Raw genomic sequence first — 218,136 nt, forward strand, 5'->3', positions numbered from 1 at the left:
TCCGCTGCCTCAAACGCTACCTCGCCCGCGAGATCTATCCCCGCCTCATCGCAGACCTCGCCGCCATACCCAGCACAGCTTGACAATCCATAGGAGCATCTTCGGGGCCCTTGCGAGGCGCTGGTCGACCGGAAAAGGCCAGGCTGAAAAGCGCCCGGCCGATCCACGAGGGGTAGCACCTCGCACCCGAAGTCAAGCCCCAATCCCACGCGTACGTGGTCGGGTTGGGCGCGTACGTCACCACACCGGCTCGACGGTTCAGCCAAGACTGACGGCTCGCCTGCGGCATCGTTCTCCCCAAGCCATTGGTCGCCCAGCTCTCGGCTACCGCATCTCCCCGCCTGGCCATCTCGGCTCGCCGTCTCCCCGGCTCGCCTCTGCGTCCGCACAGCACTCGGCCCCCGGCTCCTGCTGGAGCCGGGGGCCGCGGTGTGGCGGTCGGGGTGGGTCAGCCTGCGAGTGCGCGCACTCGGCGGAGGACCTCGTCGGTGCCCAGGGTGCGGGCCACGGCGTGCAGGTCCGGGCTCGCCTTCGAGCCCGTGAGGGCCACGCGGATGAGCTGTGCGGCCTCGCGGATCGAGCCCGGGTAGGCGTCCGGGTTCTTCTTCAGTTCCTTCGGGTTCGGGGCGAAGCCGTGCTTCGCCGCGAGCTCGCGGATCTGGCCGAACCACTCCTGGCCGTCCTCCAGGTCGGCGTAGCCGTCCGCGAAGTCCGCGGTGAAGGCGGCGATCAGCTCGGGCGGGAGGCCGCCGAGGCGTTCGTCGGCCTTGTCGGAGACGAGCGGGAAGAGGGACGGGAAGAAGAAGCCGTAGGCGGTGCGGAAGTCCGACCACTTGCGGAGGTCCTTGCGCGGGTTCGCGACCTCCGGGCCGCGCTCGACCTTCAGGGCGGCCAGGGCCACGTCCCGCTCCTCGGAGAGAACGGTGACCAGCTCCGGGTCGTACGAGGCGGCCCACGTCGAGACGCGGTCGATGATCTCCTCGCCGGAGAGGGTGGCGACGTAGTCGGCGCAGATGTCGTCGAGCTTCACGAGGTCTACCAGGGGGCCCGCCACGCCGCACTCGGCGAGGTTGATCGGGGACTCCAGGGCCTCGGCCAGCGGCAGTTCGGCCAGGCGGGCGTTCACCAGGCCGCGCAGGTAGTACTGGACGGCCTCGGCCGGGAAGCCCGCCTCGATGAAGTACTCGACGGAGGCTTCCGGGTCCTTGCGCTTCGAGAGCTTGCGGCGGGAGCCGCCCTGCTGCTTCATCAGCGGCGCGATGTGGGCGTACTCGACGCGGTCGAAGCCGAGGGCGTCGAAGAGCTGCAGGTGGGTCGGGACGGAGGAGATCCACTCCTCGCCGCGGATCACCAGGTTCACGCGCATCAGGTGGTCGTCGACCGCGTGCGCGAAGTGGTAGGTGGGCAGGCGCGGGGACTGGTCGGACGCCTTGAGGATGACGACGTCGTTGCGGTTGGCCTCGTGCTCCAGGGTGCCGCGGATGGCGTCGACGAACGACGTGCGCTCCCCCGGCTTGCCCGGCGAGCGGAAGCGGACGACGTACGGGCGGCCCTCGTCCAAAGCGGCCTGAACGTCTTCGGCCGTCTTGTCGCGCCAGATCGCCCAGCGGCCGTAGTAGCCGGTGGGGAGCTTGGTGGCCTGCTGGCGCGCGGTGATGTCGGCCAGCTCCTCCTTCGTCGCGAAGCACAGGTACGCGTGGCCGGTGCGCAGCAGTTCGCGCACGTAGGTCAGGTAGATCTGCTCGCGCTGCGACTGGTGGTACGGGCCGTAGGCGCCCACGGAGTCGGCCTCGTCGGGCTGGATGCCGAAGTAGGCGAACGCCTTGTTGAACTGCTCGACGGCGCCGGGCACCTCGCGGGCCTGGTCGGTGTCCTCGACGCGCACGATGTACGAGCCACCGGAGTGGGTCGCGATGTCGCGGTCGATCGAGCCGACGTACAGGCCGCCGATGTGCAGGAAACCGGTCGGGGACGGACCCAGGCGGACGACCTTCGCGCCTTCCGCCAGCCCGCGGGGCGGGTACTGCTCCTCCCAGAAGGACGGCTCAGGCAGGTCCGAGGGGAACAGGGCGTCGACGACGGCACGGTCGAGCATCGCTAAGGGTCTCCATAACCGGGGTGAAAGAAGTCCTCCCAGGTTAGCAACGCGGGCCAGCCGAAATGCCGCGCCCCAGATCAAGAGCTTAAGCTCACGCGTCATGGCCAAGTACCTCGACGTCCACCCGGTCAACCCGCAGAAGCGCGCCATCGACCAGGCCGTGCGGATCCTGCAGGAGGACGGCCTGATCGCGTACCCGACCGACTCCTGCTACGCGCTCGGCTGCCGTCTCGGCAACAAGGACGGCATCGACCGCATCCGCGAGATCCGCAAGCTCGACGACAAGCACCACTTCACGCTGATGTGCGAGAACTTCGCGCAGCTCGGGCAGTTCGTGGTGGTGGACAACGCGGTGTTCCGCGCGATCAAGGCCTCCACGCCGGGCAACTACACGTTCATCCTGCCCGCGACGAAGGAGGTGCCGCGCCGCATGATGCATCCGAAGAAGAAGACGGTGGGCGCGCGCATCCCCGACCACGTCGTCACGCAGGCGCTGCTCGAGGCGATGGGCGAGCCGCTGCTGACGTCCACCCTGCTGCTGCCCGACGAGGCGGAGCCGCTGATCGACGGCTGGGAGATCAAGGAACGCCTCGACCACGTGGTGGACGCGGTGATCGACTCCGGGGAGTGCGGCACCACGCCCACCACGGTGGTGGACTTCTCGAGCGGCGAGGCCGAGATCATCCGCTACGGCGCGGGTGACGCGACCAGGTTCGAATAGACCGCTAGGACACGACCAGCGCGTAGTCGGCGTCGGTCGCGGCCGTCTCGACGTGACCGTCCACGTTGACGGCGGTCGCGATCACCTCGATCGTCCAGGTGCCCGCGGCGGTCGTCTGGAGCAGGACGTTCTCCACGGTGTCGACGGTGTTCGCGGACCCGCCCGCGGTGGAGAAGTTGCCCGCCAGCAGGCCGTTGTTGCCCCAGTAGACGGTGCCGTTGGGGGCGGTGACCTTCAGCGTCAGGTCGTTGACGGTGGCCTTGGCCGCGGTCGGCGAACCGGCCGGGTCCGTGTAGGCCAGCGTCGCGCGCAGCGGCGTCTGCCCGTTGGACGTGAACGAGTACTTGCGCGACTGACCGGTCGTGAGCAGGTCCGTCTCGTTCACCAGCACGGGCAGCTTCCAGCCACCTGCCTTCGCACGGTCGTACATGTTGCGGACGGACGCGGTGCCCCAACCCTGGTGCGTGCGCGTCTGGTCGTGCGTGGTGCCCGAGAACGTGTGCTGGTTGGCGGTGTTGACGAGCAACGCCTTGGCGGTGGCCGCGTGCGGACGCGACGCGAACACGTCACGGCCCTTGCCGGGGCCGCCGTCGAACACGCCGTCGGCCCACATCTGGAACATCAGACCGGCGTTGCCGCAGGTGATCGGCGTGGCGCCGGACGTGCCGCCGAACGACGTGGTGTACGCGGTGTCGTTCGTGGACGTCGTGGTGTCGATGCGGTCGTAGTAGTTGGAGATCTCCGGCTTGATGCGGCCGTCGGAGGCGGGGCCGATCGACGCTCCGCCGTTCCACTTGTCGTCGGCGCGGTCGATCGTGTTGTAGTGGTAGTGCCCGCCGACGGACAGCACGTTCTTCGCCCACGCCTGCGGCCGCGAGCTCCTGGTGCCCGCGTTGCTCTGCGACTGGCAGATCAGGATGTCGTGGTCGAACACGATCCGGTCCATCTGCTGCGAGATCGAGTTGTACGACGTGGTGAGCGAGTCACCCCAGCTGTTGGACTGGAACACCGCGCGGTACTGGCCGGCCGGGTCCACGAGCTGCTTGGTGTGCGTGTAGCGGTCACCGGAGCCGTAGATCGCGAAGATGCCCTGCGCCTCGGGCAGCAGGCCGCGGTGCGCGGACGAGACGCCGGACGCGAAGATCTGCCCGTACGTTGACGTGCCGTGCGAGGTGCTCGTCGAGTTGCCAGTGTGCATCAACGGCGGGCGCGCGCGGAACTCCTGGTGCGTGGTGCGCAGGCCGCCGTCCATCACCTCGCCCCGCACGCCCTGGCCCCGGTAGTTGCCGACGCTCTCGATGTAGTTGGCGCCGGACGACTCTCGCGAGATCGCCATGTCGGTCTCCGGCGCGGACACCGGGTCGATCGCGGCGACGGCGGGCAGCTTCGCGAGCTGCGCGGCCTGGCCCGCGTCCAGGTTCGCGAGGATGTGCTCACGGCTGGCGGAGATGGTGTTCACCTTGCCGCCCAAGGACTTCACCTTGGCGGCGACGGCCTTCTGGTCGCGCTCGTCCTGCTGGACCAGCGTGATCAGGTAGTCGGACGAGCCGAGCGCCATGATCTGCGGCTGGGCCTGGAACGGCCGCACGTCACGCACGTAGCTCAGCCGCGAGACGCGCGCGGTGCTCGTCATGCGGGCGAGGTAGGTGCCGTTCTCGACGAACGTCCCGAGCCGCACGCCGAGGCCTTGCAGCTGGTGCCGCTGGCCGTCGGACAGGGTCGTGCGGAACTGGAGCAGGTAGGCGCTCTCGGCCGGTGCGGCGACGGCAGGAACGCCGCTGACCAGCGCGAACACCGTCGCGACTGACAACATTGTGCGCAGCACGAAGAAACCTCCATCGGCAGGGGTGGCGATGACCGGAGGGAGTCACCGCCCGTGACCAGCACGTTACCGGTAAAGGCCTGGTCAAGGCATCAGTCGTTCGGCGGTGATCATCTCGTTTGGCGGTGTAGCAGAATCCGTTCGCACACCGCCGTTGCGTTCACCCGGATGGTGCATCCGGAGTAACGTCCGATCAGGTAAGCCCGACATGCCCGGCAAAGCATTTCCGCGCGGAGGACGGATGTCTGTCGCACCTGAGCAGCTGATGGAAGAACTGCGCACCCTCTGCCGGGGGCGCGGAGTCCAGACTCCCGGTATCGACTTGCACGTCGGACCGGCGTTGCGCCAGGTGTGCGGCATCGTCGAGACGGACGGCGCGGAGGCGGTGCGCCAGAAACTGCGCGACTGGGTCGCGAACGCCGCGCGCGCTTTCCCCGTCGAGGTCCGCAACGCCGTTCTGGCGCCGCTCGGACTGCACGACGAAGCGCAGTTCCGGTTCCTCAACGAACGGATCGAGTGGCTCGCGCGCCAGCAGGACAGGGGCGCCCGGACGGTCCGCAGGCGGATGGACGCCGGGCTGCAGCGCCTGGTGGAGGTGGCGCTGCAGCCGGCCCCCTCGACGACGCACGTGGCGCCGTCAGAACTGTGGCACGTCAAGGAGTTCGACGCGCTGCTCAAGCTGGACGGTCCGACGCCCGCGTGCACGGAGCGCCGGACCGTGGTGGCCGACACCGACGGTGTCAACGAGATCGCGTGGTCGATCACGATCCCGTCCCCCACGCCCGACGGGGCTCCAGGTGACCTGGACGTGGAGGTGTTGCACGGGGTCGAGCTCATCGGCCACGAACGTCCGTCTCCGCGGCGGTTCCTGATGAAGCTGCGGTTGCCCCGACCCCTCAACGCGGGGCAAACGCACCAGTTCGCACTGGAAGTGCGCGTGCCGCGCGGACAATCGATGCGTCCGACCTACGTGTTCTGGCCGGAGCGGATGTGCGAGTCGTTCCGGTTGCGGGTGCGGTTCGACCGGGACGACCTCCCGGACGCGGTGTGGCGCGTCGAGGAAGCCCTCGCGCGCGACACCGACGACCTGTCCCCTTGGCCGCAAGCCTTGCCGCTGGACGAGATCGGGGAGATCGACGTGATGTTCCCTCATCCGCGTCAGGGCAGGGGCTACGGCGTGCAGTGGACCCCTCGGGACTAGTCCGGCTGGTACTCAGATCATCTCGGTGCAGAAGTGCGGTTCCACGGCTGACACCTCCCTCGAAGGCTGGGGAGAACCGCAGTCCGAAATGAAGTCAGATCACCGTGGCGATGAAGACGCTGCCGACCATGAATCCCACGAAAAGGCAGACGGCGGCAACCTTCATGACGGTGGCGAGAGAGCAGATCATTCTCATCGAGAAATTCACCTTCTCCATCTGACTGGCATTTCGGCTGTGTTCTCGCCGATGCCTCAAGAGTGGCTTTTCGCCAGTCGGATGAGAATGGGTTTCCTGTTTCACGCTGAATGAGGAAACCCCGGGAAACGCTTTATTGCAGGCTCTTGCGGCGCAACGCCATCACGAGCAGCGCGTGCGAGCTGCCGGCGTGCGGCAGCTTGCCCTGCCCGACCAGGTCGAGCGCGTGGCAGAAGGGCATCGTGCGCACCCTCAGGTCGGCCTCTCCCGGCCCGAGCGACGGTTCGCCCTGGGTGAGGTCGGTCGCCAGGTAGATGTGGTCGACGTGGTTGCTGAGGCTGTCGGCGCCGTGGATCTGGCCGATCGACTCCCACTTCGCCGCGCGCAACCCGGTCTCCTCAGCGAGTTCGCGGCGGGCGGCGGACAACGGGTCGGGGTCCGCCTCGTCGACGGCGCCGCCGGGCAGCCGCCACTCCGTGCCGCCGTGCGTGTAGATCCACTGCCTGGTCAGCACGACCTCGTCGTCGTCGCGCAGCGCGAGGATCGTGACCGATCCGGGTGCCACGACGTGCGTGTAGGTGTCACGACCGCCGTCGGGTCTCACGACGCTGTCGGAGCGCACCTCGAACCAAGGCGACCGGTGGATCACGTTGGTCGCCAAGCGCTGCCAGACCATCACCACACCAGCCGCCTCGTCGGACCGCGTCATCACCATGACTCACATGGAACCACCGCGAACCGCTTCAGTTAGCCCCAGTTGATCGTCAATCTCCGGCCAATAAGTGGACATTCCGCATTGGCAACTTTGTCCACGTCCACACTTCCGGGGGAGGGGGTGAAGTCGTTGTCGCCCACGTTCGCCCAGGAGGTTCGCCGCCTGCGCAACGAGCGCGGGCTCTCACTCAGCCAGATGACCGGTCTCGTACCGTACAGCAAGGGACACCTCAGCAAGATCGAGAACGGCCAGGTCCACCCGAACCCCGAAATGGCGCGCCTCTTCGACAACGTCCTGCAGGCCGACGGCCACCTGATCGACCTCGCCGACGCCCCCGCCCGTCCCGTCCCGAGCGACCACGCGACGCTGCTGACGTACGACTCGATGTTCGACCACCACCGCGCCCTCGGCCACCGCCAGAGCCCGGACATCGTGCTGTCGAGCATGCGCCCCCAGGTGGACGTCCTGAGCTCCATGGCCCGCTCCGCCGACGACCCGGGCCTCGGCCGCGGCCTGTGGCTGCTGGCGGCCCGCTACGCCGAGTACGCGGGCTGGATGGAGCAGGAACGCGGCGACGACGCCTCCGCCGCCGAACTCACCCGCCGCGCCGTCCAGTACGCGGCCAAGGGCGGCGACCCCGACCTGGAGGCCTACGCCTACGTGCGCGCCTCGGAGTTCGCGCTGTACCGGGGTGACGCGCACGCCACCGTCGCCTTCGCCCGCAAGGCGGGCAAGTCCCGTTCGACGGCCGTGCAAGCCGTGGCCGCGCAACGAGAAGCGCAGGGCTACGCGCTCGCCGGTGCCGCCGACCGCTGCCAGGAGGCCCTGGACCGCGCCGACGAACTGCAGCGCACGGTCAGCGAATCCCGGTACGGCACAACGAGTCTCGTCGACCAGGTGGCCATCGCGCGCGCCTGGTCGTTCCACGACCTGGGCCGCCACACCGAGGCCGCCGCCATCCTCGACACGCAGCTGCCGCTCATCGCGCCCGACTCCCTGCGCGCCCGCACCCGCTTCGGCCTGCGCCGCGCCCTCGCGCACGCGGCGGCGGGCGAGGTCGAGCACGCCTGCGCCCTCGTCGTCGACCTGCTGGGCGACATCCGCCAGGTGCGGTCGGCGACCGTCCACATAGACCTGACGGCGTTCAGCAAGCTGTTGTCCCGCTTGCGCCCCGCCGCGGGCCGCGAGGTGGCAGCCGAGATAGCCGAAATCCTCTTCGCCTAGGCCCCCGACCAGAGCTCTCTCCACCATCACGAGCCTGCTTCACGTTGCTGAACCGCACGCGGGGACCTTTCGTTCGCGTGGGGCGAATGAAAGGTCCCCGCGTGCGGCAAGGAAACGTGAAGCGGGTTCGTGTTGGGACGGGCTGGCCTCCGGACGGCCTAGGAGGCCGCGCGGCTTTCGCGTTCGAGCGCCTCCGCCATCTCCACCCAGGCCTCCGCGCACCCGCGTGCCATGTCCGCCACCAGTTCCCGGCAGTGCGACGGCACCCCGGACACGACGGTGGCCCACTCCCCCTGCGACACGGCGTGCGCCTCCAGCCAGCGCAGCACCAGCCGCCCGTGCTCGTTGAACCGCAGCGACGGATCCCGGCGCAGGATCGGCAGCGTGGCGTCCGGGTCCCGCACCTCGCCCCTGGCGGCGGGCAGCACGGCCTCGGCGCGTTCGGCCGCGCGCATCCGCTCCGGAACGGGGTCGAGCCCCAGGCTCAGCCGACGACGCACGTCCCGCACGGTGCCGGGCGACACCCCGGCCGCACGGGCGATGTCGCGCAACGACGCGTCGGGGCGTTCCTGCACCATCCGGCCCGCCAGGCGGCGTCCGGCGGCGGAGTTCACCGGACGGATCTTGCCGTCGCGGCCCACCCGCACCGGTGCCTGGCCGCCGACGGCGCGGCGCAGGACTCCGACGGACTTGGCGGCGAGGCCGGTGGCGGCCGCGATGGCGCGGTCCGACCACTGCGGGTGCGAGCGCAGCAGGCGGCGGGCGGCGGCCTCGCGGTCGGCGGTCGAGAGCGTCGCGAGGTTCAGCGACACGGACAGGCCGAACACGTCCTCCACCGGTCCGTCGACGTACTCGACCTCGACGGCGCGGCAGCCCCGCAGGACCGCGGCCTTGAGGCGGTGGGTGCCGTCGACGACCTTCATCGTCGGGCGGTGCACGACGATCGGCGGCAGGTGGGCGCCGGACGACGCCAGCGACCGGATGAAGTCGTCGTTGTGGCCGCGCAGCCGCGGCGACTCGGCGGACCGCAACGCGGTGATGTCTACGAGCATGCGAAATCAAGCCCCCCAGGCTGTGTCCCCCAGAACCCCCAGGTGTCCGGGTACGACCCGAGAAGGTTAGCTACTCGTTCAACGGGAGCGCCACTCAATCGCGGGACACACGTCCATCACCATGTGCAGCCCGGCCGCGCGGGCACGTGCGTACGCGGCGTCGTCGACCACGCCGAGCTGGAACCACACGGCCTTCGCGCCGATCGCCACGGCCTCGTCGGCGAACTGGCCCGCGTCCTCCGAACGGCGGAACACGTCCACGACGTCGACCGGGAACGGGATGTCGGCGAGCGTGGCGTAGCCCTGCTCGCCGTGCACGGTCTCGGCGGACGGGTGCACGGGCACGATCTTCTTGCCGCGTTGCTGGAGGAACCGCGCCACGCCGTGGGCCGCGCGGGACGGGTTGTCCGAGAGCCCCACGACGGCCCAGACCTGGCAGTTCTCGAGGATCCAGTCGACGTCTTCGCGCATGCCTCCAACACTAACCCTGTGACGCCGGTCACAATTCCCGCGAGTCGGTCGAAACAGCGGGGACCCCGATCGACGCCTGGGTAGAAACGCACCGGACGCGAAGGAGATCGAGATGCGGTTCATGGTCATCGTCAAGGCCAACGAGGACTCCGAGAGCGGCAGGATGCCGACGACCGAGGAGCTCACCGAGATGGGCGACTACAACGAGGAGCTGGTCAAGGCCGGGGTGATGCTCGCGGGTGACGGCCTCTACCCGAGTGCGAAGGGCGCGCGGGTCGCGTTCGACGGCAAGGGCGCGACGACGGTCATCGACGGTCCGTTCACCGAGACCAAGGAACTCATCGCGGGCTTCTGGATCTGGGAGCTGCCGAGCCTGCAGGACGCCGTGGAGTGGCTGAAGAAGGCGCCGTTCTCCGAGGGCGAGGTCGAGATCCGCCAGATCCACGGCCCCGAGGCGTTCGGCGACGCACTGACGCCGGAGATCCAGGCGCAGGAGGACCGGCTGCGCGAGCAGGTCGCCGCGCGCAATCAGTGAGTGCGCGGCAGCGGCACTTCCGGCGCTGAGTGAGCGGTGAGCGCGACGCTCAGCGTCAGCAACGCCCGCGGCGAGGTCGGACGGCAGCCGGTGAGCCGTTCGATCAGCCGCAGGCGGTGGTCGAGGGTGCTGCGGTGGACGTCGAGCGTGCGCGCCGCGGCCGTGCGGTTGCCGTCCTCGGCGAGGAACGCCCGCAGCGCGTCCAGCAACATCGGTTCCGCCACCACCGGTTCGATCATGCGGGTCAGCCGCGCGGCGACGTGCGGCCGGCGCAGCACCGCGAAGTCCGCGAGCACGTCCCGCAGCTCGTAGACACCGGGCGGGCGACCGAACGCGATCCGCAGGACGTCCTCGGCCGTCGCGCGGGCGGTGGCGAGGTCGCGGCGGGGTGCCCAGGACACGGCCATCCAGACGTCCGCGCCCAGCCGGTCGTGCAGCGCGCGGGCCAGCGCGACCTGGTCGTCCTGCGGGCACGGCAGCAGCGCGTACCCGCCGTACACGCCGTCGAGCACGAGCGCGTCGTGGTTGTCGCGCAACGCCTCGACGACCAGAGCGCAGGGGTCCTCTGTGGACGCGCAGTACGCGACCACCGCGTACGAGAGCGCCAGTCCGTCGGAACTTCCGTTGTCCCGTCCCGAAAGCAGCGTCCCGGCCAGCTGCCGGCGGGTCGCCACGTCCTCGACCGGCGGGAGGTCGAACGGGCTGAGGATGTCCCGCAGCAAGTCTCCCAGCAGCCCGCTGTCCAGCACGGTGGTCACGCGTCGCCTCCTCGGGTGTCGCCGCGGGTGTCCCGCCGAAAACGCTAGGGAAACACCTGCGGCCCGCACAGCCCGCTTGAGGGAGGCTTGACGTTGCCCAAGATCGACTGAAGTCGTTCAGCCCCAGGCGTTCGCGCGGCCCATGCCGATCGCCGTGCCGAGAACGGCGAGGTCACGTGGGTTGACCGGGCTCAGTCCGGTGAGCTGCTCGACCTGCCACAGCCGGTAGTCGATGGTGCTGCGGTGGATGAACAGCTTCTTGACAGCTGAAGCCCTGTTGCCGCCGGCCTCCAGCAGCGCCAGGACCGTGTCCACCAGCACGGGGTTCGCCAGCAGCGGCGCGACGACCCTGTCCAGTTCGTCGCGCACCTCCCGGGTGTCCGTCATCGCGCTCTCGAACAGCACGTCGTCGATCCGGTACACGCCGGGCGGTCTCCCGAGCGACGCCACCAGCGCGTCGATCTCGTCGGCCTCCTCGCGCGCCAGCGCAACGCGCGCGGCGGGGCGTCCGGCGACGCTCAGCCACACCTCGCCGCCGAGTTCGGCGCACACGCTCCGGCACGCGGCGAGCGCGGCCGGTTCCGCGACCGGCAGCAGCAGGTGACCCGATGACGAGAGCAGCACTGTCCCGCGTCGACGGAAAGCGTTTACCACGTTCTCCGGCAACGCTCCGCGCACCGCGACGACCGCGTAGGACGCGGCGGCGGAGTCCGGCGCGTCCCCGGCGAGGACCGCGTCCGCCAGTCCGTCCTCGGCCGCGCAGAACGCGGACATCAGCTCTGCGGCCAGCGCGGTTCCGGCGGCGGCGACGGCACGGGCGTCCCCGCCGCCGTCCAGCACGGTCTCGGTGAGCACCCCGTCGGCGGCCCGCAGGGCCGCGACCACCTGCGGGACAGGCGTTTTCGCGGCTCGCAGCCGCGACCCGGCGCGGTGCGCGGCGGTGACGGCGGCGTCCTCCCAGCCGTCGGCGTCCGCGGCGGCGGCGCGGTAGACGGCGAGGAACTCCTCGTGCAGCAGGCGACCGACGTCGAACGGCACGGGCGCGCTCCCCTCTCCCCCGTTGCAGGATCGCAGCGGCAGCAGTGGGGAAATCCCCAGGTGTTGTCCAGCGCAACGCCAGTGCCACCCGCCCTAACGTCGGACGCATGGCACCTCAGCTGCTCGCCCCGGCGCGGCCGCCGATCCTCAGCCCGTCGAACGAGGCGTGGCGCCAGTTCGCGCAGGCGCTCGACCCCGTCGAGTTCGGCCGCGGTGACGTGCTGCTGCGGCTCGGCGCCCCCACCGAGCACCTGTACGTGCTGCGCTCGGGCAAGGCCAAGACGTGCTGCACCTCCCCCGACGGCCGCGAGCTCGTGCTCGACTTCCACTGCCAGGGCGACCTGCTGGTGGAACCGACGCTGTTCGACGCGGCGCCGTCGGTGTCGACGACGGTCGCGATCACCGACGTGCGGGCGGGCCGGATCGCGCGCGCCGACCTCACGAAGTGGCTCGCGCTGTGCCCGGAGATCACCGACCGGCTGCTGGGCTGCGTCGCCCGCCGCCAGCGCGAGTCGCACCAGATGCGCATGGACGTGGTGCAGCTGGACGCCCCGGCGCGGATCGCGAAAGCGTTGCTGCGTCTGGCGGGCCGGTTCTCGGCCGACCGCCGCGGGGCGCCGTTGATGATCGAGGACCTCACCCAGGAGGAGCTCGGCCAGTACATCGGGGCACGCCGCGACACCGTGAACAAGACGCTCTCGGACTTCGCCCAGCGCGGATGGATCGCGATCGAGCGCAAGAGCATCTTCCTGACCGCCCCGGCCCAGCTCGCCCGCCGGGTCCGCGTGGGCATGCCCGCGGTGCCGGCGCAGCGCTGAGATCCCCAGCGGACAACCGAAAACGGCCGGGAGGACTGTCCTCCCGGCCGTGTGCCACGAAGCTCACTCCGCCAGGCTCAGCTCCGGCCACACCAGCGTCGTGGCGCCCCAGGTGAGGCCGCCGCCGAACGCCGTCAGCAGCACCTTCTGCCCGGCGCGCAGCTCGCCCGTCCGCACCCCGTGCGCGAGGGCCAGCGGGATCGACGCGGCGGAGGTGTTGCCGACGTCGGCGATGTTGGAGACGAACTTCTCGCGCGGCACGTCGAGCTCCGCCGACACGGCGTCGAGGATGCGGACGTTGGCCTGGTGCGCGATCACCCGGTCCACCTCGGACACGGCCCAGCCGCGCCGCTTGACGGCGTTGCGCGAGGCCTCCGCCATGCGGGCGACGGCGTTCGCGAAGACCTCGCGGCCCTCCATCCGGAAGAACTCGTCGCCGGGCGGCGGCACGGCGTCACGCGACGACCGCTGGCGCGACCCGCCGGCCCGCACGGTGATCAGGTCGGACCGCGCGCCGTCCGAACCGAGGTCGAACGGCCCGAGCGCGCCCGGTTCGTCCGGGGACCCGGCCCGCAGCACCACCGCGCCCGCGCCGTCGCCGAAGATGACGGAGGTGGTGCGGTCCCGCGGGTCGAGGATCGTCGAGTAGGCGTCGCCGCCGATGACCAGCAGGCTGTCCGCGGTGCCGGCCGTGATCAGCCCGGCGCCGACGCCCAGCCCGTACACGAAGCCCGTGCACACGGCGGCGATGTCGAACGCGGGCACGTCGACCAGGCCGAGCCGGGACGCGATCTCCGGTGCCGACGCGGGACACGGCCGGTCCGGCGTCGTGGTCGCGAGGACGACGCCGCCCGCGCCGGGCACGCCCGCCGACCGCAACGCCCGCCGCGCCGCCTCGACCGACAGGTCCGAGGTGGCCGTTCCCGGGGCTACGACGTGCCGGGTGACGACTCCGATCCGGGACCGGATCCACTCGTCGGTCGTGTCGAGCCGCGCGGTCAGCTCGTCGTTGGTGACCACCCGCGGCGGGAGCCAGGACCCGAGTCCCGTGACCACGGCTGCGCGCATTCTCCGGCCTTCCCCGAGCATCCGTCCGGTCGTGGTGCGAGTCCTACTTGATGTAGTCGGCGGAGACCACGGGCGGCCAGCTGGCGACGCTCAGCACGCCCAGGCTGTAGGCGCGCGACACCAGCGCCGCGCGGTTGGGGGCCTTGAGCTTCTTCAGCATGGTGCCGACGTGGTACTCGACGCCCTGCCGCGACAGGAACAGGCGCGAGGCGAGCCGCACGGTGGACACGCCGGTGGCGATGCCCTCGAGGATGCGGGCGTCGAGCTCGGTGAGGATGCGGTTGCGGTCGACCACGACGGCGTTGGGCTGCTCGCCCTTCTCCGGGTTCACGACGACGACGAACTGCACCAGGTCGCCGTGCACGTCGTGGACGGCGATGCCGGTGATGTCACCGGTGAAGACGGCGTGGTGCGGGCCGATGCCCGCGAGGTGCTCGACGAAGCGCTGGCGGTGGCCGTCGACGAGGCGGTCGAACTGCTTGCGCATCGGGCCGTGCACGCCGGGGTGCAGCAGCTCGTAGAAGCTGGTGCCCACCAGCGACTCGCGGGAGTGGCCGAACTGCTTCACGAAGTCGTCGTTCGCCTCGACCACGCGCAGCTGGAGGTCCAGGCGGGCGAGACAGAGTCCGGAGCGTTCGAGCAGGGAGCGGAACACGTCGGCGTCCGGAACGCCGGCGGTGCGGTCAGTGACGAACGTTCCTGCGGCAGCGGTGTACATCGGACTGATTCCCTCTCGATCTCGTAGAACTCGGCTTTTCCGTGTCCGCGGTGCGACCGGACGGGCGGAAGAGAAACTTGAGGCGGCGCGAGGCGAACTAGGTTTATTTCTGGTTTTCGACCTCGACTGGGTGAATCGTAGGAAGAGTCAGCGAGCCGGGTCACCGAGCTTGGAGGTGTGTGCCCCGATGTTGTGGTGGGCGCGGGGCAGGGGTTCGGGGAGGCGTCCACGTCTTTCGGTCGGACGTTTCGGGTGCGTCTCACCTGATGCCTCAAGAGCTACCCTGAGCTGCGAAGATGTCGCGTCAGCCGATCGAGACGCCACAGCGCGGTAACTGAGGTGCCACTCAACTATGAGGGATGGCGGCACAAGAAATTCGTAGATGTTGCGCCCGCGTTAAGCGGTGGGAGGACAGGCCCGCGCGAGTGCGCCCGGCAGTTCCGTGCGGCGGCGGATGCCGAGCTTGCGGAACGAGTTGGTGAGGTGCTTCTCGATCGCGCGGGACGTCACGTCGAGTTCTTCGGCGATTTCGGCGTTGGTGAGGCCGCGGACGACGAGCCGCGCCACTTTGTACTCGGCGCGGGTCAGCACCACGACCGTGCCGGGCGAATTACCGTCGAGTTCCCGCGCGATTCGAGACGCGAGCCTTTGCGCACCGCTCTCCACCGCGAGTTGATACGCCAGCCGGAGGTGCTGCTGCCCCGATCCCGAGCCATCGGCCCGTTCGCGCGCGCCGAGCTGGAGCAACGCCTTGGCCCGTTCGAACGGGTTCGCGTGCAGGACCTCGACGGCCTCACGCACCATGCCGAGCCCCTGGGCACCGGGCGTGTAGCGGCCGAGCATGCACAACGCCCGTCCGACGCCGAGCGGCGCACCCCATTCCACGGCCCGCTCCCACGCCTGCGCGGCGAAGTCCTGTGCGGCCGCCAGATCACCGAGCTGCGCGTGCAGCCGCGCGGTCAGCACGCACCACGGCAGCAGCACCGGGTTGCGCCAGCCGATGGCGTCGAACACGCGCCCGCAGTCGAGCAGGTGGTCGAGCGCCTGCCGGTAGTCGCCCGCCGTGGCCGCGCCCGCCGCGTGCAGCATCCGGTACACGGCCTCGACGCCCGGCGGTTCGTCTCGGTCGGGCCGGGACGCGACGACCCGCGCGATCAGGTCGGGTTCGCGCAGGTCGATCGCGACGGCCATGAGCCCGACCGCGGCGGTCGTGGTGTCGCCGCGCCAGTCGAGCACGGCGAGGTCGACCGCGCGTTCGGCCGCCGCGCGCGCCTCCCCCGGCCGGCCGAGGTGCATGTGCACGAACGACTGCTGCGCGAGGATCAACGCCTGCTCGACGCTGCCGCCCGCCTGCGCGAACGCCTGGTCGAGCCACGGCACGGTCTCGGCGGCGGCGTCCGCGGTGGCGAGCACCTTGATGAGCAGCGGCAGCGCGGTGTGCACCTGCCGAGGATGGGGTGGTTCCTGCTTCAGCACGGCCAGCCCGATGTCCGCGACCCGGTGCGCGGGCAGCCGCGCGGTGAGCATCGCGGCTTCGAGCAGCACGATCTGGAGCTCGCGTTCGCCGGGGGTCGTGCCGCCGATCTGCTGGAGGCGTTCGGCGGAGTCGGCGAGCAGCGCGGGATCGGAGTGCCACACGTACCGCTGCCGCGCCTCCAGCCGGTGCGCGAGCTCCTGGTCGTGGCCGAGGCTCGCGGCGACGTCGTCGATCAGGTCGCGCACGGGCCGGGGCGCGGACCCGAGCGCGGTGGGCGCGATCCGCACGAGCGCCGCGGCCCGTTGTTCGACCGTCCGGAACAGCGGCACGGCGGCCGTGATGTGCCGGACGGACGCGGCCGGGTCGAAGAACCGTTCCGCGGTCGCGAGGTCGACGAGCAGCCGCGCGCGTTGCTCGGACTCCGCGGGCACGTCCCGCAACGCGCGCCGCAGGTACCGCGCGGCGACCTCGGGAGCACCCCGGCGCAACGCGGTCGCGGCGGCCTCACCGAGCGTCTCGACCGCCCACCGCCCGTGCGCGGACCCGGCCGCGAGCAGCCGTGCGGCGACCTGTTCGGCGGGCCTCCCGTTGTCGTGCAACACCTTCACGGCCCGGTGCTGCCAGTCCTCGCGTTCGGCGACCGGCATGGACTCCTCGATGGCGTCCCTGATCACCGGCCGGCTCAGCACGAGCCCGGCCTGGTCGAGGATCCGCTGCGCCTGCGCCGCCTGCGCCTCGGTGAGCCCGGCGAGCCGCCCGGCCAGTTCGTCGTCGCCGAGCACGGCCACCGCCCGCGCGAAGTCCTGCGCGTGCCGCGGCTGCGCGGCGAAGTCGCGCACCAGCCGTTCGCGCAGCCGGGCGGGCCGCAGTTCGAGGACGTGCGGCACCTGGTCGGCGGACGGGCTGGTGATGTGCTGGAGCACCGCGCGCAGGAACATCGGGTTGCCGTCGGTGACCGCGTGGCAGGCGGCCACGAACTCGTCGTCGGGACGCCGGCCGGTGCGCTGCTCGACCAGCTTCGCGATGGCGCCCCGCGACAACGGTTCCGGCCGGATCGCGGTGCACTCGAGGAAGCCGCTCTCGACGTCGCGGGTGGCGACGACGAGCAGGACGGGGTGGTCGCCCGGGGTCGCCGACAGCGCGACGAGCCACCGCCGGGACGGTTCGTCGACCCACTGGAGGTCGTCGATCAGCAGCAGGACCGGCCGTCGCGCGCTCATCGCGCGGGTCAGCGCGATGAGACCGCTGTTCGCCGCGTCCTGCACGGCGAACGCCGAGTCGTCCGCCGTGTCCTCCTCGAACACCGGCCGCGCGAGTCCGGCGGGTCCGGTGAGCAGGTCCGCGCAGCCGCCCGCCAGCACCGGGTCGAACAGCTGCCGGGCGACGCCGAACGCGAAGTCCCGCTCCAGCAACGAACACGTGGCGGTGAGGACGTGGCAGTCCTCCGCCCGGTCCGCCAGTGCGGCGAGCAGCGCGGACTTGCCGGACCCGAGCGGCCCGGCGATGACGATCCGGTCGCCGCGACCCGCGCGGACGCGCTCCAGGGCGCCGGTGAGCAGGCGCAGGTCGTCGGCGCGTTCGAGCAGCGTCATCACGAGGCCAGGTGGTCCGCCAGCTCCGCACGGCTGGAGATCCCGAGTTTGCGGTACGCCCGGGTCAGGTGCACCTCGACCGTCCGCAGCGTCACGGACAGGCGTTCGGCGATGACCCGGTTCGTCGCACCGGACGCGGCCAGCTCCACGACCTTGCGCTCGCTCGCGGTCAGCACCGCCATGCCGTCCGCGGTGGACGGCACGCGCATCCGCCCGCCGGCGCCGAGCAGCAACGCCCTGGCGGAGTCCGCGAGGGGACGACTGCCCGCCCGCAACGCGAGCCCGACGGCCGCGCGCAGGTGCGTGCGCGCCTGCTTGGGCTGCTCGAACTCGGTGTGCCGCGTGCCGAGCAGCAGTTCGGTGCGGGCCTGCTGCAGCAGCGACGGCACGGCGGCGAACCCGTCCGAGGCGGCCTTCGCCATGTCCAGCGCGCCGTGCCCCGTCGTCGTGTAGGCCCTGGCCAGCAGCGAGAACGCGGCTGCTTCGCGGGACGGCCACGCCCTGGCGAGCCGGTCCACCTCGCGCACGGCGGCCGACGCGTCGTGGCCCGCCTCGGTGAGGACCTGGACGATGTCGATCCACGTCGGCAACGCGCTGGGGTCGCTCATGCCGACGGCCGTCAGCACCGTCTGGCAGGCCGCCATCCGTTCCGCCGCCACCGCGAGCCCGCCCCGGGTGTACGCGAGCCACGCGGACGCGCGCAGGTACTCGCGGTGGGCCGGCGTCAGGTGCCGGATGTCGTCCTCGTCGACCTCGCCGAGCAGCCGCTCCGCGAGCGGGGTGTCGCCGGTCTGCACCGACAGCCACGCCAGCAGGATCGTCGCCCTGGGCAGGTCCCAGTCGCCGTCGCGCACGGCCTGGACCGCCGCGGCCGCGTCCGCGGTGGCCCGCTGGAGGTCGCCCAGCGACATGTGGGCGAGCGCCCGCTGGAACAGCGAGCGGCACAGCGCGAGCGAGTCCCCGTTGCAGGAGAAGGCGTCCACGGCCCGGTCGAGGACGGCGAGCGCGTCCGCGCTGTGCCCGGCCACCCGCAGGACGGCCGCGGCGGACAGCATCGACCAGTCGGTCAGCGCGTCGGAGTCGGCGAGCGCGGCCCGTGCGTGGCCCACGGCCTCGTGCACCGCGCCGCCGCCGCGCATGGTGGCTTCGGCGACGACGCCGAGCAGGCAGCGCTGGGCGGTCGTGTCGCACGCGGGCGGTGGCGTGGCGTTCCGCGCGGCGGCCGCGGCGGTGTGCGCGTCGTCGAGGTCGATCGACAGCTGCACGGCGTCGAGCAGCGTGGTGAGGTCCTCGGGCAGCGCGGGATCGCGGGCCAGGCGCAGGAACGTGCGCGTCCGCCCGGTCAGCGCGTGCTTGACGGCGACGGCGGCCCTCAGGTCCGGGTCGGTGGTGCGGTGGAACGCTGCGGCGAGGTGTTCGCACGCCTGGGCGGGGTCGTGCCGGGACAGCTCGGTCGCGAGGTTCACCCGCAGTTCGATGTCGTCCGGGTGCAGCTCCACCAACCGGCGCAGGTACCTCGACGCGTCCTGCGCCCGTCCGCCCGCCGCGGCCTCGTGCAGGACCTGCGACATCCACGGCGCGTCGACGGCGGGCAGGTGCACGAGCTGGTCCGCGACCGCCCGCGCGTCGTGCCCCGACTCGTCGAGCACGACGGCCGCGCGGTGCCGCAGGTCGACGACCTCGGCCGGGTCGAGCACGTCGAGCACGCCCGCCCGGTACCAGGCGCGGACGTGCTCGGGCAGGCCGTCGCCCAGCAGGTGCTGGCGGCGCAGCGCGGAGATGCCGGTCTCGGCGACGCGCTCGGACACCCCGGCGAGCGGGCCGACGAGTTCCTCGCGGTCGACGACGACGAGCGCGGCGGCGATGGCGCGCAGGTGGGCGGGCTGGTCGCGCAACCGGCGTGCGGCCACGAGCTCGACGGACTCCTGGCGCAACGCGCGTGCGGCGCGGATGTCGGCGAGCACGGTCGCGAGGTGGCTCGGGACCCCGCCGGAGAGTTCGAGGCACAGGCTCGTGAACCCGGCGTCCGGCGGGAAGTCCAGGGTCGTGGAGATCATGTCGACCACCTGCGGCGCGGTGAGCGGCGGGAGGTCCACCACGTGCGCGCTGGCGAGATCGGCCTGCACCGCGCGGTCGTGCGACAGCACCAGGCTGACCGGTTCGTCACCGAGCCTGCGCACCACGAAGTCGGCCCAGTGCACGGTCGCGTCGTCGCAGGCGTCCAGGTCGTCGATGACGAGGCAGACGGGCGAGCGTTGCGACAACGCCACCACGTCGCGCCACATGCCGCGGTACACGCGGTGGAAGGTGGCGGCGGACGGGTCGGCGAGTTCCGGGACCCGCACCCCCGCCTGGGCGAGCAGCCTGCGCGCGACGGCGAGCGGCCGGCGTTCGCCCCGCCCACCGGCGCTCAGCACCGTCGTCCCCGCCTTCGACTCGGTGGCGGCGACCCTGCCCAGAACAGCGGACTTGCCGCACCCGCGGCCCCCGCGGACGAGCACGGCCCGCGCACCCCGGCCACGGCGGGCGGCGGTCGTCTGGTGGGCCACAGCGGTGAGCACGCTCTCACGACCGATGAGCTCCGGCTGCTCGTCCACCGCCCACCGCCTCAGGCTCGAAGAAAGACCCAGGACTCCAGGATAAATGCCTCAGGTGACAGGACCGCAAACTCCGCGTGGCAAGTGGCAAAGTCGGGCACGGTGTTTCGCCCTCCACGGGTAGCGAATCCACCGCAGGTTCCAGTCAGTGAACTAATACGCCACCGCGCGGCCGGGCACAACCCGGTAGAGGCCCGGTTTCTCGAGCAGAAACGCGAGCCCGAACCGCGTGAGGAACTCACCGAAGGCCGTGTCCACGAAGTCGTCGGCGGGCGGGCCGTCCCGCGTCCCGGCGGCGGCGCGGGCGACCTCGACGGCGGTGCTCTCGTAGACGACGTGGTCCGGCAGGTCGCCCGCGAAGTACCCGCGTGCCAGCGAGATCGGCGCCGCGCTGTCGTCGAGGAAGCCCACCACGTCCCACCTGCCCCCGGTCGCCTCGCTGAGCGAGAGACGGGCGGCGACCTCGGACGAGGTGGCGTAGGTGACGCGGTAGCCGCGCCGCACCAGTTCCTCGATCACCGCGAGCGCCGGCAGCGCCTGCCCCTGCGCGGGATTGGCGAAGATCGCCACGTGCCGCCGTCCCGCGCCGATCTCCTCGGTCATCGGCAATGGCTCCCCTTCTGCGAATGACGTGCTGTCAGATGTCGTTGTACGGCATTTCAGGCTCGGGAATCCCTCACTTTCGCATTGTTCGCGAGCCGCGACCCGCTGTCCGGCCCGTACCCGAGTCGGCCACCGGCGGCGAACCCGGGCAGTTCCCCGGCGCACGTTGGCTGACAGGTCCGCGGGGCGGCGGCGAGCATCTGCGGAATCGCCCGCGAGTCGCCAGGACCAATAACGCCGAGAAGGGCGAACGGCTCAGCCGGGTGGGGCACGCCGGTCCTGTGCAGCCACTTCACCGCCGGGTGGGTTCGTCGGAAACGCGGCCCGACGACGTCGCGCTCGCGGCCCGTGGCGTTCTCACAGTCCGGGACGGAAAAGTCCCCGGCGTGGTGGCGACGATGATCGCGCCGGGTTTGCGATCGTGCCGATGCCTTGCCGCACAGCACCTTTCCTGAGCACATCTGGCAGGAAACGACCAGATTCGACAGATCGCGGGCGGCGGCCTTTCGCGGTGCGGACGGCGAACGTCGCGGAATGCCGGCGGGATCCTCCGCCGAAGTCTGCCCGGTCGGACGAGGCGGTGGGCTCAGGCGGTGCTCGGCAGGTACGAGTGCAGGTCCGCCGGCAGGTCCTTCCGGTACTTCACGTTCAGCTTCCGGTACACCCTGGTCAGGTGCTGCTCGATCGTCGAGGGCGTGATGTACAGCTTCGAGGCGATCTCCCGGTTCGTGTACCCGACGGCGGCCAGCGCCGCGACCCGCCGTTCCGCGTCGGTCAGCGTCGCGATCGGGTCCACGGGCTTCTCGTCCGCCACCGCGTCCTCGTCGGCCTTCGCCCGCGACGGCAGCATCTCCTCGCGCAACTCCGCCGCGTCGCACAGGTTCGCCACGTGCCAGGCCCGCCGCGCCACCGTCCAGGCCCGCCGGTGCTCCCGCAACGCCTGGTGCGCCTTGGACAGGTCGGCCAGGGCACGCGCCAGCTCGTACTGGTCGCCGTGCTCCTCCAGGACCACCACCGCGTCCTGCAGCAGCTGCGGCCGGTGGTGCGGCTGGCTCGCCGCCGCCAGCAACCGCAACGCCACTCCTCGGGTCCGCGACGCGCCGGGTCCCAGCCGGGTCAGCTGCTCGTTGATCAGCCGCTTCGCCTCGTCCCGGTTGGCGCCGTGCAGCAACCAGGCCTCGGCGGCCGACGTCCGCCACGGCACGACCCCCGGCTGGTCCACGCCCCACGAGGTCATCAGCTCGCCGCAGGACAGGAAGTCGGCCACCGCCGCGAAGTGCCGGGAGGTCGCCAGGTAGTGGTGGCCGCGCGCGTGCAGGTAGTGCAGCCCGTACCGCGACTGGAACATCGCCTCGGGCACCGGCTGCTCCAGGAACGAGGCCGCGTCCTCGTGCCGGCCCATCCTGGTGGCCGCGCCGATCAGGATCCCCAGCGGCATCCCCACCCCGACGCCCCACCCGCCGGCGGGCATGAGGTCCAGGGCGGTCCGCGCGTGGTCGAAGGCCGCGGTCAGGTCACCGCGGCGCAGCGACACCTCGGCCCGCACGCAGGAGAAGAACGAGCCGGCCACGGCGAGGTTCTTGGCCCGGGCCTCGTCCAGCAGCCGGTCGCACCACGGCCCGGCGACGTCCAGCCGGTCCGCGTACACCAGCGCCTGCAACGCGAGCACCGCCGACTCCGGCCCCCACCACCCGGAGTCCGACGGCCGCGCCGCCTGCAGCACGTGCTCGGCGTCGGTGGCGGCCCCGGCGTTGTTGCCGCAGGTCAGCACGCTCGCGAGCGCCGTGACGGCCTTCAGCATCGGACCGGAGGTCAGGCTCACGGTCCGGCTCTTCACCGTGTCGGGGCCGGGGTTGCGCCGGGCCAGCGTCGGGTGCGAGCACGCGAGCCACAGCTCCATCGCCCGCAGGCCGGCGCCGGCGGACGACGCCCGGCGCACCCGGTCCATCGCCTCGGTGGCCTCGACGACCTGGCCGTTCCACAGCATCGGCCGCACCAGCAGCGCCGCGTCGTGGTCGGAGACCTGACCGGACCGCAACGCCGGCACCACCGCGCCCAGCCGGCGCCCCGCGGCCGACGGGTTGACCCGCCACTCGACGCGCATCAGCTTCGCCGCGATCGCCGCCCGCCCGTGGACGTCGGCGCACGCCCGGTGAGCGAGCTCCAGGTAGCGCAGGGCGGTGTCGACCTGTTCGTCGCGCAACGCGTGCTCGGCCGCCTCCTCGAGGACCGGCACCGTCCAGTGGCTCCCGGAGTGGTCGGCCATCACCAGGTGCGGAGCGATCTCGATCGCGGGCGCGCCTTCGTCGTGCAGCAGCAGAGCCGCCCCGAGGTACATGTCCTTACGGTCCTGAGTGGACAGGTCGTCCAGCACCGCGTCGCGGGCGGCGGGGTCGCGGAACCAGCCGTCCGCCAGCAACCCGGCCTGGTTCATCACGTCCAGGGCGGACGCCACGGTCTCGGCGTCGGCACCGGCCAGCCGTCCCAGGGACTCCGCGGTGGCCTGTTCGCCGGTCACGGCCAGGGCCCGCGCCACCGCCAGCACGGGGTTCTCGCAGCGGTGCAGACAGCTGACCAGGGCGCGCCGGTAGCCGGGTCCGATCACCAGAGCGCCGTCGTCGCGCGGCCTGCCGAGGCGTTGATCGTCCAGCAACGCCCGCACCAGCAACGGATTGCCGCCGGACAGGGCCATCGCCTCGCCGGCACCGGACTCGAACAGGAGGTCCACGGACGCCAGCGGCGCCAGCCGCACCTCCCGGTGGTGCGGATGCCGCAACAACTCCGTGTGCAGTTCGGTGTGCGCGGCCCGCGGCGAGGCGGTCTCGGTCAGCACCAGCAACACCTTCGCCTGTCCCAGCCGGCGGATCAGGTAGAGCAGCCAGTGCAGCGACGAGGGATCGGCGTGCTGCACGTCGTCGATGCCGATCACCAACGGCCTGTCGGCCACCAGGTCGAGCAACGCCAGGCACAGCGCGTGCAGCTGGTGCGCACTGGGACCGTCCGCCGCACGGGCCGCGACGTCCAGCAGGGAACCCACCGGCTCGGGAACGTCCAGCGGGTGGAAGACCTGACTCACCACGCCCAGCGGCAGGTCGCGTTCGAACGCCGAACAGGTCGCCTTCACGAACAGCACGCCGCAGGCCTCGCCGAACGCGTGCAGCAGCTCGGTCTTGCCGGAGGCCACCGGGCCGGTGAGCAGAGCGACCTTGCCGGATCCTGACAGGGAATCCGCCAGCAGCGCGTCCAGGGCGGCCCAGTGGCCGTCCCGCTCTACCAGGCCCGCAAGCCTCGCCCTGGTAACACTGCCGTCGGACGTCCCGGTCATGATGAGTACCTCTCGCCGAGAAACCGCCGTGCCGCGGCGCGGTGGGTGCGGTCGAGGCACCACCGCGTTCCCCCGGAGCGCGGGCATGACGGGTCGGCCACGAGCGTCGCAGGAGGGCCCGTCCCCCACAATTCGGTGCGCGCCGCTTCTAGGTTTTCCCCTGGAGTCCCGGCGTTCGTGCTCGGCTAGCGGCCGCGGCGGGGTTTCGCGCGTTTGGCGGGCTGCTTCTTCTGCGCGGGTGCGGGACCGCGTCGCCGCTGTTGCCCGGGGGCCTGCTTCTGCTTGGCCTGCTTGGCTTGTTCGGGTGCGGGACCGCGCGTGCTGTTGACCGAGCGGCCGCGCACGATGCCGATCATGTGCTCGACGAGTTCGGGGTTCTCGTCGCGGATCGGGAACGACAGCGCGACGCGGGACTGCGGCGCGTCGGTGAGCGGCACGTACTTCAGGTCCTTGCGGTGGTGCAGCCGCGCGAGCGACTGCGGCACGACCAGCACCCCGACGCCCGCCGCCACGACCTGGATCGCGTCCGCGGTGGTCTCCGGCCGTTCGACCGGCGCCTGGCCCGGGACCTCGTCCCAGCCGAGCGGGTCGTCGAGCGGCTGCCACAGGACCTGCCCGGCGAGGTCCTCAAGGGACAGTTCGTCGGCCGCGGCGAACTCGTGGTCCTTCGGGAACACGACGACCGTGGTCTCGGTGTAGAGCGGGATCGCGTGCAGGTCCTCGCGGTCGCCGGGCAGCCTGAGCAGCGCGGCGTCGGCCTCGCCCGAGCGCACCTTCGCGGCGGCTTCGGCGACGGTCACCTGCACGAGGGTCAGCGGGGTCTCCGGCAGGCGTTCCTGCCAGACCCCCGCCCACTTGCCCGGCGTCACGCCTGGGACGTACGCGAGCGTGAACGATCCGGTCACGCGCTGAGGCTACCGGACGCAGCCGTTGCTCCCTGTGCCATTACCCTTGGGCGTCATGAAGGCCGAGCAGACCATGAAACCCGCCACCGCCGCGAAGAAGCTCGGCGTGTACCTGGAAGCCACTCCCGAGGAGTTCCAGGCGGGTGTCGTGTCGCGCGACGAGCTCAACGAACTGCAGGCCAACCCGCCGCAGTGGCTCGCGGACCTGCGCCGCAACGGCCCGCACCCCAAGCAGCTGATCGCGCAGAAGCTCGGCATCTCGACCAGCGGCCTGGTGCGCGCCGGCATCACCGAGGCGCTGACCACCGAGCAGATCAACGCCCTGAAGGAGGAGAACCCGGACTGGCTGGTCCGGGAGCGCAACACCTTCAAGGAGTTCAAGGCCGAAGAGGCACGCCTGGCGGAGAAGGCGCGCCTCGAAGCCGAGTCGGAGTGACGCCGGTCAGCGGAACCGGTTGATCGCGGCGAGGTGCCTGCCGCGCAGTTCGTGGTCGAGCACGCCGAGCCCTTCGGCCGGAGCGAGGCAGAGCACGCCGACCTTGCCCTGGTGGGCGTTGCGGTGGACGTCGAAGGCCGCCTGCCCGGTCTCGTCGAGTGAGTACACCTTGGACAGTGTGGGGTGGATCTTCCCCTTGGCGACCAACCGGTTCGCCTCCCACGCCTCGCGGTAGTTCGCGAAGTGCGACGACACGATGTGCTTGAGGTTCATCCACAGGTAGCGGTTGTCGTACTGGTGCAGGTACCCGGAGGTCGACGCGCACGTCACGATCTTGCCGCCCTTGCGCGCCACGAACACCGACGCGCCGAACGTCTCGCGGCCGGGGTGCTCGAACACGATGTCCGGGTCCTCGCCGCCGGTCAGCTCGCGGATCTTCGCGCCGAACCGCTTCCACTCGCGCGGGTCCTGCTCGTGCTCGTTCTTCCAGAACTCGTAGCCCTCGGCGGACCGGTCGATGATCAGCTCGGCCCCCATCGCCCGGCACAGCTCCGCCTTCTCCGGCGACGACACGACGCACACCGGGGTCGCACCGCCGTTCAACGCGAACTGCGTGGCGTAGGAACCCAGCCCGCCCGAGGCACCCCAGATCAGGACCGTGTCGCCCTGCTTCATGTTGCCGCCGTTGGTCGACACGAGCTGCCGGTACGCGGTGGAGTTGACCAGACCGGGTGAGGCGGCCTCCTCCCACGTCAGGTGCTCGGGCTTCGGCATCAGCTGGTTGGCCTTCACCAGGGCCAGGTCGGCCAGGCCACCGAAGTTCGTCTCGAAACCCCAGATCCGCTGCTGCGGGTCGAGCATCGTGTCGTTGTGCCCGTCCGGACGCTCCAGCGGCACGTCCAGGCAGTGCGCGACCACCCGGTCCCCCGGCTTCCACACCGACACGCCGGGACCGACGCGCAGCACCACGCCGGCCAGGTCCGAGCCCACGACGTGGTACGGCAGGTGGTGCTTGCCGCCCAGCCTCTTCAGGAACCCGAACGTCGAGACCGGCTCGAAGATCGACGTCCAGACCGTGTTGTAGTTGATCGCGGACGCCATCACGGCGACGAGCGCCTCGCCGGGCGCGAGCTCGGGTGTCGCGACCTCGCGGACCTTCAACGACCGCCGCGGGTCCTTCTCCCGGGCCGGCAGCCCCGAGAACATCTCGGCGTCGCTCTCCTCGACCACCACGGCGCGGTAGCTCGCGGGCACGGGCAGCGCCTCGAAGTCCCGCGCCACCGCGTCTTCGGATTCGATGGCGCTCAGGATCTCGCTCATGGCTTCAAAGTAGGAGTTCCGGGACTAGGGAATGCCCGCGAGAACGTCCCCCACCGGCCTTGCTCAGCCGAGGACGAACGGGATGTCCAACTCCCCCCGTTCCCACCAGCAGCACGTCGCGGGCCAGCTACAGCACGGCGGTGATGACGTTCGCGACCGCGCTTCTGTGGTCGGACAGGAAGAAGTGGCCGCCGGGGAAGACCTCCACCGCGAACGGCCCGGTCGTGCGCGCACGCCACTGCTCGACCTCGTCCACCGAGGCCTTGGGGTCGGCGTCGCCGGTCAGCGCCGTCAGCGGGCAGGCCAGGTCCGGTCCGGGGCGGTAGCGGTAGGTCTCGGCGGCGCGGTAGTCGGAGCGGATCGCCGGGAGCACCATCCGGACGATGTCCTCGTCGTCGAACACGCTCGCGTTCGTGCCGGCGAGCCTGCGCACCTCGGCCATCAGCCCGGCGTCGTCGCGCTGGTGCACCCGGTCGTCGCGGACGAGGTGCGGGGCGCGGCGGCCGGAGACGAACAGGTGGGCCGGTTCGTGCCGCAGCGCCACCTCGAACGCGACCATCGCGCCCATGCTGTGCCCGAACAGGTGCAGTGGGCGGTCCGCCGGCAGCCTCGGCGCGATCTCGTCGGCGAGCGTTCTGACGTCGTCGATCAACGGCTCCGACCTGCGGTCCTGCCGTCCGGGATACTGGACGGCGAGGAGTTCGACGCGACCCTCGAAGTGCTGGGCGAACGGCTGGAACCAGCTCGCCGCGCCGCCCGCGTGCGGGAAGCAGACGAGCCGGGGCGCGTGCGCGGGTGCCCCGGTGAGCGCGCGGAACCAGAGGCCGGTATCGAGTGTGGACGCCACGCGCCGATGCAACCACCGTTCAGGCTGAGGAAACGACTGGAAACGGCTAGCGTGGCGGCATGGGCCAGTCTCCGGCTGTGGAGCTAGAGGTGGAGGACCGCGTCGTGCGGATCTCCAACCCCGACCGCGTCTACTTCCCGGCGCGCGGCGAGACGAAGCTGGATCTCGCGCGGTACTACCTGTCCGTCGGCGACGGGATCGTCCGGGCGTTGCGGGAACGGCCGTGCATGCTGCACCGCTTCCCGTCCGGTGTGACGGGCGAGAAGGTGCACCAGAAGAGGCTTCCGAACGGCGCGCCGCCGTGGGTGCGGACCGTGCGGGTGCACTTCCCGCGCTACAACCGCCACGCGGACGAGCTGTGCGTCACGCACCTGGCCGACGTGATCTGGGCGGTGCAGATGTCCACTGTGGAGTTCCACCCGTGGAACTCGCGCGCCGCGGACACCGAGAAGCCCGACGAGTGGCGCATCGACCTCGACCCCGGACCGGCCTGCTCGTTCGACCGGGTGCGGCGGGTGGCCCTGGTGGTGCAGGAGGTGCTGGCCGAACTCGGCGCCACCGGGTTCCCCAAGACCTCTGGTTCCAAGGGGTTGCACGTCTACGTGCGGATCAAGCCCGACCACGGCTTCCAGGACGTGCGGAAGGCCGCGCTGGCGTTCGCGCACGAGGTGGAGCGGCGCGCGCCGGACGACGTCGAGACGACCTGGTGGCGCAAGGACCGCGATCCGTCGCTGGTGTTCGTGGACTACAACCAGAACACGCGCGACCGCACCATCGCGAGCGCCTACTCGGTGCGCGGCTACCCCGAGGCGACGGTGTCGACGCCGATCGAGTGGTCCGAGATCCCGGACGTCGACCCGCACGACTTCACCATCGCGACCGTGCCCGCCCGCTTCGCCGCGCTGGGGGACCTGCACGCCGGGATCGACGACGCGGTGTGGTCGATCGAGCCGCTGCTGGAGTGGGCCGCCCGCGACTCCCTGGAGGTCCCCGATGAGCGGTAGTCCCGTCAAGTTCTCGTCCTTGGACCAGCCGTTGTTCGGCGGGCTGCTCAAGGGCGACCTGGTGGCGTACCTGGAGTTCGTGGCCGCGCGGTTCGTGCCGGTGCTGGCCGGGCGGCAGCTGTCGGTGTGGCGGGTCCTGCGCGGGCAGGACCCGTTCATGCAGAAGAACGTCCCGAAGTACACGCCTTCCTTCGTGCGGACGGTCGACGTGTGGGCCGAGGCCTCACACCGGACGATCCGGTACGCCATCTGCGATGACGAGCAGACGTTGCTGTGGTTCGCGAACCAGCGTGCCGTCGAGTACCACGTGCCGTTGTACCTCGGGGACCACTTCGGCGAGGACCACGTGCAGACGCACCTGGTCATGGACGTCGATCCGCCGGAGGGGGCCGGGTTCGACGTGGTCGTGCGGACGGCGTTGCTGGTGCGGGAGGCGCTGGCCGACGCCGGGCTGTCCGGGGTGGTGAAGACCAGCGGGGCCAAGGGAGTGCACATCTTCGTGCCGCTGGTCGCGCACTCGCCCGACGACGTCGCCGCGGCCACCCGGGCTTTGGCGGTGCGCGCGGAGAAGCTCGATCCTTCCCTCGCCACCACGGCCTACATCCGGGCCGAGCGGGGCGGGAAGGTCTTCCTGGACTCCACCCGCGCCTGGGGCGCCACGGTGGTGGCCGCCTACTCGCCCCGGCTGCGGGAAGGGTTGCCGATCTCGTTCCCGGTGCCCTGGGAGTCGCTCGCCGATGTCACGCCGGCCGACTTCACCGTGCGGACCCGGTTCGACGGGGACCCTTGGTCCTCGTTGATGCCCGCTCCTCAGACGTTGCCGGACGACCTGATCGCGCAGGGGCACACGATTCCCGTGGCGCGGGTGGTCGCGATGCACGAGGGGAAGCGGCGGAAGGCCGCTCAGCGCGAGGCCGAGAAGTAGGCGGTTACAGCCGCGACCAGTGGCAAGGTCACGTGGGCGACGGTGGTGAACGTCGGTTCGGTGGCTGAGACGTAGTCGTTGGCTCTGAGGAGGATTCCGGCCGCGATGGCCAGGTAGGCGGCCACGGCTGCCCGGCCGGTGGTGATCGTGGCGGCCAGGGGGACGACGATCAGGGCCGCCAGGGCGGCGTGGGTGACGTACGGCGGGACCTCTGCGGTGAGCATGAGGACCGCGTCTGCCAGCAGCAGGGCCGGGGCGATCGCCTGCGGCCAGCGCCGGGAACGCCAGGTGGTGTAGGCGGCGGTGGCGGTCAGAGCGGCCACGATGATCAGAAACGCGTTGTCTTCCGCGTGGCCCTCGATGGACATGAGGTCCTGGGCGTTGTGGGCGACCACGAAGACGCCCGCGGCACCGACGACTCCGGCGGCCGCGGGCAGCCAGGTCCAGCTCGTCGCGGCGGTCACGGCCAAGGCGGTGGCGACCAGGCCGTAGGGCATCCACGCGAAGGCTTCGACACCGCTGAGCAAGCCTGTTGTGCCCGCCAACAGGCCCAATGCGGCGCCGGGCAGCCACAGGTGGTCGCGGACGGTCAGGACGAAGAGGGCAGCGGTCAGGGCCCAGGGCCAGACGGCCGCGAAGACGAACGTGTTCGGGCTGGTGTCGGCGAGGTGGGTCAGGATGCCGCCGGGAACCGTCATCATGCCGATGAGGAACAGCACGAGGGCTGCGCCGGCCACCAGACGTGGCAGGACGCCGAGGACCTGAAGCGGCGACCGGGCAACCTGTTCCTGCGGCGCCGCAGGCTTCGTCACCAGCGGTTCCGGTTTCGTCCTGGCAGGCGAGGGCTTGGGTTCGATCTTCGAGGTCGGCGAGGGCGCCGGTTTCTCGCCCAGCGCCTCGCGGGCCGCCGACGCCACCATGCGGCTGTCGTCGTCCCCCAGCCGGCGCAACGCCAGCCGCGCCGCCAGCGCACGCCCTTCGTGCGCGACGGTCAGCATCCGGCGCAGCTCCGGGATCGCGCCCGCCCGCACACCGGGCAACGAGTGGTCGATGGCCTCCTGCAACTCCGGCGGCAGAGCAGACGGCACCGACACCGGGCGGGCCCGGCGGGCGATGCGGAGGTCGCCCCGCACGTCCAGCATCCACTTGCCGGGCGTCTGGTGCGGGGTCACGCGGCGGACCCGGTCGTAGACGTACTCGTACAGCTCGTCGAGGCCCACGTGGCCGTCCTGGTCGCGGTCGGCGTCGCCCGTTTCGAGGCCTTCGACGAGAGCCGAGGTGAAGACGGAGGGTTCGCCTTCCGAGGCGTCGGCCACCGAAGCGCCCTCGAAGGCGTACTCCATGGCGGACGAGGCGGTGATGACGGCTCTGCCGCTGCCGCCGAACTGCTCCTCCAACCCCACCGCACCGCCCGCGCGGGCGACCATGCCCCGGCCGAACGCGCCGGAGTAGCAGCAGTCGAGGAGCAGGACGACCCGGCGGGAGCGCGAGCGGTTCATGCGGCGGGCCACGAAGTCCGCGGAGACGGCGGTGCCCGCGAGGCGGGAGAGCTTGGTGCTGGAGGTGGCGAAGTGGAGTTCGCCCGCCTCGTCCTTGACGCCGTGGCCGGAGAAGTGCAGGACCAGGAGGTCGTCCGGGGCCCGGTCGGCGAAGAAGTCCTCCACCGCCTCGTTGATCTCGGCGGCCGAGGAGTTGATCAGGGTGCGGACGTGGAAGCCGCCGATGCGCGGGTCGGCCAGGACCTCGCTCAGGCGCGCGGCGTCGTGGGCCGGGGCGCGCAACGACGACAGGCCCGGGTCGGCGAAGACGTGGCTCGCGATGATCAGGGCGTGACGGTGCAGGCGGCGGCCCAGCCACTCGGAACGGCGCTCCAGCTCCTCGGGGGTGGGGGCGCCGGTCAACTCCAGGGGCTCGCCGTCGGCCTCGACGGTGACCGAGCGTTCCCGGCGCTGGCCCAGCCACGAGGACACGGCGTTGATCAGCGCGGCCAGGACCGTCGACTGGGAGACGGTGGTCAGGATCGTGCCGAGGTCGGCGACGTCGACGGCCTTGGCGCCGTCAGGGGCGGAGCCGGGAGACGACGAGACGGGCAGCAGTTCGGACAGCTCGGTGCGCAGGAACGACGTGAGTTGCTCGACGCGCTCGTCGTCAGCGCCGTCTTCATGCACACGCAGTGTGATCTGGGTCATAGCGACCTCCCGACAGGAGGTCGCTCACCAGGGGCAAAGCATTACGACGGGTCGGAACCCCGCAATGCTCCCCACCAGAAACCCAGGACGGCGGCGATCACGGTCGCGGTGATCCAGCCGACGAAACCGGTGCCGTCGAGGTACGCCCAGAACAGGCCCACGAACGGCGCCGGCACGATGAACACCGCGTCGACCCTGAGCTGCGCCGCCAGGCCCGAGGGCGCGCGGGTCTCGGGGTCGGGCCGCACCGGGTTGTCCAGGCGGCGTCCGCGCGGGTGCTTGGTCACGGGACGGCCGGACGGGTAGACGGTCACGCCGTCGATCACGGCGACCCTGCCGCCGCGCAGTTCCACCTCAGCGGGCGACGGCAGCGTCACCAGCACCGGGTCGTAGTAGACGGGCAGCCAGCGTTCCCGGGGACCGTCGATCTCCAGCCACGAGCGCACCATCAGCCCGGACTGCAGCCGGATGCGCCGCACGGACACCGTCACGGCCTCGGCGCGGGCGGCGCGCACGGCCAGCAGCAGGCGCAAGCCACCGACGAACAGCACCAGCAACGCCACCGCGAGCGCGAACGTCACACCGCCCAGCGCCCGGTCGGTCGACACCAGCAGGTCCGAGCCCGGGATCACCGCGCGCGACGGGTCGGCCGGGTCGAACGCGATCTGCGCCTGCTTGCCGACGACCCGGTCACCGTCCTCATAAGGAACGCGCGCGGTGCCGGCGGGCCAGCGCACCTCGACCGAGCCGTCCGCATAGGACACGACCTCGCCCATGCCGCGCGCGGTCATCGACGCCAGCGACGCGCGACCGTCCGAATAGGACAGCCAGGACAGCAGTGCGACCACGAAGCACACCAGCAGCACGGCCGCCGTGGTCGTGAGGCCGTAGCGCAACGCGGGAACCCGGGAACGCAGCAAGACAAGCTCCAAACAGAAAGAAAACGGCCCGGCGGGAAGGGACCCGCCGGGCCGTTCACGAGCCTACTGGCACGTCAGGAACTGCATCACTCGGTGAAGCCCATGGTGATGTAGTCGTACGGACGGTTCGCGTACGCGACGGCACCGAAGTTGGCGACGTTGCTCTTCACCGCGACCGCGCCGGGCAGCTGGTACAGCGGCAGCTGGTGGCCGAGCTCCCAGATCTTCTTGTCGGCCTCGTTCGCGAGCTCGAGGCGCTTGGCCTCGTCGAGCTCACCGTTGGCCTGCTCCAGCAGCTTGTTGACCTCTTCGGAGCCGATCCGGCCGTAGTTCTGGTTGGTGCTGGCCGGGTCGAGCGTGTAGATGCCCTTGCTGTCCGAGATCGGCGTGGCCGAGGCCAGCCAGCGGAAGCCGGTCATGTCGAAGTTGCCGACGTTCACGAACTGCTTGAAGAAGTCGGTCGACGGAACGGCCTGGATGTCGACCTTGGCGCCGATCTCCTTCAGCTGCGACTGCACGAGCTTCGCGATCTGGTCGGAGGTGGGGTTCGGCGTCGGGATGACGTAGCGGACGACGAGCTCCTTGCCGTCCTTCTTGCGGGTCTCGCCCTCGAGCTTCCAGCCCAGCTCGTCGAGCTGCTTCTTCGCCGCTTCCTTGTCGAACGACGCGACGGCCGAGTTGTCCTTGTAGCCGGCCGAGCCGAGCAGGAAGAAGTGGTTACCGGTGACCTGCGCGTCGCCCTTGATCATCTGGCCGAGGAGGGCCTTGGTGATGGTCTTGGTGTCGATGCCGCGGGTCAGCGCGACGCGGAGCTTCGCGTCCTTGAGGATCGAGGTGTCCGCACCGTTGAACGTGATGTGCGAGTAGTCAGGCGTGATGGCCTGGCGGATCGTCACGCCCTGCATCGACTTGGCACGCGTGAAGTTGTCGATGCTCGAGCCGATGTCGAAGAAGTCGATCTGGCCGTTGGCGAGCGCGTCCGCGAGCGCGGGACGGTCGACCTGGCGGAACGTGATCTTCTCGAGCTTCGGCTTCGGGCCCCACCACGCCGGGTCCTGGACCACGGTCACGAGCTTGGCGGTGCGGTCGATCGTGCCGATCTTGAACGGACCGGCGGTGATCTTCGGGGCGTCGGCCCAGCCCTTGTTGAACTCCTCGGCGGAGGAGGACATGGACTTCGGGTAGAGCGGCGAGAACAGGCCACCGGCCCACTCGGCGAACTTCTTCTTGAACGTCACCTTGACGTCCTGGTCGGTCGCGCCCTTCTCGACCTTCTCGATGTCCTCGTAGCCGGTGGTGCCGGCGACCTCGAAGGCCTTGTCGGTCCCGTTCAGGGACTTCCACATGGCCTCGAAGTCCTGCCAGGACAGCGCGGTACCGTCCGACCACTTGGCCTTCGGGTTGAGCTTGTACTCGACGACCTGCGGGTCGGACGAAGCGAGCTTCGCGTCCTCGAGGACGTCCTTGTTCACGACGATCTTCGAGTCGGGCTGCTGCTTGAACAGGTTCGGCATCATCGTGTCGATCATGCGCCGACCGTCGGCGTTGGTGCCGTCGAGCTGGTTGTAGTTCCAGTTGTCGGGCAGCTGGTCGACCGGCCAGCGGAACTCGCCGCCGTCCTTGACCTTGGCGGCGTCCTGCGGGTTGATGTCCGCCTGGCCGATCGCGTTGTCCGCGCCCTTGAGCCCGGAGTCCCCGCTGTTGCTGGGCCCACCACACGCGGTAAGCGTGAGGGCGACCGCCGCAATGGCGATCACACCCACCTTGGTACGTCGACTCACTGTCGTGAACCTCCCTCGTGCCCGGACACCAGTTGCCGGGGACACTGTTCCTTCGTGCTCGCAGGCCGTTTTCTGAGGCGACGGATGCATCAGAGGACCTGGCGAATCTGGGCGAAGTGGCAGGCGGCCTCGTGGTCCTCGGCCTGCACCTCGCGGAGTGGTTCCACCTCGATGCACTGGCGCTGCTTCTCGGGCGGAAGCTGCGCGTGCAGGAAGCAGCGCGTGCGGAAGCGGCAGCCGGACGGCGGGTTCGCCGGGCTCGGCAGGTCGCCGGTGAGGATGATCCTCTCCCGCTGACGCTCCTTCACGGGGTCGGGAATCGGGATCGCCGACAGCAGTGCCTGCGTGTACGGGTGGCGCGGCGCGTCGAACACCGAGTCCACCTCGCCGATCTCGATGATCTTCCCGAGGTACATCACGGCCACCCGGTCCGCGATGTGCCGCACCACCGACAGGTCGTGCGCCACGAACAGGTAGGCCAGGCCCAGCTTGGACTTGAGCTCCTCCAGCAGGTTGATGACACCCGCCTGGATGGACACGTCCAGCGCCGACACCGGCTCGTCGAGCACGACGAGCTTGGGTTCGAGCGCGAGCGCCCGCGCGATGCCGATGCGCTGCCGCTGACCGCCGGAGAACTCACCGGGGTAGCGCGACAGCTGGTCGGGGCGCAGGCCGACGAGCCGCATGAGCTCCGGCACGCGCCGGTTGATCTCGTCCTTGGCGTAGCCGTGGACCTGCATCGGCTCGGCGATGCAGTCGTGGATCGTGAGGCGCGGGTCGAGCGACGCCATCGGGTCCTGGAACACCACGGACATGTCGCGGCGGATCGCGAAGCGGCGCTTGCCGTCCACATCGGACGACTTCGTGCCGAGCACGGAGATCTCGCCGCCCATGGGCTTCTGGAGGTTGAGGATCTCCATCAGCGTCGTGGTCTTGCCGCAGCCCGACTCGCCGACGAGGCCCAGGGTCTCGCCCTCGCGGATGTCGAACGAGATGCCCGCGACCGCGTGGACGGTGCCGACGCGGCGCTTGAACACCACGCCCTTGTTGACCGGGTACTCCTTCACGAGCTGGTCGAGCTCGAGCACGATGTCGCGCTGGTCCCGGGGGATCTTCGCGACCTCGGGCTCGTCGGCCACCTCGGCACCGAAGATCTCGACGGCGGCCTCGGCGCCCTCGGCGTCGGTCGCGGCGATCTCGTTGGTGCGGATGCACGCGGCCTGGTGCTCGGCCGAACCGTCGACGTCGACCAGCGGCGGTTCGGCGGTGTGGCAGGCGTCGACGACCATCGGGCAGCGCGGCGCGAACGGGCACCCCGGGGGGAGGTCCGTGAGCGACGGCGGGTTGCCCTTGATCGGCACGAGCGCCTGCTTCTCGCTGACGTCGAGGCGCGGGATCGAGCCGAGCAGGCCGAGCGTGTACGGCATGCGCGGCTGCTGGTAGATCTCGTCGACGTTGCCCTTTTCGACAGCGCGGCCCGCGTACATGACCATCAGCCGGTCCGCGAACCCGGCGACGACGCCGAGGTCGTGGGTGATGATCACGATGCCGGCGCCGGTGACCTCCTGCGCGGTCTCCAGCAGCTGGAGCACCTGTGCCTGCACCGTCACGTCGAGCGCGGTGGTCGGCTCATCGGCGATGATCAGGTCCGGGTCGTTGGCGATCGCCATCGCGATCACCGCACGCTGCCGCATGCCGCCGGAGAACTCGTGCGGGAACGCCTTGGCGCGTTCGACGGCGTTCGGGATGCCGACGAGGTCGAGCAGCTCGACCGCGCGCTTGTTGGCGGCGGCCTTCGAAACGGCGCCCTTCTTGTGCACCAGGATCGCCTCGGCGATCTGGTCGCCGACGGTGTAGACCGGCGTCAGCGCCGACAGCGGGTCCTGGAACACCATCGAGATGCGGCGGCCGCGGATCTTCGAGAGCTCCGCGTCGTTCTGGCCGATCAGCTCGCGGCCCTGGAACTTGATGGAACCGCTGATGCGCGCCGAGGACGGCAGCAGGCCCATGACGGCGAGCGACGACACGGACTTGCCCGAGCCGGACTCGCCGACGATGCCGAGGACCTCGCCGGGTGAGACGTGGTAGCTCAGCCCGCGCACGGCGTGCACGCGGCCCGCCTCGCTGGGGAAGGACACGTGCAGGTCCTCGACCTGCAGGACCGGGCCCTCGGTGGCCGGGGTCGCCGGCGTGTCGAACTGGATCTCCGAGGTGGTCATGCGGCGGCCTTCTCCTTGGTCTTCTTCTCCTTGCGGCGCACGCGCGTGGACGTCGGGTCGAGCGCGTCCCGCAGACCGTCACCGACCCAGTTCACCGCGAGCACGAACACGACGAGGAAGCCCGCCGGGAACAGGAACAGCCACGGGAAGGTCGTCGCGGACTCGGCGTACAGGCCGATCATGGTGCCGAGCGAGACGTCGGGCGACTGCACGCCGAAGCCGAAGAAGCTCAGGCCCGTCTCGGCGAGCACCGCCGAACCGACGTTGATCGTCGCGTCGATGATGAGCAGCGACGCCATGTTCGGCACGATGTGCTTGGCGATGATCTTGCGCGCCGGCTGGCCCATGAACTTGGCCGCCTTGACGAACTCGCGTTCCTTCAGGGTCAGCGTCATGCCGCGGACGATGCGGGCGGTGATCATCCATTGGAACGCCGCCAGCATGATCACCAGCAGCCACCACGACTTGCCCCGAAACCACGGGCTCAGGATCGCGATGATCAGGAAAGACGGCAGCACCAGCAGCAGGTCGACGACCCACATGAGCGCCTTGTCGGCGACACCGAGGAAGTACCCGGCGGCCGCGCCGACGACCGCGGCGATCGTCGTCGAGATCAACGCCACGAGCAGGCCGATGATCAGCGACTTCTGCAGTCCGCGCATCGTCAGCGCGAACATGTCGGTACCGATCTTGTCGGTGCCGAAGATGTGGTCGGCGTAGGGCGGCTCGAGGAACGCCGCGTAGTCCTGCTGGTCGTAGGTCCACTTCGACAGCAGCGGGCCCACGAACGCCATCAGGTACATGCCGATGATGACCACCAGGCCGACCAGGGCCAGCTTGTTGCGCATGAAGCGGATGAGCACGAGCCTGCCGCGCGTCATCGCCTTCTCGGGTTCGGGAGCAGCGTCGACTGGGCTGCCCGAGGCGGCACCGGTGGTTCCGGCGGCGTCGCCCTCGTTGAGGATCACGGTCACGTCGTCGTCACCTTGCCTAGTTCACGCGGATTCGGGGATCGAGCGCGGCGTACAGCACGTCCGCCAGCCAGCCGGAGAACAGCACGCAGACGGCGACGAAGAGCGTCACCGTGGCGGTGATGTTCGCGTCCTGCGAGCCGATGCCGACGACGAGCCAGTCACCCATGCCGTACCAGGTGAAGATCTTCTCCGTGAACGTGCCACCGACGACGAGCAGGCCGAACCCGAACGCGAACAGCGTCGCCATCGGGATCAGCGCGGTGCGCAGGCCGTGCTTGAACAGCGCCTTGCGGCGGGTGAGCCCCTTGGCCTGGGCGGTGCGCAGGAAGTCGCTGCCGAGCACGTCGAGCATCGACGAGCGCTGGTAGCGGCTGTAGAAGGCGATCTGGCCGAGCGCGATCGCGAGCGTGGGGAGGATCAGGTGCTGCAACCGGTCGACCAGCGACTCGAACCAGTTCCCCTGGAAACCGGGGGTGGCCTCGCCGACGAAGATCAGCACGTTGCTGCCGATCGCGTCGTTGAGCCCCTGGGCACCCAGCTTGAGCAGCGGTCCGAGCACCAGAACGGGCATGGACAGCAATATGAAGCTGAACAGGGTCGCGAAGTAGTCGCTGAACTTGTACTGCCGGATCGCGCTCACGACGCCCAGCAGCACGCCGAACACGATGCCGAACGTGATGCCCAGCAGGAACAGCCTCAAGCTCACGCCGATCCGCCGGCCGAGTTCGTCGGTGATCGGGCGGTCCGCGACGGTGCGACCGAAGTCGCCCTGAACCACACCGCTCATCCAGGTCACGAACCGCTGCGGGATCGGCTGGTCGAGGTGCAGGTCTCGTTTCTTCGCCTCGATCGACGCCGCCGGTGGCGGTGGGTTGCGTTGTTGCAACACCCCGATCGGGTCAAAGGTGGCGGAGGCCAACGTGAACGCGAGGAACGTCGCCACGAGGGCGAGCACCACGTAGTTGACCAACCGCCGCAACAGAAATCCGGCCACCCGTGTTCAGTCCTCTCCCCGGTGGTTGCGACTTCGGCTCACTGGATTGCAGTGGACGAGTTGCAAGAGATTAACCGCCGTTCAGGCGGACCGCTGCCCACCCCCACCAATGCGTGGAGGCCCACTGACCGGGCCATAGTCACCCATGCGTGGAGGAAAGGCGGGCGGAACAGCCGCATCCACAGTTGACGCTCGTGAATTGTGTGTCCAAGCGTGACCATTGTGCGGCCGTATCGCTGTATTCACCGTGAAGTTCCGGTTCGCCACGATCGATGTGACGCATCTGGGTGAATGCATTGACCAGAAGATGTGGGACAAGCAGCGCAATGTGATCAGAAAGCGACATCACTCTGCGGAGTGCTTCAGGTGTCCAGCGTAACTGCACCGACGCGGAGCAGCACAGACGTCCGTGCAGCTCAGGACGGGCTAGGCCGAACGGGGTGAAACGCATCACAAAGCGCACGACCAGATGGCTTAGGCCAGCCTAAGAAAGGCGCCAGAGTCGTCCGCCCGCGATCACGAACACCTGGCCGCCTACTTTCTCCGCGGCCACCACGGCGCCCGACGGACCGTCTGCGGCACGTTCGTCATTTTCAGACACCAATTTGACGCCGCCGTGGTCCACGAAGAGCGTCGGCGTGCCGTTGACGTCGACGGGGGCGGCGAGCGTCATGTCGTCGGTCACCGGGACGTCCGGGGTGGTGAGCTTCCTCCACTGCGCGCCGGTGCCGGACCACCACGCGAGCTTGCCCTGGAACCGGCCCACGACCTGGCACGTGCCGTTCCAGCACCGGCCGGCCAGCGCGGCGTCGCCGTCCGGGAGGGTCGCGGTGGTCCAGGTGGTGCCGTCGTACTGCCAGACCGCGGCGCTCACGATCCCCTTGGCGATCTGCCAGCCGGTGACGAGCGCGCCGTCGCCGTTCTGGGTGACGGCCAGCGGGAAGCGCAGGAGTTCCTGCGAGCTCTCGAGAACCGTGCCCGCGGAGGGCTGCCGGGTCCACGTGTCGGCGGCGTAGCTCCACGCCGCGATGTCCAGGCCCGCCTTGGCGCTCTGCCAGGTGCCGATGATCAGCGGACCGGCGGCGGTGCGGACCGGGCCGATGAGCTCACCCGCGCCGTACCCGCCGAACGTGCTGAACGCCTGCGGTTTCTCGGTGATGGCGCGGGTGTCGCCGGTCCACGCGCTCCAGCGGACGTTGCCGTGCGCGCCACCCCGTTCGCCGCCCACCCCCGTGATGGTCATGCCGTCGGAGGTGATGCCGTACCAGTGCGCTTCCTTGCCGTACGGGGTCGCTGGGGTGAGCCGGGAGTTGCTGACCCTGCCGTCGGGCGAGCGGGTCACGAGTTCCGGGTGGTCGACCGCGCGGGTGCCGATGACCAGCAGGTCGTTGTGCGTCGCCAGGGCTTCGGGCGTGGCGGTGAGATCGACGGCGGTGAAGCCGACCGAGTTGTCCGCGCCGCCTGATGAGCAGCCGGCGAGGACCAGCAGAACCGCGAGCGTCAGCCTCCGCATGCGGGCCAGTATGACCACATGCGGCCCGAACACGATCAGGTAATGCACTTCTCCGAGGATCCGGGGATCGCCCGGTTCGTCCCGCATCGGGCGGCGACGGCACGGCAGGCCGGGGAGTACGTGTGGGCCGTGGACGCGGGACGGGCGCCGGACTACTGGTTTCCGCGGCAATGCCCGCGCGTGCTGACGTGGTCGGCTGCTTCGAGGGTCCACGCCGTCGAGTACGGGTGGCTGGAACGGATGCGGACCGTCGAGCTGTACGCGTACCGGTTCGACGCGGCGCCGTTCCGGCCGTTCGGGGAGGAAGGCGAAGGGGGCGGGCACGCGCACGTCGCCACCGAGACCGTCGTGCCGCTCGGGCCCGCCGAACGGGTCGGCGACCTGTTCGCGTTGCACGAGGAGGCGGGCATCGAACTGAGGGTGCTCGCGAACCTCTGGGCGTTCTGGGACGAGGTCACCGCGAGCGGCCACGACTTCAGCGGCATCAGACTGCGGAACGCCCTGGCGCGATCAGTGGAATGATCAGCGCCCATGCGGGTGCTGCTGGTGGAGGACGACGAGCCGATCGCGGAATCGCTCACGCGAGGGCTGTCCCGCTACGGGTTCGAGGTCCGGTGGGTGCGCACGGGCTCGGAAGCGCTGGCGGCGGAGGACTTCGCGCTGGTGCTCGTGGACCTCGGGCTGCCCGACGTGGACGGGCTCGACGTCTGCCGGGAGCTGCGGGCGCGCTCGGACGTGCCGATCATCGTCATCAGCGCGCGGTCCGACGAGGTGGACCGGGTGGTCGGGCTGGAGATCGGCGCCGACGACTACGTCACGAAACCGTTCGGGGTGCGGGAGGTCGTCGCCCGGATGCGCGCGGTGCTGCGGCGCGTGCAGCCGGCCGCGAAGGAGCCGGAGCAGCACGGGCGGGTGCGCATCGACCGGCGCGGGCGGCGGGTGCACCTCGACGGTGGCGAGGTCGAGCTGACGCCGAAGGAGTTCGACCTGCTCGCGTTCCTCGCCGAGGACCCCGGCGCGGTGTTCACCCGCGAGCAGATCATGGAGGCGGTGTGGGACGAGAACTGGTTCGGCCCCACCAAGACGCTCGACGTGCACGTCGGGGTGCTGCGCCGCAAGCTCGGTGACGCCGCGTCGCTGGAAACCGTGCGGGGCGTGGGTTTCCGGCTGGTGCTCACGTGATCAGGCAGCTCGCCTGGAGCTACCTGCTGCTGGTCGCGGTGGCGATCGCGGCGTTCACGGTGCCGGTGGCGTTCACGTTGAACCAGCAGCTCTACGGCGACGCGGAGAACACCGCGCGGCGCGAGGCCGACACCGCCGCGTTGCTGCTCGCCTCCGGCGACACGAGGTCGTTGAACGCGCTGGTGGACGCCTACGAACGCCAGACGCCCGGCCAGATCGACGTGCTCGAACCCCAGCCGGAGTCGACGGTCTGGGACTCCGAGGGCCTGAAGCTCACGGTTCCGGCGAAGACCCCGGACGGCACGGTGGTCGGCGCCATCCGGCTGTCCTATCCGGACGGTCCCATCACGCAGCGGCTCTGGCAGATCTGGGGTTTCCGGGCCGCGCTCGCCGTCGGGGTGCTCGTCTTGGCCGCGTTCCTGGGACTCTGGCTCGCGAAACGGGTCACCCGGCCGTTGCGGGAGCTCACCGCGATGGCGGGCAGGCTGCGCGACGGCGACCTGACCGCGCGGGCCGAGGAGACCGGGCCGCCCGAGACCCGCACGCTCGCCAGGACGTTGAACACGGCCACCGAGACGATCGGCACGCTGGTGGGCTCGCAGCGGGCGTTCATCGGCGACGCCTCGCACCAGCTCCGCACGCCGCTGACCGCGTTGCGGCTCTCGCTCGACAACGTGGCGGACGGCGTGGACGACCCGCTGGTGCGCGAGGACGTCGAGAGGGCGACGGCCGAGGTCGTGCGGATGTCCAGGCTGGTCAACGGGTTGCTCGCGCTGGCCCGCGCCGAGGCCGACGTCGCGCACCCCGAACCGGTGCAGGTGCTCGACGTGGTGGCGGAACGGTTCACCGCGTGGCGCGCGGCCGCCGACGAACGCTCGATCTCGTTGGTGAGCGAGGGCTTCGACATCCGCGTGCTGGCCACGCCCGGCCACCTCGAACAGGTGCTGGACAACGTGCTGTCCAACGCCCTGGAGGTCTCCCCCGACGGCGCCACGATCCTCGTCCGCACCACCCGGCCCGGCCTGGTGGAGGTGATCGACTCCGGCCCCGGCCTGCCCGAGGCCGACCGGGCGCGGGCGTGCGACAGGTTCTGGCGCGGCCAGGGCCTCACCGGCAGGGGCGGGTCCGGGCTCGGCCTCGCGATCGTGAAGCAGCTCGTCACCGACGACGGCGGGACCGTGACGCTGGAGGAGGCGTCCGGCGGCGGCCTGTGCGTGCGGATCAGACTTGCTCCGGCATCGCCGACGAGTGGTGGTTCACGATGAGCCACTTCCCGTCGATCTTCTCGTAGACGAACGTGTAGCGGGCGTCGACCGTGGTCGCCTTGCCGTCCTTGGTGAGCGCGAACCGGTAGGTGCCCGCGTCGATCGCGTCGTCGGCGTCGAGGACGGCGACGTGCGAGTCGACGATGCTGCCGCTCGGCTCGTTCAGCAGGAAGTGCTCGAAGTAGTCGACGATCTCGGCGCGGGTGGACCGCACCTGGTTCGAGACGGTCGGCAGCAGGACCGCGTTCGGAGCGTAGCGATCGGCCACTTTCTGGGGGTCACCCGTCGCGAGGGAAGCGTTCCAGTCGGCGAACAACGCCCTGATCTGGTCGGTCGTCGGCGCCTGCTCCGCACCGGCGCTGGTTTTTGCTGGGGCGCTGGAACATCCGACGAGCAGGGCGGCGGCTGCGGTGAGTGCGGCGGCTCCGACGAGGTGGTTGCGCATCGTGTCGTTCTCCCCGATCGAGTGGTTGTTGAGATCCACTTTCGGACCAGTCGGGGAAGCGCTCGGACAGGAGTAGCCCAGTACCGGGACAATCTTTCGGAAAGCCTGGTAAACGTGGACGTATGGGACTTCTCAGCGGGATGATGGGGAACGCTTCGAAGCTCGACCCGCGGGACGCCGCCAAGGAGTTCGGCCGGCTGCTCTCGCACGGCGAGCAGATCCACGCGGCGTACCAGCTGGTGCGCGACTCGTTCCTGTTCACCGACCGGCGGCTGATCCTGGTCGACAAGCAGGGCATGACGGGCAAGAAGGTCGAGTACCACTCGGTGCCGTACAAGGCGATCACGCAGTTCTCGGTGGAGACGGCCGGTCACTTCGACATGGACGCCGAGCTCAAGATCTGGGTCTCCAGCCACGACACGCCGATCTCCAAGCAGTTCGGCAAGGGCGTCGACGTCTACGAGGTGCAGGCGGTGCTGGCCGCGTTCGTCCGGTAGCGACGGACGACCGATCCCCCGCGGGCGAGCCCGAGGGGGATTTCGTTCGTGTGGTCCAGTGGCGCGTCTCGGAACGTTGGCGAGGTGATCCACGCCCAGCAGGGCGCCTCCCGGCACCGCCCCCACGCCCCCGTACCACCAGTACGAGGACGTGGGGGCGGCACGACGATGCACCCGTCTGACCGCGAATTCCCCCGGCAACGTTCCGAGCCACACCACTAGCGAGCCTGCAGCATCGGGCGGAACCTGTCGCGGTACGCCCACGCCAGACCGATCTCGGCGACGGTCACGAGCAGCCCCATCACGACACCGCTGGGCTCCAGGAAGACGTGGAACAGGAAGATGTTCACGACCATCGGGGCCAGCAGCGCGAGCGCCAGCGCGACGAAGCGGCCGGCGACCAGCAGCACACCGGCGACGACCTGGACGCCGGACGCGAGCTGCAGCAGGTAGCCGGTGGCGTGGAGGGCGGCGCTGAACGCGACCCCGGCGGGCGCCATCGTGCTCGGATCAGGGGCGGGCATGAAGTTCAGGAACCCGTTCAAGCCCGTCACGGTGAACAGCAGGCCGGTGAGCACGCGGGTCGCGATCGTGAGGTGGCGCGAGAACGCGGACTTGCGGGCGGCGGTCGCGGTGGTGGCGGGGGTGGTGATCGTGGCGGTCATGTCGGGTTCCTCCCGGGCTGTGTGGTGCCTTCACCGATGCGTCGAACGGGCACCACCCCGGATCGACACGACAGCCCAGAGAATCTTGAAGTTTCTCGTTCCCCTCAGTTCAGGAACGTGCCATCACTGCTTTTCCCGGCGACCGCGGTCAGACGCGGGCGCCTCGCACGATCTCGGCGACCGGGCTGAGCTTCAGCCAGTCCGGCAGCCCGCGCACCACCCACCGCGACCCGGTCAGTTCGATGGCGCCCGCCCGCACCGCGTCGAGCAGGTCGACCTCGCCCTCCCACATCCGGTAGAGCGTCGCGAGGTCGGACGCCAGCACGGCGTCGACCTCCAGCCCGGGGTCGGTGTAGCAGATGGAGGCGTCACCGGGTTCGACGACGAGCCAGAACGTGCGGCGCCGGTCGCTGATGCGGACCTCGATGTTCGCGCGCTTGTCCAGCGTCCCGGTGTCGACGCGGCCGTGCATCCACCACATCAGCACCTCGGGGTCGAGCTCGTCGGCGCGCGGGTCGCCGAACGCGTACCGGGCGCCCCAGTCGGCGAGCCCGAACACCAGCGGCCGCAGCGCCTGCCCGGCCGGCGTCAGCTCGTAGCCGTCGCCGGTGCGCCGCACCAGCTCGGCGTTCGCGAGCTGCCGCAACCGCCGCGACAGCAACGCGCGCGAGAGCCCCGGCAGGCCGCGGGAGATCTCGTTGAAGCGCGAGGCACCGACCAGCATGTCCCGCACGATCAGCAACGTCCACCGGTCGCCCAGCACCTCGACGGCGCGGACGATCGGGCAGTACTGCGCATAGGTCCTCACAGGAGGAGTCTCCGCCCGCGCAGGCGTTTCGTTACCGCCGTCCGGTTCACTTTCAGAACTACCCGCGGGGCTCGCGGCTTCTTACCTTCGTCCTATGACGACACTTGAGACACCAAGGGTGACCGGTACGTTCCCGACCGTCACCAGGGATGACGACGCGAAGTTCGTGGACGTGGCAGCCCGCATCGGCGCCATCGCCGCCCGGCACGCCTCCGAGCACGACCGCGACGCCACGTTCGTGAGCGAGGCCTACGAGGCCATGCGCGAGGAGGGCTACCTGGCGTTGGCCGTACCCGAGGAACTCGGCGGGCTCGGCGCCACCGCCCGCCAGGTCTGCTACGCGCAGGCCGAACTGGCCCGGCACGACGGCGCCACCGCCCTCGCCGTCACGATGCACCTGTACCTCACGCTGATGCAGGTGTACCGCAGACGCAAGGGCGCGCCGGACGCGGAGGGCGTGCTGCGGCGCGTGGCCGCGGAAGGCCTGGTCATCGCCACCAGCGGCGGTTCCGACTGGCTGTGGCCGACCACCACCGCGACGGCCGTGGACGGCGGGTTCCTGATCAACGGCCGCAAGGCGTTCTGCAGCCAGTCACCGCGCGCGAACGTGGTGGCCACGTCCGCCGTCCTCGGCGAGGAGGTGCTGCACTTCAGCGCACCGCTGAACGCCGACGGCGTGCGCATCGAGGAAACCTGGGACACCCTGGGCATGCGTGGTACGGCCAGCCACGACGTCGTGCTCGTGGACGTGTTCATCCCGGCCGACAAGATCGCGGCGCGACGTCCGTACGGTGAGTTCGGCGTCCCCCTGTTCGCGGCGATCGTCCACTTCGCCCCGATCTGCGGCGCGACCTACTACGGCATCGCGGCGGGCGCGCGGGACGTGGCCGTGAAGTCGACGTCGAAGAACGCCGTGCGCCAGATCGGCCTGATGGACTACAAACTGCGCACCGCGTGGTGGTCGCTGATGGGCTCGATCGAGGAACTCGGCACCGACTACACCGCCGACGCCGAGTCGACCGTCACCGTGATGCTCGCCAAGCGCCAGGCCGTCCTCGAAGCCGTCGAGGTCGTCGACCTCGCGATGGAGGTCCTGGGTGGACGGTCGTTCTTCAAGCGCTCGCCCCTCGAACGCGCCTACCGCGACGTCCGCGCCGGAACGTTCCACCCGCTCACCCCCGAGGCCACACTCGTGTACGCGGGCAAGGTGGCACAGGGTGACCCCGGAATCACGGAATAAGTTCAGGTTGTAGGCGCGCCAAGGGTTTGCGAGGATTCGGTCCCGTCTCTTCCGAAGGAGCGATTCCGGTGGCCACTCGCCTCAACCCGTACATCAGCTTCGACGGCCAGGCCCGCCAGGCGATGGAGTTCTACCACTCGATCTTCGGCGGCGAGCTGAAGATGAACACGTTCGGCGAGTTCGGCATGCAGGACACGCCGCAGGCCGACCAGATCATGCACGCACAGCTGGAAACCGAGCTGGGCTACACGATCATGGCGTCCGACACGCCCCCCGGCATGGACTACCAGCCAGGCGCCCGCATCACCATCTCGCTCTCCGGCGACGAGGAGGTGCTCCGCACCTACTTCACCAAACTCGCCGAGGGCGGCAAGGTCGGCACGCCGCTGGAGAAGCAGATGTGGGGCGACGAGTACGGCGACCTCGTCGACCAGTACGGCGTCAACTGGATGGTCAACCTGGGCGGTCTGGGCTGACACCCCCGGCGGGGCTGCGGGAGTAGCCCCGCCCGCCGCGCTGACGCATGATGTGGACCATGAGCGAGCGTCTGCGGGATGTGGTCGGCCAACTCGCGATCCAGCCGGACTCACGCGTGCTGGAGATCGGCTGCGGCCAGGGAGTGGCAGCCACCATGGTCTGCCAACTCCTCACCACGGGCACCTACACCGCGATCGACCGCTCCGTGAAGATGATCGAGGCCGCAACCCGCCGCAACGCCGTCTACGTGGCCTCGGGCAAGGCGGAGTTCCTCATCGCGTCGCTGGAGGACGCAAACCTGGGCGACCGCCACTTCGACGTGGTGTTCGCCGTGCGGGTGGGCCTGTTCCACCGCGACCCGGCCCGAGCCCACGCCCTGCTCGCACCCTGGCTGGCCCCCGGCGCCCACGTGCAGTCGTTCTTCGACGTGCCGGTCTAGACGACACCGGCACGCACGCACCCGCAGTCGCCAACGCAGCCCAGCCACCGCCTGAGCCAGGCGCACGCACCGACCCCGCTGGAACAGGAACCCGACGCCCCGGCTAGACCCGGCTGAACAGCTCCGTGATCAGCTTCTTCGACGGCTCCACCCCGGCAGGCGACACAACCGCGATCTGCGTCTTCCCCTTCCGCGCGACCACCGTGTGCTGAACGGTCTCCGCTCCCCCGGCCGACGCCTCATAAGCCTCGTCGAACAACCCTTCAACAACCTTGGCCTTCTCCGGCCGCCCCTCAGCGAACGAGGCCGCTGTCGCACCGGTGGTGAACCGCACCTCCACCGGCATCCCGGCCCCCACGTAGTTGCACGTGGTCACGGCCTTCTCCACGGTCTCCCGCTGCCCCTGCAACCGCAGGTTCAACGCCTTCCCCACCACCGACGAGTTGGCGTTGGCGCACGTGGGCCCAGTACCGGCCGGCTGCTCCACGGTCGTCTGAACAGCGGGCGCCTGGGTGGGGGCGGCCTCGGGCTCGGAGGTGCAACCGGCGAGCAGGACCGCGGCAGCGGCGAGAAGGGTGATGCGCACATCCCTTCATCGGGCCTGCCGCCGCCGCGTTACCCCACCGCGTCACCCGGCCTCACCCCCACCCGACCTGTCCGAGCACCTCCTCGACCCGCGCCTCCCAGTCCGCCTCCCGCACCGGCCCACCCAGCACGGCAACCGCCGCGAGCACCACCGTTCCTTCAACAGAGGCGGTCAAAGCGGGAACCTCGACGCCGGAGACGAAGGCAGTGCCCTGAGGCGCCGGGTGCGACGCCACCCCCGTCCACCCCCGCACGCCGACCAGCGAGGACGGCAGGTCGGTGGCCCACCCGGTGAGCTCGGCCTCGGTCCCGGGAGGCGCCCCCACCACCCGGTGCACACGCAACTCCTGGTCGTCCCACACAGCCGTGACACTCTCCACCCGCAACCCGGGCACCATCGGCTGATGAGCGTCGAACACCGGCCGGTGCCAGGACGCGGCCCAGTTGTCCCGTGCACCCAGCGGGTGAATCCGGCGCCGGACGCTCCGGACACCGTTGACGACCAAGGTGAGGTGGTTGTCGGCGACGTTGTGCTGCGCGGTCGGCCCGGTCGAGGTCGAGTAGGCGAACCGGCTGTAGAGCGGGTCGTCGTCCGTCGCGTACTCACCCTCGAACGGCCGGACGTGATCGCTGCCGTGGTTGTGCAGCCTGGTCACCCCGCCGTGGCGCTGGATCAGGAACCCCGGCCCCGGCAACGCGAGCGTGCGGTCCTCCTCGACCGCCTCCTCCACCGAGGTCCACAGTGGATGATCAGGACCTGCGAGCAGGCACACGAACGCCTTCGAAGCCCAGTACGGCGACGCCGGCCCGGAGTAGGGCTGGAGGCTGGCTTCGTGCGGGCCGTGCCACCCGAGGCTGAGCAGGCCGTCGGTCAGCGCCCCGCGGTCGAGGAAGTACCGCAGCGAGTTGCTGATCAGGTGCCGCGAGTGCCCGGGGCTCAGCGGCGTCTCACCGGTGACCGCCCCCAGCGCCACGGCCGACGCGGCGGCAAAGCGGTAGGTGAGCGACCGTCCGAAGTAGAGCGGTGCCCCGTCCGTCCCGAACAGCAGGGAGAAGCTCTCCAGATGATCACGCAGGTGGGTGGTGATCGGACGGCCGTCGAGGTGGGCGTCGAGCGCCGGGTAGAGGTGCAGGGCCCAGCCGTTGTAGTGGTCGAACGCGCGGCCGTCGCCGTCGGAGTACCAGCCGTCGCCGCGGTACCAGCCCTCCAGCAACTCCATCGCGCGCTGCTTCGCCCGGCGGGTCTCGTCGTCGCCGCGCCCGGCGTGTTCCAGGAACGACGCCACGGTGTACGGGAAGAAGTACCAGTTGTTGGCCGCCGGAACGTGCCGGAGCGCCCCGCGCAGCCACGCCTCGGCGCGGTCCTGGACGGGTTCGGGCAGCTTGTCCCACAGCCACGGCCTGGTGAGGCGCAGGCCCAGCGCGACGGACGCCGACTCGACCATGGGCTGGCCGACGTCGAAGATCGCGGGCCACCGCCCCGCCGTGCCCGCGGTGAGGCCGGCGGCGTAGCGGTCGAGGAGGTCGCCGGGGTCGTCGCCGTGCGCGGTGCGGAAAGCGGCGGCGAGGAACGTGCGGGCGTAGCCCTCCAGGCCGTCGGAACGGACGCCGCTGCGCGAGGGACGGCCCGGAAGGTCCAGGAACGCCTGGTCGGGGGACGCGTGCCGCCAGGCGGCGGCGAGCAGGCCGTCGGCGGCGGCCACCCAGTAGTCGCGGGTGAGACCGGTGAGGGGGCTGAGGGTGTGGTCGGGTTCTGGCAGCTGCACGCCACGCCTACCTTTCGCTCCGCTTGCTTCCTGCGACGCCACGCGACGCCTTTCCGTCATGCGATCCGCTCCCTGCGGTCCGCCGGCACCGCCCAGTCGGCTGCGCCACGCGACCCGTCCCCACCACCCGCCGACGACGTCACGCGATCCGTTCCCTGCGGTCCGCCGGCACGGGCGTCGCGAACTCCGCCCCCGCCACCCACCGCCGGACCTCCTGCACGGCGTGCCGCCCGAGCCGCCCCCACTCGTTGCCCTGCGACCCCGCCAGGTGCGGCGTGATCAGCACGGCGTCGTTGTGCCACAACGGGTGGTCGGCCGGCAGCACCTCCGGATCGGTCACGTCCAGCACGGCCCGGATCCGCCCGGCCTCCGCCACCAGCGCGTCCTGGTCCACCACCGCGCCGCGGGCCGTGTTGATCAGCACCGCGTCGTCCCGCATCAGCTTCAGCAACGAGCCGTTGACCAGCCCGACCGTCTCGGGCAGCAGCGGCGTGTGCACGCTGACCACGTCGCTGCGCGAGAACAACTCGCTGAGGCTCACGGACTCGGCACCGTCCACTCCGGTCACGAACGGGTCGTGCACCAGCACCTCGAAATCGTAGGGCGCCAGCAGCTCGATCACCCGGCGGCCGATCATCGACGCCGACACGATGCCCACCACCGCGCCGAAGTTGCCGACGGTCGGTGGCACCTCGTAGACCGCCATCCGCTTGGTCTCGCGGTACGCGCGGGCGCGTTCCAGCACGCGTTTGCCGGTCAGCAGGATCATCGCGACCGTGTACTCCGCCACCGGCAGGGCGTTGGCCTGGGCGGCCGACGACACCACGATGCCCCGGTCCCAGCAGGCGTCGGTGACGAAGCCGCGCACCGAGCCCGCCGTGTGCACGATCGCCCGCAGACGGGGCAACCTCGACAGCACCTCGGCGGTGATCGGCGGGCAACCCCAGCCCGTGACGAGCAGGTCCACGTCCGGGACGGAGGCGAAATCGCTGTGCACGCCCAAGAACTCGCAGGCGGACGACAGATCGGTGAGAACGGGCGTGAGGACGGCGGCGGAAGCCTCCGGCGACATCACGCCCGCGACCCTCACTTGACGGCTCCCGCGGTCATACCGGCCTTCCAGAACCGTTGCAGCAACATGAAAGCGAGGATCAGCGGCAGCACCGCGAAGAGAGATCCCATGATCACCACCGGGTAGTACTCGGGAGAGACAGTGGCCGAGCTGTTCCACTGGTAAAGACCTAGGCTGACCGGGTAGAGCTTCTGGTCGGACAGCATCACCATCGGCAGGAAGAAGTTGTTCCAGATCGTGGTGAGCTGGAACAGGAACAGGGTCACCACGCCGGGGCCGAGCATCCGCAGCGCGACCCTGAAGTACGTGGCGAGGTCACCCGCGCCGTCGATGCGCGCGGCCTCCAGCACCTCGCCGGGCACGTACCCCTGGGAGAACACACGGCCCAGGTAGACGCCGAACGGGTTGAACAGCGCCGGGATGAACACCGCCCAGAACGTGTTCACCAGGCCCGCCCCGGACGCCATCAGGTAGAGCGGCAGGGCCAGCACGGTCTGCGGCACCATGACGGCGGCCAGCACCAGACCGAACAGCTTCTCCTTGTGCCGGAAGGCGTACTTGTCGAACGCGTAGCCGGCGGCGATCGAGATGAACGCGCTCACCGCCGCGCCGACCACCGCGTACAGCAGGCTGTTGAGGTACCAGCGCGAGTACAGGCCCTTGTCCATCGCGAAGAGGTTCTTCACGTTCTCCACGAACGAGAAGTCGCCGAACAGCTCGCTGTTGAACAACGCGTCGACGTCCTTGGTGGCGGCGAGCACGAGCCACGTCACCGGCAGCAGGGTGTAGAGGACGGCGACGCCGACGACCACGTTCACCGTGGTCCGGCCGAGGAGGGTCATCAGACGGCCTTCCTGTTCGTCCAGCGGGTGACGCCGTAGGACAGCGCGACCGTGAAGGCCAGCAGGATCACGGACGCGGCCGCGGCGAGGCCGTAGTTGTTGCGGGTGAACGCGGCGTCGTAGATGTACATGCTCGGCGAGAACCGGGCGCTGATCATCGGCGTGGACTGGCTGAGCAGCACGGGTTCGGTGAACAACTGCAACGCCCAGATCAGCGTGAAGATGCCGACGGTCACGATGGCACCGCGCACCAGGGGAGTCTTGATCCGCAACGCCTGCTTGACCGGACCGGCACCGTCCACGACGGACGCTTCCAGCACCTCGCGCGGCACGGCCTGCAACGCCGCGTAGAAGATCACCATGTTGTAGCCGAGGTTGCTCCACAGCGCGATGTTCACGATCGACGGCAGGACGGTGTGGAGGCCGAGGAAGTTGATCTGGATGTCGGCCTGGGCGAACAGGTCGACGATCGGGCTGAGCCCCGGTGTGTACAGGTAGAGCCAGATCAACGCCGCGATGATGCCGGGAACGGCGTGCGGCAGGTACAGGCTCATCTGCGCCCAGCTGCGCAGCTTCGCGACGCCGGAGTCGAGCAGCAACGCCAGCGCCAGAGCGCCGACGACCATCAACGGGATGTAGAGCAGGCAGTACAGGACTACGGTGCCGAGGCCGTTCAGGAACGTCGGGTCGCTCAGCACCGCGCCGTAGCTGCGCAGGCCGACGAACACCGTGCTCTCCGGCCCGAACCCGAGACCGGGCTGGTCGGCGGCGAAGAAGCTGAGCCAGATCGCGGTGCCGGTCGGCACGAGGAAGACCGTGACCAGCAGCAGGAAGAACGGCGCCATCAGGACGGCGCAGGCGAGCTTGCCCCTCACCTCGCACCCTCCTCAGTGGACAGACCGAGTGCGCGCAGGTCCGGCATGGTGCCGGACTGGGCCTCGCGCACGGCGTCGATCACCGTGCCGGAACCGGCGCCGGCGCGCGCGAACCCGTCCTGCATGACCTTCTGCGTGGCGGTCATCCGCGGCCCCCACACCCAGCCGTCGCGGATCTTCTCCGTCTCCTGCGCGAAGAGCCGGTAGATGTCCTGGCCGCCGTAGTACTCGCCGGGGAACGCCTTCGCGCCCGCCTCGACGAGCCCGGGCGCGACCGGGAACTGGCTGCTGGTGCCGCTCTTCAACCGGGCCGTCAGCGCGTCCGGGTGCGTGCACTGCCACTCGATGAACTCCATCGCGGCCTCGGGCTGCCGGGAGTCCTTCGTGACGGCGAACGTCGACCCGCCGTGCGTGCCGACGACCTGCTCGTCCCAGATCGGCATGGGCGCGATCCTCCACTTGCCCTTCTGCGCCGGACGGGCCCGCATCTGCGCGCCCGCGTCCCACGCGCCGCTCAGCCGGGTGATCACCCGGTCCTGGCCGAGCTGGGCGTCGTGCTGCTTGCTGTCGGCGGCGTTGCGGAAGACCAGGTCCTCGTCGATCAGCCGCTGCCAGTAGGCCGCGACCTTCTGCGTCGGCTCGTCGGCCAGGGACACGCGCCACTTGCCGCCGGCCGTGTCGAACCACTGCGCGCCCGCCTGCCAGGCGTAGCAGGCGAACTGCATGCCGCCGTCGGTCGGGAAGATCGCGAGCCGCTGCGCGGCGTTGTGGGAGCGGACCGTCCGCGCCAGCGAGGCGAACTCGTCCCAGGTCGTCGGGATCTCGAAGCCGCCTGCCTGGAACAGGTCGGCCCGGTAGTGCAGGACCATCGGCTCGATGTCGAGGGGGACGCTGAACACGCGGTTGTCGAACGTCGTGAGCTTCAGCGCCTGGGGCAGGAGCTTCTGCTTCACGCGGTCGGTCACGAGGTCGGTGATGTCGCGGGCCACGCCGTCGATCGCGTACCCCGGGACCTGCGGGTACTCGATCGTGGCCACATCCGGTGCGTTGCCCGCGCGAGCCGCGTTGCTGAGCTTGGCGTACCCGCCCTGCCCACCGGAGGGGATCTGCTGGAAGACCACCCGGATGCGGTTCTGCGAGGAGTTGAACGCGTCGACGACCTGCTGGCTACCGCGCAGGGCCGACCAGAACGTGATCTCTACCGGGCCTCCGGCACCGCGGCGTTGCGGAGTGGAGCAGGCCGCCAACGGTGCCGTGAGACCTGCCGCGAGGAGGGTGCGACGACTCAGGCGCATGGATCGCATCCTGATCGTACGATCGGTTTGTCGTCAAGAAACGGTCAAACGCTCAGACGATGAGCGGATCTTCAACGACGGCAGCAGCTCGATCCGTTCAGGGGCGGTGACCTCGCCGTTCAGCTTCCTGAGCAGCAGCTCGGCGGCCACCCGGCCGACCTCGGTCTTGGGCGGCGCGACGGCGGTGAGCGGGATGCTGCCCAGGGACGCGACCACGTCGTCGTACGAGACGACCGAGCACCTCCGGGGCACGTCGATCCCCGCGTGCGTCAGCTGCTGGACCAGCATCAACGCGTCCTCGTCGCCGTGCAGCACGGCCGCCGTGGCCCGCCGCCGGCGCAGCACGTCGACCAGCCCGCCGTCCGGCGCGCTGCTGACCGTGACGGCGTCCTCCAGGCCCGCGGAGATCTCGTTGAACGCCCGGCGCAACACGCGCGCTGTCGGACTGTCGTCGCGTGCGGCCAGCACGATCCGACGATGCCCCAGGTCCGTCAGGTGCTTCACGGCGAGATACATGCCGTACCAGTGGTCCGAGCACACGGAGTTCATCGCTCTGAGGTGTCCGCTCGGGCGGCGTTCCATCAGGACGGTCGGCACGCCGGTGTCCGCGAGCCAGTCGTCCTCGGCCTCCTCCTCGAACGTCCGCCAGCGCGGCGCCATCAGCATGCCTTGCACCGGTTCGGTCAGCGCCTTCTCGACGATGGGTCGTTCGGCACCCCTGACCTGCGGCGCGATGTGCAGGACAACGCGCATGCCCGCCTCTTCGAGCCTGCGCCGTGCGCCGTTCATCGTCTCGTAGAGGTACGTGTGGCGTTCCGGCACGACGAGCGCGATGGACCCGTTCGTCGCCTGCACGGGCGCCGGCTGCGCGACCGGGGTGAGCGAGCGCGCGATGCCGTGGCCGCGGCGCAGCTTGCCGAGCCTCGCCAGCTCCTCGACGTCGCGGCGGATCGTGACGATCGAGACGTCGAGTTCCTCGGCCAGATCGCTCACCTTGACCGTGCCCCGCGACGCCGTGACGGCCAGGATCCGCTGCCGTCGCGCCTCGCTGGACTCCCGCATGACCGACCGCCTGTTCGTTTGAGCGTTTTGCGCGAGCATAACTGAAAGGGCTCTCAGCGACCCGCGACTAGCGTCACCCGCGAGGGGGACGAACGCAGATGAAGATCGTGATTCCAGGCGGAACGGGCCAGGTGGGCGGCGTGCTGACGCGCGCATTCAGGTCGGCGGGCCACGAGGTGGTGATCATCAGCCGCAGCGCGGGCGTGCGCTGGGACGGTCACACGCTCGGCCCGTGGGCAGCGGAACTCGACGGCGCCGACGTGGTGATCAACCTGGCCGGGCGCAGCGTGAGCTGCCGCTACAACGCCGAGAACCTGCGGCAGATGATGCGCTCGCGGGTCGACTCGGCCCGCGTCGTCGGCGAGGCCATCGCGAAGGCCGACAACCCGCCCGGCGTGTGGCTCCAGATGAGCACGGCGACGATCTACGCGCACCGCTTCGACGCGCCCAACGACGAGGCGACCGGCGTCCTCGGCGGCCGCGAACCGGACGTGCCGGGCTACTGGACGTACAGCGTCGAGATCGCCAAGCGCTGGGAGGCCGAACTCTTCGAGGCCGCCACGCCCGGCACGCGCAAGGTCGCGTTGCGGTCGGCGATGGTGATGAGCCCCGACCGGGGCGGCGTCTTCGACTACCTGTCGTGGCTCGCGCGGCTCGGCCTCGGCGGACCGCTCGCGGGCGGGCGGCAGTACGTGTCGTGGATCCACGACGACGACTTCGTGCGCGCCGTCGCGTTGCTGATCAGGGAACCGGTCGAGGGCGCCGTGAACCTCGCGGCACCCCACCCGTTGCCGCAGCGGGACTTCATGCGCGAACTCCGCCGGGCCTGGAAGGTGCCGGTCGGCCTGCCCGCGACGCGCCTGATGGCGTCGCTGGGCGCCTTCGCGCTGCGCAGCGACACCGAACTGCTGCTCAAGAGCCGCCGGGTCACCCCGGGCAGGCTGGTCGAGGCCGGCTTCGACTTCCACTTCCCGCACTGGCCGTCGGCGGCGCAGAATCTGGTGGAGCGCAGGAGGTGAGATGCCGAGGACCAACGACGTCGGCGGGCTCGACGGCTTCGGCCCGGTGGTGGAGGAACTGGACGAGCCGCCGTTCCACCACGACTGGGAGGCGCACGTCATGGCGATGAACCGCGCGCTGATCGGCCGGCGGATCTACAACCTCGACGAGTTCCGCGACGCCGTCGAACGCACGATGTCGCACGAGTCCTCGTACTACGAGAACTGGTTCCGCGCGATCCGGACGCTCCTGAAGGAGAAGGGCGTTGTCTGAGCGCTACCGCACCGGCGACCGCGTGCGGACGTCCACAGTGGACCCGGACCACCACACCCGCCTGCCGCACTACGCCCGCGGCCACGTGGGCACGGTCGTGGGCCACGACGGCGTCCACCCGCTCGCGGACCTGAGCGCGCAGGGGATCCAGCAGCGCCAGCAGGTCTACCTCGTGCGGTTCTGCGCGCGCGAACTCTTCGGCCACGGCGACCACAGCGTGACGCTGTCCCTCTGGGAGGACTACCTCAGCCATGAGTGACGACCACGACGACTCCCCGATCGCCGCCCAGGTCCGCGACCTGGAAGCACTGCTGGAGGCCAAGGGCCTGATCGACCCGCGCGAACTCGACCAGGTGCTGGAGGCGTTCGCCGCGAAGGCCTCCCCCGCCAACGGCTTCCGGGTCGTCGCCCGCGCCTGGGTCGACGAGGGTTTCCGGGAACGCCTGCTGGCGGGCGCCAACGACGCCCTGCCCGAACTGGGCCTGTCGATGGGCGGCGGCCTGCAACCGCAGGTCCTGCACGTCGTGGAGAACACCGAGGACGTGCACAACGTCATCGTGTGCACGCTGTGCAGCTGCTACCCGCTCTCGCTGCTCGGACCGTCGCCGACCTGGTACAAGAGCACCGCGTACCGGTCCGCGGTGGTCAGCCGGCCGCGCGAGGTGCTGGAGCAGTTCGGCTTCGACCTGCCGCAAGACACCCAGATCCGGGTGTGGGACGCGAACGCCGAGTCGCGGTACATGGTGCTGCCGCGCCGCCCGGACGGCACGGACGAGCTGACCGAAGCCGAACTCGCGGCACTGGTCACGCGCAACGGGCTGATCGGCACCGCTGCCGTCTGAGCGGAGAAGGGGCCGCCCCGAGTGGAGCGGCCCCTCATCTCAGTCTTCCGCAGGCATCGCCGCGTCGAGATCGTTCAACAAGGCCTGCACCGGCGGCCAGCTCATCAAGACGGTGTCCTCGTCCGGCGTGAATCCTGTCTCGAGCTGACGACGGGGATGGATGTAGTTGCGGAAGTCCCTTACCTGATCCATGAAGCTCTTGGCGTCCAACTGAATCAGCCCGCAGTCATGTGCGACCGTGATCAGCAGGTCGAGTCCGGCGCGTTTGGCAGCGATCTTTCGGCCATCCCTGCCGATGAATCCGTCGGTCGCGCACTCCGGATGACGTTCGATGAGAACTCCGTAGAGAAGACCTTCCACGAAGCTCCCAATCCCGAACAACGCCAGCAGGTGGGAGCCGACGGCATCCGCCTCCTGGCTTTGCCGGACTCGGTCCACGAGCAGCGTCACGAGCTGTTCGTCCGAGATCCACCGCCGCACCCGTTGTTCGACTTCGTCGAGGTGCAACACCACCTTGCTCGGACCTGCCTGCCCCACCTCCGCCATCACAGGGCGACCGGCCACGTACCGGATCTCCAGTTGTTCCGGCTCAAGAACTCGGTTCAGCTCAAGGCGAATGGCGTCTGCTGTAGACAGCCCGTCCTCGTACTCGATGGGATCGCTGAGCCGGCGCAGGAGACGCTCCACATCGTCGGAGTCACGCTCTGAAAGAGATTCGATCATCCAGCCCACCCGCGCCGAGTGATCGTACTCAGGCGCGTTCTTCCAGCCGGACGAGCGAAGCAGTGCCTCCAGCTCCCTACCCGTTCGTTCGTAGGGGCCGCCTTGATCAACCGCGATCCTGGCGACTCGCTCAATCGTCTTCTCGTCGAGTGGAAACATCAGGCCCCCTGCCCGTCCATCAGCTGCTGCGCACGGGTCAACGCCTCACCGAGGAGTTGCTCCATCTTGCTGGTCTTGCGTCCGAAACCCAGCTCCGCGACCGCCTGTTCGATGCGGGTGTCGCGATCAACCTGCAGTCGATCCGTGAGCAACCAGCAGCACAACTGGACGAGTTCCGCTCCGGTGTAGTGAACGATCTGCGGTCGCTTGGGTGGTGGCAGGAAGACAGGGCGCGGACCGCGTCGAGGTTTCTCGACCACAACGGTGGGACGGGGCGCCGATGAGGCACCGACCACTGCGACGCGGTCGGCGTCGATCATCGCCTTCTCCCAGCTCGCCACGATCGCTTCCAGCTGCGCGTCCGAGTCTCGGAACCAGTCGCTCGCCCACAACCGGTGAAACCGCCACCCGAGGCGCTCCAGGTGTTCCTGTCGCAACCTGTCTCGATCTCGCGCACTGGCCAGGCGGTGATAGGTGTCGCCGTCCGCCTCGACGGCGAGCACCATCCGGCCTGGCTGATCTCGGTGCCCGAGCGCGAAGTCGATCCGGTAGCCGGTGACACCCCACTGCGGCACGACCGGCACGCCCGCCCGCACCAGCGCGTCGTACACGCTGCGCTCGAACCCGTTCAGGTCACCTGCGCTTTGTTCACCAACGAGGTTGACGTCACCACCGTTGTCCGCCAATTCCATGAACTGCCGGAGGAGTTCCGAACCCTGATAGGTACCGCCCGGCGCGATGTCGTGTGGTGAGAAGGACGCCACGACCTGCATCCGTTTTCTGGACCTGGTCACAGCGACGTTGAGGCGACGCTCGCCGCCTTGGTGGTTCAACGCTCCGAACGAGCTCCGGGAAAGCTTGCCGTTGGCGCCCTTTGCGGCCCCCAGGCTGAAGATGATCACATCGCGCTCGTCGCCCTGCACGCTCTCGATGCTCTTCACGAAGAGTCGTCGACCTGTGCCCTGCATCCGGCCGGTGAACTCGGAGAGTTCCTCGTGGTCGGCGCCCGCTTTGCGCAAGGCCGCCTCGATGTGGTTCGCGTGCCCGACCCCCATCGTGATCACGCCCAGCGTGTCCTCCGGATGTGCCCGCACGTGGTCGAGCACCATCTCCACGACCGCGGCGATCTCCTCGGCGTTGGCGCCGTTCCTGCCCGGCGCGACCTGGCCTCCGACCTGACGCAACGACATGGGACTCACCGACTGGCAGCCTGGGAAGGTGACGAGCTTGCCTCCGTAGAAAGCCTTGTTGGAGAAGGTGATCAACCGCTCGTCAAGACTGCGGTAGTGCCACTCGAGCATCCAGCTGTTCGGCACGAAGGTGCTCAGGCAGGCCAGAATCGACTCGTAGTCACCGAGCTGTGCGACATCGGCGTCTTCCTCGTCGTCCTCGGATTCGGCTCCGCTCATCGCGCTGCGGAAGAACGTGCTCGGAGGAAGCTGCCGTTCGTCGCCGGCCACTACGAGCTGTTCACCGCGCATGATCGACGTCATGGCGTCGTGCGGCTCGACCTGACTCGCTTCGTCGAACACGACGATGTCGAACAGGCGCTCGGCCGGCAGCAGCCTGCTGACGACGATGGGCGACATCGCCCAGCACGGGCGGGCAGCCAGCAATACGTCTGGAGCCTTGGCGACGAGCTTCCGCATCGGCATGTGGCCGCGCTTGCGCTTCGCTTCAGCACGGACGACGTCGTTTTGTTCGGGGTGCGCGTCACGTGCGGCTCTGAGCCCTTCTGCCACGTTACGGCGCACCCGTTGCGCGTTGAGCACGAAGTGCTGGACATCGAGCTCGCGAAACTCTCCGACGACCTGCGCGTGCTGACGACCGGAGAACCTGCCGAGGTGCTGGATCTGAATGCGGTGCTCGTCGAGAAGCGAGCTGTACCAGGAGAAGCGGAACGCGTCACGCGCCTGCAGCGCATCGCAGTCTCGGCCCGCGAGCTCGACGAGGAACCGCGTGAGCCCGAGACCGACCAGGTGATCACGGAGTTCGTTCAGCCGGGGAACGCCGAAGAGCTGTTCTCTCTCAACAACGAGCTGCCTGACCGCCGTCGTCACCTCTTCCTCTGTCCAGGTCTCCGCCTCCTGCAGCTGAGCGCCCATCGCCACCGCCGCCAGTTGGTCACGAGCGCTCGCGATCTCCTCGACGATCTTGCTCAACCCCAGCACTTCCTGAGGTTGACCACCTCCTATCGCGTGGGTTCGCCACCTGTCACGCTGCACCGCCGCAGCACAGAGCTCGTCATGAAGCGTCTTCCTGTCGCACCGTCCAGCCTTGCGGACGAACGCAGCTTCCTTGCGCAGTTTCCGGCGCTGGAACCAGCCGATCGCACGTGGCTGCTGGGCGCGGAACCGCCGGTCACCGGTCGCGAAGCGGTAGTCGTCGAGGCTCGCGCCGAACACCTCGGGGTGGAACAGGGTCAGCGTCCGCTCGACTTCACGCAGCAGGCCCAGCACGGCCTGCCATCCCGGCAGGTCGGCAGGGCGCTGGAAACCGACCTGACCTACGAGTCGCTGCATCTGCTTCTGCGCCTCTGGCCACGTCCTCCTGTGGAGATCGTCCAACTCGACCACGAGGCGACGAACTTCGTCATCGCTCCGGATCTCCGAGTGCGACCACGCCGACTCACCGCGGTGAAAGGCGAGGCCACCGTTGTTGACGAATTCCATCAGCGCGTCTTCGACGCCGCGCACGACGTCACCGTGCAGGTCACGGAGCTGTGTTCCGTGAAAGCGGACGGGGTTGTCGCTGTTGGAGGGCAGCTCGAGCAAACGCTGATACAGGCCGAACGTGTGCTGCTCCCACGGCGCAAGGTTCTGGTGCATGGCCGCGCGGTGGTCGATCAGGTGACTCCGGCGATCACGCAGCCTGTCGTGCAACCCGTTGTCCGCGGCCGGAAGCTCTTTGCTGGCCCGGTCCAACGACTCGGCGACCTGTTGAGCCACCCGCTGCTTGTCCAGTCGTTGCTGGTGCAGGTCGAACACGAGATGGCCGAGATCCATGCTTTCCAGCCGACCTGTCACCGCTTCGATGGCGGCCCGCTTCTCAGCGACGAAGAGCACGCGCTTTCCCACGGCTGCCGCGCCGGCGATGATGTTGGCGATGGTCTGGCTCTTGCCGGTTCCCGGAGGCCCCTGGATGACGACGTGCTGGCCGGAAAGCACCGAGTTGATGGCCCGCTGCTGCGAAGAGTCCGCATCCAGCACGAGGAACTCCTCACGGGGAACAACAGCGTCCGGTTCGGTGAACGCGCCGGTTGCCGCGACCTGACGAAGTGCGTCTTTCGCCGGCTCCCAGCCCGCTGCGGCGGCGATGACGTCATGGGAGGCGAGAAGCTCCGAGGAATTCTTCAGCTCATCGACCATCGGCATTTTGTCGAAGCTGAACGTGCCCGCGAACGTCCTGTCCTCGAGCTGAGCGACACGACCGTGTTCAGCAACGAGTGCGTTCAGCTTCTCGAACACGGCGGCAGCACGATTACCGACGTCCTCGACTCCGTTGACGAGATCGTTGATCTCGTCGAGAACGCGTTCCACGTCAATGTCGATACCGTGCTGACGGTGCAGGGCGTAGAGGAGAACGGGGTTGACTTCCGGCTCGCCCAGCAGTTCGAGGGTGTAGTCGGTCTCGGCGGCAGTTCGCGGTGTGATCACGACCTGCTGGAGGACGAGCGGGGCGCGCAACGCCTTGACCGGCGCGGTTCCCTTCGTCTTCGTCGGCTGAAGGCAGAACAATCCGTGAGCGAGCCTGCCCACGTCGACGCCTTGTTCCTCCTGGAAGGTCAGCATCCTTCGGCGCAGGTTGCGCGCCCGCGTGCACGCTATGGCGTGCGCTTCCGCCTCAGGCACCAACGCGGCGAGCCGGATCTTCTTCTTGTCCAGAAGCTGACCCAGAACCTCATCGGAGGAAGCGGTCAGATCAAGCCCCCACGTCTTGCTGTCGACGTGGTACAGCAGCCCATTCCTCGGGCCGAAATCAATCAGGGCATCCGCCCACGATTCAGCCTTCGCACGTACGAGTTCCAGCCTCGCGCGTTCGTTGTGCGACAACGCGATCCCCGTCCTTCACATGCTCAACAATCAGCGCGAACGCCGAGCTTCCAGAGCATCTGGCCAGCCGCCCAGTCTGCCGAACAGCCAGGAGGAGCGGAATACTTTTAGTCCAAATGTTTGTGGACAAAATAAGGACAGCACTTCCACGTACAACACATCAGGGCCTTGACTCTGAGTGAGTCAAGGCCCTGATGTGATTTTCCAGAACTCCGCGTTCTCCGTTAGAGATTCGCCATGATCCCGTCGATCGCCTTGCCGAGCTGCGCGTACTTCTGCGTGTACAGCACCGGGAACACGCCGGGCGGGTCGGCCGGGCGGCCGGCGTCCACGTAGTCGGTGCCCAGGTTGCAGAACACGACCACGATGTAGTTGCGCTTGTCCTTGCCGCGGAACGACTTCACGATGCCCGCGTCGGAGCCGGTGGTGTCGACCCAGCCGGTCTTGTGCGCGAACGTCACCTCGGCGGCGTCGTTGCACGGGCGGACGTCGCGGTCGTAGACGGCGTCGCCGACGGTCACGGTGCCGTCCGGCTTGATCCAGCGGGCCGGCACCTGCTGCGGGATGCCCTGCGTCGGGTAGTCGCGGCCGCACCAGTTCGGGGTCGACAGCATCTCGTTGTGGCCCTGGCCCGCCAGGGTGTCCTGGAAGAACTTCCGGGACGTGGACGAGAGCTCGTGGCGGGTGACCTGCTTGCCCTTGTCGGTGGTCCACAGGACGCCCGCGCCGCCGTTGACCAGCAGCAGGAGCTTGGCGGTGTCGAGGCCGCTCATGTTCGAGCCGATCCAGCGGCCGCCGTTGCCGGGGATCGTGCCGGTGACCATCAGGGTCGGCATGCCGAGGTCGACGAACGTCTGGTTGACGGCGTCCCACGCGTTGAGGTCGTGGATCAGCTTGATCAGCGCGCAGGTGGACTCGTTCTGCGACTTGGTGATCATCTCGTCGAAGTGCTGGCGGATCTTCTTCACCGACGGGCCGCCGCACGCCTCGCGCACCGGGTTCGGGGCGTAGGTGTAGTCGGCGTCGAGGTCGAGCTTGCCCTGGTCGGCGAGGCGCAGCACGCCGAAGCCGACCATCAGCTTCAGCACGGACGCCGGGTACGGCGAGGAGAAGTCGATGGGAGCGTTCTCCCGGCCGGGCAGCACGTCGACGGTCCCCTTGCCGCCGTTGACGTCCCACTCGGTGTCGTCCCACCAGCGGTAGCGGACCTGGTCGGTGGACAGGCCCTTGCGGTCCACCGGCACGACCACGCCGTCCGGGTGCTGCGGGCTGAGCAGCACGTTCGCCACGGCCTTGGGGCGGCCGAACGCGTCGAGCTCGAAGATCGCCGCGTCCATGTTCGGCGTCTGGTGCAACGGCTTGCCCGCCGCCAGCGTCCGGACCTGCGCCCGGTTCATCAGCTCGGCGGGCGAGGCGTCGTACTTCTCCCGCTTGCCCGCGGACCGCGCGGACGCGGCCAGGTCGGGCGGGGTCAGGTCGATGACGTCCTTGAAGTTCTGCGCGACGATCGCCTCGCGCAGGCGGTCGGCCAGCGGCCGGTGATCGGTTCCGGCGTGGGCCGCCGGTGCCAGAGCCGCGCTCGTCAACGAGAGCACGGTGATGAACGCAGCGAAACGCTTGCGGTTCATTCACTCCCCCAGTGAAGTGGAATCAAACTACACACGCACCGTATCAACGTTCTCCACCGAGCGCACAGACCGTGACGTGACCATGACAAAGGTCGCGATCAGGTGCACAGCGGCGCATCCGAGCAACATCGCCGAGATCCCGAACGTGTGCGACAGCGGCCCGATCGCGAGCTGTGCCAGCGGGATCGCCACGAGCGACCCGAGCATGTCGTAGGAGTAGACCCGCGCCAGCCGGTCCGCCGGGACGTGGTTCTGCAGCGCGACGTGCCAGGCCACGCCGAACTGCTCCAGGCACAGCCCGCCCAGGAACGAGGCGACCAGGAGCAGCCACGGGTGCGGGTGCACGACCATCGCCACCGGCAGCAGGGCGAAGCTCGCCACGCACGACACGCCCAGCAGCAACTGGCGGCGCACCTTGATCCGGATCGCGGCGACCGTGCCGGCGAGCATGCCCGCGATCTGCGCGGCGACGACCAGGCCCCAGGTCTCGCGCCCGAACGTCGTGTCGGCCAGCACCGGCCCGAGCACCATCACGCCACCGGCCATGGCCGCGTTGACGAACGTGAAGGCGACGACCACGATCCAGACCCACCGCCGGGCCACGAACTCCGTCCAGCCGACCTTCAGCTCGGCCAGCACCGACGGCTTGCGCTCCGCCGCGACGCCCGGCACGCGGACGAGTGAGAAGAACACACCCGCGAGCGCGAACGACAGCGCGTCCACCGCGAGCCCCCAGCCGGGACCGGTGAACGCGATCAGCAGGCCGCCCAGAGAGGCGCCGCCGATCATCGCGGTGTTCACCCCGAGGCGCAGCAACGCGTTCGCCTGCACGCGCAGGTCCGCCGGCACGGTCTGCGGCACCAGCGCGGCGGAGGCGGGCAACGAGAAGGCGCTCGACATGCCGTTGACCGCCGCCAGCACCGCGAACCAGGTGATCGACGCCGACCCGGTCAGCACCAGCGTCGCGATCACGGCCTGGCTCAGGCAGCTGAGCGCGCACGACCCGGCCAGCACGAGGTGGCGCGGCAGCCGGTCGGCGACGACCCCGCCCCAGAGCAGGAACACCACGTTCGTCAGTGACCGCGAGGCGACGACGATGCCGAGCGAGGTGACCGACGAGGTGATGTCCAGGACCGCGAACGCGAGTGCGATCGGGGCCATGGCGCTGCCCGCGAGGGTCGTGAACCGGGCCGCGAGCAGCCAGCGAAAAGCTGGATGCGCCAAAGGCGCGAAAGTGTCCCCCATCGGGACAACGTATAACGGCGGGAGCCGCCCGATCAGCTGAGAATCGGACGGCTCCCGTTCATCGCACCCTCGGGTGTGATGAGGCGATGACCACCGCGGCGGCGACGGTCACCAGGTTCTTCAGGATGTACTGCGCTTCGAACGACGCCTGCAGCGGACCGGCCCACATCTCACCGGCGAACAACACCAGCGGTGTCGACACCAGCACGACGTGACCGACCAGCAGGACCGCGCACGACCGCGGTGCGCGGAAGCTCAGCAGAACCAGTGCGATCCCGATTTCGGTGATCGCGGCGCTCACCCGGGCCAGATCCCCGTGGACGATCCCGAACGTCAGCGCGGAGACCGTGCGTTCGACGAGGTCCTCGGCAGGGCTGCCACCGGGAAAGAGCTTCAACACGCCGAACCAGAGGTAGACGACCCCCAGTCCGATGCGCAGCAGCGGAATTCCGGACTCGCGCGCAAATCGAGCAACCCGTTCTTCCGTGCTTTCGCGGCGACGTGTGGTTTCTGGACGCATGACGATCTCCCTCTCCTGTCTGACTGCCACCACCCGGCCAGACAGGAGGAGCGAGGAAGATCAGGCGCCGGCCGGGTCCCCGAGCGGGTTCAGCAGGTCTGCCTTGCCCTCGAAGGCGAACAGCAGCAGGTCGACCATGCGGAACGTGCTGGAGTCGGGGCCGAGCGTGGGCCGCCAGTACGGCGAGCGCACGATCGAGATCCGGCTGCCCTCCATCGCGCGGTGGAACACCTCGGCGGTGATCCGGCCGCCCACGGGGCCCATCAGGCCGCCCCCGACCTCGGCCTCCCGCAGGACGTAGAACCACAGCGGCGTGTTGGCCACGAGCTGCGCCTTCTGCTCCTCGGACAGGCCCTCGACGACCGCGCCGCCGTTGCCCACCAGGATCTGCTCGGCGGTCAGCGGTGCCACGCCGAAGAGTTCGGCGATCTGCTGACCGGTGGCGAGCTCCATCATCGAGGCCCTGGTCAGGTTGCGGAACGCGAGGTTGCGCTCGATCTCGCGGAACTGCGTGCCGCGCCCGCCGAACGTGCCCGCCGGCAGCTGCGTCAGCGGGTCGACGAGCAGCGTGTCGATCCGCTTGGTGACGTTGCCGCCGCCGAACCGCGCGGGCGGCACCAGGTCGTCGCGCTCGGCCTCGGTGAAGTCGTAGAGCCGCCGGAAGTCCGCGATCCAGTTGCTGGGCAACGTGAACAGCGGGCCCCGGTTGACGTCGTCGAGGTCGGCGGGCGTGCCGGAGCTCGGGTCGAAGTTGCCGCTGACGCCGGTGAAGGTGAACAGCGCGAACAACGTCGCGATCCCGCCGGGCCCGGTCTGCGGCCCGCTGCTGTTGAACACGCGGTTCCACTGGTACGCGCCGCGGACCTGGCTGTGCCCGAAGCGGTACGACGCGACCGAGAACTCGACCGGCATGGTCGGCGAGTTGTCCCGGCCGCGATGGCGACCCGGCACCTCGAAGAACTTCCGGCCGTGGGTGAACACGTCGTCCACGATCGCCGGGTCGATGATCCGCGGCAGGTGGTCGGTCCGCAGCATCCACTGGTAGTGCCGCACCACGAGTTCCTTGGCGGCGCGGAAGAGCCGCTCGCCGGTGAGGCCGGTGAGCGCGAGCTCGTCGACCACGCGGTTGTGGAAGCGGATGAACGCGAGGTGCGTCTGCGCCACCACGAGGTTCTCGTCGTTGCGCTCGTCCGGGATCAGCGGCAGCCGCCGGTCCGCGGCCGTGCCCGCCGTGCCACCGCGGCGCGGCAGGTCGAAGCCCTCGAACGGGACGTTGGTGCCCTCGTCCGGGAACGCCACCGGCGTCGTCGTGCCGACCTTGAGCTTCACGCCGTCCTCGGCGTAGCAGACCTGGTCGTCCTTGTCGCGCGGACCCCGGCCGTAGACCGAGTCGAGGTCCAGCGCCGGCGAGCGGCCCTGCATCAGCTCGTCGAGGTTGACGTCCTGCCCGAGCTGCGACTCGGTGCGGTCCATCGTCAGGTCGTGGTCGACGAACTGGCCGAGGTAGGTGAACCCCGCCGGGACGGCCGGGTCCGCCGAGTCGGGCTGCGGGACGTCCGCGGTGATCGCGGTCGCGAGGGCCACCCGCGTCTCCTCGTCCGTCCGCGGTCCCTTCGGCCCCAGCCGTGAGAACCGGAACCTGCGCAACTCCTCCGCCGTGGAGGGCTGACGCGTGGTGGCCTCACCTTTGCCGTCGAATTCCAGCACACCTTCGCCCACGACGAAGAAACTGTCGCGCACGTGCCTTTTCATATCTCCCCCTGTGCATCCCTGTGTCAGGCGTCCTGTTCTCCCCAACAAGCACCTGCCCCACCGCCAGTCTCCAGACGGCCGAAATTACCGTCGAAGCTTTTGGCGACAACCAAAAAGTTGTCACACAGCGGATACGAGATGGTCCGGAAAATTCCGGAAATCTTCCAGAGCGGCCATCTGCGCGGCCAGACCCTCAGCCGCTTCATGATATGTCTTCGCGTCCAGCGCGTGGTCGATCCGTTCCGCGAGAAAGGCTGCGGTCAGGCCTTTCACGTCGATCTTCACCCCGGCACCGAGGTCCTGAATTCGTGCCGCGTTGCGCGGTTGATCGGCGAACAACGGCAACGCGATCATCGGCACCCCCGCGGTCAACGCCTCCCGCACACCGCCGTAACCCGCGTGCGTGACGAACAGCCTCGCGGTGTTCAGGAACCGTTGTTGCGCAATCTCGGGTTCCAGCCGGACGTTGCCCGGACGTGGGCCTTTCCACTCGGCGTGGCCTGTCGCGACCACGGAACGGGTGTTCGTCTCGCCGAGCGCCGCCACGACGGTGTGCAGCAGCGTCGAATCCGCCATCAGCTGCCGGGCGTGGATGCCGAAGGAAGCGACGATCTCCGGCGCGTCGTCCGCGCGTTCCTGGTCGGTCGGCACCCGGAAGTGGTGCTGGGCGGGGTGCCAGGCGGCGGGCGTCAGGCCGGCGGTGAGCACGGGGTCGACGCCCGCCACGCCGAACCGGGCGCGCACCTTGTCCAGCAGCTCGTCGAGCAGCGGGATCTCCAGCGGCGCGAACGGGGCGATGTCGACGAGCGCGTGCGGGATGCCGAGCACCTCGGCGGCGACCTGGCCGCCGTACTCGCTGGTCTCGCGCACGATCACGTCGGGGCGCCAGGTGCGGGCGAAGTCGAGGACGTTCGCGGCGGCGGCGACCACGAGGTGGTGCGACCACGCCGGCCCGATGCCGGACGGCGCGGGGACGTCCTGCATGGCGACGGTGTGCGGCAGGTGCGCCATGGCCGGACCGGTCGCGATCACGGCCTGGTGCCCCGCTTCCCGGAACGCCCTGGCCAGCGGCACCATCGTCGGCACGAGGTGGGAGCGGATCGGCAACGCCGTCAGCAGAATGCGCACGGAACCCAGTTTCGCGGCGGCCACCAGTGGGTACAGCTGCGAAATGCTCGAAGTCACGGTGACCGAGTCGTCGCCTGCCTCCACCCTGGTCACGGTCTCCGGCGAACTCGCCGGTCCCGGCGCGGAACGACTGCTCGCCCGGCTCGACCGCCTGCTCGACCAGGGACACCGCTACGTCGTGCTGGACCTGACCGGCGTCACGTTCTGCGACTCGAGCGGCGTGAGCTCGCTGGTGCGGGGGCACGCCCGCGCATCGGCCGCGGCGGGCGGACTCCGCCTCTCCGGCGCGTCCGCGCAGGTGACGAAGGTGCTCGAACTGTCCGGCCTGGCACGGATGCTGGGCCTGAAGTCCACAGTGGACATTTAGGAGCAGACCGTGCGCATCGCCTCGGCCAGCGCGTCCCCGTGCAGGCGGTCGAGGCGGTGCAGCACCACCGCGGAGCGTTCCGCGACGGCCGCCTGGATACCGCACCTCAGCGTCGGGCGGCGCAGCCCTTCGGTGTCCTTGAGTTCGGCCAGGATCCCGGTGGTGAGCCGGTCGAGGACCGGTCGCACCTCGGTGGCGAGGTCGGGCCGGTGCTGCGGCACCTCCTCGGGGTGCGCGGTCCAGCGCGCGTACAGGCCGCGCTGCACGATCTTGTTCGCCTCGATCTGCGCGCGGAAGAACCGGGCCGCGTTCTCGGGGTCGAGTTCCAGCTCCACCGCCTTGGCGCGGACGGTGTCCAGCACCTGCTGCTCGCGCACGGGGTCGTCGATCGGTTGCGTCGTCCCGAACTTGGCCGCGGCCACCAGGTCACCGACCTGGACGCGCTGCACGGCCAAGCCCGTGAGCTCGCCGAGCGGGCCCACCGGGGTGAGCGACGCGGCGAGGGTCAATGCGACCGCCAGGAGCCTCATGATCTCCGAGAGTGCCATGATGGCGGGGTGGAGTCCACGCGCATCGACAGCTGGCTGTGGGCGGTCAGGCTGACGAAGACCCGCCCGGACGCCGCCCAGGCCTGCCGGGGCGGCCACGTGCGCATCAACGACAAGCCCGCGAAACCCTCCGCCACCGTCGTGCCCGGTGACCAGGTGCGTGCCCGCGTCGGCGACAGGACCCGGGTCGTCGAGGTGGTGCGGGTGATCTCGAAGCGGGTGGGCGCGGAGATCGCGGCGATGTGCTTCATCGACCGCACGCCGAAGCCGCCGGTGGAGGTGCCGATCGCCCGGCGCGACCGCGGTGCCGGGCGTCCGACCAAGCGCGAACGGCGTGAGCTGGACAGGTTCCGCTCGCAGAACTAGGGCCCTAGTCGCGGAACGGGTCGACCAGCACCAGGTGGCTGAGCTTGATCGTCTCCAGGTGGCCGATCTCGTCGTGGTCGAGCACGGACTCCAGGATCATCGCGAGGGACGTGCCGAGCACGGGAACGTCCTCGGCCCGGTCGCCGGGGCGCAGGACCACCCAGTGGCTCAGCCCGGTGCCGTACTCGGCGATCTCGCCGACCACCCGGCCGTCCGCGAGGTCGAACACCACTCGGACGTAGTGGCCGCCGACGGTCTCGGTGTGACGTTCCCGGTGCCCGCGCAGCCGCCACGCACCGCCGTGCAGCGACACCGTGCCGAAGCGTTCGTAGAGCGGGACCACCTCGCCGCCGCCGTCCGGCCGGACGGCGATCTCGACCTCGTACGTGGCTCCCGCCACCGTCTCGGTCAGGTCAGGAGGGGTCCACTCGTGCTCGGCGGCGATGCGGTCCAGCACAGCTTCGAGGCTCGGTGGCGCGGACACCACCGCCCAGCCCGCCACGGGTTCCAGCGCACCGTCGTCGTGCTGGGCGACCCCGACCAGACCCGCGTCGACGGCGACCGCGGTGAGGTCGTGCCCGGTGTTGACGTTGATCACCGCGCGGCACAGCGTGGCTCGAACGGAGGTGGTGGCGATGCTGTGCTCGGTGGTGTCGCGCGGTTCCCCCACCGGGAGGTCGAGCATGGGGTTCGGGCTGGACCCCGTGCCCAGATAGGGGTAGAAGCGCGTGATCCAGCCGGTGACGCGCTCACCGCCGTAGGCGTCGAACGGGTTGTAGATCCGCTTCCAGAAGTCCGTGTCGGCGTTGCCCTCGGCCGCGCGCACGAACTGGTCGGTGATCGGGACGAGCGAGCGGCACCAGTGCTCCAGCCCGAACCGGGGCAGGTCGTCGATCCTCCTGCGGATCTCCCGCCAGTCGTCCGGGGTGCCGGTCAGGGTGATCGACGGGATGCCGCAGACCGCGATCATCCAGTACCCGTGGTACGGCGAGTAGGCGTCCATCATGGCGACGCGGCCCGCCAGGCGTTCGACGGCGGTGCTCGTGCTGAAGTCGCAGTCGAAGGTCGTGTCGCCGATCTGCTTCGCGAGGCCCTCCAGGACGGTGTCCCAGGTGTCGTCCGGGCCGTGCAGGACCTCCAGGCGTTGCTTGCCCCGGTGACCGACCAGGACCGGCCGCAACTCCTCGGCGTGCTCCTTCACGTGCTCGGCGATGCCCCGCGCGATCGTCAGCCACACCGCGTCCGGGGACAGCACCAGCGGGCGGTGTTCCGCGAACGCCTTGGAGACGGCGTGCAGCAACGGGTGCACGCCGTTGGGCTCGAGCACCCGTGCGCTGCCGCCGGTGGCGCGCGCTCCGGGGAACAGGTCGGCGATCGGGCGGGTGGGCAGCGCGTCGGTCACCGGCGTGACGTCATCGACCGGGAAGGTCACCATTCCCGGACTGTAGGACGACTTCGGCCAGTTCCGTCAGCGATTTGCCCAAGGGCAGGTCCACCCGCAGCGACGCGTGCGCGTCGCCCCGCGTCTCACCCCGGTTGATGATCACGACCGGGATGCCGGCCGTCGCGGCGCGGCGCACGAACCTCAGCCCGGACATGACCGTGAGCGAGGACCCCAGGACGAGCAACGACCGTGCGTTGTCCACGAGGTCGAAGCACTGCTCGACGCGCGGGCGTGGGACGTTCTCGCCGAAGAACACGACGTCCGGCTTGAGCACGCCGCCGCACTCCTCGCACGGCACCACGCGGAAGTCGCGCACCTGGTGTTCGGGCAGGAAGACGTCGCCGTCCGGGTTGATCTCGTCCGTCGTGGCGTGGAAGTCCGGGTTGGCCTCGCGCAGGCGGCGGTCGAGGTCGAGCCGCGGGCTCAGCAGCCCGCAGTCCAGGCAGATCACCCGGTCGAGGCCGCCGTGGAGTTCGACCACGTCCGGCGAGCCCGCGGCCTGGTGCAGGCCGTCGACGTTCTGGGTGATGACGCCGGACAGCAGCGGCTCCAGCCTGCTGACGGCGTGGTGGCCCGCGTTCGGGTGCGCGCGGGCGATGGTGCGCCAGCCGACGTGGCTGCGCGCCCAGTAGCGCTGCCGGCCTGCCTCGCTGGTGGTGAACTCCTCGTAGGTCATCGGGGTGTGCTTGCGCAGGGACCCGCCCTCGCCGCGGTAGTCGGGGATGCCGGACTCGGTCGACAGGCCCGCGCCGCTGAGCACCAGCACCCCGCCCCGCGCGACGATCGGCACGACGTCGGTGAGGGCGGTGGTGCGCGGCAGCGACGGGCCCGGGTTCGTCCAGCTCAGAGTGGGCCTTGTTCGCACTTCACCAGCTTACGTACCACTGTCGAATCTCGGCCTCCGCCGCGGCGACGTTGCCGTTCGACGAGGCCGTGACCAGCGCGAACTGCCTTCCCTGACCTGCTCGCAGGAGCAGCCTGTCGCCGTCGACGGCAGAGGTCGCCGAACTGATCACCAGCGGCGAGCGCAACGACGCGGGCAGGTGGAGCTCGGTGGGCGCGGTGCCGCCGTTCGAGTCCCAGACGATGACGGCGAACGGCGCGTTGCCGACGAGCGCGCGCACGTTCGGCAACGGGACCTGCTGCCAGGTCTGGTAGGCGCGGTCCTCGTAGGTGAACGCGAGCGTGGTGCCGGCGACCGCCTGCGGGTAGACGCGGTCGACGACGGCCCGGTCGACATTGAGCACGGGGTTGTCGTTCGCGTCGAGCTTCACGGCCGAGAAGTGCTCGTCGTTCATGGCGTCGCCGTCGGTCTTGACCTTGTTCGGGTTGTCGTTCATCAGCTCGCGATGACGGCCGTAGTTGGTGTCCCAGTGCCACTGGCTGCCCGAGACGACGCTGCCCTTGGGCGCCGACCACCACCGCGCACCCGGCGCCGTCGAGTCGAGCCCCTGGTAGATCGCCTTCAGCACGGACGGCGTCTTGTCGGACGTGAAACCCGAGACGGGGTGGCCGAACTCGGAGACGATCGCCGTGGTGCCGAGTGCCTTCGCGCGGTCGCGGATCGTCGTGAACGCCTGGGTGTACTGCCCGTCCGCGGCCTTGCCGGGCATCAGGACCCCGGACTGCGCCTTGCCGTCGTAGAAGTGCGCGTTGAACACGAACCGGTCGCCGAGCGTCGGGACCAGCGTGAGCCCACCGGGTTCGGCGAAGAACTCGACGTTCTGGTTCCAGAACACCAACGGCTCCACGAACGCGGGCTTGGCGTTCCAGCCCGCCTCGTCCATCTCCTCCCGGAAGCGCTGGTAGAACGGCATCAGCAGATCGCGCTCCCACGTCTGCGAGGTCTGGCCCGCGTCGTACCTGCCGGCGTACGGCTCGTTCAGCGGGTCGACACCGACGACGAGCTTGAACTCGTTGGCGGGCAAGGCGTTCTTGACGTGTTTGAGCGCCTCGCCGGCCGCGTTGACGAACGAGTCCTGCACCCCGTTCCTGTTGTGCCAGAAGTCGTAGGTGGCGGCGGTGACGGCGTTGTTGTTCTTCATGTTCTGGCCCCAGTGCACGCAGATCCCGCACGACTCCTTGGGGTATCCGCTCGCGGCCCACGCCGGGGCGCCGTCGCCGGTGTACCAACTGTCCTTGTTGAACAGGTGGCGCGAGTAGAGGTCCTGGTGGAAGTCCAGGTAGACGCGGATGCCCTCGTCGGTGAACTGGCGCAGCTGGGTCGTGACGCCCTGGAGGTAGGTGTGGTCGATCTGGCCCTTCCGGGGTTCGATCCAGGCCCAGGTGAGGAGGAACCTGACCGCGTTCGCGCCGGTCAGGTCCTTCATGGCTCGGGCCGATTTGCGCGCGTCACCGGTACTGGCGAACGGGAGGCCGCGGTACTCGGCCAGTTTCGCGGTGCCGGAGACGTTGAAGCCCCGCAGGACCACCTCGCGGCCGTGTTCGTCTCGGAAGACCCCGTTTTCGACGCGCAGTTCGGTGCCGTCGAAGGATTCTGCCCGTGCTGGGGTGATGACCAGGGTGAGGAGGAAGAGGACCGTCAGGAGAACCGCTCGCCGCATCGCCGCCGCCTTTGGGAACGTGAACGAGATTCGCATTGCACCGTAGCCGGTCGGGCGGCGTCGCGGCTAGAGTTCCAGCGCGGTCGGGCAGGCCTGGACGAGCTCGGGTTTCGGCATCGCCGCTGCGCGACGACAGGGATGGGGCCTGACTTCGGAGCCCTTGCGAGGCGCTGGCCGGACCGGAAGGGCCGGGCTGGACAGCGCCCGGCCGACCCCCGCGAGGGGCAGCGCCTCGCGCTTGCCGTTGCCCTGACGGGCTCGGCTGCGCCGTCGCGCTGCGTGCGCCCGATGCCCCAGAGCCCTGCCGCCCCAGCCCCTTCCGTCCGTCCTTCGCGCGGTCAGCTGAACGTCGCCGCCACCAGTTCGGCCGTCTTGGCGAGCAGCGGCTCGTCGGCCGCGCCCGTCGGCTCGTCCTTGCGGGTCGACAGCACGGCGATCACGATCGGCGCGCGGCCCGGCGGGAACGCGATGCCGACGTCGTTGGTGGTGCCGTAGCTGCCGGTGCCGGTCTTGTCGCCCCAGCGCCACGCCGACGGCAGGCCCGCGCGGATCCGGTTGCCGCCCGTGGTGTTGGCCAGCAGCCACTTCGTGAGCTGCTCGGAGTCGTTCGAGTTGAGGGCGTGGCCGAGGGTGAGGCGCGCGTAGCTCTGGCCGATGGCGCGCGGCGAGGTGGTGTCGGTGATGCGGCCCGGCTCCGCCGAGTTGAGCTCCGGTTCCCAGCGGTCGAGGCGGGTGACCGGGTCGCCGATGCTGCGGCTGAAGCGGCTGATCGCGGTGGGGCCGCCCAGTTCCCTGAGCAGGAGGTTGGCGGCGCAGTTGTCGCTGTAGGTGATGGTGGCCTCGCACAGGGCCTTGACGGTCATGCCGTTCGCGAGGTTCTCGGGCTTGCCCGTGATCGGGCCGTGGCCCGACTTGTCCACATCGGACCGGGTGTAGGTGATCACCTTGCCCAGCAGCGTTCCGTCGCGGTCCTTGCGCAGGACCGCGGCGGCCGCGATGGTCTTGAAGGTCGAGCACAGCGGGAAGAGTTCGTCGGCCCGGTGCAGGACCGTGCGACCGGTGCCGGTGTCCGTCGCGAACACTCCGAGGCGCGCGTGGTGCTGCTTCTCCAGGTCGCGCAGTCTGCCGGTGACCGTCGAGGCCTGCGCCGTGGCGGGCACCGTCACCGCCAGGGCCGCCCCCGCTCCCCACGTCAGCACGGCACGTCGGTTAACGCTCAACGTCCTGTCCCCTCACTCCGGAAACCTCTCCCACCTGACAGGACGCACGGGAGATCAACTGGTTGTCACCCGATCCGGCGCCAGCACGCGAGGTAGGTGAGCGCGGCGATCAGCGAGCCCGCCGACGCGAGCATGCAGGCGCCGAGGTAGATGACCCACTCGTCGGCGTTCAGGCCCTCGCGGGCCAGCGGGAAGACCCACAGGACCAGGCCGAGGGCCAGGGTCGCGGCGGCCGCGAACGACCAGAACACCACCAGCACGACGCGTCCGATGCGGCGCGGGCCGGTGTACGGCTGCAGGGATCCCCTGCGCTGCAACCACCACGCGGCCAGCGCGGCGACGGCCAGTGCGATGCCGTCGGCGGCGAGGGTGTCGCTCAGGCGGTGCCACTTCGCGGTGAGCGTGTACTGGCCGATCGCCGTCGCCCACGGCAGCACGAAGAACAGCACGACGCCGCGCCACTTCCACGGCACCACGATGATCGCCGCGAACAGCACGGTCATCGCGATCGTCGTGTGTCCACTCGGGAGACTGTTGTGCGCGTAGTCGCCGGTGACCTCGACCAGGTGCGGGCGCGGCAGGACGAACCGCTTGAGCGCCTGCACGACCAGCTGGCCCGCGACGATCACGCCGACGGCCGCGACGGTGAGGTCCCAGCGCTTTCTGAGCACACCGATCAACGCCACGACGACCACCGCCGCGGCCAGCGAGTAGATCGTGATCTGGCCGAGGGCCTGCCAGGCGGCGTCGGCCTCGTCGACGTTGTCCTGGTCGGCGCCGCGCAGGGCCGCGTTCTCGATGGTCTGGCCGGCTCGGGTCAGCACGGCGAGGACGTACACGATCGCCGCGAAGACGAAGCCGGACGCCGCGACCACGGGCCACCGTCGGAGGTTCACGCCACGTGAGTCTGCCGCTGTCAGGCCTGACGCGCAGTGCGAAGATCAATGCGCGCCAGCACGGCCGTGATCGCGAGGTCCACCGTGTACTCGAACTCGGCGGCGCGGTCGAACTCGGCGAGGTGCGGCGCGGTCGTGGCGATCGCGGGGAGCCCGGCGGCTTGGAGCGCCTCCAAGCGTTCGCCGTCGTCTCCCCCGAACGTGGGCGCGGCGGACACCTCGCGCAGCAACGTGCCGATCAACGTGGCCAGCAGCATCCGCAGCAGGTGCACGGCCTCCTCGGGGTCCGCTCCCGCCGCGAGCAGCACGGTCAGCACGGCATCGACGGGCGCGAGGCCCTCCAGTGACGACAGCTGCCGGGTGAGCACGAGCGGCGCGGCTCCCGGATGGGCCAGCGCGCGGTCGCGGAAGGCGTGCGCGACGGCGTGCAGGTCGTGCCGCGCGTCCCCGGTCGGCGCCGGCAGGACCAGGCCGCCCAGCAGCTGTTCGGCGACGGCGTCGAGCAGTCCGTCCTTGCCGTCGACGTGGTTGTAAAGGCTCTTCGCGTCCACCCCGAGCCGCCGCGCGACCGACCGCATGCCGACGGCCGCCACCCCTTCGTCGCCGATGACCTGCAACGTCGCCGCGACGATCGACTCGCGGGACAGCAGCGGGGTGCGCGGACGGCCGCGACGGGTGTCAGTCACCTGGCCATTGTGCCTTGCGGATGCCCACACCGTGGGTTTACGGTTTAACCCACACCGTGGGTATTGGAGGGGCGATGCGCTTTCCGTGGGGAACCGCGGCCGATCTGCCGACGATCGGCACCGAGATCGACACGCTCGCGGCGATGGACGTCGAGGGCGGTCCCGGCGCACGGCTGCGCGTGGCCCGCGAGCGCGGCCTGGCGTTCCGCCGGGAGTTCGCCACGACCGGCACGCCCGCGAGCATCGTCACGCGCGACCTGGTGACGTTGCCGTACCCGACGCGGTTCGGGCTGTTCCGGGCCTCGCGGGCGATCGCGCCGTTCCTGTCGATCACCAACCGCATGCTGGTGATCCGCTGGGACGACAAGGTGCTGCTGTTCGAGCCGAGCGACCACGAGCACGGCCGCTACACGCCGTACTTCGAGGACCTGTCCGACCGCACGCCGGACGTGGTGGAACGCCGCATGGTCAAGGTCCACGGCACCGTGCCCGACCACCTCGCGGCGCTCGGCATCGCGGTGGAGGACGTCGACTACCTGATGTTCGACCACCTGCACACGCAGGACCTGCGCCGCTGGATCGGCACGTCGAGCACGCCCGCGTTGTTCCCCAACGCCAAGGTGATCGTGCAGCGCGACGAACTGATGGCCATGGCCGACCTCCACCCGTTGCAGAAGCCCTGGTACCAGCCGGCGACCTACGCGGACGTGCCGCCGGAGGCGTTCCTGCCCGTCGACGGCTCGGTCGTGCTCGGCCCCGGCGTCGCCGTGATCAAGACGCCGGGCCACGTGTTCGGCAACCAGAGCCTCGTCGTCCACACCTCCACCGGCATCTGGGTGAGCAGCGAGAACGTGATCGCCGCCGAAGCCCTGACCCCGGAACACTCCCGCCTGCCCGGCCTCGCTCCCTGGTCACGGCGCTGGCAGCAGGAGGTCGTGCTGAACGCCAACACCGTCGAGACCACGGCCGACCAGTACAACTCGATCGTGCTGGAGAAGACCATCGCCGACCGCAGCACGCGCGACCCGCGGTTCCTCCAGTTCTTCCCGTCCAGCGAACTCACCGGCGCCTGGACGAACCCCGGCACCAGGCCCACCTTCACCCACGGCCAGATCGTCCACTGAGGAGCGTCCGATGACGTCGCGTTTCGTCCTGCCCCCGGAAGAAGCCCTGCGAGCCCGCGAGAAGCTCGTCCTGGACCACTTCCGCGACGAGGTGGCCCACGACTGGGACGCCACCCTGTCGACGTTCCCGCACCCCCACTACGAGGTCATCGCGCAGATGGTCGTCCACGACGGCGACGACGCGGTGCGCCAGTACTACACCGACACCCGCGTCGCGTTCCCCGACCAGCACCACGAGCTGATCTCGTTCCGGCACAGCGTCGACGCCGTGATCGTCGAGTTCTGGCTCCTCGGCACCCACCTCGGCCCGTTGGGCAAGATCCCGGCCACGGGAGGCAAGCACCGCACGCGGATGAACGCGTACTTCATCTTCGACGCCGACGAGAACCTCGTGACCGAGCGGATCTACTTCGACCAGCTGTCGGTGCTCAAGCAGGTGATCGGCGGGATCGACCGGAAGAAGCCGAGTGGCCTCGCCAAGCTGCTGCGGGTGGTGCGCGGGATGCTCGCGATGTCGGGCAGTCAGCCGGACCCGCGCCTGACCGAGACCACGCCGCCGGACCTGGACGACTAGATCCGGATCAGCTTGCGTTCCACGGCGGTCGTCACGGCCGCCGTGCGCGTCTCCACGCCGAGCTTCGTGAAGATCCGCACCAGGTGGGTCTTCACGGTGGCCTCGCTGATGAACAACGCCTTCGCGATCTCCCGGTTCGACAGGCCGCGGGCGAGGTGCTCGAGGATCTGCACCTCGCGCTTGCTGAGCTTCGGGGCGGGGCCGCGGACCTGGCGCAGCAGGCGTTGCGCGATGTCCGGGGACAGCACGGTCTGGCCGGTCGAGGCCGTGCGGACGGCCTCGGCGAGTTCCTCGGGCGCGCAGTCCTTGAGCAGGTAGCCGATGGCGCCTGCCTCGACGGCGCGGACGATGTCGGCGTCCGAGTCGTAGGTGGTGAGGACGACCACCTGCGGGGGTTCGGGCAGCGCGCGGATGCGGCGGGTGGCTTCCACGCCGTCGATCCCCTTGCCCAGCTGGAGATCCATCAGGACGACGTCCACCGTGGACGCCAGCTCCACGGACCGCTCTCCGGTGGGGGCCTCGATCACCTCGAAGTCGCGGGACAGCAGGCCCACGAGACCGAACCTGACGACCGGGTGGTCGTCCACCACCAGGACTCTCACGGCGTCGGCACCGTCACGGCCACTGCGGTTCCCTCCCCCGGTGCGCTTTCGACGGACACGGTGCCGCCCAGTTCGGTGATGCGGCCCCGGATGGAGGCCAGGCCGTAGCCGCGGCCCTCGGTGGCGCGGGTGGTGGTGGGGTCGAAGCCCTGGCCGTCGTCCACGACATCCAGTGTCACCGCGTCTCCCAGGTAGGACAACGTGATCGCCACGTGCGAGGCGTGAGCGTGCTCGGCGGCGTTGGCCACGGCGCCCTGGGCGACGCGCAGGAGGGCCACCTCGGTCTGCACGCTCAACGGGTACGGGTCGCCGTCCACCTCGACGTGCGGGCAGAGGCGGTGGAGGGCGTCCACGAGGGTGCCTCGGATGGGTGAGAGGTCGCGGACGAAGCGGCGGGCCTCGGCCAGGTTCTCGCGGGCCACGGTCGCCGCGCGGCCGGATTCTCCCAGGGACAGCAACAGGTTGATGCTGGAGAAGCCCTGGGCGAGGGTGTCGTGGATCTCGCGGGCGAGGCGCTGGCGTTCCTCCAGGACGCCTGCCTCGTGCAGGAGGCGGGCGCGGTCGAAGAACACCGCCGCGGTCAGCACCGCCACGCCCACCGGGCCGAGGACGAGGGACCAGTCGAACGTCGCCGCGAGCCTGATCTGGGCCAGGACCACGGCGAACGTCAGCAGGGCCGCGATCGGCAGCGCCACGCGGGGTTTGAGCTGGCGCAGGCACTGGAAGAAGAGCGGGATGGCGCACCAGCCGAAGCTCGGCGCCAGCCACACGAGCACCAGCCACACGGCCAGCACGGCGGGGAGGGCGCCGGTCCAGCGCACGCCGGCGGGGTAGGCGGCGCCGAGCGCCAGGGCCAGGCCGAGCACCACGAGGTCGGCGCCGTGGTACGCGACGTACCGCGCCGCCGACGCCGTCAGCAGCACGTAGAAACCCGCGTGCATCGCCCTGTGCAGCCACACGTCGAGCGACTGTAGGCGAGACCCCGGCGGCAGCGGGTCAACCGATGGGTTGAACCGAGGTTCAACCGTCATCACCAGGGAACGGGCGCGGAAACGCGGAACCGTGTGAGCCATGGACATCAAGAAGATCGCAATCGCCACCCTGGTCGTGCTCGGCGTCGGCGGCGGCTACGCGGCGGCCGACCAGCGCACCCCCACCCGTGCGGAGAAGGTGCTGACCATCGACGCGGCGATCAGGGCGGCGCAGGCCACCCTCGACGCGGCCGAGAAGGAGAACCAGCGCGTCACGGTCGCCGTCGTCGACCGAAGCGGTGACCTCGTGGTGCTGCTCGCCGGGGACGGCGCGGGCCCGCAGACCGAGGAGTCCGCGCGGCGCAAGGCGTTCACGGCCGTGTCGTTCAACGCCCCGACCTCGGAACTGGCCGGGCGCGTCACCGGCCAGGGCGCGACGCTGCGGGACATCCCCGGCACGTTGTTCCTGGCGGGCGGCGTGCCGGTGGCGGTGGACGGCACGTCCGTCGCGGGCATCGGCGTCGGTGGCGCGCCGAGTGGCGACCTGGACGAGAAGTTCGCGAAGGCGGGCCTCGCCACCCTGCGGTGAGCGGGCCCGCGTGGAGGCCGTCCCTACGAGGGAACGGACGGCCTCCACGCCGGACTCACGTCAGCGGCGCCAGAGGACCACGGGTGCTCAGCCGAACCACGCGGCCCCCAACAGCGGTGAGCAGGCATGATGTCGTCACCGGCGCCGGTCGCCGGTGGTGCCCCAGCCCGGAGCGGGCCGCCCCTGGTTGATCCGCACGGTCTGTTCGGGGTCGACGGGCGCGACCGCGTGCCGGGCCACGTGCCGGCCGGGCTGCGGCTTCTTGCCCATCAGCATCAGCGCGACGGCGGCGAGCAGGCCGACGGTCGCGAGGCCCGCCGCCACCGCGCGGGCGGCCGGGTGCTCGAGGATCAGCGTGGAGATCGTCAGGGCCAGCACCAGGGCGGCGATCGGGCCGATGACGGCGATGTCCGAGCGGTCGGCGGGTTCCAGAGCGGGTTCCGGGGTGGGTCCCGCCGGAGGCGCCACCTGCGTGACCGGCGCGTAGACCTCGATGGTCTCGAAGTTCGCGCGCGGCGGTTCGTAGGGCGGCTGCCGTAAGCCGGGAGGGACCGTCACCCCCGCCATGCTGCCCGAGGAAGGCGCGTCGCCGCAAACCTCCCATTCCGGTCTGCTACGTGTTCCCATGTAGCGCTGGGGTTTTCTAGGAGGTTCGTGATGTGCCGGTGGCTCGCTTACTCCGGTTCGCCGGTACTGCTGGAGGAGTTGCTCTACGCGCCGGAGAACTCGCTCGTCATGCAGTCGAAGCACGCGCGGCTGGGCGCGACGGCGGTCAACGGCGACGGGTTCGGCATCGGCTGGTACGGCAGCACGAGCACGCCGGGGCTGTTCCTCAGCACCGAGCCCGCGTGGAACGACCGCAACCTGCGGGAACTGTCCGCGCAGATCACCGTCGACCGGGTCTTCGCGCACGTGCGGGCGTCCACGGGCGGCGCGGTGCAGCGGTCGAACTGCCACCCGTTCCGCCACCGGAACTGGCTGTGGATGCACAACGGCCTCATCGCGAAGTTCCCGCTGGTGCGGCGCGAGCTCATGCTGGCGATCGACCCGGTGCTGTTCCCGCTGGTCGAGGGGTCGACGGACTCGGAGATCATGTTCTACCTGGCGATCAGCTTCGGGCTGGAGCAGGACCCGCCCGCCGCGGTGGGGCGCATGGTCGAGTTCGTCGAGGACGTCGGCCGGCGGGCGGGCGTCGAGTACCCGGTCCAGATGACGGTCGCGGTCACCGACGGCTCGACGACGTGGGCGTTCCGGTACTCGAGCCGCGGCAGGTCGCGGTCGCTCTTCCACAGCACCGACGTGTCGACGTTGCGCCGCCAGTACCCGGACAACCCGGCGCTGCACGACCTCACCGACGACTCGCGGCTGGTCGTGTCGGAACCGCTCGGTGACCTGGTCGGGGCCTGGCAGGAGGTGCCCGAGTCGACGTGCGTGATCGTCCGGACGGGCGTCGAGGAGGAACTCGTCCCGTTCAAGCCGTGACGCGTCGCCGGCCGGTGGCGGTGATCGCGGCCGCCACCAGGCCCGCGAGCGCGGCCCACGTGTAGGCGTCGCCGTAGACGTGCTCCTGCCAGCTCCAGAGCATCTCCTTGTCGCCGGTGCTCGGCAGCCAGCCGAACGGGTGCACCAGGAAGATCACCAGCAGCACGCCCAGCACCGGCCGGGCCCAGGCGCGGCGGGTGAACGCGAGCGCGAGGAACGCGGGCACGCACCAGACCCAGTGGTGCGACCACGAGACCGGCGAGACGAGCAGCCCGGCCGTCGCGATCGCGGTGAGCGCGACGACCTCGTCCCGGGCGCGCCAGGCGGCGACGACGGCGAGCGTCACGACGACGACCGACAGCCCCGTCCAGATCAGCGACTCGGCGTGCTCGCCGGGGTTGACGCGGTGCAGGAACCCGCGCAGCGACTGGTTGGTCGCGTAGGCGAGGCCACCGGCGCGACTCGTGTCGAAGATCGCGTTGAACCAGAACTCGGCCGAGTCCTTCGCGGCGAACAGGAACCCGAGCACGGCCATGCCCGCGAAGCCCGCCAGCGACAGGGCCGCCGCCCGCCACTCCTTGCGCACCAGGAAGTACAGCAGGAAGATCAACGGGGTCAGCTTGATCGCGGCGGCCACGCCGATCAGCAGGCCCCGGAAGCGGGGATCGCGCACGGCGAGCGCGTCGACCACGACGATCGCCATCAGCACGAGGTTGATCTGTCCGAAGAGGAACGTCGAGATCACGGGTTCCAGCGACACACCGAGGATCGCGACGACCGGTCCCACGGTGAAGGCCACGTCCGCACGCCTGCTCAGCGTCCTCGTGACGAGCACGCTCACGACCGTGAGGCAGACGAAGTTCAGGGCCACCACCAGCGCGTTCGCCACGAGCACCGGCACGAACGTGAGCCCGCTGAACAGCACGGCGGCGATCGGCGGGTAGGTGAACGGCAGGTCCGGGCCGTCCAGCGGGCCGGGGAAGCCGACGTAGAGCGGGACCTCCCGCAACCAGGCGAGGCCGCCGGTCCGGTACACCTGCAGGTCCAGGTAATACGCGCCCATCGCGGCCATCTTGATCGGCAGCACGAGCAGCACCACGACCCAGATCGCGCGGACGACCTTGCGCGCGGTGGCCCAGCGGTGCCGCACGAGAAGTCTCTTCCGGCCGGCCTCGAAGGCGCCGTCGGACATCGGCGGGATCTCGCCGGCGAGCCGGCCCAGCAGCTGCATCTCGTTCACGGGAAGTTGTTGGCCGGTGCGCGCATCTCCGTTTCCACCAACGGATGTGACCGTCCTCATGGGAACGCACCCGGCGGAGACGGCCAATCGCGCGCGAGGAGCCGAACGCGCGCGACCGTGGCACTGTGGACCAGGTCACACCGCCGGGCCGGGAATGCTCGCGGGCCCATCGGTCAATAGTGTGCGTGAGCACCGAGACAGCGCCGCCGGCGCGAACAGGAGGGCCGGGGGTGACGAAGCCTCTGGACAGGGACGCCTGGGTAGAGCTGTACGACCGGCACGCCCGCGATCTGCACCGCTACCTGGCGCTGCGGGTGGACGCCGCGATCGCGGACGACCTGGTGTCCGAGACGTTCCTCATCGCCTGGGAACGCCGTCAGAGCTTCGACCCGGCCCGCGCGAGCGTGAAGGCGTGGCTGTTCGGGATCGGGACGAACCTGCTGCGCCAGCACGTGCGCTCCGAGGGCAGGCGCCTGCGGGCCTGGGCGCGGGACCACGGCAGGCGCGCGGTGGCCGACCACGTCGACGACCGCACGGCGTCGGCGGTGGACGCGAAGTCGCTGATGAGCGACCTGGGCGAGGTGCTCGCCGACCTGCGGCCGGAGGAACGCGACGTGCTGCTGATGATCGCGTGGGGCGACCTGAGCGCGGCCGAGGTCGCCGAGGTGACCGAGACGCCGGTGGCGACCGTGCGGACCAGGTTGTTCCGGGCGCGGGCCAAGCTGCGCGCGAAGATCAACGGACAGGAGGGTGACGACGGTGCGTGAGATCCGCCAGGTCGAGGACGAGACCGTGAAGTGGGCGATGTCGGACGTCGCCCCGATGAGCGACGAGGCGTTCGACCGGGGCCGGGCCGCCCTGCTCGCCCGGATCGACGCGGACACGGCGGCCGATCCGGTCTCCGGCACCGTCGTGCCGCTCGCTCCCCGGCGCAAGCGGCGCATCCCCGTGGTGGCCGCGGCCGCCGCGATGGTGGTGCTCGCGGGTGCCGCCCTGCTCGCACCGTCGCTGGTGTCGCGGGTGAACGGCCCGAGCGTGGGCAGCGCCGCGGCGGCCGACCTGCTGAACAAGGCCGCCAACCTCACCGGTGACGCGAAGCTGCGGCCGGAGGAGTACCTGCTCGTGCAGCAGGACGCGCGCTGGTCGATGACCGAGTACGAGCACGACTGGATGTTCCTGCAGGACCAGAAGCTCCAGACGTGGATCCCGGCCGACCGCAACGGCCCGTGGCTCTACCGGCGCGAGCAGGCGAGCGGACGCCAGTGGCTCATCGGCTCCGAGAAGGACCTCCCGCCGGACCTGAACTCGCCGTTCGACGGGGCGAGCGAGTACCGCTCCGACGGCGGCCCGGCATTGCGGGACGAGGTGAAGATCAGCTTTCGCGACCCGTCACCCGAGTACCTCGCGACGCTGCCGGCCGACCCGAAGCAGCTGTACCTCAAGCTCCGCGACGAGGCGCAGGGCGACGAGGGCCTGGTCTTCCTGCGGATGGTCAACGACGGCCTCGGCACCGGCGCCTACCCCGCGCACGTGCGGGCCGCGGTCTACCAGGCGCTGAGCTACCTGCCGGGACTGGAGGTCGCCGAGAAGGCGGCCGTGCTCGACGGCCGGACGGGCACCGCGCTCGGCGTCACCGAGAGGGAGACCACCGAGCAGATCGTGATCGACCAGACCACCGGCGAGTACCTCGGGTCGCGCACGGTGCTGGCGAAGGACGCGTGGGGCCTGAAGCAGGGCCAGGTCATCGGCACGACGTCGGTGACGACCAAGGTGGTGGCGGGGATGGGGCTCGCCTCCTGACCCGTCGCGTCGTGACAGGGGGTTCGGGGTCCCCTGTCACAACGCGGCGGGCTGTCCGGTCTTCCTTGGCATGAGCCACGAACACCACGACCACCACCTGGACAACCCCGACAAGAGCGGGCCGCCGCCCGCCATCGAGGTGATCGGCACCGTGCCGGGCGCGCCGCAGATCCCCGACGGCGCCGAGGCGATGACGATCCTCGTGACACTGCCGCCCGCCAGCCCCGGCGCGCCGCCGCACCGCCACTCCGGGCCCGCGTACGGGTACGTGGTGAAGGGCGCGATCGTCTTCGAGCTGGAAGGCGAGCCGGAACGGGTCGTGCGCGCGGGCGGGACGTTCTGGGAGCCCGGCGGTGACGTCATCCACTACCAGGACGGGAACGCGCTGGAGGACGAGGAGTCCCAGTTCGTCGTCACGATGTTCTGCGCTCCCGGTCAGCCGATGCTGACGGTGGTGGAGGCGGACGAACTGGAGGCGCGCCGGCACCTCAGGGCGCCGCGGCCGTGAAGGCGTCGCTGACCGCGCTGGCGCACGACCACGTCGAACTGGCCCGCGCGGCGTCGAACGGCCGCAGCGCCTCGACCGTCCACGGTGGACACGAGCGGGCGTTGCGGCAGACCGTGATGGCGTTGCGGGGCGGCGAACACCTGCACGAGCACGAGCACCCCGGTGAGGTGACCGTGCAGGTGCTGCTCGGGCGGGTGCGGCTGGTGGCCGGGGCCGACTCCTGGCAGGCGGTACCCGGTGACCTGCTGACGCTGCCCGACCGGCGGCACCGGGTGGAAGCGCTGGAGGACAGCGCGTTCCTGTTCACCACGGCGTTGCGGCTGCCGTGAAGAGGGAGAGGCGGGGTGGTTGAACCGCTCCCCGGACGTTGGACTGGGAATCCAGTTCCGACGTCCGGGGCGCGGTGCACGATCCCCGCCCCTCCTCCGTCACTCCACCAGCTTGCCGGCGGTGTCGACCTCCCTCATCAGGGCCGCGATCTCCTGCGGCACCGGGGGGATCTCCTCGCGCTCGACCTGGCCGGGCCCGGACCAGACGAGGTTGACCTGCTGCGCCGGGTCCAGGTCCGGGTGGTCTGACCTGTTGTGGCAGCCGCGGGTCTCGCGGCGTTCGAGGGCGCACTCCAGGGTGGCGCGGGCGGACAGGGCCGACGACAGCAGGTCGAACGCGTGCGCGAGGTCCTGGTAGCCCGCCAGGTCGGGGTGCACGCCGACGTCGGCGATGCGGGCTTCCAGCTCGTCGAGTTCGGCGAGTCCCTTGCGCAGGCCCGCCTCGTCGCGGACGACGCCCGCGTGCTCGGTCATGGTGTTGCGCAGCGACCGTTGCAGGGCGCGCACGTTCTCCTGGCCGTCGGCGGCCAGGAGTCCGTCCACTTCGGACCGCGCCTCGGCGGTCGCGGCCCGGGAACGGCGCTGGGCGGTCAGCGACGAGGAGTACTCGGCCGCCGCCTCGCCGACGATCCGGCCGTAGACCAGGAGTTCGATGAGCGAGTTGCCGCCGAGGCGGTTCGCGCCGTGCAGGCCGCTGGACGCCTCGCCGATCGCGTACAGGCCCTCGACGCCGGTGGAGTGGTCGTCCGGCGCGACCCAGACGCCGCCCATCGAGTAGTGCGCGGTGGGCGCGATCTCCATCGGTTCCTGGGTGATGTCCTTCATCTGCAACTCCAGCAGGGTCTGGTAGACCCTCGGCAGGCGCTGCATGATCTGCTCGCGCGGCAGGTGCGACACGTCGAGCCACACGCCGCCGTTCGGGGTGCCGCGGCCCTCCTTGATCTCGGTGTACGCGGCGAGCGCGACCCGGTCGCGAGTGGACAGTTCCATCCGCCGCGGGTCGTAGCGGGCCATGAAGCGTTCGCCGGCGGCGTTGGTGAGGATGCCGCCCTCGCCGCGCGCGGCCTCGGAGACGAGCGTGCCCGCCGCGTTCTCCGGTTCGAGCAGGCCGGACGGGTGGAACTGGACGAGTTCGGGGTCGCGGATCCTGCCGCCCGCGAGCACGGCGAGGCGGAACGAGTCGCCGGTGTTCTCGTCGCGGCGACTCGACGTGCGGCGCCAGATGCGGGTGTGGCCACCGGCGGCGAGGATCACCGCGTCCGCGTGGAAGAGGTACCGCCTGCCGGTGCCGAGGTCGAACCCGTACGCGCCGAACACCACGTTGTCCTGCACCAGGATGCGCGTGACGTAGCAGGAGTCGAGGATCGGGATGTGCAGCTGCGCGGCGCGGTTGACCAGCGTGCGCTGGATCTCCAGGCCGGTGTAGTCGCCCGCGAACGACGTGCGGCGGAACGTGTGCGCGCCGAAGAACCGTTGCGAGATGCGGCCGTCCTCCTCGCGGGCGAACGGCATGCCGTAGCGCTCGAGGTCGGCGATGCCGCGCGGCGCCTGCTCGGCCACGGTCCGCACGATGTCGGGGTTGGCGAGGAGGTAGCTCTCCTTGATGGTGTCGGCCGCGTGCTGCTGCCAGGTGTCGGCGGGATCCATCGTGGCGAGCGCCGCGTTGATGCCGCCCGCGGCGAGAGCGGTGTGCGCGTCCCCCTTGGGGCGCTTGCCGAGGACCGTCACGTCGACGCCCCGCTCGGCGAGTTCGATGGCGGCGCGCAACCCCGCGCCTCCCGTGCCGATCACCAAAACCGATGTGGCTACCTGATGTTCAGTCATCGCGGCCTCCGTTGCCCGTGTCTTCCAATAAATAGGACCGGGCAGCGTCAGTGCTTGTGACTGTTAGCTGCGTGACAGTGCGTCCGCCGCCACACGGCTAGGCTGAGCAGTGTGTTCGTGAAGCTTTGTGGTCTGCGCAACGAGTCCGACGTCGCCGTCGCCGTGGAAGCCGGGGCGGACGCCGTCGGTTTCGTGCTGACGAGCAGCCCCCGCCAGATCGAGGTCGACCTCGCCGCACGACTCGTGGCGGAGGTGCCGGCGCACGTCCTCACCGTCGCCGTGGTGCGCGGTGTCACCGCCGCCGAGGGTGGCGAGTTGGCGCTGAAGACCGGCGTGCGCGCGTTGCAGCTGCACGGCGACTACCCGCGTGAGGCGTTCGACGAGCTGGCCGACATGCCGTTCGACCTGGTGCGGGCGACGGCGCTCGGGTCGGGGACGGACGTGCGGACCGGGGCGTTCGGGGAACGCCGGCTGCTGATCGACTCGCCCGTCGCCGGGTCGGGTGAGCAGTGGGACATCACCCGGCTCGCCGAGAACCCGCCCACCGGGGAGTGGTTGCTGGCGGGCGGGTTGTCGCCGGAGACGGTGGCCGGGGCGATCAGCGTCGCGCGGCCGTGGGGTGTGGACGTGTCGAGCGGCATCGAGTCGAGCCGCGGGGTGAAGGACCACGGGCGGATGCGCGCGTTCGTCGCCGCCGCGCGCGGCTGAGCGACGGCTCGGCGCGCGGGTTACCGGGCGTCCGTCACGCCGCCGCGTACCCCGGGATGTCCTCGACGCGTTCGTAGACCGGCAGGCCGCGTTCGCGCGCGATCCGCACGTCCTCGTCCGCGCCGGTCGACTCCCCCGGCAGCCGCAGCACGGCCTCGCAGTGCCGCAGCAACCGCTCGGCGGTCGGGTACATGATCTCCGCCGCGACCGGGTCGGTCACCGACGTGCCACCGGCGCCGCGCAGCACGGGCAACGCCACCCACTCGCCGATCATCGGCACGTGCCCGCTGCGGAAGATCGGCCACGCCGCCTCCTCCAGCGCGGCCAGGTTGCGTGCCATCAGGTCGGGGTCGTCCCCGGTGCCGGAGCGGTAGGGGCCTGCGATCAGAATCAGCATGCCACCGACCATAGTGTGCAACACTCGGCAAAAACAAGGAGAAACGTGCATGCTGGCCGCCCAACGCCGTGATCTGCTGCTCGAACGCCTGCGCACCGACGGCCGGATCGTCGCCAAGGACCTCGCCGCCGAGGTGGGCATTTCCGAGGACACGATCCGTCGTGACCTGCGCGATCTCGCAGCAGCAGGCCTGTGCCAACGCGTCTATGGCGGTGCACTGCCCGTATCCCCCGCCATCGCCGACTACGCGACGCGTCAGGGCGTGCAGGTCGATGGCAAGCAACGGGTCGCACGCGCGGCGGCGGCGTTGGTCGAACCCGGCAGCACCGTGATCCTCGATGGCGGCACGACAACCCTTGCGGTCGTACGCGCGCTACCGCTCGACCTGCACGCAACGGTCGTCACGCACAGTCCGACGATCGCGAGCGCGTTGGAAGAGCACGAGAACGTGGACGTCTACGTGATCGGCGGCAGGCTCTTCAAGCACTCGATGGTCGCGTGCGGTGCCGCGGCCGTGGAGGCCGCACGGGGCGTGCACGCCGACCTCTTCTTCCTCGGCGTCACGGGCGTGCACCCCGATGCGGGTCTCACGACCGGCGACGCCGACGAGGCCGCGATGAAACGCGCACTCGCCCACCAGGCCGCGGACACCTACGTGCTGGCGAGCTCCGAGAAGATCGGCACGGCGTCGAGGTTCACCGTGCTGCCGTTCGCCGGCATCGCGGGCGTGATCACGGATGCCGACAACGACGTCGTGCGCGCGCTGGAAGTGCCGGTGATCAGCTGCTGATCCGCAGGAACCCCTTGGGAGAACCGTACTTCACGCCGCACTGCGTCAACGCCAGCACGCCGTGCCCCTCGACGTCGCCCTCGAAGTAGCGGGGGTTCACCGACAGCGCCTCGGCCACGTCGGTCGCGTAGATGTCCTCGAGTTCGTCGTTCTCGTCGCTGAGGTCGTGCGGCAGGCACCAGCCCTCCTCGACCTCGTGCGACCCGATCTGCTCGTCCTCCTTGAAGGCGTCGTAGTAGCGGACGACCTCGCCGCCCTCCGCGATGCACCACGCCGTCCAGCCGTCGCCACAGCTCTCGCCGTAGTAGTGCGCCTCACCGAACACGGCGCTCAGCACCGCGCAGATCTCCGTCACCGGGCGGGTGCCGTGCTCGAACGGCTCACCGAACACGAGCGCCCAGCCGTCCCACGAGCCCGTGACGTACACACGCGAGCAACGGGCGTGTTCGTTGCCGCTGCCCCACGCGTGGTGGTCGTTGTTCCAAGCATCGGCACCCAGCACTTTGGTCACCGGCACCGGGTCGACGAGGCCGCACACGCCGAGCACAGCCGCCTGGTCGTCGGTCCTGATCGCGTACCAGCCACCGCACAGGTGCATCTCGTCGGCGCTGTACTGGTCGTCTTCGAGCTTGTACCGGATGAACCGGTCGAGCACGCGGCGGTCCTGCGGCAGGAACGCGTCCGGCCCGCCGACCTCGGCGATGCCGGCCAACGCACCGCGCCGCAACGCCCCGCGGGCCGTGCGGCGGGTTTCCTGGAGCAACGGCAGCACGTCCTCGCCCATCGTGCTGAACGCCCACACCGCTTCCCGTTGCGCGTAGTGGTCCTCGTCGGCGAGCAACGGCAGGAGTTCCTTCGAGTACCGGAGCGCCTTCTCCTCGCGGAACATGCTCGCCGCCGCCCGGCGGATGCCGTGGTGCGGGTGGCGGAGCAGGGCGGCGTAGACCTCGTCGTCCGCGCTCGCCAGGGAGAACACCCGGTAGCCCTGGCGCAGGACCTGACCGTCGTCCGACGTCGCCAGCAGGTCGGCCAACGCGCCGAACGTCGTGATCCCGTGCTCGCGCGCGAAGTCCTCGACCTCGGTCTTCCAGTCGTCGCGGTCCATGCGGTCGAGCAGCGCCCGGATCTCCATGGCGCGGCAGGCTACTCGTTGGTCCGAAGTGGACTCTTCCTTCGCCCGGATGGGCCAGACCTTGACTCGTGGCGGCGCACCGGCCAGGCTGCGAACCATGACGAGCCTGGCTGAGGAGCACGTCAAACCGGCGGTGCGCTGGAGCATCGGCCACGCCCTGCCGCGCGCGGTCCTGCGCCTCGCGGCCCGCCGCGGCGACCTGCAGGGCCGCATCACCGTCGAGGCCACCACCGGCGCCGACCTGACCGGGCTCTTCGACGAGATCCGCGACCGCGGCCCGTTGGCGGCGACCAGGATCGGGTTCACCACCACGCGGCACGAGGTCGTGAAGGCGGTCCTGTCCGACGACGCGTTCGTGACCGCCCGGCCGCGTTTCGGCGCCGGCCTCCTCGGCAAGCTCGCCGCGTGGTCCGCCACCGAGGTCGTGCACCCGGTCCAGCCGCCGTCGCTGCTGGCCGTCGAACCGCCCGCGCACACCCGCTACCGCAAGCTCGTCACCCGCGTCTTCACCGCCAGGGCCGTCGAACAGCTGCGCGCCCGCACCCAGGAGATCGCCGACGACCTGCTGGACGGCCTCGCCCCGGACAACCCGGTCGACCTGATCGAAACGTACTGCGGCCTGCTCCCGGTCACGGTGATCAGCGAGATCCTCGGCGTACCCCCGCAGGAACGGTCGACCGTGCTCGCCCTCGGCGCGGCGGCGGCCCCGAGCCTCGACCTGGGCCTGTCCTGGCGGGTGTTCCGCTCCGTCGAGTCGACGCTCAACTCGTTCGACGCCTGGCTCTCCCGCCACCTCGACGCCCTGCGCGCGAACCCCGGCGACAACCTGCTGAGTCGCCTGATCACCGCCCGCGAGGACGGCGTCGGCCTCACCGAACGGGAGCTGAAGGCCACCGCCGGACTCGTGCTCGCGGCCGGGTTCGAGACGACGGTGAACCTGCTCGGCAACGGGATCTCGTTGCTCACCAGGCATCCCGAGCAACTCGCGGCACTGCGTGCCGACCCGGGCCTGTGGAGCAACGTCGTCGACGAGGTGCTCCGCCACGACCCGCCGGTACTGCTGACCGGCCGCATGTGCGCGAAGGACACGACGGTCGCCGGAGTGCACATCCGACGCGGACAGCTCGTCACGACCGTGCTCGCCGGCGCGAACCGCGACCCGTCCGTCTTCGCGGACCCGCACCGGTTCGACGTGACCCGCCCGAACGCGCGCGACCACGTGTCGTTCGGCGCCGGCCGGCACTACTGCCTGGGCGCCCAGCTCGCGCGGATGGAGGGCGAGATCGGGCTGCGGACGATCTTCGAGCGGTTCCCGGACCTGGCCCCGCTGACCGGCGCGCGCCGGCGCCCGACCCGCATCCTGCGCGGCTTCGAACGCCTCCCGACGAGCCTGACCGCGACCGGCGGCTGAGCAACGCCTTCTGGCAGGATCTCGCCAGGATCGGCGGCTGGGCAACGCCTTCCGGCCGGTCTCACTACGATCGGCGGGTGAGCACAGACTCGGCCGGACGGATCCTCGACGCCGTCCTCACCCTGTTGTCCCGGCACGGCATCGGCGGCGTCAGCATGCGGGCCGTCGCGCGGGAGGCTGGCGTCGCGCTGGGTCTCGTCAACTACCACTTCACCGACAAGACCGGCCTGATCGCCGCCGCCCTGCGCCGCATCGAGGAGCAGGACATCGCGCTCGTGGAACCGGATCCGGACCTGCCGGCGGCGGAACGGCTGCGGCTCGCGTTGCGCAGGGTGGCCGATCCCGAGTTCCTGACGACCGAGTACCTGTCGCTGCGGTTGCAGCTGTGGTCGCTCGCGCAGGCCGCCGAGGAGTTCGAGCGGATCAACACCGAGGCGCAGAGCCGGTACCGGTCGGGGCTGGCGCGGTTGATCCGGGCGGCCAGGCCGGACCTGTCCCGGTACGAGTGCGCGAAACGCGCGGCGGACATCGACGTGGTCCAGAACGGCCTGTGGCTCACGTCGTTGCTCGGACTCGACCGCGCCGCGCTGCGCCGGGCCGTCAAGCTCTGCGAGGACATCGCGCTCGCGTGACCCGGTATTGAACGCTCGTTCAAACAGCTCTACCTTGTGACGCATGGAGGTCACGGCGGAGGACGTTCATCGCATCGGAACCGGCTACCACCCCCGACCCCGCGCGCTCGATGTCGTTGCGCGCCGAGGCCTACGTCGATCCCGCGTGGTCCGCGTTCGAGGACCGCGCCGTCTTCTCCCGGACGTGGCAATGGATCTGCCACGTCGAGCAGCTCGCCGCACCCGGCAGCTACACGGCGTCGACCGTGGCCGGCATGCCGATCGTGGTGGTGCGCGACCGTTCCGGCGAACTGCGCGCGTTCTACAACGTGTGCAAGCACCGCGCGCACGAACTCCTCAAAGGCTCCGGCGTCACGCGCAACATCGTGTGCCCGTACCACGCCTGGACGTACGACCTGAGCGGCGGCCTGAAGGCGACGCGCAGGGCCGACCGCATGGAGACGTTCGACAAGTCCGAGGTGTGCCTCGACCAGGTGCAGGTGGAGGAGTTCGGCGGGTGCGTCCACGTCAACCTCGACCCGGCCGCGAAGAGGCTCGCCGAGCAGGCACCGGACCTGGCCGCCGAGATCGGCTTCTGGGCACCGGACGTCGTCGGACTCACCCACGCGCACAGGCTCAGCTACTCGATCGGCTCCAACTGGAAGAACGTCGTCGACAACTTCCTGGAGTGCTACCACTGCCACGTCGCGCACCCGGAGTTCGTGGACCTGGTCGACATGGGCACCTACGATGTGCAGACGCACGGCATCTGGTCGAGCCACTTCGCCGAGGCGGGCAAGCAGGCCAACAGCGCCTACGACGTGTCCGGCGCGACGGTCAACCAGCACGCCGTGTGGTGGCTCTGGCCCAACACGTGCCTGCTGCGCTACCCCGGCCGGGCGAACTTCATGGTGCTGCAGATCCTCCCGGACGGCCCGGAACGCACCCGTGAGACGTGGGACTTCTACTTCGGGACCACCGACCTGACCGCCGCCGAACTGGACGGCGTCCGGTACGTCGACGAGGTGTTGCAGGTGCAGGACATCGCCATCGTGGAGAGCGTCCAACGCGGGATGCGCACGCCCGCGTTCGACCAGGGGCGCATCGTCTACGACCCTGCGGGCACCGGCCTGTCCGAACACGGCGTGCACCACTTCCACGGCCTGCTGCTCGACGCCTACCGGGCGGCCGTTTCCTGATCCCGCAGCACCTGTGCCGCGTCGAAACGACTCTTGACGTTGTCGGTCAGCCGCTTCAACCCCAGCACCTCGAGCACTGCTCGCCGCAATGCCTCGTCAGGGAGGTTCCCCGTTCGACTGGCGACGTGGTCAACCAGTGCGGCCAGCTCCGCAGGGGGAACGTCGTCGAGGGTTCGCGGTCCCAGGTGACGCATCCGCACTTCCGGCTGGTCCGGCAACCGGTAGGTGCGCGGCTTGATGCCGCTCTCGCCGAGCGGGTTGTCTTCGATGAGCTCTCCCTTGTTCACCGCCGAGGAGATCGCCTTGTTCAGCTCGCTGGCGACGAGTTTCGTGACCCGCACCGCGCCCGAGGCTCGAACGTAGGCGGTGTGCAGGCGGCTGCCCAGCACAGGGCCCTCCGACTGCACGAGGCGAATCAAACCGTCGACCATCTCGCGTCGGGAAGCGTCACCGACGGGGACGACGCTGCCGTCGAACTGCCCGTACGCCGCGAGTCCCGACGCCGTGACAGGCGCGGGTGCGGGCTCTGCAGGCTCGATTCGGGTTTCCCGCACGACCGGCAGATCGATCGGTTTCCGCGCGGTTTGTTCGGCCACAACCGGCTCGGCCACAACCGGCTCGACAACAGGTGATTCGGCAACGGACGGTTCGACCGCAACCAGCTCAGCCGTAGCAGTGGTCCTCACCTCGGTCGTGGCGACCGGCACCGGCTTCGGCGCTACGACTACCTCCTGGTCACCGCCCGGCACCCAGCCCGACGTGTGGATGTCCAGTTCGTGCAGCGCGTCCCACAGACGTGCCATGACAGCGGGCCGGTCCGCGTAGAACTCCGACTCCCGGATGCGGAAGAACCTCCAGCCACAGCGCTCGAGGTCACGTTGTCGCGCGAGGTCGCGCTCGTAGGCCTCGGGGCCGTGCCAGGCGTCGCCGTCGCATTCGACCGCCAACCGCGCCTTGGCACCGACCACGACGAGGTCGAGCCGGTACCCCTCCGCGGGGAACTGCGGAACAACGCTGTACCCGCGGTCGACGAGGCGGTTGAACACCCGCTGCTCGAACAGGGAGTCGAACGGCTCGATCCTCCTGTCCTCGGGCACCGCGGTGTGCCGGGCACCTTCGGTCCCGTCCCCGGATCCCGACAGGCCGTAGCAATAGTCGAGCAGCTGAAACCTCATGTCCTCGGGGTTGCCGAGGTCCGACAGGCGCAGTGAGTGGAACACCCACATCTGGTCCTTGGCACGCGACGTGGCGACGTTGAACCGTTGGATGTACTGCTCCTGCGTGAGCGAACCGATCCGCTTCCCGGGTTCCGGGGCCTTGACCATGGACAGGAACATCACATCGCGTTCCGAGCCCTGGAAGTCAGCCGAGTCACCACACCGCAGATCGCGCGCCTTCCACTCCTCCGACGGAATGCGTTCCAGCAGACGCTTCTCGATCCTCTTGGCCTGCGCGCGACCGAGTAGCGACACCACACCGAAAGTCAGGCCGTCGTACCGCTGATCGGCGATGCACTTCTCGATCTGGTCGACGATGGCGTCCGCCTCGACCGGGTTGACCTTGTCGGTCACACCGCGCTCGTACCCGTCCTCGAGGAAGACCGGCTTGATCGGTTCCAGGCGGTCCGCACCGTACTGGCGCACCGGCACCAGGCGAACACCATCAGGCTCGTAGGCGATCCGGTTCGAGAAACCGATGATCTCGGGCACGCAACGCCGGTGCTCGACGAGGGTGATCATTCCTTCGAACCGCTTCTTCGCCTCGTCGAACAGGCTTCGCTTCGGTTCCTGCCACGAGGCGCGATGAGGGTCGTCCCACAGGTACTGCTGGGCGAGATCGCGCAGTTGCTGCTGGTCGGTTCCGACCGCGGACGGGGACACCTGCTTGTCGTCACCGATCACCACGATCTTGGGCGCGAGGAACTGCAGGAACGTCGCCTCGAGACCGGCCTGCGACGCCTCGTCCACCACCACGACGTCGAACATGTCCGGTTGGACGCGGAACTGCTCCGCGATCCGATAGATCGGCATGATCCACACCGGCACGGCCGGGCGGCAGCGGTCCATGGCGGCCCTGATGTCCGCCCTGCGCTGGGCGGCATAGACACCCGTGCCCTTGCCCAGCAACCTCACGAGTTGGGCGTACTGGTGCAGGTCGGCGCGGGCCGTGCCGGACAGCCGTTCTGGGGACACCGCATGGCCCCACGCGCGTTCGGCCGCCAGCAGCTCCACCTCACGACGCACCTGCTCCTCGGCCCGCAGCACTTCGGCCTGCAGCGCGTTGACGTCCTCGGAACCACGTTCAAGCACCCACACGCGGGCGACCGCCCATGCCCAGGTCGCGTCCCAGGCCGCCAGCCTCGGGATCCACGCCGGGTCTCGGGGCTGAGCCGCCACCGCTTCGTACACGTTCGGAAGGCGCTGACCCATGATCGTCGCGATCTCGTCGCGGTGACGTGCCATCCGGGCGACGTCGGTCAGGCGCACAAGTCTGTGATGCGCCACCGCGTAGGACTCGGGATCCCGGTCCACGGCGGCCTGGGCGAGATGCCGGACGCAGCCCGCCGCATCGCCCCACTCGGCGACAGCCGAGATCGTGCGCACGAGTTCCAGCAGTGGGATCGCGGCAGCGCTGCGTGCGTCCGACGCCGCGGCGACTTCGACAAGGCGGGCGTACGTCTGGACGGCGTCGAGGTCCGTCCAGTTGGGACGCGGAAGGCCGAGTCCCGACAGCCCACGTTCCTCGGCTTCGAGCGCCGCGCCGAGCTGGAGCACCCTGCGCAGCTGTTCCAGCTCGGTCACGTGCCACTGGAATCGTTCACTCAGCGTGTCTTCCTCCGGCACACGCACCGAATCCGGCCACGCCCGGTCGAGTGCGTACAGCACCCTGGTCGCCTCAGCCCACAGGAGGAACACGTCGAGCTTGTCCGCGCTGGTGGGCGGCACCCCGTCGACCCGCACCGCCTGGAACAAGGGCTGAGCCTGCTTCACGACCTTCGGCGCGAACGCACCGGTCCTCGGCGATCCGTCCGGGTTGGTCTTGAGGCGGCCACCGTCGCCCACGTGTGCCCGCAACGCGCCGGCCAACGCCACAAGCGCGCCCATGTCGCCAGAGGTCACGCTCACCTCCGTGAGCGGCCCCAGACGCTCGATCATCGGTCCGACCCGGGCGATGAGCTGCGAGATCTGCTCGCCCCGTGTCCGCCAGTGGTTCGCCCGACCGGCGAGCACGTCGGACAGGGCGTCGTTCATCCACTGCTCGCGCCGCTGGGACAGCTCACCCGCTTCACGGGCGAACCCGTTCAGCCGCTGGCGAAGCACGTCTCGCGTCGACTGGTCCAACCCACGAACGGCCGCGAACGCGGTGTGCTGGGTGAGGGCGCCGTGCCCTTCCTCGACCGCGATGGCCTCCCGCTCGGCGGCGACGAGCTCGAAGAAGGCCTCCGGGCCCGGGACGTCGCCGAGAGACAGCAACCGGAGACGGGACTCCGGCTCGTCCGCGATCAAAGCATCGTCCACCAGGCTCCGGTGCCACTCAGCGATGGCGATCGCGGATACAGGGGGGTCCTCCACCCCTCGCACCGCGACGAGATCAGACACCCAGCCGAAGCGGTCCTGCTCGGCCATCACCTGTTGCGCGATCGAGGCGAGAGTGCCGCGGTAACCCGCAACCTCGTGCTCGATCACCTCCTCACCGCGGGCGTCGAGCAGTCGGCGGTGCAGACCTGCCCGGTTACGGCGGAGTTCCTCGATCGCGGCGAGATGCCCCTCGATCGCGTTCTGCGCACCGACGGCGTCGTACTCGCTCGAGACGTGGCTGATCCGCTCGACCGCAACCTTGAGGTCGGCGAGGTCCGACCGCGACGATCCCACGACTGACACGGCAAGAGGGGCGATGGACTCGGGCAGCTTGGCCCTGACCTCCTTCAGTGCGCGATCGGTGTGCGCGGTGACGAGAACGCGTTTGCCCTGAGCGAGGAGATGCGACAGGAGCGCGGCGACGGTGTGCGTCTTGCCGGTGCCGGGCGGCCCCTGCACCAGGGTCTGGGCCTTCACGTCGACCTGTGTGAGCACGCGCAGCTGGCGGTCGTTCACGGGCAACGGCAGGAACAACTCCGAATCGACCTCGACGACGGCGCCGGGCTCCGGTGAGCGCTCCGCCGCCGGTCGGTGGTCGGGGTCGACCAGGGGGAGCAGTCCTTCGGGGACAGTCCCCGACTCGGTCATCTGGTGCGCGACCGAGTCCAGGATGTCGACGATGCCCTGCCGCGAACGCCGGCGCAGGATGACTGCAGGCGCGAACGCCGTGATGGCATGGGTGACGGGCTTCTGCGGCTCGTCCTCGTCGAGGTAGGCGGCGTCACCGTCGAGGGCGTGCGCCAAGCGCCGCAGCACATCTCCCACGATCTCGCGATCGAGAACCGCCGCGTTGGTGTCCCGGGCCTCGTTGCGGATCTGCGCCACGTGCGCGGGATTGGCCACTCGCCCGGGGTCGATCATGTCCAGTTCGACCGTCAGGCCGTCTGCCGTGTCGGACTGGTGCAGCGACAGCTTTCCACTGACGTCATCGAAGTGGATCACGGCGGGAACCGTCACCAGGTGCCTGCGCACGACGTGATGGCCAGGCGGAGACCACGACAGGCAGCCCGCGCCCACCACCAGCTCGAGCTCTTCGGCGTGGCCGGCCGCCGTCACATACGCTCCGAACAGCTCGTTGTAGACGTCGCGTGCGGGCTGGTCGACCGCCTCCCGCTCAGCCCAGGTGGTCCAGAGCGATTGCCATTCGTCGTGAGCGTCACGAATCTCCGGCACGTCCGTGAGAACGACCCGCTGCTCTCCGTCCCCGACGGACTCGCGCAGTGCAGGTGGTGCTCCTGGGTCGTCCCAGTTCCCGTCAAGCCAAGGCCGCAACTCCGCGCCCGGCTCGGGTGGTTCCTGGTGCTGGACCCGTTCGACCGTCAACAAAGCCGCGCCTGGTTCCGGCGAGTTCTCGGTGTGCGCGGACTGGACAGCGGAGTGTTCAGGCAGCTTTCCCAGCCACAGCACCGAGTCGTAGCTTTCGGTGGTGCGAGGAGGATTCGATTTGAGCTGTTGGCTCCTGGCAAGGAACTGGAAGAGCCTCACCGCTCGATCAACGGCCGTGTCCTGTGAATCCCTGGCAGCGCCGTCCTTCGCCACAGCTGGCTCCCCTTTCCCGCCCAAACCGATCACGATGCACATCGACGTCGGACGTCCTGGCGATACAGCCGACACCACTCCGTTATGACTCGGATTCATTCCAGCCCAGGGAGAAACTCTTGTTCGCGCTGCTGCACGGCCGCACCGGCCGGTAATGGCCGATCCCCCGGACCTGTTCAGCCACGCCGGCAGCTTCTCGGGTGCGCTCGACCTGCGGAACTCCGAGGTGCGGGCGGGCATCACGGCGACGCTGGTCAACCCCGGCAGCGGTACGCCGACGGTCGGTGCGGACGCGGTCTTCGGGCCACCGATCTGGCCTTTCGACGGCATCTGGAACGCGCAGAGCCCGACTCACAACGTGGAGCGGCTGCGGGGCGTGACGATCACGATGTACACCGGCAACGGCGGCGACCTGACGGTCGACCCGATCCAGGCGGCGCTGGAGCACCGGGTGCGGGAGACCGTGCTCCTGACAGCCGCCAACCTGCGCGCCGCGGGCATCGGGTTCCACCTCGCCGACAACGGCGACGGCAGCGGCTGGGCGCCGGGCTGCACGGGCGAGCACGCCGATGAGGCGTGCGTGCAGGAGGACGTGAACCACTTCGTCCGGTTCTTCGAGCCCACGCCTGACGTGCGACGTTCGTAGTGAGCCGAACGGGGCATTTCTGGAACCGCGCGTCCCGAATCCGCGCTGACCTCCTCTAATGACTCTGACGGGCCCCTGCACCCGCGCGACGTGCGCGGGCATCGCCCGCTGAGAGCTGGAGGAATCCGTGTTCCAGGGTTCACGATCACGCCTGCGCACCGCGGTCATCGCCGCGGTCGTGGGCGCCGGTGCGCTGGCGGCAGCCACCCCTGCCGCTGCCGCCCCCGCCGCCGCGGGCAACCGCTCCTACCTGGTCATCACCGCGCCCGGTGCCACGGCCGGCGCGGCGTCGGCCGTGAGCGGCAACGGCGGTGTCGTGTGGACGAGCTATGACGCGATCGGTGTCATCGTCGCGCACTCGACGGCCACCGACTTCGCCACCAAGATGCGGTCCGTCACCGGCGTGCAGAAGGTCGGTGCCACGCGCACGACGGACGTGCCTGCGGAGGCGGCGACCCAGCCGATTCCGGCCAGCCCCTCGCAGGCGACCCAGCCGACCACCGAGCCGGTGCGCTCGGACATGACGCAGATCGGCGCCGACAAGGCGTGGGCGGTCAACACCGGCTCGTCCAACGTCAAGGTCGGCGTGCTCGACACCGGCGTCGACGACCAGCACCCGGACCTCGCCCCGAACTTCGACGCCGCCAACTCGGCGTCGTGCGCCTACGGCAAGCTCGACACGCGCACGGGTTCGTGGCGTGACACGGACACGCACGGCACGCACGTCGCCGGCACGATCGCGGCCGCCAAGAACGGCAAGGGCATGATCGGTGTCGCGCCGGGCGTGAAGATCGCGTCCGTGCGCATCGCGGAGAAGCCGAGCGGGCTGTTCTTCGCCGAGAACACGATCTGCGCCATGGTCTTCTCCGGTGACCGCGGCTTCGACGTGACCAACAACAGCTACTACACCGACCCGTGGCTGTTCAACTGCCCGAACAACGCCGACCAGGACGCGATCCTCGAAGGCGTGAAGCGCGCGGTGGCCTACGCCGAGGGCAAGGGCGTGCTCAACGTCGCCGCGGCGGGCAACGAGAACTACAACCTCGCCAACAAGACCACCGATTCGACGAGCCCCAACGACTCGACGCCCGCCCAGCGCACCGTCACCAACGCCTGCCTGAGCGTCCCGACCGAGGTGCCCGGCGTCGTGAGCGTCGCCTCGATCGCCTCGAACAACGGCAAGTCGTCGTTCTCGAACTACGGCACCGACAAGATCCACATCGCGGCGCCCGGCGACAGCGTCTACTCGACCGTCCCCGGCGGCCGCTACGGCTCGAAGTCCGGCACGTCGATGGCCTCCCCGCACGTCGCGGGCGTCGCCGCGCTGCTCAAGTCGACCAACCCGACGGCCACCCCGGCACAGCTCAAGACGTTGCTCGCCACCCAGGCCGACGACCTGAGCTGCACCGACAGCCGGTGCTCCGGCACCACGGCGAAGAACAACTTCTTCGGCGAGGGCCGCGTGGACGCGTTCGCCGCCGTCAACGGGACGACGCCGCCCGGCCGTGAGTTCGAGAACACCGCCGACGTGGCCATCCCGGACACCAACACCGCCGTGACCAGCTCCATCACGGTCTCGAACATCACCGGCAACGCCCCGGCGACGCTCAAGGTCGACGTCAACATCGTGCACACCTACCGCGGTGACCTGGTCATCGACCTGATCGCCCCGGACGGCACGGCGTACCGCCTGAAGTCCAACGACGGTGATTCCGCCGACGACGTCATCGCGAGCTACACGGTCAACGCCTCCGGCGAGGTCGCGAACGGCACCTGGAAGCTGCAGGTCAGGGACGTGGCGAAGCAGGACACCGGCTACATCAACTCCTGGAAGCTGACCTTCTAGGACGGCATTCGGAGGAACCTCGGCGGCCGCGGCTAACCAACGGCACCACCTGCAGCGATAGCAGTGACGTGGAACCGGATCTGTGGTCGGCGGCCGCCGCGGCCCTCGACGAGCACGAACACGCGTTGGTGATGGCCAGGCTGGCGGGCACGATCGTCGGCCCCGGCCAGACCTCACGCCTCGCCCGCGGCGAACGCGACGTCGTGTTCCTGCTGCCCGACCGGCTGGTGCTCGTGCGGCCGGACCCCTTCTGGACGGGCTCGTACGACCGCAGGCAGATCGTGCGCATCATGCTCGCCGCCGGGCACGTCCAGTTCGACGTGACCGGCGGCGACAGCCTGGAGTTCTGGATCGACACCGAGCTGTCGCCCGCCGAGCCGTTCATCGAGCAGGCCGAGGTCTGGCTGGCGCCGCGCAAGAGCTCCGCGAGCGGCGCGGTCATCGGGTTCGGGCTCGCGATCATCATCGCGTTCCTGTTCGTCCTCGGGCCGGTGGACCTGATCCCGTCCGACGGCAGGCTCACCGTGAAGTCCAGCTGCGGCGACTTCCTGCGGGCGGGCGGCGACGAGCAGGTCGAGCTGCTCAGGCGGCTGTTCGGGCAGGTCGGCAGGCCGGACGAGGCGACCAAGCCGATGACGCTCGACGCGTCGAAACGACACTGCGGCGAGAACAGCGGCGCGACCCTGGACTCGCTCGTCACCGGGAAGTAGCACCTACAGTGCGGGGGTGTTCGACACCCGCCAGCTCGAGGTCTTCGCCACGGTCGCGCGGACCGGCTCGTTCAGCGCCGCCGCCCGGTTGCTGCACTGCACCCAGCCCGCCGTCAGCCAGCAGATGCGCGCACTGGAACGGCAGGTCGGCGGGCCGCTGTTCGTGCGCACGGGCCGCGGGCTGCACCTCACCGAGGCCGGGCGCATCCTCGCCGAACGCGGGTCGGACCTGCTCGACCAGCTCGCCACGACGCACCAGCAGGTCAGCGCGATAGCGACGCACGACATCGGCACGATCCGGATCTGCGCGTTCCCCAGCGCCAACGTGTCGCTGGTGCCCGCGGCGGCGGCGATCCTGGCCGAGGAACGGCCCGCGCTGCGCCTCGAGCTCGTCGAGGAGGAGCCGCCGGACTCGTTCGCGCTGCTCCGGCGCGGGGAGGCCGACCTGGTGCTGAGCTTCAGCTACCTCGACGAACCGCAGGACGAGGCGACCGTGACCGGCATGCTGAGCGTGCCGTTGCTGCGCGAACCGCTCGCGCTGCTGGTGCCGGCCGGGCACCGGCTCGCCGGGCGGGAGAAGGTCTCGCTGACCGAGGCGGCGGAGGAACGCTGGATCGCCGGTTGCGTGCGCTGCCAACGGGCGTTGCACCTGGCGTGTGACAAGGCGGGGTTCGTGCCGGACATCACCTGCTCGACCGACGACAACCTGGCCATCCAGAGCCTCGTCACCGCAGGTCTGGGCGTGGCGCTGGTGCCTCGGCTGCTGTTGTCGTTCCTGCAGCACCCCGGGCTGACGACGGTCGAGGTGGAGTCGGCGGCGCACCGGCTGACGTCGCTCTACACCTGGCCGGACCTGATCCAGCTGCCGATCATGAGGGCGACGGTGGACGCGCTCATCTCCGCGGCCGGGCGGGCATAAGCGCGGCTTATGGGACCCCAAGGGATGGCCCTCTACTGCTGTTAGCTCGCGGTGGTCATGGTTGTCAGCATGGGCATCGTCAGGACCACCCCGCGCACCGCCGACTCGGTCCTGCCCGGATTGTCCCTGGTCGCGGCCGGTGTCGCGATCGCGATGACGGTGTCGTGGCTGCAACCGTCGATCAGCGCGTTGACGATCGCGGTGTTGCTGGGCGCGATCGTGGCGAACGTCGTGACGCTGCCCGCCTCGATGTCGCCCGGGATCAAGCTCGCCGGACGGCGGCTGCTGCGGCTCGGCGTGGTGCTGCTCGGGTTGAAGCTCGTGTTCCAGGACGTGCTGAAGCTCGGCTACGAGATCTTGTTGCTCGCCGCGGTCGCGGTGGTGGTGACGTTCGTCGTGACGCGCTGGCTCGGGCGGCTGCTCGGCGTCGGTGAGGGTCTGTCGCTGCTGATCGCGACGGGCTTCTCGATCTGCGGCGCGTCGGCGGTGGCCGCGATGAACTCCGTGCGGCAGCAGGACGAGGAGGACGTGGCGAAGGCGCTCGGCCTGGTCACGCTGTTCGGCACGGTGGCGATGTTCAGCCTGCCCGCGTTGTTCCCGCTGACCGGTCTCACTCCCGCGCAGTACGGCGTGTGGGCGGGCGGCAGCGTGCACGAGGTCGCGCAGGTCGTGGCCGCCGCCGGACCGGTGACCGGCGCGCTGGCGATCGCCGTCGCGGTGAAGCTGACGCGGGTCGTGCTGCTCGCGCCGATGCTCGCCGCCGTGAGCTTCGCCGAACGCCTCAAGTACCCGGCGTCCGGGCAACGGCCGCCGATCGTGCCGTTGTTCGTGGTCGGGTTCCTGGCGATGGCCGGGGTGCGGGCGACCGGGCTGCTGCCCGAGGTGGTGCTGTCCGCGGCGACGTTCGTGGACACCGTGCTGCTCGCGGCGGGCATGTTCGCGCTCGGCACGGCCGTGAAGTTGCGTTCCCTCATGCGTTCCGGCCCGGCGGTGCTGCTGCTGGGCCTGCTCTCGACCACGGTGATCGTCGTGCTCGTGCTGACCGGCACGGTGCTGATCGGCTGATCGCCCCGTTCCTCAGAGGAGGACCCGCTCATGACGCACAGCCTGCTCTCCCCCACGGCCACGCTTCTGGTGGGTTCGCTCCGGGCCGCGATCGCGCGCGGCGGTTCCCAGGAGGCCGTCGCGGCACGGGTCGCGCGGACGCTGGAAGGTCACCTCACCGACCCGTTCCTGCTCAGCGCGACGCAGCGGGAGCCTGACCCGGCGGCGTACCGGCAGCACGTGCTGCACGTCGAACCGGACGGGTCGTTCTCCGTCGTGGCGCTGGTGTGGTTGCCGGGTCAGGAGACCTGCATCCACGACCACGTCTCGTGGTGCGTGGTCGGCACCTACGTCGGCGAGGAGGAGGAGACGACGTACCGGCTGGCCGGGGACCGGCTGGTTCCGTTGCGCGTCAACAAGACTCCCGAAGGCGTGGCGGCGTACCTGGTGCCGCCGGGCGACATCCACAAGGTGTGCAACAACTCCAGCTCGGTCGCGATCTCGATCCACGTGTACGGGGCGGACGTGAGCGTGCTGGGGACGAGCATCCGGCGGCGGTACGACCAGCCCGTCCGCGGGTGACTCCGCCGCGCCATCGCCCGGCCGCCGAACCCGCCCAGCCGCTCAGCGGGTGATTCCCCTGGCTATCGCGCGGGTGGCGAACTCGATGAGGTGCGCCGGTTCGACCCGGTTGATGCGGGCGCCCTGCAGCAGCAGGTCGTCCGCCAGGCCGATCATGCAGTCCCAGACCCAGTGCGGCAGCGCGGGATCGTCGACCAACTCCTGCCCGGTCGCCTCCGCGGTCTCGGCCAGCGTCTTCGCGAGCGCCTTGAGCGTCTTGCGGTAGTCCTGCGCGGAGTTCGTGACCTCCTTGCCACGGCGGCCACCCGAGAGCACCTTGGCCTCCCACTGCGCCGCCGACCGGCCGAACCGGCGCCACAGGTCGGTGATCTGGGGCTCGACCTCCTTGAGCACCCCTGCGATGCCGAGCTCCCGGTTCACGCCTTCGAGTGTGCGTTGGAGCTCCTCCAAGCGGCGTTCCATCAACGCCGCGAAGACGTCCTCCTTGCCGGCGAAGTACTGGTAGACGGTGCCGGAACTGACGCCGGCACCGACCGCGATCGCGCGCATGGTCAGGCCCGCGTAGCCCTGCTCCTCGACGATCAGCTCGGCCGACGCGAGGATGTCGCGCCGCCTGCCTTCCGCGTCACCCCAGGCCGTTTGCTCGGTGCTCACGACCGCGCAGCCTACTTTGAACAACGTTCAGAAGCATATTGAACGTTGTTCGGTTTACTCCTACCCTCGGTGACGTGGACCACCTCGACCGGCTCGAAGCCGACAGCGTCGACATCTTCCGCGAGGCCGTCGCGGAGTCCGAACGGCCGGTGCTGCTCTACTCGGTCGGCAAGGACAGCTCGGTGTTGCTCCACCTGGCGCGCAAGGCGTTCCACCCGTCGCCGCCGCCGTTCCCGTTGCTGCACGTCGACACCACGTGGAAGTTCCGCGAGATGATCGCGTTCCGGGACGCGACCGCCGCCTCCCTGGGCCTGCGCCTGATCGTGCACCGCAACCCCGACTGCGTGGCGGCGGGCATCAACCCGTTCGACCACGGCTCGGCCCGGCACACCGACCTCTGGAAGACCCAGGGCCTGCGCCAGGCCCTCGACGAGCACCGGTTCGACGTCGCTTTCGGCGGTGCCCGGCGCGACGAGGAAGCCTCGCGCGCCAAGGAAAGGGTGTTCTCGTTCCGCACCGCACAGCACCGGTGGGACCCGCGCAACCAGCGTCCCGAACTGTGGCGCCTCTACAACACCCGCGTCGCACCCGGCGAGAGCATCCGGGTGTTCCCGCTGTCGAACTGGACCGAGCTCGACGTGTGGCGCTACGTCGAACGCGAGCGGATTCCCGTGGTGCCGCTGTACTTCGCGGCCCCACGGCCGGTCGTCGAACGGGACGGCGCGCTGATCATGGTCGACGACGACCGGATGCCGTTGACCGAACAGCCGCGGCTGGAACTGGTGCGGTTCCGCACGCTCGGCTGCTACCCGCTCACCGGCGCGGTGCGCAGCGAGGCGCGGACGGTCGCGGACATCGTCGAGGAGATGCGGACCGCGACGACGTCGGAGCGGCAGGGACGGGTGATCGACCACGACCAGAGCGGCTCGATGGAGCGCAAGAAGCGGGAGGGGTACTTCTGATGGAGCTTCTGCGGTTCATCACCTGCGGCAGCGTGGACGACGGCAAGAGCACGCTGATCGGACGCCTGTTGTACGAGTCGAAACTGCTCTACGCCGATCACCTGGCCGCTCTCGAAGCCGACTCGCGGCGGGTCGGGACGCGGGGCGGGGAGCTGGACTTCGCGCTGCTGGTCGACGGCCTGGCGGCGGAACGCGAGCAGGGCATCACGATCGACGTGGCCTATCGGTTCTTCGCGACGGAGGCGCGGCGGTTCATCGTCGCGGACACACCGGGACACGAGCAGTACACGCGGAACATGGCCACAGGGGCGTCCACGGCCGATGCGGCGGTGCTGCTGCTGGACGCGCGCAAGGGCGTGCTGGAGCAGACGCGTCGACATGCGCGGATCGTGTCGTTGCTGGGGATCCGGCACGTGGTGGTGGCGGTGAACAAGCTGGACCTGCTGGGGTACTCACGGGAGGCGTTCGAGGCCGTGCGGGCCGAGTTCCCCGGCACCCCCTGCATCCCCATGTCCGCGACCGAAGGCGTCAACGTGATCGGGCGCAGCGAACTGACGCCCTGGTACGACGGGCCGACCCTGCTGCAGTGGCTGGAATCGGTGGTCATACCCTCCGAGCCGGACGGGCCGTCCCGGTTCCTCGTGCAGTGGGTCAACCGGCCGAACGCCGAGTTCCGCGGGCTTTCGGGGCGCGTGCTCGGCGGGGTGGTGCGCCGGGGCGAGATGGTGCGCGTCGGCAACCGGACCACCAGTGTGGCGCGGATCGTCACGATGGACGGCGACCTGGACGAGGCGCCGGCCGGGTCCTCGGTGACGGTCGTGCCGGCGGACGACGTCGACGCGAGCCGCGGTGACGTGCTGGGCTCGGCGGACGACCCGCCGGGCCTCGCGGACTCCTTCGAGGCCCACCTGGTGTGGATGGACGAGACGGCGCTCATGCCGGGCCGCCAGTACCTCGCCAAGATCGGCGCGCGGACGGTCGGCTGCACCGCGACGAAACCGTTGCAACTGAACGAGATCGGCACCGACACGGTGCACTTCGACGCACCGGTGCCGTTCGAGGCCTACGCGGACAACCGCGACCTCGGGTCGTTCATCGTGCTCGACCGGTTGTCCAACGCGACGGTCGGCGCCGGGATGATCATCCGCGCGGCGCGTCCGTCGAACCTGCGCCGGCAGGCGCTGACCGTGGACAAGGAGGCCAGGGCAGCGCGCAACGGGCACCGGCCGTGCGTCGTGTGGCTGACGGGGCTGTCCGGGGCGGGGAAGTCGACGATCGCGGACCTCGTCGAGAAGGCGTTGCACGCGCAGGGGCGGCACACGTTCCTGCTCGACGGCGACAACGTGCGGCACGGGCTCAACTCCGACCTCGGGTTCAGCGACGCCGACCGGGTCGAGAACGTCCGGCGGATCGCCGAGGTGGCCGCGTTGATGGTCGACGCCGGGTTGATCGTGCTGGTGTCGTTCATCTCGCCGTTCCGGGCGGAACGGGCGCTGGCGCGCGATCTGGTCGGGGAGAACGAGTTCTGCGAGGTGTTCGTGGACACGCCGCTCGCCGTGGCCGAGCAGCGGGACCCGAAAGGCTTGTACCGCAAGGCGCGCCGGGGCGAGCTGGCGAACTTCACCGGCATCGACTCGCCGTACGAGCCGCCGGAGGATCCCGAGGTGCGGCTCGACACCACGACGCTCGAACCGCAGGAGGCGGCCGAGGTCGTGCTCCGCCGGCTTCGTGCGCTCGGCGTCTGTTGAACGTTGTCCAGAATCGTGTACGTTCCACTAGAACACGTTCTAAATTCGGGAGGCGTGCGGTGCCGGATCAGGCGTGGTCGCAGTTCTGCCGGGCGTTGGAGGAAGCCGGTGGGGTGGTGCTGTCCGAGCACGCGCCGGACACGCCGCTCGACCGGGCGGAGGGCTACCGGTACCTCTCCCGGCTGACGCGGGAGATGCTGTACTCCTGTCTGGACAACGCCGATCCCGACTTCCCCCGGTTCCACGAGCTCGACCTCGTGAAGATCGGCGCGGACAACCCCGACAACGTCTACCTGTCGGCGAACATCCGGGGTGACCGCGACTACCGGATCACCGGGACGCGCGGCACCATCTCCTACTTCAGCATCGGGTCGAAGGCCAACAGGTACGCCAAGGACGGCACGATGGCGTCGACCGGCGAACTGTCCGACGCCGACCTCGTGATCGCGCCGGACGGCACCGTGGAGATCATCGCGAGCGCCACCGAGCACAGCGGGAACTGGTTGCCGCTCGCCCCCGACTCGACCGGGCTGGTGGTGCGCCAGACCTACCTGGACCGGGCGAGCGAGGTGCCCGGCCAGTGGCAGGTCGAGCGGCTCGGCGGACCTGCGGAACCTGCTTCTCTCACCCACGAATTCCTCGCGAAGGCGTTGCAGCGGGCGGCATTGTCGGTGCACGGCACCGCGGCCACGTTCGCGCACTGGACGCGCACGTTCATGAAGCGCCCCAACGAACTGCCCGACTTCGGCCAGGAGATGTTCCAGCGCGCCGGGGGCGATCCGGAGATCTTCTACCTGCACGGCTACTGGACGCTCGCGCCCGGCGAGGCGTGGGTCATCGAGACCGACGTGCCGGACTGCCCGTACTGGAACTTCCAGCTCGGCAACTGGTGGATGGAGTCGCTGGACAACCGCCGCCGGATCACCGTCAACAAGCACACGGCGGCGTTGCGGGACGGACGCCTGACGATCGTGGTCGCGGCCTCGGACCCCGGCGTGGGCAACTGGATCGACACCTGCGGCCACACGTCCGGCACCGCGTTGCTGCGCTGGCTCGGCGCGACCGAACACCCGATCCCGAAATGCCGCGTGGTTCCCCTGGAGGAAGTCCGATGACGGTCACCACCGCGTTGAACGTGCCGGAGCTCGTCGAACGGGCCTGTGCGAAGACCGGGCTGGCGGACTTCGGCGACGACTGGTTCCGCGAACCGCTCGACGTGCTGGTGCACAGCCTGAACACCGAGGCCGCGCTGTCGCCGCTGGGGTTCGAGCTGACGAAGCACCGGCTGACGGCGTTGCTCTCGGACCGGTTGCGGCTGCGCGAGCTCCAACGCCGGCACCCCGAGGTGCTCGACGTCGAGGTGCGGGTGGCGGCCGAGATCTGCGGGCTGCCGCGCACCGGGTCGACGTTGCTGCACCGGCTGCTGGCCGCCTCGCCGCAGGTGACGTCCACGCTGTCGTGGGAGGTCGCCTACCCGCTGCCGTTCCCCGGCGAGGGACCGGACGCGGAGCAGCGCAAACGCCGCGCGCAGGAACGGATGCAGGTGTTCGCGCAGCTCTCCCCCGACTTCGGCGACCTGCACACCGTCGTGTGGGACGGGCCGGAGGAGGACGTGATCCTGCTGGACCGGACGTTCGTGTCGATGAGCTTCGACTCGTTCTACCGGGTGCCCGCGTACGGCGACTGGCTGCGGTCCGCCGACCAGCGCCCGGCCTACCGCGAACTGCGCGAGTGGTTGCAGGTGCTGCAATGGCAGCACGCCGACCGCGCGCGGCCGTGGGTGCTGAAGTCGCCGCACCACCTGACCGCCGTCGACACGGTGCTGGACGAGTTCCCCGACTGCAAGATCGTGATGACGCACCGCTCGCCCGTCAACGCCGTGCCCTCGTACGCGTCGATGGTGTGCGCGATGTCTTCGCAGTACAGCGAGAACGTCGACGCGGTCCAAGCAGGACGGTACTGGTCCGGCCGGTTCGCGCGGACGTTGCGCGGGTTCGCCTCGGCGAGGTCCGCGCGGCCGGACCGGTTCGTGGACGTGCGGTTCGCCGACACCGTCAGCACACCGCTCGAGGTGGCCCGCCAGGTGCTGGACGCCCTCGGCCTGCCTCCCGGTCCCGCCGACGACGCCGCGTTCGAGGCCTACCTGTCCCGCAACCGCACCGAGCGGCACGGTGCGCACTCCTACGCCCCCGAGGACTTCGGGCTGTCCGAGGACCGGCTCCGCGCCGACTTCGCCTTCTACTCGGAGGTCTACCTGTGATGCTGCAAGACGAGGTCGTGGTGATCACCGGCGTCGGTCCCGGCCTGGGCTCGAAGCTCGCCGTCCGCGCCGCCGCCGAGGGTGCGAAGGTCGTCATGGCCGCCCGCTCCGCCGACGTGATGACGCAGGTGTCGAAGGAGGTCGCGGCGTCCGGGGGCGAGGCAGTGGGCGTGCAGTGCGACGTCCGCCGCCCGGACGAGGTGGCCCGGCTGGTCTCCACCGCCGTCGACCGGTTCGGCACGATCACCGGCCTGGTGAACTCGGCGTTCGGCCACCCCGGCTGGTTCGACCTGCTGGACACGCCCGAGAAGGCCGTCCGCCGCTCGATGGACATCATCCTGTTCGGCGCGCTCAACGTGACGCGCGAGGTCGTGCCGCACATGAAGGCGGCAGGCCGGGGTTCGATCGTCAACATCGGCACGATGACCACCCGCAAGCCGATGCGCGGCGAGGGCGGCTACGCCGTGGCGAAGGCCGCGATGGCGACCGCGACCCAGTTCCTGGCGCTGGAACTGGGCGAGCACGGCATCCGCGCCAACCAGGCCGTCCTGGGCTGGCTGGACGGCCCCGGCGTGCGCTTCTACCTGAAGTTCACCGCCGAGGCGCGCGGCATCACCGAGCAGGACGTGTACGACGAGATCGCCGCCCGCAACCCGCTGGGCCGCATCCCGACCGACGACGCGTGCGCCGGTGCCGTGCTGTTCCTGTTGTCGCGCTTGGCCTCCGAGGTCACCGGCGCGGTGCTCGACGTCAACGGCGGGGAGCACATGCCGGCATGAGCGAGCACCTGATCGAGTCCGTGGCCGTGGAGATCCCGGCGCCCGCCGCCTTCGTGTGGGACGTGCTGCTCGACTACCCGCACTATCCACAGTGGAATCCCTACACCCTGGCCGTGGCCACGACCCTGGAGGTCGGCTCGCCGATCGACCTCACGCTGCCCCGGCCGGACGGCGGCGAGGGGACGTTCGTCAGCCGCGAGTTCGTGCGGGTGGTGGCGCCGCCGACGTTGCTGCGCTACGACACCGGGGACACGTTCCCGGGGCTGCTCGGCGTGCGGGACCAGGTGATCACGCCGCTCGGCGCGGACCGGTGCGGCTACCGGACGTACGAGACGTTCACCGGCAAGCACGCCGACGCGGTGTTCGAGGCGCAGGCCGCCTACGTCAAGCAGGGCTTCGACTCGGTCGCACACGCGTTGGTGGCGCGGGTCGAAGCGCTGTTCAACCGCGGCACCGGGTGAGTAGATGTACCGATGACTCCACCTGGTACCACTGGCAGTCTTGGTGCGTGGACAAGACCAAGGGTCATTCAGGGGCGGGGATGGCGGGTTTCGCCACCATCCTCGGGCTGTTGGCGCTCCTGTTCCTCGCCATGCAGAGCGACGTGGGCAGGTCCGTCGGCTTTCTGGGCGGCCAGTACGCCTACTCCTTCTTCTGGCTCGCCCTCGCCGCGGTGGTGGCCGGGGTGGTGCTGAAGGTGCGTGCGCCCGCGCCGTGGGCGTCGTTCGGCACCGGGTTGATCATCGGCGGCACGTTCGGCGTGGTGCTGCTGATCGCGTTCTTCGTCCTGCTCGCGTACGCCCTCTCGAACCTCTCGGTGCCGTGAGCGCCCGCCTCGCCGCGGCGAGCGGTTTCGCCGTTGTCGCCCTGTTGCTGGCGTTGACCGTGACGACCCTGGTGACCGCCGCCCTGCCGGCGAACTGGGCGGGCGTCGAGCTCGCCGCCTTCTTCTTCATCGCGCTCGGCGCGGTGCTCGCCGGTCCGCTGATCAGGACCGGAGCCGCCGGATCGTGGCGGGCGGCGGCCAACGGCATGATCCTGGCCGGCGTGTTCGGGCTCGTGCTGTGGGTGACGCTGGTGGCGACGATCTTCCTGTTCCTCGGGGATTAGACCCTGACCCCCGCGGTCACAGCATCTGCGAAAGTCCTCGCAGTGCCGCGGCGATCTGCTCGCGGTGCCCCTCCAGGGTCGCCCTGGTCACCCCGTCCGCCGCGGCCTTCGCGACGTCGTCGGTCGCGACCTTGAGCACCGCGCTCATCGCCGCTGCCTGCACCCGCACCTCGAGGGCGTCGCGGGGCAGCCCGGCCCTGCGGGCGAGCACGTCCGCGAGCGCGTCCTCGGCCCGTTCGCGCAGCATCAGGTACGCGGCGCGCAGCGCACGTTCGTTCTGGGTCAGCCGGACCACCGCGAGCACGGCCTCGATGTCCTCGTCGGAGGCCGCGTCGAGCAACGGCGTGTAGGCCTCGCGCAGGTGGTCGACCAGTTCGAGTGCGCGCGGCCAGGCCCGCACCACCGTGCAGAACGCGTCGACCATCTTGGTGAGCAACGGTTCGACGCAGGCCTCCTTCTGCGGGAAGTAGCGCCAGAACGTGCGCTCGGAGACCCCCGCCGCCTGCGCGATCTGCTCCCCCGACGTCGCCGCGACGCCCTGCTCGGCGAACAGGCGCACCGCGTGGCGCGAGAGGTCGAGCCGCTGACGCTGACGCTGCTCGTCGCTCACCGGCGGCCTGCCCCGGCGCGGCTTTTGCGTCACAACGTCCGTCATCGGGCGATTCAACCACACGACTGAGCACATTTATTGGCACCATCTGCCATTAAGCGCTACGGTCGGTGCATGAGCATTGACGCAGAGCGCTTGCAGCTGCCGCTGGCCAGGCCGAACGTCCTCGATCTCGCCCCGCTCTACGAGGTGCTGCGCCGGGAGGCGCCGATCGCGCCCGTGACGACCCCCGCGGGCGACCCGGCGTGGCTCGTGACCCGGTACGAGGAGGTCAAGCTCCTGCTGGGCGACAAGCGCTTCGGCCGTTCCCACCCGGAACCGGAGAAGGCGTCGCGCATCTCGACCTCAGCCGTGCAGGACGGCCCGACCGGTGAGTACGCGACCGAGGAGGCCGACCACACGCGGATGCGGCGCCTGCTCACGCCGGCGTTCTCGGCCAAGCGGATGCGGATGCTCGGCGAGAACATGGAACGCCTGGTCGACGCGTGCCTCGACACGTTGATCGCGGAGCACGAGCAGACCGGCGTGGTCGACCTGCACCGCGGGCTCGCGTTCCCGTTGCCGGTGGCCATGATCTGCGGCCTGCTCGGCGTGCCGGAGGAGGACAACGAGCTGTTCGCGTCGCTGTCCGAACGCATGGCGAGCACCGAGATCGGCGCGGAGGCCCACCAGGCCCGCGAGGAGTTCTTCCGCTACATGGTCGGGCTCGTCGAGGGCAAGCGCGGGCAGCTCGGTGAGGACGTGATCTCCGACCTGGTGCGCGCGCAGGCCGAGGACGAGTCGTTCGACTACGTGCAGATGGTGCGCCTGTGCGTCGGCCTGCTGTTCGCGGGCCACGAGACCACGGTCAACCGGATCGGCCTCGGCGTGCTGTTCCTGCTCACCGACCGCTCCCGCTGGGACGCGCTCGTCGCCGACCCGGACGGCCGCGTCGACGCGGTGGTCGAGGAGGTCATGCGCCTCGGTGCCCCCGGCGACCTCGGGCTGTTGCGCTACGCCAAGGAGGACGTCGACCTCGCGGGCGTGACGATCCGCGCCGGTGACGCGCTCGTGCTCTCGATCAACGCCGCCAACCGCGACGTGACCGTCTACTCCGAGGCCGAGGAGTTCAACCCGGACCGTCCGGAGAGGACACACCTCGGCTTCGGCCACGGCGCGCACTTCTGCATCGGCGCCTCACTCGCCCGCACGGAGCTGCGCGTGGTGTTCCGCGCCCTGGCCCAGCGCCTGCCGCAGATGCGCCTGGCCAAGGAACTCGACCAGCTGCAGGTCCGCGCGACGCTCACCGGTGGCGTCGCCGAACTGCCCGTGACCTGGAGGTAGAGCCGTGAAGGTAGTGGTGGACCAGGGCAAGTGCGTCGGAGCGGGCCAGTGCGTGCTGGCCGCGGACGACGTGTTCGACCAGCGCGACGAGGACGGTCTCGTCGACCTGCTGGACGCGAGCCCGCCGGCCGAGCGGCTCGCGGACGTGCGGCACGCGGCGGCGGTGTGCCCGGCGTCGGCGATCGCGGTCGAGGACTGAGCGCGGTGCGGCCGGGGCTGCCCGGCCGCACCTCCGTTCCCCGCCGCGTCGGTGGCCACCCCGGTCGACGTCCACATCGGACTCGCCGGGGGCGGCGTTTCCGTTCCGCCGGAGTGGCTCGTCAGTCCTTCATGAGCGGCTCGACCAGCTTCGAGCCGTCCGCCTTGCCGACGTAGCAGTAGATCAGCCGGTCCGAGCTGCGGTACCCGTTCTCCGTCCTGACCTTCCACGCCTCGGCGGTCGGGATGATCACCCAGTACCGCAGCGTCTTCTCCTTGTCCTGCCCGCTCACCTCGTCGGACAGGAACGTCTTCGTGCACCCGGTGCCGCCGATCCTGGTCAGCTCCTCGGCACCGGGGTACGGGACGTCCTTCTCGATCTCGGTGTTGGCCAGCACGGTGTCGAGCAGTTCGGTCTCGTGCTCGGCGTAGCAGCCGACCCGGTCCTTCGTCTCGATCTTGCGCGCGCCCTTGGCGGGCGTCCAGGTGAGGCAGGCGTCGGGGAACGAGATCAGCGAGTCGTGCTTGAGGTCGCCGTCGGGGCCGAGAGTGAGCACCGGCTGCATGGCGGCGGTGCTGGCCGGTCCGGGCGTGATGCCGCCGAGGCCGCCGGTGCCGATGTTGTCGATCATCGGCTTGAACACGGTGAAGTACAGCAACACCAGCGCGCCGACGAGGAACAGCGGCGTGAGCACCGCCGACAGGAACAGCCCGACCGAACGCCTGCGGCGCGGCGGCACGTGCACCGACGGCGCGGGCGCGAACTGGCCGATCACCACCGGCCCGGACGTGGGCGGCGGCCCGAACACGCCACCGCCACCGTTCACGTTCGGGAGGCCGGGCCCGGGCGCCGGGCCGGCGACGGTGGGTCGTCCGTCCACCACGGGTCCGGTGTGGACGGACGGCTGGGCCGGGTAGAGCTCCGCGACGGTCAGGGCGTGCTCGATCAGCCGGTGCGCCTGGGCGACGGTGGTCCGGCGCGCCGGGTCGGGGTCCATCAGGCCCCTGATCAGGTCGCCGAGCGGGCCGAGCACCTTGGGCACCGGGCGTTCGCTCATCACCGCGAGGATCGTCGCCGAGGTGGTGGCGCGGTCGAACGCGCCGCGGCCCTCCACGGCGAAGAAGAGCGTGGCGCCCAACGCCCACAGGTCCCACGCGGGTGAGGCGTCGCCGCCCGCGAGGCGTTCCGGGGACATGTACGCGGGCGAGCCGATCAACGTGCCGGTGGCGGTCAGCCGGGGGTCGTCGACGGACTGGGCGATGCCGAAGTCGGTGAGCTTCGCGGTGCCCTTGCCCGGCACCATCACGTTGCCGGGCTTGACGTCCCGGTGCACCACACCCGACTCGTGCGCGGCCTCCAGGGCGGCCAGCAGCTGGCCGGCGAGCGTCGCGGCCGCGCGCGTGCCGAGGGGCCCGGACTTCTCGACCAGCGACTCCAGCGTGGGAGCGTTGATCAGCTCCATCACGATGAACGTCTGGCCGTCCTCGGCGATGAGGTCGTAGACGGTGACGACGGCGGGGTCCTGCAGCTGGCTCGCGATGCGCGCCTCGCGCAGCACCCGTTCCCGGTACACGGCCCGTTCGCCGTCGGGGACGTTGCCGGGCAGCAGCAGTTCCTTGACGGCGACGTCGCGGCCGAGGACGGTGTCCTGGCCGAGCCACACGGCCCCCATGCCGCCGCGGCCCAGCTCACGGACCAGCCGGTAGCGTCTGTTCCCCACCTCGCGCATGCGCGGAAGTCTGTCACCCGGTCCAGTGACGTACACGGGCACCGTCACCTGACGGGCGCGACCGCCGGCCGCTCGTACCTAACGTCGCGCGGCGTGAGACGACTGACGAAGCTGTTGGCCACAACGCTGCTCCTGACCGGCCTGACCCCGCTGGCACCGGCCTCGGCCGCCACGCCGGGCTGCGCACCGGTGGCGGTCACCGCCCCGGCCGGCGCGAAGATCGAGTCCGTGGACGCCGTGAGCCGCGACTCGCACTGCGAGATCACCGTGACGCTCACCCACACCGACGACCACGTGAAGGTCGTCGTCGGCCTGCCGCAGGCCTGGAGCGGACGGCTGCAGGGCGTCGGCGGCAGCGCCTACGCCGCCGGTGACACCGGGGCCCCCTTCGCGAAGGCGATCCAGGACGGCTACGCGGCCGTGACCACCGACGCGGGTGTGCTCGACGGCCTGAACGCGAGCTGGGCCGTCAAGGACGGCCGGCTCGACCAGACCCTGCTGACGAACTTCGCGACGCGTTCGGTGCACGAGGCCGCCGTCCTCGCGAAGCAGGTGGTGCGCAAGCACTACCAGCGTTCCGCCACGTACTCCTACTGGAACGGCTGCTCGACCGGCGGCCGCCAGGGGTACGCCGAGGCCCAGAACTTCCCCGGCGACTACGACGGCGTGCTGGCCGTCGCCCCCGCCGTGAACTGGTCGCAGTTCGCCGTGGCCACGCTCTGGCCGCAAACCGTGCAGTACAACGACAAGCACATCGTCGGCAACTGCGTGCTGGAGGCGTTCCGCCAGGCCGCGATCGACGCGTGCGACGCCTCCGACGGCGTGACGAACCGGATCGTCGACCGCCCGGACCGCTGCAGCTACGACCCGCGTCAGCTGATCGGCAAGAAGATCCTGTGCGACGGCGCGGAAGTGACCGTGTCGAAGGCCGACGCCGACGTCATGCGCAAGATCTGGGACGGACCGACCGACGAGCGCGGCCGCGGTCTCTGGCCGGGCCTCCCGAAGGGCGCCGACCCGGTGTGGCTCGCGGGCACGATCCCGGGCTTCCCGTCCACCGGCTTCCCGGTGGCCCAGCTCTGGGTGCAGAACTTCCTGCTCAAGCAGCCGGGTTTCGACACCTCGACGTTGACCTACACCCAGTTCCGCGACCTGTTCCGCCAGTCCGTGCGCGAGTTCGACGGCTCGATCGGCACCTCTAACCCCGACCTCTCCGCCTTCCGTCGGGCGGGCGGCAAGCTGATCACGTGGGTGGGCACCAACGACCAGCTCATCCCACCGGGCGGCACCCTGGCGTACCGCCAGCAGGTGGAACGCCGCATGGGCCACGTCAACGACTTCTACCGCCTCTTCACCGCCCCCGGCGTCGACCACTGCCTGGGCGGCAACGGCCCCCAGCCCACCGACCCGCTGAAGTCGCTGGTCGACTGGGTGGAACGGGGCAAGGCCCCCGGCACCCTCGCCGCCGCCACCGCCGACACCAGCCGCGACCTGTGCCTCTACCCCCGCACTTCGCGCTACCTCCACGGTGACCCGAAGGTGAGCTCCAGCTACCGCTGCCTCTAGAACCAGTCAGGATTAGTGACTATCAAGTACAGTTACTACATCCGACGAGTCAGAGGAGTCCAGCGATGCGCGCCGCCTACTACGGGAAGCAGGGACCCGCCCACGAGGTGTTCGAGGTGGGCGAGGTACCCCTTCCGGAACCGGGCCCGGGCGAGGTGCGGGTCAAGGTCGCCGTCTCCGGCGTCCACGTCGGCGACGTGGGCAAACGCCGCGGCTACTGGGGTTCCACGATGACGTACCCCCGAGTCGTCCCCCACGGCGACGGCGCGGGCACCGTCGACGCGACGGGCACCGGCGTGGACGCGACGCGCATCGGCGAACGGGTCTGGGTCTACCTGGCCCAGTCCTACCGCCCGTTCGGGACGGCGGCGGAGCACGTCGTCGTCCCGGCGGCCCACGCCGTCCCCCTCCCTCCCGAGGCCGACCTGGAACAGGCCGCCGTCGTCGGCATCCCGGGCATCACCGGCCACCGCGCGGTCTTCGCGAGCGGCCCGGTGCAGGGCGGGACCGTCCTCGTCACCGGCCCGCTGGGCGGCGTCGGCAGAGCAGCCCTGGCCGTGGCCCGCCGAGGCGGCGCCACCGTCCTCGCCACCGTGCGCCACGCCGACCAGGTGGACGAGGTCCTGGCCGCGGGCGCCCATCACGTGGTCCGCCTGGACACCGGCGACGCCGTGGCGCAGATCAGGGCCATCGCCCCGGACGGCGTGGACCGCGTGGCCGAGATCGACCTGGCGGGCAACGCGGCGTTCGACGTGGAGGTCCTCAAGCACCACGGCGTCATCGCCACCTACGCCACCAGCGACCCCGAAGCCCCGCTCCCGTACTGGTCGCTGGCGTTCAAGAACATCACCGTCCAGCACCTCAGCAACGACGACTTCCCGGAAGAGGCCAACGACCACGCGGCCCGCGACCTCACCGCCGCCCTGGCAGCGGGCGACCTCCGCTACCCGATCGCCGGGCGCTTCACCCTGGACCAGATCGCGGACGCCCAGGACGCGGCCGAACGCACGGGCGCGGCAGGCCGCGTGATCATCACCCTCTAGCCCGCTCGTTCGGATACGCTGCCACGTCCAGAACCCGGCCCCTGTCGTGATTCCCGCGGAGACAGTCGATGGCGAACCAAGCCCCGTACTGGGACGAGCTGTACCGCGCGCGCAGGGTGACCACCTCGGCCACGACTCCGTCGGACCTCGCGCTGACGGCCGCCGCAACGCTCGATCGTCCCGGACGCGTCATGGAACTGGGCTGCGGACGGGGGCACGACGCGCGCTACTTCGCCGAGTGCGGCCATTCCGTGGTGGCAACGGACATCTCACCGGTCGCGCTCCGCGAAGCGAAGTCCCTCGGCGGCGACGCGGTGACGTATGTCGCCGCGGACATGACGAGCTCTCTGCCGGCCGGGGACGAGTGCTTCGACGTCGTCTACAGCCGCTTGTCCCTGCACTACTTCACCGATGACGTGACCAGGCGGGTGCTGTCCGAGATCCACCGGGTGCTCAAGCCGGGCGCGGTGTTCGCGGCACTGGTGAAGTCCACAAAGGATCCTCTTTACGCCAGGGGAATCCGGGTGGAGAGGGACATGTACGTCCTGGACGGCCACGTGCGGCACTTCATCGACCCGCCCTATCTCAGGGAGGTGACCGCGCCGCTGTTCGACGTGGAGGAACTGAGCCAGTACGACGGCGACGCGTTCGGCTTTCCCAGCTCGTTCACCAGGCTGATCGCGCGCAAGCGGCGGCCTAGCGGCGGACCCGGTTCAGAGCGATCTGTCCGAGCACCAGGACGAACGTGGCGAGGAAGTTCGGCGTGAGCTCGGCAGCCGAACTCTTGTCGTCCAGCCACCACTGCACCGTGGTGATCACCACCACCGCGCTGATCGACAGCCACAACGCGGTCGCGGCCGCCTTGGAGTACGCGAACCTCGTGACGCTGTTGATCGTCCGGCTCGCCATCCGCATGCGCGGGACGCTCGTCAGGCGCTGGTGGATCTCGTGCAGGAGGTTGCACACCGTGCCGTACGTCCGCGTCGACTGGGCGCTACCGGAGGCCGGGTACCGGAACCCTTCCGGCGAAGTGACCGCGTCGACCACCTGGAGGAGGTGGTCCTGGACGTACGAGTGGAAGAACCTGCCCGTCGGGTGCAGGCGCACGGTGAGTTCGACCAGGTACAGCTGCCACGGGATCCGCACGTAGTACTGCCGTCTTCCGGCGGTGTACTCGTAGTTGGCTTCCGCGAGCACACCCAGGTCGGCGCGCAACTCCCGGGTCAGCCGCCGGAACTCGTGCTCGATCGCGGAGCGGTGCTCCTTGATGTCGCAGTACGTCAGAGCCAGCAAAGCGAAGCACCGCACGTACTTGTCAAGATCGCGCGCCTCCCCGCCGAGCACCGACTCGACCAGCGCGTCGGTGTCACCGGACCGGACGGGCACCGCCGCGGCCCGGATCGCGCGCAGAACGTGAGCCGTCGCCAGGGCGTTGAACTCGCCCGAACCGTCGAGCCGGGTGGCCCAGCCTCCCTGAGGCAGGCGGGCCTGGTCGATCCGTCGCGTCAACGAGCGCAGCAACTCGTCCCGCCGGGACACGACGGCCGGGACGAAGGACAACGCGAACACCAGGTCCGCCGTCTTGAACGTGTCCAGCTGCTCGACTTCGATGCGACGGCTGATCTCGACGGCTTCCTCCGGGGAGGCGGCGAGTCGCGGCTCGAGTTCGGCGCGGTCGTGCAGGTAGTCCACGAGCGCCTGGATCGTCTCGATCGACTTCTCGTCCTGCCCTGCCTGGGCGAGCACCAGGATCGCCGCGGCGGTGCCGAAGAGGCCGCGCTGGTCGAAGCCGTGGCGGTCGAGGTACTGGCCCGCGGCGATCAGCTGCCCCGGCAACTGCTTCGCCTGAACCCCCACCGCCAGCAGCACCTCGAACCGCCGCCTCACCGCCGACAGCGAGATCCTGACCAGGTCCTCGTCCACACACCGGTACGCACGAACAGCGGGCAGCAGTCGCGTGCTCATCTCATCGTGCCCTGGCTCTGCCGCAACAGCCGGAGCACGGTCTCCCTCATCCGCACCTCGTCGGGCACCGCCGCGTAGTCCCAGGAATGCGGCTCGCCGGTCCACTGGGCCAGCTGTCGCCGGAAGTACTGCGGCACACCGACGTCCCGGCCGAGCGAACACCTCCGGCCGGTGCCACCGACGAGGAGGTACGGCAGCGACGACCACTCGGCGTGTGCGGCTCCCAGCAGGGTGATCAGGTCGTCAGCCTCCTCGAGGGACGGTGACGGCAAGGTCAGCGGCGGCTCACCCGGCACCACGTGCAGATGAGCGTGGTCGACGCACGAGGACGTCGGCGCCGGGAAGCCGGCCGAGGTCCCGCCGTGTTCCCAGTAGGTCAGGGGCCCCATGGCGTCCTGCAGGAAGTCGAGCGCCGCCGCCAGGAACCCGGTGAAGCCCGACCGCGGCGGAACAGCGCACAGGCTCGGTGAATGCGTGCTCGGGGCGATGAGGACGTACCCCGACACCAGCGCCCCCGCGCCGGGCACCACCGCCCCGAACCGGGGGTCGAGGAACAACGGCCGATCGGTCCACGGAATGTCCCGGTCACCGAGAATGGCGCCACACAGGAAACATCCCTCATGGTGCATGTCGACTCCTCGTCAGGATGATGGATCTTCTGCCAGCAGGCCCTCTACGTCTCTCATCAGGACTTCCTGGAACTCACGGATACCGCGGTCCGACGCCTCCAGCGTGGGAGCCTCGATGTAGCCGGAGTTGTCACACCTCAGGTCGAAAACCTCGGGCGAGTAGGAGAAGGCGATCCCGTACAGGCGGGCGAACTGCTCCTGGGAGAAGCCGTCCTTGGCCGAGACGAGGTCTCCGCTCTCCGCGACAGAACGCCGCTCTCCGTTGCGCAGGAAGGACACCGCGCACTTCACCGCCCTGCTGCGGCGATCCGACTCGAGCCACACGTTGAGCACGCTGCCGACCGGCTGGAGCCACGGCTGGAGCCACGCGTCCACCACGACGTTCTCCAGGCCCGCGACGAACTCCGTCATCCGCTCGTCGGCGAGGCGATCGATGCGGGCGTCGGCGGCACGCCGTGCGTCGAAGCCGGCCTCCCACTCCCGCGCCCGCCCGGTCACACCGAGGAGTTCGTGCATCACCGCGGACATGCCCGCGTAACGCCACCCCAGTTCGCGCGCCATCAGCCGAGCGTGCGTGGTCTTGCCCGCCGCCGTGTACCCGGAGATGACAATGCGCGTGGTTCTGCCCGGCAGACCCATGTCAGTGCGACGCGCCCACCAGGGACTCCTCCACGATCTGCCGCAGAACCGCCTCCTGGCTGGGAATGGCGTTCAGCCCGAGCACGGAACCGAGCGGCACCCACTCGATCTCCGCGAGGTGGTCGTCCACGTCGCGGTGGTCCGCCGTGATCTTCCCGGCCACCACCTCGCACACCCTCGCGACGGCGACCACGGTGACGACACCGTTCACACCGTCCATGGTCCACGACCACACCGAAAGAGGCCGCCCTGGGGCGACCTCCAGTCCGACCTCTTCCCACACCTCACGGCACAAGTGCTCGTCGACCGACTCGTGCGCCTTCATGCGGCCGCCGGGCAACTCCCACCGGTTCGGGTTGTGCGGGTCTTCCGTGCTCTTGCGAACCATGAGAAGTGCGCCGTCCTGAATCACGACGGCCTTCTGAGCGAACTGGAGGTTCATGCTTGTCCCGCGCTTGAGTAGTGGCGGAGTCCACCGACCGAAAGGTCGGCAAAACCACCGGAAACGGTGAGGGGCGGCCAGAACACCGGACATGCGCGCCACGCGGACCCATCACCGCATTCCAAGCCACGAGGCGACCACCTCTGACCTGGCTCCTGTCCGATGAACTGTTGTCACGGAAGTTCGAGCATCGCTTGTTTGGGCCAGAAGTAAACCACAGCGACCCGCTCCGGCGAAGGCACTCGACGCGGGGCATCCGGCCGGATGATGCCGCCAGAGCCGGTCACTCCGGGAAGTCGCCAGCTCAGCGGCGTCACACCACAAGGTCCCAATGCTGCAACAGATTCACCCAGTGCGGTGATTCACACCGGCCGGCGCAATGGATATTCCACCAATGAACAGAATCGGTCCACCGCCACCCGCTTCCACGAGGACGAAAGAAATTCACCCGGTGAGTGTCCAGTCGCCACACGACGCCGTGACCTGTTTCAAAACCTCGCCGCGCAGGAGAAGGAGCAGAAGCGGTGATGAAACGACCCGGCGCGTCGAGGTCTGCCCGGCCACCGCCATCACTGTCACGAAAGCTTGTCCGCCAACCACTTCCTGGCCACCGACCAAGCGTGCGAGTCGGGCTCGATCACGCTGAAGTGATCTCCACCAGGCGAATCCACGAACTCCCCCAACGCATGCCGCGCGGCATAGGTCCGGCTGAACTCCTGAGGGATCACCTCGTCAGCAGACCCGTGCACGGCCAGCACGGGCACCCCGGCATCCCCCATCTCCGCAGGAGAGACCAGCGCGTACAGCCCGGGATCCGCAACAGCGGAAGTCCCCACGAAGAACCGGGTCATCCCCTCCCCGACCCCAGCGGCGACGAGCGGCCAGAAGTCAGGCCCGGACGGCCCGGGCGCCCCCCGCGGCGGCTCCCTGCTCAGGTCCGCCAGCTCGGTCCCCAACCGGGCCCCGTCAGCGGCAACCAGGTCCAGCACACCGGCGACGGACACGACACCGACAAGAGCAACGGAAGGCTCAGCCCCCACGACACCGGCGGGCAACGCGCCTCGATGCGCGGTCCAGGTGGCCAGGTGCCCGCCGGCCGAATGCCCGACCACCGCAACCCGCGACAGGTCAAGCGGCGCATCGAGCGAGCCGACGAAGTCCACCGCCGCAGCGATGTCGGAGAACGTGCCGGGCCACCCGGCGCCGGCCTCCCCCATCCGCCGGTACTCGACGCTCCACACCGCGTACCCCTCCCCCACCAGGTCGGAGATCAACGGCTGCACGGCGGTGTCGTCCCACATCGCGGCCCACCACCCACCGTGCACCATCACGACGACGGGGAACGGCCCGGAGCCAGCCGGCAGGTGCAGCACACCGAACTGCGACGGCAACGAACCGTAGGCGATCTTGGAAGCCATGACGAGATTCCTCTTTCCAGCAGGGATGAAGTAGCGATGGGAGGTCGTGCGCCTCGCTGTTCTCGCCGACCGGCATCCGGCCACGCGCTCGCCCTCGTGGCCGACGACACCGGGCAGTGGGAGCGGGAAGTCGCCGTCGCGCGCCACCAGGTCCGCGTGGCACATGCCGGTGGCCTCGACACGGACTTCGGCCCCTGCTCGCCCGGATCGTCTCGTCCCACCGGAAACAGTGACGAACAGAGCCGGGCGCCCGGCTTTCTCGTTGGTGCGTCAGTCCAACCGGACGCGCACGACCGGCGCGACCTCCTCGCCGAACCGGCGGGCCTGCTCCGCGGCATCGGCCTCCGGCCACAGCACGAACCCGGTGAACGACAGCGTCGCGAGCTCGGTCAGCACGTCCGCCCAGCCCTGCGCGTCCGTGCGGATCGGCGCGGACCCTTGCAGGTCAACGGATCCGGGCGTGTCCGTGATCGTGCCGACGAGCTGCGCGATCCGGCGCACCGATCCGGGTTCACGACCGGCGTCGAGCGCCGCCCGGTCGATCAGGGTGTTGCTCTCGGCCCACTTCTCGTACGGCAGGTACGACGGGATCGGCGCGGCCCAGCCGTCCGCGGTCCGTCCGGTGAGCGCGAGACTGCGCGGCCCCTGTGCCCCGACCCAGATCTCGACCCCGCCGGGGCCGGGCGACTGGGACGTCAGCCGCTCCACCGAGTACCACCTGCCCTGCGCCGTCACGTGCCGGCGCGGCTGCCAGAGAGCGCGCATCAGGTCGATCGCTTCCGCTTGCGCCTCAAGGGCTTCCTTGGGGCTGCGGCGCGGCACGCCGAGCTTGGTGATCGCGTCCCAGTAGCCGCCCGCGCCGAGCCCCAGGTGGAAACGCCCGCCCGACAGGCGGCTCAGTGCGCTCGCCTGGCGGGCGAGCATCGGCGCGGGCCGCAGCGGGAGGTTCGCGACGTCGGGGAAGAACGAGATCTTCCCGGTGTGGGCGATGAAGTCGCCGATGAGCGCGAACGAGTCGAGGTCGTCTGCCACGTACGGGTGGTCCTGGACGCCGACGAGGTCGAGCCCCGACCGTTCGGCCGCCGCGACGACCGCCCTGTTCTGGTCGACGTCGACCGACGGCGCGACCGAGATGCCGAAGCTGAGTGCCTGCAACACGGCTGTCTCCTCCTGTGCCTATCTCCCCCGGTTCTGGCTCTCCTACTCGGAGAGCACGCCTTCCTCCGCACTGACCAGGGAATCGATCGCGTCGAAGAACGCCTTGATGCCCGGACGGTTCGGGCCCTTGGCACTCGAAGCGGCGTGGTCCGCCGAGGACCGCCACTCGACGATGTCGAGCCATTCGCCGTCGGGCAGCCGCACGAGCCGGGCGCCGAGGAACCCCTCGCGGTCGGCCTCGAAGTCGGCGATCATCCCGGGACGGGCGGCGAGCAGCGCCTCGACGTTCTCCGGCGCCACGCGGAAGCGGGTCAGTTCCACTGAAGTAGTCATGAAACCATGATAGTCACTATTGATGACTAAATCCAGGGATCGAGCGCCACCCGATGGTGCCGATGAACACCGTGATGGCCAGCAGCATCGCCCCGGTCATCCAGCGCCATCCGCCCGGCTGGGCGATGGCGAGCCACTGCTCGGTGAGCGAGACCGCGGCGGCCAACGGGAAGGTGAACGACCAGAAGCCCATCGAGAACTTCAGCCTGCGGTAGCGAGGCAGCATGCCGAGCTGCATCAGCAGCAGCACCACGCCGACACCGGCGATCGAGTCCGCGACGGGGTCGATCACGTGGCCGTTCAACGTGAACCAGGCGAGGCCACCGACGGCGGGCGGCGCGAGCAGGATCATCGCCGTGGGCGCCAAGGCGTCCGGCAGCGGGGCGCGGAACGAGTGCCGCTGCACCACGAGCCCCGTCATCACGACGCCGAAGAACGTGCCGGTGGCGAACAACCCCCAGGCGAGGCCGGTGTTGCCCATCTTCGCGGCCACGTCGGCGCCGATGAGTCCGGGCGCGACGGTCGGCAGCAGGTAGCCGGAGTGCAGTGCCTCGTGCTCCAGTCCGCCCTCGAACCAACGGCCGAACACGACGACCACCAGAGCGGCCGATCCGGTCAGTGCCAGCAGGTAGAGCGCCCAGCCGGCGGCGTGCGAGTACGTGTGGAGCTGTGCGGCCAGCAGCATCGCGGTGACCGGGGCGAGCGACGCGACCGGCCCCTGGGAGGGGTGCCTGATCTGGTCGATCAGCCGTTCCTCTCCTCTGGCGCCGCGCACGAGGTGGGCGACGACCAGCCACACCCACGCGATCGCCGCCACCGCGTGGAACGCCTGCGGCACGACGGCCGGCAGACCCAGCGCCGGGGCCGCCGACCTCCACGCGCCGGCGAGGCCCGCGAGGCCGAAGCCGATGGCGAACGTCGTGAGCGGGATCCTCGTCACCGGCTGCGCGGGGGTGCCGGGCTGGACGAGCGTGCTGGTCATGATGTCCTCCGTGGACAGTCCGTTCCGATGACCAGAACACTGCTCCTCCAGGCGATGCCGGTGCGTCTGTCAAATGACCGTCGTCGAGACGACCGTCGCGCTCACCGTCGGACGACAGTCATGTGACGGGCGCTGTCCACGACCGGCGCGATCAGGCTGGAAGGCATGAAACCCACCATCGTTCTGGTACACGGAGCTTTCGCGGAGTCGGGCGGCTGGGGTCCGGTCGCGGACCGCCTGCGGGCCGAGGGGCACCGCGTCGTCGCGGCGGCCAACCCGTTGCGGTCGGTCGCCCACGACGCCGCCCGGGTGCGTGCGCTCGTCGACTCCATCGAGGGACCGGTCGTCCTGGTCGGCCACTCTTACGGCGGCATGGTCATCAGCAAGGCCGGCGCCGGGGCCGAGAACGTGACGGCGCTGGTGTTCGTGGCGGCGTTCGCGCCCGAGGCCGGGGAGAGCGGTGCGAGCCTGTCCGGGAAGTTCCCCGGCAGCACGCTCGGGGAGACGCTGCGCACGGTCGACCTGCCCGACGGAGGGCAGGACGCCTACGTGGCGCAGGAGCTCTACCACCAGCAGTTCGTGGCGGACGTGCCCGAGCAGCAGGCCGCCCTGATGGCGATCACGCAGCGGCCGATCACGATCGCCGCCCTGAACGAGGAGGCGGAGGGACCGCAGGCGTGGCGCGGACTGCCGAGCTGGTTCGTCGTCGCCGAGGCGGACCGGAACATCCCGGCGGCGGCCGTGCACTTCATGGCGGAACGCGCGGGCGCGGAGGTCGTCAGCGTCGAGGGCGCCTCGCACGCGGTGTTCGCGTCGCGGCCGGACCTCGTGGCCGACGTCATCCTCAAGGCGGCGAACGCCTAGCGCACGCGGCGGAACGGCCGGTCAGTCCTGTGTGGACCGACCGGCCAGGCGCTGGTGCTCGGTGATGTCGACGAGCATCCGCTTGAAGCGGGTGTACTCGCCCTTGCCGACGCGTTCAGCGTGCCGTTCCTGCATCGCGGCCATGATGTGGTCTGCGGCCTTCATCTGGGCGAGGCCGCGGCCGGTGGGGCAGACCAGCTTCGCCCGGCGGTCGCTCGGGTCCGGCCTGCGTTCGACGTAGCCGAGCGTCTCGAGCTCGTCGATCAGCGTGCCGACGATCTGCTTGTGCTGACCCGACAGGTGCGCGAGGTCGGTCGCGCGCACCCCGTCCGGGTCCAGGTAGGCGAGCACCGCGCCGTGGCGGTGCTTCAGGTCTCCGAACCCCAGCTCGGCGAGGGTCTGGAACAGTTCGCGCTGCACGGCGAACAGCAGGCGGCCCGACAGGACCCCCAGATCGGGGTTCGAGGCGTTGCGTTCCGCGCGGGTGACCATCCGGCCACCCTAGCGGCGGACGAGTTCGCGTCCGAGGACCTCCCGCAGATGAACCTCGACGAACACGCGCAGGTAGGGGTCCTTCGCCATCTTATCGAACGCCGCCGCGAGCTCGGGGGCGACCTCGTCGGTGAGGTTCACGACCTTCCACAGGTTGAGCGGGTCGGCCTCCGTGCCGCCGACCGAGTGCTCGACGTGGAAGATCGGCTGACCGGTGCCCGCGGTGAACACGCGGCCGTCCGGCGCCTCGAACCGCTCGTCGCCCACGAAGAGCGCGCGGCGGTTCTCGTGGTCGAGCCGCACGTGCTCGATGACCCTCCCGGTCCGCGAGTCGTCCGCCCACAGGCGCTGCTCGGACACCCGCGTGAACTCCTCGACCTGGCCGTGCCAGACGCTCGGGAACCTCTCGGCGCCCGGCAGCACGACGGTCGGGATGAAGACGTCGGGCGCCTTCGCCTTGCGGACCTCCATGTCCCAGAGCTGGGTGCCCGTGTACTCGAACGGCGGGGTGACCCGGTAGCGCTCGCGCAGCACCTCGTTGACCCGCACCGGGGGCAGGTCGGCCGTCGTGGTGCCGGGCCGCGCCCAGGCCTGCTCGAAAACGGCCTCGTGGTCGAGCGTGGTGATCATGACGAACTCCCAACTGGTCATCCTTCGTGATAGTCACTATACATGACTAAATCGAGGGAGGCCAGCCACTCCTTCGTCTGGTCGAGCCGCTCGGCGGCGTGCAGGGTCGCGGACGGGCCCCGGGAGGCCTCCTCGAAGACCACTCGGGTGCCGCCGCCGGGATCGGGGTCAGCAGCCACGACTGGTAGAAGCTCAGGCCGTCGCTCACCGCGATCCAGCCGAACCGTTCGGGACGGTCGAGCTCGCCGACGATGCCGTCGAGCGCGTGCAGGGCTGTCACCACGACGAACCCGCTGCCGACCGACAGCTCACCGCCGGCCCGGACCTCGGTGGTCCCGCGCTGCCACTCCGGCCACTCCCCCGCCGCCGTGAGGTGGTCGAAGAGGACCTCCGGCGCCGCCGCGACGAACCGTTCGTGGCTCACGAAGCTGTCGCACTGCGCCGGCCCCCAGCCTGGCGGCCAATGGACTTCAGTCATGCCCCTCAGCGTCTCCTGGGACCCGCGGGCACAACATCAGTCACATGACGGTCCGCTCGTCGTACGCGCGCAACCAGAGAAGGGCCGCGTTCGACACCACGAGCCGGTCGGGAACGGGGCCGACGTCGAACCCGAGCGCGCACCTCAGCGCCGTGCGGTGGACCTCGCCGAGCGGGGGCATCTAGTCACCGAGAGGGAACAGCAGCTGGTTGAGCGTCGAGTGGTTGATCTCGGACCCGAACTGCGCGCCGGCCGCCCTGAGCCCCAGCGCGCCGTTCACCTGCACGGCCAGCCGGTCGAGGACGGCGGTCTTGCCGACCCCGGCGTCCCCGCTCACGAGCAGCGCTCCGCCGCGCACTCCGGCGGTGTCGAAGTACGCCCTGATGGCACTGATGTCCTGCTCGCGGCCGATCAGCGGACGCGGTGCTGGTGATGACCCTGCGCAGCCGCCCCGACCAGCGGCTCGACACCCCCGGCCTGTGGACGGCGACGGGCGACGACGTGCTCGGCCGGGTGATCTCCGGCGCGCTGGAACAGCCGGGTGAGGCGTGGACGATCGAACGGCTGGCGGCCGAGGCGTCGATGTCCCGCGCGACCTTCCTGCGCCACTTCAGCGCACGCACCGGCACGACCGTGGCGCGCGAGGTCGGCTACCGCTCCGAGTCGGCGTTCAGCCAGGCGTTCCGGGCGGCGCTCGGCACGTCGCCGGCCCGCTTCCGCCGCGAGTCGTCCTCCCGCCGACCCGGCACCGCCCGGCACCGCCCGGCACCGTCACATGACGGTCGGACCGTCGCTCCAGTCATGTGACAGACCCTGTCGGCACGACGGCCGCGGCAGAGTAGCTCCCAACGGAAACGACCAGACAGGAGCAGGGCGATGCCGACGATCACCACCAAGGACGGCGTGGACATCTTCTTCAAGGACTGGGGCACCGGTCAGCCGATCGTCTTCAGCCACGGCTGGCCGCTCTCGTCGGACGACTGGGACACCCAGATGCTGTTCTTCGTGCGGCAGGGCTACCGCGTCATCGCCCACGACCGCCGCGGCCACGGCCGTTCGGCCCAGGTCGGCACCGGCCACGACATGGACCACTACGCGTCCGACCTGGCCGCCGTCACCGAGCACCTCGACCTGCGTGACGCGATCCACATCGGGCACTCGACCGGCGGCGGCGAGGTCATCCGCTACATCGCGAACCACGGCGAGTCCCGCGTCGCCAAGGCGGCGATCCTCGCGGCCATCCCGCCGCTGATGCTCAGGACGGAGGCCAACCCGGGCGGCCTGCCGATCGAGGTCTTCGACGACCTCCGCGCCCAGCTCGCGGCCAACCGCTCCGAGTTCTACCGCGCGCTGCCCACCGGCCCGTTCTACGGCTTCAACCGCGACGGCGCCGAGGTGCGCGAGGCACTGGTGGCGAACTGGTGGCGCCAGGGCATGATGGGCTCGGCGCTCGCCCACTACGAGGGCATCAAGGTGTTCTCGGAGTCGGACTTCACCGAGGACCTCAAGAAGATCACCGTGCCGGTCCTGGTGATGCACGGCGACGACGACCAGATCGTGCCGATCGCCGACGCCGCGCTGCTGTCCGCGCCGTTGCTGAAGAACGGGACGCTGAAGGTCTACGAAGGCTTCCCGCACGGCATGCCGACCACGCACGCCGACGTGATCAACGCCGACCTGCTGGAGTTCATCAGGTCCTGAGTGGACTGATCGGTGCCGGGGTCGCGTCCGGGCCGCACAGCCTCAGCACGACGGGTCCGCCGCGCGATTCGGGGTCGCGCCCCGGACCCACGCACCACCCGCACCGGAGGCGGGGTCGGTTTCACCGCGATCGGGGTCGCGGTGCAACCACGCGCCCACCCGCACCCGGTGCGGCCCGGAGGCCGGACGCGACGGGGGTCGCGTCCGGCCCTTCTTCTCGTGCGTCGCGATCAGGTGCGCTGCAACGCCTTCGGGTACAGCCAGCTGCCGGGCGTGTCCTCCGCCGGGTTCGTGTAGTAGTCGCGCACCGCCGTGATGTACTCCTGCACGCTGATCGCCCCGTCACCGTCCGTGTCGAGGTGCGCGAACGCGAGGCCGCACTCCTCCTCGGACAGCCCGCGCGCCCGCAACAGCACCTGGAACTCGCCCGCGTCCACCCGGCCGTCGCCGTTGGTGTCGACCAGGTCGAGCAGGGACGACACGATCTCCAGGAGGTCCGCGTCGAACGGACCGTGGTCGACGAACGCCTCGATCATGGCTTCGCGGTACTCGTCCGGGCCGATCCGGCCGTCCCGGTCGGCGTCGCAGTGCTCGACCAGCAGTTCCCAGAACCTGTCGTAGGCTTCGACCAGGTCCCGGCCGCGCTCGGAGGAGGCCGGTTCGCCGAACGCCCTGAGCAGGCGGTTGGCCAGTGCGTAGAAGTCCGCCAGTTCGATGACGCCGTTGCGGTTCACGTCGTAGTGGGCGAAGGTCGAGTCGATCCTGTGCTGCAACACCTGCTTCATGCCCTGGCACTGTTGGCGACGGGCCCGGGTCCGGGCAAGGCGCGTCCCTCTGTCGGGTGGTGTTGTTCAGCCGGTTTCGCGAAGCCGGTATAGTTATACCGGTAACCGCTGATGGAGGACCACGTTGATCGAGCTCAAGTCGCCGGCCGAGATCGAACGCATGCACGTCACCGGCCAGTTCATCGGGGAAGTGCTGGACGCGCTCGCCGCGAAGGCCGTGGCCGGGGTGAACCTGCTCGACCTCGAGCACCACGCCCGGCACATGCTCCAGGAGCGCGGTGCCGTCTCGTGCTACTGGGACTACTCGCCGTCGTTCGGGCGCGGGCCGTTCCGCAACGTGACGTGCCTGGCGGTCAACGACGCGGTCCTGCACGGACTGCCGAAGGACTACGTGCTGCAGGACTCGGACGTGCTGACGATGGACATCGCCGTCACCATCGACGGGTGGGCCGCCGACTCGGCCATGACCGTGGTCGTCGGCAACGCGCGCGAGGAAGACCTGCGGCTCGTGAAGACCACCGAGATCGCGCTGGCAGCGGCGATCGAGCAGGCGCAGGTCGGCAACCGAATCGGCGACATCTCCGCCGCCATCGGCGAGGTGTGCGCGCAGTACGGCTACAAGCCCAACCTGGAGTTCGGCGGGCACGGCATCGGCCGCACCATGCACGAGGCCCCGCACATCTCCAACGACGGCCGGCGCCGGCACGGCATGAAGCTCAAGCCGGGCCTGACCGTGGCCATCGAACCCTGGCTCGCCGCCACCACGGACAAGATCATCTACGACGACGACGGCTGGACGCTGCGGTCGGCGGACGGGTCGCGCACCGCGCACTCGGAGCACACGGTCGCGATCACCGAGGACGGGCCGCTGGTGCTGACGCGCCGCAAGAGCGAGCTGGAGGACGCCGCGAACCCGGACGCGACCCAGGCGCGCACTCCTTAGTCCCGGGGACGGTGGCGAAGTCCCGTTCGCTCGGGTAACCATGCAGTGGGCTGCAGGAGAGGAACGGAGAACCCACTACACGGGAGTCTGGATGACCACAGGGGGCAGGGCGGAGCTCGGCATCGACCTGGACGAGCTGCGTCTGCTGGTCGGGATGTCCTACCGCGAACTGGCGCGCCGCACCGGGTGCGCCCGCAGCACGTTGCACGACGCGTTGACCGGACGCCGGTTTCCGCGGCTGGACACGGTTCTCGCGATCGCCCAGGCGTGTGGCGGGGACCCGGCGCGGTGGCGGTTGCGGTGGGTGGCGGCGTGCAAACGCTCTCACGCACCGCGCAGCGAGGCCACGACGTCCTTGCAGTCGACCAACCCCAGCTGACGGGAGTCCTGTGACCTCGGGTTGTCCCCCACCACCACGACGAACCCGTCCGGCACCTGCTCGACGCCGGGCAGCGGCAGCCAGTCCGGCACCGGGTCGCCCGCGACCGCGGCCACCCTCTTGACCCGGTGCGGCAGTTCCGGGTCCGGTACCCGGAACACGATCACCTCGCGGCGGCGCGGGCGCCGGAAGAGCTTGCGCGCCAGGAGCCGCTGCCCGTCGTGCAGCGTCGGCGCCATGCTGTTGCCGCGCACCGTGACCCTGATCCACATCAGCTGACCCTCACGTCCTGGTAGCCGTTCGCCTGCAACCGGAACAGGCGCGCGTACTCACCGCCCGCGTCCATCAACGCGTCGTGGTCACCCTGCTCGGCGATCCGGCCGCCGACCAGGGTGACGATGACATCGGCACCGCGCAGCGCCGAAAGCCGGTGCGAGATGAGCAGTCTCGTACGGCCTTCCGCGTGCCGGCGCACGGTCTCGTGCACCCGGTGCTCGCCCTCGGCGTCCAGCCCCGACGTCGGTTCGTCGAGGATCATCAACGCCGCGTCCGCGCGCATCAGGCACCGGGCCAGCGCCACCCGTTGCCACTGCCCGCCGGACAACGTCACGCCCGTGCGTTCCTCGTCGGCGTGCGTGCGCGACAGCACGGTGTCGTACCCGTCCGGCAACGCCCCCAGCACGTCCGCCACCCGTGCGCGTGCGGCCGCGTCGGTGATCCGCGCGCGATCCCCCAGCGCGGACACCTGGCCCACGCCGACGTTCTCGGCCGCGCTCAGGTCGTAGGTCATGAACTCCTGGAACACCACGCCGATCCGCGCCCGCAGCGCCGTGACGTCCAGATCGCGCAGGTCCACGCCGTCCCACGTGATCGAGCCGCGCTGCGGGTCGTAGAACCGGCACAGCAGCTTCACCAGCGTGCTCTTGCCCGCCCCGTTGACGCCGACCAGCCCGACCGCCGCACCCGCCGGGATCGTCAGGTCGACGCCCCGCAGCACCCACGGCCCGTCGTCGGAGTAGCGGAACCAGACGTCCCGCAGCTCGATGGTGCCCTCGCCGGGCGCCGCAGTGCCGCCCACCAGGTCGTCGGGCGTCGCGAGCACGTCCAGGTAGTGCCCGAAGAGCCGCACCGCCCGCCCGGCCTCACCGAGTTGCAGCACCACCCCGGACAGGCCCGTCTGCACGGCCGCCACCGCCCCGAGGAACAGCACGAGGTCCCCCACCGACGACCGCCCGGCCACCACGCTCAACGCCACCACGACCGTGCCCGCCCCCGCCACGACCGCCCCGAGCAGCGCGAGCCCGCTCTGCACGACCGTCCCCCGGCGCTGAGCGGCGAGCCGCGCGCCGCTGACCGACGCCAGCGACTCGACCATCCTGGTGTGCAGCAACTCCCCGAGCCCGAACAGCCGGATCTCCTTGGCGGCACGCACATCCGTGAGCAACGCACGGTAGAACAGCCGCCGCCGGTCCGTCGCCACCCAGGCCTCCTCGGTGGAGGCCTCTCGCCGCGCCGTCGCGAGGCGCGCGACCACCGCCGTCACCGCGAACGCCAGCAGCAGCACCGTCATCGGCGGCCAGACGACCAGCAACGCCCCGGTGAAACTCGCCAGCAGCACGACCGACCGCACGGCCTCCTGGGTGAACTGCGAGATCGTCCCGGGAGCCTCCTGCGCCGCCTGCTCGGCGAGGCGCACCCTGTCGTGGAACACGGGGTCCTCGATCCGGCGCAGCCCCGGCAACGTCGCGATCCGCTGGAACAACGCGCTCTCCACCGTCACCGCGACCCGGTGCCGCACGACCTCCCCGAGGTACCCGGTCAGGTACAGCAACGCGATCGCGACCCCGCCGACCAGTGCCGACGCGATCGCCAGGAAGACCGCCCGGTCCGTGCCGATCCCGGACGTCAGCCCGTCCACCAGCAGCATCGTCAGCCACGCCCCAGCGGCGGGCGCCGCTCCGGCGACGACCGTGAGCACGAGGGTTCCGGACGCGAGCACCGGCGCGGCCCGGAACGGCACCGCCAGCGCGGCGCCCGCGGCCCGGATCACGCCACCGGCGCCGGCGCACCGGCGAAGTCGTCGAGCTTGATCCCGGACGCCGTCACCACTCCCCCGTGCGTGTGCAGCAACGTCGGGTAGGCCATCACCCCGAACGCGGACAGCACCGGGTCGTCCGTGCCGACCACCGCGACGCGCCCCAGTGCGCTGACCTTCTCCGCCAGCCGGGCCGTGCCTTCGGGATCACTCGCGTCTCCGTCCACAACGGACACGAACCGCGTGGCGGGAGGAGACGCGACCAGCGCGTCGGTCAGCGTCCGGCACGGCCCGCACCCGACGGAGAAGAACCCGACCTGCACGGGCCCGTCGAGGTCAGCCTCGGTGAAAGGCAGCCCGTCGGTGTCGAGCACCGTGAACGGCCTGACCACCGCACCCGGCCGCGGCAGGTTCGACTCCCGCTTCGGCACGGTGTTCTCCTGCAGTTCGCGCACCCGCGCCACCAGCCCGAACGTGAACAGGACGTGCAGCGCCACCACCACGGCGAGCAGCACGACGGCGATCGTGAGCAGGGTCAACGGTTCCTCCCAGGAAGCGGGCGACGGCACGAACGCGCCCAGAGCGGCGACAGCGAGCAGCATCCCGTTGCGCACCAGGTGTTTCGGCCCCAGCACGTCGCCGCCCGCACCGAAGCACCTGCAGCGCACGGACTTCCGTGCGGTCACGGCCAGCAGGACGGCGCCGCAGAACGCCGCCAGCAACACCGCCGCGAGGCCGTACCCGAACAGCGTGCCGGGAACGGCGAGCAGGACGACCGCCAGCGCCTCCCCGGCCAGGACCAGCACGGCGATCACGGTGGCGGGCAACGGAACGAGCGCGGCGATCGAGTCGCGGAACTCCGCGAACCCCTGCCGGGAACGCGCCTTGCCGGCGAGGGCGGCCAGGAAGACGGCGATGAGCAGCAGGCGAGCGAACAGATCGAGCACGGGAACCCCCTGAAGCGAGGCGGGGTGCCGGCGACGGACGCCGGCACCCCGTCGGGTCACTTGCAGGAACTGCTCACGGACGAGCAGATGCCGTTGCAGTTGAAGCGGTAGCCCTTCTTGCAACACTGCCCGTGCTCCGGCACGCAGGCACCGGCATCGATCTTCGGCAGCACGAGTCCGACGAGCCTTTCACCGGCCAGCTTCGCGAAACGCTTCACGGGTCCGCTCCTCCCAGTTCGATCAGCAACAACGCTGACCACGCTGGCCGCTGGGGGCGGCGAGCGGAAGGCGGGTCGGACGATCTCGGACGGGCTCGGACTACTGACCGGAGACCGGCCCCAGCATCGCCCGGACGGCGGTCGCGATCAGCTCCGACGGCGACCCCGTGCCGTACGGGGACGGGATCTCGCGCAACGCCGCGCGGTGCCCCTCCACGTCGTCGAGCCAGGCCAGCACGGCGCTGCCGACCGCCGGGCCGGGCGGGACGAGGGTGCCGAACGTGCCCTCGATCTCCGGGCGTTCGGTGCTGCGCCGCACGACCACGACGGGCCGCTTCAGGACGCTGACCTCCTCCTGGATGCCGCCCGAGTCGGACACGATCACGGCGGAGGCGTGCGCGAGGGCCAGGAAGGCCCGGTACGGCTGGGGTTCGATGACCTGGAGGCCGTGCAGCAGCCCGTCCAGGCCGAACGCGGTGACGCGCTGGGCGGTGCGGGGGTGCAGCGGCAGCACGACCGGCAGCGGCAGCCGGCCCAGTTCCCGCAGGACGATCTCGAGGTTGGTGGCGTCGTCCACGTTCTCCGGGCGGTGGATCGTGGCGAGCACGTACCGGTCGTGCTTCAGGCCGAGGTCGCCCAGGACGGCGTCCTGCTCGTCGTGGCCGGGCAACGCGTGGGCGAGCGCCTCGACGACGGTGTTGCCGGTGACGGCGATGCGGCTGTCGGCGACGCCCTCGGACAGGAGGTTGGTGCGGTTCAACGACGTCGGCGCGCAGCAGAGGTCGGAGAGGTGGTCGATGAGGACGCGGTTGTGCTCCTCGGGCATCGCGCGGTCGTAGCTGCGCAGGCCCGCCTCGACGTGCACGAGCGGCACGTCGCAGGCGTTGGCGGCCAGGGCTCCCGCGAGCGCGGACGTCGTGTCGCCCTGCACGATGACGGCCGCGGGCCGTTCGGCGGCGAGCACCTCGTCCACGGCGGAGACCGCGCGGCCGAGCTGGTCACCCCGGCGCAGGCCGCCGAGCCGCAGTTCGTGGAAGCCGCCCGGTTCCGGCACATCACGGCGGATGAGCGAGTACATCGAGCGGTCGTAGTGCTGGCCGGTGTAGATCATGGTGCACGCGCTGCCGAAGTGTTCGACGAGCGGCGCGAGTTTGATCAGTTCCGGTCTTGTGCCGCAGACGATCGTCACGGTGTTCGTTTCCCGCACCGCGGCAAGGTACTTCACCGATCTTGACCGAACCGGGCAAATGCCGCCCACGTTCACTCGAAAGAGTTGCCTGGGATATCGCTCGAAAGTGTTGCGTCCCAAGCGTGTCGTACTGTCCGGCCCCATGTCCGGTCATCTGGCCCTCGTCGTGTCCACCGTCCTGTACGGCCTGGGGATAGTCGCGCAGACCGTCGCCGCGCGCAGGGCCGACGAACGTCCCGGCGCCGGGGTGGGCCTGCTCGCCCGGCTCGCGTCGGATCGCCTGTACCTGCTGGGTTTCACCGGTCAGGTCGGCGGTTTCCTGTTCGCGTTCCTGGCCCGCGAGGACCTGCCGCTGTACCTGGTGCAGGCGGGGTCGTCGAGCGCGGTGGGGCTCGCGACGGTGATCGGCGTGCTGCTGCTCGGCTGGCGCATCCAGCGGGTCGAGATCGCGGTGCTGGTGGTGATGGCGTGCGGCCTGCTGCTGCTGACGGGCGCGGCCGCCCCGTCGACCGCCCGCGAACTGCCGCTCGTGCCCGCCCTGGTGGTGCTGGGGGTGCTGACCCTGGCGGTGCTGCCGCTCGCGCGCACGTTCCGGGCCTTGACGCCCGTGCTGGCCGGCCTCGCGTTCGCCGTCGTGGCGGTGGCCGCGCGCAACGTCGCCGGCAAGCCGTTGCTCGACCTGCTGCTGCACCCGCTGACGTGGGTGATGGTGCTCGGCGCGTTCGTCGGGCAGGCGTGCCTCGCGACGGCGTTGCAGCGCGGTTCGGCGACGTCGGCGGTGGCGTCGATGGACGCGACGACCGTGGTGATCAGCTCCGCGGCCGGGCTCGCGTTGATGGGCGACCAGATCACGCCCGGCCGCGAGTGGTGGGTCGCGCTCGGCGTGCTGCTGGTGGTGTCCGGCGTGCTGGTGCTGGGGTCGGTGTCGGCGCGCGCGTCCGCTCTCGTGCCGGTGGGTGAGCGGTGAAGCCGGTCGCGAGCGTCTCGCTGGACCTCGACAACCTGTGGGCGTACCTGCGCACGCACGGCGACCCCTCCTGGGAGAGCAGGCCGAGTTTCCTCGGTTCGGCGGTGCCGCGGTTGCTCGACGTGCTGGGCGAACAGCGGTTGACCACAACGGTGTTCGTCGTGGGCGCGGACGCCGAACGGGATGACGGCGCCGCCGCGGTGTCGTCGCTGGCCGCCGCCGGGCACGAGATCGCGAACCACTCGTTCTGGCACCAGCCGTGGCTGCACCGCTTCTCCGACGAGGAGGTCGAGAAGGAGGTCCTGCGCGCCGAGGAGGCGATCATGGCCGCCGGTGCGCCGAAGCCCGTGGGGTTCCGCGGTCCCGGTTACAGCGTGACGCCCGCGTTGCTGGACGTGTTGCGGCGCCGTGGTTATTCCTACGACGCGAGCGTGCTGCCGACGTGGATCGGGCCGCTCGCGCGGGCGTACCACAACCGCACGGCCGGTGCGACGGACGGCGGCGAGGACCTGTTCGGCGGTTTCGGCAAGGTGCGCTCGCCCAACACCGCCTTCCGGTGGCGGGGCGGCGTGGTCGAGCTGCCGGTGACGACGATGCCGTTGCTCCGTGTGCCGATCCACGGCGCCTACCTGCTGCAGCTGCACCAGGTCTCGCCGCGGCTGGCTCGTGCGTACTTCTCCTCGGCGCTGCGCTTGTGCCTGCTGCGCAAGGTCTCCCCGTCGTTGCTGCTGCACCCGACCGACGTGCTGTCCGGCGCCGAGGCCCCCGGGATGGAGTTCTTCCCCGGTATGGCGGTGCCCGGCGCGTCGAAGGTCGCGTTGCTCGGCTGGGTGTTGTCGTTGCTGCGCAAGCACTTCGACGTCGTCGGCACCGGCGCCCACGTCGCGCGGCTGGCCCGTCTGCGCGAACGGGATCCGGTCGCATGCTGACGGTCCTGCTGCGTGTCCTCGCCTGCGGGACCGTGGCGCTGGCCCCGTTGGAGGGCTACCTGCTGCAGGTGCACGGCCAGTCGGCCAAGGTGGTGCCCGCGCTGCTGATCGGCGTGTGGCTGGTTTCGCTGGCGCGCCGGCGCCGTCTGCCCGCGCCGCACCCGTTGCACCTGCTGATCGCGTTGCTGGCGGTGGTGCTGCTCGCGACGTCCGCCGTGCACGTGGCCGAACCGTTCACGGTGGAGTACCTGGTGCGCTGGGTGCCGTTCCTGGTGATCACGGTGGTGCTGGCCGACGTGGCGGCGCGCGAGGTGCCGGTGCGGTGGCTGCTGGCGGCGACCGTGGCGGGCGCCGTCGTGGCCGCTGCCGGTGGGTTGTACAGCGTGGTCAGCGGGTCGTTGCGCGCCACCGGGCCGTTGGAGGATCCGAACGACCTGGCGTTCTTCCTGGTGGCCGCGTTGCCCCTGCTGGTGGCGTTGCCCGCGCGGGGACGAGTCGCGTGGCTGGTGCTGGGTGCCGTTCTGGTGGCCGGGGCGGCGGCGACGTTCTCGCGCGGCGGCGGCATCGCGCTGGGTTGTGCCCTGGTGTGGCTGATCGCGCGGCGTGGCCTGCCGGTGCGCGCGGTGGTCGTGACGGCGGCGGTCACGGGGGTGGCGGCTCTGGTGTTCGCCTCCGCCGCACAGGCCGAGCTGGCGCGGGCGTTGCAGGAGAAGAGCCACATCGCGGGCACCAACGCCGACACCAGGATGCTGCGCTGGCAGGCGGCCTCGCGGATGCTCGCCGACAACCCGGTGCTCGGGGTGGGGCCGGGCGGGTTCCGGCAGGAGTACGCGGCGGCCGGGCACAACGCGGAGATCGACGAGCAGACGCCGGTGGCGCACAACCTGTTCCTGGAGGTGGCGGCGGAGCTGGGGATTCCAGGCTTCCTGCTGCTGGTGGGGCTGATCGCGGTGGGGTTCGTGGCGTCGGAACGGGCGTGGCGGCGTGCGGGGGCCGCCGGGCCGGTGGCGCTGGACGAGGGCGGCGGGGCTGGGCGGCGAGTGACCGTCGGCGCTGGGGCTGCCGTGTGTGGCGGCTGGACCGGGGAGCGAGCGGCCATCGGCACCGGGGCTGCCGCTGGTGGAGGCTGGGCCGGGCAGCAAGCGGCCGTCGGCGCTGGAGCTGGTGTGGCTGGAGGCCGGGCTGGGCAGCGGGAAGCCGTCGGCGCTGGGGCTGCTGCCGGTGCGGGCTGGGCCGCGCGACGCCGGGCCGTTGCGGCACGAGCTGCCCTTCAGCGCGAAGCCGTGGCCGTGCAGGCCGCTCTCATCGCCGTGCTGGTCGCCTCCATCTTCCTGTCCGAGCAGTACTACCTGCCGCTGTGGTCCCTCATCGCGATCGCGGTGGCCCTCGAGCAGCGTTCCTCGAAGGAGAGCCGATGCGCGTCCTCCACGTGATCAGCGAGATGGGCGCGGGCGGCGCGGAGGCGCTCGTCGCGGGCATGGCGACGGCCGGTGGTGACGTCGGCTGGGAGTCCGCGGTGGCCTGCGGTGGCGGGTTCCGCGTGGAGGCGTTGAAGGCCGCGGGCGTTCCCGTGTTCGACGTGCCGGTGGCCCGGCGGTCGCCGGTCGGGGTGCTGAAGGCCGCGGCGGCGGTGCGGGTGGCGGTGCGGCGGTTCCGGCCGGACGTCGTGCTGGCGCACAACGTCTCCGCGTCGTTGGTGGCGCGGTTGGCCTCGCCGCGGCGGAAGGTCGTCACCGTGTTCCACGGCGTGGCCGAGGGTGAGGTGCGGTCGGCCGCCGGGGTGCTCAACCGGGTGTCGTCGTTGGTCGTGACGGTGGCGGACGCTGCCGCACGCAAACTCACCGACGCCGGGCTGAAGCACGTTGAGGTGATCCCCAACGCGGTGTTCCCCACCGTGCCGTCCGCGGATCGGGCGACGGTGCGGGCGCGGCTCGGCACCGGCGTGACCGTGCCGGTGGCGTTGTGCCCGGCTCGGCTGGAGCCGCAGAAGCGGCACGACGTGCTGCTGGAGGCGTGGGCCCAGGTTCCCGGCGACGCCGAGCTGTGGCTGGCCGGGGACGGGAGCCTGCGGGCCGAGCTGGAGGCGAAGGCGCCCAGCCGGGTGCGGTTCCTGGGGACGCGCACCGACGTGCGGGACCTGCTGGAGGCGGCCGACGTCACCGTGCTCACCAGCGACTGGGAGGGCATGCCGATCGCGCTGCTCGAGTCGCTGGCGGCGAACCGTCCCGTGGTCGCGTCCGATGTGGACGGAGTGCGGGAGGTGCTGGCCGGGGGCGGTGGCGTGCTGGTGCCCCGCCGCAGCCCGGCGCAGACCGCGAAAGCCCTGCGCGGCCTGCTGTTCTCGCCCGCCGCCCGTTCGGTGGCCGCGTCGCACGACGGCTCGGCCGACGCGCACACCTTGATGAAGTCCTACGACGAACTGCTTCGTACCGTCCTGGAGGGACGATGAAGGCTCCCAGAGCTCTGGTGGAAGGCCTGGTCGCCGGCGTGCTGGTCGGCGCGGCCGTGTTGGCGGCCGTGGCGATGCGCGACGGCGTGACCGAGGGACGGCTGGCGCTGCTGGCCACCCCGGCGGCACCCGACAGCGCCCAGTTCGGCGAGGTGACGTCCCTGGCCGCACCCGCAGTGGTGCAGCTGGTGCGCAGCCCCTCGGTGCTGGACGAGGCGGCGAAGGCGGCCGAGACCACCCCCGAACGGCTGGCCGACGCCATCGCCGTCGAACTGGTACCCGCCTCGGGCGTGGCCCGCATCTCGGTGCGCGCCGACTCGGCCGAACACGCGGACCGTGCCGTCACGGCGGTGGCGCAGGCCGTGATCGACGCGGACCTGCTGGCACCGGCGGCGAAGTTCCGCCTGCTGGACCCGCGTCCCGAGACGAGCCAGGTGTCCCCGGACCTGCGCCTCGCCACGGGCCTGGCGCTCGTCGCGGCGGTGATCGCGGGCGTGGCCGTCTTCGCGTTGCGGCGCCTGCGGTCCAACCCGGTGCGCGCGGCGCTCGCCAGCTCCGGCATCGCCCACCCCGTGGTCATCGCGAACGACGACGACCCGGGCCTCACCGATCGCCTCACCGCTCTGTGCGTGGCGGCGGCACGGCCGGTGAAGGTGCTCGCGGCGAGCCCGGAGTTGAGGGAACGCGCGGAGAGCATCGCGATGTCGTTGCCCGACAAGGCCTCCGAGCCCGCCGAGGGAACGGCCGTGATCGCGGTGACCTCCCGGCACAGGCGTGACGACCTGGCGCCCGCGCTCGCGGTGCTGCCGGCGTCGTCGGTGCTGGTCGCGGTGGTGCTGGCATGACGCCCGCGACCGAGGCACGCCAGGCGGGGGTGCCGGAGCAGGCCCGCCCGGCAGCCGCCGCCCCCAAGCCCGCCACCACCGCACCCCCGGCAGGGGTCACCGCCTCCAAGCCCGTCCCCACCAAGCCTGCTGCCACAGCGCTCAAACCGGCCACCGCCGCGCCCAGGCCAGCGGCCGCCTCACCCAAGCCCGCCGCCACCGCCAAGCCGCAGCCGTCGCCCGCCGCACCCAAGCCCGCCGCACCCAAGCCTGCCGCCGCCAAGCCCGCTGCACCCAAGCTCGCTGCACCCAAGCTCGCTGCCGCACCCGAACCACCCCGCCCGGCTGCCGACGACGCCGACGACCTCAGCTCCGTCACCGGCGTGATCAGCAAGGCCGACTACCGCAAGCTCACCGCCACCCCGGTGCACTGGCCCGTCGCGGTCGTCGCGCTCAGCGCCCTCGCCGGTCTCGCCGCACTGGCCGCTCTGGTCGCCCTCGCCGCCACCTCGATCATCGTGGCGGTGGTGCCGGAATGATCACCACCACCAACCGGGCCGGCCTCGCCAGGACCATCGGGGTCGTCCTCGTCGCGTTCGCCGGAGCGCTCAGCGCCGTCCGGGCCCTCAAGCCGAGTTGGGAGGTACCGCTCCCCACGGAGCAGAACCTGCCGGAAGAACGCATGCAGGACTTCCGCGACGCGTTGTACTTCCCCGTCCGGGAGTTGCTCAACGGCGGCAACCCCTACGACCCGGCCGTGATGTTCGACCACTGGCCGGTGCGGCAGAACTTCAACCTCTACCAGCCCTACCACCTGGTGCTGCACCTGCCGTTCGCGCTGCCCGAGTACCGGGTCGGCGCGGTGGCGTTCGCCCTCGCCTGCCTCGTGCTCCTCGTCGGGCTCGCGGTCATGGCGGCGGGCCGGGCGAAGCTGCCACTCGTGGCGGGCACGGTGGTGATCGGCACGCTGCTGGTCACGAGCCAGGTCGGCAAGGCCCAGCTGTACGTCGGGCAGGTCAACCCGCTGATCGCGGTCGGCGCGGCCGGGGCGTTGCTGTTGCGCACGAAGAGTCCGGCGTGGGCGGCGACGGCGTTGGCGCTGGCGTGGCTGAAGCCGCAGTTCGGGTTGCCGCTGGCACTGCTGCTGTTCGTCCGGGGTGACCGGAAGGTCGCCCTGATGGGGACGGGTATCGCGGCGCTCGCCAGCCTGCCGGTGGCGGCACTGCTCGTCGTCCGCGGTGGCGGGATCGGGGCGTTCCTCGACGTCGTCGACCGCAACCTCGCCTGGGCGAGCCACACCGGTTACGGCGCGGTCGACTCCATGACGGCGCAACGGATCGACCTGCCCGCGGTGTTCTTCCGCACGACCGGGTGGCTGCCACCGGCCGCCGAACCGGTGGCGCTGCTGGGAGTCCTCGCCGCGACCGCACTGCTCGCGCGGCGGCTCGACCGGACGGAGAACGGGTCCGTAGTCGCGGACCTGCTCATCTGCCTCGGCATCGTCGTGGCGCTGGTGCACCAGCCGGGCGACGTGCTGATCGCGGTGCCGGCGATGACGGCGTTGGCCGTGCTGGCGTGGCAGAACCGGCGAGACGCCCACTGGCGGTGGGCCGGCGTCGCGACGTTGCTGCTCGCGGTTCCGTTCGCGCACCTGTACTTCGTCAACGAGGCCATCAGGGCCACGCTCGGGGCACGCGCCGACGTGACGGTGGACGGGATCGCGGTGGTGGCGGCCTGGGTCGTGCTGGTGGTGTTCGCGCTGCGGCACGTGCGGCGCGCGGCATGACGGACGTGGCGGTGCGGGGGTCGTTGTGGCTCTTCGCGGTCAACCTGGTGAGCAAGAGCAGCCAGATCGTGGTGACCCTCGCGCTCGCCCTGTTCCTCACCGAGGCCGACCTCGGCGCGGTGGCACTGGTCGTGTCGGTCGTCAACATCGGCCAGGTCGTCCAGGCGATGGGCGTCTACGACATCGTCAGCCGCACGACCCGTGATCCGTTGCGCACAGCCGGGACGGTGCTCACGATGAGCGTCGCGGCGGGCACCGCCCTCACGGTGATCATCCTCGTCACGGCGAACCCGCTCGCCGCGGCGCTGGGAGCACCAGAGGCCGCCGGGATGTTGCGGCTCGCCGCGCTCACCCTGCCTTTCACGGCGGCGGGCGGGGTGCAGATGGCGTTGATGCACCGCGACCTCGACTTCCGCCGCCGCATGCTGCCCGACGCGGGCGGCATGCTCGTCGGGGCCGCGGTCACGGTCACCCTGGCCGCACGGGGAACCGGGCCCACGGCGCTGGTGATCGGCCTGCTCTGCACCGCGATCGCCCAGCCCGTGCTGGCCGCCCTCGCCGGCACCCGCATCCGCCCGACCTGGGACCGGGACGCTGCCGGCGAAGCGTCGAGGTGGCTCGCCGTGGTCGGGCCGGGCGCGCTCATCGCCGTCCTGCTGATCAACGTCGACTACCTCGCCCTGGGCCACGTCCTCGGCCCGGAGGCGGTCGGCGGCTACTCGCTCGCGTTCCGGATCGCCTGGGTGCCCTACATCATGATCGCGGTCGTGCTGGGCGGTGTGCTGTTCCCGCTCTGCGCCGAGCTGGTCCGAAGTGGACAGCGGGACCGACTCCCGGACACCCTGCGCCGCTTCACCGTCGCGACCCTCGTGATCACCGGCGGCCTGTACGTCACGGTCGCCCTGTCCGCGCACGGGATCGTGGTCCTCGGCCAGCAGTGGGCGGACGCGGCACGGGTCCTCGCGCTGCTCTGCGGGTACGGCCTCGGCCTCGGCCTGCTGCACGTCTGGTACCAGACGATCAGGGCCGCCGGGCACGCCCGCCAGTACCTCGCCCTCGAAGCCACCCACCTCGTCACGCTGCTGACCGCCCTGGTCTTCACGACCGAACGCGGCCCCGCGGCCGTGGCGGCCACCCAGCTCGCCGTGGTGTGGCTGCTCGTACCGCTGACCTGGCTGGTCCTGCACGCCCACGGCCTCGCGTTCCCCCTCCCGGGCAAGGCGCTCGCCGGCGTCGCCGGAGCCGCAATCGCTTGCGCGGCACTCGACGCCGTCCTCCCGGACAGCACCACCCTCCCCGGCCTGATCGCCACCGGGCTGCTGCTGCTCGGCACCTACTGCGCGATCGCCCTCCCCCTCAACCGCACCGTCCTCATCGGACTGAAGGAGCGCGCGTGAAGGTCGTCCACGTGACGCAGCCGGTCGAGGCCGGGGTCGCCGCCGTCGTCCTCGACCTCGCCACCGAGCAGAAACGGCGGGGCTGGGACGTCAGCATCGCCTGCCCGCCGACCGGCTGGCTGCCCCGGCAGGCCGGGAAGGCCGGCATCCCGCTGCACCCCTGGCAGGCCACCCGCGTCCCGGGACCGGGCACCGCCCGTGAGCTCCTCGCCCTCCGCGAGATCCTCCGCGGCCAGGACGTCGTCCACCTGCACAGCTCGAAAGCGGGACTGGCCAGGCTGGTCCTGCGGGGCCGCACCCCGACGATCTTCCAGCCGCACCTCTGGTCGTTCCGCGTCGCCACCGGCCTGCTCAGCAGGGCCAGCCGGTTCTGGGAGGCCAGGGCGTCGCGCTGGACCACGATGCTGCTCTGCGTCAGCGACGACGAACTCGAAGCGGGTCGCGCGGCACGCGTCACCGCACCGGCCGAGGTCATCTGCAACGGCGTCGACACGCAACGCCTCCGGCCCCAGCCGAAACCGCACGACACCCCCACGGCGGTGTGCGTCGGCAGGCTCGCCCACCAGAAGGGCCAGGACCTCCTGCTCGAAGCCTGGCCCCGGGTGCTCGCCGAGGTCCCGGACGCCGAACTGGTCATCGTCGGCGACGGCCCGATGGCGGCCCGGCTCAAGGCCGCGAAACCCCGCCACACCCACTGGCACGGCCACAGCAGCGACGTAGCCCGGCACTACGCCAACGCCGACGTCGTCGTCCTCCCGTCCCGCGCCGAAGGCATGGCGCTGGTCCCGCTGGAGGCGATGGCCTGCGGACGTTCCGTCGTCGCGTTCGACGTCGAAGGCGTCCGGCAGAGCCTCGGCGACGCGGGCGAGGTCGTGCCGCAACTGGACACCGCGGCCCTGGCGCAAGCGATTGCGCACCGGCTGAAGGACCCGGAACTCGCCGCCACCGAAGGAAAACGCGGCCGCGTCCGCGCCGAGACCCTGTTCGACAAAGACCACATGACCAGCCGGATCGTGACGCTCACCGAGAAGCTGGTCGCCGAGAGAGGACCACGATGACACGGATCGCCTACCTGCTGACACAGGACAGCGGTGGCCCGGTGGACGTGACGGTGCGCCTGGCCGCCGCACTGGCCAAGTCGGGCGACGCCGAGGTGCGCGTGTTCGGCCCGCGCCCGAGGCGGAGCGCCGAGCTGATCGACCCGTTCTTCGAAGAGACCCTGGTGCTGCGCAAGGGCGACATGGCCGCCGCCCGGCAGGCGCGCGCCGCGATCAAGGCGTGGCGGCCGGACGTCGTGCACGCGCAGGACCGCCGCTCGGGCCTCGTCAGCGCGGCGCTCGCCACCAGCACCAAGATCGTGCACACCTACCACGGCGTCCCGGACGAGGTGGCCGAACCGTGGTTCCGCAACGTCCGCGGCGCCACCCCTCCCCCGCCCTACACGAGGGCCGTGCTGGCCGCCGACGCCGCCGTCGCCCGCGTCGTGCACCGGACGGTCGTGCCCGCCAGGGAGATGGGCCGGTTCCTGCGCGAACGCCTCTACGTGCCGCCACACCGCATGACGCACATCGACAACTGCGTCGAGGTCGGTGCCGCGAACCCGCCCGCGAAACCCGTCCGCAAGCTGGTGTTCGTCGGTCTCCTGGTGGAACGCAAGGGGTTGCTCGACCTGCTCGACGCCCTCGAAACGACCATGCCCGAGGACGCCACCCTCACCGTCGTCGGCGACGGTCCACAAAGGATGCAGGCGGAGGGCCGGGTCACCCGGCGCGGCCTCGCGGACCGGGTGACGTTCCTCGGCTTCCGCAGCGACGTCCCCGAACTGCTGCTGGAGCACGACGCGCTGGTCCTGCCGTCCACGATGGAACAGCAGCCGCTGGTCGTCGCGGAGGCGATGGCGGCCGGCAAGCCCGTGATCGCCACGGACACCGGTGGTGTCGCGGACATGCTCGGCATCCCCGGCGACGACTGCCCCCGGCCCGGCGACGTCGGCGCGCTGGCGGCCAAGCTCCGCACGCTCTTCGCCGACCCCGACCCCGCGAGCACCGGGCAGCGCCTCGCCACCAGGGCACGGGAGCGGTTCACGCCCGAGGTCTGCGCGCGCCGGCACCTCGACCTCTACCGCAAGCTCACCGCTTCGGGCCGTTGACCAGCACCACGGCGTCGGCCGACGGCAGGTCCAGCTGCGCGGGCACCGTCTCGCCGCGCAATGTCACGAGGCCCGGCGGGGGCGTCAGCAGCACGGACGTCTTCGTCGGGTTCACGGCCACCCACCCGCCCGAGTAGCGCCGGTTCCACACCCCGTTCGGCAGGCGGTTGGCCGTCTCGACCGCCTCGCCGAGCCGTGCGTCCTGGTAGATCGACCAGTACGGGTTCTTGTAGTCGGGTTGCGCGCGCGTCCAGCACGTGTGGGGGCTCGCGAGGAGCGCGGCCGAGGCGTACCCGACGCGTTCTTCCTTGTCCGACTTGGTGTGCGTGATGAGCAGCAGCCACGACTCGCCGAGCGCGGCCTGCGCGCGCTGCTCCTTGAACTGGTTGCCCTGGAACGTGATCAGCTCACCGGTGCCGTCGTCGCCCTGCAGGCCGAAGTTCTCCTCCATCGCGCCCGCGTACCGCGAGTGCGCGGACCAGCGGCCGGGGGTGAGCTGCGACTCGGACACGTTGGGGATCAGCATCTTGCCGGACTTCTCCAGGGCGTCCCCGGTGAGCTGGAGCATGCCGTCGAGGCCGTCGCGCAGCAGCCGGTCCGTGCCCGCGGGGTCGGCGGTCCCCGCGATCACCCCGGACGAGTAGTACCTGAGCGAGCTGAAGTCGTTGTCCGCCAGCACGCCGTCCCAGCCCTCGCGCAGCACCTCGCTGACGACCGCGTCCGCCCAGGCCTTCTGGTAGGCCGGGTCCCACACCGTCATCTGCCAGTGCTTCGGGTAGCCGTCCCACTCGATGCGCTGCCCGAGCGTGTTGATCGCGAACCACGACGGCTGCGTCTGTTCGGCCGCGTGGTACCCGACGCCGGTGGGCAGGTACTTCGCGTCCCGGTCGCCCTCGACCGCGCCGAAGTAGTTGCGGGTGCTGGAGAAGTCCTTGTAGACCAGGACCTTGACCTTGGGGTTCAGCTCGTGGAGCTTGCGCATGGCCGCCGTCTCCCACGCGTTGAGCACGACGACGTCGTAGTGCTTCGCGGCGGCCCTGATCTCCCACGGGTTGGGCGAGTCGCCGATCGCGTACCACCAGGCGCAGGGTGCGAGCGCCCTCGGCACCGGACCCGTGATGATCGGGTCCGACTCGGCGGCGCTGACCGCACATGCACTCGAAAGAAGTACAAGAGCGACAGCGGCGAATCGACGAATCAGCGATTTCTCCGGCAACACAACTCACCCGCCGTCATGAGTAGAATCCGCAGGTCCAACCACAACGACCAATTCGCGATGTAGTAGTTGTCGTATCGAGACCTGTCTGCGATGGAAGTGTCGCCCCGCAGACCGTGCACCTGGGCAAGTCCAGTCAAGCCGGTCGGAACGCGATGGCGCGCCCAATATAGCTCGTGAATAGCGGAAAACTCGCGAACGAAACCGGGACGCTCCGGGCGTGGCCCGACGACGCACATGTCGCCGCGCAGGACGTTCCACAGCTGGGGCAGCTCGTCCAGGGACGTGCGGCGCAGGAACCGGCCGACGGGGCCGACCCGTGAGTCGCCGACGACGGACCACTTGACCTGCGAGTCATCCTCGCCGGTCTGCCGCACGCTGCGGATCTTGTAGAGCGTGAACGTGCGGTCGTCCATGCCGACGCGGACCTGGCGGAAGAACAGCGGGCGGCCGCTCTCGACCAGCACCGCGAGCGCGCACAGCCCGATCACCGGTGCCAGCACGACCAGCGCGACCGCGGCCAGCAGCAGGTCGGCGGCGCGCTTGATCCACCAGGTGGGCCTGCTGGTCGGGGCCGTGCCGAGGCGCATCAGCGGGTAGCTGCGCAGCCGTTCGATGCCGGGACCGTCCGGGTGCAGCTCGTACATCCGCGGCACGACCAGGGTGGAGCAGCCGAGCCGGTGCGCGGTGATCGCGGCCTCGACCAGCGGTGAGTCCTTCGTGTGCGAGAACGCGAGCACGACGGTGCCCGCCTTGAGCCGCACGATCGCGTCGGCGAGGTCGCCGTCGACCACCTCCAGCAGTGGCGGGCGGCGGTCCGGGTCGGGGCCGGAGTCGGCGAACGCGACGGGCCGCAGGCCGAACTGGGGGTGCTCCAGCATGGTCTTCGCGAGGTTCACGCCGACCTCGCCCGCGCCGACGATGATGGTCCGGTCGCAGCGGTCGAACCGCCGCCGGCACCACCGGCCGAACGCGAACACGCCCCACCGGACGGGCTCGATGACCAGCGCGAACTCGATCATCGCCCACTGCACCTCGGCCAGCCGGCCGGGGTCGGCACCGCTGATCAGGCCCAGTCCGGACAGCAGCGCGAACGCCAGCGCCGTGCTCGCCGCGGACCGGGGCAGGTCCTGCAGCCAGGACAGCCACAGCCGCCGCCGGTAGAGCCGCCAGGCTCCCCTGATCGTGAACACCGTCGCCACGGTCGCGCCGCTCCAGGCCCAGCCCAGGTCGTGCCGCACGCACAGCACGGCGAGCGCCACGCCGTCGGCGAGGGCGAGCAGGACCGCGACCGCGTTCACCCGGCTGAGGAGGTCCCGGCCCACCGAGGACGGCTTGAGGGGCCGCTGCGCGGGGCGCCGGAGATCAGCCTCGTGCTCGTCGAGCGGGTCTGCGGGAACGGCAACCGCCGAGAATCGCCTCATGGAAGATCATCCGATCGAAGGAGTTGTGGTCGCAGGTGCGCACGAAAGAGTGAATGAACAGCGAGAAATCATCTCTTCGGGTATCAAATTTCCCTCTTCAGTGGCACTTGTGTACGCGGTCGGTGAGGTTTCGACGTTGTTCCTGCCCTGAACTCACCCAGGGCCCGCCTCAAAGCTTTAGCACGCCGTGTCAATAATTCACGCCACCAACCTAGTGGTGTGACTCGGAACGTTGGCGAGGGAATCGGCATTCAGCAGGGCGCCTCGCGGCACCGCCCCCACGCCCCCGTACCACCAGTACGAGGACGTGGGGGCGGCACCGCGACGCACCCGTCTGACCGCGAATTCCCCCGGCAACGTTGCGAGCCACACCACTAGCCACCGAAGAGGGGGCATTGAGTGAGAGTCGACGAACACGGGATCCGGCATTCGGCCGGAGACTCGGTCGCGATCGTGCAGAAGCCGATCCGCACGTGCGGCGACGTCCACGTCGTCCTCCCGGCCTACAACGAGGCGGAAGCGCTGCCGTCGCTGCTGGCGCGCATCGCCGGCTCGGACCTCGCGGACCGGATCACGGTGTGGGTGGTCGACGACGGCTCGTCCGACGGCACCGGCGACTGCGTCGGGCAGACCCGCGGCATCGACGCCCGGCTGGTGAGCCACCCGGTGAACCTCGGCCTGGGCCAGGCCGTCCAATCAGGACTGAGGGCGGTGCTCGCCGAGGCGGAGCCCGACGACGTGCTGATCGTCATGGACGCCGACGACACGCACGACCCCGGGGTGTTCCCGAAGATGCTGGCCGAGATCAAGGCCGGCGCGGACGTCGTGATCTGCTCCCGGTTCGTCTCCGGCGGCGACGACTCGACGGCACCGCAGTGGCGCCGGCTGCTCAGCCGCGGCGCCCGCGTCGTGTTCGGCAAGGTCCTGCACTTCGACGGCGTGCGCGACTTCACCAGTGGCTTCCGCGCGTACCGGGTGAGCCTGCTCAGCCGCGCCACCGCGCACTACGGCGAGCGGCTGGTCGAGGAACGCGGCTTCGCCTGCATGGTCGAGCTCCTGCTGAAGCTGCGGCACTGCGGCCCGATCGTCAGCGAGATCCCGCTGCACCTGCGCTACGACCGCAAGCCCGGCGCCAGCAAGCTCCGGCTCGGTCGCACGCTCAAGCAGTACCTGCTCCTGCTCACGCGTGACCGCCTCGCGCCCGTTCCGTTCCGGAAGCTCTGATGCCCCAGCGCGTTGTCGTCATCGGCGGGGGCGTCTGCGGCCTCGCCACCGCCCACCGCCTCGCCCGCGAGGGCCTGGCCGTGACGCTGCTCGAGGCGAGCGACCAGCTCGGCGGGCTCGGCACGTTCTTCGAGTCGCAGGGCCGGTCGGTGGAACGCTTCTACCACTGCGTGATGCCGACCGACGACGCGTTGCTCGCGTTGCTGGACGAGGTGGGGCTGCGCGAGAGCGTCGGCTGGCAGCCCACCTCGATGGGCATGATCGTCGGGGGCGAGCACCGCTCGTTCAACTCCGCGCTCGACCTGCTGCGGTTCCGGCCGCTGAGCCTCGTCAACCGGATCCGCTTCGGCGTGGTCTCGTTGCTGCTGCGGCGGCTGGGCAAGGGCAAGGACCTCGACCGGCTGCGCACCGAGGACTGGTTGCGCGGCCTGTACGGCGACAAGATCTGGGACCTGCTGCTGGCCCCGATGTTCGGCGCCAAGTTCGGCTCCGCGTTCGGCGACGTGCCCGCGCTGTACCTGTGGCAGCGCCTGGGCCGCGAGAGCAACGAGTCGGTGCGCGGCTACCCCGCGGGCGGCTACCAGAGCGTCATCGAGGCGCTGAGGGCGTCCATCGAGGCGCACGGCGGCGAGGTCCGCGTCGAAGCCCCCGTCGGCCGGGTGGAGGCCGACGAGCACCGGGTGGTCGTGACGCTCGCGGACGGCGAGACGATCGAGGCGGACCACGCGGTGTCGACCGTGCCGCTGCCGGCGTTGCGCGCCATCGCGGACAGCGACCTCGCGCCGTTGCTGCCCGAGGTGCGGCTGCCGTACCAGGGCGTCGTCAACACGCTCTTCTTCCTGCGCAAGCCGTTGTCCGGGCACTACTGGGCGCCGGTGATCCGTTCCGGCACCGACTTCGACGGCGTGATCGAGATGACGCCGCTGACGGGCTCGGAACGCTACGGCGACCGGCACCTCGTGTACGTCATGCACTACACGGACCGCGAGTCGGCGCTGTATCGCGAGGACCCGGACAGCATCGCCCGCCGGTGGACCGAGCAGCTTCTGAGCGTCCACAAGGGACTGACGGCCGCCGACGTCGACGAGGTCCGGGTGTTCAAGGCACCGTTCGTCGAGCCGGTGTACCCGTTGGGGTACCTGGAGAAGCGGCCTGCCGTCGAGGTCGCCGGCACGCGCCTGCTGCTCGCCACCACCGCCCACGTCTACCCGAACGTCACGAGCTGGAACTCGAGCGTCGAGCTGTCCGGCTCGGTGACGGACACCCTCCTGCGCACCGCCAGGAGCACCCCGACCCAGGAGAACACCGCATGGTCAGCAGAATCGGCGCGGTGATCGCAGCACTGACGATCACCGCGGCCACCCTCGTCTCCTCGCAAACCGTGCAGGCCGACCCCGCACCGTTGCTGCCGGACCTCCGCCAGGCGCCGATCGGCTGCCCCGGCGGGTGGGACGGCTCCCCGCTCGCCTGCTGGGCGTGGGACGTCTGTCTCGTCGAGGACGCCTCGTCACCCCGGGGCCAGTGCATGCACCGCGGCGGCACCGCCCAGGCCGTCCGGCTGCGGTTCACCACCTCGATCGACAACGTCGGCGACGGCCCGTTGCTCCTGCACGCGCACCGCGACAGCACCGCCACCCCGACGATGAACGTGCGCCAGGCGATCCAGTCCGGCGTGGACGGGTCCATCGCCGGGACGTTCAACGAGGCCCGGCGCGAGACGAGGTCCAGCGCGTACTACGAGCCGGCGGAGTCGCACGAGCACTGGCACCTGCTGAACTTCGAGTACTTCCAGCTGCGCACCCCGGACGGCGGCGTGGTCGTGACCGACCGCAAGAACGGGTTCTGCATCGGCGACCGCTACGGGGTGTCCGACGACCTCGCGCACCGGCCGGTCGATCCGGACACTCCCGAGGGGAGGCTCGCGCAGCGGCTGGACGGCCACATGTGCGGCCACCACGACACGTCCGCGTTGGACGTCATGTTCGGGATCTCCGTGGGATCCGGTGACGACTACAAGCACGACGTCGATTTCCAGTGGCTCGACCTGAGCCGCGTGGAGTCCGGGATCTACGACGTCGTGAACGTCGTGAACTCCGACCGCGCGTTGCTGGAGAAGGACTACGACAACAACGCGTCCTCGATCGCGATCTCCGTGCAGTGGCCGGGCGGCGCGGCGTCCCCTCCGGACACGATCACCGCGGCACCGTCCGTGCGGATGATCCGGAGTTGTCCCGGCAAAGCGCGGTGCGCCAAGACGCACAACTGAGAAGTTTCGAAACAACCCGAATGGGGGTGTCCGCACTGGCGGACACCCCGTTTTCTTTTGTACCGGGACAAACGGGCGCGACCCGGTCGCAATACCACGACGTGTGCGTTTGGCACAAACCTTACTCTGTGATGCCGATACACCGAACGCATAGCACACCCGTACAGGCGTGCGCAATTGCACGCAACGCCACTCGCAAACGCTCAAGTCAATAGTCCGAGTGGTGCAATCTTCATCACAGCGCAGAGTGTCGCATGCAACCCCCTTGGCTCTTGACCAGGGCATGTGGCGGGTTGAGAGAATTCACTTCGCGATTCCACCCCGTCAGGGATCGCAAAAGACTGATTCCCGGCCGATCAGGAGTGCCCCATCTTGAGCGCGCCAGTCGTATCGTTGCACGATTTCGCCATTGGACAACTACACAACCTCCTGCGCGCGGTCGGTTTAGCGGACTCCACCAAAGCCGCGACAAAACTGCTGGGTGAGGCATTGGGACCCGGTAGCCGACTCCCGCTCTCCGCAGTTCCTCATTGGCCCTCATTCGTGGCGGACGACCACTCCCCGGTCGAATTCTCGGTGGCTTTGGCCCGAAACGAACGCCCGACCGTGCGGATGATCGTGGAATCGATCGCCGAGAAGCCCGGCAAGCAGGCGAACGTCGGTGTCGCGCTCAAGGTGCTCGACGAGCTCACGAGCAAGCACGGGCTGCGCCGCGACAAGCTCGACACCGTCCGCGACCTGTTCCTGCCCGACGACCCCCAGGGCGCGTTCGCGCTCTGGTACGCGCTGATCGTCGGCCCGGCGGCACCGCCCGGGGTCAAGGTCTACCTCAACCCCGACGCGCAGGGCCGCGACCGCGCCACCGGCCTCGTCGCGGAAGCGCTCTCGCGGCTCGGGCTGAACTCGGCACTCCCGGCGATCACCGAACACGGACTGCGCCGCCCCGGCCTCGACCGGTTCTCCTTCTTCGCGCTCGACCTCGTGGACGAGGACCACGCCCGCGTGAAGACCTACGTCTCGCACGACGACGCGATGGTCACGGACGTGGTGGGCGCGGCGGCAGCTGTCCCCGACGTCGACCAGGGCCTGCTGGCGGACGTCTGCGCGCTCGCCTGCGGCGGCACCGGCCCGTTCCCCCGCCGCCCGCTGATGTCGAGCTACACCTTCCTGTCCGGCGACACGGACTCCCCGAGCGGTTACTCCCTCTACATCCCGGTGCGCGACTACGTCCAGGACGACCTGGAGGCCTGCGAACGGGTGCTGGCGATCATGGCCCGCTGTGGACTCGACACCACGCCGTTCGTGATGGCGCTGGCGAGCCTCGTGCGCCGGCCGCTGGGCGAGGGCGTCGGCCTGATCGCCCACGTCTCGTTGCGCCTGGGCAAACCCAAGCCCGGGGTCTCCGTCTACCTGTCCTCGGAGGCGTACGACGTCACGCCACCCCGCAGTCGAGCACTGCTCGTGTAACCGCACCACCGAAGAAAGGCCGCCGCCGTGGAGCCGTACCGCATCAAGGTAGTCGAACCCATTCCGATCACCACTCGCGAATACCGGGAACGACGCTACGCCGAGGCCGGGTACAACCAGTTCAACCTGACGGCGGAAGACGTCACGATCGACCTGCTGAGCGATTCCGGCACCGGCGCCCTCTCCGCCGAGCAGATGGCCGCCGGCATGCGCGGCGACGAGACCTACGCGGGTTCCCGGTCCTGGTTCCGGTTCCGCGAGGTGGCCGAGGACCTGACGGCGTACCAGCACATCTTCCCGGTGCATCAGGGCCGTGCGGCTGAACGGATCCTGTTCGGCGCCTTGCTGAAACCGGGACAGATCTCGGTCTCCAACACGCACTTCGACATGACCCGGGCCAACGTGGAACTCTCCGGCGGCACAGCCCGCGACCTCCCGTGCCCCGAGGCAGCAGACCTCGACAGCGACGCCCCGTTCAAGGGCAACATCGACCTCGACGCCCTGACCGCGTTGCTGGAAGGTCCCGAAGACGTCGGCGTGGTCGTCATGACCATCACCAACAACGGCGGCGGCGGCCAGCCGGTCTCCATGGCCAACCTGGAAGCCGTGAGCACGTTGTGCCGCAAGCACAACGTCCCGTTCTTCCTGGACGCGGCCCGCTTCGCCGAGAACGCCTGGCTCGTCACCCAACGAGAAGAGCGCTTCCACGGCCACACCCCGCGCGAGGTCGCCAAGCTGGCGTTCCGCCTGGCCGACGGCTGCGTGCTGAGCCTCAAGAAGGACGGCATCGTCCACATCGGAGGGATGCTCGCCCTCCAGGACACCGAACTGGCCAAGCAGTGCGAACTCCTGCTGATCGCCACCGAGGGCTTCCTGACCTACGGCGGCCTCTCCGGCCGAGACCTCGACATGTGCGCCCAGGGCCTCATGGAGGTGACCGATCCCCTCTACCTGCGCGAACGAGCGGAGGCCACCAAGTACCTGGCCGACTGCGCGCGCGAGGCCGGAGTGGACTCCGTGACGCCCACGGGCGTGCACGGCGTCTACCTCAACGCGGCCCGACTGCTCCCCCACATCCCACCGGCCCGCTTCACCGGCCACGCCCTGGCCTCGGAGCTCTACCTGGCGGGCGGAATCCGTTGTGCGGAGGTGGGTTCGCTCTACCTGGGCGAGATCGACGCGGCGGGCGACCTGATCACGCCGGCCCCGTTCGAACTGGTGCGCCTGGCGATCCCGCGCCGCGTGTACACCCGCAGCCACCTGGAGTACGTGGCGGAAACGCTGGGCGCGATCGCGAAGAACCCGGAGAAGGTGCCGGGCTACCGCCTGACCGAGATCCCGGCGATCCTGCGCCCGTTCCGCTGCAGGCTGGCACAGGTCAGGCCCTGACCGGCCGCGGAACGACGAAGGCCCCCGGCGCACGCGCCGGGGGCCTCGCTCGTCCGAAGACTCACGCCATGACGTCAAGCCGGTTCATCGCGTGCTCGATCACGCGCACCAGCACCGACTTGCAGGACTCCCGATCCCGAGCGTCGCACAACACCAACGGCACGGACTCGGCAACGTCCAGCGCCACCCGCATCTCCTCGGCGGTGTAGGAGTGACTGCCCTCGAAGCAGTTCACGGCAACGACGAACGGAATCCCACGACGCTCGAAGAAGTCGATGGCCCCGAACCCGGCGTCCAACCGCCGGGTGTCGACCAGCACCACAGCCCCGATGGACCCGATGGCGAGCTCGTCCCACAGGAACCAGAACCGGTCCTGCCCGGGCGTGCCGAACAGGTACAGCACCAGCTCGGGGTTGATGGTGATGCGGCCGAAGTCCAGGGCGACGGTGGTGGTGGTCTTGCCCTCCACCCCGTAGAGGTCGTCGATCTCCTCCCCGGCCTCGGTCAGCAGCTCCTCGGTGCGCAGCGGGGTGATCTCGCTGACCGCGCCGACCATCGTGGTCTTGCCCACGCCGAAACCGCCGGCGACGACGATCTTCACGGAGGTGGGGACGGTGAGTTCTTCCCTGCCCTGCCCGGAATCAGATTGCACGGACACCATCGAGCACCTTCTGGAGTAGGTTCATGTCGACCGGGGTCACCCTGGTGGCCGGGCCGCTGGTGATGACGTCACCGCGCTGGATCAGGTCGCTCAGCAACACCTTCACCACCACGAGCGGGGCGTGGAGGTAGGCGGCCACCTCGGCCACGGAAAGCGGTTTCCGGCAGAGCTTGATGATCTCCAGGTGCTCGACCGACAGGGTGCCCTGGTCGGTCGTCGTGCGCAGTGCGCGCACCTGGGTCGTGAGCGTGAGGTCCTCGCCGGCGGGCTTGGGCCTGGTGCGTCCGCTCACCATCGCGTACGGGCGGACCATCGGGCCCGCCGCCTCGTCGTACCACCAGTCCGAGGAGTTGCTCATGACAACCCGAGGGGGTTGGGCATCCGGGGTGACGCCAGTGTGCGCGGCGCCGACGAGAGGTAGGCGCCGACGCGCTTCACGAGCATGTTCATCTCGTACGCGATCATGCCCATGTCGGCGTCCTCGTCGCCCACCACCGCGAGGCAGGCGCCCTGGCCCGCCGCTGTGACGAAGAGGTGTGCGCGCTCCATCTCCACGATGGTCTGGCGGACCTGCCCACCTCCGAAGTGCCTTCCGGTGCCGCGAGCGAGGCTCTGGAAGGCGGACGCCATCGCCGACAGGTGGTCGGAGTCGTCCTTGGAGAGCTCGGGAGAGTGGGCGAGCAGCAGGCCGTCCGCGGAGAGCACCACCGCGTGCCGGGCACCGACCACTCTCGCGACGAGGTCCTCCAGCAGCCAGTTGAGCTCGGGGTGCCCGCTGGTCAGGTCGTCCACGGAAATAGCCCTTTCGGTTCTGTGATTCACGGTTCCACGACGTCGTCGGCCTGGCGGGCGTCTCGGGTGCCGCGCTGGAAGGCGGACATGCCGTCGCGGGTTCGTTCCGCCCGTTCCTCGGGGTTGAACTCCGCGAGTTCCGGCATCGGCCGGACTTCGTCGTTGGCGAGCTGGGGCACGAGGTGTTGCTGCCGCCTGCGGCGCGGCAACTCGGGCCGGGTGTCCGTGCGGGTCGTCGTGTCACCTTCCGCCGGGTCGTCGGTCGGCCACGCGCCTCCCAGGCGGTCTTCCCGGGGCAGTTCGATCTGCCCGCTGTTGCTGTCCAGGTCCCTTTCGAGGTCGAGGGCCGGACTCCGGTCGTTTCCCACTGCCCTGCCGGCCCAGAACTCGTCCAGGCGGAAGGTCTCGGTGGGGCGCTCGCCGGGACGCGAGTCGTGGTTCAGGTCGCCCTGGATCGGCACGGCGGCTTCGAGTGCCTCCGGCGACCGCGCGGCCTGCTGCATGGTCTGCTGGCGGAACGTCGGCTTCGGCATCGGCACGGAGTCCGCGGGGTCGACCGCGCCCGCCTCGCCGACGATCAGCTCGGACGGGATGAGCACGAGCGCGATGGTGCCGCCGGACGGGCAGTCGCGCAGCTCGACGTGGACGTGGCGGCGCGCGGCCAGCCGGGCGACGACGAAGAGGCCGAGACGGGACTCACCGCGCAGGCGCATCGCCTCGAAGTCCGGCGGCGCCTCCAGCATCTTGTTGTGCTGCTCGCGGTCCTCGGCCTTGATGCCGAGACCGTGGTCCTCGATCTCGATGACGAGGCCCTGCGGCACCTCGCTGCTGTGGATCTCGACCTGCGAGCGCGGCGACGAGAACGACGTGGCGTTGTCGACGAGCTCGGCGATCAGGTGGATGGTGTCCGCGACGGCGGCGCCGACCAGCGCGACCTCGGGCACCGGGTTCACCTTGACGCGGGCGTACTGCTCGGTCTCGGCGACGGCGGCGCGCACGACGTCGAGCATGCGCACGGGCTTGCGCCACTGCCGGCCCGGCTGCTCGCCGGTGAGGATGATCAGGTTCTCGGCGTTGCGGCGGGCACGCGTCGCGAGGTGGTCGAGCTGGAAGAACGCGTCGAGGTGGTCCGGGTTCTCCTCCTCGCGCTCCAGCTTGTCGAGGATCTTGAGCTGGCGGTGCACCAGGCCCTGGTTGCGGCGCGCGATGTCGAGGAAGACCCGGTTCACGCCTTCACGGGTCTGCGACTCCTTCACGGCCGCGGCGACGGCGGTGTACTGCGCGGCGTTGAACGCGTCGGCCACCTGCCCGATCTCGTCGTTGCCGTAGTCGAGCGCGGGGACCTCGGCGGCGACGTCGACGTGCTTGCCGTCGCGCAGCCGCTCGACGATGCTCGGCAGCCGCTCGTGGGCGAGCTTCAGCGAGTCGCTCTTCAGGCTGGTGAGGCGGACGATCAACGCCTTGTTGACGAGGCGGTTGGAGACGCGGACCGCGACGAAGATGCCGACGATGACCGCGATCAGGGCGATGAGCGAACCGATGAGGACGGTCGTGAACTTGTCCTTGCCGTTCGCCATGGCGATGTTGACGGCGCCGGTCGACTGCTCCTGCACCATCGTGGTCAGCTCGGTCGACACCGCGCGGCTCGCGTTCTCCCACTCCGTCAGGGAGACCTGCTGGCCGATCGGCCGTTCCGCGTTCTGCAGCAGGCGGTTCTCGAGCGTCACGAGCTGCTGGTAGGGCGCGCTGCCGGTGACGGTCTTGAAGTGCTCGCGCACGTTCGGCAGCGAGGTGGGTTCGATGACGTTGAGCGTGAAGTGGTACGCGCCGACGAGCTGGACGAACTCGCGGTGCTCCTCCGCCGTGAACCTGCCCGCGGCGAGTGCGCCGGCGGCGACGGAACTGGAGCGCGACATGGCGTCCGAGGCCTGGAAGTACTGCAACGCACCGAGTGCGCCCTGCACGGTCTCGGCGTCGGGCACGATGCGGGCCTGCGTGCCGAACAGCGAACCACCGGCGTCGAGAACGCTGTTGTAGTAGCGGTACGTCTCGTCCTTGGACGTGGCACCGGACTCGAGGCGCTCGCGCTGCTCCGGCAGCTGGTCGAGCAGGCCGTTGAGCTTGTTGATGCCGTCGACGATCTCCTGCGGCGCCTGGGAGGCGAGCTCCGCGAAGGCCGCCTTCATCTCCTCGACGTCCTTGTCGGTGTCCTGCTGCTGCTTGAGCAACGCCGACGCGTTCGCGCCGGGGCGGCTCAGGCTCGTCATGCTGAGCTCGCGTTCCTTCTGCAGCGACGCGAACGACTGGACCGCGGGGATCGAGGCGTCTCGCGCGCCGGAAGCCACCAGCTGGAGGTACAGCCCCTCGAACACCGTGTAGGACGAGAACAGCGCCCACATGGCCAGAAGGACGACGCTGGGAACCACCACGACACCAGTGAGCCGGGAACGAATTGTCTTGTAATTCGTCTCAGGCACGTTCTTCAGCTTCACAACGCTCCACGACCACCCGAATTGGCGACGGAAAGATAGCACCGCATGATCAGCATGATCAACAGCGATGATCTTGAGGGGGCGAGAGCAGAGTACTCACTCGGTTGACCTTCGCAACACCCCCCATCGCCCTGGTTCACCACTAGGGGGTCCCGATGACCGTATGGGCTAAAGGGATGAGGGGCCAGGGGCTTTCGGCTGACTGAACTGTGGAAACGCGGTTCTATTGACGGCAACTTGACACTGGCGTGCGACATCTTCTACGCACGAGCGGAGCGCGACCAATCGTCGCTTTCCGTCACCGTGTCCTATTCGCGAATTCGCACGTCAGGCCCACGACCGAGAGTGATCGACTTACGGCCGTTACCCGGCCGAGATCAGCCGGGCGGGCCCGGTTCGAGTCGCTAAGAACTCGGCAATTCCGCTGGTCACCGCCGCGAAGGCGACAGTTCCCGCGCCGACCGCGGTGAGAAGTGCCCGGAACGGGCGCACGATGTCACCCCGATGGCCGAACGCGCGATGCCCCCGATGCCCGTCACCGCAGTGGTCTCGGCCACAGCGCGCGTTTCCGCTGATTACCGCCTACCCCGCGGCGGGCGTCCACTGCCCACTGTCCACACGTGAGCGCAGGACCGATGGCGCACGGAAGCATCCATTGCGAATCAAGAAGTTCTCGCCGGGTTCCCACGTTTCCGAAAGTTCTTCGACCACGACTGCCGCGCACGACTGTCCTTCTGCGCCTGCGCCACGGCGCGAACCGGGCAGGATCCGGGCCGAGGGCGGGGCGACGCCACCCCCAGTGACGTCGCCCCACCCGGACGCGGGCCGACTGACGTGAACCGTGACTCGATCACATCCACGCCAGTCGAAGCGAGGTAAGTTAAACCTGGTTCACCCCAGGCCGTCAACAGGCGTGAATCATCTAACCTTGGGATTCACGCCAGTCAAAACACGAGGTGGGGTGGGATGACAGACCAGGAGCAGCCACAACAGCGGGTGCTGGCCGACCGGCTCGGATACCTGTTCCGGTCCATCCGGCAGTCCGGCGAGCGCGAGTACAGCAACGAGGACGTCGCCGAGGCGATCACGCGCGACCAGGGCGTGACGATCTCCGCGTCCTACATCTGGTACCTGCGCACCGGGCAGCGCGACAACCCGACGCTCAAGCACCTGACCGCGCTGGCGACGTTCTTCGGCGTGCCCCCGGCCTACTTCTTCGACGACGCCGTGCGCGAGCAGGTCGAGGGTGAGATCGCGCTCGTCACGGCGTTGAAGGACAACGGCGTGCGGGAGGTCGCGATGCGGGCGTCCGGGCTCTCGGACAAGAGCCTCGACACCATCACCGAGGTCATCAACCGCGTGCGGGAGCTGGAAGGCCTGCCGCCGAAAGAGTCCTGAACGCGCGCGCCACCTCGGTCAGTTCCGCGACGTCGAGCGGGCGCAACGCGGCGGGTCCCGCCGTCACGGGTGCGTCGCGCGCCTTGGCGGCGAGCGCGGCCGCCATCGCCGCCGCCTCCCCGTCCCGTTCGGCGATCGCGGTGTCCCAGTAGGCGCGCAGCGCGAGCCGGCCGTCCAGGATCTCGATGACGCACCGGTAGACGCGCAGGTCGATCGGCACGCGTTCGCCCGGCGGCACCAGGGCGATCTCCGGCATCACGTCGTAGCAGGCGCGCCACAACGGCAGGAGTTCGCGGTACCGCAGGTGTTGTTGCCGCAGCCGGGTCGCGCGGACGATCCGCGGCCCCCACACGTAGGCGGTCAGGCCCACCACGAAGAACACCAGCACGACGCCGCTCAGCGACGTCGACACCGCGCCTTCCCACCAGGGCAGCTGCAGGCCGAGGCGGGACGCCAGCGCGTACGCGGCCTTGTGCGCGGCGTAGGCGAACCCGATCAGACTGGCGAGCGACCACAACCGCAGGGCGAACCGCATCGGCCCGTCCGGCGCGCTGCCCGCGAACTGCCGCGTCAGCCGGTACACGTCGACCAGCACGAACGCCATGTAGCCGAGGTAGACGAGCAGGTACTCGGTCACGAACGGCATGTCGGCGTACGCGCCGACGAAATCCTCCGCGTCGTCACCGGGGTTCGCCAGCCAGAACAGCACGATCATCGCGCCGAGCGCGACGCCCGCCGTCGCCGCCCGCGCCACGATCCCGGCCTTCGACCGCGACCCCGAGTGCGCCACGAAGACGTTCAGCCAGAACAGGCTGATCACGATGAGCCCGTGCTGCACGATCCGGACGAGGCTCGCGCCCTCCGCGAACAACGGGATGCGCAGGTAGAGCGGCGGCAGCCCGATCGTGAACCCGAGCGCGAGGAACAGCAGCGCGAGGCAGACGGCCGCGTTGCCGAAGCTGCGCGACGGCCGCCGCACCAGCAGTGCCACCCGGTACGCCGTGCACGCCCACAGCAGCACCACGACGAGGATGTGGAACGCCCTAAGCACTCAGCACCTCGCGCAGCCTCTCCAGTTCCGGATCGGGCACCTCCGGCGTGACGGTGCCGACGACCTCGAACCCCGCCCGCATGAGCACCAGCGTGGCGAACAGCTCGGCCTCCTGCTCGTGCTCGTTGTCGTAGCTGTCGCGGCACAGCAGTTGCCGCACGACCTTCGGGTCGAGGTTCGGGGCGAGCAGGCGGGCGGTGAGGTCGTCCAGTTCGGCGACGCCGGCGTGCGCGAACACCATGTGCCCCACCTCGTGCAGCACGATGTGCGCGCGGTGGGCCTCACCGACGGACTCGTCGTAGAAGATGTAGTCGGCCTTCTTCGCGGCCACCCACAGCCCGGACGGGTTGGAGGTCCGCGAAGTCAGCGCGAGCAGGTGGAGGGGCCTGCCGCGCTGCTCCGCCAGTCGTTCGCACAGCGCCGCGACGTCGAGCGGCGAGCCGATGGCCAGCCGCTCGATCTGTTCCTCGCAGCGCTTGCGCACCCGCCCCAAATCCACGGCGGCGATACTAGTGCCGGTGCGGCACGGGTGCCGGGCTCAGGGTGTGAGGATCGCCCTGCCGCGCACCCGTCCGCTGTCGAGGTCGTCGATCGCGTCCTGGAACCGGTCGAGCGGGTACTTCTGCGTGTGCAGCGTCACCTTTCCCTGTGCCGCCAGCACCATCAGCTCGCACAGGTCCGTGTAGGACCCGACGAGGTTGCCGATCAGGTTGATCTCGGTGGAGATGATGTCGATCGTGGGCACGTCGATGTTCTCGCCGTAGCCGACGACGTGGTAGTCGCCCGCCCGCCGCAGCATCGCGACGCCGTCCTTGGTGGCACCGCCCTCGCCCACGAAGTCGATCACGGTCTCGGCGCCGTCGCCACCGGTGAGGTCGAGCACCCGGGCCACGTGCGAACCGTCCGCCACGACGCCGTGGTCGGCACCGATGGCCGAGGCGAGCTTCACCGCGTCCGGGTTCCGGTCCACCACGACGACCTCGGCCGCCGTCAGCGCCTTGAGCACCTGCACGCCGATGTGCCCGAGCCCACCCGCGCCGATGACCACGCACCGGTCGCCGGGACGCAGCCTGCGGGCCGCCTTCGCCGCCGCGTGGTACGCCGTGAGCCCCGCGTCGGCCAGCGCCGCCACGTCGGACGGTTCCAGCGCGTCGTCGATCTTCACGACGCTGCGGGCCGACGTCTTCAGGTACTCCGCGTAGCCGCCGGCGGTGTCGATGCCGGGGAACGCGGAGGCGGAGCAGTGCACGTCGTCGCCGCTGCGGCAGGCCCGGCACAGGCCGCAGGTGATCAGCGGGTGCACGATCACCTTGTCGCCCTCCGCGACGTTCGTGACGGCCGAGCCGACCGCGTGCACCCAGCCCGCGTTCTCGTGGCCGATCGTGTACGGCAGCGCCACCCCGGACTTCTCCGCCCACTGCCCTTCGAGGATGTGCAGGTCGGTGCGGCACACGCCGGCGCCGCCGATCTTCACGACCACGTCGAACGGCCCGGTCACCTCCGGTTCGGCGACCTCCGTCATCCGCAGCGGCTGGTGGTAACCGACGACCTGGACGGCCCTCATGCCGTTTCCTCCATTGCGTATCGGGTGCGGAGCAGGCCACGGCAGAAGTGCGCGTTGCCCTCGATGGAAATGCCGACGGACCGCGCGAACCGCAGGCGCAGCGGCAGCTGACCGGGCGGCAGCGGGACGCCGTGGTCGTCGACGAGCACCAGCGCGTCCGGCGCGCAGGAGAAGCCGAGCGCGGAACGCCTGCGCCGCAACGCCTCCGCCGCCCTGGAGGCCGGGAGGTCACCCAGCGTCAACGACCTCAGCCGGTCGGGCGGCACGTCGCGCACGGCCCGTTCCATCGCGGCCGCGTGGGCCTTGCGCTGGAACGTGAGCCGCAGCTCCCCCAGATCGCGGGACGCCTCCTCGCCGTACGTGCCGACGAACCCGGCGTCGGCGGCGATCCCGCGGTTGATCACGTCCGAGTCGTGGTGGTCGTCCAGCACGACGACCACGTGCCTCGCCAGTTCCCGCAGCACGTCCTTCGCGTCGGAAGCCATGAGGTACGCGAAGTTCGGCGAGCAGAACGCCGTGGGAAGCCGCAGGTGGACGGTCAGCACCTCCCCGGCCAGCTCGACCGAGCGGACGAACCCGAGCGTGGTGATCGGCTCGTCCAGCTCGGGGTCCATCACCTCGTCCAACGCCTTGAGCACAGCCGTTTCGATCATGCGACCGACACCGCCTCCTGCGGCACCGGGGCGACGTCGAGACCCTCGGGCACCGGGATGTCGTACATCCTGGCCGCGTTGAGGCCGAGGATTTTCTTCTTCTGCGCCACGGTGAGCGGCGCGTACTCGGTCATGTCGGCCGGGATCTGGAAGTCCACGAACCGTTCGACCAGCCAGCGCGGCGTCCACAGGGCGTAGTCGCTGGAGAACTGGATCCGGTCCTCGTTCAGCCAGTACAGCAGTTCGCCGATGATCTGCGCGAAGTAGCGCGGCCGGGTGTGGATGAACGGCATCGCGACCGCGAGGCCCGCGTGCACGTTCGGTTCCTGGGTGGCGATCCAGCAGAAGTCCTCCAGGCGCGGCAGCCCGCAGTGCTCGATCACGAAGTTCAGCTCGGGGAAGTCCGTCGCCGCGTGGTCGACGTCCGCCACGTCGAAGGCGTCACGGTCGAGCGGCCGGATCGTCGGGCCCTTGTGGATGTGGATGTTCTCGATCCCCAGCTCCTGCGCGGTCTCCAGGTACCGGTAGCTCCACGGGTCGTCGAGGCGCCAGCCGCGCGAGTCGCCGTACCACTCGGCGGTGTAGAGCTTCACGCCCTTGAGCCCGAACCGTTCGGCGTCCCGCTGGAGGTCGTCGAGACCCTGCTGCTCACGGCGCGGGTCCCAGCAGTGGTTGTAGGTGAGCTTGTCCGGGTGCTTGGACGTGAGCTCCCACGCTTCCTCGGTCTGGCCGAAACCGTTGTGGTAGAACGCACCCAGGTGGGCGGGCTGGAAGATGGCGTGGTCCACGTACCCGTTGTCGAAGAGGTCGCGCATCAGGCGTTCGCCGCCCTGGTACAGGTACTCCTCGTACGACCAGACCTCCTCCTCCGGCGAGAGGTTGCGGTGGTAGTCGTAGAAGCAGTCGATGAACTGCTTGCCGTGGATGTTGCGCTGGTTCTCCGGGCGGGCGTCCCAGAGCGCGACGTGGGCGTCGACGATGAAGTAGTTCTCGCCGTCCTTCGAGTACATGGCCGCCTCCTGTGGTGGTTGCGGACGACCGTAGGAAGATCCGCGCAGCTCAGGGACCCGCCGCGTGTCTCACTTTGAGACATCCGGCACCGCCGGGCGCGGCCGTTCGGGTCGTACGCTGGGGTCCGGACGTGCGACGAGGAGGTCGACGTGGACGACCGGCAGCTGGCCGCGATCCCCCAGCGCCTGCGGGCCTCGTGGCTGCGCAGCGAGCGGTACGGCGTGCCGGAGGACGAGGTGCGACCGGTCTTCACCGGCACGGTCGACACCACGTCGTTGTTCTACGAGTGCGGCCACGAGGTGTTGCGCGGCCTGCACGACACGCTGTCCGACGAGCCCATCAGCCTGATGATCACCGACAGCGAGGGCCTGGTGCTCACGCGGCTCTGCACCGATCCGGCCATCGTCCGCTCACTCGACCACGTCTACCTCGCCCCCGGCTTCTACTTCGCCGAGGCCAACGCCGGCACGAACGGCCTCGGCCTCGCCCTGGCCGACCGCACGGCGTCCCTGGTGCGCGCGAACGAGCACTACTGCACGGGCCTGCGCGGCTACACGTGCGCGGCCGTGCCGGTGCTCGACCCGGTGACCGGCGCTCTGGCGGGCAGCGTGAACCTCACGACCTGGTCCGACCAGTCGTCGGACCTGCTGCTGGCCCTCGCCCAGGCCGCGGCGGGCAACACCGCGGCGTTGATGCTGGCCCGCGCCTCGGGCCGCAAGATCCGCCCGGCACCACGCGGTGAGGTGTTCCGCGTCTACGCCGACCGGGTCCAGCCGCCGAGGCTGTCGGCCGCGTGGACGTCCGCGGTGGCCACGGCCGCCGAGGCGATGCAGGTCGGCCGCGTGGTCGCCGTCGTCGGCGAACCCGGCGCGGGCAAGACCGCGCTGGCCACGCACGCGCGCCGGTCCGTCCGCCCGCGCGAACGCCTGCTCAACGCCCGCCCGCCGGCACCCGGCGACGTCGGCTCGTGGTTGCGGCTCTGGACCCCCGAACTGGGCAAGGCCGACACGTGCGTGGTGGTGTCGAACGTCGACGCGCTGCCCGCATGGGCCGCCTCTTCTCTCGCGCCCCTGCTGACCGGCTTCGCGCTGACGGCGACCTCGGGTGTGCCCGAGGCGTTGGCGCCGTTGGTCGACGTGGTGGTGGAGGCACCGGCGTTGCGGTTCCGTCCGGACGACGTCCTGCCGCTCGCCCACTACTTCGCGCACCGCGACCGGGGCCGCGAGGTCACGTTCACCTCGGCCGCCGTGCGCGCGTTGCTGTCGTACGAGTGGCCGGAGAACACCAGCCAGCTGCGCCAGGTGGTGCGCACCGCCGCCGCCCGCTCGGACGTGATCGACGTGCAGCACCTGCCCGCCGAGGTGTTCACGAGCGCCGGGCACCGCCTGAGCCGGTTGCAGGCCCTGGAACGCGACGAGATCGTGCGCTGCCTGACCGAGCCGGGCGCGACGATCGCGCAGGCGTCCGCCGAGCTCGGCATCGGGCGGGCGACGATGTACCGCAAGATGGCGCAGTACGGGATCAAGGCCGAACGGCTGCGGTGACGGCGTTCGCGATCCGGAGCGTCATCTGCTGCTGGTTCGCGTCACGGACCGTCGGCGTGAACGAGTAGGCGATGCGGCGCTGACCGTCCCGCGTCGAGAACACGCCCGCGTTGTAGCCGTACCACTCCCCCGTCTTGCCCCAGACCTGGACCCCGTTGACCGTGAACGTCTGCAGGCCGATCGCGTACGCCGCCGGCCGACCGTCCACCATGGACACGTCCGGCAGCGTGAACATCTTCTCCAGCAACGGTTGCGCGACGAGCTCGCCGTCGAAGAGCGCCTGGGCGAACCGCGTGAGGTCGCCGGTCGTCGAGATCATGTCGCCCTCGCCGTGCGCGCGAGAGGTGTTGAAGTCGGTGACGTCGACCCGCTGCCCGTCCACCTCCAGGTAACCGTGCACGTGGCGGCCGCGGATGGCGGTCTCGTTGCGTTGCGGCACATAGGTCTTGTCCAGGCCGAGCGGGCGGGTGACACGGTCGCGCACCTCGACGCTCAGATCGCGGCCGGTGACCTTCTCGATGATCATCGTGGCGAGCAGGTAGTTGATGCCCCGGTACTCCTGCTTGGTGCCCGGCGTGAACTTCGGCTGCGCCTCGGGGATGAGGTCGCGGAGCTGCTGCGCCGTCCAGCGGTCGTAGCGGTGTTCGAGCACCTTCGCCGACGTGCTCAGGTCCGGGTAGCCGACCTCGTTCGGAATTCCGCTGGTGTGGTCGAGGAGTTGGCCGACGGTGACGGCGCCCAGCGTCTCCGGGACGTCCGGGAAGTGGTGCCGCACCTTGGTGTCCAGGCTGAGCCTGCGTTCCGCGACGAGCTGCAGCGCGACCGTCGCCACGAACACCTTGGAGACGCTGCCGATCCGGAACCGGTCGTCGGGCCCGACCTCGCGCCGGCCGTTCGCCGTGCCCGCGGTGCCGTACCAGCGGCCCGCCCCGCCGGTGACCCTGAGCTGGGCGGAGGTCGCGACCGGGTTCTGCAGGTCGGAGATGGCCGCGTGCAGCGGTTCCGGTTGCAACGGGGGTAAGGGAGTGGCGGCGACGAGGGCCGCGATCAGGAGTGACTTCATGATCACCAACCTGCCGTGGTGATCGTGGCGGGGACATGGTGCCGGCCCCCGCTCTCGCGGTGGGGCCGGCACCAGTGCTCAGTCGACCTGCTGGGTCTGCTGGGAGCGCAGGCGGAGGTCGGCGTCCATCGCCTTCTTGCGCTCCTCCTCCCGTCGTCGGCGGAGTCTCTCCTGCTCTTCCGCGAACTTCTTGTCCTCGTGGGCGGGAGGGCTCCCGACCAGGTTCGGGGGCTGGCTGTAGTCCATGAGACCTCCTGTTGGTTCAGTCACCGAGAAGGGTCTTGAGAGCCTTGGAAAGGCCGACCCCCTTGGCGTGGTGGACACGTCTGCCGGGCTCGCGGTTGCCCCAGAACTTCGTACCGCGGCCGTGTTCACGTTCTTCTCGGTACCTGTCGTCGAAGTCGAGCCGGAGGATCTTGTCCTCCGTCATCGGCTCCGCCGTGCTGTCGTTCTCCAGGCGCTTCGTGCCGTCGGACCACCCCGTGAACTCCTCCCACACCCAGACCGTCCAGAGGCTGCCGTCGGTGCACAGCACCCAGTAGTTCTGCTCGTGGTACTCCACTTCCTTGCCGCGGTCGTGGGACTCGATGTGGTGGTGGGTCTGGCGCAGGACCCAGTGCGGTCCGAGCACGGGTTCGGCCACCTGCACCGACTTCGTCGTGGTGACCGTCTCCGTCCGCAGCCCGAGGAACCCGGCCCTTCTCGTCTCGGTCGAAGGCACCGACTTGGTCACTCTCCGGGTGATCTCCGGACGCGGCGGCACACGAGTCTCCCTCGCGACCCGTTCCGCGAACCGCCGCAGTCGCGCCACGTCCAGCGCCGAGTCGTCGTAACGGGTCACGACGACCTGCCTGCCAGCAACCTCGTCAGCGCCGCCGTGAGCCCCGCGCCCTTCACCGAGCCCCTGGGACGTCGCTTGTCCGGTTCCCGGTTCGTGACGACCGAGATCCTGCCCCCGTCCGAGTGGTGCTTGGGTTCGAAGTCGAGCAGCAGCACGTCGGCCTCGGTCATCGGGTTGACGCTCGGCTCGTCCCGGTACACGAAGAACCTCCCGTTCTTCGGCATGACCTCCTCTTCCTGCTCCACCCTCACGAACAGCGACCCGTCGGTGCCGAGGCAATAGAGGATCGACGCTTTCGTCGTCTCGTCCGCCATGCTCCCGGAGCCCTTCTCGTCCTTCTTCCAGAAGCGGCGTTCGAGCACCCAGTAGTCGTCGGTCGTGGTCCTGACCTCGGGCACCTCGTAGGTCTCGGTTCGCCTGGCGAGGTTGAGGAACCCTCCCCGTACTTCACGGGTCTTCGTCACCTTCACGGTGACGGAGTGCTTCTGGCGGGCCACTTTCGTCTCGCGTGCAACACGCCGGGCGAGCTGCCGCAGCCCTTCCCAGTCGATGCGGCTCGCGTCGTAGGTCTTGGACGGCAACGGCGTCAGCTCCCGCACCCCACGCACGTGCCGTTCGGGATCTTGACGGTGCCGCACTTGCCGCACTTGACGGTGTCTCCCACAACTACCTCCCGCGCCGATGTTCGCTGATGCCACGTTCATTCGGAGGAGGCCGGAGATCCGTTACCCCGATCACCCGCCTGGCCCAGCAACGAGAAACGGCCGGTGCTCACGGATTCGTGAGCACCGGCCGTTGTGGCAGCACGCGGTCTAGCGGACGGCGCGCACGCCGTTCTCGAAGAACGCCAGCCGGGTCTCGCGGTCCATCGCCCGCTCCGGGTGGTCCATCAGGCCGAACGACAGACCGTCGGCGCTGGTGATGCCGGCGATGTCGTCGAACGAGCCGTCCGGGTTGGTGCCCTTCTCGTAGCGCAGCGCGACGCGGTAGCCCTCGGTCTCGCTGCCCGGGTCGAAGCGGCCCTCGCCGTGCGCGCACGGGAAGGTCAGCGTCTGGCCGGCCAGACCCGCGAGCCACGGGCTGTCGTTGCCGGTCTCGACGACGTGCCGCTGGTTCTCCTCGTTGCGGAACGTGCCGGCGGTGTTGACCTTGAGGCCCACCTTGCCGAAGCAGCCGCCGCGCACCGCGATCTGGAACCCGTTGCAGATGCCGAGCAGCGGGCGGGAGCGGGCCGCCTCGAACTGGTCGGCGAGGTGGCTGCGCAGCAACGCCGCCGCCACCGCGCCGCCACCGAGGTGGTCGCCGAAGGAGAACCCGCCGGGGATGCAGAGGATGTCGGCGTCGTCGAGGCGGTCGGTGCCCGCGAGCAGGTCGGCCGCGAACCTCATCCTCGGCTCGGCGCCCACCTCGGCGAACGCGCGGACGGTCTCCTCCTGGCAGTTGGTGCCGGGCAGGTACAGGACGTTGACGGTCGGCTTCATGCGATCCTCGCCGTGAACGAGTTGAGCCAGCCGTCGCGCGCGGCCGGGGTGAACAGGTCGGTGCCGTCGAGCACGATGCCCGTGCCGTCGAGCGTGCCGAGGACGACGGGGTTGAGCTCGGCGGGCAGCTTCGCGACGTCGGCGGGGGCGACCTCGACGACCGCGCCGATGCGGTGCTCGGCGAACAGCGACTCGGTGGTCGCGTTCTCCAGCCGCACGCCGATGCCGCTCGCCAGAACGCCCTGGGCCAGCGTGGCCGCGACGCCGCCGGCGCCGATGCGGGCACCGCTGAGCAGCAGCTCGCGGCTGCCGGCCAGCGCGGTCAGGTAGCTGTCCACTTCGGACAGTTCCAGGTCGTCCAGGCCGCCGTCCGGCAGGCCCAGCTTGCGCGCCGCGACCGTGCCGACCGGGGACGAGGTCCGCAGGCCGACCTGGACGAGCACGTTGCCCTGGGCGGTCCACTGCTCGCGCAGCAGGCCGTCGCGGTGCGGGACCTTGCCGAGCGCGCTCAGGAACACCGCGGGCGGCACGCTGACCAGGCCCTCGTCGGTGTGCACCGAGCCCGCCGACGAGTCCTTGCCCGAGATCAGCGGCACGCCGAAGTGGCGGACCAGGCCCGCGAGCTCGTCGACCATGCCGACGAGCCACTCGCGCCAGTTCTCCGACAGGTGCGGGGTGTAGAAGTTGTCGCACATGCAGACGTCCTTGACGGCCACACCCGCGAGCACCTGGCCCGCGATGGCCGCGCAGAACATCTGGCGGGTGGCGGCGACCGGGTCGGCGTCGAACATCCACGGGTTGAACGCGGTGTTCAGCACGGCCGCGGCGGGCGAGCCGTCGACCGGCGTGCCCGCCCAGTAGGCGGTGCGGACCGGCTGCTCGGTGCCGTAGTGCGGGCCGTACCAGGTGTTGCCCTGGACCGTGGAGTCGTACTGCGAGTCGGCGTAGTGCTGCGAGGCGACCTCGGCGTCCGAGACGACCTGTTCGAGCAGGTCAGCGAGCTGCTTGGCGTCGAGTTCCGGCCACTCGGGGGCGCCCTGCGGGCGCGGCGGCGCGCCGACCTCGACCCGTTCGACCTCGAGGTCGAGCAGGTCGTACGCGACGTCGAAGCCGAGTTCGCCCTGGTGGGCGGGGACGCTGAACGGGTCGGCCGCGATCAGCTTCTCCTCGGTCAGGTCCGGCGCGTGGAACACGTGGTAGCGCCCCGTGTCCGCGAACCGGCCGATGACCGTCGAGCGCACCATGTGCCGGTCGAGGATCTGCTTCGCCCGCGCCTGGTGCTCCGGCGGCACGGCGAGCAGCATGCGTTCCTGCGACTCGGACAGCAGGATCCGCCACATCGGCAGCGCGGCGGTCTTGAGCGGCACCAGGGCGGTGTTGATCCACACGCCGCACGCCTCGCCGATCTCGCCGACGGCGCTGTTCAGGCCGGCGCCACCGACGTCGGTGAGCGCGCTCATGCAGCCCGCCTCGCGCAGTTCGATCAGCGCCTTGCGGAACTTGACCTGCTCCAGCGGCGCGCCGATCTGCACGGCCGTCGTGTCCATCACCGCGCCCGCCGAGCTGGCCGACGCGCCGTGGATGCCCTCGTTGCCGGTCAGGCCGCCGATGAGCACGACGAAGTCACCGGGACGCGGCGTGCCGCGCTGCGCGGCCTCCACCGGCAGCAGGCCGATGCTGCCGCCGAGCGCGAACGGCTTGGCGCGGTAGGCCGGGTGGAACGTCATGCGCGACGACATCATCGGCACGCCGAAGGTGTTGCCGTACTCCTTGATCGCGCGGATCGTCTCGCCCGCGAGCCTGCGCGCGTCCGGACGGCCCTTGATCGGCGCGGGAGCCTCGGGCTCACCGACCGCCGTGTACTCGAAGCTGCCGATCGGGTCCGCGGACAGCCCCGTGCCGAGGATGTCGCGCAGCACGCCGCCGAGCTTGGTCAACTGTCCGAAGTAGCCGGAGATCGCGGACGGCCCGTTGTGCGTCTCGGCCTTGATGGCGATCGCGTGGCCGTCGTAGAAGTCCCAGACGCCGGCGTTGTCGTGGAACATGCTGAGCACGTTCGGGTTGTCGACGTCCTTCGCCGCCTGGATCAGCCTGCCGAGCAGACTGCCCAGCGACTTCCACGTGGTGTGCGCGCAGTGGTCGCTCCACCGGGCGTCGAGCGCCTCCAGCAGCACGTCCGTGACGAACTCGTCGTTCAGCGTGTTCTGCACGTGCTGGACGTGCTTCATCTGCACGAGCGACAGGTTCCGCCCGCCCGCGGTGCCGAGCTGTGCGAGCTCGTCGTCGCTGAGACCGCGCAGGTCGTACTGCTCCGCCGGGTCGTAGTGCCCCTGCGGCACGAGCGTGTCGTAGTGCGGTTCCTCGACGTGCAGCTCTTCGATCGTCGAGTTGAACCTGCTGGTGACGATGAGGTCCCTGAGCTGCGGCGCCGCCGACTTGTAGCTGGTCGCGACCTTGCCGGCCTTCGCCTTCACCCCGAGCAGCCCGCACACCGTGACGATGGAGTCGCTCTCGTTGTCGACCACCCCGCGCTTGTACGCCACCTGCACGGCACCGGCGTCCAGCGGCGCGTCGAGCGTCACCTCGACGTCGAGCTGGTCGCCCAGCACCGCCGCCACCTGCCCGAGCGCGGCGGCGTCGGGCGCGCTCTCGAACTCGACGTAGTAGTCGCGCCAGACCTCGAGGTCCTCAAGCCCCCACGATCGGCCGAGCTCACGGATGTCGGGCTCCGCTACCCCCGCGGAGCGAACCGAGAACTTGTGGATCAACAATCCTCCTGGAGCAGAACGGTCCGGGCAATTGTCCCCGGCAGCGACCGCGCTCGTGGAAGCACCCAGCCAACCGGGCGAGGCCGCACTGCGACACACGCAGCACCCTATGTGCTCAGCCCCCACCAGCCCGAATCGACAGAGGGCGACGCGCGTCACCCGACCGCCTGACGCTCAGCGGCGCCGCCACACCTCGTCCCCGAGGGAGACCAGCTCGGCGTACCCGCGCGGCAGCGCGTCCCCCGGCCGGTAGGACTCCATCGACCGGTTCGGCACCCGCCACTCGTCCAGCGCGAGGTCCAGGGCCCGGGTCGCCAGCAGGACGTCGTGGTCGGCCGCGGACCGCGCGAACTCCACCAGGTGCACGCGCACCGGGGACCGCCCGGCCCGCCACGCGACCCGCAGGCTCACCGCGTCCCGCACCCGTGCGCAGGCCTCCGCGGCCGCGCGGTCGACCAGCACGTGCTTCGACGTCGTGGGCATCCGGGACGGCGGCAGCACCGGGACCGCGACCGTCTGGCCGGCGAGCGGGGTCAGCCGGGCGAGCCGGGCGGCGACGACCGCGTCACCGGTGAGGCCGCGCAGGTCCTTGATCTCCCGCGCGGTGAGGCCGATCCGGCCCTCGGCCGCGCGGCCGGTGATCAGCTCGATGCACGTCTCGACGCGGTGGTCGCACAGCAGGTCGCGCGCCTCCGCGGCCAGCCGGGTCGCTCCTGCCGCCGCGAGCCTCATCGTCACCACGCGCAACCGCGACGACAGCGCGCCGCCGGCGCCGATCGTCCGCTCGTCCAGCACATCCGCCTCCAGTACCGCGACCGCACCGGGATTCGATCACGGCTCGAGCGCGGATCGTGACCTCGGGAGGAGACCCTGCCCGCTCGGCACGGCCAAAGCCGCCCGAAGGTGCAGACAGGTGTTTCGCAGGCTCCGCGACGAGCACCGGCACGCAACGTCCCCGCCGACGAGGGCCGGGCCCTCGACGTGCTGCGGCACCGAGCGGGCGCCACCGCGGCGGTGTTCCCCGGTGACGGCGCCGCGGACGAGAAGGCGTTCGCGCAACTCTCCGGAAAGGACGTCGGCATCCGCGTCGGCGCCGATGACACCGTTGCGGCGCACCGGATCGAGGACATCGCGATGGTCGTGGCCACGTGCACGGCGTCGCTGGAGCACCGAACCGCGTGGTTGTCCTCCGGTTTTGCCCGTACGGCCCTCGCGGAGTGACAATCGGGGCAGACACCCCGGTGAGCACCGCGCTCACCCGATTAGCCTCCGTCCGCGAGCGGTGACGGGACGCGGTGTGGACCAGAGGGAGCGGGAGTGCCGGAAGCTGGTGCGGGACAACGGTTGCGCATCGGGCTGCTGGGCCCGTTGCGCGTCGTCCACGACGGCACCGAGGTCCCGCTCGGCCCGAGCCGGCAACGCGCCGTGTTCGCCCTGCTCGCCTCGCGCGCCGGGCAGGCCGTCAGCCGCGAGGAGCTGATCGCCGGGGTCTGGGGGATCACCGCGCCGGCCAGTGCCGCGGGCAGCGTCTACACCTACGTCTCCGCCCTGCGCAGGGCCCTGACCGGCGCGGGCGTCGAGAACAGCCGCGAGGTCCTGTTCTCCGCCAGGAACGGCTACACGCTGCGGGTCGCGCCGTCCCAGGTGGACCTGGTGGAGTTCAGCGACCTGGTGGCGCACGCCGACCGGCTCAGCGCCGCCGGGGAGCACCGCGAGGCCGTCGAACAGCGGTCCAGGGCGCTCGAGCTCTTCCGCGGCGACCCGTACACCGGGGTTCCCGGGCCGCACGCCGAGCACGAACGCGGCCGCTGGACCGACCGCGGTCTGTCCGCCGTGGAGGCACGGGCCCGCGACCGGCTGGTGCTCGGCGAGACGGACGACCTGCCCGCCGAACTGGCCTCGCTGGCGCGGAACTTCCCGTTGCGCGAGTCGCTGCACGCGTTGCTGATGCTGGCGCTCAGCCGTGCCGGGAGGCAGGCCGAGGCCCTCGACGTCTACGCGGAGGCGCGCGGGGTGCTGCGGACCGAACTGGGCGCGGAACCGGGCCGGGCGTTGCTGGAGGCCCACGCCGCCGTGCTGGCCGGCGCGGCCGTTCCCACCGCCGCACCCGAGCAGGACGACGAGCAGGAGGACCCGGTCCCCGCGCGCGGCGCCACCGACGTGTTCGTCGGGCGGGAGGCCGAGGTCGAACGCCTGCGCGAACGCCTCGTCGAGCTGTCGACCGGCGCGGGCGGGGCCGTCCACGTCGAGGGCGAGCCCGGCATCGGCAAGTCCGAACTGCTCGCGCTCGGGCTCGCGGGAGCCAGGCGGCTCGGGTTCCAGGTCGGCTGGGCGGTCGCGGACCAGCTCGCCGCGCACTTCCCGCTGCAGGTGCTGATGGAGTTCGCGGGCATCGACCCGGTCGGGGCCTGCTCCCAGCGCGGCGAGCTCAGCCGCCGGCAGCACACGAGCGAACCACCGGGCGACGACGACACCATCCAGATCGTCGCCGACCACACGGTCGCGCTGGTGGACGAGATGACCGCGCGCGCCCCGACCGTGCTGGTGATCGACGACCTGCAGTGGGCCGACGAGGCGTCCGTGCACATCTGGCGCAGGCTCGTCACGGCGACCCGCCAGCTGCCGTTGCTGCTGGTCACGGCGGCGCGATCGCGGCACGGCCGGGCCGACCTCGACGGGCTGCGCGCGCACGTCGCCGCCACCGGTGGTGACGTGGTGGCGCTCGGGCCGTTGTCGGACGCCGAATCCGACGCGCTGACCACCGCGCTCGTCGGCGCCCGCCCGGGGTCGCGGCTGCGCAGGCTCGTCGCGCACGCCGACGGCAACCCGATGTACCTGCGGGAGATGCTCGGCGAACTGATGCGCGAGCAGGCCCTCGACGTCTCCGGCGGCACGGCCGAGGTCGCCCAGTCGCACCTGGACGACGCGCCGCGCACGTTGTTCGCCGCCGTGCGCCGCACGTGGGACGCGTTGCCCGACCGCACCCGCGAGGTGCTGCGCTGGGCCGCCGCGCTCGGCGCCGAGGCCACCACCGAGCAGATCGCGGCGCTGTCGGCACGACCCGTCGCCGAGGTCGCCCAGGCCGTCGAGGACGCGATCACCGCGAACGTCCTCGCGGAGGCCACGCCCCGGCTGGTGTTCCGGCACCCGGTGATGCGCGAGGCCGTGTACGAGGCCGTGCCCGTGTCGATGCGCGAACTGCTGCACCTGCAGGCCGCCCAGGCGCTGGCCGCCGAGCAGGCACCCGCGCGCCGGGTGGCCGAGCAGCTGGTGGCCGCCGCGTCCGACCTGCCGCCGTGGGTGTGCGACTGGCTCGTCGTGCACGTCGCCGAACTCGCCTCGCGGGCGCCGTTGATCGCGGTGGACCTGCTGGAGCAGGCGCTCGAGGGCGGAGGCCCGCGCGACCCGCGCCGCGAGGTGCTGCTCACCGCGCTGGTGCGGGTGCTGTTCAAGCTGGTGCGCGACCCGGAGGCGCAGGTCAAGCAGGCGCTCGCGATCTCGACGGACCCGACCCGCTCGACCGAGCTGCGGCAGATGCTCGCGGCGATCCTGCTGCGGCAGGGCAAGCGCGACCTGGCCGTGCGGGCGCTGACCGAGGTGGAGACGGACCCGTCGGTGCCGGAGATCTGGCGGCTGCGGCACAAGTCGCTGCTGGCGCACATCGGGCGGGACATCTCCAACGTCGACAGCGCCGAGCTGAACGCGAAGACGGCGCACGCGGAGGCCGTCGCGAACAAGGACGCCTACCTGATCGCGCACTCCCTGCAGACGCGCTGGCTGGTGGACACGGTCCGGCGCGACCACCGCGCTGCGCTGCGGCACGTGGACGAGGCGATCTTCGCCGTCGCCGGCCGCACGGACATGGCGGCGATGCACGCGATCCTGCTGGACAACCGCATGTTCACGCTGCAGAACCTCGACCGGCTGGGCGAGGTCGACGAGGCGTTGCGCAAGGTGGACGAACTGACGGTCGTGCACCGGCTGCCGACCGGCCCGCAGGTGCCCGCCGCGATCCACCACTACTGGACGGGACGCTGGGACCAGGCCCTAACGGAGCTCGACGCGGCGACCGAGGACGGCCCCGCGATCAACTACGGCGGCCTGGTCGACCCCGGTCCGTCGTGGCTGTTGCTGCACGGCGTCGCCGCGCTGATCGCGTTGCGGCGGGGCGACAACGCCGCCGCGCGAGCACACCTGGACGCGGCCGAGGAGCACCTCGTGACCACGGTGGCCGAACGCGAGAGCTACGACTTCCTGCTGGTCGCGCGCTCGCTCGCCGCCGTGCGGGACGGGGACCGGAAACGAGCGCTGGAGATCATGGCGCCGGTCCTCGACCCGGCCTACGCCGAGCTGATGCTGCGGCACCAGTGGCTGCCCGAGGTGCTGAAGCTGGCGCAGGAGGCCGGCGCCGACGACGTGGTCTTCGAGGCACTGGCCGTCGCCAAGCTGGAGGCGGACCGCGAGATCGTGCCCGCACGCGCCCACACGGCGTTGCTGCGGTGCGAGGCGCTCGCGACCGGCGACCCGGAACCGGCGCTCGCCGCGGTGGCGCACTACCGCGAGGTCGGCAGGACGGTCGAGCTGGCCGCGGCGCTGGAGGAGGCCGCGGCGCTGCTCGTCAAGGCCGGGCGGCAGGCCGAGGCCCGCAAGGCGTTCGCGGAGGCGGTGAACGTCCTCACGGCGCTGGACGCGCGGTGGGACGTCCAGAGGGTCCTGGACCGTTTCGGTGCCTTCGGCTTCCGGCACGACCGGGCGGTCGGTCGTGCGGGTACCGGCTGGGAGGCGCTGACAGCGGTCGAACGGCGCATCGCCGGCCTCGTCGCGAACGGACTGTCCAATCCGGACATCGCGGTGCGGCTGTCGCTGCCGCGCCGGGTGGTGCAGGCACACGTGGCGCGCATCCTGACCAAGCTGGGCCTGCGTTCGCGCGCGCTCGTCGCGAAGCACGCGAACCTGCCCGGCAACGTGGTCAGATGACGCCCGCGCGCATCGCGTAAGCCACGGCGTGCGCTCTGTTGCGGAGGTTGAGGCGGTTCGTCACGTGGTGGATCACGTTCTTGACGGTCCGCTCGGAGTACCGCAGCTCCTTGGCGATCTCGTCGGTGGCCCAGCCCTCGGCGATCAGCCGCAGGACGTCGATCTCGCGCGGTGAGAGCCCCGCCGCGTTGAGACCGTTGGGCGCGAGCACGTCGCGCTGGAGCATCTCGACACGCTTGAGCAGCTTGCCCAGCACGTCCCTGGGCATCACGCCGCTGCCGTTGGCGGCGGCCTGGATGCTGTCGACCAGCTGCTCCCCCGTCACGGCGGTGCGCGGCAGGATCGCCACCACACCGCACTCGACGACGGCGAGCAGCGGGGCGTCGGTCAGGGCGGTCGCCATCAGCACGATCGGCACCCTGCGGTCCGCCGAGATCTGGCGGAGCCAGCCCATGGCCTCCGACGTCAGCCTCTCCGTCGAGAAGACGATGATGTCGGGCGGGTTCGGCCCGTCCTTCTCGACGACCTGCACCTCGGGCCGCGCCTTGAGGAAGTAGGAGAGCCCGACGTAGCCCATGGGGTCCGTGCTGTGCACGGCGACGCGTACTTGCGCCATCACAGAACCTCCACACGTTCGATCACTGAAATCGAGTCTGAAGAGGCAACCTCTATGAAGTCTTGACGACGGGGGCCGCCGAAGCCGTTCCGTCTTGACGACTTGTTCACGTCATGTGTGGATCTTGGCCGCCCCTCCCGAGCCCCCGCGGCGGCCGTGAGCGCCGGGGAACCGGTTGACCTGCGGGTTCACCCGGATGGCCCATCTCGACGTTTATCGGGCGGCCGTCTCGCCTCGTCAAGACCGCGGTGAGCTGGGACACGATCTCATTTGGCGGCCGGCGCTGAACCGTCCGGCGTTCGCCCGCCGTGTCTAAACTCGACAGCCGCGCCCGTCTGCGCGATCGCAAGCCCGGAGTGGAGCAGATGTCAACGGAGCCGACCGACTCACTCGCTCCGCTGCGGGTGCAGTTGCTGGGCGAGGTGTGCGCCTGGCGTGGCGTCGGCGAACTGCCGCTCGGATCCGCCAGGCAGCGTGCCCTCTTCGCCGTGCTGGCGTTGCGCGCGAACACCGTCGTGTCCCGCGACGAGCTGGTGGACGCGATCTGGGGCGACGCACCACCGGGCGCCGTCGGCAGCTCCCTCTACACCTACGTCTCCCGCCTGCGGCGCGCGCTGGAACCGGTCCGCTCCAAGTGGTCCACCGGCAGCGTGCTCGTCTCGGAGGGCTCCGGGTACTCGCTGCGGCTCGACCCGGCCGCGCTCGACGTGGACGAGTTCGACCGGTTGCGGGACGAGGCGCGGCACCTCTGGGCGGCCGGGGAGGCCGCGCCCGCGCTGGCCGCGCTGGAGCAGGCGCTCGAGTTGTGGCACGGCGAGGCGTTGACGGGCATCGCGGGTCCGTTCGCCGCCCGGCACCGCGGCAGGCTCGCCGAACTGCACCTCGACGCCCTGGAGCGCCGGGCCGAGATCATGGCCTTCTCGGGCGAGACCGAGGGCGCGATCGAGGACCTGCTCGCGCTGACGTCCGCGCACCCGCTGCGGGAGACGCCCCGCGCGTTGCTGATGACGGCGCTGCACCGGGCGGGCCGCGACGACGAGGCGCTCGCGGTGTACCGGGCGGCCAGGGAGCTGCTGGTCGACCAGCTCGGCATCGAACCGGGCCCGCAGCTGCGGCAGGCCCACGAGGCCGTCACCTCCGGCCGTGGCCGCGGCTTCGCGGTGTCCACCGCGCCCGTGCCGCCCCTGCTGCCCGAGGCGCCCCAGGCGTTCGCGGGCCGGGTGGACGAGCTGGACGCGGTGCGGCACGCGCTGAAGTCCGCCGTGCACGGCACCGGGACCGCGCTCTGGGTCGAGGGCGAGCCGGGCGCGGGCAAGTCGGCGTTGCTCGCCGCCGCGCTCGCGGACGCCCAGGAGTTCGGGTGCGCGGTGCGGTGGCACGCGGGCGACGAGACCGACGACAGGTTCCCGCTGGGCGTGGTGACCGAGGCGTTGAACGCGCAGCTGCCCGACTCGCCGCCGCAGGTGGAGTCCGAGGACCTGATCGTGCTCGTGGACCACCTCGTCCGGACCGTGCACGAGCTGTGCGAGAGCGGCCCGGTCGTGCTGGTGCTGGAGGACCTGCAGTGGGCCGACGACGCGAGTCTGCTGGTGTGGCAGCGCCTCGCGAGGACGGCGCCGCACCTGCCGTTGCTGCTGGTGGGTTCCGCCCGGCCGCTCCCGGCCCGCCCGGAGCTGGACCCGTTGCGCACGGCCGTGGCGGCGTACGGCGGGATCCGGCTGCGGCTCGGGCCGTTGGACGAGATCGCGACGACGGAGCTGGTCCGCCAGGCCGTGGGCGCGGACCCGAGCTCGGAACTGCTGGCCGTCGTCGACTGCGCGGCCGGCAACCCCCTGGTCGTGCTGGCGGTGGTGGACGCGCTGGTCCGCGACGACGCGGTGGTGCTGCGCGGCGGTGCCGCCCACCTCGACCGGCGGCCCGGCGCGCCGCAGCCCGCGATGGACGCCGTGGTCTCCGGCCTGATGGACCACCTCTCCGGCAACACCCGCCGGCTGCTGCGGTGGGCCGCGTTGCTCGGCATGGAGTTCAGCCTCAACGACCTCGCGACCGTCGCGCGCGAACAGGCGTCCGGACTGCTGCCCGCCGTGGAGGAGGCGACGGCCGGGCGGGTGATCAGGGAGTCCGGCCGGCGGCTCGCGTTCGAGCACCCGATGCTGCGCCGCGTCCTGTACGAGGCCGTGCCCGCGACCGCCCGGATCGCGTTGCACCGGCAGGCCGCCGAAACGCTCGACACCGCGGGCGCGCACGTGGAGCGGATCTCCGAGCAGCTGCTCGCGGGTCCCGTGCCGGTGGACGCGTGGGTGACGCAGTGGCTGCTCACCCACTCCAACACGCTGGCGAGCCGCAACCCGTCGCTCGCCGCCGAACTGCTCGAGTACGCCGTCGCGAGCCCGTCCACCCGCGACCGCGCCCGCGAGGTGTTCACGGTCCGCCTCGCCCGGCTGCTGTTCTGGCTCGGCCGGCATCCGGTCACCGAGGCCCGCGCGGTGCTGAAGACGACCGAGGACCCCACCCGTGCCGCCGAGATGCGCCTGATGCTCGCGTACATGGACCACGCGACGGGCGAGAACGACCGCGCGCTCGAGGTGCTGCGCCAGGTGGCGGCGGACCCGGCCGTCCCGGCGCACTGGCGGGCGCGGCACCACTCGTTGCAGGCCAGGGTGGAACGCCGCACGCTCGACGACCCGAACACAGCGCACCAGACCGCGGTCATGGCGCTGGACCGGGCGAGGGAGTCCGCCGACACGTTCGCCATCGCCCACGCCTCGGAGAACCTCTGGGAGATCGCGTCCGTGCAGGGCAGGCACGTCGAGGCGCTGGCCCACGTCGACCAGGCGCTGCAGGCGATCGGCGGCGACCCGGCCGGCGCCGACCTCGAACTCTGCCTGCTGGACGACAAGGTCTTCACCCTCCAGCAACTCGACCGGCTGGGCGCCGCGTCGAGGACGTTGGACGCGGCCCAGCACCTGGTGATCCACCGCGGCCTGTCCACCGGCCCGCACCTCCCGGCGGCGGTGCACCACTACTGGCTGGGCTCCTGGCACGAGGCACTGTCCGAACTGGACGCCGTGGTGCAGGACCGGCCCGAGATCACGTTCTACGGCCTGCGCCAGCGCACGTCGATCGACCTGCTGCACGGCGTGAAGGCGTTGATCGCCGCGCACCGCGACGACTCCGCGGCGCTCGAGACGTTCCTCAAGTCCGCCACCGACTACCCGCGTTCCTCGGTGGAGGCCCGCGACGACTTCCTGCGCACGGCCCACTCCGTGGCGGCGGAGCAACGCGGCCGCCCGGACGAGGCGATGGTGGCGCTGCTGCCGTTGCTGCGCACCGACTACCCGCGCCTGGTCCCGCGCCACCAGTGGCTCCCCCGGCTGACCAGGCTGGCCCTCGACCGAGGCGAACGCGAGGTGGCAACGGCCGCCCTGGCCGCGTGCGACTCCCGCACCCCGCGCGGAGCGGTCGCCGAACGCTGGTGCCGCGCCCTGATCGAGGAGGACCCGGCGGCACTGGCGGCCGTGACACGACACCTCGCCGAGGTGGGCCGCAAGGTCGAGTACGCGACGGCGTCCGAGGACCTGGCCGTCCTGCACGCCTCCCTGGGCGACGCGCCCGAGGCGCAGACGGCCCTGTACGACGCGATGACCGTCTACACCGAGCTGGGCGCGACCTGGGACGTGCGCAGAACGGAGTCGCGCCTCAAGCCGTACGACGTGCGCTGGCGCATCGGCGTGCACAGCGACCTGACCGGCAGGCCGCTCGACCCCCTGGAGAGCCGCGTGGCCGACCTGGTCGCCGCGGGCTGGCCCAACTCGGACATCGCGACCCGGCTCGGCATGTCCCGCAACACCGTGCAGGCGCACGTCTCGCGGTTGCTGCAGAAGCTGGGCGTGGACTCGCGGCTGAGCGTGACGCGGCAGGTGCTGGACCGCCACACCTACCGCGCCGGCGAAGCGAACACGGCCTGAACGCACTTCGCCGCCCTGTTGCTCGGCAGCGAGCCGCCGGGTGGTCTCGGCTGAACGACTGACGCGCGTCCTCCCGGACGTCCGCCCCCGGTCCTGATAGGAAAGATCACCGTGGGCACACGACCTCGGTTCGACCTCGCCGGCAGAGCGGCCGGTCTGCTCGCGCAGCGGCTGCTGAAGCTCCCTCCGGCCGTCTCGCGCAACGTCACCGTGGAACGGGATCTGCGGATCCCCACCCACGACGGCCAGACCCTGATGGCGAACCACTGGGCACCAGACGAGAGCACGTCGCCCAACGCGCCGACAGCCGTGGTGCGCACACCGTACGGGCGTAGCGGGCCGTTGGACTGGTTGTACGGGCGCGCACTCGCGGAACGCGGTCTGCACGTGCTGACCGTCAGCTGCCGCGGCACGTTCGGCTCGGACGGCGACTTCCGCGCGATGCGACACGAACGCGAGGACGGCCTGTCCGTCCTGCGGTGGCACGCGGACCAGCCGTGGGGCAACGACGTGCTGCTGACCGGCAGCAGCTACCTCGGCTACACCCAGTGGGCCATCGCGGCCGAGGCACCGCCGCAGGTCAAGGCGATGGTGCCGCACGTGACGTCGGCACGGCTGGCGCTGGCGTTCCTGCGGCCCGAGCGCACCGAACTGGAAACGCTGCTCGGCTGGTCCGTGAGCACGGCGACCCAGGAACGTCCGGGTGGCATCTGGCGGGCGCTGCTGGGCATCGGCCGCAAGCGCGTCGAGAACGCCATGAACACGCTCCCGCTGGTCGGCGCGGACACCGCCGCGCTGGGCCACCAGTGGCCGTTCTACCAGGAATGCCTGCACCACGACCAGAACGACCCGTACTGGAAGAACGAGGACCACTCCCCCGCGGTCGGCGACGTGACGGTCCCCGTCAGCTCGATCGCGGGCTGGTACGACATCTTCCTGGCCGACCAGCTCCGCGACTTCCAGGTGCTCAAGGCAGCCGGCCGCGACGCGCACCTGACGGTCGGACCGTGGTGGCACGCGCACACCGGCGGGATGGCCGCGGTGCTCAACGACACGGTCGGCTGGGCCGCCGCCCACGCCAGAGGCGTCGAACCGCCGGGCAAGCCACCGGTGCGCCTCTTCGTGATGGGCGTGGACGAATGGCGTGACTTCGACCAGTGGCCGCCCGCCGGCTACACCCCGCAGCGCTGGCACCTCGCGCCCGGCGAACTCCGGCCCGCACCGATCGCCGACGCGGCGCCGACGTCGTTCACCTACGACCCGGCCGACCCGACGCCGTCGCTGGGCGGGCCGAAGCTGGAGAGCCGGGGTGCCGGCCCGGTGGACAACCGGAAGCTGGAGGCGCGCGACGACGTGCTGGTCTTCACCTCGGAAGCGCTGGACGCCGACGTGGAGGTGATCGGCGAGGTCACCGCCGAGGTGTGGCTGCGCGCGGACCGCCCGTCCTGCGACCTGTTCGTGCGTCTGTGCGATGTGGACGGACGCGGCAGGTCGCTCAACATCTGCGACGACCTGGTGAAGGTGCGGCCGGACGGGATCACGAAGGTGGCGGTCGACCTGTCGCCGACCGCGCACGTGTTCCGGCGCGGGCACCGGATCCGGGTGCAGGTGTCGGCAGGCGCGCATCCGCGGTTCGCCCGCAACCTCGGCGACGGCGGCCCACCGCAGACCGCGGCACAGCCGCTCGCGACGAGGGTGGAGATCTTCCACGACGCCGAGCGGCCGTCCGCGATCCTGTTGCCGCGCAAGCCGAAAGCCCGTCGGCCCGCATGACGGCGTTCGGCGGCGAACTCGTCGCGCTAGACCCGCAGTGAGTTGTCGGCGAGGTGGCTGCTCAGCCTCGCCTCGGACATCGCGACCGCGAGCGCCTGCGGTTCGAGCCCGCGCAACAGTCCGAGCAACGGTTCACCCCGCAGCCCGTAGCGGAACAGGTCGCAGGCGTTGAACCCGGCGGCCCAGTACGTGACGCCGGGGTCGGCCATCCACCGCGCCTTCTCCTGCACCGTCAGGGCCTCCCACACGTCGACCTTGTCGTCGAACGACAGGGGCAGGAACTCCGCGATCTTCTTCGCGTCGGACGGGTCCGGCCGCAACGTGGCGCGAACCACGGCCCGGTGCGCCGGGTAGTCCCGCATCAGCCGCACCTTGGTCAGGTCCGACGCGGCGGCAGCGGCCTTCACCGGGTCCGACGCCGCCACGATCGCCTCCCGCACCGCGCGGCAGTCGTCCCACTCGCGCAACTCCTCGTCGGAAGCGACGAGCCGAAGCCGTTCGTTGGCGGACAACGCCTTCCACGTCTCGTCCTGCTTCGCCGCACCCTGCCCGACGAACGCCTGCGCCCAGTCGACCAGCGCCTGGTGCACCGACCGGTCCCGCTTGCCGTGCTTCGCCATCACGTCCAACGTCGGCGGCAGGCTCTTGGTCGTGTCGACGCGGCAGGAGAACACCAGCAGGTACTTCCACTGCGCCTTCGCGGCCCGGCCGAACGCACCGTCGCACGTGTGCGGCCCGTCCTTCGGGCAGCCCGAGACGTTCGAGCACAACCTCAGGGTGTTCGGCGTCTCCCGAGACCCGACGATGATCGCCGGCGCGGCGTACTCGTACAACGCGGTGATCGCGCGCCGCTCGTGCTCCTTGAAAGGCTCGTACTGGTAGTTGGGCACCGACATTCCCGCGATCACGACCTGCATCGGAATCCTGTCGTGCTTCTCCCTGATCAGTTCCAGCACGTTCACCATCGCCAGCGACGTGCCCTCGTCGGCGTAGAAGTGCAGTGTCAGCCCGGCCGGCACCACGACCCTCTCCGCACCGACGAACGAGCCGTGCCCGATCAGAACGCCCACCATCGCGGTCCTCCACCCGAAGTCGCCATCTCTACGGGTGATTCGTCAGCGGCACCCGATCCGTGACCGGCAGAACCCGAGCGGACCAGCAGAGAATCCGATGGGTCATCCGTCCATTGCGGACGGAATCATGCGATGGACCAGCACACCGAGGTCGACTGAGCAGGTCAGGCGACTACTGACCGCGGGCCACCCCGTGCTCAACCCGTGCCGTTGACCGGCGCTGCCAGCCCTTGGATTCTCCGAATCCACTCGACCGACGCTCGCCCCAGCAGGACAAGCGCATCACTGTGCGTCGCAGTCGAGAACCCGATCGAGAGAGCCACTGCGACAAGACGCATCGTTTGCCGCAACCAAGTGGGCCGCCCACACCCACCAACACGGACAGCAGGGGGCCGAACGCGCTGAGCCACGGAGAATTCAACCTGCATTCGAGCGATTCTGGCTCTTTAGTCGAAATTCACACTTTACGGTATCTTCGAACTTTTCCATTACTCCTTTCCGAGTCCGGCTGCCATAGTTGCGAAAGAGATCAGCGCAAGTTTGTTCAATTCCTTTTCACGCCCATCAGGAAAGCATGGTCCGGCCAATGCAGAAGAGCGCCCTCGACCGCGTCACGGTCGTCTTCACCCTGTTCGACCGCAACGAGGACGGCCACTTGGAAGCCGAGGACTTCGAGATCATGGCCGCCGACGTCGCGCGGGCGGCGCCGCAGTCCAGTGAGGCGGCCAAGAACACGATGCGCGGCGCGTTCGGACGTTACTGGGCCACCCTGGCCGCCGAGCTGGACGCCGATCGCGACGGAATGATCACCTTCGACGAGTTCACGGCCTGTGTGCTGGCACCGGAGCGGTTCGACGACACGATCAGCGAGTTCGCCGAGGCGCTCGCCGCTCTGGGCGACCCGGACGGCGACGGGCTCATCGAACGGCCTGGCTTCCTGGCGCTCATGACCGCGATCGGCTTCGAGCGCGACGCCATCAACGCGCTGTTCGACGCCTTCGGCCCCACGCAGTCCGATCAGATCACCGTGTCGGCCTGGGTCGCCGGGATCAAGGACTACTACAGCCCCACGAAGACCGGCATCCCCGGCGACCACCTGGTCAGCACCCAGGCCTGACCAGCACACGAACAGGAGACGAGAACCCTTGGTCCCCACCGTCGGACTCGCTGTCGGCAGAGGCACCGGACCGGAGCTCGCCGACGTTTTCGACCGCGTCCTGACCACGCTGGGGAACGCGTCGTCGGTGCCCATCGGCATCACCCGTTCCCCACGGCTCTACCACTCGTACTTCTCTCTCAAGGCCGAGGCGGAGGGAGTCGAGGAGGTCGGCCTGCTGACGAAGCAGGACGCCGATCACTACGAGCAGTTCTGCCGCGATCGAGCACGCGCGGGTACGACCGCGATCTTCCGCACCGCGATCAACGCCCAGTCGCTGTACCTGGTCCGCACACGGCTCCAAGCGGTGAAGGTCGACCTCATCGCCGACCGCGACACGTCACTTCTCCTGGTCCGCGACGCGGCCCAGGGCTTCTACACGGGCGAGAACCGCCACGACGCCGGCGTCGTGCACCGCACCATGACCTTCAGCAAGGAGATCACCGAGAAGGTCGTCCTCACCGCCCTCCGGCAGGCGCAGCGGTACTGGCCCGGCGAGCAGGTGGGGCCGCTCGTCATGGCGTACAAGTTCCACCTGCTCGACGGAGCGCTGGGCGAATGGGTGGCCGACATCGCCGCCCGGCACGGCGTGGACATCCGGCTGGCTCAGCCCGACACGGTCAACCGCAACCTCATCGAGCACGGCCTGCCCGCCCGCAGCGTCGTCATCGGAGCCAACGAGTGGGCCGACATCATGCACGTCGTCCTGCTGGACAGGCTGGGCTCCGAACGCCAGGAGAACCGCTGCACCGAGAACGTCCACCTGCACCCCGACGTGAACGGCCTGGTGGAGTACCAGACGGTCCACGGTTCGGCCGACGACCTGGAAGGCCTCGGCACGGTCAACCCGACGGCGACCATCCGCGCGGCGGCGGCGATCGCGGAACGGCACGCCGGCTGCACCGGAGCGATCGAGCGCACGGAGAAAGCTCTGACCTTCCTGGCGGACCAAGACGTCCGCACCCCGGATCTCGGCGGACGGTGTTCGACCACCGACGTCGTGGCCGCGGTCGTGGAACTGCTGGAGGAGCCGGCCTTCGACGGGCGTCGTGCGGCACCGGTGGAAGCATGACCAAGACGGCGCTCGTCGTCATAGACCTGCAGAACGACTTCTGCACGGGCCCAGCCGTGGCGGCCCGGTACCGGGGCGATCCCGCCGTCCTCGACACCGTGACCGGCAACGCCGCCCGCGCCGTCGCCGTGGCGCGGAACCAGGCGGTCGAGGTCGTCTTCGTCAGGTTCTTCGGCGACGTCGAACACCAGGGGCCGAGCTGGCGGCGCCGCGACCTGGTGCTCGGCAAACTCCCCAAGTGCCGTGAAGGCACCTGGGGTGCCGAGTTCCACCGCGCTCTGCCGTCGCCAGGAGAACGCGTGTTCACCAAGCACGCGCGATTCGACGCGTTCCTCACCGACGGCTTCGAGGCGCACCTGCGGCAGGAAGGCGTCGAGCACCTGGTGTTCGCGGGTCTCTACGCCGACGTCTGTGTGGACACCACGGCACGAACGGCGTTTCAGCAAGGGTTCCACGTGAGCGTGTTGACCGACTGCACAACGAGCCTGCACCTGACCGACGAGACGATCCTGCGGTTCATGAGCACCGTCTACGGCGCCCGGCTGATGACGCTGGACGATCCGGACGTGTGGTCGGTGCCTTCTCCTCCGCGGTGCGACCAGGAAAGGCGGGACAGGTGCGGGGTACCGGACACGGCGACCAGGCCGTAGAACACGGGGTCGCGCGGACCGCGCTCATGGTCGCCGCGGCGCGCGCCATCGAGACCCACCGGCCTGACTCGCTCGCGCGCGACGACTACGCCGAGCACTTCGTGCGCGCCGCCGGCACCTGTGAGAGCTGGCCGTTGCGCCCGCAGGAGGTCCCGGCAGGGGACGACGATCCCTTGTGGGGCAGGCTCGGGCGCTACTTCGGCCTGAGGACGAGAGTTCTCGACGACTTCGTGCTGCGCTCGGTGTCCGCCGGCGCACGGCAGGTGGTGCTGCTGGGTTCCGGTCTGGACACGCGTGCCTTCCGGCTCGACTGGCCGCCGGGCTGCGTCGTGTTCGAGATCGACCAGGGCCCTGTGCTGAACTTCAAGCAGGAGGTCCTGGACGGCCTGGGCGCGACACCGGGAGCACGGCGCGTGCCGATCGCGGGCGACCTGCGTGACGACTGGGAGAAGTCGCTGGGCGACGCGGGGTTCGATCCTGCGTCACCGAGCGTCTGGCTCGCCGAAGGGCTGATGCTCTACCTGCCCGGTGACGCGGAGCGACGCCTGATCGACGCAGTGGACCGACTCGGCGTACGGGGCAGCGCAGTCGCGTTCGAGGTCAAGCTCGGCAGCGAAAGGCGAGAAGTCCGGTCCAGTGCTGTCTACTCGGCGGCGAAGCAGCAGATCGGCGTCGACCTGCTCACCCTGTTCGACGCGGAACCACGCCCCGACTCCGCGGGACACCTCGCGAGCAGAGGCTGGGTCACGAGGGTGACGACCCCGTTCGACTTCACCAGGACCTTCGGACGCGGTCCCGAGCCCGAGGCCGACGACGCGCTGGCGAGCAACCGGTGGATCTTCGCGACCAGAACCTGACGAGCACACCCCCCGGCGGCCGGGCACAGGTCCGGCCGCCCTGCCCCGACGATGAACTCGACGGCTGTCACCTGTCGCGCCGATGGCAGCCGTCAAGTGCGTCGCCGACATCAGCACTTCGTTGTCAGACGGGCTGTTCGTCCAGGGCATCGAACGCGGACTTGACCAGGAACCCCAGCTCGACCTCGCTGCACGAGTCCTTCCAGCGGGTCTCTGACCGCACCACGTCGAACTCGGACGGGGAGTCTCCCACCGCACGGACCGCCGCGATCTCGGCCGAACCGTCGGTTCGGTCGAAGGTCAGCCGGACCAGCCGGACACCTCCTCGGGCCAAGTACCACGCCTGCTCGTGGTCATAGGTGGTGACGATGCTCCGCATGTCCAGCACACCGTGGACCAAGGACATGTCCCACGCGCAGTCGTCTCCGCCCCTGAGCGCCACCACCCGGACCCGGTCAACCGAGATCATCGACCCACCTTCCTCTTGTCTGCTCGAACACCGGCGCACGAAACGCGTCGATGGTTCTCGACGATCGCCCCGCCGGACACGGAGATGCCCGTCACCGAACATCGCTGTAGGTGGCCCGCAGGTACGTGATGTAAGCATCCGGGCTTTCGTGACCGCGGTCCTGCGCGCCGTCGCGGGCGTGAGCCAGTGCCCGGTCGCGGCCCACTCTCAGTGTCGTCGTGGCCGCCCTGCCCATGACCGGCGCGCCCGCGAGAGCGTCGAGGACGTGAACCTCGGGAGCGAACATCGCCCGTGCTTCGGCTGGAGACGCCGCGGGTCGGGATCCGGTGAGGTTGGCACTGCTGACGTGCAACGGCCAGACGCCGTCGAGAACAGGACGCAGCGGGGCCCAGCAGGCACCGAACACCAGCACATGGCCGTCGCGAGTGGACTGCCGGGCCCAGTCCGGCACACGTCCGGGCAGCAGGGGCAGCAGCAGGGTGAGCCGTTCGCGCACGAGCAACTCGCGGGCGAACCGCCGAGTGGTCTCGTCGAGGTCCACCGCTTCGGCGAACTCGGCCCAGCGTTCGTCCTCGGCGACCCAGAGGGCCACCGGCTGGTCCGCGGGACGTCCTTTCGCCTTGTTCACCACCTCGGCGGTGGTGGCGGCGATGACCGAGGTCAGCGGGAACGGGTTGGGCAGCACGACCGGATCTCCCGCCCGCACCGCCCCGGCCGCCGTGCGCAGGCCGCTGACGAACCTGACGAAGTCCTCGTCCGGGATGACGGCCTCGTTGCGGCTGAACGCCTCCGCCTTCACCCACGCCAGTGCCGCGGTCGTCTCCGCGCGGTCGAGGGTGACCCCCACTCGTTCAGCCACCGCACGCAGGACACGGGCACTGGCGAGATGGGTCAGCACGACCGTCGGTTCGATGCCCAGCACGGCCGGGTCGTAGGGCTGGAACGCCTTCGGCCGCACGAACGGTGTGCCGGTGGAGATCGTGCCGACCCCGGTTCCGACGATCGGCGTGGTCACCGTCAGCGGCAGTCCGATCTCAGCCGAAACCTGGCGTGCGATCGCGGGGATCAGGGCCAGATCCGGTGCGGTGTGCCAGAGGTCGGTCTCGCCCACCAGTTCGGCGGTGCGGTGCGCCAGCAAGAACAACAGCTGTTCGGTGGCGACCATGCCGCTGCGCTCGGCCACACCCAGCCATGAACTCGACACGACGCGGACACCCGCGCCCACCGCCGCCAGCGTGTTCGCCAGCCCCAAACCCAGGTCGTTGTGCAGGTGCGAGGCCAGCACCACATCAGCGCCCACCCGCTCGGTCAACTGCCGGAACAACTCCCCGCACCGTTGCACGAGCAGGTCTCCGGTGGTGTCGGCGACGACGATCACGCCGGCACCGGCCGCGGTCAGCGCGGTGGCCGCGGCAGCCAGGACGTCGACATCCGCACGCGGAGCGTCCGCGAAGCACACATCGGCGAATACACCGAGGGCACGGGCCTGACGCACCAAGGACACCGCGTCGGCCAACGCCACCTGAGCGGGCTGGTGAACCATCGCGTCGGCCATCTCGTCGGACGCGGGCACCACGATCATCACCCGTGCGTTCGAAGCACCACGAACGGCCTCACACGCCTGCTGCACATCAGCGGTGGTGGCCCGGCACACTGCCGCCGGACTCACCGAGCCGGCGGCTTCCAGCGCCACCCGGCGCGTCGCATCGAACTCTTCCTGGCACACAGCGGGAAAGCCGGCCGCGAACACCACATGGCGCGGACCGTCGCCGCCGAACATCCGCCCCTGCTCCCGAGCCAGCCGCACGCGGAAGTCCGCGCTCATCAAAGTCTTTCCCTGCGCGCCGTCGCGGGCCGACTCCTCCCACAACACCAGCCGTCCCCCCAGAGCCGACTCCCTGACCAGATCCGGCTTGTCCACCGCGCCCCTTCCCACTCCCCGACGTCCGCCTGGGCGGCAACGAGTCAAGTGGGCCGGTTCGGACCGCGTCAAAGTACGGACGATCACACTGCACGGAAGGGGGATTCTCGCGTTCGCCTCTTGCCAAGCACCGAATGTGAGGCCGTTCATGCCCATGTCGTCGGTGATGTCGTGCTGTCGCCAGGGGCACTGCTCAGCGACGAGCAGGTAAGCCGGCGGGGGAGCGGCCCGCCCGTCCCCGCTGCGTGCCGATGCCGTCACGGCCCGCGTGGTGACTGCGGAGACGGGATCGGTGGTGGCCGCCTGGTGCAGCGCGTCGGCGTGCCGGGCAGCGCCTGACACCGCACCTGTGGCGCGGCTGATCACATCGAGGCGGTCACCACGTCCGCGCAAGCCGTGCTAGGGCATCAGCAGCACCGGCTTGATCACCTCGCCCGTCTCGGCGGCGTGCAGCGCGTCGCCGATGCGGTCGAACGGGAAGTGCGTGAGGAGCCCGTCGAACGGGAACCTGCCCTGCCGGTGGAGGTCGACGAGCGTCGTGATCAGCGACGTGCCGCGCCCCTCACCGCCGAGCACACCGATGACGCGTTTGCCCCACAACGTGCTGAGGTGGTCCAGTTCGAGCCGCGCCCCTGCCGGCGCCCCACCGATCAAGGCGCACACCCCGCGCATGCCCACCGAGTCGACCGCCTGCCGGCACACCGCCACGATCCCGGTGCACTCCAGGCTGAAGTCCGCGGGCCCGCCGCAGATCTCGTGCACCGCCGCGACGGGGTCGTCCACGGCGGCGTTCACCGTGTCGGTGGCGCCGAACCGCCGTGCCTGCGCGAGCCGGGACTCGTGCCGGTCCACCGCGATGATCCGGGTGGCCCCGCTGTTGACCGCGGCCATGATCGCGGCCAGACCGACCGTGCCGGCGCCGTAGACCACGAGGGACGAACCGGGGTGCGGCTTCAGCACGTTCAGCACGGCGCCCGCTCCGGTGGACAGCCCGCACGCCATCGGCCCCAGCAGTTCCAACGGCCCGTCGACCGGTACGAGGCCGCGGTGGGGCACGACCGCGTGCGTCGCGAACGACGACTGCCCGAAGAAGTGGCTCGCCAGCGGCGATCCGTCCAGTGCGCGCAACGCGGTCGACCCGTCGTCACGGCCGCCGCCCACCAACAGGTCGCCCAGCCGCAGGCAGTAGCGCGGCTGGCCGTCGAGGCAGTTGCGGCACTCGCCGCACCACGGCCAGCCGAGCACGACGTGATCTCCCTCCGCCACCCCGGACACGCCCGGCCCGACCGCCTCGACCACACCCGCGCCCTCGTGGCCGAGCACGCCGGGCAGCGGGAACGGCAGGTCGCCGTGGCGGGTGATCGAGTCCGTGTGGCAGATCCCCGCTGCCACGACCCGGACCAGCACCTCCCCGTCGCGCGGCTCGTCGAGGAGCACCTCGCGCAACTCGAAGTCGCCGTGCCTCTCCGCCACCACGGCCGCCGTGATCCTCATGCCAGCACCTCCGCCACATCGGCCCGCACGCTCAGGGCACGTCCGTTCAGATCCGCCGGTACCTCGGCGTGGTCCCGGTTGATCCGCACCAGCCGCGCGCCCGGCAGTCCCCGGACCACCGACTCGACCGGGGTGCGGATGACCCCGGGCGTGCTGTACCCGGCGCCGATCTCGATCACGAGCACGCCGTCGTCCAGCCAGTCGCGCAGCCGTTGTCCCGCCGACACGTAGTGGTCGGCGACGTACTCAGGTCCCTTGTGCACGTTGAGGAACACCTCTCCCCCGCAGCGGGGGCACGACGGCACAGCGGTGGCCTCGCCCGTCGACCGGTCGTAGGTGGCGAGCGCGGCGTCGATGATCGGTTTGCTCGGCCAGGTCTCGCGGGTGCACGGTGTTTCGCACTGGTATCTGCCGTAGTCGCCCTGCGGGGTCCAGATCCGTTCCGCGTCGAACCCGTTGCGGTCGAACAGTCCGTCCACGTTGGACGTCAGGACGAAGTGGTCGCGAGCGCCGACCAACTCCCGCAAACGCCGGTACACGGGGTTCGGCTCGTCACCGAACCGGATGTCGTCGACGTGCACGGACCAGTAGCCCCACAGCAGCTTCGGCGGCAGCGGCAGTCCGATCAACTGGTACCGCGCCCACAGGCCCTTGTCGTGCAGCACCGGGAACAACTCGGCGAACCGTTCGGTGTCCGTGTAGTCGTACCCCGCCGCCGCCGAGAGTCCCGCGCCCGCCGCGATCAACACGCGATCGGCCTCGTCCAGCCACTTTTCCAGTGTCACAACATCTCCCGGTGGACCGTTTCGTCCTCAGCGCCGAACGCCACGAACGCCACCCGGTCGAACCGGCCGGGGTGCGCGGCCAGCCAGTCCCGCACCGTGCCGTGGGCGATCCGCGCGGCCGGCCGTTTCGGGAAGCCGAAGATCCCCGTGCTGATGCCGCATAACGCGATCGTGCGGATCGCCGGAACCTCGGCCGCGAGGTCCAGACAGGCCCGGTAGGAGTCGGCGAGCGCGCTTCCGTGGGCGGGCAACAGGTCTCCGCGCACGATCGGGCCGACGGTGTGCAGCACGAACGACGCGGGCAGGTGGTAGCCGCGGGTGATCTTCGCGGTGCCGGTCGGTTCCGGGGTGCCCTGCAGGTCCATGATCCGGCGGCAGTCGGCCCGCAGCCGTGGTCCGGCGGCGTCGTGGATCGCGTTGTCGACACAGGGGTGCATCGGCTGGAAACAGCCGAGCATCGCGTCGTTGGCGGCGTTGACGATCGCGTCGGCCATCAACCGCGTGATGTCTCCGCGCCACACCGAGATCGGCCCGGGCAGGTTCCGGACGTCGGCCGCCGGCTGTCGTTCGCCGCCGAGCAGCGCGTCGAGCACGGCGACGAGTTCCGGATCGAACGGCGCGGCCTCGCGGACGGTCAGCACGGCCCGCAGCATCCGCCGCCGCTCCCGCACGTTCTCCGGCAACCGGAACCGGCCGACCCGGGGGTCGTCGCCGAGCATCCGCAGCGCGAGGTTCGTCAGCGCTTCGAGTTCCCCGGCGGGGGCGGGGGCGCTGAACGGCCGGAAGGGCTCGTCCAGCGCCACCGCGCGCCGGTAGTCGGGCAGGGTCGTGAGCACGTCAGAAGAGTCCGTTGGCGTGCGGCAACGCGGCCGGGATCGGTGCGATGACGTCCCAGTGCTCGACGATCTTGCCGTCCTGCACGCGGAACAGGTCCCAGTACGCGACGGGCTCGCCGAACTCGCCTTCCGACTGCAGCAGCACGAGGTCACCCTCGGCCACGACCTGGTGCACGGTCTTGTAGACCAGGTTCTTGCCCTGCTGGGCCCAGGTCGCGGCGGCGGCGCCGAACCCGTCGAGGCCGTCGGCGGCCTCCGGGTTGTGCTGCAGGTAGGTCTCGGTGGAGACGTAGTCGGTCAGCACGGAGTAGTCGGCGTCCTGCAGGATCCGCTGGGCGAACTCCTTGACGAGTTCCCGGTTGCGTTCGGTGTCGGCACCGGTGGGCTGCGCGGGACCGTCCGTCTGGGACCGTCCGCTCGCGGTGGTCGCGACGACGGGCGTGAGCGCGTCCCAGTGCTCGGCGAGCTTGCCGTCCCGCACCCGGAACAGGTCGAACGCGACCAGCGGCTCCGGCCCGAAGCCGTGGTAGACACCGTGCAGCGCGACGAGATCGCCGTCCGCGATCACGCGGGCCGGTTCGTAGCGGAAGTCCTCCGGCAGGCCAGCGACGAGGCCGCGCAGCGCCTCCGGTCCGTCCGCGGCGAGTGAGCTGTGCTGGCGGTAGTCCGGCGCCACCCAGCGGTCCACAGCGGACGGGTCCTTGTCGCCGAACAGTTCGCCTGCGGCCTTGAGCACGATTTCCTTGTTGTCCATGGCTCAGACTGTGCTCTCCCGGACGCGTCCGATCGAGGTAGGATCACGCCTCACCATGGTCAGAAGTGGACACGTCGCCCAGTTCGGCTTCAGCAACCCCGATCGCGGGCAGCTGGGCTTCGAAGCGCTCGACCTGGGCGTGCTCCGCCGCCGCCTCAGCGAGGACACGCTGACGAAGGTGCACCGCACCGACTTCCACCAGCTGTTCCTCTTCACCGCGGGTACCGGCACGACCATGGTCGATTTCGTGGACCACCCGTGCACCCCAGGCACGCTCCTGCACATCACCCCCGGCCGCGTGCTCCGCCTGCCGGCCGGTTCGGCGGAGGCGTCCCTGGTGCTCTTCACCCCCGCGTTCCCACCGCCGGTGCTCGACCCGTTCGGCCCGGTGCTGCACGCCGTCCCCACGGCGGAGGTGGCGGTCTTCAACCGGGCCGTGCAGGACCTGCGGCAGGAGTACCGGCGCAACCTGCTCACCGGCGAACCGGTCGACCTGTTGCGCCAACTGCTGGGCGCGTTGCTGCTGCGCGTCGCTCGGCTACCCGGTGACGCCCCGCGACACGATCCCCGGTTCGAGCGCTTCCAGCACGAGCTGGAGCGGTCCTTCAGCGAGACGCGCAGCGCCGCCGAGTACGCGGCCAGGATCGGCTACTCGACACGCAGCCTCAACCGCATCTGCCTGACCGCGACCGGGCAGTCCGCGAAGGCGTTGATCGACGCCCGCGTGACGCTGGAGGCCAAGCGGCTGCTCGTGCACACCGATCTGTCCTCCGCCGCGATCGGGCACCGGCTCGGGTTCAGCGAGGCGACGAACTTCACGAAGTTCTTCGTTCGGGAGACCGGGGTGTCACCCGGTACGTTCCGCGAATAGCCGCGCCAGGGCGTGACGGGCGATGCCGGCGACGAACGGGTTGACGGCTGTCAGCAGCAGCACGAGCCTTGCTCCCCTGTCTCGGAGAGCGCGCCGAGTTGTCGCAGCACCCGTTCGGCGTCGGCGTCGCGCCCCTGTCCTCGATACAACTCCAAAGCTTCCCGCCACACCGCACGGGCCTGAGCGTGGTCGCCGAGAGCGGCGTGGGGATGCCCGAGGTGCTCACCCGGTCGCCTGCGGGAAGTAGCTGAGGCCTGCCCAGCTCGCGCATCCGGTGGAAAGGCCGCGGATGCCGAACTCGTCGATCCGGCTGTCGCTGAAGCCATCACGCAACAACGTCTGCTCCACCAGCTCCGCGTGGTGCAAGAACGGGCCTACCTCCTCCGTCCCGCGGTCGAGCAGCACACGCGGCATGCTCAACAACCGCATCGCGGTTTCGAGTTCCAGCCCGCTCCATGGTGATTCGTGCACCCAGTGAGCGGACAGCACGTAATGCGCGACGGGAGTGTCCGAGCCGGTCGCTTCGCGCAGCCACACCGCCAGGCTGGCGATGTTCGGCACGCTCAGCTCCTCGGCCAGGTGGAAGACAGCAACGCCCCACGGGAACGCGTACAGCTCGCAACGGCCACCAGGATGCTCGATCTCTCCGACGTGGCAGTCCGCCCACTGCACCGAACCGGGCATCAGGTTCGCGCGCTCGATGAGCTTCAGAAGCAGCTCAGGACCGAGATGCACCGGCACGAACTTGTGGCTCGTGAGGCCGCAGGCCTGATGGCCCGCCACGCCGGCGCTGAGCGTGCCGAACAGCTCGTGCGGTGTGGCCTCGAACGCGGCGCAGTACAACCGCACGCAGACCTCGTCGCGCACCGCGGCTCTGCCCGTCTCGTGCCGGTAGATCGCCTTGGTCATCGCGCCCAGCTCAGGCGTCGTGAGTTCCCGCTGCCGGCCGATCCGCTCGAACTCCCTGGCGAGCCGGTCGCGTCCCCACCCCTTGGCCTGCCGCTGCGTGATCAGCACGAGGTTCGGCGTGAACCGCTTGCCCTCGCCAGTCGTGCGACTCCTAGCTCCACCACTTGCGGTCAAGCGCGCGGAACGCGTTGGTGGCGCAGTGGATCTCCCCTTCCTCGATGTGCGGGTAGCGGATGTCGTCGACGTACGTCACCCGGTAACCGGTGCTCGCGAACGCGTCCGTGATCGCGTCGGCGAACACGTCCCGCCCGGCGACCTGAGGACCGAAGGGTTGTGGAGCGACGTAGGCGTTGTTGTTGAGGACCAGCCCGTTGACCGTGTTGGGGATCTCCGCCCCCGCCGCGTCCATCGCGCGCAGTGTCGCCTCGGCCTTCTGCTTCTCCTCACCGGCCGGCATGACGTTGATCGAGGACAAGAGCAGCTTGTAGGTCATCGTCTTGTAGGTGAACAGCGACGGGATTCGCACGACGTCCTCTTCGGTCAGCCCCACCTCGTCGCCCAGCACGGCGAGGTTCGCCTCGATCTTCGCGGCGGCCTTGTCGTTGGTGCGGAGGAACTGTTCGTCCCCGAGGAACTCCCCGATCGTCCGCTGGTCGATGTGCTGGTCGTCCGGCCACGTCAGTTCCGGCAGACCCGCGTGCAGCACGTCGTCGGGGTGCTCGTCGCGCAGCCTTTCGAGCAGTCGCAGGCCCTTGCGGGGGTCGGCGACGATCGCTCGCCACCCCAGCCGGCTGCCAGGCACGGGCAGGAACTGGACGAACTCGTCCACGTGACCGATCTCCAGCCACGAGGTGTCGAGCTCGATCGGCTGCTGCGCGCCCTGGGAGCGGAGCAGCAGGAGCAACTCGGCCGCAGGGCCCTTGCCCTCCTCGGCGCCGACGATGATGCGGCCGTTGGGGTGCTGAGGCGTTGGTGGAACGGTCTCGAGGTTGCCCGCGGAGTCGAGGCTCGGGTTCTCACCGGGCACCGGCACGTGTCCGATGTGGATGGCGGCGACGTCGGAACCCGCGAACTCGGTGAACGCGACGCGGGAAGCCTTGCGGTGCATGTCGTTCGTCGACTGGATGAGCACCCGCATGCCGTGCGGCTCGCCGTCGGGGCCCGGAACGCTGCTGTAGGCGGGTTCCAGCACGTCCTGCATCCACTTGTCGTCGTCACCCGTCGAGACCCTGGTGAAACCGACACCGTTCGCCTGCACCGCACTGGACACGTCCTGGTCGAACCGCGCCTGCTGCTGGCCGTTCGCACGCCGATCGGAGATCAACACGTTCTCCAGGCGCAGCGTGTTGTCCGCGGTGAGCACGGGAGCCTGGTGCAGCTGGACCGAACTGGAGTCGCCGCCCACGGTCAGGGTCACCGTGACCCGGCCGTCCCAGACCGCCCTGTCCCGCACGACGTCACGCCCCTCGATCGCCAGGTCGGCACCGTGTTCGAGCTCCGCAGGGGACAACTCCTCTCCGGGCCGAACGACCTCCCAGGCTCCAGCGCGCTTGATGAACAGGCGCACGTTCTCCGAACCCTGGACGGTGAGCCTGCCGGGCTCCGATGTGGACACCGGGGCGATGCTCAGCCCGGTCAGGTCGGCCTCGTCACGCGTGCCGTTCACGATCTCGTCGGCGGCGTCGTTGCACGCCGCCAGGTCTCGATCGGTTTGGTTCTGCGCGAGCCGATGACCCCGCTCGAGCTCTCGGAACTCACGCTCGGCACGTTCGGGTTCGGTCTCGGCGAGTTTCTGCAGCTCCTTTCGCTCCTGGTAGTAGCGCTGGTCGGCGGCTGCCTCACGGGCAACCGCCTCAGCGACGAGGGTGCGAGCACGCTCACGGCACACGCCGGCATCGTCGTCGATGTTCGCGAGGAAGAGCTTCCGGTCGGCTTGCAGTCGCACCTGCTGCTGATCCGCCTGTGCCGCAACGGTCTGGCACGTCAACATGAGCATGGCGATCGCCAGGACACGAGTCGATGCCTTCTTGATTTTCACGTCCACACGCTGGCATCCGCTTGTGCGGATCCTGTTCGGATTTCGTGCCCTCACAGCGATGTCCTCGTCCCCTCGCTGACCAGGCCGATCTCGTCCGCAAACGCCGGACTGGCCCCGGCGACCACTTGCCTGAGTGGAAAGTGTCCGATACTTTCCACTCAGGCAAGTACTTTCCCAGAGAGGATGAAGGCATGGTGCACACAGCCGGCAGCCACACTCGGAAGTCAGCCGAACCGCAGGTCAAGGGCCTTCCGCCGTGGTATTTCGTGCTGGCGGGCGCACTCGTCGCCAGCTTCGACCTCAGCCAGCAGTTCATCGTCACGCACCCGGCGGTCGCGGCACTGCCACTCGTACTGGTCACGGCGCACGTCATCGTCTGGTTCACGGTTCTTTCGCGTCGTCGTGAGTTCATCCGCTCCGTGTGGCGGTCGAAACGCGCGCGGCTGCTGGCGGCGGCGCTGTTCGCGGTCCGGATGGTTCTCCAGTTGGTCCTGACCCGACTGGTGGACAGCTCAGCGCCGTTGCACAGCTACGCCCACCTGATCATGGGGTTGGCCCTGCTGGTGCTGACCACGGCCGGAGCGTGGTTTGATCAATGGCTGATCCTGCGCACCCTGAACAAGGACGCGGAACAGACGAAGGAGCAGCACCGGTGAACGAGCCAACGCCCGAGGAAGCGGCGGCCGCGCTGCGCACAATCCGGCAGAGCCGGGAGCAGGTGATCAAGTCCGCCGTGGGATCTCGTCGGCTGTGGATCGGCTGCGGCCTCGCTCTCTTCCTCTACTGCACGGCGATCGACCTCTTCCCGGCCGCACGGGGCTGGCTGCACTGGCCGTTCGTGATCACCTGTCTGGCGCTGTCGTTCATCATGCGCACACGGATGGGCGGCAGCTTGCTCGGCCGCTCGGTCGCGGTGTCGAACCGCAGTGTCCCGACCAACCTCAAGTGGCGGCTGCTGCGCATCGTCCCGCTGCTCGTCATCGCGATCGGCGGGGTCGTGCTCGTCCTGGTGCTGCATCCGCCGCACGCCACCATCTACTATGGTGCGCTGGCTGGGCTCTACATCGCGTTTCTCGGCCCCAGACTCCAGCTGTGGATGCTGCGCAAGCAAGACGAGGTGAGTGGTGGCCGAGCTTGACCAGCTCCTGCTGGATCCGACGAGGCTGGCGATCGTCTCGCTGCTCGCCGCGGCGGAGTGGGCCGACTTCGGCTTCGTCCGCGACTCGGTCAAGCTCTCCGACTCCGCGCTCTCCAAGCAGATCACGACGCTCTCCAAGAACAATCACGTCGAGGTCCGCAAGGGTTACGTCAACAACCGGCCCAGAACCTGGATCAGCCTCACCGATTCCGGCCGCAACGCACTCGCGGACCACATCGCCGCCCTGCAGGCCATCGCGGAGAACGCCAGAACCGAGGGCGCACGTCATTCCGGCAGCTAGCTGACGAGAGGCAGCGGAGGGTCACGCCGACGGCGTGCACCAGGTCGATGCGAGCGCCTCCGTGGAGGTCAAGGACGACGCTCTGACGGCGGGATAGACGGCGGCCAGCACACCGATCGTCACCGAGGCACCGAGGATCGCCGTAGCAGGAATGACCAAAGGCCAGTTCTGCACATGCGCGTACCCGGCAGTGGCCAGCAGTCCGGGAGCACCACCGGAAACACCACCCAGCACGCACAACACGACCGACTCGACCAGGAACTGCCAGCGGATCTGCCTCCTGCCCGCACCGAGTGCGCGGCGCAGCCCGATCTCGCCCCTCCGCTCGAGCACGGAGATCACCATGGTGTTCGCGACGCCGATGCCGCCGACCAGCAGCGCCACCCCCGCAAGCCCCAACAGCAGCGTGCCGAAGGCGTTCTGCGTGATCCGCTTGGCCGCCAGCGCGTCGGACGGCCTGCTGACCTGGACCTGGCCCGGCCGTTCGGGATCGAGGGTGCGCGGCAGAACCGCGCGCACGCTGTCGATCGCGGGCTCGGAGGACCGCACGTATACGACGGTGAACCACTTGTTCGCCAGGCGATCCGCGGAGGTGCCGCCGGAACCTCGGTGATCCCGAGCCAGGTCGCGGCCTTGCTGCCCAGCACCACGGTCGGGAACTTGTCGTTGGCACCGTTGAAGAACGTGCCGGAGCGGACCTTGCCTTCCAGCACCTCCAACAGATCGGAGGTCACCGCCGGTGTCGTCAGCGCACCGGTCTCACCACCGAGGCCGGTGCGCGCGACCGCGGCGTGCACGTTCGCGACGGCGCTCACCTGTTCGACGGGCCCGACCCTGCGTGCCATCGAGACGGACTCGACCGGCATCCCCGGCCCGCTCGCCGCTCGCCTGGTTGGGCACCGCCTGTGCTTTGAGCAGGTTCGGCCCCAGCCGCCAGCTCGTCGACGACGGCCTGCTGGCTCGAGGCCAGACTCCCGACCACGACGACCACGGTCGCGATGCCGATTGACCTGCCCCACCGGAAGGGTTCCAGTCGTTGTGGCTAACTGGCAGCGGTGATGGTGTCGTGGTCGGAGCGTAGTTCGTACTCGATTGGGTTGAGGTAGCCGAGGGCGGAGTGCCGTCGGCGGCGGTCGTGGAAGATCTCGATGTAGTCGAAGATCGCGTTGGCCAGCTCCACGCGGGTCTTCCATCGTTGACGGTTCAGTAGCTCGATCTGCATCGATGACCAGAAGGATTCCATCATCGCGTTGTCGAGTCCGTCGCCACGCTTCCAAAGGATGGCAGCAGACCGGCTGAGCGGATCTTGTCGCCGAAGACCCAGGAGGTGAACTGGGTTCCGTGGTCGGCGTGGACGATGCCGCCGGGCTCGGGGCGCCGGTTGCGGATGGCCATGTCGAGTGCGTTGACGACCAGGGTTGAGTCCTGTGTGGAGTCGATCGACCAGCCCACGATCCGACGGCTGAACGCATCGAGAACCGCGGCGCAGTAGAGCCATCCTTCCCTTGTCCTGTGCTGGTGATGTCGGTGACCCACAGTTCGTTCGGTTTCAGCCGGTGGAACTTGCGGTTCACCAAGTCGCCGGCGGTGGCGACGCCGCGGAGCTGTTTGACTCGTGCCGGGCCGGGAAGTCCGTGGATGCCGGCCTGGCTCATCAGCTGCCAGACAGTGCGTTCGCAGACGGTGATGCCCATGCCCAGGGTGAGTTCGGCGTGGACCCGTAGGTGCCGCGTGAGGCGACGTGCACTTCGCGAATCACTCCGGTCAGCCAGCGACGTCGTAGCTCGGTCGGCGTGGTCGGAGTTCGTCTGGCCTTGTAGTGGTTCTGGCGAGCGACCCCGAGGACGCGACAGCATCGGTCAATGGGGATCCCGGCGTCGGCAAGCCTGTCAATCACCGGGTAGAACCTTGTGGGCGAGGGCGATCCGTCCCCAGGAACGTCGCTGCCTGACGCACGATCAACAGCTCGGTCTCGAGCTCCCGAATCCATTGTCGAGCGGCACGAAGTTCGACGGACTCGCTGCTCGGGGTGCTGGGAATCTCGCCACGATCGATCCGGTCCTGCTTGACCCACTTCGACAACGTCACCGGATGGATACGCAGGTGGGTCTGCTGCACGAGTAGGTGACAGTGGTAGTCACGCAGCCTGACTGGCTGGCGTGGACATGATTACTTCGTATTCGATGGGGGTCAACCGGCCGAGGGCAGCCTGGCGCCTGCGACGGTGGTAAGTGCGCTCGATCCAAGTCACGATCGCGATCCGCAGTTCCTCGCGCGTGGTCCACGTACGCCGGTTGAGGACATTGTTCTGCAGCAACGCGAAGAAGCTCTCCATGGCCGCGTTGTCGCCCGCAGCACCGACTCGGCCCATCGAGCCGGTCAGCCCGTGGCGCACGAGAACACGGACGAATTTCCTTGATCGAAATTGGGATCCGCGGTCGGTGTGCACCACGCAGCCGGCGACCTCACCGCGGCGGGTGAGGGCGTTGGTGAGCGCGGTGACCGCGAGGCGGGACTTCATCCGGGAGTCGATCGAGTAGCCCACGATCCGGTTGGAGCAGACGTCCTTGACCGCACACAGATACAGCTTTCCCTCTGCGGTGCGGTGTTCGGTGATGTCGGCCAGCCACAGCCGGTTCGGCGCGGTGGCGGTGAAGTCGCGGCGGACCAGGTCGTCGTGGACCGGTGGGCCGGTCTTCTTGCCGTTGCGGCCGCGTTTCTTGCCGAACGCACTCCACCAGCCCATCGACGAGCAGATCCGCCACGCGGTCCGATCCGCCATCGACCAGCCGGCGTCGCGGGCTTCGTCGGCCAGGAACCGGTAGCCGAACTCCGGGTCGTCGCGGTGCGCGTCGAACAACGCGTTCGCCCGATGAGCGCGCTCGAGCTCGGTGGCGGTGACGGGGCGGGCACGCCACCGGTAGTACGACTGTCGAGCGATCCTCAGGACCCGGCACGTCACCGCGACGGGAATCCCGTCCGCGGCCAGCTCGTTCACGAGCGGGTAGAGCCTTTTCCCGGCAGGTTCGCCTGCGACAGATACGCGGTCGCCCGGCGCAGGACCTCGTTCTCCTGCTCGAGCAGCTTGATCCGCTTACGCGCCTCACGCAGCTCAGCCGACTCGGCCCGGCTCGCACCGGGCTTGGCGCCGTCCTCGACCTCGGCCTGACGCAGCCACTTGAACAACGTCATCGGGTGCACCCCGAAGTCCTTGGCGATCTGCTCGACCGTCACACCGGGCTCACGGTCCCGAGCGACCCGCACGACATCGTCACGGAACTCCTGGGGATAGGGCTGGGCACAGCGACATCCTCCCAGCTCACCATCACGGCAAGCCAACTCAGATGTCACCTACTCGTGCAGCAGACCCGATCCAGTTCCAGCAGGGTACACAGGCGCCGAGCAGCAGGTAAGCGGCTAGCTAGCGCGGACACCAGCCGTTCACCGCACGGTCACTTCACGTGGAAACTCCAGCTCGCACCGTCGAGATCGGTCATGTTCGCGCGGAACCTAGGGACGTTGCAGTCTCGGTAGCGCAAGTGCGGTCGTCGGATAATCAGCCGAGTAAACCGCCAACGCCCGCTGGTTCGACGTCACTGCAGCCAGCACGGCAGGCACGTCACGCGACTCTCCCAACTGCATCAAAGAGCCCTCAGAGAACAACACCGCCTCCTCGTCCACGACGCCAGCCGCCACCAAGACGGCCGATGCACGATGGATGCAACCGAGCGCGCTCAGGGTCAAGCCCCAGCTAGACGCGCCTTCAAGCGTCACACTGAGTTCCTGCATAGGGCTCCTCGGATATTTTCACGAACTCCGGAAAATTCGCCGGGCCGAAGCAGTCACACGTGACCCAAGCCTGGATCACATAAACAGCTACAGCCACCAGTTCAAAGGCGTACCGTCATCGGCAAAACGTTCGAGAAGTACCACTCAACTTCAGAATCAGCCGCCACCATCTGATTGAAGATTCCCTCCAATGCCACAACTCCCGGGCCGTAGGGAACCGTGAAGGCACTCAATCCGCCCACCCTGCCGTCGAGCCCCCAGCCTCAATCTCCTCGATATACATGCCCGCCACTTCATGCTCAGCAAAGACATGCGCACCCACATTGCCTCCACGAGTCAAAGTGGTAAATGTACCGTCAGCGGGATTCAGCATGATCACGTCTCCGGCCGCGATATTGAGGACCATTCCAGGAGTCGCCAGCACCCGGACCCCGGCAGAGCCGTCGACTGACTCCACCGGAACTTCCTCGAAGATCGGCTTACCCACCTTGTTCTCGCTGACCAGCAGATTCACCGTCGCGGCATCAGGACCGACCATGCTCGCCAACAATCCACCTAAAGGAGTGCATTAGGCTTAAAGCACCGAAAGCGCCGATGCTAAAATAGATCGGCGCTTCTTCCATAATTACACGACCTAGCAGCGTTTTCACGCACGCGCACCTTGGCCTTATCTAAACAGGAAATGCGGACCACCGTGGCAACCATGAGCTTCCGTCAGGCTTGCGCAAACCCCCTGGAATCACCCCACTCCCAAAAGGCAGTTCCATTCTGAATTTCAGCCTGAACGGAGTCGAAGATCGGCTGCATCACCGAAATGTCCGGAACGTCGATCGCAATAAATCGATCGCCGTTCCACTCACTCAAGAGACCCGCAGCGTCCAGCACCTCGCGTAGCACGGCTCTACTGTCTCCTTCCTGAAAGCGAGGCTCAGCAAACATAATCCGAAGGACGCGCCGACCCGACTTTCTAATCACCGTGCCCACATTTTCCGATCCGGACTTCCCCACTACGTCACCCAGAGCTAGACCGTAGGCATAGAAAGGAAGGCAACAGATCTCGTATTCACCGTCATCGACCGTCTCTCGAAGCCACAGCTGCTCACGCATTCCTTGGAGGTCGAACGGAGCCAGATCAACCATCGCGAGGTGGCTGTTCTCAGCTCGCCACACAGGGTCCTCGTGGCTGACGTACGTAACTCCATCAATCGTGACCTGCACGATTCCTCCGTTGCCAAGTCGGTGACGATGATATGCGGTGAGCCACATCATAGCTCACCGCATACAACCTACGGAATCACTCTTGGCACTGCCACAGTCGCTTGCATGTTTGCAGGCCACCACGGCGGAGGCCAGAGTCCGCTGTAGTTCGGCGGCGGATTCAGCGGAGCTACTCTGTCACGCTTGGAGCTGTTACAGAATGTGCAAGCCGGCGTGGTGTTCGGGTCGGTGAGATCTCCCCCGTTAACCCGCGGCTGAACGTGATCGATAGGAGTCGCGAGGTTCGTGCGACAGTACGAGCACAGCACTTGGTTGAGCGGCGGATGCCACTGCACCCCCGTCCCGTACTCGGCGCGCATGCTCGCCGGAATGCTCTGGTATGCACCCGGCCCTCCGCTCGATCCAGCTGGAATGTCGTGGACGGAAAGTCCCGGCGTGGGACACGCCGCCTGATTGGGAAGATTGGCATTGTGAACAAGAATCGCTAGGGCGCCCGCCGCAACATAGAACGTATGCAGACCATCCACAGTGAGGTTGTAGACCTTGCGGTACTCGGTCCTGGAAGTGACGTTGACGATCTGAAGCAGCAAGCCGTCAGAACTGCGAAGGTCGTCACCGGCGTTCAGGTCCTCTGCATCGAGCCAAACGCCCCGGTCTGGACCCCAGAACGGGTGATTGCTCGTGGCCGTCACTACGCCCGTACGATCGCCTGTTGAACCGTCTGCGTCGACGGTGATCTCCACCAGGTCCTTCCACCCGTTGCCGACGATCAGATCGGTAACTTCGCGAGCTCCCGTTTCCCCTGTTGTCGGGTCGGTCGCCACTACCTTGTCGCCGAGTTGGATGTCCTCGATCGGCTTGGTGGAGCCGTCCGCCATCAGCACGGGCGTGCCTGCAACGAAGCTGTTGGGCCGGACGCAGCTGGCCACGCTGGTAGCAGCGTCCACTCCTTCGTCGCCGTACTTCCGCAGGCCTTTACCGACGAGCTTTGTGGCCGTGACGGCCGCGCCGGCGAACGGCACGAGGGCAGCGGCCGCCAAGGCCGCGTTGACGTAGTCGCCTTCTGCGAGGTACCAGAGCGCGTTGATGCCGTCCGCGACCTCGCCGATCACCGGGATCATGCCGACGACGTCGAGGAGCGCGTGACCGGCTTCGGCCCAGTCGATGTTGGTGACCTCGTTCTGGACCCATTCCCAGAAGCCCATGTCCTTCGGTTCGCCGACCGATTTGATCACGGGCTCGCCGCCCGTGACTTTGTCGACGTCCCTCTTGATGGACTCCTGCTGATCCACGACCTGGTTGTCCGACACCTGCTGAGCAGGCACATCAGGCGAGGACGACACAGGCGGAGCCATCGAATCGCCCGCCGAGCCGGTGAAGATCGGGGCCGTCGCTGCCGGAACCTGGGGTAACGGGTTGTTACGTGCGGCGGACGCCGACGCGGTCCGCGCTACGTCAGTCGGCGACGGTCCGGGCCGGTACACGCCGACGCCGCCGGTGTTGTTCTTGCCCGAGCCGTTTCCTTGGCCGGAAACAGCGTTTCCAGGGGTCGCGCTGCCGCCGAAGAAGTCGTCCGAGTAGCCCCCTTCGCTGTAGCCGCCACCACACCCACCTGTCTGGGAGGTGCACCACCAGTCCGGAACGCCATCCCAGTCGTGGACATCGTTTCGGTCACAGAACTTGTTGTCGCCGTACGAGTAGGAGGTGTAGCCCGCGGGGCAATGGCCGTCCGGGTCGCTGTAGTTCGTCGGTGCGCCGAGGCCGTAGGCGTAGCGGTTCGCTAGGCCGGACGGCGATGACGGCAGGGCGATACTGTCGCGCGCGGTGAACCCACCTGTTCGAGGCGAGTACCAGCGGGCTCCCATGTCGACCTCGCCGCTGGCGGGATCGGTGTAGTCACTCTGGAACCCGAGCGATCGTTTCGAACCGGCGGACGCGATCGCCTGGCCGAACGGGTCGAACGCGGCGCTGTCGGTCAGCGTTTGCAGGGGGCCAGCCGGGTCGAACCCACCAACGAGATCGCCGTGTCCGTCGCTTACGGTCAGGCGCTTCTGGTCGCCTTGGCCCAGTGCCAACAGCGAGCCGTCGGTCCCACGGCTGAATTTCGCGTCGCCATCGGACACGAGATCCAGTGAGCTGCCCGCGTAGGTGAAATTCTTGCCGTTGCGGGCGCTGAGACGGTCCAGGCCGTCGTAGGCGAACCGCGTCTCACCATTGCGCACGGCGCGGTCGAAGGAGTCGAAACCGTACTTCTCCTCGAGGCCGGAGGAGACGCGAGCGGCCAGGGTGCCGCGTGCGGACCACTTGTAGGTGTAGTCGCCGTCACTTTGCAGGCGGTTGCGTTGGTCGTAGGTCGCGGTCTTCGCTCCGGCACGTACGCGGTTTCCTGCGTCGTCCCAGCCGTAGTCGGTGCGGGCGCCGTTGGACGTCCAGGCCGTCAGGCGGTTGGAGTGGTCGTACTCGTAGGTGTTCGTGCCGGAGCCGGCCAGTCCTGCGGTCGTCTTGGACGTCAGGCGGTCCGCGAGGTCGTAGCCGTAGCCGATCGATGCGGCGACGGTGCCTCCCGCGCCGGTGATCGTGTCGGTTTTGAGCCGGCCGTACTCGTCGTAGTTGAACGTTCGGGTGCGGTCGGCGCCGTAGCTGACGGTCTTGACCTGTCCGGCTTCGTTGTAGCCGAACGTCTGCACGGCGCCGGTCACCGAGTCCTGTGTGGTCGCGGCGCGGCCTTGCAGGTAGGTGTAGCGGGAGGTGCCGGACTCGTCGGTGCGGGTGGCCATGCGGCCGCTGGGGTCGTAGGTGAAGGACGACTTGCCGGACGGGCCGTCGGTCGTGAGCAGCGCGCCGCGGTCGTTGTAGGTCAGGACGTTGGTGCCGCCGGGTGCGCTCGACTCGACCATCCGGTTTGCCAGGTCGTAGCGCAGGGTGCGAGCGTCGGTCGACTCCTCAGCACCGGTGCCGGTCTCGCCGGTCAGGCGGTTGAGCAGGTCGTAGGTTCGGGTGCGGGTGATGCCGCCGGGTGCGGTGACGCGGTCGGGGTTTCCGGCCTGGTCGTAGCCGACGGTCCACGTGCGGTCGGCGGGCTGCGGGTGTGCGGTGGTCGAGGGTTCGATGGTCGACTCGCCGAGCCCGAGGCTGTTGACGGTGTAGAGGGTCGCGTTGCCGCGGCCGTCGGTGAAGCGGGTGCGGTTGCCCGCGGCGTCGTAGCCGAACGACGTGGTGATCGTCTTGTTGTCGGCCACGGGTTCGACCTGGCTGGTGATGCGCCGCATCGCGTCGTAGGTGAACGTGGTCGCCCGCTGGAACGGGTCGGTGGTCTGCACGAGGTTGCCGGCGCGGTCGTAGGAGTTGCTTGACATGCGCAGCAACGACTCGTTCGCGTCGAGCGAGTACTGAGTGGACGGTCGTCCGGCGGTGTCGTAGGTCTGGAACGTGGTGCGGTTCAGACCGTCGGACACGCGGGACTGGCGGCCGATGCTGTCATAGCCGAGCTTGGTCACCACGCCGGCCGGGTCCACGGATGAGGTCAGCTGCCCCAAGGGGTCGTACGAGAGGGTGGTGACCTCGTCCGACGGGGACGTGACCGTCTTGGGGCTGCCCGCGTCGTCGTAGGTCGTCTTCGTCGTGAACGCCGACGGGGTCGGGAATCGCTCCAGTTGCGTCGAGGTGACCGGGCGGCCGAGATCGTCATAGGTCGACTCGACACGAGCACCGGTCGGATCGGTGATCGACAGGCGCTCACCGGAGCGGGTGTAGCTGTAGAGCCACGATCCCGTGGTCCGACCGGCCGTTGTGGCGTCCGCCTGGTAGTGCGCAACGAGGCGCCGCTGCTGGTCGTAGCTGAACTCGCTGACGGCTCCGCGCGGATTGGTGATCTTGCGAACGTCGCCGAGCGGCGTGTACTCGGTCAGGGTGACGGAGCGGGTCGCCGTGGCAGTGCCCGGTTTGGTGTACTCGGGTGTCTCCGCCCGCACCACGCGGCCGAGCTTGTCGAACGTCTGCTTGCTGACGTTTCCGTTGGCGTCCTTGAGTTCTGTCGATCCACCGAACGTGTCGAGTCCGGTGTGGATGGTCGGGCGGCTCGACGTCGCGACGCCACCGTTCTCCACCTGCACCGTCGGCGACACCACGGAGACCATGCGGCCGGCCTCGTCGTAGGCGTAGTCGGTGGTGAACGCGGCCGCGTCCGCGCCGGCGGCGGTGCCGCGCGGGTCGGTGGCGGAGCGCAGCAGGCCTCGCTGGTCGACGACGCTGGTCGTGGTCAGGCGTTCGGTGCCGTTGAACGAGGTTTCGCTGGTGCGTCGTCCTGCGGCGTCGTAGCCGTACTCGACGGCAAAGGTCCGCTGGACGTCCTGGTGCACGCTGTTGGACGGCTTGCCGGTGATGGCGACCTTGGTGACGTTGCCACCCGCGTCGTAGTCGTACGAGGTGGTGCGGGCGAGACCGGCCGGGTCAGCCTTCTCGGTCTTGACGCGGTTCGCGGCGTCGTAGGTCTTCTCGACGACCAGACCGCCAGCGTTCACGACACGCGCGAGGTTGCCGGCCTTGTCGTAGGCGAACTCCTGCAAGACCAGGTCCCGGGTCGCGCCCGACGGGTCGAATGGGTCCCTGATCTTCGATGCAATGACGCGGCGGACGGTGTCGTCTCTGTAGTACTCGTACCGCTTGCTGCGGCCCATCGCGTCGGTTTCACGACTCAGCCTGCCTGCGACGTCGTAGGCGTAGGACTTGAGCACCAGCGTGTCGAGCACGGTCTGGTCACCCTCGCCGTCACCACCCGGACCGCCGGGTCCGACCGGGTCGCCGTGCCACGCCCGCAGACGCACTTCGGCAATCTTGTTGCGACTGGTGTAGGCGAACTCGTACTTGGTGCCGACGGCGTCCACTGTCCAGGCGAGGTTGCCGAAGTTGTCGTAGCCGCTGGTGGTCACGTTCCCCTCGGGGTCAGTGACTCGTGCAGCCCGGCCGTGGCCGTCGTACTCGGTGATCACCTGCCGCGTCTGGTCGCCGCCAGTCAGGTCGCTGACTTTGGCCGCCGTGACGTTGCCGTCAGCGTCGTAGTCGTAGGTGGTCTGCTGCGTGTGCTTGACCCCGGTGACCTTGTTCGTGGTCGCCGGACGCGTGATCGTCTTCTGCCGCGACAGTTCGTCGTAGGTGAAGGTCGTGGTCAACCCCTGCGGGTATGCCTGGGAGACCTCGGTCTGGGTGATCTTGCGGCCGAGTTTGTCGTAGGTGAACCGCATGACCAGGCCGGCCGCGTTCGTGACCGACTCCAGGTCACCGGAGCGGTAGTAGGTGTACGAGGTCTTCGCGCCGCGGCCGTCGGTCGTCGTCTCCACCAGACCGGCGGGTCCGAAGGACGACGACGTGGTGTAGGTGTGCCGGACCGTGGATCCATCCGGAAGGCGCTGTGATTCGAACAGGCCGCGCACGCCGACGCCGGTGTAGGTGTTAGCTGTGCGATAGGTCGCGTCGTCCGGTCCGGTGGAGCGGCCGTCTGCGGAGGTGAGCAGCTTGCCGTTGCGTGGGTCGGTCAGGTCGCTGGGGTTGCTGTAGTAACTGAAGTACGACGTCTGGCAGTCAGTCTTGGTCGTACGGCAGGTCTTGCGCGAGATCGAGTTGCCTCGCGTGTCATTCGTCAGCTCGACCTGGTTGCCGTTCTCGTCGGTGATCTTGTTGACGAACCCGCGGCTGTCGTAGTCGAACGTCCGGACACCGGCGCCGCGGTTGGGGCCGCCTCCCCACGGATCGCCGCCGGGCGGCACGGGGCCGCCGATGGGGATGTCCTCGGGTCGTACCCCCTGTCCGAGGGGTGTGAGTGATCGCAGGATGCGGCCGCGGGACGGGTCGTAGTCGGCGTAGTGGAAACGGTTGCCCGGGTCGGTGACCATGGTGGTGCGCACCAGGTTCTGCTCGGTGCCGGTCACCGCGGGGGCGGCGATCTTCCACAGGCCGCCGTTGCTGTCGGTGTACTCGCGCAGCCGGTCGTTCACGACGTCGTAGGCCATCGTCGCGGCGATCCTGCCACTGGGCAGCGTGATCTTGGTGAGCTGGTCGGATGGCTTGGCCATGCCGAAGTTCTGCTTCGCCGTGGTGCTGCCGATGGCGTGTTCGTAGAACGCCACCTCGTCGATCGCGCCGGAGAAGTACCGCATGCCGCCGGGAAGGCCCGGCCAGCCGTCGGTGTTCGCCGCACCGATCTGGTTGTTCGTCATGGTGAGGTGGTCGATCTCGCCCAGCGCGGTACCGACGAGTTGACCGTCGAGGAACAACGACTGCGTGCCGATGGATCCGGACAGCACGACGTGGTGCCAGCGGTCGTTGTTGACCGTGCCGGGCGTGGTGATCGGCTCGACCTTGCCGTTCCAGAAGTTGCCGCGCAGCTTGCCGTCAGTGCCGACCCACAGCACCGGCATCTGCGGTACAGACGGGGTGGCTCCCTGTTTGAACTCGTAGTGCTGCATCCCGAGCAGCGGGCCTCCGGATGTGGTCTTGAACCACATCTCCACGGCGAGGTCACGGTTCTTCTTGATCAGGCCCGCCGGCAGCTTCACGAACGACGAAGAGCCGTTGAACTGACGTGCTCCGTCCGGGGATCCCTCGATCGCGCCCGGAACCCAGGTCGTGTTGGTCGAGACACCGTCGTCCTTGCCCAGGTTGACGCGAATCTGGCTCTCGATCTTGTCGCCGGCGGGGTCGCCGAGTCGCCAGTACGAGCCGGGGTTGGCGTCGATCACCGCGCTGCGGTAGTGCGAGCCTTGGTCGTACTGGTACTGCGTGCACCCTGACTTCGGGTCGCACGCCTTCATCAGCTTGTCGCCGGTGTACTCGTAGCTCCACGTGAGCTGCTGGTTCCCGTCGGCGGCGACGGTCACGGACCGCACGTGTGGCGCGAACGTCGGCTGCGCGTCATTCCAGGCGAAGCTCAGCTTCCGCTCGTTGCGGGGATTGACGACTTCTGCCAACCTGCCCGTGACTTGGTCGTACTTGACGTCGACGAACTGGCCGGTCTGGTCGGTGACCCTGGTGAGTTTGCCGTCCGGCGCGAACCGGTACGCGGTGGACTGGGTGTCGACCATGATCCAGCCGCCGCCGAACTCGGCAGGCTCCGCGTGCAAGTCGGCCTGCCTCCCCTGGGCCGGGGCGAATCCCCCGCCGGGGTTGCGGCCGAACCGCACCTGCTGACCATCCGGGTACGTCACGACGACGTTCCCCGAGCCGTCGTTGTCCGGTACCACCCGCATGTCCCAGCGCGTCGACCATCCCGCGCCGAACGCCAGGTCGCGGCGCGGATCGAGGCTGTTGTAGGTGCGGGCGACCGAGAGCTCCGGCCCGGCACCGGACAACGACACGTCGATGGCACTCGAGAAGTAGTTACCGTTCTGCGGGTCGAACGCCTTGTTCGCGCCGTTGTACGGGGCGTTGGCCAGGTGCGTGGTGATGCTCGGTTGCGGTACCGCGGTCAGCAGGTGGCTCCACGGCAAGGCGAGGTTCTCCTGCTTGCCGTCGTAGGCAAACGACCGCCACACGTAGTCCCTGCCCCAGAACAGCTTTCCTGCTGGGATCGTCCACATGTGGGTGTCGATGCGACCGGAGTCGAAGCATCCGAAGGTGCCGTTGTCAGCGGACTCGCAGACCTCGAACCGGTACTTCAAGGCCTTGTCCGGTGGCGAGTCGATGTCGACCGCGTCGGTCCACAGCTGAGGCGTCAGCACCGGGGAGGAGTAGCCGTTCGGTGGGTACTGGGCCTTGACCACCGGTGGGATGTCGTAGACGCGGAATGCCAGCCGCGCGGGCGGGATCTGCTCGTCGGTGAACCAGGCTCCTCCCTTGCGCAGCATGGAGAAGTCGAGCAGGTAGGTGCCGGCACCGAGCGGATCGATCTTCACGTCCACCGTCGCCGAACCGCCGCGCGGAACGTCGTGCGGGAGAGCGGTTTCCGCGGTGCGGACCGGGTTCCCCAGGTCGGTGTAGGCGCGGTAGCCCAGTGCGTACGTCTGCGGGGTCCAGGTCTCCGCACCGCGATTGGTCACCGTGAGCTTGACGAAGCCGTGGCTCTGCGCGTGCACCGGAGGTTCCGGCACACCGCGGTCGATGCGGTACTCCGCGTCGTACGGCGTGTGCGTGATGTAGAGCCGGGGCGGGTTCGCGGTGTCGCGACCGGTGAACTTCTTCCAGCCGTAGGTGTCCGTCTCCGACGCTCGGATGCTCAGCCCGTGGTTGGCTTGTTCTCCGGTGACCCATCGCTGAATCAGGTCCCGGCCAGCCACACCGAGGTTGATCTGTTCCGACGCCGTCGGGCAGTTGGACCGTGTCTGGCCCTGGGCGATGAAGCCGTGGGCGAAGCTGGACTCGGTGAGCGCTCCACCGACGGCCGGACCGGGGTAGCCACCGCCGCCCCACGCCGCCAACACCGGATGCACGCTGACCGGGCTCGGGCTGCAGGACCACGACCAGTAGTTGGTGAGCGAAAGGGCTGCGCCGTGGATCTTGTGGTTCCGCAGGGTGTTCTCGACTCCGGCGAAGCCCAGGTAGCCGGCGGAGTTCAGGCCCCCGCTGTTGCCGACCTTCAGGTCGGAACCGGCATAGGTGTTCCAGTCGCCTTGGTAGAACCGGGCGTCCGACGTGCCGCGGTTCTCGATCGTGGGATCGACCAGCACCGGGTACTTGCGTGCGGGATCACGCAGCCACGCGGAGTCCGCCTCGACGATCAGGTTCTGGCCGTCGAGGCGGTACTTCACGTTGTGGGAGATCGCAGGGTCACCGGTGCGCGGATCGACGCTGGAGTCGGTCATGAAGCCGCGGGGGAAGCGGCCACGCTCCTTGCCGTCGCGGTCGGAGAGCACGATCTGCTCATCCACCAGTTTCGCGGTCAGTCCCTTGAGCCGCAGGGGAAAAGTCCACGAGTGCGCCGCGTCGGCCGACTCCAGGACCATGACCTCTTTGACGCCGCCCGCCTGCGCCTCGAACTTCAGATCGACACCGGGCAGAACTCGCGGGTAGGTCACCGAGCTGCCATCCGCGACCCCTGCGGACGGTGCGGTGCCCTGAAGTCCGAACGAGACCTCGTGCTGGTCGTCGAACTTCAGCCGCACCATGGAGTCCGCGTTGGCGTTGCGAGACAACCGCAGGTCGATCTGGTCCGCGGCGTTGCGCCAGCCATCGCCACCGCCGACGAACGTGGTGTCGATCGGAGCCCAACTGCCGTCTGGTTTGCGGTAGTTGACAGCACTCTGGCTGAACTCGGTCGTCAGCGTGCCATCCGTGTTGCGGAACGTCCGCTCCCGCTCGCTGCGTTGAGCAGGCAGTTCCTTGCTGCTGGACGAGTCGAAGCCGCGGACGTCGGGCGAGGTGGACCTCACCTCCGCCTCGTTGCGCGGAGCATCGGCGTTCTGCGCTTCGATGCGCGGGTACTTGCTCTGCAGCGAAGCTGGGCCGTCCTGGTTGGGGAACCCGTCGGTGACCTCGTGGGGCTGCCCATCGGCGGTACCCCACTGTTGTTTCGGAGACTGCGCCCTCGCCTCGGCCAGCTCGCGCAGCCCGGCCATCTGCGGCATCAGCTGAGACGCCTGCGGGCCGTAGAAACCAATCACCACCAAGATGACGATCAATAGAACCGATGCTCGCCTGCCCGCTCTCGTGCGCGACAGACCAATCCCCCGACTTCTGGGCACAGCTTCCCCCCAAGAATGGCTACCAGTCCGCGAGCGCGCCTCCCCAGCGGCTACGCGGCAACCAAGAGTGCGGCATTCACAAGGCACACCGCAAGTACTTGACAAAGAGGTAACCTTCTCCGCGCTTCGCGCGATCGAAGTCAAGGGGCAGGAACGTAGCTTTGGGGGGAAAATCGTGTACCAGAAGCCGAAGAGATTTGGTAGACCCAACCCGCGTACTAGCGCGGTCGTGGCCATCACCGCAACTGTGACGTCGCTCATCTTGCCAGTTCAGCCTGTCGCAGCCGCCGAACAGATCAGCTGCCGCGAGTCCGCGTCGATTTACGCGACGCTTCCCAGCGGCGAACTTCGCGAGTACTTCCACAACACTCCAGAAACCGGAACCTTCGACTGGAAGACGGAACGAGTACTCGCCGGAAACTGGTCACAGATAACCTCGATCAGCGGCACAGACGGCCGCCTCTACCAAATCACGGACGGAGGCGAGCTTCGTCGCTACCGGCATACCGGAAGCGGCTGGGATAATCCCGGAGGAAATCCCTACATCAGCCTGGGGACTGGCTGGGAGCTCTATCGAAACTCGGCATATCTGAACCGCATCACGGTGGACGCGAAGGGCGACATCTACTCCATCGCCGCCAACGGCGATCTCACCTGGTCACGCTTCAACGAGCAATCCTCCACGTGGGAAAAGAGGATCCTCGCCACCGGGTGGACCAGGTTCAACCTGATCACGGCAGCTGGTGACGGCGTGATCTACGCACGTGACGCCAACATCGACGGCGGCAAGCTCTACCGAACGCACTACCACGCCGAATCTCAGCGCCGAATCACCTACATCACGCCCATGACCGGCAGCGGATGGAACACACGTCCTCGGGTGTTCTCCCCCGGCGGCGACGTGCTGTACGGAGTCGAAACAAACGGCAATTTGTGGTGGTACAGGCGATCTGAGGCAACCGATTCCTGGGCAACGCAGACTCAGATCGGCCAGGGATGGGGGCTCGACTGGCAACTCGGCGCGATGTCCAACGCTTGTACGCTCAGCGGACTGCCGGTCCCGCAACGCCCTGCGCCGCGCCCCGTTCAGGATCTGACCAGAAGCGACCTCATCGAAGGTCAACCCGGCTTGATCCAGGCCTTCTACGTCGATCCGTACGGCACTCTCAAAGCCGTGACACAGCGGCAAGGCTCAGCAATCGACTTCCTCGACACCGCCGCGATCGACTCTCCCGCCACGGTGAGCACCACCCCCAGCGCGATCATGACCAAAGACGGCAGGCCGAACGTCTACGTGCTCGGCACCGACACCGACACCCTCGAGGCGACGCGCGGCGCCGACGGAATCTCCTGGCCCACGACCTCGTCGTTCGGCGGCTGGACAGTCGGCCCGGCCAAGGCCGCGAAATACCGCGACAGCCGCACACAGTTCTTCGCGATCGATGAAGCGGGCCGACTGCTGGCACGCAGCCAGCAAGTGGTGGACGGCCCCGTGTGGCCCTGGGCGCCGATCGGCTTCACCGGCCTGACCGGCGAGGTGACCGCCCTCCCCGCAGCAGGTAACGACGACCTCGAAGTGCTGGTGACAACAGCCTCCGGCTTCGTCGTCACCTCCAGGTACGTCAACCGAGCACTCACCAACGTGCGAACAGTCAGCGCAGGCGCCATCACAGGCAAACCCGCCGCAGTGGTCAAGACCGACGGCAAGGTGCAGATCTTCGCGCGCAGGGCCGACGGCAAGATCCACACGGTGCGGGACACCACCACTGGCCTCGACACTGCATGGGCCCCGATCGACGGGATCACTGCGAACGGCTCTCCCGCTGCGGTGATCAGCAACGGACGGATCACCCTTGCCGTCCGCGCCAACGACGGCTACGTCTACACCAACAAGCAGACAACTCAGGACGGCCCGTTCGCCGGCTGGATCAAACTGACCGACTCACGCAGCGGCAACGCCTGGCCAACCGACACCGAACCATCGATGGTTGCGCTCAGCACGGGCAAAGTCGTCGTGATGTACCGCAGCGCCGACGAAGTCACCTACGCCTTCGAATCCACCCCGGGCACCACCGGCGCAACCGCCCGATCTGCCTCTGCGGACGACCGATACATCGGCGGACCATCGCCAAAGACGAACCGCTAAACGATTGACGCGTAAGTCGAGGCGGTAGCTAAAGACGGACGAAGGGTGTCCAAGATCAGTTTGTGACGACCGATCTGGACACCCTTCTCGCTGACGCCGAGCATGCTCATTCGGCTTGACGGGAACGCCAGAGCGGGGACGGGTCCGAGCGACCCGACACCACTCCACTACTCGGGCGCGGACAGGCCGAACGATGATTCCACCACTAGGCTGCCAGCACGAAACCGCAGGTCAGCACTGTTCCCATCCTTTGGTACTCCCGCCCGAGGTCCGGCCCTCCGCAAGAACGATCTTGCGCAGGGTGGTGCCCTCCCCGAGGTCCGGCCCTCCGCAAGAACGATCTTGCGCAGGGTGGTGCCCTCCCCGAGGTCCGGCCCTCCGCAAGAACGATCTTGCGCAGGGTGGTGCCCTCCCCGAGGTCCGGCCCTCCGCAAGAACGA

At 69.8% G+C, this 218,136-nt stretch carries 199 protein-coding genes and 1 pseudogene; 88 read left to right on the forward strand and 112 right to left on the reverse strand.

Annotated elements, in window-relative coordinates; genetic code table 11:
• Positions 1-448 precede the first annotated feature (448 nt).
• On the reverse strand, positions 449-2,095 hold the full coding sequence (locus QSK25_RS33095) for a glutamate--tRNA ligase (protein ID WP_285644169.1): 1,647 nt from the start codon (positions 2,093-2,095) through the stop codon (positions 449-451).
• Positions 2,096-2,198: 103 nt separating this feature from the next.
• Between QSK25_RS33095 and QSK25_RS33100 the strand changes: the two genes are divergently transcribed.
• A complete protein-coding gene (locus QSK25_RS33100) occupies positions 2,199-2,819 on the forward strand; it encodes an L-threonylcarbamoyladenylate synthase (RefSeq protein WP_285644171.1) in 621 nt (206 codons plus the stop codon).
• A gap of 4 nt (positions 2,820-2,823) precedes the next feature.
• Here the strand turns inward: QSK25_RS33100 and QSK25_RS33105 are convergent, their stop codons facing one another.
• Positions 2,824-4,644, reverse strand: coding sequence for a S8 family serine peptidase (locus tag QSK25_RS33105; protein ID WP_285644173.1), 1,821 nt, complete (start codon positions 4,642-4,644; stop codon positions 2,824-2,826).
• Positions 4,645-4,882: 238 nt separating this feature from the next.
• On the opposite strand from QSK25_RS33105, the gene QSK25_RS33110 reads away from it, so the two are divergent.
• Entirely contained in the window at positions 4,883-5,842 is a 960-nt protein-coding gene (locus QSK25_RS33110; protein ID WP_285644175.1) for a hypothetical protein, read from the forward strand.
• A gap of 94 nt (positions 5,843-5,936) precedes the next feature.
• On the opposite strand, the gene QSK25_RS33115 is transcribed toward QSK25_RS33110, so the two are convergent.
• Both QSK25_RS33115 and QSK25_RS33120 read right to left on the reverse strand, forming a co-directional pair.
• Positions 5,937-6,143, reverse strand: coding sequence for a hypothetical protein (locus tag QSK25_RS33115; protein ID WP_285644176.1), 207 nt, complete (start codon positions 6,141-6,143; stop codon positions 5,937-5,939).
• 28 nt (positions 6,144-6,171) lie between these two features.
• Positions 6,172-6,753, reverse strand: a complete 582-nt coding sequence (locus QSK25_RS33120) for an NUDIX domain-containing protein (RefSeq protein ID WP_285644177.1) — start codon at positions 6,751-6,753, stop codon at positions 6,172-6,174.
• A 120-nt stretch (positions 6,754-6,873) separates the two neighbouring features.
• Between QSK25_RS33120 and QSK25_RS33125 the strand changes: the two genes are divergently transcribed.
• Positions 6,874-7,977: a helix-turn-helix domain-containing protein gene (locus tag QSK25_RS33125; RefSeq protein ID WP_285644179.1), complete on the forward strand. Its 1,104-nt coding sequence runs from the start codon at positions 6,874-6,876 to the stop codon at positions 7,975-7,977.
• Between the two features lie 158 nt (positions 7,978-8,135).
• On the opposite strand, the gene QSK25_RS33130 is transcribed toward QSK25_RS33125, so the two are convergent.
• Both QSK25_RS33130 and QSK25_RS33135 read right to left on the reverse strand, forming a co-directional pair.
• The gene (locus tag QSK25_RS33130; protein ID WP_285644181.1) at positions 8,136-9,029 is read right to left on the reverse strand and encodes a ParB/RepB/Spo0J family partition protein; all 894 of its coding nucleotides are present in this window, start codon (positions 9,027-9,029) and stop codon (positions 8,136-8,138) included.
• A gap of 78 nt (positions 9,030-9,107) precedes the next feature.
• Entirely contained in the window at positions 9,108-9,500 is a 393-nt protein-coding gene (locus QSK25_RS33135) for a CoA-binding protein (RefSeq protein ID WP_285644182.1), read from the reverse strand.
• 112 nt (positions 9,501-9,612) lie between these two features.
• Between QSK25_RS33135 and QSK25_RS33140 the strand changes: the two genes are divergently transcribed.
• The gene (locus tag QSK25_RS33140) at positions 9,613-10,035 is read left to right on the forward strand and encodes a YciI family protein (RefSeq protein ID WP_285644183.1); all 423 of its coding nucleotides are present in this window, start codon (positions 9,613-9,615) and stop codon (positions 10,033-10,035) included.
• Here QSK25_RS33140 and QSK25_RS33145 read toward each other — a convergent pair.
• Together QSK25_RS33145 and QSK25_RS33150 are read right to left on the reverse strand one after the other, a co-directional pair.
• Positions 10,029-10,793 (reverse strand): PucR family transcriptional regulator, encoded by a 765-nt coding sequence (locus QSK25_RS33145; protein ID WP_285644184.1) that lies wholly within the window; start codon positions 10,791-10,793, stop codon positions 10,029-10,031. The two genes, QSK25_RS33140 and QSK25_RS33145, sit on opposite strands and share 7 nt — an antisense overlap.
• Positions 10,794-10,910: 117 nt before the next feature.
• Positions 10,911-11,831 (reverse strand): PucR family transcriptional regulator, encoded by a 921-nt coding sequence (locus QSK25_RS33150; protein WP_285644185.1) that lies wholly within the window; start codon positions 11,829-11,831, stop codon positions 10,911-10,913.
• 107 nt (positions 11,832-11,938) lie between these two features.
• Here QSK25_RS33150 and QSK25_RS33155 point away from each other — a divergent pair, with 107 nt between their 5' ends.
• Positions 11,939-12,649, forward strand: coding sequence for a Crp/Fnr family transcriptional regulator (locus QSK25_RS33155; protein WP_285644186.1), 711 nt, complete (start codon positions 11,939-11,941; stop codon positions 12,647-12,649).
• Positions 12,650-12,712: 63 nt separating this feature from the next.
• Here the strand turns inward: QSK25_RS33155 and QSK25_RS33160 are convergent, their stop codons facing one another.
• The 7 genes from QSK25_RS33160 to QSK25_RS33190 form a co-directional block, all read right to left on the reverse strand.
• On the reverse strand, positions 12,713-13,717 hold the full coding sequence (locus tag QSK25_RS33160) for a beta-ketoacyl-ACP synthase III (RefSeq protein ID WP_285644187.1): 1,005 nt from the start codon (positions 13,715-13,717) through the stop codon (positions 12,713-12,715).
• A 43-nt stretch (positions 13,718-13,760) separates the two neighbouring features.
• Positions 13,761-14,435, reverse strand: coding sequence for a helix-turn-helix transcriptional regulator (locus QSK25_RS33165; protein ID WP_285644188.1), 675 nt, complete (start codon positions 14,433-14,435; stop codon positions 13,761-13,763).
• Between the two features lie 396 nt (positions 14,436-14,831).
• On the reverse strand, positions 14,832-17,504 hold the full coding sequence (locus QSK25_RS33170) for an AAA family ATPase (protein WP_285644466.1): 2,673 nt from the start codon (positions 17,502-17,504) through the stop codon (positions 14,832-14,834).
• Positions 17,504-20,101, reverse strand: a complete 2,598-nt coding sequence (locus tag QSK25_RS33175; RefSeq protein WP_285644189.1) for a helix-turn-helix transcriptional regulator — start codon at positions 20,099-20,101, stop codon at positions 17,504-17,506. Before QSK25_RS33175 ends, QSK25_RS33170 begins: the two co-directional genes overlap by 1 nt.
• 153 nt (positions 20,102-20,254) lie before the next feature.
• On the reverse strand, positions 20,255-20,704 hold the full coding sequence (locus QSK25_RS33180; protein ID WP_285644190.1) for a glycosyltransferase: 450 nt from the start codon (positions 20,702-20,704) through the stop codon (positions 20,255-20,257).
• Between the two features lie 586 nt (positions 20,705-21,290).
• Positions 21,291-24,029, reverse strand: coding sequence for a helix-turn-helix transcriptional regulator (locus tag QSK25_RS33185; protein WP_285644191.1), 2,739 nt, complete (start codon positions 24,027-24,029; stop codon positions 21,291-21,293).
• 185 nt (positions 24,030-24,214) lie between these two features.
• Positions 24,215-24,934: a LysR substrate-binding domain-containing protein gene (locus QSK25_RS33190; protein ID WP_285644192.1), complete on the reverse strand. Its 720-nt coding sequence runs from the start codon at positions 24,932-24,934 to the stop codon at positions 24,215-24,217.
• A 73-nt stretch (positions 24,935-25,007) separates the two neighbouring features.
• On the opposite strand from QSK25_RS33190, the gene QSK25_RS33195 reads away from it, so the two are divergent.
• Positions 25,008-25,370 carry a DUF5997 family protein gene (locus QSK25_RS33195; protein WP_285644467.1) on the forward strand — a complete coding sequence of 121 codons (363 nt, stop codon included), beginning with the start codon at positions 25,008-25,010 and terminating at the stop codon, positions 25,368-25,370.
• A 6-nt stretch (positions 25,371-25,376) separates the two neighbouring features.
• On the opposite strand, the gene ccrA is transcribed toward QSK25_RS33195, so the two are convergent.
• Both ccrA and QSK25_RS33205 read right to left on the reverse strand, forming a co-directional pair.
• Entirely contained in the window at positions 25,377-26,690 is a 1,314-nt protein-coding gene (gene ccrA, locus QSK25_RS33200; RefSeq protein WP_285644193.1) for a crotonyl-CoA carboxylase/reductase, read from the reverse strand.
• Positions 26,691-26,817: 127 nt separating this feature from the next.
• Positions 26,818-27,537, reverse strand: a complete 720-nt coding sequence (locus tag QSK25_RS33205) for a thioesterase II family protein (protein WP_285644194.1) — start codon at positions 27,535-27,537, stop codon at positions 26,818-26,820.
• A gap of 59 nt (positions 27,538-27,596) precedes the next feature.
• Between QSK25_RS33205 and ligD the strand changes: the two genes are divergently transcribed.
• The gene (gene ligD, locus QSK25_RS33210; RefSeq protein ID WP_285644195.1) at positions 27,597-28,541 is read left to right on the forward strand and encodes a non-homologous end-joining DNA ligase; all 945 of its coding nucleotides are present in this window, start codon (positions 27,597-27,599) and stop codon (positions 28,539-28,541) included.
• On the forward strand, positions 28,531-29,466 hold the full coding sequence (locus QSK25_RS33215; RefSeq protein ID WP_285644196.1) for a DNA polymerase domain-containing protein: 936 nt from the start codon (positions 28,531-28,533) through the stop codon (positions 29,464-29,466). The genes ligD and QSK25_RS33215 overlap by 11 nt, the downstream gene beginning before the upstream one ends.
• Here QSK25_RS33215 and QSK25_RS33220 read toward each other — a convergent pair.
• From QSK25_RS33220 to QSK25_RS33250, 7 genes are all read right to left on the reverse strand, one after another.
• Positions 29,445-31,655 (reverse strand): caspase family protein, encoded by a 2,211-nt coding sequence (locus QSK25_RS33220; protein WP_285644197.1) that lies wholly within the window; start codon positions 31,653-31,655, stop codon positions 29,445-29,447. The two genes, QSK25_RS33215 and QSK25_RS33220, sit on opposite strands and share 22 nt — an antisense overlap.
• Positions 31,656-31,696: 41 nt before the next feature.
• Complete coding sequence (locus QSK25_RS33225; RefSeq protein WP_285644198.1) at positions 31,697-32,575, reverse strand: hypothetical protein; 879 nt, start codon at positions 32,573-32,575, stop codon at positions 31,697-31,699.
• A gap of 86 nt (positions 32,576-32,661) precedes the next feature.
• A complete protein-coding gene (locus QSK25_RS33230; protein WP_285644199.1) occupies positions 32,662-34,332 on the reverse strand; it encodes an ABC transporter family substrate-binding protein in 1,671 nt (556 codons plus the stop codon).
• A 113-nt stretch (positions 34,333-34,445) separates the two neighbouring features.
• Positions 34,446-36,575: an ABC transporter ATP-binding protein gene (locus tag QSK25_RS33235; RefSeq protein ID WP_285644200.1), complete on the reverse strand. Its 2,130-nt coding sequence runs from the start codon at positions 36,573-36,575 to the stop codon at positions 34,446-34,448.
• Positions 36,572-37,549 (reverse strand): ABC transporter permease, encoded by a 978-nt coding sequence (locus tag QSK25_RS33240; RefSeq protein ID WP_285644201.1) that lies wholly within the window; start codon positions 37,547-37,549, stop codon positions 36,572-36,574. The genes QSK25_RS33235 and QSK25_RS33240 overlap by 4 nt, the downstream gene beginning before the upstream one ends.
• A gap of 16 nt (positions 37,550-37,565) precedes the next feature.
• The gene (locus tag QSK25_RS33245) at positions 37,566-38,543 is read right to left on the reverse strand and encodes an ABC transporter permease (protein ID WP_285644202.1); all 978 of its coding nucleotides are present in this window, start codon (positions 38,541-38,543) and stop codon (positions 37,566-37,568) included.
• Between the two features lie 484 nt (positions 38,544-39,027).
• Positions 39,028-40,056 (reverse strand): hypothetical protein, encoded by a 1,029-nt coding sequence (locus QSK25_RS33250; RefSeq protein WP_285644203.1) that lies wholly within the window; start codon positions 40,054-40,056, stop codon positions 39,028-39,030.
• A gap of 42 nt (positions 40,057-40,098) precedes the next feature.
• Here QSK25_RS33250 and QSK25_RS33255 point away from each other — a divergent pair, with 42 nt between their 5' ends.
• The 3 genes from QSK25_RS33255 to QSK25_RS33265 are packed head-to-tail and all read left to right on the forward strand — an operon-like array spanning position 40,099 to position 42,503.
• Positions 40,099-40,578, forward strand: a complete 480-nt coding sequence (locus QSK25_RS33255) for a DUF6886 family protein (RefSeq protein WP_285644204.1) — start codon at positions 40,099-40,101, stop codon at positions 40,576-40,578.
• Between the two features lie 9 nt (positions 40,579-40,587).
• Positions 40,588-41,238, forward strand: a complete 651-nt coding sequence (locus QSK25_RS33260; RefSeq protein WP_285644205.1) for a response regulator transcription factor — start codon at positions 40,588-40,590, stop codon at positions 41,236-41,238.
• The gene (locus tag QSK25_RS33265) at positions 41,235-42,503 is read left to right on the forward strand and encodes a sensor histidine kinase (protein WP_285644206.1); all 1,269 of its coding nucleotides are present in this window, start codon (positions 41,235-41,237) and stop codon (positions 42,501-42,503) included. The genes QSK25_RS33260 and QSK25_RS33265 overlap by 4 nt, the downstream gene beginning before the upstream one ends.
• Here the strand turns inward: QSK25_RS33265 and QSK25_RS33270 are convergent.
• Positions 42,460-42,987 carry an SgcJ/EcaC family oxidoreductase gene (locus QSK25_RS33270; protein ID WP_285644207.1) on the reverse strand — a complete coding sequence of 176 codons (528 nt, stop codon included), beginning with the start codon at positions 42,985-42,987 and terminating at the stop codon, positions 42,460-42,462. The genes QSK25_RS33265 and QSK25_RS33270 overlap by 44 nt on opposite strands.
• 83 nt (positions 42,988-43,070) lie before the next feature.
• On the opposite strand from QSK25_RS33270, the gene QSK25_RS33275 reads away from it, so the two are divergent.
• On the forward strand, positions 43,071-43,445 hold the full coding sequence (locus tag QSK25_RS33275) for a PH domain-containing protein (protein WP_285644208.1): 375 nt from the start codon (positions 43,071-43,073) through the stop codon (positions 43,443-43,445).
• Positions 43,446-43,663: 218 nt separating this feature from the next.
• On the opposite strand, the gene QSK25_RS33280 is transcribed toward QSK25_RS33275, so the two are convergent.
• Together QSK25_RS33280 and QSK25_RS33285 are read right to left on the reverse strand one after the other, a co-directional pair.
• On the reverse strand, positions 43,664-44,110 hold the full coding sequence (locus QSK25_RS33280) for a hypothetical protein (protein ID WP_285644209.1): 447 nt from the start codon (positions 44,108-44,110) through the stop codon (positions 43,664-43,666).
• Positions 44,111-44,258: 148 nt separating this feature from the next.
• Positions 44,259-44,918: a winged helix-turn-helix transcriptional regulator gene (locus tag QSK25_RS33285; RefSeq protein ID WP_285644210.1), complete on the reverse strand. Its 660-nt coding sequence runs from the start codon at positions 44,916-44,918 to the stop codon at positions 44,259-44,261.
• Between the two features lie 94 nt (positions 44,919-45,012).
• Between QSK25_RS33285 and QSK25_RS33290 the strand changes: the two genes are divergently transcribed.
• The 3 genes from QSK25_RS33290 (at position 45,013) to QSK25_RS33300 (ending at position 47,074) form a co-directional block, all read left to right on the forward strand.
• Positions 45,013-46,158 carry an acyl-CoA dehydrogenase family protein gene (locus QSK25_RS33290; protein WP_285644211.1) on the forward strand — a complete coding sequence of 382 codons (1,146 nt, stop codon included), beginning with the start codon at positions 45,013-45,015 and terminating at the stop codon, positions 46,156-46,158.
• A 68-nt stretch (positions 46,159-46,226) separates the two neighbouring features.
• The gene (locus QSK25_RS33295; RefSeq protein WP_285644212.1) at positions 46,227-46,634 is read left to right on the forward strand and encodes a VOC family protein; all 408 of its coding nucleotides are present in this window, start codon (positions 46,227-46,229) and stop codon (positions 46,632-46,634) included.
• Positions 46,635-46,693: 59 nt separating this feature from the next.
• Positions 46,694-47,074 (forward strand): class I SAM-dependent methyltransferase, encoded by a 381-nt coding sequence (locus tag QSK25_RS33300; RefSeq protein WP_285644213.1) that lies wholly within the window; start codon positions 46,694-46,696, stop codon positions 47,072-47,074.
• A gap of 103 nt (positions 47,075-47,177) precedes the next feature.
• Here the strand turns inward: QSK25_RS33300 and QSK25_RS33305 are convergent, their stop codons facing one another.
• The 7 genes from QSK25_RS33305 to QSK25_RS33335 form a co-directional block, all read right to left on the reverse strand.
• Positions 47,178-47,660, reverse strand: a complete 483-nt coding sequence (locus tag QSK25_RS33305) for a hypothetical protein (RefSeq protein ID WP_285644214.1) — start codon at positions 47,658-47,660, stop codon at positions 47,178-47,180.
• A gap of 52 nt (positions 47,661-47,712) precedes the next feature.
• Positions 47,713-49,425 carry a DUF2264 domain-containing protein gene (locus QSK25_RS33310; RefSeq protein WP_285644215.1) on the reverse strand — a complete coding sequence of 571 codons (1,713 nt, stop codon included), beginning with the start codon at positions 49,423-49,425 and terminating at the stop codon, positions 47,713-47,715.
• 139 nt (positions 49,426-49,564) lie between these two features.
• Positions 49,565-50,515, reverse strand: a complete 951-nt coding sequence (locus QSK25_RS33315) for a hydroxyacid dehydrogenase (RefSeq protein ID WP_285644217.1) — start codon at positions 50,513-50,515, stop codon at positions 49,565-49,567.
• Positions 50,512-51,339, reverse strand: coding sequence for a carbohydrate ABC transporter permease (locus QSK25_RS33320; RefSeq protein ID WP_285644218.1), 828 nt, complete (start codon positions 51,337-51,339; stop codon positions 50,512-50,514). The genes QSK25_RS33315 and QSK25_RS33320 overlap by 4 nt, the downstream gene beginning before the upstream one ends.
• Complete coding sequence (locus QSK25_RS33325; RefSeq protein WP_285644219.1) at positions 51,339-52,214, reverse strand: carbohydrate ABC transporter permease; 876 nt, start codon at positions 52,212-52,214, stop codon at positions 51,339-51,341. Before QSK25_RS33325 ends, QSK25_RS33320 begins: the two co-directional genes overlap by 1 nt.
• Positions 52,211-53,509, reverse strand: a complete 1,299-nt coding sequence (locus QSK25_RS33330; RefSeq protein WP_285644220.1) for an ABC transporter substrate-binding protein — start codon at positions 53,507-53,509, stop codon at positions 52,211-52,213. Before QSK25_RS33330 ends, QSK25_RS33325 begins: the two co-directional genes overlap by 4 nt.
• Before the next feature lie 33 nt (positions 53,510-53,542).
• Entirely contained in the window at positions 53,543-54,571 is a 1,029-nt protein-coding gene (locus tag QSK25_RS33335; protein WP_285644222.1) for a substrate-binding domain-containing protein, read from the reverse strand.
• A gap of 98 nt (positions 54,572-54,669) precedes the next feature.
• On the opposite strand from QSK25_RS33335, the gene QSK25_RS33340 reads away from it, so the two are divergent.
• From QSK25_RS33340 to QSK25_RS33355, 4 genes are read left to right on the forward strand one after another with little or no spacing between them, the layout of a single operon-like run.
• A complete protein-coding gene (locus QSK25_RS33340; RefSeq protein WP_285644224.1) occupies positions 54,670-55,590 on the forward strand; it encodes an epimerase in 921 nt (306 codons plus the stop codon).
• A 1-nt stretch (position 55,591) separates the two neighbouring features.
• Positions 55,592-55,843, forward strand: coding sequence for an SH3-like domain-containing protein (locus QSK25_RS33345; RefSeq protein WP_285644225.1), 252 nt, complete (start codon positions 55,592-55,594; stop codon positions 55,841-55,843).
• Complete coding sequence (locus QSK25_RS33350) at positions 55,836-56,102, forward strand: SH3-like domain-containing protein (protein WP_285644226.1); 267 nt, start codon at positions 55,836-55,838, stop codon at positions 56,100-56,102. Before QSK25_RS33345 ends, QSK25_RS33350 begins: the two co-directional genes overlap by 8 nt.
• Positions 56,095-56,685 carry a nitrile hydratase subunit alpha gene (locus QSK25_RS33355; protein WP_285644228.1) on the forward strand — a complete coding sequence of 197 codons (591 nt, stop codon included), beginning with the start codon at positions 56,095-56,097 and terminating at the stop codon, positions 56,683-56,685. The genes QSK25_RS33350 and QSK25_RS33355 overlap by 8 nt, the downstream gene beginning before the upstream one ends.
• Positions 56,686-56,724: 39 nt before the next feature.
• Here QSK25_RS33355 and QSK25_RS33360 read toward each other — a convergent pair whose 3' ends face one another.
• The 7 genes from QSK25_RS33360 to QSK25_RS33390 all read right to left on the reverse strand — a co-directional run bounded on the left by QSK25_RS33360 (position 56,725) and on the right by QSK25_RS33390 (position 67,892).
• A complete protein-coding gene (locus tag QSK25_RS33360; protein WP_285644230.1) occupies positions 56,725-57,567 on the reverse strand; it encodes a hypothetical protein in 843 nt (280 codons plus the stop codon).
• Positions 57,567-61,619 carry a PDDEXK-like endonuclease domain-containing protein gene (locus QSK25_RS33365; RefSeq protein ID WP_285644231.1) on the reverse strand — a complete coding sequence of 1,351 codons (4,053 nt, stop codon included), beginning with the start codon at positions 61,617-61,619 and terminating at the stop codon, positions 57,567-57,569. The genes QSK25_RS33360 and QSK25_RS33365 overlap by 1 nt, the downstream gene beginning before the upstream one ends.
• A gap of 224 nt (positions 61,620-61,843) precedes the next feature.
• A complete protein-coding gene (locus QSK25_RS33370; RefSeq protein WP_285644232.1) occupies positions 61,844-63,247 on the reverse strand; it encodes a serine hydrolase in 1,404 nt (467 codons plus the stop codon).
• A 27-nt stretch (positions 63,248-63,274) separates the two neighbouring features.
• On the reverse strand, positions 63,275-64,492 hold the full coding sequence (locus tag QSK25_RS33375) for an MFS transporter (RefSeq protein WP_285644233.1): 1,218 nt from the start codon (positions 64,490-64,492) through the stop codon (positions 63,275-63,277).
• Between the two features lie 58 nt (positions 64,493-64,550).
• Positions 64,551-65,012 (reverse strand): hypothetical protein, encoded by a 462-nt coding sequence (locus QSK25_RS33380; RefSeq protein WP_285644234.1) that lies wholly within the window; start codon positions 65,010-65,012, stop codon positions 64,551-64,553.
• Between the two features lie 60 nt (positions 65,013-65,072).
• Entirely contained in the window at positions 65,073-66,752 is a 1,680-nt protein-coding gene (locus QSK25_RS33385; protein WP_285644236.1) for a peroxidase family protein, read from the reverse strand.
• A gap of 132 nt (positions 66,753-66,884) precedes the next feature.
• Positions 66,885-67,892, reverse strand: a complete 1,008-nt coding sequence (locus tag QSK25_RS33390) for a glycosyltransferase (protein ID WP_285644237.1) — start codon at positions 67,890-67,892, stop codon at positions 66,885-66,887.
• 43 nt (positions 67,893-67,935) lie between these two features.
• Between QSK25_RS33390 and QSK25_RS33395 the strand changes: the two genes are divergently transcribed.
• Positions 67,936-68,259 (forward strand): STAS domain-containing protein, encoded by a 324-nt coding sequence (locus QSK25_RS33395; protein ID WP_285644238.1) that lies wholly within the window; start codon positions 67,936-67,938, stop codon positions 68,257-68,259.
• On the opposite strand, the gene QSK25_RS33400 is transcribed toward QSK25_RS33395, so the two are convergent.
• Positions 68,256-68,807: a chorismate mutase gene (locus QSK25_RS33400; RefSeq protein WP_285644239.1), complete on the reverse strand. Its 552-nt coding sequence runs from the start codon at positions 68,805-68,807 to the stop codon at positions 68,256-68,258. The genes QSK25_RS33395 and QSK25_RS33400 overlap by 4 nt on opposite strands.
• Before the next feature lie 9 nt (positions 68,808-68,816).
• Between QSK25_RS33400 and QSK25_RS33405 the strand changes: the two genes are divergently transcribed.
• Positions 68,817-69,173, forward strand: coding sequence for an RNA-binding S4 domain-containing protein (locus QSK25_RS33405; protein ID WP_285644240.1), 357 nt, complete (start codon positions 68,817-68,819; stop codon positions 69,171-69,173).
• 4 nt (positions 69,174-69,177) lie between these two features.
• Here QSK25_RS33405 and QSK25_RS33410 read toward each other — a convergent pair whose 3' ends face one another.
• From QSK25_RS33410 to QSK25_RS33435, 6 genes are all read right to left on the reverse strand, one after another.
• Positions 69,178-70,608: a DUF4419 domain-containing protein gene (locus QSK25_RS33410; protein ID WP_285644242.1), complete on the reverse strand. Its 1,431-nt coding sequence runs from the start codon at positions 70,606-70,608 to the stop codon at positions 69,178-69,180.
• Positions 70,586-71,482 carry an NAD-dependent protein deacetylase gene (locus QSK25_RS33415; protein WP_285644244.1) on the reverse strand — a complete coding sequence of 299 codons (897 nt, stop codon included), beginning with the start codon at positions 71,480-71,482 and terminating at the stop codon, positions 70,586-70,588. Before QSK25_RS33415 ends, QSK25_RS33410 begins: the two co-directional genes overlap by 23 nt.
• A gap of 1 nt (position 71,483) precedes the next feature.
• Positions 71,484-73,181: a cellulase family glycosylhydrolase gene (locus QSK25_RS33420; RefSeq protein ID WP_285644245.1), complete on the reverse strand. Its 1,698-nt coding sequence runs from the start codon at positions 73,179-73,181 to the stop codon at positions 71,484-71,486.
• Between the two features lie 338 nt (positions 73,182-73,519).
• Positions 73,520-74,401 (reverse strand): class A beta-lactamase, encoded by an 882-nt coding sequence (gene bla / locus QSK25_RS33425; RefSeq protein WP_285644247.1) that lies wholly within the window; start codon positions 74,399-74,401, stop codon positions 73,520-73,522.
• Between the two features lie 65 nt (positions 74,402-74,466).
• Positions 74,467-75,297: a phosphatase PAP2 family protein gene (locus QSK25_RS33430; RefSeq protein WP_285644249.1), complete on the reverse strand. Its 831-nt coding sequence runs from the start codon at positions 75,295-75,297 to the stop codon at positions 74,467-74,469.
• A 20-nt stretch (positions 75,298-75,317) separates the two neighbouring features.
• Positions 75,318-75,983 (reverse strand): TetR/AcrR family transcriptional regulator, encoded by a 666-nt coding sequence (locus tag QSK25_RS33435; RefSeq protein ID WP_285644252.1) that lies wholly within the window; start codon positions 75,981-75,983, stop codon positions 75,318-75,320.
• Between the two features lie 74 nt (positions 75,984-76,057).
• On the opposite strand from QSK25_RS33435, the gene QSK25_RS33440 reads away from it, so the two are divergent.
• Together QSK25_RS33440 and QSK25_RS33445 are read left to right on the forward strand one after the other, a co-directional pair.
• Entirely contained in the window at positions 76,058-77,107 is a 1,050-nt protein-coding gene (locus QSK25_RS33440; protein WP_285644254.1) for an MBL fold metallo-hydrolase, read from the forward strand.
• 10 nt (positions 77,108-77,117) lie between these two features.
• On the forward strand, positions 77,118-77,681 hold the full coding sequence (locus tag QSK25_RS33445) for an ester cyclase (RefSeq protein ID WP_285644256.1): 564 nt from the start codon (positions 77,118-77,120) through the stop codon (positions 77,679-77,681).
• Here QSK25_RS33445 and QSK25_RS33450 read toward each other — a convergent pair.
• Together QSK25_RS33450 and QSK25_RS33455 are read right to left on the reverse strand one after the other, a co-directional pair.
• Positions 77,678-78,283 (reverse strand): response regulator, encoded by a 606-nt coding sequence (locus QSK25_RS33450; protein ID WP_285644258.1) that lies wholly within the window; start codon positions 78,281-78,283, stop codon positions 77,678-77,680. The two genes, QSK25_RS33445 and QSK25_RS33450, sit on opposite strands and share 4 nt — an antisense overlap.
• Positions 78,280-79,242 carry a sensor histidine kinase gene (locus tag QSK25_RS33455; protein ID WP_285644259.1) on the reverse strand — a complete coding sequence of 321 codons (963 nt, stop codon included), beginning with the start codon at positions 79,240-79,242 and terminating at the stop codon, positions 78,280-78,282. The genes QSK25_RS33450 and QSK25_RS33455 overlap by 4 nt, the downstream gene beginning before the upstream one ends.
• 112 nt (positions 79,243-79,354) lie before the next feature.
• On the opposite strand from QSK25_RS33455, the gene QSK25_RS33460 reads away from it, so the two are divergent.
• Positions 79,355-79,843 carry a GlcG/HbpS family heme-binding protein gene (locus tag QSK25_RS33460; protein ID WP_285644260.1) on the forward strand — a complete coding sequence of 163 codons (489 nt, stop codon included), beginning with the start codon at positions 79,355-79,357 and terminating at the stop codon, positions 79,841-79,843.
• Between the two features lie 135 nt (positions 79,844-79,978).
• On the opposite strand, the gene QSK25_RS33465 is transcribed toward QSK25_RS33460, so the two are convergent.
• Positions 79,979-80,401, reverse strand: a complete 423-nt coding sequence (locus tag QSK25_RS33465) for a hypothetical protein (RefSeq protein WP_285644261.1) — start codon at positions 80,399-80,401, stop codon at positions 79,979-79,981.
• Between the two features lie 99 nt (positions 80,402-80,500).
• Between QSK25_RS33465 and QSK25_RS33470 the strand changes: the two genes are divergently transcribed.
• The gene (locus tag QSK25_RS33470; RefSeq protein WP_285644262.1) at positions 80,501-81,325 is read left to right on the forward strand and encodes a class II glutamine amidotransferase; all 825 of its coding nucleotides are present in this window, start codon (positions 80,501-80,503) and stop codon (positions 81,323-81,325) included.
• Here QSK25_RS33470 and QSK25_RS33475 read toward each other — a convergent pair.
• Positions 81,315-82,556, reverse strand: a complete 1,242-nt coding sequence (locus QSK25_RS33475; RefSeq protein WP_285644468.1) for a glycosyltransferase 87 family protein — start codon at positions 82,554-82,556, stop codon at positions 81,315-81,317. The genes QSK25_RS33470 and QSK25_RS33475 overlap by 11 nt on opposite strands.
• 239 nt (positions 82,557-82,795) lie before the next feature.
• On the opposite strand from QSK25_RS33475, the gene QSK25_RS33480 reads away from it, so the two are divergent.
• The 4 genes from QSK25_RS33480 (at position 82,796) to QSK25_RS33495 (ending at position 85,202) form a co-directional block, all read left to right on the forward strand.
• Positions 82,796-83,332, forward strand: a complete 537-nt coding sequence (locus tag QSK25_RS33480; RefSeq protein ID WP_285644264.1) for an RNA polymerase sigma factor — start codon at positions 82,796-82,798, stop codon at positions 83,330-83,332.
• Complete coding sequence (locus QSK25_RS33485; RefSeq protein ID WP_285644266.1) at positions 83,325-84,365, forward strand: hypothetical protein; 1,041 nt, start codon at positions 83,325-83,327, stop codon at positions 84,363-84,365. The genes QSK25_RS33480 and QSK25_RS33485 overlap by 8 nt, the downstream gene beginning before the upstream one ends.
• 70 nt (positions 84,366-84,435) lie before the next feature.
• On the forward strand, positions 84,436-84,873 hold the full coding sequence (locus QSK25_RS33490; protein ID WP_285644267.1) for a cupin domain-containing protein: 438 nt from the start codon (positions 84,436-84,438) through the stop codon (positions 84,871-84,873).
• Positions 84,870-85,202 (forward strand): cupin domain-containing protein, encoded by a 333-nt coding sequence (locus tag QSK25_RS33495; RefSeq protein WP_285644268.1) that lies wholly within the window; start codon positions 84,870-84,872, stop codon positions 85,200-85,202. The genes QSK25_RS33490 and QSK25_RS33495 overlap by 4 nt, the downstream gene beginning before the upstream one ends.
• A 99-nt stretch (positions 85,203-85,301) precedes the next feature.
• Here QSK25_RS33495 and QSK25_RS33500 read toward each other — a convergent pair whose 3' ends face one another.
• Positions 85,302-86,993, reverse strand: a complete 1,692-nt coding sequence (locus QSK25_RS33500) for an L-aspartate oxidase (RefSeq protein WP_285644270.1) — start codon at positions 86,991-86,993, stop codon at positions 85,302-85,304.
• Between the two features lie 144 nt (positions 86,994-87,137).
• On the opposite strand from QSK25_RS33500, the gene QSK25_RS33505 reads away from it, so the two are divergent.
• Positions 87,138-87,734, forward strand: coding sequence for a phosphoribosylanthranilate isomerase (locus QSK25_RS33505; RefSeq protein ID WP_285644271.1), 597 nt, complete (start codon positions 87,138-87,140; stop codon positions 87,732-87,734).
• A gap of 34 nt (positions 87,735-87,768) precedes the next feature.
• Here the strand turns inward: QSK25_RS33505 and QSK25_RS33510 are convergent, their stop codons facing one another.
• Positions 87,769-88,131 carry a DUF4406 domain-containing protein gene (locus QSK25_RS33510; protein WP_285644273.1) on the reverse strand — a complete coding sequence of 121 codons (363 nt, stop codon included), beginning with the start codon at positions 88,129-88,131 and terminating at the stop codon, positions 87,769-87,771.
• A 49-nt stretch (positions 88,132-88,180) separates the two neighbouring features.
• On the opposite strand from QSK25_RS33510, the gene QSK25_RS33515 reads away from it, so the two are divergent.
• Complete coding sequence (locus tag QSK25_RS33515) at positions 88,181-88,921, forward strand: DeoR/GlpR family DNA-binding transcription regulator (RefSeq protein ID WP_285644275.1); 741 nt, start codon at positions 88,181-88,183, stop codon at positions 88,919-88,921.
• Here the strand turns inward: QSK25_RS33515 and QSK25_RS33520 are convergent.
• Complete coding sequence (locus QSK25_RS33520) at positions 88,911-90,053, reverse strand: HEAT repeat domain-containing protein (RefSeq protein ID WP_285644277.1); 1,143 nt, start codon at positions 90,051-90,053, stop codon at positions 88,911-88,913. The genes QSK25_RS33515 and QSK25_RS33520 overlap by 11 nt on opposite strands.
• Before the next feature lie 97 nt (positions 90,054-90,150).
• Here QSK25_RS33520 and QSK25_RS33525 point away from each other — a divergent pair, with 97 nt between their 5' ends.
• The 3 genes from QSK25_RS33525 to QSK25_RS33535 all read left to right on the forward strand — a co-directional run bounded on the left by QSK25_RS33525 (position 90,151) and on the right by QSK25_RS33535 (position 93,274).
• On the forward strand, positions 90,151-91,464 hold the full coding sequence (locus QSK25_RS33525; RefSeq protein WP_285644279.1) for a cytochrome P450: 1,314 nt from the start codon (positions 90,151-90,153) through the stop codon (positions 91,462-91,464).
• 77 nt (positions 91,465-91,541) lie between these two features.
• On the forward strand, positions 91,542-92,096 hold the full coding sequence (locus QSK25_RS33530) for a TetR/AcrR family transcriptional regulator (RefSeq protein ID WP_285644281.1): 555 nt from the start codon (positions 91,542-91,544) through the stop codon (positions 92,094-92,096).
• 110 nt (positions 92,097-92,206) lie between these two features.
• Entirely contained in the window at positions 92,207-93,274 is a 1,068-nt protein-coding gene (locus tag QSK25_RS33535) for an aromatic ring-hydroxylating oxygenase subunit alpha (protein WP_285644283.1), read from the forward strand.
• Here the strand turns inward: QSK25_RS33535 and QSK25_RS33540 are convergent.
• Positions 93,253-98,691, reverse strand: coding sequence for a PDDEXK-like endonuclease domain-containing protein (locus QSK25_RS33540; protein WP_285644284.1), 5,439 nt, complete (start codon positions 98,689-98,691; stop codon positions 93,253-93,255). The two genes, QSK25_RS33535 and QSK25_RS33540, sit on opposite strands and share 22 nt — an antisense overlap.
• On the opposite strand from QSK25_RS33540, the gene QSK25_RS33545 reads away from it, so the two are divergent.
• The 6 genes from QSK25_RS33545 (at position 98,678) to QSK25_RS33570 (ending at position 104,198) form a co-directional block, all read left to right on the forward strand.
• Positions 98,678-99,097 carry a hypothetical protein gene (locus QSK25_RS33545; protein ID WP_285644287.1) on the forward strand — a complete coding sequence of 140 codons (420 nt, stop codon included), beginning with the start codon at positions 98,678-98,680 and terminating at the stop codon, positions 99,095-99,097. The genes QSK25_RS33540 and QSK25_RS33545 overlap by 14 nt on opposite strands.
• Positions 99,098-99,224: 127 nt before the next feature.
• Entirely contained in the window at positions 99,225-100,943 is a 1,719-nt protein-coding gene (locus tag QSK25_RS33550) for a S8 family serine peptidase (RefSeq protein WP_285644288.1), read from the forward strand.
• Positions 100,944-101,011: 68 nt separating this feature from the next.
• Entirely contained in the window at positions 101,012-101,653 is a 642-nt protein-coding gene (locus QSK25_RS33555; RefSeq protein WP_285644289.1) for a hypothetical protein, read from the forward strand.
• A 16-nt stretch (positions 101,654-101,669) separates the two neighbouring features.
• A complete protein-coding gene (locus QSK25_RS33560; protein WP_285644290.1) occupies positions 101,670-102,572 on the forward strand; it encodes a LysR family transcriptional regulator in 903 nt (300 codons plus the stop codon).
• Between the two features lie 69 nt (positions 102,573-102,641).
• On the forward strand, positions 102,642-103,637 hold the full coding sequence (locus QSK25_RS33565) for a YeiH family protein (protein ID WP_285644291.1): 996 nt from the start codon (positions 102,642-102,644) through the stop codon (positions 103,635-103,637).
• A gap of 30 nt (positions 103,638-103,667) precedes the next feature.
• Complete coding sequence (locus QSK25_RS33570) at positions 103,668-104,198, forward strand: cysteine dioxygenase family protein (RefSeq protein WP_285644293.1); 531 nt, start codon at positions 103,668-103,670, stop codon at positions 104,196-104,198.
• Between the two features lie 42 nt (positions 104,199-104,240).
• On the opposite strand, the gene QSK25_RS33575 is transcribed toward QSK25_RS33570, so the two are convergent.
• Positions 104,241-104,852 (reverse strand): TetR/AcrR family transcriptional regulator, encoded by a 612-nt coding sequence (locus QSK25_RS33575; protein WP_285644294.1) that lies wholly within the window; start codon positions 104,850-104,852, stop codon positions 104,241-104,243.
• 74 nt (positions 104,853-104,926) lie between these two features.
• Between QSK25_RS33575 and cysD the strand changes: the two genes are divergently transcribed.
• The 8 genes from cysD to QSK25_RS33615 are packed head-to-tail and all read left to right on the forward strand — an operon-like array spanning position 104,927 to position 111,711.
• On the forward strand, positions 104,927-105,814 hold the full coding sequence (cysD, locus tag QSK25_RS33580; RefSeq protein WP_285644295.1) for a sulfate adenylyltransferase subunit CysD: 888 nt from the start codon (positions 104,927-104,929) through the stop codon (positions 105,812-105,814).
• Positions 105,814-107,562, forward strand: a complete 1,749-nt coding sequence (gene cysC / locus QSK25_RS33585) for an adenylyl-sulfate kinase (RefSeq protein ID WP_285644297.1) — start codon at positions 105,814-105,816, stop codon at positions 107,560-107,562. The genes cysD and cysC overlap by 1 nt, the downstream gene beginning before the upstream one ends.
• Before the next feature lie 59 nt (positions 107,563-107,621).
• Positions 107,622-108,677 (forward strand): DUF1214 domain-containing protein, encoded by a 1,056-nt coding sequence (locus QSK25_RS33590; RefSeq protein ID WP_285644298.1) that lies wholly within the window; start codon positions 107,622-107,624, stop codon positions 108,675-108,677.
• The gene (locus tag QSK25_RS33595) at positions 108,674-109,822 is read left to right on the forward strand and encodes a sulfotransferase family protein (RefSeq protein ID WP_285644299.1); all 1,149 of its coding nucleotides are present in this window, start codon (positions 108,674-108,676) and stop codon (positions 109,820-109,822) included. The genes QSK25_RS33590 and QSK25_RS33595 overlap by 4 nt, the downstream gene beginning before the upstream one ends.
• Positions 109,822-110,601: an SDR family oxidoreductase gene (locus QSK25_RS33600; RefSeq protein WP_285644300.1), complete on the forward strand. Its 780-nt coding sequence runs from the start codon at positions 109,822-109,824 to the stop codon at positions 110,599-110,601. The genes QSK25_RS33595 and QSK25_RS33600 overlap by 1 nt, the downstream gene beginning before the upstream one ends.
• The gene (locus tag QSK25_RS33605) at positions 110,598-111,062 is read left to right on the forward strand and encodes an SRPBCC domain-containing protein (protein WP_285644302.1); all 465 of its coding nucleotides are present in this window, start codon (positions 110,598-110,600) and stop codon (positions 111,060-111,062) included. The genes QSK25_RS33600 and QSK25_RS33605 overlap by 4 nt, the downstream gene beginning before the upstream one ends.
• 47 nt (positions 111,063-111,109) lie before the next feature.
• Positions 111,110-111,427: a hypothetical protein gene (locus tag QSK25_RS33610; protein WP_285644304.1), complete on the forward strand. Its 318-nt coding sequence runs from the start codon at positions 111,110-111,112 to the stop codon at positions 111,425-111,427.
• Positions 111,424-111,711: a hypothetical protein gene (locus QSK25_RS33615; RefSeq protein ID WP_285644306.1), complete on the forward strand. Its 288-nt coding sequence runs from the start codon at positions 111,424-111,426 to the stop codon at positions 111,709-111,711. Before QSK25_RS33610 ends, QSK25_RS33615 begins: the two co-directional genes overlap by 4 nt.
• 16 nt (positions 111,712-111,727) lie before the next feature.
• Here QSK25_RS33615 and QSK25_RS33620 read toward each other — a convergent pair whose 3' ends face one another.
• Positions 111,728-112,366 (reverse strand): TetR family transcriptional regulator, encoded by a 639-nt coding sequence (locus tag QSK25_RS33620; RefSeq protein ID WP_285644307.1) that lies wholly within the window; start codon positions 112,364-112,366, stop codon positions 111,728-111,730.
• 69 nt (positions 112,367-112,435) lie between these two features.
• Between QSK25_RS33620 and QSK25_RS33625 the strand changes: the two genes are divergently transcribed.
• Positions 112,436-113,644, forward strand: coding sequence for a cytochrome P450 (locus QSK25_RS33625; RefSeq protein WP_285644308.1), 1,209 nt, complete (start codon positions 112,436-112,438; stop codon positions 113,642-113,644).
• Between the two features lie 4 nt (positions 113,645-113,648).
• Positions 113,649-113,843, forward strand: coding sequence for a ferredoxin (locus QSK25_RS33630; protein WP_285644309.1), 195 nt, complete (start codon positions 113,649-113,651; stop codon positions 113,841-113,843).
• Between the two features lie 121 nt (positions 113,844-113,964).
• Here QSK25_RS33630 and QSK25_RS33635 read toward each other — a convergent pair whose 3' ends face one another.
• Entirely contained in the window at positions 113,965-115,572 is a 1,608-nt protein-coding gene (locus QSK25_RS33635; protein ID WP_285644312.1) for a serine/threonine-protein kinase, read from the reverse strand.
• Positions 115,573-115,665: 93 nt separating this feature from the next.
• Between QSK25_RS33635 and QSK25_RS33640 the strand changes: the two genes are divergently transcribed.
• From QSK25_RS33640 to QSK25_RS33650, 3 genes are all read left to right on the forward strand, one after another.
• Entirely contained in the window at positions 115,666-117,138 is a 1,473-nt protein-coding gene (locus QSK25_RS33640; protein ID WP_352236678.1) for a tannase/feruloyl esterase family alpha/beta hydrolase, read from the forward strand.
• A gap of 65 nt (positions 117,139-117,203) precedes the next feature.
• The gene (locus QSK25_RS33645; RefSeq protein ID WP_285644314.1) at positions 117,204-118,181 is read left to right on the forward strand and encodes an NADPH:quinone reductase; all 978 of its coding nucleotides are present in this window, start codon (positions 117,204-117,206) and stop codon (positions 118,179-118,181) included.
• A 68-nt stretch (positions 118,182-118,249) separates the two neighbouring features.
• Positions 118,250-118,948 (forward strand): class I SAM-dependent methyltransferase, encoded by a 699-nt coding sequence (locus QSK25_RS33650; protein WP_285644315.1) that lies wholly within the window; start codon positions 118,250-118,252, stop codon positions 118,946-118,948.
• On the opposite strand, the gene QSK25_RS33655 is transcribed toward QSK25_RS33650, so the two are convergent.
• The 8 genes from QSK25_RS33655 to QSK25_RS33690 form a co-directional block, all read right to left on the reverse strand.
• Positions 118,878-120,146, reverse strand: coding sequence for a hypothetical protein (locus QSK25_RS33655; protein ID WP_285644316.1), 1,269 nt, complete (start codon positions 120,144-120,146; stop codon positions 118,878-118,880). The genes QSK25_RS33650 and QSK25_RS33655 overlap by 71 nt on opposite strands.
• Positions 120,143-120,775 (reverse strand): HIT family protein, encoded by a 633-nt coding sequence (locus QSK25_RS33660; protein ID WP_285644317.1) that lies wholly within the window; start codon positions 120,773-120,775, stop codon positions 120,143-120,145. The genes QSK25_RS33655 and QSK25_RS33660 overlap by 4 nt, the downstream gene beginning before the upstream one ends.
• Positions 120,776-120,787: 12 nt before the next feature.
• Positions 120,788-121,336 carry a hypothetical protein gene (locus QSK25_RS33665; RefSeq protein ID WP_285644319.1) on the reverse strand — a complete coding sequence of 183 codons (549 nt, stop codon included), beginning with the start codon at positions 121,334-121,336 and terminating at the stop codon, positions 120,788-120,790.
• A 79-nt stretch (positions 121,337-121,415) separates the two neighbouring features.
• Positions 121,416-121,856, reverse strand: a complete 441-nt coding sequence (locus tag QSK25_RS33670) for an NUDIX domain-containing protein (RefSeq protein ID WP_285644321.1) — start codon at positions 121,854-121,856, stop codon at positions 121,416-121,418.
• Positions 121,857-122,431: 575 nt separating this feature from the next.
• On the reverse strand, positions 122,432-123,274 hold the full coding sequence (locus tag QSK25_RS33675; RefSeq protein ID WP_285644322.1) for an alpha/beta hydrolase: 843 nt from the start codon (positions 123,272-123,274) through the stop codon (positions 122,432-122,434).
• Between the two features lie 270 nt (positions 123,275-123,544).
• Complete coding sequence (locus tag QSK25_RS33680) at positions 123,545-124,432, reverse strand: LLM class flavin-dependent oxidoreductase (RefSeq protein ID WP_285644323.1); 888 nt, start codon at positions 124,430-124,432, stop codon at positions 123,545-123,547.
• A 42-nt stretch (positions 124,433-124,474) separates the two neighbouring features.
• On the reverse strand, positions 124,475-124,765 hold the full coding sequence (locus tag QSK25_RS33685) for an antibiotic biosynthesis monooxygenase (RefSeq protein WP_285644326.1): 291 nt from the start codon (positions 124,763-124,765) through the stop codon (positions 124,475-124,477).
• Between the two features lie 16 nt (positions 124,766-124,781).
• Complete coding sequence (locus tag QSK25_RS33690) at positions 124,782-125,747, reverse strand: SLAC1 family transporter (protein ID WP_285644328.1); 966 nt, start codon at positions 125,745-125,747, stop codon at positions 124,782-124,784.
• A 165-nt stretch (positions 125,748-125,912) separates the two neighbouring features.
• Between QSK25_RS33690 and QSK25_RS33695 the strand changes: the two genes are divergently transcribed.
• Positions 125,913-126,611 (forward strand): alpha/beta fold hydrolase, encoded by a 699-nt coding sequence (locus tag QSK25_RS33695; RefSeq protein ID WP_285644329.1) that lies wholly within the window; start codon positions 125,913-125,915, stop codon positions 126,609-126,611.
• A gap of 21 nt (positions 126,612-126,632) precedes the next feature.
• Here the strand turns inward: QSK25_RS33695 and QSK25_RS33700 are convergent, their stop codons facing one another.
• Genes QSK25_RS33700 through QSK25_RS33720 form a run of 5 tightly spaced genes read right to left on the reverse strand, consistent with a single transcriptional unit; the run spans position 126,633 to position 128,626 of the window.
• Positions 126,633-127,103: a MarR family winged helix-turn-helix transcriptional regulator gene (locus tag QSK25_RS33700; RefSeq protein ID WP_285644330.1), complete on the reverse strand. Its 471-nt coding sequence runs from the start codon at positions 127,101-127,103 to the stop codon at positions 126,633-126,635.
• A 9-nt stretch (positions 127,104-127,112) separates the two neighbouring features.
• A complete protein-coding gene (locus QSK25_RS33705) occupies positions 127,113-127,754 on the reverse strand; it encodes a hypothetical protein (RefSeq protein WP_285644331.1) in 642 nt (213 codons plus the stop codon).
• Positions 127,755-127,779: 25 nt separating this feature from the next.
• Positions 127,780-128,211 carry an SRPBCC family protein gene (locus QSK25_RS33710; RefSeq protein WP_285644332.1) on the reverse strand — a complete coding sequence of 144 codons (432 nt, stop codon included), beginning with the start codon at positions 128,209-128,211 and terminating at the stop codon, positions 127,780-127,782.
• Between the two features lie 40 nt (positions 128,212-128,251).
• A complete protein-coding gene (locus tag QSK25_RS33715) occupies positions 128,252-128,392 on the reverse strand; it encodes a hypothetical protein (RefSeq protein ID WP_285644334.1) in 141 nt (46 codons plus the stop codon).
• Complete coding sequence (locus tag QSK25_RS33720) at positions 128,393-128,626, reverse strand: ATP-binding protein (protein WP_352236689.1); 234 nt, start codon at positions 128,624-128,626, stop codon at positions 128,393-128,395.
• A gap of 17 nt (positions 128,627-128,643) precedes the next feature.
• Between QSK25_RS33720 and QSK25_RS33725 the strand changes: the two genes are divergently transcribed.
• Both QSK25_RS33725 and QSK25_RS33730 read left to right on the forward strand, forming a co-directional pair.
• Positions 128,644-129,018: an AraC family transcriptional regulator gene (locus tag QSK25_RS33725; RefSeq protein WP_285644335.1), complete on the forward strand. Its 375-nt coding sequence runs from the start codon at positions 128,644-128,646 to the stop codon at positions 129,016-129,018.
• Positions 129,019-129,087: 69 nt separating this feature from the next.
• Positions 129,088-129,912, forward strand: a complete 825-nt coding sequence (locus tag QSK25_RS33730) for an alpha/beta fold hydrolase (RefSeq protein WP_285644336.1) — start codon at positions 129,088-129,090, stop codon at positions 129,910-129,912.
• A 230-nt stretch (positions 129,913-130,142) separates the two neighbouring features.
• Here the strand turns inward: QSK25_RS33730 and QSK25_RS33735 are convergent, their stop codons facing one another.
• Positions 130,143-130,697, reverse strand: a complete 555-nt coding sequence (locus QSK25_RS33735; RefSeq protein ID WP_285644337.1) for an EF-hand domain-containing protein — start codon at positions 130,695-130,697, stop codon at positions 130,143-130,145.
• Positions 130,698-130,821: 124 nt separating this feature from the next.
• Here QSK25_RS33735 and map point away from each other — a divergent pair, with 124 nt between their 5' ends.
• Together map and QSK25_RS33745 are read left to right on the forward strand one after the other, a co-directional pair.
• The gene (gene map / locus QSK25_RS33740) at positions 130,822-131,640 is read left to right on the forward strand and encodes a type I methionyl aminopeptidase (RefSeq protein WP_285644338.1); all 819 of its coding nucleotides are present in this window, start codon (positions 130,822-130,824) and stop codon (positions 131,638-131,640) included.
• A gap of 91 nt (positions 131,641-131,731) precedes the next feature.
• A complete protein-coding gene (locus QSK25_RS33745; protein WP_285644340.1) occupies positions 131,732-132,019 on the forward strand; it encodes a helix-turn-helix domain-containing protein in 288 nt (95 codons plus the stop codon).
• On the opposite strand, the gene QSK25_RS33750 is transcribed toward QSK25_RS33745, so the two are convergent.
• The 5 genes from QSK25_RS33750 to wecB all read right to left on the reverse strand — a co-directional run bounded on the left by QSK25_RS33750 (position 131,965) and on the right by wecB (position 136,426).
• Positions 131,965-132,291, reverse strand: a complete 327-nt coding sequence (locus QSK25_RS33750) for a S26 family signal peptidase (RefSeq protein WP_285644342.1) — start codon at positions 132,289-132,291, stop codon at positions 131,965-131,967. The two genes, QSK25_RS33745 and QSK25_RS33750, sit on opposite strands and share 55 nt — an antisense overlap.
• Positions 132,291-134,069: an ABC transporter ATP-binding protein gene (locus QSK25_RS33755; RefSeq protein ID WP_285644343.1), complete on the reverse strand. Its 1,779-nt coding sequence runs from the start codon at positions 134,067-134,069 to the stop codon at positions 132,291-132,293. The genes QSK25_RS33750 and QSK25_RS33755 overlap by 1 nt, the downstream gene beginning before the upstream one ends.
• A complete protein-coding gene (locus QSK25_RS33760; protein WP_285644344.1) occupies positions 134,066-135,001 on the reverse strand; it encodes a TlpA family protein disulfide reductase in 936 nt (311 codons plus the stop codon). The genes QSK25_RS33755 and QSK25_RS33760 overlap by 4 nt, the downstream gene beginning before the upstream one ends.
• A gap of 56 nt (positions 135,002-135,057) precedes the next feature.
• Positions 135,058-135,219, reverse strand: a complete 162-nt coding sequence (locus tag QSK25_RS33765; RefSeq protein ID WP_285644345.1) for a hypothetical protein — start codon at positions 135,217-135,219, stop codon at positions 135,058-135,060.
• Positions 135,220-135,319: 100 nt separating this feature from the next.
• Complete coding sequence (gene wecB, locus QSK25_RS33770; RefSeq protein ID WP_285644346.1) at positions 135,320-136,426, reverse strand: non-hydrolyzing UDP-N-acetylglucosamine 2-epimerase; 1,107 nt, start codon at positions 136,424-136,426, stop codon at positions 135,320-135,322.
• 124 nt (positions 136,427-136,550) lie between these two features.
• Here wecB and QSK25_RS33775 point away from each other — a divergent pair, with 124 nt between their 5' ends.
• From QSK25_RS33775 to QSK25_RS33820, 10 genes are read left to right on the forward strand one after another with little or no spacing between them, the layout of a single operon-like run.
• A complete protein-coding gene (locus QSK25_RS33775; protein ID WP_285644347.1) occupies positions 136,551-137,375 on the forward strand; it encodes a hypothetical protein in 825 nt (274 codons plus the stop codon).
• Complete coding sequence (locus QSK25_RS33780; RefSeq protein ID WP_285644348.1) at positions 137,372-138,304, forward strand: polysaccharide deacetylase family protein; 933 nt, start codon at positions 137,372-137,374, stop codon at positions 138,302-138,304. The genes QSK25_RS33775 and QSK25_RS33780 overlap by 4 nt, the downstream gene beginning before the upstream one ends.
• Positions 138,298-139,737 carry an O-antigen ligase family protein gene (locus tag QSK25_RS33785; RefSeq protein WP_285644349.1) on the forward strand — a complete coding sequence of 480 codons (1,440 nt, stop codon included), beginning with the start codon at positions 138,298-138,300 and terminating at the stop codon, positions 139,735-139,737. Before QSK25_RS33780 ends, QSK25_RS33785 begins: the two co-directional genes overlap by 7 nt.
• A complete protein-coding gene (locus tag QSK25_RS33790; protein ID WP_285644350.1) occupies positions 139,719-140,753 on the forward strand; it encodes a glycosyltransferase in 1,035 nt (344 codons plus the stop codon). The genes QSK25_RS33785 and QSK25_RS33790 overlap by 19 nt, the downstream gene beginning before the upstream one ends.
• The gene (locus tag QSK25_RS33795) at positions 140,750-141,598 is read left to right on the forward strand and encodes a YveK family protein (protein ID WP_285644352.1); all 849 of its coding nucleotides are present in this window, start codon (positions 140,750-140,752) and stop codon (positions 141,596-141,598) included. The genes QSK25_RS33790 and QSK25_RS33795 overlap by 4 nt, the downstream gene beginning before the upstream one ends.
• Positions 141,595-142,116, forward strand: coding sequence for a hypothetical protein (locus QSK25_RS33800; RefSeq protein ID WP_285644354.1), 522 nt, complete (start codon positions 141,595-141,597; stop codon positions 142,114-142,116). Before QSK25_RS33795 ends, QSK25_RS33800 begins: the two co-directional genes overlap by 4 nt.
• A complete protein-coding gene (locus QSK25_RS33805) occupies positions 142,113-143,363 on the forward strand; it encodes a glycosyltransferase family 87 protein (protein ID WP_285644359.1) in 1,251 nt (416 codons plus the stop codon). The genes QSK25_RS33800 and QSK25_RS33805 overlap by 4 nt, the downstream gene beginning before the upstream one ends.
• Positions 143,360-144,760 carry an oligosaccharide flippase family protein gene (locus tag QSK25_RS33810; protein ID WP_285644361.1) on the forward strand — a complete coding sequence of 467 codons (1,401 nt, stop codon included), beginning with the start codon at positions 143,360-143,362 and terminating at the stop codon, positions 144,758-144,760. Before QSK25_RS33805 ends, QSK25_RS33810 begins: the two co-directional genes overlap by 4 nt.
• A complete protein-coding gene (locus QSK25_RS33815) occupies positions 144,757-145,818 on the forward strand; it encodes a glycosyltransferase (RefSeq protein ID WP_285644363.1) in 1,062 nt (353 codons plus the stop codon). The genes QSK25_RS33810 and QSK25_RS33815 overlap by 4 nt, the downstream gene beginning before the upstream one ends.
• Positions 145,815-146,909 carry a glycosyltransferase family 4 protein gene (locus QSK25_RS33820; protein WP_285644365.1) on the forward strand — a complete coding sequence of 365 codons (1,095 nt, stop codon included), beginning with the start codon at positions 145,815-145,817 and terminating at the stop codon, positions 146,907-146,909. The genes QSK25_RS33815 and QSK25_RS33820 overlap by 4 nt, the downstream gene beginning before the upstream one ends.
• Here QSK25_RS33820 and QSK25_RS33825 read toward each other — a convergent pair.
• Together QSK25_RS33825 and QSK25_RS33830 are read right to left on the reverse strand one after the other, a co-directional pair.
• Positions 146,890-148,017: a putative glycoside hydrolase family 15 protein gene (locus QSK25_RS33825; protein WP_285644367.1), complete on the reverse strand. Its 1,128-nt coding sequence runs from the start codon at positions 148,015-148,017 to the stop codon at positions 146,890-146,892. The two genes, QSK25_RS33820 and QSK25_RS33825, sit on opposite strands and share 20 nt — an antisense overlap.
• Positions 148,018-148,106: 89 nt before the next feature.
• A complete protein-coding gene (locus QSK25_RS33830; protein WP_285644368.1) occupies positions 148,107-149,549 on the reverse strand; it encodes a sugar transferase in 1,443 nt (480 codons plus the stop codon).
• Between the two features lie 399 nt (positions 149,550-149,948).
• Between QSK25_RS33830 and QSK25_RS33835 the strand changes: the two genes are divergently transcribed.
• The 5 genes from QSK25_RS33835 to QSK25_RS33855 all read left to right on the forward strand — a co-directional run bounded on the left by QSK25_RS33835 (position 149,949) and on the right by QSK25_RS33855 (position 155,895).
• Positions 149,949-150,773 (forward strand): glycosyltransferase, encoded by an 825-nt coding sequence (locus tag QSK25_RS33835; RefSeq protein WP_285644370.1) that lies wholly within the window; start codon positions 149,949-149,951, stop codon positions 150,771-150,773.
• Positions 150,773-152,107: an FAD-dependent oxidoreductase gene (locus QSK25_RS33840; protein ID WP_285644372.1), complete on the forward strand. Its 1,335-nt coding sequence runs from the start codon at positions 150,773-150,775 to the stop codon at positions 152,105-152,107. The genes QSK25_RS33835 and QSK25_RS33840 overlap by 1 nt, the downstream gene beginning before the upstream one ends.
• Positions 152,083-153,039: a lysyl oxidase family protein gene (locus QSK25_RS33845; protein ID WP_285644373.1), complete on the forward strand. Its 957-nt coding sequence runs from the start codon at positions 152,083-152,085 to the stop codon at positions 153,037-153,039. The genes QSK25_RS33840 and QSK25_RS33845 overlap by 25 nt, the downstream gene beginning before the upstream one ends.
• A gap of 489 nt (positions 153,040-153,528) precedes the next feature.
• Positions 153,529-154,506, forward strand: coding sequence for a tryptophan dimethylallyltransferase family protein (locus tag QSK25_RS33850; RefSeq protein ID WP_285644375.1), 978 nt, complete (start codon positions 153,529-153,531; stop codon positions 154,504-154,506).
• A 27-nt stretch (positions 154,507-154,533) separates the two neighbouring features.
• Entirely contained in the window at positions 154,534-155,895 is a 1,362-nt protein-coding gene (locus QSK25_RS33855; protein ID WP_285644376.1) for a tryptophanase, read from the forward strand.
• Positions 155,896-155,956: 61 nt separating this feature from the next.
• On the opposite strand, the gene QSK25_RS33860 is transcribed toward QSK25_RS33855, so the two are convergent.
• Genes QSK25_RS33860 through QSK25_RS33875 form a run of 4 tightly spaced genes read right to left on the reverse strand, consistent with a single transcriptional unit; the run spans position 155,957 to position 159,777 of the window.
• Positions 155,957-156,556: a GTP-binding protein gene (locus QSK25_RS33860; protein WP_285644377.1), complete on the reverse strand. Its 600-nt coding sequence runs from the start codon at positions 156,554-156,556 to the stop codon at positions 155,957-155,959.
• Positions 156,537-156,914 carry a DUF742 domain-containing protein gene (locus tag QSK25_RS33865; protein WP_285644378.1) on the reverse strand — a complete coding sequence of 126 codons (378 nt, stop codon included), beginning with the start codon at positions 156,912-156,914 and terminating at the stop codon, positions 156,537-156,539. The genes QSK25_RS33860 and QSK25_RS33865 overlap by 20 nt, the downstream gene beginning before the upstream one ends.
• Positions 156,911-157,348, reverse strand: a complete 438-nt coding sequence (locus QSK25_RS33870) for a roadblock/LC7 domain-containing protein (RefSeq protein ID WP_266041506.1) — start codon at positions 157,346-157,348, stop codon at positions 156,911-156,913. Before QSK25_RS33870 ends, QSK25_RS33865 begins: the two co-directional genes overlap by 4 nt.
• 26 nt (positions 157,349-157,374) lie before the next feature.
• Entirely contained in the window at positions 157,375-159,777 is a 2,403-nt protein-coding gene (locus QSK25_RS33875; protein ID WP_285644381.1) for a sensor histidine kinase, read from the reverse strand.
• A gap of 1,029 nt (positions 159,778-160,806) precedes the next feature.
• Here QSK25_RS33875 and QSK25_RS33880 point away from each other — a divergent pair.
• Entirely contained in the window at positions 160,807-161,238 is a 432-nt protein-coding gene (locus QSK25_RS33880) for a helix-turn-helix domain-containing protein (RefSeq protein ID WP_285644383.1), read from the forward strand.
• On the opposite strand, the gene QSK25_RS33885 is transcribed toward QSK25_RS33880, so the two are convergent.
• From QSK25_RS33885 to QSK25_RS33905, 5 genes are read right to left on the reverse strand one after another with little or no spacing between them, the layout of a single operon-like run.
• Positions 161,192-162,289, reverse strand: a complete 1,098-nt coding sequence (locus QSK25_RS33885; RefSeq protein WP_285644385.1) for an MAB_1171c family putative transporter — start codon at positions 162,287-162,289, stop codon at positions 161,192-161,194. The two genes, QSK25_RS33880 and QSK25_RS33885, sit on opposite strands and share 47 nt — an antisense overlap.
• Positions 162,282-162,788 (reverse strand): toxin, encoded by a 507-nt coding sequence (locus QSK25_RS33890; protein ID WP_285644388.1) that lies wholly within the window; start codon positions 162,786-162,788, stop codon positions 162,282-162,284. Before QSK25_RS33890 ends, QSK25_RS33885 begins: the two co-directional genes overlap by 8 nt.
• A 39-nt stretch (positions 162,789-162,827) precedes the next feature.
• Positions 162,828-163,853: an NAD(P)-dependent alcohol dehydrogenase gene (locus tag QSK25_RS33895; protein WP_285644390.1), complete on the reverse strand. Its 1,026-nt coding sequence runs from the start codon at positions 163,851-163,853 to the stop codon at positions 162,828-162,830.
• On the reverse strand, positions 163,850-164,506 hold the full coding sequence (locus tag QSK25_RS33900) for an iron-sulfur cluster assembly protein (RefSeq protein WP_285644391.1): 657 nt from the start codon (positions 164,504-164,506) through the stop codon (positions 163,850-163,852). Before QSK25_RS33900 ends, QSK25_RS33895 begins: the two co-directional genes overlap by 4 nt.
• Positions 164,503-165,516 (reverse strand): amidohydrolase family protein, encoded by a 1,014-nt coding sequence (locus tag QSK25_RS33905; protein ID WP_285644392.1) that lies wholly within the window; start codon positions 165,514-165,516, stop codon positions 164,503-164,505. Before QSK25_RS33905 ends, QSK25_RS33900 begins: the two co-directional genes overlap by 4 nt.
• 150 nt (positions 165,517-165,666) lie before the next feature.
• On the opposite strand from QSK25_RS33905, the gene QSK25_RS33910 reads away from it, so the two are divergent.
• A complete protein-coding gene (locus tag QSK25_RS33910; RefSeq protein WP_285644393.1) occupies positions 165,667-167,061 on the forward strand; it encodes an AAA-type ATPase lid domain-containing protein in 1,395 nt (464 codons plus the stop codon).
• On the opposite strand, the gene QSK25_RS33915 is transcribed toward QSK25_RS33910, so the two are convergent.
• The 7 genes from QSK25_RS33915 to QSK25_RS33945 all read right to left on the reverse strand — a co-directional run bounded on the left by QSK25_RS33915 (position 167,039) and on the right by QSK25_RS33945 (position 174,009).
• Positions 167,039-168,124, reverse strand: coding sequence for a serine hydrolase domain-containing protein (locus tag QSK25_RS33915; RefSeq protein WP_285644395.1), 1,086 nt, complete (start codon positions 168,122-168,124; stop codon positions 167,039-167,041). The genes QSK25_RS33910 and QSK25_RS33915 overlap by 23 nt on opposite strands.
• Before the next feature lie 78 nt (positions 168,125-168,202).
• Positions 168,203-168,370, reverse strand: a complete 168-nt coding sequence (locus tag QSK25_RS33920) for a hypothetical protein (RefSeq protein WP_285644396.1) — start codon at positions 168,368-168,370, stop codon at positions 168,203-168,205.
• Positions 168,371-168,386: 16 nt separating this feature from the next.
• Complete coding sequence (locus tag QSK25_RS33925) at positions 168,387-168,965, reverse strand: hypothetical protein (RefSeq protein WP_285644398.1); 579 nt, start codon at positions 168,963-168,965, stop codon at positions 168,387-168,389.
• A complete protein-coding gene (locus tag QSK25_RS33930; protein WP_285644399.1) occupies positions 168,962-169,603 on the reverse strand; it encodes a hypothetical protein in 642 nt (213 codons plus the stop codon). The genes QSK25_RS33925 and QSK25_RS33930 overlap by 4 nt, the downstream gene beginning before the upstream one ends.
• A gap of 174 nt (positions 169,604-169,777) precedes the next feature.
• Positions 169,778-170,446, reverse strand: a complete 669-nt coding sequence (locus tag QSK25_RS33935) for a phosphoribosylformylglycinamidine synthase subunit PurQ (RefSeq protein WP_285644401.1) — start codon at positions 170,444-170,446, stop codon at positions 169,778-169,780.
• Entirely contained in the window at positions 170,443-173,214 is a 2,772-nt protein-coding gene (locus QSK25_RS33940; RefSeq protein WP_285644402.1) for an AIR synthase-related protein, read from the reverse strand. Before QSK25_RS33940 ends, QSK25_RS33935 begins: the two co-directional genes overlap by 4 nt.
• Positions 173,215-173,388: 174 nt before the next feature.
• Complete coding sequence (locus tag QSK25_RS33945; protein ID WP_285644403.1) at positions 173,389-174,009, reverse strand: hypothetical protein; 621 nt, start codon at positions 174,007-174,009, stop codon at positions 173,389-173,391.
• 108 nt (positions 174,010-174,117) lie between these two features.
• Between QSK25_RS33945 and QSK25_RS33950 the strand changes: the two genes are divergently transcribed.
• Together QSK25_RS33950 and QSK25_RS33955 are read left to right on the forward strand one after the other, a co-directional pair.
• Positions 174,118-174,435: a trehalose-phosphatase gene (locus QSK25_RS33950; protein WP_285644474.1), complete on the forward strand. Its 318-nt coding sequence runs from the start codon at positions 174,118-174,120 to the stop codon at positions 174,433-174,435.
• A 96-nt stretch (positions 174,436-174,531) separates the two neighbouring features.
• The gene (locus tag QSK25_RS33955) at positions 174,532-178,191 is read left to right on the forward strand and encodes an ATP-binding protein (RefSeq protein ID WP_285644406.1); all 3,660 of its coding nucleotides are present in this window, start codon (positions 174,532-174,534) and stop codon (positions 178,189-178,191) included.
• On the opposite strand, the gene QSK25_RS33960 is transcribed toward QSK25_RS33955, so the two are convergent.
• Positions 178,184-178,807, reverse strand: coding sequence for a response regulator transcription factor (locus QSK25_RS33960; protein WP_285644407.1), 624 nt, complete (start codon positions 178,805-178,807; stop codon positions 178,184-178,186). The two genes, QSK25_RS33955 and QSK25_RS33960, sit on opposite strands and share 8 nt — an antisense overlap.
• A gap of 365 nt (positions 178,808-179,172) precedes the next feature.
• Here QSK25_RS33960 and QSK25_RS33965 point away from each other — a divergent pair, with 365 nt between their 5' ends.
• Positions 179,173-182,775: an ATP-binding protein gene (locus QSK25_RS33965; RefSeq protein WP_285644408.1), complete on the forward strand. Its 3,603-nt coding sequence runs from the start codon at positions 179,173-179,175 to the stop codon at positions 182,773-182,775.
• A 111-nt stretch (positions 182,776-182,886) separates the two neighbouring features.
• The gene (locus QSK25_RS33970) at positions 182,887-184,548 is read left to right on the forward strand and encodes a CocE/NonD family hydrolase (protein ID WP_285644414.1); all 1,662 of its coding nucleotides are present in this window, start codon (positions 182,887-182,889) and stop codon (positions 184,546-184,548) included.
• A gap of 26 nt (positions 184,549-184,574) precedes the next feature.
• Here the strand turns inward: QSK25_RS33970 and QSK25_RS33975 are convergent, their stop codons facing one another.
• A complete protein-coding gene (locus tag QSK25_RS33975; protein ID WP_285644416.1) occupies positions 184,575-185,621 on the reverse strand; it encodes a putative adhesin in 1,047 nt (348 codons plus the stop codon).
• Positions 185,622-186,207: 586 nt separating this feature from the next.
• On the opposite strand from QSK25_RS33975, the gene QSK25_RS33980 reads away from it, so the two are divergent.
• The 4 genes from QSK25_RS33980 to QSK25_RS33995 are packed head-to-tail and all read left to right on the forward strand — an operon-like array spanning position 186,208 to position 189,356.
• Positions 186,208-186,738, forward strand: coding sequence for an EF-hand domain-containing protein (locus QSK25_RS33980; protein ID WP_285644418.1), 531 nt, complete (start codon positions 186,208-186,210; stop codon positions 186,736-186,738).
• A gap of 28 nt (positions 186,739-186,766) precedes the next feature.
• Positions 186,767-187,849 (forward strand): isocitrate/isopropylmalate family dehydrogenase, encoded by a 1,083-nt coding sequence (locus tag QSK25_RS33985; RefSeq protein ID WP_285644419.1) that lies wholly within the window; start codon positions 186,767-186,769, stop codon positions 187,847-187,849.
• Positions 187,846-188,499: a cysteine hydrolase family protein gene (locus tag QSK25_RS33990; RefSeq protein ID WP_285644420.1), complete on the forward strand. Its 654-nt coding sequence runs from the start codon at positions 187,846-187,848 to the stop codon at positions 188,497-188,499. Before QSK25_RS33985 ends, QSK25_RS33990 begins: the two co-directional genes overlap by 4 nt.
• Complete coding sequence (locus QSK25_RS33995; protein WP_285644421.1) at positions 188,466-189,356, forward strand: class I SAM-dependent methyltransferase; 891 nt, start codon at positions 188,466-188,468, stop codon at positions 189,354-189,356. Before QSK25_RS33990 ends, QSK25_RS33995 begins: the two co-directional genes overlap by 34 nt.
• A gap of 124 nt (positions 189,357-189,480) precedes the next feature.
• Here the strand turns inward: QSK25_RS33995 and QSK25_RS34000 are convergent, their stop codons facing one another.
• The 6 genes from QSK25_RS34000 to QSK25_RS34025 form a co-directional block, all read right to left on the reverse strand.
• A complete protein-coding gene (locus QSK25_RS34000; RefSeq protein WP_285644422.1) occupies positions 189,481-189,825 on the reverse strand; it encodes a hypothetical protein in 345 nt (114 codons plus the stop codon).
• Between the two features lie 91 nt (positions 189,826-189,916).
• The gene (locus QSK25_RS34005; RefSeq protein ID WP_285644424.1) at positions 189,917-191,746 is read right to left on the reverse strand and encodes a hydroxymethylglutaryl-CoA lyase-like TIM-barrel protein; all 1,830 of its coding nucleotides are present in this window, start codon (positions 191,744-191,746) and stop codon (positions 189,917-189,919) included.
• 399 nt (positions 191,747-192,145) lie between these two features.
• Entirely contained in the window at positions 192,146-193,240 is a 1,095-nt protein-coding gene (locus QSK25_RS34010) for an NAD(P)-dependent alcohol dehydrogenase (RefSeq protein WP_285644425.1), read from the reverse strand.
• Positions 193,237-194,025, reverse strand: coding sequence for an SIR2 family NAD-dependent protein deacylase (locus QSK25_RS34015; protein WP_285644427.1), 789 nt, complete (start codon positions 194,023-194,025; stop codon positions 193,237-193,239). Before QSK25_RS34015 ends, QSK25_RS34010 begins: the two co-directional genes overlap by 4 nt.
• Positions 194,022-194,861 (reverse strand): macro domain-containing protein, encoded by an 840-nt coding sequence (locus QSK25_RS34020; protein WP_285644428.1) that lies wholly within the window; start codon positions 194,859-194,861, stop codon positions 194,022-194,024. Before QSK25_RS34020 ends, QSK25_RS34015 begins: the two co-directional genes overlap by 4 nt.
• Before the next feature lies 1 nt (position 194,862).
• The gene (locus QSK25_RS34025) at positions 194,863-195,615 is read right to left on the reverse strand and encodes a nuclear transport factor 2 family protein (protein ID WP_285644430.1); all 753 of its coding nucleotides are present in this window, start codon (positions 195,613-195,615) and stop codon (positions 194,863-194,865) included.
• On the opposite strand from QSK25_RS34025, the gene QSK25_RS34030 reads away from it, so the two are divergent.
• On the forward strand, positions 195,614-196,486 hold the full coding sequence (locus QSK25_RS34030; protein ID WP_285644431.1) for an AraC family transcriptional regulator: 873 nt from the start codon (positions 195,614-195,616) through the stop codon (positions 196,484-196,486). The two genes, QSK25_RS34025 and QSK25_RS34030, sit on opposite strands and share 2 nt — an antisense overlap.
• 222 nt (positions 196,487-196,708) lie before the next feature.
• Here QSK25_RS34030 and QSK25_RS34035 read toward each other — a convergent pair whose 3' ends face one another.
• Entirely contained in the window at positions 196,709-197,503 is a 795-nt protein-coding gene (locus QSK25_RS34035; protein WP_285644433.1) for a hypothetical protein, read from the reverse strand.
• 43 nt (positions 197,504-197,546) lie between these two features.
• Complete coding sequence (locus tag QSK25_RS34040; protein WP_285644434.1) at positions 197,547-199,433, reverse strand: protein-arginine deiminase family protein; 1,887 nt, start codon at positions 199,431-199,433, stop codon at positions 197,547-197,549.
• A 140-nt stretch (positions 199,434-199,573) separates the two neighbouring features.
• On the opposite strand from QSK25_RS34040, the gene QSK25_RS34045 reads away from it, so the two are divergent.
• The 3 genes from QSK25_RS34045 to QSK25_RS34055 are packed head-to-tail and all read left to right on the forward strand — an operon-like array spanning position 199,574 to position 200,872.
• Positions 199,574-200,089, forward strand: coding sequence for a hypothetical protein (locus QSK25_RS34045; protein WP_285644435.1), 516 nt, complete (start codon positions 199,574-199,576; stop codon positions 200,087-200,089).
• Entirely contained in the window at positions 200,086-200,571 is a 486-nt protein-coding gene (locus tag QSK25_RS34050; RefSeq protein ID WP_285644437.1) for a hypothetical protein, read from the forward strand. Before QSK25_RS34045 ends, QSK25_RS34050 begins: the two co-directional genes overlap by 4 nt.
• On the forward strand, positions 200,558-200,872 hold the full coding sequence (locus tag QSK25_RS34055; RefSeq protein WP_285644438.1) for a winged helix-turn-helix domain-containing protein: 315 nt from the start codon (positions 200,558-200,560) through the stop codon (positions 200,870-200,872). Before QSK25_RS34050 ends, QSK25_RS34055 begins: the two co-directional genes overlap by 14 nt.
• Before the next feature lie 21 nt (positions 200,873-200,893).
• Here the strand turns inward: QSK25_RS34055 and QSK25_RS34060 are convergent, their stop codons facing one another.
• The 6 genes and pseudogenes from QSK25_RS34060 to QSK25_RS34085 form a co-directional block, all read right to left on the reverse strand.
• Entirely contained in the window at positions 200,894-201,421 is a 528-nt protein-coding gene (locus QSK25_RS34060; RefSeq protein ID WP_285644440.1) for an ABC transporter permease, read from the reverse strand.
• Positions 201,422-201,914: 493 nt separating this feature from the next.
• Positions 201,915-202,990, reverse strand: a pseudogene (locus QSK25_RS34065) (IS3 family transposase); the annotation flags it as partial.
• Between the two features lie 19 nt (positions 202,991-203,009).
• A protein-coding gene (locus QSK25_RS34070; protein ID WP_285644472.1) for an IS3 family transposase occupies positions 203,010-204,190 on the reverse strand; the annotation gives its coding sequence in 2 pieces (ribosomal slippage) (positions 203,010-203,888 and positions 203,891-204,190; 1,179 coding nt in all).
• A gap of 700 nt (positions 204,191-204,890) precedes the next feature.
• Positions 204,891-205,208, reverse strand: a complete 318-nt coding sequence (locus tag QSK25_RS34075; RefSeq protein WP_285644442.1) for a hypothetical protein — start codon at positions 205,206-205,208, stop codon at positions 204,891-204,893.
• Between the two features lie 167 nt (positions 205,209-205,375).
• Positions 205,376-205,879 carry a DUF4265 domain-containing protein gene (locus QSK25_RS34080; protein WP_285644444.1) on the reverse strand — a complete coding sequence of 168 codons (504 nt, stop codon included), beginning with the start codon at positions 205,877-205,879 and terminating at the stop codon, positions 205,376-205,378.
• Between the two features lie 68 nt (positions 205,880-205,947).
• Positions 205,948-215,487 (reverse strand): polymorphic toxin-type HINT domain-containing protein, encoded by a 9,540-nt coding sequence (locus QSK25_RS34085; RefSeq protein WP_285644445.1) that lies wholly within the window; start codon positions 215,485-215,487, stop codon positions 205,948-205,950.
• 292 nt (positions 215,488-215,779) lie between these two features.
• Here QSK25_RS34085 and QSK25_RS34090 point away from each other — a divergent pair, with 292 nt between their 5' ends.
• Positions 215,780-217,696, forward strand: a complete 1,917-nt coding sequence (locus QSK25_RS34090; protein WP_285644446.1) for a tachylectin-related carbohydrate-binding protein — start codon at positions 215,780-215,782, stop codon at positions 217,694-217,696.
• Positions 217,697-218,136 lie beyond the last annotated feature (440 nt).

Origin of the sequence: Lentzea sp. NBRC 102530 (genome assembly GCF_030269365.1) — a bacterium.
Classification (GTDB): domain Bacteria; phylum Actinomycetota; class Actinomycetes; order Mycobacteriales; family Pseudonocardiaceae; genus Lentzea.

Bases quoted from the DNA above. Each gene is read 5' to 3' on its own strand.
- QSK25_RS33095 (WP_285644169.1), bottom strand. From the start codon at position 2,095: ATGCTCGACCGTGCCGTCGTCGACGCCCTGTTCCCCTCGGACCTGCCT.
- QSK25_RS33100 (WP_285644171.1), top strand. From the start codon at position 2,199: ATGGCCAAGTACCTCGACGTCCACCCGGTCAACCCGCAGAAGCGCGCC.
- QSK25_RS33110 (WP_285644175.1), top strand. From the start codon at position 4,883: ATGTCTGTCGCACCTGAGCAGCTGATGGAAGAACTGCGCACCCTCTGC.
- QSK25_RS33120 (WP_285644177.1), bottom strand. From the start codon at position 6,753: ATGGTGATGACGCGGTCCGACGAGGCGGCTGGTGTGGTGATGGTCTGG.
- QSK25_RS33130 (WP_285644181.1), bottom strand. From the start codon at position 9,029: ATGCTCGTAGACATCACCGCGTTGCGGTCCGCCGAGTCGCCGCGGCTG.
- QSK25_RS33135 (WP_285644182.1), bottom strand. From the start codon at position 9,500: ATGCGCGAAGACGTCGACTGGATCCTCGAGAACTGCCAGGTCTGGGCC.
- QSK25_RS33140 (WP_285644183.1), top strand. From the start codon at position 9,613: ATGCGGTTCATGGTCATCGTCAAGGCCAACGAGGACTCCGAGAGCGGC.
- QSK25_RS33155 (WP_285644186.1), top strand. From the start codon at position 11,939: ATGGCACCTCAGCTGCTCGCCCCGGCGCGGCCGCCGATCCTCAGCCCG.
- QSK25_RS33160 (WP_285644187.1), bottom strand. From the start codon at position 13,717: ATGCGCGCAGCCGTGGTCACGGGACTCGGGTCCTGGCTCCCGCCGCGG.
- QSK25_RS33165 (WP_285644188.1), bottom strand. From the start codon at position 14,435: ATGTACACCGCTGCCGCAGGAACGTTCGTCACTGACCGCACCGCCGGC.
- QSK25_RS33170 (WP_285644466.1), bottom strand. From the start codon at position 17,504: ATGACGCTGCTCGAACGCGCCGACGACCTGCGCCTGCTCACCGGCGCC.
- QSK25_RS33180 (WP_285644190.1), bottom strand. From the start codon at position 20,704: ATGACCGAGGAGATCGGCGCGGGACGGCGGCACGTGGCGATCTTCGCC.
- QSK25_RS33185 (WP_285644191.1), bottom strand. From the start codon at position 24,029: ATGACCGGGACGTCCGACGGCAGTGTTACCAGGGCGAGGCTTGCGGGC.
- QSK25_RS33195 (WP_285644467.1), top strand. From the start codon at position 25,008: ATGAAACCCGCCACCGCCGCGAAGAAGCTCGGCGTGTACCTGGAAGCC.
- ccrA (WP_285644193.1), bottom strand. From the start codon at position 26,690: ATGAGCGAGATCCTGAGCGCCATCGAATCCGAAGACGCGGTGGCGCGG.
- ligD (WP_285644195.1), top strand. From the start codon at position 27,597: ATGGGCCAGTCTCCGGCTGTGGAGCTAGAGGTGGAGGACCGCGTCGTG.
- QSK25_RS33215 (WP_285644196.1), top strand. From the start codon at position 28,531: ATGAGCGGTAGTCCCGTCAAGTTCTCGTCCTTGGACCAGCCGTTGTTC.
- QSK25_RS33220 (WP_285644197.1), bottom strand. From the start codon at position 31,655: ATGACCCAGATCACACTGCGTGTGCATGAAGACGGCGCTGACGACGAG.
- QSK25_RS33235 (WP_285644200.1), bottom strand. From the start codon at position 36,575: ATGACCACCTCGGAGATCCAGTTCGACACGCCGGCGACCCCGGCCACC.
- QSK25_RS33250 (WP_285644203.1), bottom strand. From the start codon at position 40,056: ATGCGGAGGCTGACGCTCGCGGTTCTGCTGGTCCTCGCCGGCTGCTCA.
- QSK25_RS33255 (WP_285644204.1), top strand. From the start codon at position 40,099: ATGCACTTCTCCGAGGATCCGGGGATCGCCCGGTTCGTCCCGCATCGG.
- QSK25_RS33260 (WP_285644205.1), top strand. From the start codon at position 40,588: ATGCGGGTGCTGCTGGTGGAGGACGACGAGCCGATCGCGGAATCGCTC.
- QSK25_RS33275 (WP_285644208.1), top strand. From the start codon at position 43,071: ATGGGACTTCTCAGCGGGATGATGGGGAACGCTTCGAAGCTCGACCCG.
- QSK25_RS33280 (WP_285644209.1), bottom strand. From the start codon at position 44,110: ATGACCGCCACGATCACCACCCCCGCCACCACCGCGACCGCCGCCCGC.
- QSK25_RS33290 (WP_285644211.1), top strand. From the start codon at position 45,013: ATGACGACACTTGAGACACCAAGGGTGACCGGTACGTTCCCGACCGTC.
- QSK25_RS33300 (WP_285644213.1), top strand. From the start codon at position 46,694: ATGAGCGAGCGTCTGCGGGATGTGGTCGGCCAACTCGCGATCCAGCCG.
- QSK25_RS33320 (WP_285644218.1), bottom strand. From the start codon at position 51,339: ATGACCCTCCTCGGCCGGACCACGGTGAACGTGGTCGTCGGCGTCGCC.
- QSK25_RS33330 (WP_285644220.1), bottom strand. From the start codon at position 53,509: ATGCGCCTGAGTCGTCGCACCCTCCTCGCGGCAGGTCTCACGGCACCG.
- QSK25_RS33335 (WP_285644222.1), bottom strand. From the start codon at position 54,571: ATGCGGGAGTCCAGCGAGGCGCGACGGCAGCGGATCCTGGCCGTCACG.
- QSK25_RS33340 (WP_285644224.1), top strand. From the start codon at position 54,670: ATGAAGATCGTGATTCCAGGCGGAACGGGCCAGGTGGGCGGCGTGCTG.
- QSK25_RS33345 (WP_285644225.1), top strand. From the start codon at position 55,592: ATGCCGAGGACCAACGACGTCGGCGGGCTCGACGGCTTCGGCCCGGTG.
- QSK25_RS33355 (WP_285644228.1), top strand. From the start codon at position 56,095: ATGAGTGACGACCACGACGACTCCCCGATCGCCGCCCAGGTCCGCGAC.
- QSK25_RS33360 (WP_285644230.1), bottom strand. From the start codon at position 57,567: ATGTTTCCACTCGACGAGAAGACGATTGAGCGAGTCGCCAGGATCGCG.
- QSK25_RS33370 (WP_285644232.1), bottom strand. From the start codon at position 63,247: ATGAACCGCAAGCGTTTCGCTGCGTTCATCACCGTGCTCTCGTTGACG.
- QSK25_RS33375 (WP_285644233.1), bottom strand. From the start codon at position 64,492: ATGGGGGACACTTTCGCGCCTTTGGCGCATCCAGCTTTTCGCTGGCTG.
- QSK25_RS33380 (WP_285644234.1), bottom strand. From the start codon at position 65,012: ATGCGTCCAGAAACCACACGTCGCCGCGAAAGCACGGAAGAACGGGTT.
- QSK25_RS33395 (WP_285644238.1), top strand. From the start codon at position 67,936: ATGCTCGAAGTCACGGTGACCGAGTCGTCGCCTGCCTCCACCCTGGTC.
- QSK25_RS33400 (WP_285644239.1), bottom strand. From the start codon at position 68,807: ATGGCACTCTCGGAGATCATGAGGCTCCTGGCGGTCGCATTGACCCTC.
- QSK25_RS33410 (WP_285644242.1), bottom strand. From the start codon at position 70,608: ATGGTGACCTTCCCGGTCGATGACGTCACGCCGGTGACCGACGCGCTG.
- QSK25_RS33420 (WP_285644245.1), bottom strand. From the start codon at position 73,181: ATGCGGCGAGCGGTTCTCCTGACGGTCCTCTTCCTCCTCACCCTGGTC.
- QSK25_RS33440 (WP_285644254.1), top strand. From the start codon at position 76,058: ATGCGCTTTCCGTGGGGAACCGCGGCCGATCTGCCGACGATCGGCACC.
- QSK25_RS33445 (WP_285644256.1), top strand. From the start codon at position 77,118: ATGACGTCGCGTTTCGTCCTGCCCCCGGAAGAAGCCCTGCGAGCCCGC.
- QSK25_RS33460 (WP_285644260.1), top strand. From the start codon at position 79,355: ATGGACATCAAGAAGATCGCAATCGCCACCCTGGTCGTGCTCGGCGTC.
- QSK25_RS33470 (WP_285644262.1), top strand. From the start codon at position 80,501: ATGTGCCGGTGGCTCGCTTACTCCGGTTCGCCGGTACTGCTGGAGGAG.
- QSK25_RS33475 (WP_285644468.1), bottom strand. From the start codon at position 82,556: ATGCAGCTGCTGGGCCGGCTCGCCGGCGAGATCCCGCCGATGTCCGAC.
- QSK25_RS33490 (WP_285644267.1), top strand. From the start codon at position 84,436: ATGAGCCACGAACACCACGACCACCACCTGGACAACCCCGACAAGAGC.
- QSK25_RS33510 (WP_285644273.1), bottom strand. From the start codon at position 88,131: ATGCTGATTCTGATCGCAGGCCCCTACCGCTCCGGCACCGGGGACGAC.
- QSK25_RS33515 (WP_285644275.1), top strand. From the start codon at position 88,181: ATGCTGGCCGCCCAACGCCGTGATCTGCTGCTCGAACGCCTGCGCACC.
- QSK25_RS33520 (WP_285644277.1), bottom strand. From the start codon at position 90,053: ATGGAGATCCGGGCGCTGCTCGACCGCATGGACCGCGACGACTGGAAG.
- QSK25_RS33525 (WP_285644279.1), top strand. From the start codon at position 90,151: ATGACGAGCCTGGCTGAGGAGCACGTCAAACCGGCGGTGCGCTGGAGC.
- QSK25_RS33535 (WP_285644283.1), top strand. From the start codon at position 92,207: ATGTCGTTGCGCGCCGAGGCCTACGTCGATCCCGCGTGGTCCGCGTTC.
- QSK25_RS33540 (WP_285644284.1), bottom strand. From the start codon at position 98,691: ATGCCCGCCCGCACCTCGGAGTTCCGCAGGTCGAGCGCACCCGAGAAG.
- QSK25_RS33565 (WP_285644291.1), top strand. From the start codon at position 102,642: ATGGGCATCGTCAGGACCACCCCGCGCACCGCCGACTCGGTCCTGCCC.
- QSK25_RS33570 (WP_285644293.1), top strand. From the start codon at position 103,668: ATGACGCACAGCCTGCTCTCCCCCACGGCCACGCTTCTGGTGGGTTCG.
- cysC (WP_285644297.1), top strand. From the start codon at position 105,814: ATGGAGCTTCTGCGGTTCATCACCTGCGGCAGCGTGGACGACGGCAAG.
- QSK25_RS33595 (WP_285644299.1), top strand. From the start codon at position 108,674: ATGACGGTCACCACCGCGTTGAACGTGCCGGAGCTCGTCGAACGGGCC.
- QSK25_RS33600 (WP_285644300.1), top strand. From the start codon at position 109,822: ATGCTGCAAGACGAGGTCGTGGTGATCACCGGCGTCGGTCCCGGCCTG.
- QSK25_RS33605 (WP_285644302.1), top strand. From the start codon at position 110,598: ATGAGCGAGCACCTGATCGAGTCCGTGGCCGTGGAGATCCCGGCGCCC.
- QSK25_RS33620 (WP_285644307.1), bottom strand. From the start codon at position 112,366: ATGACGGACGTTGTGACGCAAAAGCCGCGCCGGGGCAGGCCGCCGGTG.
- QSK25_RS33625 (WP_285644308.1), top strand. From the start codon at position 112,436: ATGAGCATTGACGCAGAGCGCTTGCAGCTGCCGCTGGCCAGGCCGAAC.
- QSK25_RS33635 (WP_285644312.1), bottom strand. From the start codon at position 115,572: ATGCGCGAGGTGGGGAACAGACGCTACCGGCTGGTCCGTGAGCTGGGC.
- QSK25_RS33645 (WP_285644314.1), top strand. From the start codon at position 117,204: ATGCGCGCCGCCTACTACGGGAAGCAGGGACCCGCCCACGAGGTGTTC.
- QSK25_RS33650 (WP_285644315.1), top strand. From the start codon at position 118,250: ATGGCGAACCAAGCCCCGTACTGGGACGAGCTGTACCGCGCGCGCAGG.
- QSK25_RS33655 (WP_285644316.1), bottom strand. From the start codon at position 120,146: ATGAGCACGCGACTGCTGCCCGCTGTTCGTGCGTACCGGTGTGTGGAC.
- QSK25_RS33660 (WP_285644317.1), bottom strand. From the start codon at position 120,775: ATGCACCATGAGGGATGTTTCCTGTGTGGCGCCATTCTCGGTGACCGG.
- QSK25_RS33665 (WP_285644319.1), bottom strand. From the start codon at position 121,336: ATGGCGCGCGAACTGGGGTGGCGTTACGCGGGCATGTCCGCGGTGATG.
- QSK25_RS33670 (WP_285644321.1), bottom strand. From the start codon at position 121,856: ATGAACCTCCAGTTCGCTCAGAAGGCCGTCGTGATTCAGGACGGCGCA.
- QSK25_RS33675 (WP_285644322.1), bottom strand. From the start codon at position 123,274: ATGGCTTCCAAGATCGCCTACGGTTCGTTGCCGTCGCAGTTCGGTGTG.
- QSK25_RS33685 (WP_285644326.1), bottom strand. From the start codon at position 124,765: ATGACTACTTCAGTGGAACTGACCCGCTTCCGCGTGGCGCCGGAGAAC.
- QSK25_RS33690 (WP_285644328.1), bottom strand. From the start codon at position 125,747: ATGACCAGCACGCTCGTCCAGCCCGGCACCCCCGCGCAGCCGGTGACG.
- QSK25_RS33695 (WP_285644329.1), top strand. From the start codon at position 125,913: ATGAAACCCACCATCGTTCTGGTACACGGAGCTTTCGCGGAGTCGGGC.
- QSK25_RS33700 (WP_285644330.1), bottom strand. From the start codon at position 127,103: ATGGTCACCCGCGCGGAACGCAACGCCTCGAACCCCGATCTGGGGGTC.
- QSK25_RS33705 (WP_285644331.1), bottom strand. From the start codon at position 127,754: ATGACCAGTTGGGAGTTCGTCATGATCACCACGCTCGACCACGAGGCC.
- QSK25_RS33710 (WP_285644332.1), bottom strand. From the start codon at position 128,211: ATGACTGAAGTCCATTGGCCGCCAGGCTGGGGGCCGGCGCAGTGCGAC.
- QSK25_RS33715 (WP_285644334.1), bottom strand. From the start codon at position 128,392: ATGCCCCCGCTCGGCGAGGTCCACCGCACGGCGCTGAGGTGCGCGCTC.
- QSK25_RS33725 (WP_285644335.1), top strand. From the start codon at position 128,644: ATGACCCTGCGCAGCCGCCCCGACCAGCGGCTCGACACCCCCGGCCTG.
- QSK25_RS33730 (WP_285644336.1), top strand. From the start codon at position 129,088: ATGCCGACGATCACCACCAAGGACGGCGTGGACATCTTCTTCAAGGAC.
- QSK25_RS33735 (WP_285644337.1), bottom strand. From the start codon at position 130,697: ATGAAGCAGGTGTTGCAGCACAGGATCGACTCGACCTTCGCCCACTAC.
- QSK25_RS33745 (WP_285644340.1), top strand. From the start codon at position 131,732: ATGACCACAGGGGGCAGGGCGGAGCTCGGCATCGACCTGGACGAGCTG.
- QSK25_RS33750 (WP_285644342.1), bottom strand. From the start codon at position 132,291: ATGTGGATCAGGGTCACGGTGCGCGGCAACAGCATGGCGCCGACGCTG.
- QSK25_RS33775 (WP_285644347.1), top strand. From the start codon at position 136,551: ATGTCCGGTCATCTGGCCCTCGTCGTGTCCACCGTCCTGTACGGCCTG.
- QSK25_RS33785 (WP_285644349.1), top strand. From the start codon at position 138,298: ATGCTGACGGTCCTGCTGCGTGTCCTCGCCTGCGGGACCGTGGCGCTG.
- QSK25_RS33790 (WP_285644350.1), top strand. From the start codon at position 139,719: ATGCGCGTCCTCCACGTGATCAGCGAGATGGGCGCGGGCGGCGCGGAG.
- QSK25_RS33795 (WP_285644352.1), top strand. From the start codon at position 140,750: ATGAAGGCTCCCAGAGCTCTGGTGGAAGGCCTGGTCGCCGGCGTGCTG.
- QSK25_RS33800 (WP_285644354.1), top strand. From the start codon at position 141,595: ATGACGCCCGCGACCGAGGCACGCCAGGCGGGGGTGCCGGAGCAGGCC.
- QSK25_RS33805 (WP_285644359.1), top strand. From the start codon at position 142,113: ATGATCACCACCACCAACCGGGCCGGCCTCGCCAGGACCATCGGGGTC.
- QSK25_RS33810 (WP_285644361.1), top strand. From the start codon at position 143,360: ATGACGGACGTGGCGGTGCGGGGGTCGTTGTGGCTCTTCGCGGTCAAC.
- QSK25_RS33820 (WP_285644365.1), top strand. From the start codon at position 145,815: ATGACACGGATCGCCTACCTGCTGACACAGGACAGCGGTGGCCCGGTG.
- QSK25_RS33830 (WP_285644368.1), bottom strand. From the start codon at position 149,549: ATGAGGCGATTCTCGGCGGTTGCCGTTCCCGCAGACCCGCTCGACGAG.
- QSK25_RS33840 (WP_285644372.1), top strand. From the start codon at position 150,773: ATGCCCCAGCGCGTTGTCGTCATCGGCGGGGGCGTCTGCGGCCTCGCC.
- QSK25_RS33845 (WP_285644373.1), top strand. From the start codon at position 152,083: ATGGTCAGCAGAATCGGCGCGGTGATCGCAGCACTGACGATCACCGCG.
- QSK25_RS33860 (WP_285644377.1), bottom strand. From the start codon at position 156,556: ATGGTGTCCGTGCAATCTGATTCCGGGCAGGGCAGGGAAGAACTCACC.
- QSK25_RS33865 (WP_285644378.1), bottom strand. From the start codon at position 156,914: ATGAGCAACTCCTCGGACTGGTGGTACGACGAGGCGGCGGGCCCGATG.
- QSK25_RS33880 (WP_285644383.1), top strand. From the start codon at position 160,807: ATGACAGACCAGGAGCAGCCACAACAGCGGGTGCTGGCCGACCGGCTC.
- QSK25_RS33895 (WP_285644390.1), bottom strand. From the start codon at position 163,853: ATGAGGGCCGTCCAGGTCGTCGGTTACCACCAGCCGCTGCGGATGACG.
- QSK25_RS33900 (WP_285644391.1), bottom strand. From the start codon at position 164,506: ATGATCGAAACGGCTGTGCTCAAGGCGTTGGACGAGGTGATGGACCCC.
- QSK25_RS33905 (WP_285644392.1), bottom strand. From the start codon at position 165,516: ATGTACTCGAAGGACGGCGAGAACTACTTCATCGTCGACGCCCACGTC.
- QSK25_RS33915 (WP_285644395.1), bottom strand. From the start codon at position 168,124: ATGAAGTCACTCCTGATCGCGGCCCTCGTCGCCGCCACTCCCTTACCC.
- QSK25_RS33920 (WP_285644396.1), bottom strand. From the start codon at position 168,370: ATGGACTACAGCCAGCCCCCGAACCTGGTCGGGAGCCCTCCCGCCCAC.
- QSK25_RS33935 (WP_285644401.1), bottom strand. From the start codon at position 170,446: ATGAAGCCGACCGTCAACGTCCTGTACCTGCCCGGCACCAACTGCCAG.
- QSK25_RS33960 (WP_285644407.1), bottom strand. From the start codon at position 178,807: ATGGCGCAAGTACGCGTCGCCGTGCACAGCACGGACCCCATGGGCTAC.
- QSK25_RS33965 (WP_285644408.1), top strand. From the start codon at position 179,173: ATGTCAACGGAGCCGACCGACTCACTCGCTCCGCTGCGGGTGCAGTTG.
- QSK25_RS33975 (WP_285644416.1), bottom strand. From the start codon at position 185,621: ATGGTGGGCGTTCTGATCGGGCACGGCTCGTTCGTCGGTGCGGAGAGG.
- QSK25_RS33980 (WP_285644418.1), top strand. From the start codon at position 186,208: ATGCAGAAGAGCGCCCTCGACCGCGTCACGGTCGTCTTCACCCTGTTC.
- QSK25_RS33990 (WP_285644420.1), top strand. From the start codon at position 187,846: ATGACCAAGACGGCGCTCGTCGTCATAGACCTGCAGAACGACTTCTGC.
- QSK25_RS34000 (WP_285644422.1), bottom strand. From the start codon at position 189,825: ATGATCTCGGTTGACCGGGTCCGGGTGGTGGCGCTCAGGGGCGGAGAC.
- QSK25_RS34010 (WP_285644425.1), bottom strand. From the start codon at position 193,240: ATGAGGATCACGGCGGCCGTGGTGGCGGAGAGGCACGGCGACTTCGAG.
- QSK25_RS34030 (WP_285644431.1), top strand. From the start codon at position 195,614: ATGGCTCAGACTGTGCTCTCCCGGACGCGTCCGATCGAGGTAGGATCA.
- QSK25_RS34025 (WP_285644430.1), bottom strand. From the start codon at position 195,615: ATGGACAACAAGGAAATCGTGCTCAAGGCCGCAGGCGAACTGTTCGGC.